The following is a 230,686-nucleotide window of genomic DNA, read 5'->3' as shown; positions in this document are numbered from 1 at the left end:
GTGGCGCTGGACTTGCGCGGCCACGGCCAGAGCATGCAGGAGGGGCCGTTCGATGTGGCGACCCTGGCAGCCGATGTGGTGAACTGGCTCGATGCACAGCCAGAACCCGCCTGGGTGGTGGGATTGTCGCTGGGGGCCATGGTAGCGCTGGAGCTGGCGCTGCAACTGCCCCACAAGGTGCAGGGGCTGGTGCTGGTCAACGGTTTTAGCGAGTTTCTGCTGGAGAGCCCCAAAGAGCAGGAGCGTTACGCCCAGCGCCTCAAGTGGCTGCGCTGGTTCGGTATGCGCCCCCTCGCCTGGTGGCTGGGACGCGAGCTCTTCCCGGGCCCGGATCTGGTACAGGTGCGCCACACCTTCCGGCTGCGTTTCGTGCGCAATAAAAAGAAAACCTACAAGGCGCTGCTGGAGGCGTTACCCGGCTGGTCGGTACGCGCCCGGCTCGGCGCCATCTGGCAGCCGGTGGCCATCATCTCCACCAGTCACGACTACCTGCCGCTGGCCAAACGGGTAGAGCAGTTTGCCGCCTTGCCCAACGCCACCATCCACACCCCCAACGGCCACCACGCCTGGCCTGCGGAAGACCCCTCGGGCTTTAATCACCTGTTGCAACGGATCCTCACGACCCATTGAGGAAGGGGTTGTTAGGTGCAGGTACCAAAAAGCCGAACCACAGGGTTCGGCTTTTTTGATCCCGTTTGCTTTATGGATGGGAGCAGACCGGGCAGTCGGGGCGCTTGGGCAGCTTCATCTCGCGGAAGGTGCTGCTCAGGCCGTCGATCATCAGCAGGCGGCCGCTGTAGCTTTTGCCCATGCCTGCCAAGAGCTTGATAGCTTCCAGCGCTTGCAGGCTACCCACCAATCCCACCACGGGGGCGAGCACACCTGCCTCGACGCAGGTGAGGGCCTGCTCGCCAAACAGGGCGCTGAGGCAGGCGTAGCAGGGCTCATCTTCCTGCCAGGTGAAGCTGCACAGCTGTCCCTCCAGCCGGATGGCGGCGCCGCTGACCAGCGGCACCCTGTGCTGGCGTGCCTTTTGATTCAGCAGGTTGCGAATGGCCAGATTGTCGGTGCAATCCAAGACCAGCTGATGCCGTGGCAGCAGGGTATCGAGCAGCGCTTCATCGGCCACGGCAGCGTGGGTCTCCACCTTGAGCCAGGGATTGAGCGCGCGCAGCGACTGGGCGGCAGAGTCTACTTTGTAGTGACCGATGCGCTCATCGTTGTGCAGCACCTGACGCTGCAGGTTGGAGAGCTCCACCTTGTCGAAATCGACCAGGGTGAGCTGGCCAACTCCGGCCACCGCCAGATACTGGCTGGCGGCGCAACCAAGGCCACCGGCGCCGATCACCAGCACACGGGCCTGCTTGAGCGCCTCCTGTCCCTCGAAGTCGAAGGATTTGAGGATGATCTGGCGGTTGTAGCGCAGCAGTTCGGCGTCGCTCAGGATCTCGCTCACAGCAGCAATCCCCCGAATGGCTCCACGGTCACCGTCTCGCCCGCGGCGACGCGGCCCCGCTCCCGTTCAAGAACGATGTAGCAGTTGGCTCGTGACAGGGAGCTGAACACGGCGGAGTCCTGCGAGCCGGCGCTGCGCACCTCGAGGCCGTTTGGTCCCTGACTCATGATGCCGCGCTGGAAGTCGAGTCGGCCGGGGCTCTTTTTGAGTGGCTCGGCCGCAATGGCTTGCAGCTGGAGTGGCCGCTCGAAGTGCTGGCCCGCCAGCTTGGCCAGCGCCGGTTGCACCAGCTGATCGAAGGTGACCATGGCGGAGACAGGGTTGCCCGGCAGGCCGAAGAACCAGGCGTGGGGCAGACGGCCGAAGGCAAACGGCTTGCCCGGCTTGATTGCGAGCTTCCAGAAGCCAATCTCGCCGAGCTCGTCCAGCAGCTGTTTGGTGAAGTCCGCTTCCCCTACCGAAACGCCGCCGGTGGTGATCAGCACATCGGCCTCTTCATCTGCACGGATAAAGGCGGCGCGCAGCTGGGCGGGATCGTCCGGGATGATGCCAAGGTCGAGGCAGTCGCAGCCCAGCCGCGCCAGCATGGCCCGCACGCCGTAGCGGTTGGAGTCATAGATATTGCCGTGGGCAAGCGGGGTGCCGACCGGTTTGAGCTCGTCACCGGTACTGAAAATAGCCACTTTCAGCGGGCGGCGCACTGCGACGGTTGCCACGCCAAGGGAGGCCAGCAGTGGCATCTCTCTTGGGGTGAGGCGAGTGCCGGCAGGCAGCACACAGGCGCCCTTGCCGATATCGCTGCCGGTGCAGCGGATATTCTGGCCCGGTTCGGGCTGTGCCAGAAAAGTGATCCGATCGCCGTCGGCCTGCGTTTCTTCCTGCATCACCACCGCATCTGTGCCTGGGGGGACCGGAGCACCGGTCATGATCCGCACGCAGTGGCCAGCGGGCCATTCTCCCTGATAGGGCTGACCGGCAAAGGCCTTGCCCGCCATGATGAGCTGGGTGCCACTGGCGAGATCTGCAAGGCGTACGGCATAACCGTCCATGGCAGAGTTGTCGAAGGGGGGCACGGCGAGGGGGGAGGCGATATCACAGGCCAGTACCCGGCCAAGGGCATCTGGCAGGGGCAACTGCTCGCTGTCGCAGCAGCAGGCAAGTTGTTCCAGCATCCCTTGCAGGGCATCGCTTAAGGGGAGTAGTCCGCTGGTATCAAATCCCATCGTCATGACCTCTTTCTATGATTGAAGGCGGGATTATCACAAAATTCCCCGGGGATGGGCAGGTTATCTCGAGGGAATCTCGGGGTAATCGGCGCAAAAACGGGGGTAGATGGCCATAAAGTATGAGGTGACGCACAAGTTGACTTGAATCTTGGCGGCAATGGCCGTTTACTATGCCGCCATAACAGATGGCCGTCACATCCCGTGTGGCTACCATTACAGCGATATCGTCGGCCTTGTGCGCCGCCATTACATAATGGGTTGCTCCTTGAGCTGCCCTCACAGTCCCTGAGCGTGGGAGAAAAGACAATGACAACCTTAAGTCCGGAAGCCTTGCTGGTCAGGGCTGCCCTCGAAGCCCAGGGACTGGAAACCCCCCTGGTTGCCAACGAGCTGAACAGTCAGCAGAAGCGGGAGAAGATCGAAGGCCATATGCGCTCCATCATGGAGACACTGGGGCTGGATTTGGCCGATGACAGTCTGGCCGAGACACCGCACCGCATCGCCAAGATGTACGTCAACGAGATCTTCTCCGGCCTCGATTATTCCACCTTCCCCAAGGTGACGGTGATCGAGAACAAGATGCAGGTGGACGAGATGATCATGGTGCGGGACATCAGCCTCACCAGCACCTGCGAACACCACTTCGTCACCATCGACGGGATGGCACATGTGGCCTATATCCCTCGCGGCAAGGTGATTGGCCTGTCGAAAATCAACCGCATCGTGCAGTTCTTCGCCCGTCGTCCCCAGGTGCAGGAGCGGCTGACCCAGCAGATCCTGCTGGCGCTGCAGACCCTGCTCGGTACCAAGGACGTGGCTATCAGCATCAAGGCGACCCACTACTGCGTCAAGGCGCGGGGGGTGATGGACTCCACCTCCTACACCACCACCACCTCCCTCGGCGGTGTCTTCAAGACCCAGCCCGATACCCGGGCCGAATTTCTCGGTGGCCTGCGCGGATAAGATGGCGGTTGTTTTGTAACCGCCATGCTGAATAAACGAGACGCCAGCTGCCATTGCTGGCGTTTTTCATTGGTTCAGGATGAGAGTGGCGGTCTGCCACTGCTTGGCCCGCGTGGCTTGCCCTATGCAAACGTTATGCATTTTTTCGATTTATTCATCTGAGCGATATATTTAATCGAACACGAAAAAAACCTCGCTTTCACCTTACAAAAAGTAACCGGACAGACTCTTTCCGAACCGCCACGATCCGGTTACTCTAGCGCCCCCTCACGGCTCTCGCTGCCGCTCATGGAATTCAGAGATATTCATCAAGGTTGGATGGTGCGCCACTGAACAAGTGGCCAGATAGTTCATGCCAGGAGGGCGTGAACCGGACGAGTGCTACGAATTTAACGACCACCAGAATATCCCATGAATACCAGTACCATGACCATAGGTAAAAAACTCACCGCCGGCTTTGCCGTGCTCGGTTTGATGGTCGCCTTTATCGGCGGTTTTGCCCTTGTCCAGTTTGGCAACATGAATGATGTTGCCATCCGGTTTACCGACAGCATCTTGCCAGCGGTCAATCGCACCAGCGCGATCGGGGATTCTCTCGGTGAGTTGCGTCGTTATGAGCTGGGTTATTTCGTGGTGGCCGCCGAGCCGCTGAAAAGGGCTGAATATCGGAATATTGCCAGTCAACAGCTTAACTCGATCGCGCAGCAGCTGATTGCCCATGACAAGACGATCTGGCCTGAGGATGTGGCGGAGCGCCGTACCTTCGATACGGTGAAATCTGACTGGGATCGTTACGTCGCCCTGCACCAGCGAGTCACACAGCTGCAAGACAGCGATCAGCTTGCCGAAGCCCAACGCATCTTCCTTGAGGAGGGGGTTCCCCTTTACACCGCGCTGAGCAAGTCAGTGGCCTCCCTGATCCAGATTAACCATGGTTATGCGTCTGAATCCCGCAGTGACATTGTCGACTCTTATCAATCCGCCAATCTGAGTGTCACAATCGCGCTGGTGATCGGTCTGATACTGGTGGTGGTGCTCTCCGTGGTACTGACCCGCCAGATCCGCGATCCGCTGATCATGCTGGCCCGTCAGGCCCAGCGTATTGCCAATGGCGATCTGGGGCAGGGCGAACTGCAGCAGTGGATCCGTGACAGCCGCTTCAACCGCGATGAACTGGGTCAGCTGGGTTCCGCCATCAACCGGATGCAGGGCTCCCTCTCCGATCTGGTGAGCGAGATCGCCGGCTCCGTGAGCCAACTCAGCAGTGCGGTGGAGGAGGTGAGCGCCATCTCCAGCCAGTCCGCCAGCGGCATGGCCATCCAGCAGAACGAAGTCTCCCAGGTGGCGACCGCCATGAACGAGATGCAGTCCACCGTCAATGAAGTGGCCCGCAACACCACGGATGCCATGAGCGCCGCCAAGGATGCCTCCCGCACCTCTGCTGCCGGCAGCGAAGTGGTACGCAGCTCCATCGCCAGCATCGAAGAGGTGTCGGTCAAGATTGAGCAGGCTGGCACAGTAGTGCAGCAGCTGGAGGCCGACAGCGCCAACATCAGCGTGGTGCTGGATGTGATCCGCGATATCGCCGGTCAGACCAACCTGCTGGCCCTTAACGCAGCCATCGAAGCGGCCCGTGCCGGTGAGCAGGGCCGTGGTTTTGCGGTCGTTGCGGATGAAGTGCGTTCATTGGCCCAGCGTACCCAGGACTCCACCGCCGAGATCAGCAAGATGATCGAGCTGTTGCAGAGCCGCGCCGCCGAGGCGGGCAACGCCATGCAGCTGAGTCGTCACCAGATGCAGGAGAGTGTCGGTCTGGCACGGGATGCCGGTACCAGTATCGAGACCATCAATGGTGCCGTGGTGCGCATCACCGACATGAACACTCTGATCGCCACCGCTACCGAAGAGCAGAATGCGGTGACCGAAGAGCTCAACCGCAGCATCGTCAACATTCACAATGCCGCTGACGAGAATGCCCAGGGCGCTCATCAGATCGCCCAGGCTTGCGTCGAGCTGAGCAAGCTGGCCAACACCCTGCACCATATGACCCAGCGCTTCACCCTCTAAGGGTTGATGCATGGATAACAGAAGGCCCCGCAATTGGCGGGGCCTTGTTGTTTCTAGCGTTGTGGAAGGGCTCAGCTCAGGCCGACTATCTCGCCGTTCTCATCGATATCGATATGGCGATAGGCAGGCAGACTGCCCAGCCCCGGCATGGTCATGATGGGGCCCGCCAGCGCATAGACGAACCCGGCACCGGCGCAGAGCTTCACCTCGTCGATGGGCACCTCGAAATCGGTCGGCACCCCTTTGAGGGCTGGGTCGTGGCTGATGGAGAGCGGCGTCTTGGCCACGCAGATGGGCAAGTGATCCCACCCTTCGGCGGAGAGCTGGGCCAGCTGCTGGCGGGCTTTGTCGGAGAGCTGCACTCCGCGGCCGCCGTAGCCGCACTCCACCAGGGTCGCCAGTTTGGCGTCGAGGCTCGCCTCGTCGGGGTAGAGCAGTTTCACCTTACCTGGTTGCTCGCAGGCGGTGACCACGGCGCGGGCCAGCTCGCTGGCGCCGGCACCACCCTGGGTGAAGGCGTTGGAGATGGCCGCGCCACAGGCACCGGCTTGCTGCGCTTCATGGGCCAGCAGCGCCAGTTCGGCCTCGCTGTCGGTGGGGAAGCGGTTGATGGCGACCACCACCGGCCCCCCGTAGCGCCGGGCGTTCCGGATATGCCAGGCGAGGTTGGCGCAGCCCTGCTTGAGGGTTGGCAGATCTTCCCCTTGCAGGCTGGCTGGCAGCGGCTGGCCCGGGCGGATATCGAGCAGGCCGCTGTTGGCCTTGAGGCCGCGCACCGTGGCCACCAGCACCACGCAGGCGGGGGTAATACCTGATTGGCGGCTCTTGATGTTGAAGAACTTCTCCAGCCCCATGTCGGAGCCAAAACCTGCCTCGGTCACCACATAGTCGGTCAGGCCAAGGGCGATACGATCGGCGATCACCGAGGAGTTGCCGTGGGCGATGTTGGCAAAGGGGCCGGCGTGCACCAGCACCGGCGTCTGCTCGGTGGTCTGCATCAGGGTCGGTTGCAGCGCATCTTTGAGCAGCACCGTCATGGCGCCCGCTACTTCCAGCTGTTCGGCAGTGATGGGCTTGCCGTGAATATCGCGGGCCAGCTGGATGCGGCCGATGCGCTGGCGCAGGTCTTTCAGATCGCTCGCCAGCGCCAGAATGGCCATCAGCTCGGAGGCGGCGGTGATTACGAAGCGATCGCTGCGCTCCACACCATCGGCAGCGCCCCCCTGTCCAATCGTGAGGTGGCGCAGTGCGCGGTCATTCATGTCGAGGGTGCGTGGCCAGAGGATGTTGTCAGCATCGATATCGAGCCGCGGGAGGCCGGTTTTGGCGGTGAACTCGGCACCCAGTTTCTGTTCGTGGAACAGGCGGGCATCGAGGGCTGCTGCCGCCAGATTGTGGGCCGCCGTCAGGGCGTGAAAATCGCCGGTGAGGTGGAGGTTCATCTCCTCCATCGGCACCACCTGGGCGTGGCCGCCACCGGCAGCGCCCCCCTTGACCCCGAATACCGGCCCGAGGCTCGGCTGGCGGATAGTGGCGATGCTGGGCTGGCCGATATGGTTGAGCCCCATGGAGAGGCCAAGGGTAGTCACCGTTTTCCCTTCACCGAGCGGGGTCGGGGTGATGGCGCTCACTAGTACCAGCTTGCCGCTCTGCTTGGGCTGAGACTTGAGCAGGTCGAGGCTGAGCTTGCCTTTGTAGTGGCCATGAGGGCTGAGCAGGTGCTGGGGGATGGCGAGGCGTTCGGCCAGCGCGTGGATTGAGAGACGGGGGGACTGGCGGGAGATCTCGATATCGCTTAGCATCAGCACCTCGTTGGCATATCGGGGTAAAATATGCGGCGCAGTCTAGTGGAATATAACGGGTAATCCAATGAAGAAAACGATTTTATTTGGTGATGGTGAGGTTCGTCAGAATCCTGTTCTGCTGGATCTCAACGCACTCTATCATCCCCCCAAGCAGCCGATGACGGCGCTGGGGATTGTCAGCGCGCTGGTGCCGTTGTTCGGTTTCGGCTGGCAGGCGATGACCCAGGACCCCGAAACCCAGCTGCGCCACGAGATCCGCAAACGGGTCAACAAGCACAAGACAGACGAGGCAAACCTCATTTTGATCCTGCAGCTGGCCACCATGTTTGACTGCCCCGAGATTGAAGTGGCGCTCCCCTATGCTCTCAGTGAGCAGCAGTTGTCGGTGATCCGCACCCGACTGCCACGCTGGCAGTTGAGTCTCGAGCAGGAGCGTCTGCTAGCCAAGCTCACTCCTGTTGCCGCATCCACCGCCGCACCTGGCCAGCGCTAGGTTTCAAGCCGGACCAGCAGGCCGTACCCTCTGCTCTGGCAATCAGGTCGGCGCATCCCACTGCTGCGGGGCGAGATAGCGCTCCTGCACGAACTCGATAAAGCAGCGCACCTTGGCCGAGACGAAGCGGCGGTGCGGATAGACCGCATAAAGTCCCACCTCTCCCTTGTCCCACTCCGGCAGCAGGCTGACCAGCTGCCCTGACCGTAGCGCCTCCCCCACGATAAAGGTGGGCTGCAATATGATGCCCTGATCATCACAAGCGGCGCGGGTCAGCGCCACCCCGTTGTTGGCCCGCAGTGGCCCCTGTGGCCGGATGCTCTGCTGCTCGCTTCCCCGTTTGAAGTGCCACTCCGGCTGGGTCAGGGTGTAGATCAGACAGTCGTGCTGCTTGAGATCCTCGGGCTTTTCCGGTCTGCCCTTGCGCGCCAGATAGGCGGGGCTGGCGCAAAGCTCGACCCGAATGGTGGCAAGCTGGCGTGCCACCAGCGAGGAGTCGCTGAGGTGGCCGATCCGCAGCGCCAGATCGAACCCCTCTTCCACCAGCGCTACCCGCCGGTCGCTGTACTCGATATCGAGTTTGAGATCGGGAAAGCGCTGGCGAAACAGCGGCAGGGCGGGGGAGAGGTGCAGATAGCCAAAATCCATCGGCACCGAGAGCTTGAGGGTGCCGTTCGGCTGCTGGTTGTGGTGGGTCAGCTGGCTGTGGGTCTCTTCCAGCTCCGCCAGCAGGGCGAGGGAGCGCTGGTAGTAGAACTGGCCCGCTTCGGTGGGATTGACCTGACGGGTGGTGCGCGACAGCAGCCGGGTGGCGAGGGACTCCTCCAGCTGCTGCATTAGCTTGGAGGCCATGGCGACCGAGATGCCGAGCTGGTTGGCAGCCCTGGTAAAGCTCTGGCACTCCACCACCTTGATAAAGGTACGCATGGCGGCGATCTGGTCCATTTTCCATCCTCAGTAAATAATGAATTTAATAAATCACTGATTATTCATCTTCAGAACGAGGTTAGCATTTTAACCACTGATGTGAACCCCAAGATGAAGGAACGAACGGATGAAAATGACCAAGGCTCTGCTGGCCTCCTGCCTGTTTATGGCTACCCCTCTGATGGCGGCGGATTACGATGTGGATGCGGCGCACACCACGGTGCAGTTCAAGGTGGGTCACCTGGGCTTCTCCGAGCTGGTGGGTCGCTTCAACACCTTCAGCGGCACCTTCAGCATGGATGACGCCAACCCGGCGGCCGCCAAGGCGAGCTTTGAAGTGGATGCCGCCAGCGTCGACTCCAATCACGAGGCCCGCGACAAGCACCTGCGCAGTCCGGACTTCCTCGACGTGAAGCAGTATCCCAAGATGACCTTCGTCAGCTCCGCTTACGAGGGCACCAAGGATAAAGGCGTGCTGAAAGGGACCCTGACTCTGCACGGCGTCTCCAAGGAAGTGGCCTTCGATCTGGTCAAGATCGGTGAGGGCAAGGATCCCTGGGGCGGCTACCGCAGCGGCTTCAACGCCTCCACCACCATCAAGCGCAGTGACTTTGGCGTGAGCTACATGCTGCCCGGCATTCCGGACGAGATGAACATCAACCTGTTTGTCGAAGGCGTGCGCAAGTAATGGGCGCGGAACTTCTGCTGCAAACCCTGGCGGCTCCTCTGGGAGCCGCTTTGCTATCGTGGCGCTGGCCGCGACTGGGTTATCTGTGGGGCGCGCTGGCGCTCTGGCTGGTGGGCTCATTGCTCGGCGGTCTCTATGGTATTCCGGCCAAGGCGTGGCAGTGGCTGCCGCTGACCCTGCTGGTGCCCGCCATTGCGGCTCAGGTGAACGATCTGCGCGGTTCACTGCTGCTCTTTGCGGTGTTCAGTGCGCTGGTGTGGTGGCAGGGATTGGCCTCGGTACTGGCGAGCGAACCCGGGAGCTGGCTGGCGCTACTGCCCGCCATCCTCTGGTTTGGCTGGAGCACCTTGCGCTGTGACAGCCGCGAAGGGCTCGGGTTTGCCCTCGGTTTTATCTGGTTGGCACTGGTGATCGGCATCGATGGCAGTCTGCTGATTGCCCAGCTGGCCGGTGCGCTGGCCGCTTTCGCCGGTTTTCGCGCCCTGCTTGCCACCTTTGTTGACATCAAGGTAGCACCCGCCGGTCTGGCGCTGGCCCTCGCCTTCGTCCAGATGCTGGCCTGGCAATATGTGGAGGTGCCGCTGGTGGTGTTGCTGCCGGTCTGGTTGCTGCCGCTGCTGGAGTGGGCGTTACGTGACAAACCCTGGCCAGTGCGTTGGAGTGGGCTGATCCTGCTCGCTGCCGCGGGAACCGGGCTCAGCCTATGGTGGGTCTGGCCTGCTGCTTCTTTGTACTGATACTTGTGTGGAAAATGGTCAAATGGCGCCATTTTTGCATACCTGCTCATACTCTTGGCAGATAATGATTGAGCCCCCTATGTGTTTCAGATAAAAAGGATTTTCATTTTATTTGGACACACACAGAACCCGGCCGCGCCGGGTTCTGTTTGCCTGCTTTGCGGCACATAAGGAGGCCACAGTTGCGCAGTCAAGGATCTGAGCATCTGTTTTTTCGCCATTTCACCGGACAGGGACGTATCGACGGTCTCTGCATTCTGCTGGTCACTCACCTGCTTCCCGATCGCCCCCGTTTTATCGATTCCCTCGGTCAGATTGGGCGGATTGGCGCGATTTTACCCAAACCGAAATCGGTACACGGACCTACCTTCGAGTGGGTATCCCGGCACTATCCGGTACTGCCCCTTAACAGGCACTGGACCAATGATCCCGACAGCATCATCCAGCAGATTGCGCCGCTGGTGGCCCCCCACGAGCGGTTGCTGATCCTCGATATTGGCGGTTACTTTGCCAAAACCCAGGTGATCTTGAGTGAATACTTCGGGCCCCGTTTCCTCGGGGTGGTGGAGATGACCGAGAACGGCCACCAGCGCTATGAGCAGGAGGTGCTGGCGACCCCGGTGGTGTCGGTGGCACGCAGTCCCCTCAAGCAGGCCGAGGATATCCAGATTGGTCTGAGCGTGGTCTACTCCGCGGAGTCGCTGGCTCGTAACCTCAACCGTACTTTCAACGTCTGCGAAGCCGTGCTGTTTGGCTATGGCAAGGTGGGGCGCAGCATCGCCCGCGACCTGCGCTGTCGCAACCTCCATCTCGGGCTGGTGGAGACCGATGTGCTGCGACAGGTCGAAGCGCTCTCTCACGGTTTTCGCTTGATCACCAAGGCCGAGGCGTTGAGCCGCGCCGAGCTGGTGATCTGCTCTACCGGCAACGGCTCGCTGGATTTGGCGGATCTGCAGGCGCTGCGCCCCGGCACCATGGTCGCCTCGGTCACCTCGGCCGATGACGAGTTTGCCTTCTCGCTGGCCCAGTTGCCGTGGCCGAGCGAAGAGGTGTGCCCCCATGTGCTGGCCCTCAACCGGCCGGATGGTACCCAGATCTACCTGCTCAACCGGGGTGAGGCGGTCAACTTCGTCCATGGCGCCGTGATTGGCGAATATGTCTATCTGGTGCTGGCGGAGATCATGGAAGGGATCCGGATGCTGGCGGCAGGCCCTCTTGCTCCCGGCCTGTTCGAGCTGCCAGAATCGGCGATGCGTACCATTGCCCGCCATTGGCTGGCCGATTTTCATGGGGTTGATCAGCGCTGATTTGACCGAACCGGGATTGGCCATTGGGTGGCGGTACGCCACTTCCCGCCATTGGCCGCTTTTTTTATGGAGTCACTCATGACCGAGTCTGAAACCCTGATCAGCAAACCCCGCATCGAAATCCGCTACTGCACCCTCTGTCGCTGGATGCTGCGCGCCGCCTGGCTGGCGCAGGAGCTGCTTTCCACCTTTGACAGCGATCTGGGGGAGGTGGCGCTGGTGCCGGCCAGCAAGGGGGAGTTCCGCATTCTGGTGAACGGGGTGCAGGTGTGGGATCGGGTGGTCGATGACGGCTTCCCCGAGGCCAAGGAGATCAAGCAGCGGGTGCGCGATGTTATCGCCCCTGAGCGGGATCTCGGCCACTCGGATCGCAAGGCGGCCGAGTAACGCCAGATGGGCCGAGCGCCTCGAAAAGGTGCTGAGCATGAGAGCGAAAGGAGAGGGAGGCGATGGCCTCTCTTTCCTTTTTTGCCTTTGGCTGTTTGCCTGGCGCCTGTAGGGCTATGAGCGCGGCTCGGCCAGATGACTGCCGATATAGCGGGCCCGCTTGTGGGGCTTGATGCGGCTCACATCGACCCACACCAGCCCGTCGATGCAGTGGTTGAAGTCGGGGTCGATACCAAAGTCCATAAATTGCACCCCGCCCGGCTCGCACAGCTCGGAGTACTGCTTGTAGAGGGTGGGGATGGCGCAGCCCAGATTGTCGAGACGGGCCTTGAGTGCTTTGAGATCGGCGCCGTAATCCACCCCTTCGAACAGAGGCTGCGTCTCGGGGTAGGGACGGCGGGAGGGGGCCAGCGCCAGCTCGGGGGCAAAGTGCTGGCGGTAGAAGCTCACCAGCAGATCCTTGGCCGCCGGCGGCAGGCTGCCGGAGAGCGACACCGGGCCAAACAGGTAGCGGTAGCGGGGATAGCGGGCCAGATAGGCACCGATGCCGAACCAGAGATAATCGAGCCCCCGCTTGCCCCAGTAGGCGGGCTGGATAAAGCTGCGGCCAAGCTCGATGGCCTGCTCCAGCCGGGGCAGCAACTTATCCTCAAAGCCGAACAGGGTGTGGCTGTAGAGGCCATCCTTCCCCTTGCTGGCCAGCAGCTCCGCCACCGGGGCAAAGCGGTAGGCGCCGATAATGTCGAGTCGGGCCGGATCCCAGAGGATCAGGTGGTGATAGTCGTTGTCAAAGCCATCGAGATCCCGCCGCTTGCCGGAGCCTTCCCCCACAGCGCGAAAGGCGATCTCCCGCAGTCGCCCCAGCTCGCGCAGGATCACCGAGTGGCTCAGTTCGTGGCGGCGGTAGAGGTAGATCCCCTGACCATCCGGGGTGGTGCCGAGCTGTTCGCAGCTTTCGATGGCCTGTTTGAGCTGGCGGCGATCCTCCGGCAGGGCGATGGGGGCCTCGGTCTGCAGCCGTCCCGCCTTGCCACGGCCAATCCGGTAGAGGTGGTTGCGCACCAGCCGCGCCGCCGTCTTGGCGGGCAGCTCCTGAAAACTGCCGAGCGGAATGCGCGCCCCTATGGTCACCGGCAGGGTCTGCCCCTGCTGGCGAAACAGCTGGCGTACCAGCAACAGGGCGGAGGCGGGCTTGTTGAGCCAGGAGGCGAGATAGAACCAGAGGCTGTTGCGCCCCCCCAGATGAATGGGTACCAGCGGGGTGCGGGTGCGCTGGGCCAGTTTGATAAAGCCTGCCTGCCAGGGGCCGTCTTTTACCCCCTTGAGGCCAAGCCGCGAGACTTCGCCTGCGGGGAAGATCACCAGCGCACCTTCATGGGCGAGGTGCTCGTTCATGGCGAGGATGGCCTGTCGATCGGTCTTGCCCTCCATATTGTCCACCGGCAATAGCAGAGGGCGCAGCGGCGCGAGTTGTGCCAGCAGCTGGTTGGCGACGATCTTCACATCGGGTCGGATGCGACCGAGCAGTTGCAGCAGCGCCAGTCCATCCAGCGAGCCGATGGGGTGGTTGGCGACAAGAATGACCCGGCCGCTGGCGGGAATATGCTCCAGCTGCGCCTCGCTGACCCGATAGTCGAAATCGAGCTGGGTCAGCGCCTGCTCGACAAAGTCGAGGCCGCGCAGGTGCGGATAGCGGGTGGCAAAGTCGGCAAAGGCCTGCTCGTTGAGCAGCCAGCCCAGCAGCCGCTTTAACAGCGGGGTGAGCAGGGGGTAGCCAAGCAGGCGGGGGAAGAGCTGGGTCAGCAGGGTATCGATAGTGAACATCTGGGGGGCTCCGACGATCCGTTGCTCCCAGCATGATGTGACACTGTTCCCGCGACATGTCAGCGGGATGACAGTTTGATGGCAGCGGCAGCCAGTTGCTCCTGAGAGACTCTCCCCGGTTTCCCTTTCCTGATGGGTGATGGCCAGATAGCAAGGGGGGAGCCGGTTAACCGGCTCCCCCCTTGATGGTCGTGGTAATGACAGCTACCGCTTAACCGCGCCAGGCTGCAGTGAGGCGCACCAGCTCCACCAGGGTGGCGACCGATTTCTCCATGGATTGCAGCGGGATGAACTCGTGCTTGCCGTGGAAGTTGTGGCCACCGGTGAAGAGGTTGGGGCAGGGCAGGCCCATAAAGGAGAGGCGGGCACCATCGGTACCGCCGCGAATGGGCTTGATCTTCGGCACCACGTCGGCGGCCTCCATGGCGGCCTTGGCCAGCTCGACGATATGCATGTGCGGCTCAATCTGGCTGCGCATGTTGCGATAGCTGTCGGTCAAGGTCAGCTCGATGCGGGCTTTGGGATATTCGGCCTGCAGGGCGGCCACCCGGCTCTGCATCTCGGCCTTGCGCGCGGCGAAATGTTCGTCGTCGAAGTCACGGATGATGTAGTGCAGGGTGCTCTCTTCCACGGTACCGCTCATCTGGGCCAGATGGAAGAAGCCCTCATACCCGTCGGTGCACTCCGGGGTCTGCTCGGCAGGCATGGCTGCGTGGAAGCGGGCGGCCAGGGTCTGGCTATTGATCATGTTTCCCTTTGCGGTGCCGGGGTGGACGTTGTTGCCGATAAAACGCACCGTGGCGCTGGCAGCGTTGAAGTTTTCATACTCCAGCTCGCCCAGTTCGCCGCCATCCACGGTATAGGCCCACTTGGCCGGGAATCTCTCCAGCGGGAACAGGTTGGCGCCGCGGCCGATCTCCTCATCCGGAGTAAAGCCGACCCAGATATCGCCACGTGGGATCTCGGGGTGGGCCTGCAGGTGGTCGATGGCGGTAAGGATTTCGGCAATGCCTGCCTTGTCGTCGGCGCCCAGCAGGGTGGTGCCGTCGGTGGTGATGAGATCCTGACCCAGATAGTTTTTCAGGAAGCGGTAGTCACGGATGGCGAGCACCTCGTCACCCTTGCCAAGGCAGATGTCGCCGCCCTGATAGTTTTCGATGATTTGCGGTACTACGTGCTCCGCCTCGTAGTCGGCGGTGTCCATGTGGGCAATCAGGCCGATGGCGGGTGCGTCCGGCTGGTTGCCCGGCAGGCAGCCGGTGAGGTAGCCGTGCTCATCCAGGGTGACCTGGCTCAGCCCCAGCGCCTTCATCTCTTCTTGCAGGGCACGGGCAAAGATCAGCTGGCCTTCGTTGCTGGGGCAGGCTGGATTGGTCTCATCGGAGCGGGTATGAAAAGTTACGTAACGCAGAAAACGCTCAAGCAGGGTATCCATTAGTCAGCCTCTAACCGATTGTGAGCGGTCATTGTGGCCAATCCGTGCGGGGCACTCATTGCGTCAGCGCAGGTTTTTCCCATTTTTTGACGCAAGGGAAGAGCGGCGAATGTGCGGCGCGCGGGGCAACGTCCGGGAGGGAGATCGCATAAATGTGGCATTTATTGCGATATTTAGGCGCTGGCGGTGGCGGCCAAATTCCCCTCTGCGACCGCACAGCAAGGCGTCAGCCCAATCATGGCGTTTTCACACACTTTTCAAGGGGAAACCGGGCTGTCGCATAACCTGCGCCATCCCAGAGCCCGCCTGCCCGCCAGCAAGATTTGATCGACTTATTAAAAGGGGATTTTGAACACTATTTTTTATTGTCACTGCCCGCGGTAAGTGTGTACACTCCGCGCCGATCCAAGGGCAACCCTGAAGCAGGCAGAGCCGCCAGAAACCCGACCGATCATACGCCTATAGGGCGAGGCACGCAGAAACGACAGACACTGCTGGGGAATGGTTTCTTTAATACCGGTTAGGCTCCGGTATCAGGGAGAACAACAGACTCTCATCCTTCATTTGACCGAGTGGGCCACCGGCTCATCATCTTCCCTTGTCATGGGCGGTCACTGACGATGAGGTGGGCTGTGGTTGTTGTCGTCTATCAACACGCATGCGTGCTGGCGCCTTCGCTTCTCTTCCTTGGAACCCTCTCCTTCTGTCGGGATCGCTGCCGAATGATGAACTGACGGCGTGGCTGATGTCGTCTGTCATCAAAGTACCGCGGCGCCACGGCATAGTGGCACCGCATACCGTTGAGCTTGATGTAAAGCCACCAGCCCCACATCAAGACTCGTTACTTCCCCAAGATCCACCAGGCAGCCTCTGGCTTGCCGCGATGTGCAAAGCGCTGGTTTGGGTGGCTGCGTCTCGTGATGGCAGCGCTCGCCGTACTCTGCACTAGATGGTCTGGATGTGATTGAGGGTAACGAAGGCGACTTTGGGTCGCTCATTTGCGAGGCATAGCCCATGACTAACTGGTCCAGCAAGGACTCCTTGAAGGTCTACAACGTTCCCTACTGGGGTGCGGGTTTTTTCAATATCAATGACGCCGGTCATGTGACCGTCGCCCCCGACAAATCACGCCCTGACGCGCATATTGTGCTCTCTGACGCCATCGAACAGTTGCGTCAGTCCGGGCTGACCACCCCCGTGTTGCTGCGCTTCCCCGACATCCTCAAGAGTCGGGTCGATGCGCTGTTCAACGCCTTTGGTCAGGCCATCGAGAAGTCAGGCTATGAAGGGGACTACCTCTGCGTTTACCCGATCAAGGTAAACCAGCAGCGTCGTGTCATCGAGACCATCAGCCAGTCCTACAGCGACAAGCCCCGGCTTGGCCTGGAAGCTGGTTCCAAACCGGAACTGCTGGCCGTGCTGTCCCATCACCATGAGCAAGGCTCGGTGATCGTCTGCAACGGTTACAAAGACCGCGAATATATCCGCCACGCCCTCCTGGGCAACCTGATGGGCCACAAGGTCTACATCGTGGTGGAGAAGCCCTCCGAACTGGAAATGGTGCTGGACGAGTCAGCTCGTCTCAACATCAAGCCCAACATCGGGGTGCGTGCCAAGCTCGCTTCCACCGGCTCCGGCATGTGGGAATCGAGCGGTGGCTCCATGTCCAAATTTGGTCTTTCCGCCTCCCAGATCCTGGCGCTGATCGAACGTCTGCGCGGGCTGGGCAAGCTGGATTGCCTGCAACTGCTGCACTTCCATCTGGGCTCCCAGATCGCTAATATCCGCGACATTCAGGGCGGCATACGCGAGTGCGGCCGTTTCTACGCTGAACTGCGTCGCCTCGGTGCCAACATCGAAGTTGTGGACGTCGGTGGCGGCCTGGGGGTGGACTACGAGGGAACCCGTTCCCAGAGCCACTGCTCCGCCAACTACAGCCTCTCCGAGTACGCCAACAACGTGGTATGGGGCATCGGCGATGTCTGCCGCGAGTTCGATCTGCCGCACCCGACCATCATCAGCGAGTCTGGCCGTGCCCTGACCGCCCACCACGCCGTGCTGGTCACCAATATCATTGGTGCCGAAGGGGTGGAGATGAACGACATCAGCGCGCCGGACGAAGATGCACCGACCATTCTGCAGAACATGTGGAAAGGCTGGCTGGATCTGCGCAGCGAAGATCCCTCCCTGCTGGAGATCTTCCATGACTCGGTGGCAGATTTGGGTGACGTGAATACCCAGTACACCATGGGCCTCTTGAACCTTGAACAGCGTGCCTGGGCCGAGATGCTGCACCAGAACACCTGTCTGGCACTCAAAGAGATGCTCAACCCGGTCAACCGCAACCACCGTGCGCTGGCTGACGAGCTGAGTGAAAAGCTGGCGGACAAGTGCTTTGCCAACTTCTCACTGTTCCAGTCCCTGCCGGATGCCTGGGGTATCGGTCAGGTATTCCCGGTGATGCCGCTGGCCGGTCTCGATCGTCCGCTTAGCCGTCGCGGTATCCTGATGGATATCACCTGTGACTCCGACGGTCAGGTCGAGCACTATGTCGACGGTTTGGGGGTCGAGAGCACCCTGCCAATGCCGGTCTACGGCGAGAACGAAGAGTGCCACGTTGGCTTCTTCCTGGTCGGTGCCTATCAGGAGATCCTGGGCGACCTGCACAACCTGTTTGGTGACACCCACTGCGCGGAAGTGTGGCTGGACGAAGAGGGCAAGATGGACATTCGCAACGTGGTGCGTGGCGACACCGTCGACCAGCTGCTGCGTTACGTCAACATCGACCCGTCCGTGATCCGCGAGAACTACCAGCGGATCGCCGCTCACCCGGCGCTGGACGATGCCACTCGCAAAGCCCTGCTCGACGAGCTGGAGCTGGGCTTGCAAGGCTACGCCTATCTGGAAGACGAATAAGCCTTCTGTTTGCCCCTCGCTTTTGAGGGAAAATGAAAAACGGCGCCTGCGGGCGCCGTTTTTGTTACCGGGGGCCATCCGGCGATTTGACGGGGCACTCGGCCCGTCTTCATTCGGATAACCGATGGTGGCTCGGGGCATCCGCAGGCCACAGATCTGGCAGATATCAGTCCCTTTCAGCTGCTTCCCTTGATCTGCATCAAGCTTGAACCTCGGTGGTTATTTTACGGTCAGGAGTGATGTTGATGGGATGTAACAAAAGGATGTGCATATGGAACTGAAAAGGGACCCGAGATGCTATACCGATGTCTGTATCGACGGTAAGTGGTATCACTACGACCACTGCAGCACCAACGTCTACATGCTGATGGGGGGCGCTGCGCCGAGCCTTCAGCTGGCCTATGAGCCGAGCAGCGAAGAGGAGCTGATCGAGATGCTCCAGCAGCTGGGGCGCTTCTGACTTACCGAATTGATGTCTTGCCATATGGCCATCGGGCGCGTTGTCACGATGGCCACCACTCTTTACCGCTGCACCTAATCTCGGCGGGTTTTATTGCCCAATAACCCCTTGCCAATCTCCAGCATGGCGACGGCCGCGGCGTAGCTGCTATCGGACTTGCCTATCTCATCCGCCACATAGAGAAAATTGGATTGGTACTTCTCGACGGCCTCTCGCGGGCTGGTTGCGTCAATAAAGTCCTCCTCCACCTCGAATCCTTGGGTCAGCAGTGCCGCCTTTTCACTCAGAAAAGTCGGAGATGCCATGTCGATAAAGGTGTATTGCTGCCGATTGGACGCCGGAATGGTAAAAAACTGGTATCTGGCCATGGGTAAATCCTCGCTTGAAGCGGGTGATAAATGACGTGACGCTGGTTTTAATCTGTGGCTCGCAGGCGGCTTGCTTGCCTCGACGTCGCAGACCGTGCGTGTCGGGAATGCCGCATTTTGTTTTCGTTCGAGACTACTTTGTTGGCGTTTGCCCGGCAAGTGGGCCGCAGAGATTTTCTGGATGATCCGAGCAACCGAGATGTTGTGGGCAGGGGCGAGACCGGGATAATGCCGGGCTCACGTTGAGCCCGGCTTGTCAGCGCTCTGTTACAGCACGAAGCTCTGTACCATGGCGCGCAGCTGTTCGGTGAGCTGGTGGATCTGGCGGGCGGCATCGCGGGCGGCGTTGGCCACTTGCAACGCCTCGTCGCTGCCATCGGAGATGCGCACCACGTTGCGTTCGATCTCGTTGACCACGGCGCCCTGCTGCTCGATGGCGCTGGCGATGATGGCGTTGGTATCGACCATCCGATCCACCTTCTCGGTGATGGCGCCAAAAGCCTGTTTTGCCTCCTGCGCCAGCCCGACCCCCTCCTGCGCTTCATGGCTGACCGCCGACATGGCGGTGACCGAGGCGCGGGCACCGGATTGCAGCTGTTCAATCATCTGCTGGATCTCGACGGTGGCCCCCTGGGTGCGGTTGGCAAGAGACCGCACCTCGTCGGCCACCACCGCAAAGCCGCGACCCTGCTCACCGGCCCGGGCCGCTTCGATGGCAGCGTTGAGAGCCAGCAGGTTGGTCTGTTCGGCGATGCCGCGGATCACGCTGATGACGCCGCCAATCTGACTGCACTGCTGCTCCAGCTGGCCTATGGTGTCGGCGGTACGCAGCACCTCGCGGTTGATATGGTCGATTGCCTTGATGGTTCGTTCCACCACATCCTCGCCCTGACCGACTACATTCTGCGCCTCCTGGGTCATGCGGGCGGCTTGCAGGGCGTTGCCCGCCATGTCTTGTGAGGTGGCGGCCAGCTCCTTGATGGCGGTAGCGACCTGATGGGTCTCCCCTTGCTGATCGGCAATGACCTCCTGCGAGCGGCAGGTGCGCGCTTCGATCTCGGTAGCGCTCTCCACCACGGTGACGCCATTTTCCCGCACTCGCAGCATCAGGGTGCGCAGGGTCTCCAGGGTCACGTTGTAATCCCGGCTGATGGCGGCCAGCTCGTCCTGACCAACGATCTCGATATGCTGGCTGAGATCCTGGGCGTTGACCCGGGCGGCAATATCACGCACCCGCCCCACGGTTTCGCGCAGGGAGAGATAGGCACCGATCATCAGGTAGAGGTAGAGCAGCAAGCTGGCGGTCAGCGGCGCTGTGACCCACCAGAAGTGGCGTTGGTTGGCGGTCAGCCGCTGATGCAGGTCGGCCTCCAGCCGCTGGCGTACCTGGCCTGCCAGTGCGGTGATGGCCTCGTCCATCTTATCCCCCAGTGCTTGCACCTCCTTGGTGGAGAGCTGCACCAGCTGATCCTTCATCATCTTGTTTTCAATGGTCTCGACCCCCTGACGCACCAGCTGTATCAGAGCATCGGTCTGCTGACCCAGCTCGGCGCGGTAGGCCGGTTCAATCTGGTAGAGCAGGGTCAGATCGGCCTCCAGCTCCTGCAGAGTGGCGTTGATCAGGTCGAGACGAAAACGCAGGCCGCTGTAGCCCTCGGCCTGAAACAGGCCGAAATCGGCGATGGTGGCGGCGCGATCCCGCACCTGAGCCAGCAGGTCGCGCAGCTGCGGCAACCGCTCGCTGGCGAGGATCACCATGTAGTAGGTACCGAGCGCCGGATCCTGGATCAGGCTGCTACTGGCGGTAATGTGCTTGTAGAGGTGGCGCACCTCGGTCAGCAGCTTGTCGTGGCGCAGGTTGCTCTGCTCCACTTCCAGCTTGCCCGCTTCACTCTGCAGGGCGGCCCAGCCCTGCTGGATCACCTCAAAGGAGGGGTTGTTCTGGCGGGTGTCGGCAAAGGCTTGCAGGCTCTGATCGACGGCTTGTGCGGCTGCCTTGACCTGATCATCACCGACCGGATCCACCTCATGGGCGTGACGGGTTACCAGATTGCGATGGGTGAGCAGGGCCTGCTCGATAGAGGGCACGGGGGCGAGATTGACCACTCCCGCCAGCTCGCGGTTGGCCTGGACGTTGTCATCCTGCAGCCGCCCCAGCAGATTGGTCATGCTGTAGGCCAGTGGCAGCAGCATCAGACAGGACCAGAGCAGGAATTTGTATTTGAAGGAGAGCTGATTGCCCAGCCGGATGGCGGGGTTGAAAATCCATTTCATGTTAAGCCTCGATACCTGAGTGCGGGCGTGAGTCGTGTTGCCTGAATAGTACTCCGAGCGGCCTCCCTTGGGTGATGGCCGGTTGCAAGTTGTGATCCCCTTGGCTTTTTACTTCCGGGCGGGGGCGCCGTCAGCCGAGCCAATAGAAAACGGGCCACCCGAAGGTGACCCGCGGTCGATAAGGGGAAACCGATCAGTTGAACGCCAGGAAGGGCGAGACACAGAGCAGCAGGCCGGTGACGATGATGATGTAGAGGGAGGTGCCCTTGTACTTGTGCAGCGCCGGTACCTGATAGACCAGATAAGCCGGGATGAGGCAACCCACCATGCCGAAGATGGGGCTGCAGATAGAGGTGAAGCTCAGTACCGGTGCGTTGAGCACGATGGCACCCCAGGAGAGCATGACGGTAAACACCATGATCCCTTTGCCTACCAATCCTTTGTTGATGCGGTTTTCCGGCAGCACCCGGCGCAGCAGGTTCATCGCCAGCCCCTGACAGGCTTCACGGAAACCGAGGTAAACGCCGAAGTAGGCGGTCATTACCGCGAAGATGTTGAGGGTGAGGCTCAGGAGCTTGAGGGTCTGGCCGGGCATCCCCTGGGCTACCATGGCCAGCGCGGAGATGTTCTCTTCGGAGGCTTTGACCGCCTGATCGTGGCCCATGGCCAGGGTGAAGGAGACCGCGTAGAAGAACACCACCACGAACAGGATGCCGAAGGCGATATTCATGGCGCGCATCGCCTTGAAGCGGGCCACTTCCAGCGACTTTTCCCGCGAGCGGTAGGAGATCACCATGGGGCTCAGGCTCTGGATAAAGAGGATAGAGGTGAGGGTAAAGGGCAGCATGATGATGGCATCCTTCATCCAGTCACCGGCGGCGGGCATGGCGGTGATGTTGGCCGCATCCCACTTGTCCACCATCATCAGGCCCAACACCGCAACAACGCTGATCTTGGTCAGCACCATAAAGGTGGAGATCTTGAACAGCAGGTTTTCGCCGCGCGAGGCCAGTGCCACCAAGCCACAGATCAGCACCAGACCGTAGAGGGGATTTTCCGAGAGCAGGCCGTCGGTGACGCCGAAGCTCTGCAGGAAGGAGGCGCTGTCATTGGTGATGGCGGTGGAGTAGACGAAGACCCAGATCACCAGCATCACGAAGTAGAGGGCGCCGAGCAGTACACCCCAGTTCTTGCCGAGGTAGCCGGTGATGACGCTGGGGTAATCCTTGCACTCCGGCGAGGTGGCCAGGGTGTTGATAAAGAGGCGTTGGAACATGTACATGGCGGGGTAGCCGATCACGGCCGAGAGCAGAAAGACCCACAAACCCATCAGACCCACCTGTACCGGCAGGAAGACGATCCCCGCGCCGATGGCCATGCCGATGCTCATGATGATCCAGCCCCAGTCGGTGCTGTCGAAGCGAACCGCTTCTTTCCATTCCAGCGTGCCCATCACGGGGCTGGCGAGTGTAGTGCTATGCGCGTCCATTAAAACCTTCTTTTTTGTAGGGATGTGGGAAAGCGGCGCAAATATAGTTGAATGAAACTGTCATAAACAATGCCCATAAGAGTACTTTTGTTCAAATCAGGATGGTGATCACGGTTTATATTGAGGCCGAAAGGTGCCTTTAAACGCCATTTTTGTATCTTTTTGTTGAATGGATAAAATAAAAAGCAAATAATGTTGAACGGAATGAGATTCATGATTGCAAAAAAAATTGCACAAACAGGAGTGGCTATATGAAACGCATCATCACAGCAGCAGCGGCACCTGACGCTATCGGTCCCTACAGCCACGGCACTGCCTATGGCGACCTTATCTTTACCTCCGGTCAGTTGCCGGTCTGCAAGCAGCAGGGTGGTGTGGTGGAAGGGGGGATTGCCGCCCAGACCCGCCAGTCACTGGAAAACCTGAAATCCGTGCTGGAAGCCGCTGGCGGCTCGCTGGATACCGTGCTCAAAACCACCTGCTACCTCGCCGAGATCAGCGATTTTGCCGCGTTCAACGAGGTCTATAAAGCCTATTTCCAGAAAGATTGTCCGGCGCGCAGCTGCTTCGCAGTGAAGGATCTGCCGATGGGCGTCAAGGTTGAAGTGGAAGCGATCGCCCATATCGCTCGTTAATGCTGATAAAAAGGTTCAAGTGATGAAACAAGCGTGGCAGCAGTATCTGCAGATTATTCAACAGGTTGTCAAACCAGCGCTGGGTTGTACCGAGCCAATTGCCGCTGCCTATGCCGCGGCTGTCGCCGCCCGGCAACTGGGCTGTGAGCCCGGTCGCCTCGAGGTCGCGGTGTCGGACAATCTCTATAAAAACTCGATGGGTGTCTATGTGCCGGGGACCGGCAAGATCGGTCTGGCCATTGCGGCCGCGGCCGGTGCTATCGGCGGCAACACCGATGCCGGGCTGGAGGTGCTGGCCGCGATCCAGCCAGAACAGGTGGATCGTGCCCAGCTGCTGATCGATGCCGGCAAGGTGCAGGTGAGCCGCACCGCCGCCCCCGAGTTTATCTTCTGCCGCGTGACCGTTTATGGCACTGATGACAAGGGTGAAGAACACAGCGCCGAAGTGACCCTGTGCGGCGGTCATACCCGCATCGTCGAGCAGCGCCGCGATGGCGAGGTGACCTTCACCGCTGATCAGAGCCAGGGCGGTGCCACCGGTTCCATCTGCGATGGGGTAGATATCAGCATCGCCGCCATCTACGAGTTCGCCACCCAGGTGGAGTTCGAGCAGATCAGGTTCATCCTCAAAGCCTCGGAGCTCAACGGCAAGCTCTCCGCCGAGGGGATGAACAACCCCTATGGCCTGGAGATTGGCCGCACCATGCAGCAGAACATCAATGCCGGTCTTATCGGCGAGGATGTGATGAACCGCATCGTGATGATGACGGCGGCAGCCTCCGATGCCCGCATGGGGGGGGCGACCCTGCCAGCCATGAGCAACTTCGGCAGCGGCAACCAGGGTATTGCCGCCACCATTCCGGTGATGGTGATTGCCGAGCGCTTTGCGGCCAGCGAAGAGCAGCTGGCTCGCGCCCTCATCATGAGCCATCTGGGCGCCATCTATATCAAGTCCCACTATCCGCCGCTGTCGGCCTTCTGTGGCAATACCGTGACCAGCGCGGCCGCCTCCATGGCCATGGTTTATTTGGCGGGCGGCAGCTTCGAGCAATCCTGCTTCGCCATCCAGAACGTGCTGAGCGACAGTGCCGGTATGGTATGTGACGGGGCGAAAGCCTCCTGCGCCATGAAGGTGAGTACCTCCTCCGGTGCGGCGGTGCGCGGCTTCCTGATGGCCCTCAACAGCCACTCGGTGTCGGGGCAGGGGATTGTCGCCGGTGACGTGGATCAGACCATCCGCAACGTCGGCCAGATGGTGAAGGAGGGCATGTCTGCCACAGACAGCACCATTATTGATATCATGTCCGCCTGATGTCCCTGTTGGTTGCTGCCCGGCGTCCATTGTCCGGCAGCAACCCTTGCAAGAAGGTCCCATTGTGAAGCTGCAAGAGTTGAGTCCGAGCGATTTTGAGATCCTCAAGTCGATGGAGAACATTGTGGATGGCATCGCCGCCATGTATGGCCAGCACACCGAAGTGCTGCTCCACAGTCTGGATGCGCGCAATCCCTCGATCGTCAAGATTGCCAACGGCCATATCACCGGCCGCAGTGTCGGCGCCCCCATCACCAACCTGGCGATGATGAAGCTCAAGAGCGGGCAGGATATCTCCAGCCCCTACATGACCAAGTGTGCCACCGGCAAGACCCTGCGCTCCATCACGACCGTGATCCGCAACGGGGAGCACAGGGCCATCGGGTTGCTCTGCATTAACAGCGACATGGATGCTCCGCTGCAATCCGTGCTACGGACCATGATGCCGGAGTGCATGCATCCCCACGAGAGCCATGCCACCCCGGAGGTGTTCGCCCGCAACATCGACGAAGCGCTCAACAGCACCATAGATACTGTCAGTGCCGAGGTGCGCGGCAACGAGGTGGTTCCCCCATCCCAGAAGACCCGGGTCATCGTCAACCAGCTGCACGACATGGGGATCTTCGAGTTAAAAGACAGTGCCCAGATTGCGGCGCGCCAGCTCGGGATCTCGGTCCACTCCATCTACCGCTATCTGCGGGAGATCAAGAAGGGCTGAGCCGATACACTCTGGCCAAATTGGCAGCAAACGGGTCAGCCTTGACCCGTTTTTTACGCCCGCTTTAGCCTCTCTGTTTGGGCCATCCTTCGGGCTCATCTGCTATCATCTTCCCCCTTTATTTTTCTATCTATCTGAACGTGCTGGAGAAATCATGTCTCGACTCATCTATCTGCTGCGCCATGGCCAGACCCGCTTCAATGCCGAGCAGCGTCTGCAGGGGTGTTGCAACTCCGATCTGACCGACAAGGGTGAGGCGCAAGCCATCGCCATGGGGCGGCGCCTTGCCGCCGAACTGGCGGATCCCGCCCGCTGGACCGTCTATGCTAGCCCGCTCGGTCGCGCCCGTCAGACTGCACTGCTGGTGTGCGAGCAGTTGGGGCTGGCGGCGGATCGCATCGTCTGGGACGATCGCTTGATGGAGCTGGGGATGGGGGAGTGGGAGAGCTGCCAGATCCCGGCGCTGCGTCTTGCCCACCCCGAGCTCGATACCGGCAAGGGGGACTGGTATCTGCAGGCACCGGGGGCCGAGAGCTTCGAGAGCATTCAGCGCCGGGCACACCAGTGGTTGCAGGATCCCGCCATCGCCGAGCGGGCCATCGTTATCTCCCACGGTCTGCTCGGTGCCATGCTGCGCGGCGTCTATGCCGATCTCGGCTATGAGGCGACCTGGTCACAGGAGTTGCCGCAAGATGCCTTCTATAAGCTGCAGGATGGCCACATCACCCGCATTGCCTGCTAGTTGCCGTGAGGTGGCACCATGGCATGGACCATGATGGCCACCTTCGGATGCCCATTTTTGCCGCAGTTCAACACATCAGAGCACCTTATCGCGGCAAGATGAGGTATCTTATGCCCCGATTTCATCCATTAAACGGATCCGAGACCCCATATGATCATCAAACCCAAGGTTCGCGGCTTTATCTGCACCACTACTCATCCGGTCGGTTGTGAAGCCAATGTTCGTCGCCAGATTGCTTATACCAAGGCCAAGGGCACCATCGAGAATGGTCCCAAGAAGGTGCTGGTGATCGGCGCTTCCACCGGTTATGGCTTGGCCTCCCGGATTGCGGCTGCCTTCGGTAGCGGCGCCGCCACCCTCGGCGTCTTCTTTGAAAAAGCGGGCACCGAGTCCAAGACCGGTACCGCTGGCTGGTACAACTCTGCCGCCTTCGACAAGGCAGCCAAAGAGGCGGGCCTCTACGCCAAGAGCGTCAACGGCGATGCCTTCTCCAACGAGTGCCGCGCCAAGGTGATTGAGCTTATCAAGCAGGATCTGGGTCAAATCGATCTGGTTGTCTACTCCCTGGCCTCTCCGGTGCGCAAGATGCCGGAAACCGGCGAAGTGGTGCGCTCTGCCCTCAAACCGATCGGCGAGGTCTACACCACCACCGCCATTGATACCAACAAGGATCAGATCATCACCGCTACCGTCGAGCCGGCGAACGAGGAAGAGATCCAGAACACCATCACAGTGATGGGCGGTCAGGATTGGGAGCTGTGGATGGCTGCCCTGCGTGATGCCGGCGTGCTGGCTGACGGCGCCAAGTCCGTGGCTTACTCCTACATCGGTACCGATCTGACCTGGCCAATCTACTGGCATGGCACTCTGGGTCGCGCCAAGGAAGATCTGGACCGCGCCGCTGCAGCCATCCGTGGCGATCTGGCTGCCAAGGGCGGCACCGCTCACGTGGCTGTGCTGAAATCCGTGGTGACCCAGGCCTCTTCCGCCATTCCGGTGATGCCGCTCTATATCTCCATGGCTTTCAAGATCATGAAGGAGAAGGGCATTCACGAGGGCTGCATGGAGCAGGTGGATCGCATGATGCGCACCCGTCTCTACGCGTCCGACATGGCGCTGGACGAGCAGGCTCGCATCCGCATGGATGACTGGGAACTGCGCGAAGATGTGCAGCAGACCTGCCGCGACCTGTGGCCATCCATCACCAGCGAAAACCTCTCCGAATTGACCGATTACACCGGCTACAAGCAGGAGTTCCTGCGCCTGTTCGGTTTCGGTCTGGATGAGGTCGATTACGATGCGGATGTGAATCCGGATGTGAAATTCGACGTGGTCGAGCTCTGAGTCTGACTCAAGTGAAAACGGGGCCCCGCGGGGCCCTGTTTTTTTGGCAAACATTTCGCTGATTTGCGGAATTTTATTATCAGCGATCACCTTTTTCCCATATCAAACCCGCTAGTCTTGCGCTGATCGGATCACAAACGGCATTGCCGAGGTACGGAAGCTATGACCACTCCAAACGAGGCGCCCAAGAAGCGCCAACTCCCCACAGTTTATACCCTGCTTTTCATCATCATCGCGCTGATGGCCGCCCTTACCTGGGTGCTGCCAGCGGGCAAATATGACTATGTCACCGCCAAGACCCAGCAGCCGGTGGCTGCAGCGGCCGTGGCCGATTACAGCGGCGACGAGCGGCTGTTGCCTATACCCGGCAGCTACACCGAGTTACCCGCCCACCCGCAGGGGGTGTTCGAGGTGCTCAAGGCCCCCATTCAGGGCTTTCACAAGGCGGCCGACGTGGCGCTGTTCGTGCTCATCATCGGTGGTTTTCTCGCGGTGACCATGCAGAGCGGTGCGCTTGATGCCGGGGTGGGGGCCATTGTGCGTGGCTTTGCCGGGCGTGAGCGGCTGCTAATTCCCGTGTTGATCGCCTTGTTTGCCCTCGGCGGCTCCACCTTCGGCATGGCGGAGGAGACGGTAGCCTTCTGGGCGCTGATCGTGCCGGTGATGATGGCGGCGGGCTTCGATCGCATGGTGGCGGCGGGCATTATCCTGCTTGGCTCCGGGGTCGGGGTGCTCGCCTCCACCGTCAACCCGTTTGCCACCGGTATCGCCTCGGGCTTTGCCGGTATTCCCATCGGTGAGGGGATTGGCCTTAGGGTTGTGCAGTGGCTGCTGCTGGTGATCTTCGCCTCCTGGTTCGTGATGCGTTACGCCAAGCAGGTACAGCAGGACAAGTCCCGCTCCGTGCTGGCCGATATCGTCTATGACGACGAGTTCTCCCAGATGAAGAGCGGCAACCTCGCCTTCACCGGCAAGCAGAAACTCACCATGCTGGTCTTCTTCGGCACCTTCCTGCTGATGATCTATGCGGTGGTGCCCTGGTCGGATTTGGGGATCGACGTACTGCCCACCTTTGGCTGGTGGTTTGACGAGCTCTCCACCCTGTTCTTCAGTGCCTCCATCCTGATTGCGCTGATCAACCGGATGCCCGAGTCCAACTATGTGGCGACCTTCCTCAATGGCGCGCGGGATCTGATCGGGGTGGCACTGGTGGTGGCGGTGGCGCGCGGTATCTATGTGGTGATGGAGCAGGGCGTCATCATCGACACCATTTTGCACTGGGCCGAAGGGCTGGTGACCGGGCTCTCCTCATCGGTCTTCATCCTGATGGCCTATCTGGTGCACATCATCCTGAGCTTCTTTATCCCCTCCACCTCGGGGCTGGCGACCGTCTCCATGCCGCTGATGGGGCCGCTGGCGGACTTCTCCGGCATCTCCCGGGATCTGGTGATCACTGCCTATCAGTCCGCCTCCGGCTGGATCAACCTGTTTGCCCCCACCGCCGCTCATCTGGTGGCCGGTCTGGCGCTCGCCAAGATCCCCTACGATCGCTTCGTACGTTGGGTGCTGCCCTTTATCATCGGCGTAGCCCTCATCACCATGGCGGTGCTGGTAGCCGGTGCCCTGCTGCACGGCTGATGGCACGAATTAAACCACAGATAACAAAAAGGCTCCCGCGGGAGCCTTTTTCATGAGCCTTGCTTACTGCTTGTAGCCCTTGAGGAAGCGGGCGAGGCGGCCGATGGCATCCTCCAGCTCCTCTTCGCGGGGCAGGAACACCAGCCGGAAGTGATCCGGCGCCGGCCAGTTGAAGCCGGTGCCCTGTACCAGCAGCAGCTTTTCCTGTTGCAGCAGGTCGAACACCATCTTCTGATCGTCGCGTATGTCATACACCTTGGGATCAAGGCGCGGGAACATGTAGAGCGCCCCCTTGGGTTTGACGCAGGAGACCCCGGGGATCTCGTTCAAGAGCTCCCACGCCTTGTCCCGCTGCTTGCGCAGGCGGCCGCCCGGCAGGATCAGCTCGTTGATGCTCTGATAGCCGCCGAGTGCAGTCTGGATGGCGTGCTGCATCGGCACGTTGGCACACAGCCGCATGGAGGCCAGCATCTCCAGCCCTTCGATATAACCGCGGGCACGGCCCTTGGGACCGGTGATGACCATCCAGCCCTGACGGAAGCCGCAGGCACGGTAGGCCTTGGAGAGGCCGTTGAAGGTCACCACCATCACATCGTCGCACAGGGTGCAGACGCTGGTGTGGGAGATATCGTCGTAGAGGATCTTGTCGTAGATCTCGTCGGCGAAGATGATGAGGTTGTGCTGGCGGGCGATCTCGATCACCTCCAGCAGGAACTCGCTGCCGTAGACAGCACCGGTCGGGTTGTTGGGGTTGATCAGCACCAGGCCGCGGGTGCGCGGGGTGATGCGGGCGCGGATGTCGTCGAGGTCCGGATACCAGTCAGCCCCTTCGTCGCAGCGATAGTGCACCGCATGGCCACCGGAGAGAGTGACGGCAGCAGTCCAGAGCGGGTAGTCGGGGGAGGGCACCAGCATCTCGTCGCCGTTGTTGAGCAGCGCCTGCATCGCCATCACGATCAGCTCGCTGGCGCCGTTGCCGATATAGATGTCATCGATATCGACCTTGCGCATCCCTTTTTGCTGGTAGTACTGCATCACCGCCTTGCGGGCAGAGAAGAGCCCCTTGGAGTCGCAGTAGCCCTGGCTCAGCGGCATGTTGAGGATCACATCCTTGATGATCTCTTCCGGCGCATCAAAGCCGAACGGGGCCGGGTTACCGATGTTGAGCTTGAGAATGCGGTGGCCTTCGTCTTCGAGACGGCGAGCTTCTTTATGCACCGGGCCGCGGATGTCATAGCAGACATCGTCGAGCTTGTGCGACTTGTCGATTGTGAACATGGTGACAGTGATTCCTTCCCCACAGGGACGCGTTGGCGAAAAAGGCGGTTTTTAGTATCAAATATCTTTTCCCCTATTCTTCACAGAATTGAATGCTAGAACAATCTTCTTTTTAGTAGATATTCCTGATTTTTAGCCCCAAAACAGAGTTATTAAAAGGTTAAATTCAGCACGATCGTTTGTGCTTGGCAAGGTTCACCAGTGAAAGATGGGGGAGTGATTAACAAAGCTACTCTACTGTGTTGAAATCTTCACGCTCTCTGGCACGATTGGCTTGTGTAAAAAAGCCTCTTCATCGTCATTTCCGACGAGAAAAAGCTGATACAACTGGCACTGGCCAGCGCATATTTCCCCTTTCCCGTCCTGTTCTATCTGCAGAGGTATCCCATGCATGCACCCACACCCGGTCGCTATCGTCACTTCAAGGGGGGCTACTATCAGGTGCTGACCCTGGCCAGCCATACCGAGACAGGCGAGCAGCTGGTGATCTATCAGTCGGAACAGGATGGCGCCGTCTATGCCCGTCCAGTCGCCATGTTCATGGAGTGGATTGAGCATCAGGGTCAGGTGGTCAGCCGATTTTCGCCGATCAAGTGATCCGCTGGTGTGGCCCTGAATTGTTGATCAACAAATAGACAGAACAGGCCTTTGGAGTCATAAGTTGTCGCATGAGGCTCCTTGTTGGCAACAGCCTCTGTGTGGCTTGCTACTGATAAATATCTCTATTAATCAACCAATTGTGACTTGAGTCACGTTTTCTGGCGACTGGTAACCGGGTTCGCATCGGCTATTGCTGCTCCCATAATGCTGCGCGTGTTAACGCATGGCCCCTTTGCGGGCCTTTTTATCTCATCTTATCGGGAGACATACAGTGAAACCTGTTGCAGCAGAGTTTTTGGGAACCTTCTGGCTGGTATTGGGAGGTTGTGGCAGTGCCGTGCTGGCTGCAGCCTTCCCCCATGTGGGGATCGGCCTCTTGGGCGTATCGCTGGCATTCGGCCTGACCGTGCTGACCATGGCCTATGCCATCGGCCATATCTCCGGTTGCCATCTCAACCCGGCCGTCACCATCGGTCTGTGGGCTGGCGGTCGTTTTCCTGCTTCCGGCGTGCTCTCTTACATCGTGGCTCAGGTGCTGGGGGCAATTGCCGGTGCTGCTGTACTCTATGTGATTGCCAGTGGCCAGGCCGGTTTTGATCTCTCCGCCGGCTTTGCCTCCAACGGCTACGGTGAGCACTCTCCGGGCGGCTACAGCATGATGGCGGCACTGGTGTGCGAAGCTGTGATGACCGGCTTCTTCCTGTTCGTCATCATGGGCGCTACCGACAGCCGTGCGCCAGCTGTGCTTGCTCCGGTTGCCATCGGCCTGTGCCTGACCCTGATCCATCTGGTGAGCATTCCGGTGACCAATACCTCGGTCAACCCGGCCCGCAGTACCGGCGTTGCGCTGTTTGTCGGTGACTGGGCGGTCAGCCAGCTGTGGTTGTTCTGGGTTGCCCCGATTGTCGGTGCCATTCTGGGTGCGCTGGCTTATCGCCTGGTGGCGACGGAGCAGAAGTAATCATTTGCGAAACAAAGTGTGGTATCGACACGCCTGAGGGCGTGTTTTTTGTTTCTGGAGGAGTGAGATAAGAGAACTAACCAAGCCAAACGTCAGAGTCCCTTGGCCTGCAGCATCTCTTTGTAGCGCTGATGGAGCAACTGGACGCGCTCCACATAAGCGCGCGTTTCCGCATAGGGTGGGATGCCGCCATGTTTTTGTACGGCGCCCGCCCCGGCGTTGTAGGCCGCGGTCGCCAGCGCAATGTTGCCGTCATACTGCTTGAGCAGTCCCGCTAGGTATTTCACCCCGCCGAAAATATTCTGTTCCGCCAGCAGGGCATTGCCGACCCCCAGCTCCCGCGCCGTGGCAGGCATTAGCTGGGTCAGCCCCATCGCCCCCTTGCGGGAGACCGCCAGTGGATTGAAAGCCGATTCGGCGTGAATGAGCGCTCGGATCAGCGCAGGCTCAACCTGATAGGTCTTTGCTGCTGCCTTGATGGTGCTGGCATAGTCATAGAGAAACAGTCCTGTGGTCTGCCAGTTGACGCTGGATTTGGGGTCGCAGGCGAAGCAGTCGTTGAACAGCAGCAGTTCGTAATGGCCCTGTTCGGGCGCCATATCGGAGTAACGTACTACCCCGTTTTGCTGCACCGATTTATAGACCTGGATCTGCTTCTTGCCGCCAGCGGCGGTTGCCGCCGTTTGAGCGGTGTCGGGTTGTGGGGCGGGCGCAGCATGATTGACCGGGCGCAAGGGAGAGGGGGCTGCGGTCAGGAAGACCACCTCCGCGGGAGGGGGCGTCTGGCTCCATCCACTCAAGGGGATCAACACCATCTGGCCTGCCAGCATCCATGCTTTCAACCGTCACACTCCTTCCCTAGATCATCATGTTGAGTAAAGCACCATGGCGAGTGCAGAACAAGCGTACAAACAGGGAGTTGTGAAGTGGAGGGGGGATTTGACCGAGGGACGGGGGGATGCCGGAGTATGGCCAGGAGAGGCGCCAAAAGGTGGAATTTTCCGGTAGCTAATGGTCATAAGCGTCTTAGGGAAGTGCTCCAGCATGCTCGCTTTTTTGTTAATAAAAGGCATGCTATCTTGCTGGTGTAAGCTGGTCTGGCTAGTTAGTTTCAATCTATCTTATCTACTGATTATAAAGGAATTTTTTGTGTCAGGAATGCTGGCGATGGAACTCATCTTCGAGGAGTACTGTGACGCCGATCTCTCTCTCATCAAGGATTATTACGAGACGACTTTTTCCCACTATGTGCCGGATCTGGCAGAGCGGGTCTTTGTCGTACGTGATGCTCACTGGCTGGTGGGGGCGGTTCGGTTGCGGGACGAGGAGGAGTTTTATCATCTGTGCGGCTTTCGTCTGTTGCCTCACTACCAGTCGCTGGGATTGGGTTCACGGCTGTTGCAGCACGCCTGTCATGGTCTGGAGGACAAACCGGTAGTCTGTCAGGTACTGCCTTTCGAGAAACCCTTCTATCTCAAGGCCGGTTTTGCCGATATCTCCCTCAACCAATTGAGCGGTTCACTCTTCTCCCTTTATGAGCAACAGCAGCAGCAGGGTTATCAGGTGGAGCTGCTGGTACGGGATACCAGCCAGCCCCTCCTGAATTGAGCGGGCTAGCGGGGTCTGGTCAGCAGGTGGATTTTGCCCGGTGACAGCTCCAGCCCCAGCAGGTTTTCTTTCAGCCAGGCTTGTTGCGGATCCTTGTCATCCAGTCGGTAAACCGGTTTGCTCTCAAGACGCTTCTCCATGCTCTGCAGCAGCATACCGAGCATCATGCCGAACTTTCTCTCTGCCGCCTCCGGTTCCAGCTTGTACTCCACCAGTTTCATGTTGTCGAGAAACAGCGCGCTCTGGCTCTTGTCATAGCGGGGTCTTGCCTCATAGGTCATCTGCAGGCGGGCGTCATATTCGGTATTGTCGGGCAGGGCGATCTTGAGCTTGCCCTTGCCATAGACTCGGGCGGTGTCTGGCTGTTGACGGCCAATCTGGACATCGCTCTGCTCCAGCTTCACATGGGCCTTTATGATGCCGGGCAGCTCCAGCTGTTTGTCGACTTGCACCTGGGATTGCAGGTACTGATTGATCTGCTGCTCATTGATGTCATATGAGCCTTGACCTAGCATGGCCAGGCTGAGCAGCATGGATTGCAGAATCATGGGGGCAACCTGATAGAATGGATTTGCCTTACAGCATACCATTCCTGACTGGCAGGATCTGCCGACCACTGTTTGTTGATGAAAAGGAGTTACCGTTGCTAAACGGTCTGGAACATGATCTCCACCTGCTGTTCTCCCGCTTTCTGGGCTGGCTGCTACTGCTTTTTCATACCGTTATCGTCGCGGGTGTGTCGTTTCGGGTAGTGATGAAACGCCGCCCCATCGGGGTGTCGCTGGCCTGGCTGGCGCTGATCTACGCCATTCCGTTTGCCGGCGTCGGCTTTTACTTGCTGTTTGGTGAAATCAAGTTGGGGCGCCGCCGCGCCGAGCGGGCACAGGCCATGTATCGCCCTTATGCCATCTGGATTCGTCAGTTGGCCCGCCTTTTCCCACAGCATTGCTGCGAGGTGGGGGAAAAGGCCCAACCATTGCACGATCTGATCCAGGGGCGGTTGGCCATGCCCATGCTCTCCGGTAACCGGATGACTCTGCTCAGCCAACCCGACCAGATCCTGCATGAGATTGCTCAGGATATTCGCCGCTCGACGTTATCATGCTATCTGGAGTTCTATATCTGGCACCCCGGCGGTGATGCCGACGAGGTGTGTGAAGCACTGATGGAAGTCGCGCTGCGCGGCGTGGATTGTCGTTTGTTGCTCGATTCGGTGGGCAGCAAGCACTTCTTCCGCTCCGGGTGGCCGAAAAAGCTGCGCAAGGCGGGGGTCAAGCTGGTGGAGGTGCTGCCGGTCGGCGCCTGGCGCATTCCGTTCCAACGGCAGGATTTGCGAATGCACCGCAAGTTGGTGGTGATCGATGACAGGGTGGGTTACACCGGCTCCATGAACATGGTGGATCCCCGTTTCTTCAAGCAGGATGCAGGGGTCGGCCAGTGGGTCGACATCATGATCCGGGTGCAGGGGCCCATGGTGCCGCTGATGTGGTCGATCTTTGTCTGGGACTGGGAGATGGAGACCGGCGAGCGGCTGCTCGACAGTCTGCAGCATGAGCCGGAGGCCTGGCCCCAGACTAACTACCGCGCCCAGCTGATCCCGTCCGGCCCCTTCGTCGGCGGTGACTGCATCCAGCAGAGCCTGCTGCTGGCCATCTATCAGGCGCGCAGCCATCTGGTGCTGACGACCCCTTACTTTGTGCCCGACGATCCGCTGGCGGCCGCACTGAGTTCGGCGGCGGCGCGCGGGGTGCAGGTGCAGCTGGTGTTGCCGGCACGCAATGACTCCATCATGGCCAATTACGCCTGCAACGCCTTTATGGAGGAGTTGCTGGCGGCCGGGGTGGAGATCTACCGCTACGATGCCGGTCTGCTCCATACCAAGAGCGTGCTGGTGGATGATGACTTCGCTCTGGTGGGGACGGTCAATCTGGATCGGCGCAGCCTCTGGCTCAACTTCGAGGTGACCCTGCTGGTGGACAACCCCTCGTTCGTGGCCCAGATGACCCGGCTGGTACAGGGCTATATGGCGGAAGCCACCCCGATGACCCTGGCCCAATGGCAGGCCCGCCCCTGGTACAAGAAGGCGATGGAGAACATCTTCTATCTCTTCAGCCCCTTGCTGTGATGTTGTGGCGAGCCGCAAGAAAGTGGACTCTCCATCTGATTGGACTTGCCTAGCCCCGAGTCCGCCCCGTAGAGTGCAGTGACAACTCCCTGGAGACACATGGATATATGAAAAAGATAGTGGCCCTCGCCGTGGGTGCGGCACTGGTAGGTGGTGGTCTGGCTGCATGCTGGTACACGGGCAACAGCTTCGACAACATCATGGCGGAGCAGATCGCCAAGGTAGAGCAAGAGACCGGTATCGACATGCAGTGGCAGCCGGGTAGCAGCAACCTCTTCACCCGTGACGGGGTCCTGAAGGTCGTGGTGACGCCGGAGGAGCTGGCTGCCATCGACAGCGAGCTGGAGGGCAGTCAGCCCATCGAGTTGCAACTGGTGGTCAAGAGCCAGATCCTGCCGCTCTATATCAAGAGCCACTTCCTGCTCGATACCCATAATGGCACGCTAGCGCCGGTTTTCACCGCACTGGGCATGGAGCAGTGGGAACTCGGTCTGGAGTCGGTCACCAGTCTCTGGACCCAGGGTAACAGCAGCCGTTTCTGGGCCAATGAATTCAAGATCAAACAGGGGCTGGACGAGTTCAGCTTCCTGCCCCTGAGCGGCGAGTTCCACGGCAATCTGGAGGGGAATGGTCACCTCACCATGACCTGGCAGGGGATGACGGTCCATGAAGAGCAGAGCAAGATGGACTTGGTGCTGGCCGATCTGAAAGGGAGTGCCGACATTGCCGAGATCAGCGGTGTGCTCCTCTCGCCCCAGAGCGAGATGACCCTCTCGGCCCTCACGGTACAACTGCCTGACAGCGTCAAGGTCGCCCTGCAGGGGATGACTACCGAGACTCAGCTGACTGGTGATGATGCCCAGACCCTCTCCAGCAGCTATCAGATGAAAATTGCCAAGCTGGATCTGGAGAACGAGACCGACACCCTGGCGGTGACCGACAGCAAGTTGGCGCTCAATCTCAACGGTCTGGATCTGGAAGGGTATCAAGGGCTGCAGGCCGCCGGTGGCAAGGGGGTTGAAGATGCAGCCATCCAGCAGGCGCTGGACAAGATGCTCAAACGTGGCGCGACCCTTGAACTGGCCGGTCTCAGCGCCAAGCTCAACGGTGAGGCGGTGACCATGAAGGGAGACGTGAAGCTGGCCTCCACCTCGCTGGAGCAGCTGTTCAACAGCGATGCGGGAATGCAGGCCCTCTCCGGCGTGCTGCATGCCAGCCTCAGCGACAAGCTGGGCAAGGCGGTGCCGCAACTGGCCCCCATGCTCGATCAGCTGACCCTGATGGGTTATCTGAAGGCCGACAAGCAAGCGCTGACCTCCGAGCTGAAGCTGGAGAAGGGCGCGGTGACGGTAAACGGTCTGCCGCTCTGACACTCGGCGCAGAAACAACAACGGCTCCCGCGGGAGCCGTTGTTGTTTTTGGCGTTTGCATACGGGCCGTGTGGGCGAATTACTTGAAGACCACCGTCTTGTTGCCGTAGACGAACACCCGCTCGTTCAGTACCAGCTCCAGCGCGCGGCTCAGCACCGATTTCTCCACATCCCGACCCGCCTTGGCCATGTCGTCCGCACTGAAGGCATGACCGACGTGGATCACGTCCTGTTCGACGATGGGGCCTTCATCCAGATCGTCGGTCACGAAGTGGGCGGTGGCTCCGATCAGCTTGACGCCGCGATCAAACGCCTGCCGGTAGGGGCGGGCACCGATGAAGGCGGGCAGGAAGGAGTGGTGGATGTTGAGGATCTTGCGCGGATAGGCCTCGACGAAGCTCGGGGTCAGCACCCGCATGTACTTGGCCAGGATCACATAGTCAGGCTCATAGCTGTCGATAATGGCGCGCACCTGCTCTTCATGTTCGGTCCGGCTCAGATCCTCGTGACTGACGGTGTGGAATGGGATATCGAACTTGCCGGTGAGCTCGGCCAGGGTATCGTAGTTGCCGATCACCGCAACGATATCCATATCCAGCGCGCCTGCGTAGTTCTTCATCAGAATATCGCCGAGGCAGTGGGTCTCCTTGGTAACCAGGATGACGATGCGCTTCTTGCCCGCCTTGACCAGACGGCGTTGGGCACCGGTGGGCAGGGCATCATCGAGGTCGGCCAGCAGGGTCTCGTCGTTGAAGCGTCCCTCCAGCTCGGTACGCATAAAGAAGCGGCCATTCTCGTGATCCACAAACTCATCGTTCTTGATGATGTTTAGCTGGTGCTTGTAGCAGATGTTGGTGATCTTGGCGATGAGCCCTTTGGCATCCGGGCAATCCGTGAGCAGTATTTTCTTTTCCATCTCTGTCATTTTCCGTTTGTGGTGTTGGCGCTGCTGTCTGCGCCGGCAGCGTTGTTCAGGCTCTCTTTTCGGGCCCTGTTTTTTGGTTTCGGGAACTATGCCATAAACCGATCCGAGCCATAAAGAAATTCGCCAGTCATGGCCTCTCGCACTGGCGAGCGGGCCGCAGAGCGGGATCCCGGGCGCAATGTTGAAATGCTTTTCAGCCTGCGGGAGATTTTGGCTGGTATCTGCAACCGTTTTTCTTTAGGCTGTCTGCGCTTATTCTCAGGGCGGGGTGCAATTCCCCACCGGCGGTATCCCGATTGACTCGGGGAGCCCGCGAGCGCCCGACTTGGCTGATTGCCGGGTCGGGGTCAGCAGATCCGGTGAGATGCCGGAGCCGACGGTCATAGTCCGGATGAAAGAGGATAAGACAGACCTTGCCGTGTTGGCCCTTGTGGGCTGGCCGCTGCATGCCCGTCTCTGTCTGCCTTTCCATGCCCTGATTCTGGTCCTTGTCTTGTTTAGGAGTTTTACCATGAATCAGTCTCTACTCAGTGAATTCGGTGATCCCGTTGCCCGTGTCGAAGCGGCCCTGTCTGCCTTGCGTGCCGGAGGCGGCGTGCTGGTGGCCGACGATGAAGATCGGGAGAACGAGGGCGACCTCATTTTCGCCGCCCAATCCATGACCAATGAACAGATGGCGCTGATGGTCCGCGAGTGCTCCGGCATCGTCTGCCTCTGCCTGCCCGACGAGCGGGTTCGCCAGCTCGAACTGCCGATGATGGTGGAGGCCAACTCCAGCCACTACCAGACCGCCTTTACCGTGACCATCGAAGCGGCGCAGGGGGTCACGACCGGTGTCTCGGCTGCTGATCGCATCACCACCATCCGTGCAGCCATCGCAGACGGCGCCAAACCGGGCGATCTGCACCGCCCGGGTCATGTTTTCCCGCTGCGGGCGCGAACCGGTGGGGTGCTTACCCGTCGTGGTCATACCGAAGCGACGGTCGATCTGATGCAGCTGGCTGGCCTCAAACCGTTTGGTGTGTTGTGTGAATTGACCAAAGAAGATGGCTCGATGGCGCGTCTGCCAGACCTTGTTGCGTTCGGTCGCAAGCACCAGATGCCGGTGCTGACCATCGAGGATCTGGTGCAATATCGTCAATTGTTGTCAGAACGTACAGCCTGAGCCTCATACGAAATTGTAATAAGGCAAAAATTTGGTTAACCTTTGTCCGAGCCCCCACCACACGGCACTCATTTTTTAGACGAATCTGGACAAAAACTGTTCATTCAAAAAAAAATGAGGGTTTTAATGCATTTATCTGTGGTGGGGACTATGCAAAGTAGGATTTTTTTGTGCCATAATCACGCCGCTTGCTAAACGTCTGGCGAGTTCAAGGGAGCTTTAAAAATGAAAAAATTGTTGTTGGTAGGTGTTGTTGGTCTGTCCGCTCTGCTGGGCGGTTGTGCAAACACCAGCGAACTGGAAACTTCCGTTCAGAATCTGTCTAACAAAGTTGACCAACTGGCTCAAGATGTTAGCGCAGTTCGTGCTGATCAGTCCAAAATCGCTGCTGATGTTGCCGAAGCCAAGCAAGAAGCTATGCGTGCTAACCAGCGCATCGACAACATGGCTACTTCCTACAAGAAGTAATCCATGCGAAAAAAATGGCGCAGTTTTGCGCCATTTTTTTTTGCCTGAAATTCACAGTATCTCCACTATTCCCACAGCACCTTATTCCCACAGTACCTTCTTCGTACTTGACCCATGAGGTCATGCCGGTCTCCCGGCACTCCCCCATCATTACCAGCCAGTTCGATTCCGATCAGTAGAGCAGACTATAGAGTTTGCGACGGTAGCTCTGCGCCTGTGGTGTGTTACCCATAGTGGCGAGAATATCGAGATAGGTCTTTCTGGCTTCGCCGAATGCCAAGTCCCGTTTGAGGATCGCCAGCAGCAGTTCCAATGCCTCTTCCTGACGGCCGGCCTGGTTGTATTGCACAGCAAGTTCTTGTGCCAGACCAAAATCATCAGGCTGTTCTGCATGACGGGCTTCCAGCGCGCGCAGTTCCGGGCTGTCTGCCGCTTGCAGGGCCAGCGCCAGTCGTGAGCTCAGGGTATGGAAGTGACTTTCCTGTGCCACCATCGGGATGGTGCCGAGGCGCTCCTGCGCTTCATCCAGCAGGTTGAGGTCGAGCGCGGCCTGAATGAGCCACAGGCTGATGTCGTGACGTTCAGGGGCCAGCTGGTGTGCCTTGGTCAGATGGGCATAGGCGATGCTGGGCTGCTCGTCAGCCAGTGCCTGTTGCCCCTTGGCCAGCAACTCTTCCTCTTCTTTGGGGGTGAAGGCGGCGAAATACTGGCGCAGGGTGGCTTCATCCTGCGGCCCTTCGATGATCCCCTGTTCGTCAGGGCGACCCTGATGGAACAGCACCAATGCGGGTAGGGCGCGCAGGCCGAGCTGGCTGGCGAGCGGTTGCAACTGGGGATCGTTCATATCCACCTTGGTCAGGGTGACCTGCTCATTAGCGGGCCCAACCAGTGATTCGATCAGCGGTGTCATCCCCTGACACTCCGGCATCTGCGGAGCATGGAAATAGATTACGACCGGCTTCTTCATGGAGGCATCGATCAGTTCAGCGTGAAAATTCTGGGGAGTAATGTCGACGATCATGAGTTGGACTCTTCAGAAAGGGTGTTGAGTAACATGGGGTTGAGTGACTGGTAATTCAAGCGCTCATCAAGCCGGTAAAAGGTCACGGGGGTTGCCGCCGCCGCGAGACTGAGCCAGCCGCTGGCAAAGGGCCAATCCTGTACCTGATAAGGGGTGTCATCCAACCGGTTGTCGAGTCGCCACTCTTCATCCGGGAGAAACCGCACCTTCTCCAGCCCCGCCGCTATGCCGCCACCGTGGGCTTTCAGTACCGCCTCCTTGCGTGACCAGAGCCGGTAGAAGGCACTCTCCTGCTCTGGAGCAGGCAGCGCGCAGAGCCACTCATATTCACTCTGTGCATAAAACCGGCGGGCCAGGGGGAGGGGGTGATGCCGCCGTTTGCCCAGTTCGATATCCACCCCAAGCTGCCCCTGCGGGCAGAGCGCCAACACCAGCCAGCTGCCACTGTGGCTCAGATTGAACTGCCAAGCATCATCATGCAGTTGGGGCTTGCCGTGGGGGCCGTTGCAAAATTGCAGGCTGGCGGCAGGGCGTTGCAGCCTCTCGGACAACAGCTGGCGCAGCAGGGCGCGGCTCACCAGATATTCCTGACGCCGTTCAGGATGGGTCATGGTTTGCCAGATATGCAGCTCATCGGTTGACAACCATTCAGGCAATTGAGCAAGCAGTGCCTGGCATACCCTGGCCGGTTTTAACAAAAAAAGATCGGTTTCGATCATGATTTTTCACTTTAAAGAGGTGCTGAAGCAGGGATAAAAGCCAGTTATCTATGAGGCCAAAGGTCCTTTTTGCGATTGTATATTGTTTGGGCATGATCACATTAATTATGAAAAATCGTGCATTTCCTTGCAAAAATGTGAGCTTGATAGGGATTTTCACTTGCCTCGATAGAATTCTTGGATATAGTCGGGTGCTGTTGCCTTATAAATTGCCCTTTGGGGCCGTATTTTAACAAGATTTACTATTTTGCGGGGATAAAGGATTGCGCTACCTGATGCTACTGCTGGTCGCGCTCGGAATGGCGGGTTGTGCTTCGGCACCCCAACCCGAGGTCGCGAGCAAGATCGAAGTTTCCATGATGGAACCCGTTATTGAACCGGAAGCTTCGCAGACACCCGATGTGAATGAAATCCTGACAGTATACAAAGAGTGGCGCGGTACCCCTTACCGCTACGGTGGTACAACCGAACGTGGTATCGATTGTTCCGCCTTCGCCCGTGAAGTGTTTCGCAATGCGGTCGGTATTGAACTTCCCCGCGATACCCGCTCTCAAGTTCACGAAGGGACGCGCGTTTCCAAGCAGGATCTGGTCGAAGGTGATCTGGTCTTCTTCAAAATCAATCGTCGTCTCAACCACGTTGGTATCTATGTCGGGAATGGCGAATTCATTCACGCCTCGACTCGAGCCGGTGTGACCCGCTCCAAGCTGGACAGCCAATACTGGCGCAGCAAGTTCTGGCAAGCTCGCCGGATCGATATCTGAGTCAGGCTGGACAAACGGCTCGCAGTACGGACTGTTTTTCCAACCTCACTTGAACCGGGCTCGATAGCCCGGTTTTTTATTGCCCTCGTTTAGACTTTCCCGAGTCAAATCACTATAGTGTGGGCCCGTTTTCTTCGGCAGGCTCAGCATGAAACCCCGCATCCCATCAGCTGGTGGCCCCAAGTCGGGCGACCGTAAATCCGGACTTCACTCCCGTAATCGCCATGAGGCGGGTTACGACTTTGAGGCGCTCTGCCTGCGAACTCCCGAGTTGGCCGTCCACGTATTTATCAATGACTACGGTACCCGCACCATCGATTTTGCCAATCCCGATGCAGTGAAGTCCCTCAATCGCGCCCTGCTGGCCCATCACTACGGGATTGCCCACTGGGACTTGCCTACCGGTTACCTCTGCCCGCCTATCCCGGGACGGGTGGACTACCTGCACTGGGCGGCCGATCTGTTGGCCGAGAGCGCAGGCCAGCTCCCTACCGGCAAGGGGGTGAGAGTGCTGGATATCGGGGTGGGGGCAAACTGCATCTATCCGCTGCTAGGCTGCCGCGAATATGGCTGGCGTTTTGTCGGATCGGATATCGATCCGGTCTCGGTCAAGGCGGCCACCCTGCTGGCCAAGAGCAACGGGCTCGGCAATCAGATTGAGTGTCGCCTGCAGGGAAACCCCAACCATGTGTTTCGCGGCATCATAGGGCCAAAGGAGCGCTTTGCCCTGACGCTGTGCAATCCGCCGTTCCATGCGTCGCTGGAAGAGGCGAGCAAGGGGACGGAGCGCAAGCTGCGCAATCTGGGCAAGGAGGTGACAGGCGCTCCTGTGCTTAATTTTGGCGGCCAGAAGGCCGAGCTCTGGTGCGAAGGGGGCGAGGCGGCGTTTCTGGCCAACATGATTGCCCAGAGCAAGGAGTTTGCCACTCAGTGCCTCTGGTTCAGCTCGCTGGTGTCGAAAAAAGAGAACCTGCCGGGGGCGAAAAAGGCGTTGAGCCGGGTGGGGGCGCGTCAGGTACGGGTGATCGACATGGCGCAGGGCAACAAGGTGAGCCGGATCCTCGCCTGGTCCTTTCTGGATGAAGAGGGATTGCGTCGCGGCTGGTCGAGCGCGCGCTGAGTCCCCACCACAAGGCCCGATGAGGGCCTTTTTTCATGATGAGCCCCGCGAATTTCCCCTGCTGGCGGCATCTTTGGCAATCGATTTCCTCATTGGCAGATCGTGCTGGTTTACATGGTGTAAGTAGTTACTTCCGCCTTGGTACAGGTGTACGCCGAGATTTTTTTGCACTTACAGCTGAAACTTTAATAAAATAGGACTGGTTAGACCTCTTTACAGGCAATGAATCACATAGGGATCGAAACATGAAAGTTGTCGATTTTCTGAAGCGCAAGCGCGAAATTTTGGCGCAGCACCCCTTTGAGCTCAAGGATTGGCTCTCACCGGCGATCCGCGACTACTGGCGTGAGTTTCAGCAAAAGGCACATCTTCACCCTTTGCTGGGTCGTGTACTGGACTTGCAAACCGAGACCCAGAGCGAGCAGCAACAGGATGCAGCAACCGTGGCACGGGTGGCCAACGGTCAGCCTGCCGTGGCTCAGGAACCCGCTGTGGAGCTGGGAGCCGAGGCTGCCGAGCTCTATGCCGCCCTGCAGGCTCGCATTGGTGAAGAGACCCATGTGGGCGAGTGGCTGCACGTCAGCCAGCAGATGATCGATCAGTTTGCTGCCGTGACCGGGGATCATCAGTGGATCCACACCGATCCGGAGCGCGCGGCCGCCGAGTCGCCTTTCAAGACCACCATCGCCCACGGCTTCCTGACCCTGGCGCTGCTGCCGCAGTTGACCGGCTCGGTCGATGAGGCCACCCCCGAGTTCCCGACCGCCCGCATGGTGGTGAACTTCGGGCTGGATCAGGTACGTTTCCCGTACCCCATCAAGGTGGACAGCAACATCCGCGCCCGCACCAAGCTGGCCCGGGTCACCCCCATCAAGGGTGGGCTGGAGCTGCTCAAAGAGATCAAGGTGGAGATCGAAGGGATCCGTCGCCCGGGTTGCGTCATCGAGTCGGTGACCCGCATCTACTTCTGAGCCCCTCATCGGTATGAATGGTGAAACGGGCCCGCTGTCGTGTGCAACGAACAGCGGGCCCGTTTTTTTGCCTGTTTGTTGCAAGGTCTGAGGCGTCAGCCATCGCGCGCCGACCCCAGCTTGATATGACTCACAAAACGGTGCGCCGTGCAGTTAGCCAGCTCTCATTTTGGCGAGTTGGCCGCGTGAGGCGATAGCATGTTATGCCACTATTGGCTTCTTACTCCCGATCCTGGAGACAATAGTGCCCATCAATAACAAGATTATTCTGCCACTGCTGCTGAGCCTCGCCATCCTGCTGATCCCGACCCACTGGATCCCGCTGGAGGGGATCACTGTCATCGAGCAGCGGGTCGTGGCTATTTTCGTGCTGGCCGCCCTCTGCTGGATCCTGGAGCCCATCCCTATCTTCGCCACCTCGGTGCTGATCATCGTGCTGGAGCTGCTGTTGCTCTCCGACAAGGGGCTCTGGTTCATGACTGCCGACAAGGCCGAACCGGGGTTTGGTGAGCTGCTCAAGTCCACCGAGGTGATGGCGACCTTTGCCTCGCCGGTCATCATGCTGTTTCTCGGCGGTTTTTTCCTCGCCATTGCGGCGACCAAATACCATCTGGACGTCAATCTGGCGCGGGTGTTGCTGCGCCCGTTTGGTCAGGATCCCCGGATCGTCATGCTGGGGCTGATGTTGATCACCGCCACCTTCTCCATGTTTATGAGCAATACCGCCACCACCGCCATGATGCTGGCCATCCTTACCCCTGTGCTGGCGGCATTTCCCGACAAGGACCCGGCCAAAGTCGGCTTTGTGCTGGCCATTCCGCTGGCGGCCAACCTCGGCGGGATCGGCACTCCCATCGGTACTCCGCCCAACGCAGTGGCCCTCAAATACCTGACCGGCGAGCATGCCATCTCGTTCGGTCAGTGGATGGGATTTGCGGTGCCCTTTGTGGTGTTGCTGTTGCTGCTTGGCTGGTTCCTGCTGGGGCGCTTCTTCCCGAGTTCCCTCAAGCGGATGGATCTCAAGATTGAGGGGCGCTTTATGCAGACCCCCCGCGCCTGGGTGGTCTACCTCACCTTTATCACCACCATAGTACTCTGGCTGCTGGGGGATCTGCACGGCATGAGCTCCTACGTGGTCGCCATGATCCCGGTGGCAGTGTTCCTGACCACCGGCATCATCACCAAGGACGATCTGCACAAGATCTCCCTCGATGTGCTCTGGCTGGTCTCGGGTGGTATCGCGCTGGGGCTGGCGCTGGAGGACTCCGGGTTGGCCGAGCGGCTCATCACCCACATTCCGTTCCACGAATACTCCACGCTGGCGGTGCTGATTGGTGCCTGTCTGCTGGCAGTGGTGATGGCCAACTTCATGTCCAACACCGCAACCGCCAATCTGTTGCTGCCACTGGTGGCGGCACTGGCGGTCAGCATGCCGGAGCTGGCCGAGTGGGGCGGCAGCCACACCTTGATCCTGGCGGTCACCATTTCGGTTTCGCTCGGGATGTCGCTGCCCATCAGTACCCCGCCCAATGCGCTGGCCCACGCCACCGGTCTGGTGGAGAGTCACCAGATGGTGCGCATCGGCGTCATCATGGGGTTGGTCGGCACCCTGCTGGCGATGGTATGGATCTACCAGATTGCCGCCTGGGGGCTGATCTAGCGAGCCTGTCTGCCTAAAGCAAAGAGGAGCCGAATTGGCTCCTCTTTGCGTGTTGGGGATCCGGGGCTAGAAACTGACGCCAAGGCTGAGCAGGTGTCTTAATTCGCTCTCGCGGGGTTCCGGGCTGCCTGTGTCGACAAGGATGTCAGCATCTTCCCAATTCAGCTCACTCGACCAGGAGAGGCGCAGATGGTCATTGAAGTAGTAGCGCAACCCTATGCTGCCTTTCAGGTCCTGATTACGGGTGACATAGGGGGAGGGTTGTGCCAGATATTTCAGATAGCGCCCCTGGCTGAACAGTTCCATTTTCTCCTGCCAGAGGGAGAAAGGTTGGCGATAATCCCAGTTCAGGCCAGCGAAGGGGTAGTCTATGACCCGTTCACCCAGAAAAACGCCGGTGATCTTGCTATCTTCACGGAAGTAGAGCCGACTTAGCCCCCCTTGGGCCATCAGCTCCAGTCGGCGGCGCTTGTCGTTCCAAAAGCGATAGCCAGGCCCCGAGCCATAGTCCATGTAGAGATAGCGATCTTTATCCAGCATGTCATATTCGGCATCGAGTGAGGTACGCAAGAACCACTGCTGGTTGAAGAAGTAGTCCAGCGTAGGGTTGAGCTGATAATCATGGCTGTCGGTGACGTTGTCAGCGGTCTCATAGGTGTATTCACCGGAGAAGCTGTAACGCCAGTCCAGATTGGCCAGCTCGCTTTTCCACTTGAGGTTGACGTTGTTGGTCTGCTTGTCATTCTGTTTGAGTTTGACATTGAGATCGCCGCTGCCGGTCCAGAGCCAGGCGTTGCGTTCATCCTGGTCATCCTCGAACAGCTTGAGCCCACCCTTTGCCGTCGCCTTGGGTTTGTCCTCTTTATCGATACGCCAGCGTTTGATGGCCTCTCGCTGGACGGTGACTGCGCCGCTGTAGGGAAGGGCGATGCGCACCGACTGTTCGGTCACCTCCTCGATGTTGCCGGTCAGACGATCGCCATTGTTCATCCAGAGAATGTCCTTGGCCCACAAGGAGTGACAGACCAACAGGAGCAGGAGGGGCAGGAATTTCATGAGGTAAGGTGACTCCGGTGCGACTCGGGCGCTGGTGACTTAACCACTGACAAGTTGGCTGCTGATGGGGCGGGGCAGGCCATTTTTGCTCTCCAGCGCCGCCGTCACCTCATCCTGCATCACGTCAGGTGCACTGATAAAGCTCTCTATGGCCGGAGATAGCACCAGCGGGGCGCCATTTTCAAGCTCCTCTTCGGTGCGGGAGAGCGGGGAGTGCACCTCCAGCCAGCGCCTACCATCCGGTTCGATGGCGACCTTGACCGGTTGATTGATGACCCGCACCGGCGTGCCGATCGGCACAATCTTGAACAGGGCCTCAATATCGTCAGGTCGCAGCCGGATGCAGCCTGCACTTACCCGCAGGCCAACGCCAAAATCCTTGTTGGTGCCGTGGATCAGGTAGTCGCGCTTGCCATAGCCAAGGCGCATGGCGAACTTGCCGAGGGGATTCTCCGGGCCGGGGGGCACCACGGCGGGCAGGGTGATCCCTTTTTGCTCCAGCCAGGATTTGCGCACCATGGGGCCGGGAACCCAGGTCGGGTTGGGATTCTTCTCGATGACGGTGGTGGTCATCTCGGGTGTTTCGCGGCCGATATCGCCAATCCCGATGGGCAGCACGATGACCTCGTTCTTCCCTTTGGGGAAGTAGTAGAGGCGCAGTTCGGGCAGATTGATGACGATCCCCTCGCGAGGCACATCAGGCAGCAGCATCTGGGTGGGCAGCGTCAAGCGGGTGCCCGGCTTGGGTAAATAGGGGTCTACACCCGGATTTGCTTCAAGCAGCGCCAAAAATCCAATTTGTGTATTTTTGCCAACCAGCTCCAGATGTTCATTCTGCTGGATGATGTAATCCTCCAGCTCACCGATTAGGCGACTCCCGGCAGGTGGCAGCGGGTAGCGTTTGGCCTCTGCCGGCGTGGCGCAGAGCAGGATCGCTGCCAGCAGCAGGGAAAGGGCGGGCGTTATGGAGAGGGGCATGAGTTTCGGCAATCGCATAAGGAGATCCATCAGTTCAATCGGGGCGGAACATCATCAACACAGCCGCCAGGATGGCGCGATTGTTCCTCAATCAGCCCATGATTACCAGCTTGCCGCGCACCCGCAATGATTTGGGGATACATAGGAAACCAGCCAAAATCGGCATCACCCATAAATTTGAGTGCCAAGCAGGAAAAAGAGGCGCCTCATGGCAATGGGGGAATATCACGACGTGGATAATGGCCGGGTGTGCGAGCGGGTGGATACAGAGCCATACAAGAGTGGCCTCGCAACGCAGGCCGTGCGTGAAGCATTGTGAGCCTGCTCTCAGATAGCTGATTCAGCCATTTGATATATAAGAAATTTTTGTTGCATCCTCGGCCCAGCTTGGGTAAAACTCTCTCCCAACGGAGAGATGCCGGAGTGGCCGAACGGGATTGACTCGAAATCAATTGTGGCAGCAATGCCACCCAGGGTTCGAATCCCTGTCTCTCCGCCACATACCAAGCCCAAGCAATTAGATTGCTTGGGCTTTTTCGTTTCGTGTGATGCCTGATATGCCATCTGATGTTGGCTGGCTTGAAGCGTCCCCTCTATCGACCACCTGTTAGTCGACTCGAGCCCATATCGAGATGTCTTATCGTCGTGCAATAGGGGCCCCCTTTTACTTGCCCGATCGCCTATCGGTTGCAAGGTTGGCCCCAACGGCTTGCTCGCCAGTCATGATGGCGACACAATGGAGTCCCTTTGGTTGGCCGCTCGCAGCTGGGGCTCGTGGCCGAATGGCCAGCGATAGTATGAGCGCGCCCGAGTGTTATGGGCCGGTGACAACGGGAAACATGGCGAGAACAGGAGCAAAAGAGGATGAGGGAAGGGCTTGAATGGTGCTGGCTCAATGAACCGGCCGAATGGCACAAAACAAGCGACGGCTTGCTGGTGGTAACGGACAAACAGACCGATTTTTGGCGCAGCACCTGGTATGGTTTCGAGCGCCACAGTGGGCATCTCTATGGCTGTGAGGTCGAGGGTGAATTTACCTTTCAGGTCTGTGTCGAAGGGGAGTTCACCACCCTCTACGATCAGGCAGGGCTGATGTTGCTGCAAGACGAGGCGCACTGGCTCAAAGCGGGGATAGAGTACAACGATGCCCAGCCGATGATCGGCAGCGTGCTCACCAATCTGCGATCTGACTGGGCCACCGGTATTTTCAGCGGCAATCCGCGCCGTTTCTGGCTGCGCCTGACCCGGCTGGCCGATTGTCTGCGTCTGCAATACTCCACCGATGGCGAGGTGTGGCCACTGCTGCGGCTCGCTCCGTTCCCGCCAGGCGAGCGCTGCTTTATCGGAGTGATGTGCTGCACCCCCGAGCGGCAGGGGTTGGCGGTGCGTTTTTCGGATTTGCGCCTCACGCCGCCCCTTGGCAAGGCACTGCATGATTTGAGCTAGCCAGCCCATGGCTGGCATTGCGTGTCAACCGGCAGAGTGAACAATGCCGTCGGCCTGTAGCGTCATTCGCAGGGTCTATCGAGCGGGAGGGGCGTTGCCCTCCCGCTTTTTTACACCGGTAGGTCGGGAATGGCGGGTGGCTGTGATGGGCAAGCCTTGGCAAGCAACGTCGAAAAGCATGCGGTATGCGATGTAGCAGACAACAAGTTACCGGAACTGGGATCTCGATCGGGACAACAGGACTTTTGTCCTGCAAGGGGAGGTGGGGTGGCGGCTAGGATGGCCACATCAAAACAATAAAACGAGTCAAACTGGAGCACAACAATAATGACCGCTCATATCAATGCCAACCCGGGCGATTTCGCCGAGACCGTCATCATGCCGGGGGACCCGCTGCGGGCCCGCTATATCGCCGAGACTTTTCTGACCGATGCGCGCGAGGTGACCAATGTGCGCAATATGCTGGGCTACACCGGCTATTACAACGGCCAGCGCATCTCGGTGATGGGCCACGGTATGGGGATCCCCTCCATGGTGCTCTACGCCCACGAGCTGGTGAACGACTTCGGGGTCAAGCGGATCATCCGCATCGGCAGCCTGGGGGCGACCCAGCGCCACGTGCAGATGCGTGACGTCATTCTGGCGCAGGCGGCGGGCACCGACTCCCCGACTAATGCCAAGCGCAGCGCCGGTTACCAGATGGCCACCTCGGCCGACTTCGCCCTGCTGCACAAGGCGTTTACCAAGGCGCAGGAGAAGGCGATTCCGGTCAAGGTGGGCAATATCTTCACCGGCGACCTCTATTACGATCCGGACGAAAACCTCATTCCGGCGCTGGAGAAGTTTGGAGTGCTTGGTATCGACATGGAGGTGGCCGGTCTCTACGGGCTGGCCCATCAGCAGGGGATAGAGGCGCTCGCCATCCTGACTGTCTCCGACCACTGCCTGACCGGTGAAGAGACCACTGCCGAAGAGCGGCAACTCTCCTTCAACCAGATGATCGAGCTGGCGCTGCACACCGCGCTGTAAGCGCCGCAGTCCGCCCACCCCTGCACGCACCCTGACCCCAAGAGAGATCCAATATGAACAATAAGCTCTCCCTCACAGCCATCAGCTTCTTGGCCAACTTTGTGATGGCCGGTTTTGCGACCCAGTTCGGCATGCTGATCGACCCCATCGCCGCCAAGTTCGGCGCCGACGTCAATCATGTGGCCTCCATCTTCTCCCTGCTCAACGGCGGGGCGCTGGCGGGCACCATTGCCGCCTTCTTCCTTATCGAGAAGGTGGGGCTCAAGCGGATGACCCTGCTCTGCTACGGCCTGATCGCGCTGGCGGCGGCTTCGCTCCATCTGACCGGCTCGCTCTATGTGGTGATGGCTGCCATGACGGTGATCGGCCTGTGTGGCGGGGTGGGACTCTGCATTGCAGGGACCCTGGTGGTGAGCGTCTGGCAGGCGCGGATGCAGAGCACCATGCTGGTGGTGCAGGATGCCACCTTCAACGTGGCCGGGGTGGTCTTCCCGCTTATCACCACCTACACCCTGACTCACGCCATGGCGTGGAGCTGGAGCTATCTGGCGGTGGGCGTGGTGGCGCTGGCGACCATGCTGGTGGCGGTGCTGACCAACTTCCGCAGCTGCGAGGCGGGTGGCGAAAGCGCAGGCAACGAGCACTCGGAGTGGAACCTCGGCATCATCAGCGGCGGGTTGGGGCTCTTTCTCGGCATGCTGGCGCTCTACACCTTCCTCACCTGGGCGCCCATGTTCGTGAAGAATAAGTTCGGCATCCCCTTCGAGGAGGCGGGCAATATCATCACCCAATACTGGACGGCTGCCCTGCTCGGCGCACTGGTCTCCACCGCCATCGTGACCCGCATTGCGATCCGAACCTTCCTGCTGGTGATCATCACCCTGGCGATGGGGATGACGGCGCTCATCGTCACCACCGATAACCTGAGCCAGTTGCCATACCTCACCTATGGTTACGGCTTTGTCTGCGCGGCGCTCTACAACGCCTTTATCGCCTACGGGGTGTCGTTTGTGCGCCAGGCGTCGAGCAAGAACGTCTCCTACATCCTCATCAGCGGCAGCGCGGGGGCCATGTTCAGCCCGGCCATCAGCGCCATGTTCGAGCAGGTGATCGGCTTGCAGGCGGTGATGTACGCCATCCCGCTTATCTACGCCGTGATCCTCGCCATGCTGGTAGCCTCGCTGCGCATGGCCCGGCCTCAGCCCTGTCTCGCCTGAGCGGGGGAGTAAACAGCAAGAGGGGCGGTATAAACCGCCCCTCTTTTTTGTTGCTGTTCCGCTTGTTGCTGCTCAGTCGGCAACTGAGGCCTGCGACTTATGGCTGCTCCAGAAAGGCCTTGAGCCCCGCCAGATCGCGGATCTGCAATCCCTCTTCGCCGCGCTCCACCAGTCCCTTCTCCATCAGCTCTTTCACCGCCCGCCGGTAGACCCGGTCGGTCGTGCCGAAGCGTTCCGCCTCCTGATACCCCTTGCGAAAGCCGCTCACCGGGTTGTGGTGGCAGTGGCTGTGATAGAGGTCGAGGGCGATGTTGTAGCTGATGGGGTAGAGCATGCGGCAGGTGAAAATATCCACCGTGTCCTGATAGTCGATGGCAATGGCGGTGGCAAAGAAGAGCGCCACCTTGGGGTGGGCGACCAGCGCCTGCTCCAGCTGCTCGCCGTCAATGCGGGCCACTTCCAGCGGCTCCTCGGCGATGATGTCGAGCTGGCAGCGGTAGCCGGTGAAGAACTCCATCTCGCCAAACAGCTGGTTGTCGCACTCCAGGGTGCCGAGCTGAAAGCGGCGGCCATTCATGGCGGTGTGGCCCATGGCGATGCGGCCGCCCGGTACCAGCACCAGATCCCGCAATAGCTCCCCCTGACGCATCAGGGGCTCCCCCTCGGGGATCAGATGCTGCTCCGTGATGCAGGATTGCACTACCTGCACGATAAGATCATGACTGGCCTGCCAGTGGGGCTGAAAGCGTCCCTTGAGAAGGGGTTTGAGTTGCATGGGATTTCGAGTCGTCGCCAAACAGAAACGACTATTACACACCCTTGCATACGGATATGCCAGTTTTGTACCGCAAAGTGGGGCTTACTGGTGTAGAAGTGCAATCTGGAAGCATAAAAAAGCGCCCGAAGGCGCTTTTTCATTGAGCGGTGGTCAGCAAGGGTTAGCTAATCAGGCTGGCCCACAGGTCATATTCGTCGGATTCGTCGATCCGCACCTTGACCATGTCGCCCGGCTTGAGGCCGGTTTCGCCGTTGAGGTAGACCAGACCGTCGATCTCCGGCGCATCGGCGAAGGAGCGGCCAGTGGCACCCTCTTCGTCCACTTCGTCGATGATAACGGTCATCTCCTGGCCCACTTTGCGGGCCAGCTTGCGGATGGAGACCTGCTGTTGCAGCTCCATAAAGCGCTGGAAGCGCTCTTCCTGAATCTCTTCCGGCACCGGGTCCGGCAGCTCGTTGGCCAGCGCCCCTTCGACCGGGCTGTATTTGAAGCAGCCGACCCGATCCAGCTCCGCCTTGTCGATAAAGTCCAGCAGCATCTGGAAATCTTCCTCGGTCTCGCCCGGGAAGCCAACGATAAAGGTGGAGCGCAGGGTGATCTGCGGGCTGATTTCGCGCCACTTCTGGATCCGCTCCAGAGTGCGCTCGACAGTACCCGGGCGTTTCATCAGTTTCAGGATGCGCGGGCTGGCGTGCTGCAACGGAATATCGAGGTAGGGCAGTACCTTGCCATCGCGCATCAGCGGGATGACGTCATCCACGTGTGGGTAGGGGTAGACGTAGTGCAGACGTACCCAGATATCGAGCTTGGCCAACTCTTCGCACAGGGCGACCATGCTGGTCTTGACCGGCATACCGTCGTAGAAACCGGTGCGGTGTTTCACATCGACGCCGTAGGCGGAGGTGTCCTGGGAGATCACCAGCAGCTCCTTCACGCCCGCCTCTTTCAGGCGCTTGGCTTCTGCCAGCACGTCGCCGATGGGGCGGCTCACCAGATCCCCGCGCATGGAGGGGATGATGCAGAAGGTGCAGCGGTGGTTGCACCCCTCGGAAATCTTCAGATAGGCGTAGTGGCGCGGGGTCAGCTTGACGCCGTGGGCCGGTACCAGACTGGTGAAGGGGTTGTGCTGCGGCTTCTCCACATATTTGTGGACGTGACCCAGCACCTCTTCATAGGCGTGGGGGCCGGTGATCTCGAGCACCTTGGGGTGGATCTCGCGGATCTGGTTCTCTTTGGCGCCAAGGCAGCCGGTGACGATCACCTTGCCGTTCTCGGCCAGCGCTTCGCCGATCGCTTCCAGCGACTCTTGCACCGCGCTGTCGATAAAGCCGCAGGTGTTGACGACGACCAGCTCGGCATCGTCATAGCTGGGCACCACATCGTACCCTTCGGTACGCAGCTGGGTCAGGATGCGTTCTGAATCGACCAGGTTTTTGGGGCAACCCAAGGAGACGAATCCTACTTTGGGGGCCTGTTTTGTGTTGGACATCGCTCAATCACTCTTAGGTGGCTCTTCTTTAAGGGCGCGGATTTTACCGGAATGGTTAACCAAAAACTATACAGCCAGCATGGCAGAACCTAACAATATCTCCGAGTGGGCAGGATTGGGCCGTGCGAATAGCGGCTGATGGTGGAGCCCTGACTGGCGCGCAGTCCCTGCTGCACAGGTTTGTGGCTGGCAATATGCATTGTTGACTTATTAGTCAATTTCGCGGTCTGTGGCTGGGAACCCTGTCACGGGTGCCCCTATACTCCCATCATGGTGATCCGGTGGAGAAGGCAATGGAAAGTTCATTTGGCGAAAGAATGCAGAATCTGCACGCTACGCTACGCGAGCGTTTTGACAAGCTGAGTCGGGTGGCCATTGCGATTTACGATCCCCATACCGATCAGCTCAAGACCTTCGCCCACAGCACCGAGGGGCCCTCGCCGCTGGTGCAGTATGAGGTGAAGCTGAGCGATGTTCCCTCCTTGCGCTATCTGGCGGAGCACAAGCACCCCCGGGTGCTTGGCAATCTCGATGCCCTGCGTGGTTCCGCGTCGGAACACAGCCGCAAGCTGCTGGAGGCGGGCTATGCCTCCAGCTATACCGAGCCGCTGTTGTTCAACAGCAAGCTGTTTGGTTTTCTGTTTTGCGATGCCATGGAGCCGGGCTATTTCGATGAGTCGATCCAAAGCGAGCTGTCGGCCTATGCCCAGATGTTGTCCGCCATCATTGCGGTGGAGTTCTTCTCTATTCAGACCCTCGGCGGCGCGCTGACCACGGCACGTGAGTTCAGTCGCTATCGGGATGAGGAGACCGCCAACCATCTGCATCGGATGTCGGCCTACTCCCGACTGATCGCCAAGACGCTGGCCCCGACTTGCGGGCTGAGCGACGAGGAGGTGGAGTTTGTCTACCTCTTCTCCGAGCTGCACGACATCGGCAAGATCGCGGTGCCGGATGCCATTTTACTCAAGCCGGGCAAGCTGACCCCGGAAGAGTTCGAGATCATGAAGGTTCACACCAGCAAGGGGCGAGAGATGATCAGCCTGATGATCAATGAGTTTGGCCTCGATGGCATTCACCACACCGATATGCTGACCAACATCATCGCAGGCCATCATGAGCGTTTTGATGGCACCGGTTATCCGCTGGGCCTGGCGGGGGAGGCGATCCCGCTGGCGGCGCGTATCGTGACGGTGGCTGATGTTTTTGATGCCCTGACCAGCGAGCGCCCCTACAAGCAGGCCTGGCCGTTCGAGACGGCGTTTGCCTATCTGGAGGAGCATGCCGGCAGCCAGTTTGATCCCGCCTGTGTCGCTGCGGCCCTGCACAACAAGGCCGAGTTTTATGCCATCTATCAGCAGTATCAGGATCCCGCCAGTTCATCCGGTGTGGCGGCCAGTGGCGCAGAGCCGGGTTGAGCGTGTGTGATGAGCTTAAGGGGCAATACGGCGGATCAAGCATGACGAGGAATAAATAGAGAGGGTGCACCAGCAGGTGCCCCCTCTCTTTTATGCGCCTTTCTATTCCATGCGCACTTATTTTGTCGACCTTGTAACTGCGGCTATGGCGTTTGCGATCAGGTTACTTTTTGGGCGTCGGCTCGCTGATCTGGTAGAGGTGATCCGCGCAGGCGCTGGAGCAGCCACAGGGGCGCACCTCTTTATCTTCCCGCTTCTGGGCAAGCTGGTATTGGCGCCACCAGATGATGGTGCCCATGGCCAGGATCAGTACGAACGAGGCGAGCAGGCTCAACAACCAGATGGACATGATCTCTTCTCCCTGATGGTGATGACATGCACGGCGATGGCATCAGTGATGATGGCAGCAACCGCCCTGCTGGTTGGCGCCTTCACTGCCGTGGCAACAAGTATGGCCTTGTCGTGAGCTCTCTGCCTGATTGCCACTACTGGCGCAACAGTGATCGGAGCCACTGTTGCAACCACCGTGACAATGGGGGTGGCCTGCGCCGACGGGCTGGATGGCATGGATAGTCGCCTTGCTCTGATGACGACGAGACGGACGGCCCTGACTTGCCTCGGTAAGAGGTTGCAAATTGGTGGGGGCTAGCAGCGCGGGCAGCGGCAGGCGGGCAGAGCGACACTGCAGCACCCGGATATTGACCGCCAGCAGGCGCCCCAGCATTCGCTCGCCGATATTGCGCACCACCACCTGACCCACTTGATGATGGGCGAGGGCGTCGAGAAGCGCTTGCTTGCCGTGGCAGCCTTCGGCTGCGGCCGGATTGGGCAGGGTGGCGATAACGTTCCCTTCGGGGTTAAGAATTTGCAGCTGCTCGGCACGGGTAAAGTGGCCAGCCAGCAGCCCCTGACTCAGCATCAGGGCGCTGTTGCTGGGGTTGGCGGTCATGGTTGTGACAGCATTCATGTCGGCTCTTCTCCACTGGTTTGGTGGTCGGGCTCGGCGGGTTGCATCATCAATGCCTTGCCCAGACTCAGACACTCCACCACCTTGTAGCGCCCTTTTTTCAGGATATTGGCCAGGGTCTGGCGGGAAACCCCCATCACCAGGGCGGCCTCCTGCTGCTGCATTCCTTGAAGGTCGACGAGGCGCAGTGCCTCGAACTCGTCAGGGGCCAGCGTGACCTGTTCCAGCTGATGCATGGGGCGGCCATTGGGTTTGAAGCAGCTGTTGGCGGGGCGGCCACAGATCTGGCGCGCAATCTTGGGTCTTGGCATGGTGGCTCCTAATTGGCATAAGCCATTTATACGCTCATATGTGGCATATGCCAATAATTTTGTCGGGTGTAGAGAGCTGAGCCAGTGCTGTTTACGGCAGAGAGGGGTAAAGAGGGGGAGGGGGAATACGTACAAAAGCAGTGAAGGTGGCAGAAACGACGCAGGCCCGAACATGGTTCGGGCCTGCGGTTTTTGCAGAGGATGGTCGGGCTATCCCGGCGAGCTTACGCCTGTTCGGCCTCGGCCACTGGAGCTGCGCTCTCGCTACCGTTGGCGAAGCGATCCGCCCAGAGGGCGATCACGCCGTCACCAGTGACGTTGCAGGCGGTGCCGAAGCTGTCTTGCGCCAGATAGAGGGCGATCATCAGGGCGATGGAGGCTTCACCAAACCCCAGCATGGAGGTGAGCAGGCCCAGCGCCGACATCACGCCACCACCCGGCGCGCCCGGTGCGGCGATCATGATCACCCCCAGCATCATGATGAAGGGGAGCATGGTCTCGATGCCCGGAATGGCCAGATGCTCGGAGAGGAACATCACCGCGGTGGCACAGGTGACCAGGGTAATGGTGGAGCCACAGAGGTGAATGGTGGCGCACAGGGGTACGGTAAAGTTGGCGATACTGTCGCTCACCCCGTTGTTCTTGCTCGATTGCAGGGCGACCGGAATGGTGGCGGCGCTCGACATGGTCCCCAGCGCGGTGAAGTAGGCGGGCAGCATGTTCTTGATGAGCTGGGCCGGTGAGCGGCCAAGGGCCAGACCGGTGCCGACGAACAGCACGGAGAGCCAGATCCAGTGCATCAGGATCGCCATCACCAGCACCACGCCGAAAGTTTTCAGGGTGGCGAATACTGTGCCTTCTACCGTCATCTCGACAAAGACGCCGGCGATGTAGAACGGCAGCAGCGGAATGATCACCTTGGCCAGCAGGCGGTCGATGATGTCACGACCCTGATCGGCGACCCGGCGCAGATCGGTGGCCTGGGTGGTGCTGATGCCGATGCCGAACACGAAGGCGGCGGCCAGTGCCGACATCACGCCAAACAGCGGCGGGATCTCCAGATTGACATAGGAGGCGAGCTTGATGGCCGTGGCCGTGGTGGGCTCGGCGGCGGTGGTGAACTGCGGGATCAGGTGGCTAGCCACGGTAAAGGCGAACAGCCCCGCCAGAATGGTGGAGCAGTAGGAGAGGGCCACGGTTTTGCCCAGCAGCTTGCCGGAGTTTTTCGGCAGGCTGGCGATGCCGCTCATGATAAAGAACAGAATGATGAGCGGAATGGTGAAGGTGATCAGCTGACCTATCACTGTCTTGGCCGTAAACAGCACGCGCGCCACCCACTCAGGGGCGTAGAGACCGAGCAAGAGACCGGCAAGGATGCCAGCAATGAGTTTCAGGACAAGTTTCATAAGGAAATCCGGAGTTGGTTGTATTGTCTGTTTTGTTATTAAATTTTGATATTAATCACACTTTTTAACACGTAAGCCGTGTTATGTCTGCCTTTTCTGCGTTAATGCCGAGTTAAATATTGACGAAAGCCAAGATCGCCGACTAGCTGTCGGCTTGGCGTTGAACGGGGAAAGTCGTGATGAATTAGCCCGTTAGGTGGCCTGATGATCGCCACGCAGCAACATGACGTACTGATTGACGTTTTGACTTGAGGAATCTGACGTACTGGCTGATACGGCTTTCATCGGCGCCAGTTGCAGCGCTATCCCGGATGTGGTGACCAGTTGCTGTAGCTGAGCGTGACTTATCTTGCCGCTTGGCTGCAGGGGGAAGCAGAGCGGAGCGCCCGCTTTGAGCAGGGTCGCCAGCTGTTGCAACAGGTGGACAAGGGTGGCCGCGTCGCTATCAAGCGGGCGGCTTAGCCAGATGCCATCGTAAGGGAGCACCGAGTGCATCTTCGCCAGTGGGCAGACCCGCACTGCTTGTCCGGATTGCTGTGAGGCGACTTTGGCGTCGACCAGAACCGCTTCACAGGCGGTGACCACATACCCTTCTGCACGCAGCCAGCACAGCTCCTCCCCCGTACCGCATTGACCATTGAGCAGGTGAGCGCCGGGTTTAAGGCGCGCCACAAAGGCCGCCCGAGCGTGGGCGTGCTGGTCGTTCAAGGGCCGGGAAGCGGGGATGGCGTCAGAGTGTGGCACAGGGGTTACCTCAAGCAGGGGGCGCACAGGGTAACAAATCGGGGCCTGACTGCCAAAGCGCGCGGTCAGGCCCCGATTTGGATGGGTGAGAGTTGCCGGAGCCGGTTAGCGGCCGCAGGCAGGCCCGTGGGGCTGGGCCAGCATGGTGAACATGCTCTCTATCATAAAGGCGGATTCGCCCTGCAGGTCGATCCGCCCCGGAAAGTGGAGCCAGTTGATGATGTAGCCATCCAGAGTGCAGTGGAGCAGGGTGGCGGCGCGCTGCAGGTTGAGGTTGGCGGGCAGTTGCCCCCGCCGTACCGCGTTGGCCAGGGTGGTCTCCAGGTCCCGAAAGAAGTTGGCGGACTGGCTGCGGATATGCTCGCGCAGTGAGATGGCTTCCCCCTCCAGCGATTCGAGATTGAACAGGATGGTGAACATCTGCCGCTGGGCCGGATTGTGAATGAAGCTGTGGAGCACCCCTTCGAAGAAGAGGCGCAGTTGCCCCAGCGGGTCCGGCTCATCTGGATTGAGGCAGGCATCGAGCTGGTGGGCGAGGGGGCTGCAGAGTTCCTGCCAGAGCGAAATGAAGAGTTCATCCTTGTTCTTGAAGTGCCAATAGATGGCCCCGCGGGTCAGGTCTGCCGCCCTGGCGATGTCGGTCAGGCTGGTCTTGGCCAGGCCCTGAGAGCAGAACAGATCCAGCGCCGTGCTCATGATGTGGCAGCGGGTTTGCTGCGCCTCTTCTTTGGTTCGTCTGGCCATCGAAATTTGTGCCTCATGCAAGCAAAAAGTCACTTACATACATTTATGAATGTATGTATATTGCCTCATCTTTCGACTATTTACCAACAGGGCCCATGTGGCCCTGATTGTTCATTGACTGGCAAAGGCTCAGGTGTTTCATGCATAAACATATTCTTGCTCGTTCAGTTGGTCTTGCCTTGCTGGCTACAGGCTTGCTGGCAGGTTGTGGTGACAAGGGGGGGGCACCCCAGGGACAGGGTGGCATGCCGCCCGCGGCGGTCAACGTGGTGACCCTGCAGAGCGGTCCGCTGATGTTGACCACCGAGTTGACCGGCCGCAGCGCCCCGTTGCGGGTGGCCGAAGTGCGTCCGCAGGTGAGCGGCATCATCCTCAAGCGCCTCTTTACCGAGGGGAGCGATGTGAAGGCGGGCGATCTGCTTTATCAGATCGATCCAGCTGTTTATCAGGCGGCAGTCGCTAGCGCCAAAGCCAATCTGGCCAAGGCCGAGGCCAACGAGCAGAGTGCCCGCCTCAAGGCGCAGCGCTATCAGGAGTTGCTCAAGGTCAAATCCATCAGCCGTCAGGACTATGACGACGCCGACGCCAGCTGGAAGCAGGCCAAGGCCGAGATCATGGCGAGCAAGGCTGCCCTGCGCACTGCCGAGATCAATCTCGGTTACACCCGCATCACAGCCCCCATCAGCGGTCGTATCGGTAAATCCGCGGTGACCGAGGGGGCGCTGGTGACTGCCCAGCAGGCTGATAGCTTGACTGCCATTCAGCAGCTTGATCCCATGTATGTGGATGTGCGTCAGTCCACTGCCGATCTGCTGCGCCTCAAGCGACTGGTCGCCGAGGGCAAGCTGACCCAGGACGAGCAGAAGGGGGCCAAGGTGACCTTCCAGCTGGAAGATGGCTCCACTTATGGCGAAGAGGGCTCGTTGCAGTTCTCCGATGTGACCGTGGATGAGACCTCCGGCATGGTGACCCTACGGGTGATTGTGCCCAACCCTCACCAGCTGCTGCTGCCCGGCATGTTTATGCGCGCCACCCTGCAAGAGGGTGAGCGGGCGCAAGGGCTGCTGGTGCCGCAAACTGCCGTGACTCGCACCCCCAACGGCGGAGCCACCGTGATGGTGGTAACCGCTGATAACAAGGTGGAGCTGCGCAACGTGCAGCTGAGCCGTGTCGTTGGCAGCAACTGGGTGGTGGAGTCAGGGCTCACCTCCGGCGAGCGGGTGATCGTGGCTGGCCTGCAGAAAGTACGACCGGGCGCCGTGGTCAATCCCGCCGAGCAAGGTGCTGATGCACCGTCTGCTCAAGCCGCGTCCAACACCCCGGCCAACAAGTAGGATGGAGTAGTCGCTTCATGGCTCGATTTTTTATAGACAGACCCATTTTTGCCTGGGTGATCGCGCTGGTGATCATGCTGGCGGGCAGCCTGGCCATCATCAAATTGCCGGTCGCCCAGTATCCGAGCATTGCGCCGCCCGCTGTCGGTATTTCCGCCAGCTATCCGGGCGCATCCGCCAAAACGGTGGAAGACTCGGTGACCCAGATCATCGAACAGAACATGACCGGGCTGGATCACCTGCTCTACATGTCCTCCCAGTCTGACTCCGCGGGGCGGGTGTCGGTGACCCTCACCTTCCAGCCGGGGACCGATCCCGATATCGCCCAGGTACAGGTGCAGAACAAGCTGCAGCAAGCGATGTCGCTGCTGCCGCAAGAGGTTCAGCAGCAGGGGATCCGGGTACAGAAGACCTCCAGCAGCTTCCTGATGGTCGCTGCCTTCATCTCCAGCGATGGCTCGATGAACAACGACGATCTGGCGGATTATGTGGTCTCCAATATCAAGGAGCCCCTGAGTCGTCTGGACGGGGTAGGGGATATCACCTTGTTCGGCAGCCAGTACTCCATGCGGGTGTGGCTCGATCCCAACAAGCTCAATCGGGTGCAAATGACTCCTGGTGATGTGCAGGCAGCCATCAAGGCGCAGAACGCTCAGGTAGCGTTCGGCAAGCTGGGTGGTACTCCGTCGGTGGAAGATCAGCAGTTCACTGCGACTATCATGGGGCAGACTCGTCTCTCTACCGTGGAGCAGTTCAACGACATCCTGCTGCGGGTGAATCAGGATGGCTCCAAGGTACGGCTGAAAGATGTGGCCCGGGTCGAGCTGGCGGGCGAAAGCTATGACGCCGATGCGCTCTACAACGGCCAGTCTACCGCCGCGGTCGCCATCAAGCTGGCGACCGGTGCCAACGCGCTGGATACCGCCGAGAAGGTGCGTGCCAAGCTCAATGAGCTGTCGGATTACTTCCCGGCCAACATGGAGATCGTCTACCCCTACGACACCACGCCGTTTGTGAAGATCTCCATCGAGGAGGTGGTGCAGACCCTGATCGAGGCGATCTTCCTGGTGTTCTGCGTCATGTATCTGTTCCTGCAGAACTTCCGCGCCACCCTGATCCCGACCATTGCGGTGCCTGTGGTGCTGCTCGGTACCTTCGGGGTGATGGCGGCGTTCGGCTTCTCCATCAATACCCTCACCATGTTCGGTATGGTGCTGGCCATCGGCCTGCTGGTGGATGACGCCATCGTGGTGGTGGAGAACGTGGAGCGGCTGATGAGCGAGGAGGATCTCTCCCCGCTGGAAGCGACCCGCAAGTCGATGACCCAGATCACCGGCGCGCTGGTGGGGATCGCGCTGGTGCTCTCCGCCGTGTTCGTGCCGATGGCCTTCTTCGGCGGCTCGACCGGCGCCATCTATCGCCAGTTCTCGCTGACTATCGTCTCGGCCATGGTGCTGTCGGTGCTGGTGGCGTTGATCCTGACACCGGCGCTCTGTGCCACCCTGCTCAAGCCGATGAAACATGGCGAGTTTGGGGCCAAGCGCGGCTTCTTTGGCTGGTTCAACCGCGCCTTTGATGCGGGTACCAATCGCTATCAGAGCGGCGTGCGCAAGGTGATCAAGCAGGGCGTGCGCTACAGCCTGATCTACGGTGCCATGCTGGCGGTACTGGCAGTGCTCTTTATGCGGATGCCCACCTCCTTCCTGCCGGAAGAGGATCAGGGGGTCATCATGTCCATGGTGCAACTGCCGGTGGGGGCGACCAAGCAGCGCACCGAGGTGGTGCTGGCGGATATGCGCGACTACTTCCTGAAAAACGAGAAGGATAACGTTGACTCCGTACTGACCGTATCCGGTTTCAGCTTCGCCGGTAGTGGCCAGAACGCGGGGATGGCCTTTATCAAGCTCAAGGACTGGAGCGAGCGCAAGAGCCCGGATCGCAGCGCCAATGCCATCATCGGCCGTGCCATGGGTTACCTGTTCAGCATCAAGGAGGCGCAAGTGTTCGCCTTTAACCTGCCTCCGATCCCAGAGCTGGGGACGGCGACCGGTTTTGACTTCTTCCTGCAGGATCGCGGCGGTATCGGCCACGAGAAGCTGATGGCTGCGCGCAACCAGCTGCTCGGCATGGCGGCGCAGGATCCCACCCTGGTGCGGGTACGCCCGAACGGGATGGAAGATACGCCGCAACTCGATATCAAGATCGACTACGAGAAGGCGCTGGCGCAGGGGCTATCCATCGCGGATATCAACAACACCCTGGCCACTGCCTGGGGTTCTTCCTACGTCAATGACTTCGTCGATCGTGGCCGGATCAAGAAGGTCTATATGCAGGCGGATGCCCCCTTCCGGATGAACCCGGAAGATCTGAAACTCTGGTATGTGCGCAACAGTGCCGGTCAGATGGTGCCCTTCTCCGCCTTTGCCAGCACCGAGTGGAGCTTCGGCTCGCCGCGTCTGGAGCGTTACAACGGCGTGCCGGCGATGGAGATCGTCGGTGAGGCGGCGCCCGGCAAGAGTACCGGTGATGCGATGGCTGCGATTGAGCAGATGGTGAAACAGCTGCCGGAAGGGGTGGGTATCGAGTGGACCGGGCTCTCCTTCCAGGAGCGTCAGGCCGGTTCACAGGCACCCGCGCTCTACGCCATCTCCTTGCTGGTGGTGTTCCTCTGTCTGGCGGCCCTCTACGAGAGCTGGAGCATTCCGTTCTCGGTGATGCTGGTAGTACCGCTCGGGGTTCTGGGGGCCATTGTGGCTGCCACCCTGCGCGGGTTGGAGAACGACGTCTACTTCCAGGTCGGCCTGCTGACCACCATAGGCTTGTCGGCCAAGAACGCGATCTTGATCGTGGAATTTGCCAAAGAGCTCTATGACAAGGGGATGGGCTTGGGTGAGGCCGTGGTGGAGGCGGCGCGTCTGCGTCTGCGGCCGATCCTGATGACCTCGCTCGCCTTTATCCTCGGGGTGCTGCCGCTGGTGATAAGCTCCGGCGCCGGTGCCAGCAGCCGTAACGCCATCGGTACCGGCGTGATGGGGGGGATGATCAGCGCCACCGTGCTGGCCATCTTCTTCGTACCGCTCTTCTTTGTGCTGGTGATGCGTTACTTCACCAGCCACCAGAGCAAAGAGGCGCGCATGGCTGCAGCAGTTGAGTCAAAAGGTGACTGAGCAAAGTGACCCCTGAAGTTCTGGGTGGCAGATCACAATAAGACAAATACATCAGGTATGACTGAGTAATAAATAGAGCGACTTCGAAAGTCGCTCTATTTTTTTTCCGTAAAAACGGTAACTTAAGCGTAATTATTAAGTTACTACTGCTTCTTTTTGAGAAATTATGTCGCCGTGAGGTAGTTTTCTATCGACACCTTTTCAGAGGTGAGGGGCAAGTCAGTTTCTGCTGTGCAGCTCGGCTGGAAACAAGATAGAATCTGCGTCTTATAGGGTTGGATAGGTAGTGTCCGCTCTTTCTTGGTCTTGGGCCATAAAGCTGTGCTACACACCATCAAGACAGCAAAATGCTGGAGGACATGATGACCAACAGCAAACACAATCAGGTCAAAAGCAGCATGTTGGGAGCTGTAACCCAGGGGCGGTAGCCTTGAGATTATTCAGTAATTTGCCTGAATAATGTTCAGTCATTGTTTTGCTGCTGTTTGAGCTGGTTAAATTGCAGTCTATTGGGTGTTTCAATAACGCATCAGTGGATAGCCAGCCTCTCTCTGATGTCATATCAACGCCTCGCAAGAGATACATATTTATGAAAATCCTCGTGACCGGTGGTGCTGGCTTTATCGGCTCTGCCGTGGTGCGCCATATCATCCGTGATACCCAAGATTCTGTTATCAATCTCGATAAACTCACCTATGCCGGCAATCTGGAATCCCTGGCCGATGTATCGTCAAGCGAGCGTTATGCGTTTGAGCTGGTGGATATCTGCAATCGTGCCGAACTGGATCGGGTGTTTGCCCTGCACCAGCCGGATGTCGTGATGCATCTGGCCGCCGAGAGCCATGTTGACCGCTCCATCACAGGACCGGCTGACTTTATCGAGACCAATATCGTCGGTACCTATATGTTGCTGGAAGCGGCTCGCGCTTACTGGAACGGTCTGGAGGAGGTACGCAAGGCGGCCTTCCGCTTCCACCATATCTCCACCGACGAGGTATATGGTGATCTGCCTCATCCGGATGAAGTAGCCGTCGGTGAACCATTGCCGCTCTTTACCGAGACCACCCCCTACGCCCCCAGCAGCCCCTATTCTGCCTCCAAGGCTTCCAGCGACCATCTGGTGCGCGCCTGGCGCCGCACCTACGGTCTGCCGACCATCGTCACCAACTGCTCCAACAACTACGGCCCTTATCACTTCCCCGAGAAGCTGATCCCGCTGGTCATTCTTAACGCGCTGGATGGCAAGCCGTTACCTGTCTATGGTAAGGGCGACCAGATCCGTGACTGGCTCTATGTAGAAGATCATGCGCGCGCGCTCTACAAGGTGGCGACCACAGGCGTGGTCGGTGAGACCTACAACATCGGCGGTCATAACGAGAAGCAGAATCTGGAAGTGGTGCACTCCATCTGCGATCTGCTGGACGAGATGGTGCCGAAGGTGGGCTCTTATCGTGAGCAAATCACCTATGTGGCGGATCGCCCTGGCCACGATCGCCGCTATGCCATCGATGCGACCAAGATGAGTGCCGAGCTGGATTGGCAACCGCAAGAGACCTTTGAATCCGGTATTCGCAAAACCGTGCAGTGGTATTTGGATAACCAGCAGTGGGTCAACAACGTCAAGAGCGGTGCCTACCAATCCTGGATTGAGCAACACTATTCCGCGATTGAACAGAAAGATGGGGAGCGTGCCTGATGCATATTCTGCTGTTTGGCAAAAACGGCCAGGTCGGCTGGGAGCTGCAACGGGCACTGGCGCCGCTGGGGCGCATCACTGCCGTTGATTTTGACTCCACTGACTATTGCGGCGATTTCAGCAACCCGGCAGGGGTGGCCGAAACGGTACGTCTGGTCAAGCCGGACGTGATTGTCAACGCAGCGGCTCATACCGCAGTGGACAAAGCAGAGAACGAACGTGAGTTTGCCGAACTGCTCAACGCCACCAGTGTGGCGGCGATTGCCAAAGAAGCGGAAGCCTTGGGGGCCTGGCTGGTGCATTACTCCACCGACTATGTGTTCGATGGCAGCGGTGAGCGCCCCTGGGTGGAAACTGATGCAACCGCCCCGCTCAACGTCTATGGCGAAACCAAGCTGGCGGGTGAGCAAGGGGCCGCGCTTTGTTCCCGTCACCTGATCTTCCGCACCAGCTGGGTTTACGCCGCCCGCGGCGCCAACTTTGCCAAGACCATGCTGCGCTTTGGCAAAGAGCGTAGCGAGATGTCAGTGATCAATGACCAGTTCGGCGCTCCGACCGGCGCCGAGTTGCTGGCCGATTGCACCGCCCATGCTCTCCGCGTGGCGCAGCGCAAACCCGAGGTCGCCGGGCTGTACCATCTGATTGCCTCCGGTACCACCACCTGGTTTGACTACGCCCAGCTGGTGTTTGCCAAAGCCAGAGAGGCTGGCGTTGCACTGGCGGTGACACAACTCAATGCGGTGCCGACCAGCGCCTTCCCTACCCCGGCCAAACGCCCCCATAACTCCCGCCTTGATACCGGCAAATTCCAGCGCACCTTCGATCTGGTGCTGCCGGAGTGGACCGTCGGTGTGGAGCGGATGTTAACCGAGATCCTCGGCAAGTAAATCACTGGCCAGGGATGTAGTGACTGCCTCCCTGGCTGGCAGGGATAAAACAGAAAGGTGTGGCCGCAAGCCACCCTTTTCTTTTGCAATTTAAAAATAAGAAACAAGCATCATGACCAAACGTAAAGGCATTATTCTGGCCGGTGGCTCAGGCACCCGTCTCTATCCGGTGACCATGGCTGTGAGCAAGCAGCTGCTGCCCATCTATGACAAGCCGATGATCTACTATCCGCTCAGCACCCTGATGCTGGCGGGTATTCGCGATATTCTGATCATCAGCACGCCGCAAGATACCCCCCGTTTTGAGCAATTGCTGGGTGATGGCAGCCAATGGGGCCTGAATTTGCAATACAAGGTACAACCAAGCCCGGACGGGTTGGCACAAGCCTTTATTCTGGGTGAAGAGTTTATCGGGTCAGACCCCTGTGCGCTGGTGCTGGGCGACAACATCTTCTACGGCCATGACCTGCAGAAACAGTTGGCGGCGGCAGCGGCCAAAGAGAGTGGCGCTACCGTCTTTGCCTACCACGTGCATGACCCCGAGCGTTATGGGGTGGTTGAATTTGATAAAGAGGGCACCGCGATCTCTCTGGAAGAGAAGCCACTGGAGCCCAAGAGCAACTATGCGGTGACCGGCCTCTATTTCTACGACAACAGCGTGGTGGAGATCGCCAAGAGCCTGAAGCCGTCGGCCCGTGGTGAGCTGGAAATTACCGATGTGAACCGTATCTACCTGGAGCAAGGTAATCTGTCGGTGGCGATGATGGGCCGTGGTTATGCCTGGCTTGATACCGGTACTCATGAAAGCCTGATAGAAGCGAGCAACTTTATTCAGACCATCGAGACCCGTCAGGGGTTGAAAGTGGCTTGCCCGGAAGAGATTGCCTATCGCCAGAAGTTTATTAATGCTGAACAGGTTCGTGAGCTTGCCGCGCCGTTGGCAAAAAATGCCTATGGCCAATATTTGTTAAGAATGGTTGCCAAAGCCTGATTTGATATAGGGGGAGGGAATATGCTCCCCCATAAAGATTGAATTTAATGTGGATAGACAGATGAATGTAATCAAGACAGCAATTCCTGACGTACTTATTTTTGAGCCAAAAGTCTTTGGTGATGAACGAGGTTTTTTCTTTGAGAGTTTCAACCACAAGTCGTTTGAAGAGGCCGTAGGATATCCGGTTACTTTTGTGCAGGATAATCACTCCAAATCGTCGAAAGGGGTATTGCGTGGCTTGCACTATCAATTGCCCCCGTATGCCCAGGGGAAGCTGGTGCGTTGTGTAGTGGGTGAAGTATTTGATGTGGCGGTGGATATCCGCAGAAGCTCACCGACCTTCGGGCAATGGGTAGGAGTTCATCTGTCAGGTGAAAACAAGCGACAGTTGTGGATCCCGGAAGGGTTTGCCCATGGATTCCTGACGTTAAGCGAGACAGCAGAGTTTTTGTATAAAACAACAGCCTATTATTCTCCTCAAAATGATAGAGGGATTATATGGAATGATGTTGACATTAACATATCGTGGCCATGTCTTGATGCATATATCATGTCAGACAAAGATAAGGTGCATCCGAATTTTGGATGTACAGAATATTTTCAATGAAGACGATAGAATTATTTCTATACATTAACAGTGCATGTGGTAAATGAAAATGTTTTGTTCTAAACAAATAGGATCTTTTTCACTAGTTAGCAATCTATGGAAAAATAGGCAGCTAATTATTCAAATGACGTTGCGTGATGTTATTGGTAGATATCAGGGTTCTTTTTTGGGGCTATTATGGTCCTTTTTAAATCCAGTTTTGATGTTGTGTGTATATACGTTCTTTTTTAGTGTTGTATTTAAAGCTAGATGGTTAGGAGGAAGCGGTTCTAAAGCTGAGTTTGCGCTAATACTATTTTCCGGTTTGATGATTTTCAATTTCTTTGCTGAATGTTTAAATCGTGCACCATCTTTGATGCAATCTAACGTAAACTTTATAAAGAAAATAATTTTTCCATTAGAGATACTACCTGTTGTAACTATGCTAAGTGCATTATTCCATTTGTTAGTTAGCCTCTGCGTCTGGATTTGTTTCTATATAGTAATATTTGGTATTCCTCATATTGAGATACTACTTTTCCCTATTGTTATACTACCATTGCTATTTATCATTCTTGGTATAACTTGGATGCTTTCATCGTTAGGGGTATACTTACGAGATGTATCCCAAGTTGTCGGTACGGTCGTATCTATATTGATGTTTCTATCGCCAATCTTCTATCCTATAGAAAGTCTACCCGAATTATTTCAAGGGATAGTAAGGCTGAGTCCAGTGACACTTGCAGTTGAACAAGCTAGAAGTGCTATGTATTGGGGGAATGGTATAGACTGGGTTTTGTGGGGCTATTATATGATGATATCTGTATGTGTTTCTTGGTTAGGTTATGTATGGTTCCAAAAGACAAGAAAAGGATTCGCAGATGTCATCTAATAATGAAATATCCATAAAAGTAGAAAAGCTTAGTAAACGTTATGAAATATATTCATCTCCAAGAGATCGCTTAAAGCAATTTATAATCCCTCCAATGCAAGGTTTACTTGGGTTTGAGCGTAGACAGTATTTTAAGGAACATTGGGCTCTTCGGGATATTTCTTTTGAAGTAAAGAAAGGGGAGGCATTCGGTATTGTAGGGAGAAATGGTTGTGGAAAAAGCACGCTGCTTCAACTGATAACTGGAACACTAAATCCCACCGAGGGTTCGGTGTACACTAAGGGGCGTGTAGCTGCACTCCTCGAGTTGGGATCAGGATTTAACCCAGAATTTACTGGGCGAGATAATGTTTATCTTAATGGTATGCTACTCGGTATGAGTCGAGATGAAATAGATGCTCGTTTTGATAGAATTGCGGCATTTGCTGATATTGGTGAATATTTAGAAAGGCCAGTCAAAACATATTCCAGTGGTATGTTAGTGCGTTTGGCATTTGCTGTTCAGGTACAAATTGATCCTGATATATTGATTATTGATGAAGCATTGGCTGTCGGTGATGCATTATTTCAGAAGCGTTGTTTTCAGCGCATTGAGAAACTTTTATCAGATGGGGTCACTTTATTATTTGTATCCCATGATCAAGAGTCTGTTAGAACGTTAACTCAACGTAGTCTTCTCTTAAAAAAAGGCAGAGAGGTATTATGTGATACTTCTTCAAAAGTAATATTAGCTTACCGTAAGCTTCTTCATGAAGAGGAGTCTTCTTATTTTTCAAATCTAATTCCAAAGCCAAACCAAACAGTTAAGACTAACGCAGAAGTAAAAAATAAAGAATCTTCAGGCCCTAGCAATTCTTTTAAAAAAAATGACGAGCCTTTAATATCCAGTGTCAATAAGGAAGTTGTTATTTCCCAATCTAGCCGAGCTGATAGCTTATCCTTCGGTGAAGGTGAAATGGAGATTATTAGTGTTGCAACATTCAATGAAAAAGATGAACCTTGTGCCGTTTTTTACCCCGGAGATAAAATTAAAATATGTGTAAAAAGTCGCTCAAATATTGAAATAAATCATATTAACGTTGCTGTGAGAATTAGAAGTAGAGAGGGAATAAAAATATATTCTTGGGGAACCCTTAACCAAGATATACAAATTATTTCTGGGGCGAAAGAGGGGCCTTTATTTTGGGATAAAATAATAAAAACAAATGAGGAGTTTTCTGTTTGGTTTGAATTTCATTGCGTATTAGGAACTAACTTATATGAGATCCAGGCTTGTTTATCCTACGAGGATAAACCTGACTATAGTGCGCAGCGAGTTTTGCATTGGAAAGATGAAGCGGCATTCTTCCAGACATTGATTAGACAAGATGAGTATTTCTTTGGTGGTATGACCGATCTTCAGATGGCAGCAAATTGGGAGAATTGTAAATGAAAGACTCAGTGAATGTAGATTATCACAGTATGTATGACTCATATTGGTGCCATGAAGATCGTGAGAATGAGCGGAGTAGTAATCTAGTCGATATCTCAGAGCTGATTGCTAGTTCTTGTGGTTTTGGAAAAGTACTCGATGTTGGAAGTGGGGAGGGGTATCTTGTCTGTGAGCTTCTCAAAAGAGGAATTGATGCGTATGGGTTTGATGTTTCAGATATAGTCATTGAACGAGCTAATACGAGATGGCCTGAGCGCTTTTATCAAGGGTCAATTTTATCAATGCCATTTTCAGATGATAGTTTTGACTATATTGTTTCTACCGATTGCATGGAACATCTTGCTAAAGATGATGTACCAAAGGCTCTTCAGGAGCTATATCGTGTGTCATCTAGATATGTCTTTCTTCAGATAGCAACCACCGAAGATCGCGATGGGCATTGGCATTTAACTGTCGAAAATCGTACTTGGTGGGAGAGCTGCTGCTTTGAAAATGGTTTCCGAAAGCATCCTCTATATTATCATGTAAACAATTATGAATCGTTAAATAACGATGGTTGGCAGATATTTATACTATTAGAAAAGGTTAACAAAAATGCTTTGGATAAATATGATCTGAAAGTCCTTCCTGAAGAACGCCTACTTCATACAGATATGTTGCGCGAAACAGGTCGGCGTAGTGATGCTCATTGTATCAGATACCACAAGGCGGCTGAACTTATTCGCCCAGAAGACACTGTTCTTGACGTAGCATGTGGATTAGGTTATGGGAGTCACATTTTATATCAAAATTCAAGAGCCAAAAAAGTTGTCGGGGTCGATCTCAGTGATTTTGGTATTTCGTATGCTCGTGCTCACTATGGAATGACTGGAGAGGTTGAATTCTATGTTGGCGATGCACAGAGACTGGATGAAATACCAGACAATAGTATCGATTTCATTACTGCCTTCGAAACAATAGAACATGTTCCGGAACCGGAGTTGTATTTAAATGCGTTAAAACGAGTTCTTAAACCTTCTGGTAGAATAATGCTCTGCGCCCCAAACAATTGGGCCGATGAGACAGGAAAAGATCCAAATCCTCATCATTTACATGTTTATACATGGCCGAGATTGGTTGGAGAGTGTAGCAAGTACTTCATGTTGGAAAAGGGATACACACAAGTAGCTGGTGGAGCTATGAAATGTCACCATTCCCCCAGAAAATGGACTGAGATTGACCCTAACAAGGAATTAGATAGTGAAGCCGAATGGATTTTACTGCTTGTTATGAAGAATCCAGCCGAGGGTATTAATGTTCCATATTATGAGACTTGCTGGAAAATTCCTGAAAGTGATGAATTTAATGTGTCTGCATTTTCAAGAGATTATAATAATCCATGGCTTGTGAAGGGCATGATTGCAATTGGAATGAGAAATACCTCATACAAATGTTTATCTTCAATGCAGCAAAATGTGCTCAATCATTTCTCAATGTCTTCGGTGGACTATGGCGCTGCTTTATGCGGATATATATATAATGTAATGTCTTATGATTGTATCTCTGAACAGGATTATAATGATCTTGTATCTAAAGTAATTGATTATAAGAGAATAGATGAGCCCTCGCCTCACCAACAACGTTGGATCGTATCTCTACTTTATGCTGGCGGTGAGTTAGCAAGAAAAAGGGGGGATATTTCAAAAGCCAAGCAACTTTATACTTCTTGCTCTGAATATGACGTGTTGAAATATAGTCCATTACTTGGCGCCAAGATCATCGATTCACTATATTGGTTGGCAATTATATATTTAAATGAAAAATCACCTAATAAAGCCAAGTCATACCTTTTAAAATCCATTCAAGAGGTGCGTCGTATTTCTACAGCATCTTGGTTGAATGTTATTGGTGATATTGATTCGCCTTTACCATTTGGTTTTCCTGAAATGGCTCAGTTGTTTGACAAGGCGAGTCGATGTGTATATCTACTGACTGCAATTAATAATGCTAGTACAACAAAACAGGGGTTAATCTATCAAGAAAGTAAAGGTTTCTTTGAGCGGCAACTATACGACCTGAAACGTCATATCGAGAACAAAGATATTGAAAATGCACAGCTGAAAGAAACTAATAATAACTTAGATAAAAACATTGAATTGCTAAAGATTTCTATTTTTTCTCAAAACTCTCGGGTTGAAGAACTTGGTATGGAAATAAAAAGACTAAATGAGCGGTCTCAGTCTTTAGCAAAAGAAATTATTGATATGGATGCACATGCTCAAGCGCTTGCACGTGAGGTAGCAGAGAAGGATGCACATGCTCAAGCGCTTGCACGTGAGGTAGCAGAGAAGGACGCGCATGCACAAGCGCTTGCACGTGAGGTAGCAGAGAAGGATGCTCAAGCACAGTCCTTGGCACATAGACTTGTGGAAAAAGAGCATGATATATAAGTTATTATGAATATTCTGGCATCTCAAAAATAAGTACCGTTGTAAACAGCAACTAAGTTAAAACTTTAAATCTTAACGTATATATATTTAGAAAGTATATTACTAACCAGATATTGGCGAAATTATTTATGGCAAATTATAAAGTTGGTGTTGTTATTGTATCATATAACGCGTCAAATGCTGTTCAAGTTACACTGGAAAGCCTCCGCCTTGCTAAAAACAAAACAAAATATGAAGTCATATTAATTGATAATGCATCAGAAGAAATTGAAAGAGATAAAATAAAAAATATGATGAATTATTATTCATCTGTAACGGGTGGCGAATGGAAACATATACAGCAAGAAAAAAACCTTGGTTTTTCGGGTGGTAATAACATTGGTATAGATTTATTTATTGATAACGATGAGATTTCTCATGTCTGTCTTCTTAATAGTGATGTCATTGTTTCTGACTATTGGTTAGACAGATTAATAGAAAAAAATGTCGATATTATTAGCAGTGTCACAAATAAAGCTGATGGTGAGCAATGTATTCCAGTTGATTATAAGGTTGAGCTAAATTCATGTCTGAATTTTAGAGGTGAATTGAATTCATCCTTATTTAATAAAATAAATTCATTCTCAGAAAAAAGATACAAAACATGGAAGGGTCATGTAGTTGACTCTGATATAACCTTTTTTTGTGTTCTTCTGACAAGGAAAGCTATTCTTGAGATCGGTCGTCTAGATGAGAAGTTTTTTCCTGGCGGCTTTGAAGATGATGACTACTTGATTCGAGCTAGAAACTTAGGTTACTCAGTGTATCTTGCTCGTGATGTTTTTATTCATCATTGGGGATCTGCATCATTTGGGCAGTTGCAATATGAATATTTCAGTGGGCGTGCTGCTATAAATAAGGAATATCTAGAACAAAAACATTCTATTACATGGAAGCGAAGACCAGAGAAACCATTTGTATCTTTCAAAATGGATATCTTGTATGCACTAAATAACGTTAAGTCACCTGAAGAATTTAAGTATTTTATACTAGAGTATATTGATGAACTAACCACGACATTAAATTATTTTGATGAAGAGTTTAATAATATTCTTGGTGCGCTACGTGCTGCAAACATAGTTTCTGATAATGAACTTCAGTTTAAAATAACTTTAGCTGAGGAATTTGGCGATATAAAAGAGATTTGGAATGAAATAACTCTTCTCATTACAAAATTCCTACACGATAAGACCCTTACCCAGAAGGATAAAGAGTTACTTCTATCAAAGTTAGATCTTATCATAGATGCGGTATATCATCGTGTAGATTGTAATTTTGCTATGCATCGTGTCATAACTGCTCATCAAAAAAATATAGAGAAAGATGAGCCATCTTTAGTTGAGAGCAACATATCAAAATCACCAGTCCCACAATTTAAACAAACAAAAATTGAAAAGGTTAAGTGGTTTATAAAACATGCAATATCATTCATTATTCGCTTTGACGGGATTGTTTTCTTTGGGGGGTATCCCTATCCGGAAAGGCAAAGTGATGGATATTTTCAGCGTATTCAAATTATTGATAGATTATTTACTGATCGCTGGCGTGTATATGTTGAAAGTGATGAGCTTAAAGGTCGTGATAAATGGTTTGATAGACCAGAGAGCAAAGTGCTGGTGTTGAGAATTACTGGTGGCAAGAAAAGAAAATTAATGGTCAGAATGTTAGCTTTAATCTCTGTCCTACGCTGTAGAAAAATCTATTTCCATAGTGTATTGAGAATGAGAGATAATTTATTTGGACGATTAATGTATGTTCCATTTATCAAAAAGGCATTAGATGTTCATGGTGTGGTCCCCGAAGAGTTTCGTATGCATAGTGATTTTTATAGTGCCGTGCTATATGAGAAAGAAGAGCAATTAGCTGTAAATAAGGCAGGGCTAGTTATTGTTGTCACTGATGCAATGAAGAGTTATCTCACACAAAAGTTTAGAGATAGTCTTAAAGCGGATATTGTTTCATTTCCTATGTTTCCAACTATGCCACCGACGTTAAATGAGCGTCCTTATATAGATGGAAAACCAGTAGTAGTATATGCAGGTGGGTTGCATAAGTGGCAACAAGTATCAAAGATGATCGATGCGATGTCTAAAACCATAAATATTTGTCATCATAGGTTCTACTGTCCTCAACCAGATATATTTATGTCCATGTTGCCACATGAGTTGAAAGACAAAATTGATATTCAATCAAAATCTCATGATGAATTGACATCTTTATATGCCGAGTGCCATTATGGCTTTATCTTGAGAGAAAATATTATTGTTAATAATGTTGCATGTCCTACTAAGTTGGTTGAGTATCTTGCGATGGGTATTTTACCTATAGTGGATTGTGAAGATATAGGTGATTTTAAATCTTTAGGAATGAAATATATTCGTCTTTCAGATTTTTTGTTAGGGAATCTGCCTGACCCGCAGCTGCGAATGTCCATGGTAGCAGAAAACTTTTCTGTTTATGAAAAATTAAAGTGCGTTCGTAAAGTAGGCTCCCATCAGATATACGACTTTTTTACAAATAAGTCATCGTCATCTGTACATAAATTAAGAAATGAGATTACCCCTATAATATATAAGTTATTACCAGTTGATACTTTTCGAGGGGAATTTGCTCGCTTGTGCTATAGAACCCTAAAGGGGAAAAAAAAAATAGCTAGTTCTATAGATGTCAGTAAGTCATCATGCTCCTCAGTCAATATAAATCATGAATATGATCTTATTGTTCAGGTTGATAATTTTGAGGCTGGGGGGCTTGAGAATGTAGTGTTGGAGCTTAATGAGTTCCTAATGGAAAATGGCTATCGAGTATTATTGCTGGTTCTGGGGACACAAGGTGTGTCGGTGCAAAGAGCCCGAGATATAGGCATGAGTGTCCATTGTATGGCTTATAGTGATGAGGCTTATATCGATTTACTTCAAGTAGTAAAACCTAAAATTGTCATGACACATTATTCCATTAATGGTGTAGGTATTTGCCATGAAAATAACATTCCATTTATTCAAGTCATACATAATTTGTATATGTGGTTTAATCCGCTTCAGAAGGCTGAATTTAAGCGTGCAGCTGAATTGACAAAAGTGTTTGTTGCTGTGTCTAGTGCGGTTAAAAACTATAGTGTTTCTAAATTAGCTGTACCTGAGGAAAAGTGCATTGTAATATCAAATGGAATTAATTTCGAACCATTTGACAAAATTGACAGAAATATCTCTAGGCTTAAATTAAGAACTGAATTTAGTATAGCTGAAGATGCCTTTGTATACATCGATGTCGGGGCTATAAATCATCAAAAAAATCATATTGCTGTATTACGTGCATTTAAGTCTATAGCGACAAAGTGCCCAGATTCGGTACTTGTTATTATCGGCCCTGCGTATGAACCTGATCTTTTACGGGAAATAGAAGAGTTTATCCTTGTTAATGACCTTGTGGATAGGGCGTACTACTGTGGTCAAGTAAAAAATGTTGATGAGTTTCTTGCTATGAGTGATGCTTTTGTAAGCGGAACAATATTTGAGGGGGGACCATTGACTCTACTTGAAGCTGTAAAAAGCGACTTGCCTGTTATTATGCCAAATGTTGGTCTTGCGAGTGATTTTTATGGAAAAAATGGGTTTGAAATAATTGACAGGGCTGTTGATATAGAAAATTATGATGGTCCTATATGGAGCATTCCAACGAGGCATGACTATGAGTCTGATCTAGCTGATGCCATGGTAAGGGTGTATTGCAACCCAGTTACGCCTCAATTATCTGCCGATGAATTCTGTAATATGAACAAAGATATTACGTATTCTAAATATAGGGATTTAGTTGATACAATAATATCAATTTCGAAACGGGCGAGTTAATCAGTGTATTTACTTAATAGCATATGAAAGATTATTTAATTCGGTTTTTATATAAGGTGGCTAAAAATATATACTGGAAGTTGCCTTCTCCATTACGTAATAAACTGGTTGGTGAAGCGCACTCAGTAGTGCGGCAGTTGAGATCTCTCGGTGGAGGTAATTACAAAAAAGTAAGTTGTGTGGACATTAGCTGGCATTTATTTAATGAGACGGTATTGTCTAAAAAGGATGATACTAAAAAAATTATTGTTTTTGAAAGAAATATTGATTGGGATATACCATTATTTCAGCGTCCACAGCATTTATCCGTTGCATTGGGTAATCTTGGCCATATAGTTATCTATATGACCACAGGCGATGGAGTAAAAGGGTTTCGAAATGTGGCTACTAATGTATGGTTATCAAATGATGAATCTGTTGCATTGATTCCTCATGCATACCACATTTTCCTAAGTACATCCTTAATGGCATCATCAAGAACGATAGAAAAGGTAAAAAAAAGTGGTTATGTTATATATGATTATGTTGATCACATAGATCCATTGATTTCTGGTAGTCAGCGTGAAATTTTACGTTTGCTCGATATGAAAAAGAAAGCTTTTTCTGGTTGTGCAGACTATATTATCACTACTGCTAAGCAACTATACATGGAAGCAATCACACATGTGGATAGCTCTATATGTTCATATATACCAAATGGCGTTGACGTTGAGCATTACAGAAAAGCTATAAATACTGACTGTGTTTTGCCTGACAATTTGGTGGCATTTCGGAGTAAATATAGGATAACTGTTGGTTATTTCGGCGCGATGGCACCTTGGTTATGGTATGAGTTAATAGACTTGATTTCTTCCAAAATGCCAGACTTTGGGTTTATTTTTATCGGGCCGGATTATCAAGGTGGACTGGAGAAACTTCCTTTAAAAGATAATATTATATATTGTGGTGCAGTCGAGTATAATAACTTACCATCATATGCTAAGTTATTTGATATTTCTTTTATTCCATTCGAGCCTAGTGAAATTGCTAGTTCAACGTCCCCTCTGAAGTTGTTCGAATATTTTGCCTTGGGGAAACCAGTAGTTGTTACAGAATGTATGAATGAGTGCACAGTTTATGAAGAAGTCTTTTCTGGTGCAGATGCTTTAAGTTTTATTAAAGCTATCAAATTGGCATCGCAATCTATTGGTGATGCTGAATATATAAGTAAATTGAGAGAGTTGGCTGAGAAAAATAGTTGGAGTGTTCGCGCAGAGCAGTTTGATAGAGATATTCTGAGTTAATACATTGGGAATCAATATGAAAAAAATAATGTGTGTTGTTGGCACTCGGCCAGAGGCCATTAAGATGGCTCCAGTGGTTAAAGCGTTACAGAATGCTGATGACTTTGATGTTATTGTTCTGGCAACGGCTCAGCATCGCGATTTGTTAGATCAAGCGTTTGCCCTATTCAATATTCAAGCGGACTATGATCTTAATGTGATGACTCCGGGACAAACGCTACCAGAGCTGACATCACGTCTAATGTTGAGCATAGATAAAACGCTGGATGAGGCGAAGCCCGACATGGTTATCGCTCAGGGTGATACAACAACAGTGTTTGTTACCGCTCTTGCATGCTTTTACAAAAAGATACCGTTTGCGCATCTGGAGGCAGGGCTAAGAACTCATGATCTATATTCTCCTTTCCCTGAAGAGGCAAATCGAGTACTAGCTGGCCACTTGGCATGCTTGCATTTTGCACCAACTTCCGTTTCCAGAGAAAATCTGCTTCGTGAGGGAATTTCACAAGAGCAGATTACTGTAACTGGAAATACAGTTATTGATGCACTCCTGGAAACAGCCAAGACTGACTTTAATCTTGGTATCGAGATCCCTAAAGATAAGCGAATTGTATTAGTAACATCTCATCGAAGAGAGAACTTTGGTCAACCAATAGTAAATATTTGTAAGGCGATTTTGGAGTTAATAGAAAAGCACGAAGATATTTATGTGCTTTTCCCTGTGCATCCCAACCCGAATGTCCGTGAGGTTACTGATCGTTATCTGCGTGGCCATGAGCGTATACAGCTAGTTTCACCATTTGACTATGGTCCATTTGTGACGGCGATGAAGTCCGCATATCTTATTCTTACGGATTCAGGTGGTGTTCAAGAGGAAGCTCCGGCGCTTGGTAAGCCTGTACTGGTTTTGCGTCGTGACACAGAGCGTCCTGAAGCCGTAACAGAGGGGGTTGTCAGATTAATAGGTACAGAGACAATAGATATTGTTCGTGAAGCATCTCAGTTACTATCCGATAGAGTTGCATACGCTAAGATGGCAATTGGTGCATCGCCTTATGGCGATGGTAATGCTAGCAAGCGTATTGTAGAAATAGTAAGAAATTACTTTAATAGCAAGCCAATATGAGACTAGTATATATATCACCTGTACCTTGGCGTAGTATAAATCAACGTCCCCACTTTTTTGCGAAAATGGCAGTTAAGTATGGAGTTGATGAGTTACTATGGGTTGAGCCATATCCAAGCCGATTTCCTAATTTTGGAGATCTTCTGCCGGGGCGTCATGCCCCGGAACCATCAGGTCTTGCAAATATAGAACATGTGGAGATTGTTTCGGCAGGTTCTTTAATTCCATTAGAACCTATTGAAATATTATTTGATTTCTTCAATGGTAGTCGTATTAATAAGTTAATTAACTCAATTCTTGATTTTGTCGGAACGGAAGAGGCTGGTATTGTTATAGGTAAGCCATGTCGCCTTTCTCTTGCTTTACTCAAGGCAAGAGACTGGGACTTCTCCTGTTATGATGCTATGGATGACTTTCCATCTTTTTATCATGGCCTATCTAGAACACACATGACTCTAATGGAGGCTAATCTCATCAAAGAGGTTGATATTATAATGTGTTCTAGTCATGAATTATATGACAAGTTTATTCATGATAAAAAGTTGCTAGTTTTAAATGCATGTGCTGATGGGTTAACTAAAGAGCAAGATGTTGACAAAGGTCAGGGGCATGTTTTTGGTTACATTGGAACGATTGCTAGTTGGTTTGATTGGAAATGGTTAATAGAGCTAGCCAATTTAAATCCAACATCATCTGTTCATCTATTTGGCCCTGTAAAGAGCAGACTCCCGACATGTTTGCCAAAAAATGTTATTTTGAAAGGTGCCATACCTCATAGTCAAGTCATGTCAGAAATCTCGAAATTTGATGTGGCAATCATCCCTTTTGTTATCAACGAGATTACCCGGTTTGTTGATCCAGTAAAATACTACGAATATGCGCTTGCCGAAATACCTATTCTCTCGACTAACTTTGGTGAAATGGTTTGGCATCATAGAGAGATTATAAATAAAAGCAATTGTCATTATTCTATACCTAGCGGGACATTATTTTTCGAGCATGACCATATGAAAGCAGGAGTACCCAGATGGAGTGAGCGTTTTGCCGTTTTATTTGATGAGGTTTTTCAAAGTTGCTCTTAATATCAATGGTGTTGTTTAACCCTGATAAGATATTGTTAGGTACAGTTTTTGATAAGATTTTTGATGCATTGAACTCATTCAATCGTCATGATTTATTTACTAACCTAGTTGTTATTGATAATAGTAGTCAACCATCAAAAGAAATCAAAGAATATATAGAATCCATCCAATGCTTTAACTCAATAAAATATATTGGCCGTGATGATAACCCTGGCTTTGGGTGCGCACACAACCAATCCATGCGATATGATAGCAGTTTAAAATACCACCTCATCCTCAATCCCGACTTGGAAGTTGCCCCAGATGCACTGAAAAATGCACTCGAGTTTATGGAGCAACATCCGGATTGTGGATTATTGACGCCTTTCGCTACATGGGAAGATGGTGAGGTACAACGGCTTTGTAAACGCTATCCAACCGTATTTGATTTACTGTTGCGTGGTTTTGCGCCCGCGTTTGTGAAGAGGTTTTTCCAGACGCGCTTGGCGAAGTATGAGATGGCAGATCAGCTCAACAATCGTGACGTGCTGTGGGACCCACCCATTGTCAGTGGTTGTTTTATGCTGTTTCGCACAAATGTTCTGCAGCAGCTCGGAGGGTTTGACCCTCGCTTCTTCCTCTATTTTGAAGATTTTGACATTAGTTTGCGGGCAGGAAAGATCAGCCGGATTGCTTATGTCCCTCAGGTGAAGGTTGTTCATCACGGTGGGCATGCATCCCGCAAAGGCTGGCGCCATATATGGATGTTTGGGCGTTCCATGGTGACTTTCTTCAATATTCACGGTTGGCGTTGGTGGTAATGGCAGATATCAAAAGTACAGTCTTGGTGACTGGTGCCAACGGATTTGTAGGCAAGGCGGTCTGTGAACACTTGCTGGCTCTGGGGGCGAATGTTAAAGGAGCGGTGCGAAGTCTCCCGCTGGCTTCTTACCATCTTCATGCTCCCTCTCTGACTGCTGATGCCAGCTGGACAGCCCAATTGCAACAGGTGGATGTGGTTGTTCACTGTGCTGCCAGGGTGCATGTGATGTCGGATACCGCGACAGATCCCCTGGCAGCATTTCGAGCGGTGAATACAGAGGGCACCCTCGCTCTTGCCCGGCAGGCTGCTGAGGCAGGAGTTAAGCGCTTCATCTTTATCAGTTCGATCAAAGTGAATGGCGAGCAGACCGAGCCTGGCAAGCCATTTGATGAGAATGTGCAAAGTCCGCCAGAAGATCCCTATGGACGCTCGAAGTATGAGGCGGAACAGGGGCTGATGGCACTCGCAAAAGAGTGTGGTATGGCTGTAACCATCATCCGTCCTCCTCTTATTTACGGGGAAGGGGTGAAGGCTAACTTTGCCAGCATGATGACCTGGGTGCGCAATGGGATCCCGCTCCCTTTTGCCCGTTTGACCAATGCGCGCAGCCTGTTGGCGTTACCTAATCTGTGTGACTTTATTGCCCATGCGATGGCGCACCCTGCCGCAGTGAACCAGGTCTTTTTAATCGCAGATCCTGTCGCAGTGTCGACGTCTCAGTTGTTGGCGGCGATTGCAGAAGCAGAAGGCGTTAGCTGTCGGCTCTTTTATCTCCCACCAGGAGTAATAAGAGGGCTTGGACGCTGTTTGGGGATTGATTCCAAGCTACAACGGATTTATGGCTCTCTGGAAATGGATACCCGCAAGGCTCAGAGCCGATTACAATGGTCGGCACCCTATTCGCTTTCTCAGACCCTATCTCTGATGGCGTCAATCCATAGTGAGTCGTCTTGATGCTGGCATTTGTTTTGTTGTCGATATTTTGTCTTTTTCTTTCAATCACCATGACCGGCCTGCTCAGGCGCTACGCCCAGACCCGTTTACTTGACCAACCCAATCATCGCAGTTCACATCAGGCGCCCACCCCGAGAGGTGGTGGCATGGCTATCGTGGCGACCTTTCTGCTGGCAGCCCCGTTGTTTGTAACCCTGATCCCACTGCCCTCCGGCTTATCCCAGAGCAGCTTTGCATTGATATGGGCTGCGGCGCTGGGCATTGCATTGGTTGGTTTTATCGATGACCACATCTCTCTCAAGCCTCGAACCCGCCTGATTGTGCAGAGCATGGCGGCCGCTTTGGTGGTATCTGCGGTTAATGGTTTGCCAGCGCTGACCTTCTTTGGTTGGCAGCTGGATCTTGCTTGGTTTGGTTACCTGCTGGCCTGGCTGGGGGTGATCTGGTTTATCAATCTCTACAACTTTATGGATGGCATCGATGGCTTGGCGGCAGGTGAAGCCGTTGTCGTCTGTCTGTTCATGGCGTTATTTCACTATCTGGTTGGGGGAGAGTGGTCGTCTGCCAGTTTGATCCTGCTACTGGGGATTTCGGCTGCGGGCTTCTTGTGCTGGAATTTTCCACCCGCCAGGATCTTTATGGGGGATGGTGGCAGCGGATTTCTTGGCTTGATGCTGGCTTCCCTGATGCTGCTGGATGCTGCTTCTTCACCTCAATTCCTGTGGGCATGGCTCGTCATGCTCGGAGTCTTTGTGGTTGATGCGACCTGGACGTTGCTGAATCGCTATCGTCTGAAATGTCGTCTGAGCGAGGCTCATCGTACTCATGGCTATCAATATCTGGCGAGACGTTGGCAAAGTCATCGAAACGTGACCTTGGCTGTGCTTCTTATAAATAGCCTCTGGCTTGCGCCGATCGCTGTCATGATTGTATTGGTCCAGCTCGATGGTGTGATCGGTCTGGTCATTGCCTACTTGCCGTTAGCCTTTCTTGCGTATCACCTGAATGCAGGAGTACCAGAATGAGAAATGAGCTTTTACCCGGAGGGGGCTGGCTACTGACTTGCCTGGGCTCCCTATCACGAGCCAGTAAGCGTGTCATCTCTGTCGCCGTTGATATGCTCTTGATCACCATGACCTATTGGGGAGCGTACTGGATCCGGCTTGAACATAACTGGCCCATCGATAGCCCGCATCACTGGGCACTGCTTGGCGCAATTATCATTGTCAGCATCAGTTTGTTTGTACGGCTGGGGCTGTATCGCGCAGTGCTCCGATATGTCAGCTTTCGGGTCTTATGGACAATCTCGCTAGGGGCATTTCTTTCAACCTGTTTCTTTGTTCTCTCTGCGTTTTACTTTGATATCTTTCTGCCCAGAACGGTATCTGTTATCTATCTCTCCTTTTTGGTGCTGCTGGTTGGTGGTGTGCGGCTGTTTTTCCGGGCGCTGCTCAATAGCACCCGTCTGGCTCGTACCCAGGTGTTGATCTATGGCGCGGGTTCTTCGGGTCGACAACTGCAAATGGCCTTGTTGCAAGGTAATGAGTTTTATCCCGTCGCCTTTATTGATGACGATCCCGCCAAACAGGGATGCGTGATCCAGGGCTGTACCGTTTATCACAGTGCTCAGTTGCCAGCCCTGATTGACCACCATGGGGTACAGAAGATCTTGCTGGCTATGCCGAGCAGCACCAGAGCGCGTCGTCAGGAGGTGATCAATGCACTTGAGCCCCTCTCTTGCGAAGTGCTCTCTATCCCGGGAATGGCCGATCTGGTCAATGGCTCGGCTCGCATAGATCAGCTCAATGAGGTTTCCATCGACGATCTGTTGGGCAGAGATCCGGTAGAGCCGGTGACAAAATTAATGGAAGCCAATATCACAGGCAAAGCGGTCATGGTAACCGGTGCCGGTGGCTCTATTGGTTCTGAGCTCTGTCGCCAAATCTTGCGGTGCCGTCCATCCACTCTGGTACTGTTCGAACTATCCGAATACGCCCTCTATGTCCTGCACAAGAACCTGCGGGAGCAGTGTCAGCGTGAAGAAATCGAAACGGATCTGGTGCCGTTACTGGGGTCAGTGCAGCGCCAGCATCGTCTCAAGACGGTGATGCAGAGCTTCAGGATCCAGACCGTCTACCATACAGCTGCTTACAAACATGTCCCGCTGGTTGAGTTCAACATCATTGAAGGGGTACGTAACAATGTATTCGGCACTCTTTATGCGGCACAGGCGGCCATTGAGGCTGGGGTGGAAACATTCGTGCTGATCTCTACCGATAAAGCCGTGCGGCCAACCAACACCATGGGGGCCAGCAAGCGTCTGGCCGAGTTGATCTTGCAAGCCTTGACCCGCGAGAAGCACAGCACCCGTTTTTGTATGGTGCGTTTTGGCAATGTTCTTGGATCTTCCGGCTCAGTGGTGCCGTTATTCAGACAGCAGATAGATAAGGGGGGGCCCATCACTCTGACTCACCCCGATATTATCCGTTACTTCATGACCATACCTGAGGCTGCCCAGCTGGTGATCCAGGCTGGCGCCATGGGGGAGGGGGGCGACGTCTTTGTGCTCGATATGGGGCAACCGGTACGGATCATGGAGCTGGCCAAGCGCATGATACGCCTCAGCGGCCTGACACTGCGTGATGAGCAGCGTCCCGATGGTGATATCGCCATAGAGGTGACGGGGTTGCGGCCGGGCGAAAAGCTCTACGAAGAGTTACTGATTGGTGATGATGCCAGAGGAACCGAACACCCCAGGATCATGGTGGCACAAGAGAGCTGGCTGCCCTGGTCCCGACTGCGCCCCTTGCTGGCCTCGCTGGATGATGCTTGTCACCGTTTTGATCAACAGCAAGTGCGCGAGATCCTGATGCATGCTCCTGCTGCATTCGAACCGACGGATGGTATCTGTGATCTGGTGTGGCTAGCGAAGCAGCATACAATAACGGAGAACATCGTGAAGCTACCAGTACACAATGTTAATTTTTTGCTGGCTAGAAATTGAGTTACCTGTTTCTATAATGAGGCAACTTGGATGCGATTAGGCCTGGTTGTGGCATTTTATCGAGAATATGCCGCAATTATTACTAATGTTAGTATTCTATTATTTGAAAAAATGGTGACCATTGGGTTGGTTTTTTTTTGCGAGGGGGTAATTAGTCATCTACTCGGTGTGTCATTATATGGGAAATGGCTATATTCGCTCAATGCCGTCATTTTATTGTCATCAGTTACATTGATTGCCGGCTCGGAAGTTGTTGTTCCGGCATTAGTTCGGCATCCTCATTTGCGTTGGAAGATACTATCTTCAGTATTTGTTTTTCGTCTACTTTTCGCTTTGGTTGCTTTGCTTGTCACATTAGTCTACGCAAATTTTATTGTCGCAGATCAAGATGTAAGATTAATGCTGATGCTATTGGCACTGGCGCTCATTTTTAATGAACCATTTTCAGTAATAGCCAACTACTATCAAGCTACCACAAATATAGGTATTGTTGTAGCGATTCGTCTTGCAATTTTATTATTAAGGGTGCTTTTGGTAAGCCTCGCTCTTTTACTTTCATCTTATTTCATCATCTATTCAAGCAGGGCAATAGAAGCAATGTTTTTAGCTATGTCACTGTGTTGTGTTATTTATTTTAGAGGTGGCATCTGGGACTGGCATAAAAAAGTGGCAGTGGTAATGTTAAGTCGAGGTGGGGCGCTCTGGGTCCCATTAATGCTTATGCTGATTTATATGAGAATTGATCGCTTTTTCATCGAGCATTACTTAGGGTATGAACAACTAGCCATGTATGGTGTAGCTAGTCAAATGCTAGAGCAGGGCGTACTTGTACTTGGTATAGTTGTGCAGTCTATAGCCCCAATGATGTTATATGGGCGCAGAGTAAAAAAAATACATACGGTCTGTTTAGGGCTGTTATTAGTTGCATGTATCTTGCAATTAATGGGTTGGTTATGGCTACATGAAATTGTCTATTTTATCTTTGGAAAAGATTATGAGTTAGCAGCAGAATTAGCCATTATGATGTTGCCTGCGCTTTCTTTTTTCGCTGTGGATAGCGTTTTAATGCAACGGTTATACCGTGACAAAAAATATTTTTTGATAATGTGCAAGTGGTTCTTTCTCTTAATTATAAGCATGTTCAACTATTGGTTGTTGCTAAAAGTATTTCGTTCCGGTGACATTTACATCGTTTACATAACTAATGCTTTTTTGATGATGGCTGCGACGATGTCGATATACTTCATTCATCAATATAAAGGTTGCGTGTGTAAGGTCGTGCAATGATAACAATAATGACGCCAACTTATAACAGAGCATATGTTTTACCAAGGTTGTATGACAGTTTGTGTCAGCAGACAAGGCGGGACTTTGAATGGCTTGTAATCGATGACGGTAGCACTGATGGTACCGCCGAGCTTATTTTTGATTATAGAGTTAAATCTGACTTTCCAATCAATTATTTTTATAAAGAAAATGGAGGGAAGCATCGCGCTATAAATGAAGGTGTGGTTCATGCGACCGGTGATTGGATTATCATTGTGGATAGTGATGACTTATTAACTGGTGATGCTGTTGCCAAGCTATATGATGTTATGAATCATATTGGCTCGGAATTTGTTGGGATGTGTTTTAGAAAAGCAACATTATCTGGTCATATGATTGGTATCTCCGACACCGCATGGAGCAAGTCAATGGTAATGCAGCCCATCATGGCAGGGCATATATTACAAGGTGACCTGGCTTATGTTTTTCGCACTAATGTTATGCGTGAGTTTCCTTTTCCTCAGTTCCCGGGCGAAAAGTTTGTACCAGAGTTATATATATGGAATAAAATTGCCGATATAGGTAAGATAGTTTTTTATGTAGACCAAGTAATATACTTGTGTGAATATCTTCCTGATGGCTACACCTCAAATTTTAAAAAAAATCTAAGAAGTAATCCATGTGGTTTTGGTTTGTTTTATAGAGACCAGGTGATCCGAGATACTCGATTGTTCGGCAAGGTCAAAGCATGTGTCAGAAGTCTCCAGTGCATTCTTTACTGTTGGTTGAAGAAATAGCATGAAAATTGCGATGGTAATCACAGGCCTTGGTATGGGGGGCGCTGAACGACAAGTGTGCGATTTGGCAGATCAATTTATTAGGTTGGGCCACCATATATTAATTATCTCGATGACCGGTGAAATTAGCAATCGCCCACATTCGACTGCAGCAAACATCGTTTCACTGCAGATGAGGAAAACTCCATTTAGTGTTTTCAAAGCATACTGGCAGGCGATCAGGTTACTTAATCAATATAAACCGGATGTGGTGCATAGCCATATGGTGCATGCAAATATTTTTGCTCGGTTATTACGATTGTTTGTATCATTTCCGAAGCTTATCTGCTCTGCACATAGTGTTAATGAGGGAAGAGGGTGGCGGATATTGGCATACCGGCTTACCGAAAGGTTATGTGATCTTAACACAAACGTAAGCCAAGAAGCAGTTGAGGCTTTTATTAAACAAGGTGCGGTATCTGCCGGGCGAATGAAAGTCATGTATAATGGTATTGATACGGAGCGTTTTTATTTTAACGCCACAGTCAGAAATAAATTACGCTCTCAGCTTGGGATTGATGACAATAACATATTGTTAATTTCAGTAGGCAGACTGACCGCTGCCAAGGACTATACAAATTTGCTTGTTGCATTTGCGATGTTATCTTCGAGATCCAATAATGTTAAGTTGGTCATCATAGGTGAGGGTGAGGAAAAAGAATACTTAACCACAATCGCTAGCGCACAAGGGATTAGCGAGCGAGTTCATTTCTTGGGGCTGCGCTATGATGTTGAAGATTGGATGAGTGCAGCAGATATATTTGTGTTGTCATCAGCTTGGGAGGGGTTTGGTTTAGTTGTGGCTGAGGCTATGGCTACTGAGCGGGTAGTGGTTGCCACCGATTGTGGTGGAGTGAGGGAAGTGGTTGGCTCTGCTGGATTGCTTGTCCCCTCTAAAAATAGTCAGCAGCTATTTACCGCGATTGAGCAGGCTATGATGCTTTCGCCGCTTGAGAGAGAGGTGATGACTAGGGAGGCTCGGATTCGGGTTATTAGCCATTATTCAATAGAGACTATCTGTCTGCGTTGGTTAAATTTGTACCAGGACTACACATGAGCAAACATCTTTGTATGGTGAGCAATACAGCGTGGTCAATGTGGAATTTTCGCCGCGGATTATTATCTGCACTTATACAACATGGATATCGCATAACCATTGTTGCTCCACCTGATAATACAGTTTTTTCGCTCTGTGATTTGGGGTGTTCATTTATACCGTTGGCACTATCCCCTAAAGGAGTCAACCCAATTGTTGAACTAAAATTAATATTTGATTTCGTAAGAATATATAGAAAAATTAATGCGGATTTAATTATCCATTATACGGTAAAACCAAATATATATGGTTCTTTTGCTGCACATCTTTGTCGCACACCTGCCTTGGCTATAACCACTGGGTTAGGATATGCCTTTATGAATGATGGTTGGGTGCCCAAAGTAGTAAGGTTGCTTTATAAATTCGCTTTTAAATATCCTAAGCTAGTCATTTTCTTAAATGAAGATGATCGCCTTGAATTTGTATCAAGACAGTTGGTAGATGAAAGAAAGACTCTGTTACTGCCTGGCGAGGGCGTTGATTTGAGTTTTTTTTATCCTTCAGAAAAATTTGCTGAAGATGACTCGGTTAGTTTTTTGCTCATTGCTCGGTTGTTATGGGATAAGGGGATTGGAGAATATGCAGCAGCCGCAAAGCAGATTCATATTCGTCATCCAAACATAAAGTTTAAATTGCTAGGCGATGTTCAGGCTGATAACCCACGAGCGATCGGATATGCACAGTTGCATGAATGGATCAATGACGGTGTGCTGGAATATCTCGGTACTACACATGATGTTAGGCCTATCATAATGGAAAGTGATTGTATTGTGTTACCTTCTTATCGCGAAGGATTGCCAAGAACTATGATCGAAGCTGCTGCAATGGCAAAGCCAATTATTGTTACCGATGTTCCTGGATGTAGAGATGTACTGCTACATGAGAAAACCGGGTTACTCTGTCAAGCTAGAAATGTTTCATCATTGGCTGATGCGATGATGACATTCATACGAATGACTACAGCTCAAAGAACCTTGATGGGTAATGCTGGGAGGCAATTAGTTAGTGCCAGATTCGATGAGAAAAAAATCATTGGCATATATTTTGACATATTGGCTCAGCATATCGATGGCGCTCAGCCCTGTGGTTGATAACTAAATGAGTTTTTCATGATAAATAATAGCTATTATCCATATGGTGGTCGTTGGTATGACCTTGTACGGTTTAATTATACAATAATGTTCTTTTTTACATCCTTGGTGTCAACATTATTACCTGCATTTTTGTTTTGGGGCGAGGACTTTTGGAATTTCCTTGATGATGTAAAAATAAATTCACTTTTAGGAATCTTTATAACATGTATTACTGCTGGTTTTTTCCTGAGTCGAGTGCTTTGCTATCCTGGAGTTAATGCTTTATCTTATATGATTCCAACAGTAACCGCTGTGTATGGAATATTATTCGGTGTGTTGCTGCTGTTTCGTCTTGAGTATAGTAGGCCAGTAATTATAAGCTCGTATATATTGGTTTTAGTATCTTGCTGGCTTATTTATTACTTAGGGGCACGATCTGGCAAGGTTAAGTATTCTATCATCCCGGTTGGTAATTATCAGAAACTGTGTGCCTTGACTGCTGTTGAATGGAATATTCTTCACAAACCAGATTTTTCTCTGTTTTGTGGTAATGCCGTAGTTGCTGACCTTCACTCATCTGATTTGACGAGTGAATGGCAAAGGTTATTAACTGATTTCGTTTTGTTAGGGATACCAATCTATCACAGCAAAACTATATATGCATCATTAACAGGCCGAGTGAGCGTTGAGCAATTATATGAAAATGACTTGGGTTCCGCTATTCCCTCGTTGTTTTATTTCTTTTTAAAAAGACTAGCTGATCTTTTGGTTGTTATAATTGCACTCCCCTTTTTTATGCCGGTGTTACTTATAACAGCAATATTAATAAAGCTGGAAAGCCCTGGCCCTGTTTTCTTTAAGCAAAAGAGAGTTGGGTTGGGTAATAAAGATTTTGTAATATATAAATTTCGTAGTATGCATGACAGTTCATCATCAGACAATGCATATTTTGCTCAGCAGGTTGACAAACGGATTACTCGTGTTGGTAATTTTATTCGTAAATATAGAATTGATGAGCTCCCGCAATTCTTTAATGTTCTTAAAGGGGATATGAGCTTGATTGGTCCTCGGCCTGAACAGCGTTTTTTTGTGGAGAGGTTTGAGTCTGAATTACCATTCTATATGTATCGTCATATGGTTCGTCCTGGTATAAGTGGATGGGCTCAGGTGATGCATGGCTACTCAGCTGATACAGATAGTACTCGTATAAAATTAGAATATGATTTTTATTATATTAGAAACTTTTCGCTTTGGCTTGATCTATTAATAGTAATCAAAACTATTAAAACAATGCTGACAGGGTTTGGGGCTCGTTGAGTATACGGAAATAATATATGAGCAGCTTGTATTGGATTTTATCTTCATTATACTGGTTACTTGGAGTGCATTTTTTTATGCACAACCCGGGAGGAGCAGGGCTATATCTGCCCTTTAACGCATGGGGATGGGTGTTTGCCTCGCTGGCTATTGGATTAGGATTGTGGCAAGTGACGTTACGCCAGCGTCTGCTCTTTTCTCCATTACAAGCGGGCTTATGGATAGGGGCACTCTTGCTACTGCTGCCGATGTTCTATCCAGGTTTTGCACTCAGGGATTATGCCATTCCAAGATTATTGGGGCTTTTTGCTGGTCTGCTGTTTTTATTCGGGCTCTATCAATGGCGCTTCAATCGGTTGCAGCGTGATCGCTTGCTCTATATCGTCCTGATAGCGATCGCGATGGAGGCTTTGCTCGGTCTGATACAGTTCTATCTGTTGACACCCGGTAACTGGATTGGCTACGACACTAAAACCAATCGTCCTTACGGGATCTTTCAACAGCCAAACGTGATGGCAACCTTTATGGCAACTGGTCTTGCCCTTGCTATTTGGCTGGAATTACGCCGAGAGGGTGGTCGTTTTCTGATGGCTCTGCGCTATGGCGTCATTCTATCAGCAACACTGTTGCTGGTTGTTTTGCAATCCCGAGTGGGTCAACTTGGCGGTCTGCTAGCTCTGTTTTTATTGATACCGCAACTCCATCGCCATCGAGTGCTATGGCGTATGTTGGCGCTGGTTATTTTTGCGGTGGCCCTTGGCCTGCTATCACAGTACTGGATGGCAGGAGCAAAGCGCGGGTTGGAGATTTATCAATCTGGTGGTATGCGATCTATTTATTGGCCTTATGCAGCCAAGCTGATTGCCGAAGCACCATGGAGTGGTTGGGGATACGGCAGTTTTGAATCTGTTTTTCTCCATCACTACATGGCTGATAAGGCGCTGAATCCATCTATGGTGCAGATTGAGTACAATCTTGACCATCCCCACAACGAATTCCTTTATTGGGCTGTTGAGGGAGGGGTGGCTCCCATGGTTGGTATGGTGATTATGGGGGGCGCATTATTGTGGCGGCTGACGAAGGTGCGTTGGGTAAATGCCATGGCACTGCTTGCCCTGGTGACACCGATATTGCTCCATACTCAGACGGAATATCCCCTTTACCATGCAATCGTGTTGTGGTGGTTGTTGCTGACGCTGATCTATGTCGTTGACACCGAGATTGAAGAAACCCGTTTCGTGAGTTGCGGTAGCCCATCGTGGTTGGACATTGAGTATCGCCCCTGGTTGTTGCTCCGATTTATGGCAATAGCTATCCCTCTATTGATTGTCCCATTTATGCTGACAGCCCTTCATACTGCCTGGGTCGTCACCAAATACGAGCGGGGAGGTTATAAGGAGCCGACGCTCTTGCTGGAGATTATCAATCCTATGGCATGGCTGACACGAGTTGAATTTGATGTGAACTCGGTTCGTCTGATGGTCGGTTTGCAGACAAACAACAAGGATGAACTGGAAGCTTATCTGGAGTGGGGGCAGGACTTCGTACTTCATACACCACGAGCTAATATATACGCCAATATGGTGACAGCACTTAACGCTCTGGGTCGCAAAGAGGCAGCCGATGCGATGCGTCTGGAAGCGCTCAGGCTCTATCCTGCGGAACCTCTGCTGAGTGGCTCTGTAGCTATACCGGTGATCAGTGGTGTTGATCAATCGGCACAAAGTAATGCTCGCGCAAATTAGCGTAATTTAACAACCGGGTAAGATCGGTTATGTTAAAAAACAGATTGTTTATTTGTCTTTAGATATATGGGTTGATGTTGTAAGTTCATGATTTTTATGGATAAAATTATGGCCTTTTAAGTCGTCGTTGCTGAGGAATTGCTTTGTGGCTTTTTTATTTCACCTTGCTTGATGGGTAACTGGGCGGGGGGGAGGGCATATCGGGTGTCACTATAAAGAGAATCTTCTGACTGCATGTAGTGGGATATTAATGAGCCCTGTAATATCTGAGATCATCATCTGTCAGATTGTATAGCAATCACAACTGAGCATTGATTTGTTATCACGCTTCGCGTCAAGAGAGTATGGTGAGTGAAAAATAAAAAAAAGGAGTGTAAATACAGAAAACGGTATGTTGTTATCAATTGTCCATGCTATTCTTACACGGTAATCCCTGTGACCGACTTTTTGTGAGGAAATAATGAACGAGTTTCTGAAAGTTCTGCTGAACATTCGCAGTCTGCGTGCGGCTGTTCGTGAGCTGCCGTTTGAGCAACTGCTGGAAGCTAAAGAGAAGTTTGACCTGGTTTACCAAGAGCGCGCCGATTCTGTTGAACAGGAGCGTGCTGAACAGGAAGAGCGTCAGCGCAAGCTGAATGAATTCACCGAAATGCTGCAGCAGGCTGGTATTGATCCTCGTGAGCTACTGGCGACTGCCGCTGCTCCGGCTGCTGCAACTGGCGCTGCCAAGAGCAAGCGAGCTCCGCGTCCGGCTAAATACAAGTACGAAGAAGATGGCCAGGAAAAAACCTGGACCGGTCAAGGCCGTATGCCGAAAGCCATTGCTGCTCAAGTCGCATTGGGTAAAGACCTGAACGATTTCCTGATCTAATTCGTCAGGTTCAGAGATTGAATAATGCCGCCCTCGGGCGGCATTATTTTTGCCGTTTTACTCGTGGTTATCCAACCAGTATTTCCACCTCATTGTTATCTGCATTCCTCGTTTGTATCCTTTCTCTCTCGCCTTACCCGCAGTTCCTTTACTCAATATCATTCGTTGTTTACGATTAATTTTGTCCTGTGGCTCACCAACGCGATATCGCTATTTGTATGCGTTGTGCTGATACGAGCTTCGGATATGTTTCTCACGATTCACGATTCACGATTCACGATTCACGATTCACGGTGCGTCGTTCGGCAAGAGTAGAGCTCTCTGCTGATGGAATATCCGGTAATCGTTATCTCCGGTCAGGGGGCGTTAGGTATAGAGAGAGCCGCAAGGTATGGCCGGTATATTCAGGGTCGCCGATGCATGTAATTGGCTGCGCTGCCATGACTGCCCCTGATAATGGGCAATGAAGTTCGGCTGCAGTGTGGGAGAGGAAATTCTGTATGGTCTATGGCGATGATATTCCCCACTCTGTAGGCAGAGTGGGGGATAGCCAGGTGAAGCGCTATCGGGGCGTCACGCTATCGCTGCCACCCAGGGCGCGATAGATTTTGGCTGTGGTGGTGAGCTGCTCTTTTTGCTGTGCCAGCAGGCTCTGCTGGGCATCCCACAGTCGGTTCTGCTCATCAAGCCAAGCTTGCACGCCGGTCGCACCCGCCTGGAAGCGAGCCTTGGCCAGTCGTTCGGCCTCCCGGGCATAACTCAGCTGCTCCTGCAGATAATCGAGCCGCTGCTGGCCATAGTGGCGGGCGGCCAGATTGTCTTCCACTTCCACCAGTGCAGTGTAGAGCTGCTTGCGAAACTCGGTTTCGGCGATCTGGTAATCCAGCTCCGAGCTTTCAATGGCGAGCTGGGTGCGGTTGTATTCAAGGAAGGGGAGGGCAAGGCTGGCTCCCAGCGTACCGACCGGATTTTGCAGCACTTGCGCCAATCTATCGGATGCGGTGCTGGCGCTGCCGGTCAGGGTCAGGCTGGGGTAGAAGCTAGTGCGGATCTCATCCCCTTTAGCCAGCGTCTTGCGCAGCCGCAATTCGGCCGCTTTGACATCGGGGCGGCGGGCCAGCACATCGGCCGGAATACCCACCGCAAGTTCAGGAATGGCCTGCTTTGCAAGGGAAGCGGGTGCATACTCCAGCGGCCCGCTGCTGCGGCCCAGCAACAGACGCAGGGCATTGCGAGCCTGTTCCTGCTGCGCCTTGAGGGAGGCCAGCTCAGCCTGCTTGCCTGCCAGTTGCTGGCGTGCCTGCGCCAGATCGAGTCGGGTGATGGCGCCTGCCTGGTATTTGGTTTGGGTCAGCTGCTCGGTTCGCGTCAGGTTGGCCAGCTGCTGTTCTCCGAGTGCGATGGCAGAGCCGAGATAGCCGAGTTGCCAATACTGCTCCAGAGTATTGCCAATCAGCAGGAGTCGGGTGCTGGCGAGATCCTGCTCGCTTGCCGCCGCCTCCCAGCTTGCCTGATCTCGCACCGAGGCAAGCTTGCCCCACAAATCCACTTCGTAACTGAGGCTCAGCGAGGGGCCCAGACTGTTGGTGCCTTTGCCGCTTTTCAGATCCTTGTTGCCACTGGCTGCGATAGTGCCATTGACCGAGGGGGTGAGGTTGGTATCGGCCTGCTCGGCGCCCAGTCTGGCGCTTTTGAGCTTGAGGGCCGCCACATGCATGTCCGGGTTGGCGGCTAGAACCGCCTCGACCAGTTTGTCGAGTTGGGGATCATGAAATTCCCGCCACCAGAGGCCAGCCTGCGCAGCCAGTTGGGCGCCCTCTGCCTGTTGCCATGTGGGGGCGATCGCCAGCTCGGGTCTTTGATAGGTGCTGTGCTGACTACAGCCGCTGAGGGCCATAGAGAGAGCCAGCCAGGAGAGTTTGTGCATTGTTATTCCCTCGCCAGTGCGACAACAGGGTCGAGCCGCGCCGCATTGCGTGCCGGCAGGTAACCAAACAGGATCCCGATGAGTGACGAGCAGCCAAAGGCCATCAGGATGGAGAAGAGCGAGAACTGCATCTTGATGGAGTCCACCAGCAGTGCAAAGAGCGCACCAATGCCTAGCGAGAGGCCGACGCCGAAGATACCCCCCAGCAGGCTCACCATCACGGCTTCAATCAGGAATTGCTGCAAAATATCCGACTGGCGGGCGCCCACGGCCATGCGAATGCCGATCTCGCGGGTGCGCTCGACCACTGACACCAGCATGATGTTCATCACGCCCACCCCGCCGACGATCAGCGAGATCACCGCGATGGCCGAGACCATCAGGGTCATGGTGGCGGTGGTTTTCTCCACCGATTTGATGATGCTGTCGCTACTGAAGGTGAAGAAATCCTTCACCCCGTGACGCTTGGTGATCAACTCGATCACCGCCTGCTCGGCCAGTGCCGGTTGTACCCCGTCTTTGACCCGGATGGTGATCTGGCTGAAGTGGTGCTGCGAGATGAGGCGACTCATCACCGCGCTGTAGGGCAGCCAGATATTGACTGACTGGCTGGTGGGGCCAAAGCCGGTCTCCTGCGAAACCACCCCGACAATCCGCACCGGCAAGGTGCCGACCAGTACTACCTTGCCTACAGGATCCTCCTTGCCAAGCAGGCTGGTAATACTCTTTTTGTCCACCACGGCGACGGCGGCACGCTGCTGGATATCTTGCCACTCCAGTAAGCGACCACTGACCAGCGTCATCCCTTTCACCTTGAAATAATCGTTACCGACCCCGGTCACGTTGCCGCTGTTGGTCTTGTTGCGGTAGCGCAACTGGCCGGAGCTGCCGATCTCGGGGCTGGCGCCCGCAAGATAGGGTTGCCCCAACAGGGCATCGAGATCCCCCTTGTTGAGGGTCTGGATGCTGGCCATCTTCTCATCGCCCCATCCTTTACCCGGGAAGATTTCGATGGTGTTGGTGCCCATCGCATTGATCTGGTCGATCACCTTGGCGCGCGCCCCCTGACCAAGAGCGACCACGCTCACCACGGCGGCGATACCGATGATGATGCCGAGCATGGTGAGGAAGGTGCGCATCCGGTGGGCGAGCATGGCATGGATCGCCATCCGTCCCGCTTCCCGATAACGATCCCAGTCGTGGCCCTTGGCGCCTGTAGTGGGCTCTATTTTTTGAGGGGCTACAGCGGTGGCTGGAGCCAACACGGCCGTTTGGCAGGGGCCGCTATCTTGTTCAATCCGACCATCCTTGAGAGTGATGATCCGGTCGGCATGGCTGGCCACGTTCATATCGTGGGTGACCAGAATGATGGTATGGCCCTGAGCGTGCAGCTCCTTGAGGATTGCCATCACCTCCTTGCCGCTCTGGCTATCCAGTGCGCCGGTCGGTTCATCGGCGAGGATCACTTCGCCGCCATTGGCCAGCGCCCGGGCGATACTGACCCGCTGCTGCTGACCGCCGGAGAGTTGGCCAGGGGTATGGTGGCTGCGATCGGCCAGACCCAGTCTGCCCAGCAGCTGACGCGCGCGCGCCTGGCGATCCGGGCGACTGGTGCCGGCATAGACGGCGGGGATCTCCACGTTGGCGGCGGCATCGAGATGAGGCAGCAGGTGGTAACGCTGAAAGATAAAGCCGAAGTGGTGGCAGCGCAGCCGGGCCAGCGCCAGCGCATCCATGGTCGCGGTGTCCTGACCGCGAAACAGATACTGGCCGCTGCTCGGGCTATCGAGACAACCCAGCAGGTTCATCAGGGTCGACTTGCCGGAGCCGGACGCGCCGACAATGGCGATCATCTCTCCTGCCGTGATGGTGAGATCAAGAGGGTGGAGCACGGTGACTTCGCTGTCGCCGCTCTGGTAGCGTCGCTCGACCCCTTTCAGCTGGATCAACGGCAGCTGGTTCAGGGGCTCACTCATAGCATCACCGCCATCTCATCATTGTCGGCGGGGGCTCCGTGATTGAGCTGCACCTCCTCCTTCTCGCTCAGCCCGCTGATCACCTCAATGCGGATCTCATCCTTCATACCGGTCTTGATATGACGGGTTTCGGTCGTCTCATCTTCCTTGATCACGGTGACTTCATACTCGTTGTCACCCAACGACTTGCCGAGGGCGGTTTGCGGCACAGTGAGCACCTGCTTGCGCTCGCCGAGCACTATGGTCACCTGGGTGGTCATTGCGACCCGCAGGGTATGGTCGGGATTGGGCACATCGAACAGGGCGTAGTAGTAAACGGCCGCATTGCTGGTGGTGGTGCCGGTGGTAGCCTGATCGTTGATGTTGGTGGGCGCTAACTCCACGGCGCGAAGCGTACCCTGATAGCGGGTATCCGGATCGCCGATCAGGGTGAAGTAGACCGGCATGCCGGCTTTGACCTTGGTGACATCAGCTTCGGAGATCTGCGCCTTGACCGTCATGGTCTCGAGGTTGGCCAGCTTGAGCACGGTCGGCACCGTCTGGCTGGCAGCCAGGGTCTGGCCCTGACGGGTCACAATGCTGATGACGGTGCCATCCATCGGTGCCAGGATCTTGGTGTAGCCCAGTTCGGTCTTGGCCCGATCAACCTTGATCAGGGCGTTGTCGATATTGGCTTGGCTGTTTTGCAGTTCGGCGCGGGTGACCGCCAGCAGGGCCTCGGCACTCTCCAGATCGGCCCGTGAGCTCGCCTCCTGCTTGAACATCTGCTGCTGGCGCCGCCAGGCGAGCTCGTTCTGTTTGAGTTGTGCCTGCTTGATCTTGAGCTGGGCGCGGTTGCTGGCAAGCTCCGCCTCGGCCGTCTTGAGGTTGTTCTGGGCAATCAGGGGATCGATCTCGGCCAGCAGGTCTCCCTGCTTGACCTGATCACCTGCCTCGACGGCCAGCTTGGTGACTTGACCGGAGACCTGGGCCCCCACATCCACCTGCTCCACGGCCTGCAGCACACCACTGGCCAGTACAGTTTGGGCAATATCCTCGCGGGTCACCTGAGCGGTCAGCATCGCCTTGGGTGGTTGACTGGGCCAGAGCAGCCAGCCGAGGAGCACCACGGCGATCAGCATGGTGATGGCCAGGGTTCTCTGCTTGGGGGTCATGTTCATCGATCACCTGAATGGAAACGGAAAAGGTTGTGCGCGGCGATTATCCTGCAGCAAAGCCCTGATAAATAACAGCCGCAAATATGTAAGCAAAGTTATGGCGTTAACTGTCAATAAGCCGTGAAAGGAGTAAGCGAGAGACCGCAGTGGTGAGCAAGATGGTCAGCAAGAGGATGGGGAGTGCCGCTGGCGGTGGCGATGAAAAAGCCCTGCGCAGAGGCAGGGCTTTGGAATAGGTGATGGCGAGGGAAGATCAGGCCTTGGCCAGCAGATCCATCACCCAGGGCAGACCCTGCTTCTTGCGGCTGACAAAGCCCGGGTGGTAGCTGGACTCTGCCGGTACTTTGGCGTGCTCGGTAAAGTAGATACGGCTGGCAGCCGCAGTCAGGTCAGTCACCATCAACACGAAGAAGTCGAGCCCTTCGCTCGCCACGCGCTGGGCCATCTCCTGCTGCAGGGCTGGCAGGTGCTCGGCCAGTTGCTGTTCGCTGCCCACTTCGATCTGGCTCATGATGAAGTTCAACCCTTCGGCTTGGAATGCCTTCTCATCCTGCTGCAGCAGTTGAGCTGGAGTCAGGCCGCTCAGGTCGGTTTTCGCCATCAGCAGCTGTTGGCCGAATTCGGCCAGCGATACTTCGGCCAGCGGTGCCAGACGCTCACAAGCGATCTTGTCCTGCTCGGTGGTGGTCGGCGAGGTGAGACAGAGGGTGTCGCTCATGATGGCGCCCAGCATCAGGCGAGCCTGGCTGCGGGTCACAGTGCCTTGCTGGCTCAGCAGATCGAAGGCGATGGTGCAGGTGCAGCCGACGGCACGGATCCAGGCATCCAGCGGAGACTGGGTGACCAGGGTACCGAGACGGTGGTGATCCACCAGACCCAGTACATTGGCTTGTGCCAGTGTGGCAGGACCCTGTTCCAGATCACTGAAATCCACCAGCCAGACATCTTCACCGGTCAGATCTTTGGTCAGCAACTCGGGTTCGCTGACGCCAGCCTGCTCCAGAATAAAACGGGTTTCGGTGCGCAGGTCACCCAGACGCCATGGGGTGGCCTGACGGCCCTGGCCATTGAGCCAGTCGGTGATAACCAGCGCACTGCAGATACTGTCGCTATCAGGATTCTTGTGACCAAAAACGTGGATCATAGACAAAGCCTCACAATTGGATACCCATAAAGGGGGGCAACACTATGCGAAATCCGCTACATGAAGGCAACCGGATCCACGTCCATGTTGCTGCCAGCTTCGCCTAACTCGCCATTTTATTGATCTGGGTCGGTAATCCTGACGCGAGTTCAGTTATCACAGTTGGCTATTGGCTATTGGCTATTGGCTATTGGCTATTGGCTATTGGCTATTGGCTATTGGCTATTGGCTATTGCTGACTGCGCAGGCTATGGCACTCGTTCTTGCCTGCGCAGTCAGCATGTTCTGTCAGCGTTATCAGTCGCCATCGCTGCAAGTGGGCTTTATTGCCTGATTCAGCGACGCAGCAGCTCGCGGGCATTGGCCAATGTGTTGTCGGTGATCTGGTCGCCACCGAGCAGGCGTGCCAGCTCGTTGAGACGGGCTGTCTCATCAAGGTTACTCATTTGGGTTTCGGTGGTTTTGCCATCGGTATGCTTGCTCACCACCATATGCTGGTGGCCGTTGCCAGCCACCTGAGGCAAGTGAGTGACCACCATCACCTGAGTGGACTCCCCGAGCTGGCGTAGCAGGCGACCTACCACAGCGGCAGTCGGGCCGCTGATCCCCACATCCACCTCATCGAAAATCAGGGTCGGAGTGGAGATCTTGCGGGCGCTGATCACCACGATGGCGAGGCTGATGCGCGACAGCTCACCGCCGGAGGCCACCTTGCCAAGCGGCTGGATCGGTTGGCCCGGGTTGGTGGTGACCATAAACTCCACCCGATCTATACCTAGCGGAGAGAGGCTGCTCTGGGCATCGGGGCGCACCTCGATGGCAAAGCGGCCATCGGGCATCGCCAGTTCGTGCATGCTGCAGGTTACCTTGGCGCCCAGCTCCTGGGCGTAACGCTGGCGACTCTGGCTCAGGGCTTCGGCGGCCTGCACAAAAGCTTGACGGGCATCGGCCAGCTCATCTTCCATCCCCTCTAACCGCTCCTCATCGGAGTTGAGGCGAGCGAGATCCGAGGCCAGCTCCTGATGGTACTGAGCCAGATCTGCCGGTTTGACATGGTGCTTGCGGGCCAGATTGATCGCCTTGGAGAGGCGGGCCTCCAGCTCGTTGAAACGTTCGGGATCCAGCTCCAGCCGATCGAGGTAGCTGCGCAGTTCGCTGTGACTCTCCTGCACCCCGATCAGCGCTTCGTTCAGCATCTCCAGTACCGGGGTGAGGCGGCTGTCCATGCTGACCAACCCCTCGGCCCGATCGACGGCCGATTGCAGCAGCCCTGCGATAGTGGTCTCTTCGTTGTCATAGAGCAGGTCGAGGCAAGCCCCGCACTCTTGCATCAGTTCTGTGCCGTTGGCGAGACGCTGGTGCTCTTCCTCGATCTCTTCGAACTCCCCCGGTTGCAGGGCAAATTCGTCCAGCTCCTGCACCTGGTACTCGATAAGCTGACGGCGCGCTTCCCGCTGCTGCTGCTCGGCCTTGAGCCGGTTCAGTTCGTTTTGCAGTTGGCGCCACTGCTGATAGTGCTGGCGCACCTCGTCGAGCAGCAGATGGTGACCGGCATAGCCATCGAGCAGAGCGAGCTGGTAGTCCGGTTTGAGCAGCATCTGGTGGGCATGCTGACCGTGTACGTTGACCAGCAGCTGGCCCAGATTCTTGAGCTGGGTGAGGGGGACGGGCACGCCGTTGATATAGCTGCGTGAGCGCCCCTCGGCTGAGATGACTCGCCTGACGATACACTCACCTTCGTTTTCCAGCTCGTTGGTAGCGAGCCAGGCGCGGGCGGCCGGGTTGTTGTCCAGCAGGAAGCGGGCGCTGACCTCGCTTTTGTCGCTATCGGGTCGCACCATGCCGGCTTCTGCCCGCTCTCCGAGGCAGAGACCAAGAGCGTCGATGGCGATGGATTTACCGGCACCGGTCTCACCTGTGATGCAGGTCATGCCCGGTTGCAGATCGAGTTCGAGAAACTTGACGATGGCGAAGTTGTTGACGGTCAGCTGGGTCAGCATGGTCTCATCCTGTATAGGTCAACATTACTGTGTATGCATCCAGTATATACTGGTCTTATATACAGTAAAGAGGGCGCCGCCATTTTTAACACAGGAAGGGGGAGCCTGTGTGGTATGGCTATGAGAATGCGGTACGGACCATTGACGCGCGGTACGGATATGAGAGTGCAGGGGACGTTGCCACGAAAGAAAAGAGAAGGACGCCAATTCAGGCGCCCTCTCTGGCAATGCCGTTGTCGGTCAGCGCCGATTAAAACAGCTTGCTGCCCCAGCCGAGCTTGTTGCGCAGCACGTGGAAGTAGCTGTAGTCGAGGGGATGCACCAGATGAAGCTGGTGGTGGCTCTTCTTGATCAGGATCTCGTCCCCCGGGTGGACCGCCAGCGTCACCTGGCCATCACAGCTCACCTGCATGGCATCGTCCTGATTATCCGGCGAGACCAGCAGCCGTACTTCGCTGTCGGCATCGAGCACTATGGGGCGACTGCTCAGGGTATGCGGGAACATGGGCACCAGCGTGATGGCGTTGAGCTTGGGAGTGAGGATGGCGCCACCTGCCGACAGGGAGTAGGCGGTCGAGCCGGTCGGGGTGGCCACTATGATGCCGTCCGAACGCTGGCTATACATAAAGCTGCCATCGATATAGACCTCGAACTCGATCATGTGGGCGATCTTGCCCGGGTGCAGCACTGCTTCATTCACCGCCAGATTGCTCGACTTGCGCTCGCCGTGGCGATAGACCGAAGCCTCCAGCAGGAAGCGGTGTTCGCTCTTGTAGTGACCGGAAAGCACCTGCTCCAGTGGCAGCAGGTAATCCTGCGGCGAGAGGTCGGTCAGAAAGCCGAGGTTGCCCCGGTTCACCCCGATCACCGCCACATCGAAGCGCGACAGCACTCGCGCCGCCCCCAGCATGTTGCCGTCACCGCCGACCACGATGGCGAGATCGGCCTGCTGGCCCAGTTGCACCAGATCCATCACGTTTTCATCGAGGATGCTCAGGGTCTGGGCGACCCGGCTCTCCACCAGTACCCGAAAGCCGCGGGCGGTCAGGTATTGATGCAGGCCGGTCAGCGTCTGGTTGGCCCCCTCATGGTGGGGTTTGCCAATCAGGGCGATGGTTTTGAACGGAGAATCCATAGTCAGTCAGATCTGGGATGGGTATTGCGGGCCAGTATACAGTGCTTTGCTCCGCTTGTGACGCTCTCCCGTGTGACGGGGCTGGCTATCCCCTTGAGGCTACTGGTTAAACGGTGAGCGGTAACCCGGATAAACCGACGGTTGCGGCTATTCAGCAACCCAGATTGCCCTTTACCCCTTGAAAGCCGGGGATGCATCCCCATAATAGCGCCAACATAGTCGGTCTGTTGTCGTCCGGTCGCTCAACCAGACGTCAGGGCCCTCATAAGTAACCCCGGAATTGGAGATGTCATGAACCACGAAGAGCAAAAGGTTGAAACGATGGAGCAAGTGGAAGCCCAGCCAGTCGAGCCGACCGATGTAGACAGTGAAGTGACAGCCGAGCAGGCCCGCATTGCCGAACTGGAAGCGCAGTTGGAAACCGCCATCCAAAAAGCGGCGGAAGAGCGTGAACGCGCCCTGCGTACCGCCGCCGAGATGGAGAACCTGCGTCGTCGTACCGAGCTGGATGTGGAGAAGGCGCACAAATTCGCGCTGGAGAAGTTCGCCAATGAACTGCTGCCGGTGCTGGACAACCTTGAGCGTGCCATCGAACTGGCCGACAAGGAGAACGAAGCCCTCAAGCCGATGATCGAAGGTGTCGAGCTGACCCTGAAATCCATGCAGAGCGGCGTGGCCAAGTTTGGTCTGGTGGCGCTCGACCCGATCAACCAGCCGTTTGACCCCAACGCCCATCAGGCGATGAGCATGGTGCCGAGTGCCGATGTGGCCCCGAACACCGTCATTGCCGTGATGCAGAAGGGCTATGACCTCAACGGTCGGGTGATCCGTCCGGCCATGGTGATGATCGCCAAAGCGGTCGACTGATTGGCTGTGGGTGCCCGAGCCCGCCCTGTGGCGGGCTTTTTGTTTCGCAGTGCAGCACCTGTTCATCTTGCCCGGTTTTACGGCTCAACGTGACCGCGCAACCATGACAAAGGGTGTGGTTTTTTAGGGTTAGGGCTTGAAGCTGCGTCCGGCGACCCCATATAGGTAGCAAGGCCGCGGCGGCACAAAAAATTTGATGCCGGGAGCTTGAAAGCCAGATTGGCAGCCCCCACCTAGCCGTTAACGCATTAAGGCGAGTTCCTCGCCAGTTTATTCAAAGTATTTGGAGATTCGTCAAATGGGTAAAATCATCGGTATTGACCTGGGTACTACCAACTCCTGCGTCGCTATTCTGGATGGCGACACTGCTCGCGTGATCGAGAACGCAGAAGGCGATCGTACTACTCCGTCCATCATTGCCTATGCCGATGATGGCGAGATCCTGGTTGGTCAGCCGGCCAAGCGTCAGGCCATCACCAACCCGAAAAACACCCTGTTCGCCATCAAGCGTCTGATCGGTCGTCGTTTTGAAGATGAAGAAGTGCAGCGTGACCTGAAAATCATGCCGTACGCCATCGCCAAAGCTGACAACGGCGACGCCTGGGTTGAAGTGAAGGGCAAGAAAATGGCACCGCCGCAGATCTCTGCCGAAGTGCTGAAAAAGATGAAGAAGACCGCCGAAGACTATCTGGGTGAGCCGGTAACCGAAGCCGTTATCACTGTTCCGGCCTACTTCAACGACGCCCAGCGTCAGGCTACCAAGGATGCCGGTCGCATCGCCGGTCTGGATGTAAAACGCATCATCAACGAACCGACAGCAGCTGCTTTCGCTTACGGCGTGAACAAGGTCAAGGGCGAGCGCAAGGTTGCCGTATATGACCTGGGTGGCGGTACTTTCGATATCTCCATCATCGAGATCGACGAAGTTGAAGGCGAAACCACCTTCGAAGTACTGGCGACCAACGGTAACACCCACCTGGGTGGTGAAGACTTTGACAACCGCGTCATCAACTATCTGGTAGACGAGTTCAAGCGTGAGCAGGGCATCGACCTGCGCAACGACCAGCTGGCTCTGCAGCGTCTGAAAGATGCCGCCGAGAAAGCCAAAATCGAGCTCTCTTCTGCCCAGCAGACCGACGTCAACCTGCCGTACATCACTGCAGATGCCACCGGTCCGAAGCACATGAACATCAAGGTGACCCGCGCCAAGCTGGAATCCCTGGTAGAAGACATGGTGAAAGACTCTCTGGAGCCGGTTCGTGTCGCCCTGAAAGACTCCGGTCTGGCAGTTGGCGAGATCGACGACGTGATTCTGGTCGGTGGTCAGACCCGTATGCCGCTGGTTCAGAAGACCGTTGCCGAGTTCTTTGGCAAAGAGCCGCGTAAAGACGTCAACCCGGACGAAGCCGTGGCCATGGGTGCTGCCATCCAGGGCGCCGTACTGTCCGGTGACAAGACCGACGTACTGCTGCTGGACGTTACCCCGCTCTCCCTGGGTATCGAAACCATGGGTAGCGTGATGACTGCGCTGATCGAGAAGAACACCACCATTCCGACCAAGAAGTCCCAGGTGTTCTCCACTGCCGAAGACAACCAGTCTGCCGTGACCATTCACGTGCTGCAGGGTGAGCGCAAGCGCGCCAGCGACAACAAGTCTCTGGGCCAGTTCAACCTGGAAGGCATCCGTCCGGCACCGCGTGGTCTGCCGCAGATCGAAGTGACCTTCGACATCGATGCCAACGGTATCCTGCACGTCTCTGCGAAAGACAAAGAGACCAACAAAGAGCAGAAGATCACCATCCAGGCCTCCTCTGGTCTGTCTGATGACGAGATCGAGCGCATGGTACGCGAAGCCGAAGCCAACGCGGCCGAGGACAAGAAGTTTGAAGAGCTGGTACAGGCTCGCAACCAGGCTGATGGTCTGGTCCACTCCGTACGCAAGCAGATCACCGAAGCCGGTGAGGCCCTGCCTGCCGACGACAAGACCAAGATCGAAGCCGCGCTGAGCGAGCTGGAAGTTGCCATCAAGGGTGACGACAAGGCTGCTATCGAAGCCAAACAGCAGGCTCTGCTGGAAGCGTCCCAGAAGCTGATGGAAATTGCCCAGCAGCAGGCTCAGGCCCAGGGTGCAGCCAGTGCTGATGCCGGTCAGTCCTCCTCTTCTGCCAAGGCTGACGACGACGTAGTCGACGCCGAGTTCGAAGAAGTGAAAGACGACAAGAAGTAAGCCCTACCCAGATGGGCGGAGTCCGCTTCGCCCATCGGCTTGGTCAATGAATTCACGGGCGTTGGGTAACCAACGCCCGTCTGCGTAACCACAGGATGAGTATGTCGAAGCGCGATTTCTACGAAGTACTGGGTGTGGCGAAAGATGCCGACGATCGCGAGATCAAGAAGGCGTACAAGCGCCTGGCCATGAAGTATCACCCGGATCGTAATCAGGGTGATGCCGCATCCGAAGAGAAGTTCAAAGAGGTCAAGGAAGCCTACGAGGTCCTGACCGATGCCAACCTGCGTGCCCGTTACGACCAGTACGGCCATGCCGGTGTCGACCCGAGCCAGGGTGGCGGTGGCCACGGTGGCTTTGGCGGCGGTGCCGACTTCGCCGACATGTTTGGTGACGTATTCGGTGACATCTTCGGCGGTGGCCGTGGTGGTGCTCGTCGTGGCCCGGCCCGAGGCTCCGACCTGCGTTACACCATGGAGCTGACGCTGGAAGAGGCGGTACGCGGGGTCTCCAAGGAGATCAAGGTGCCGACTCTGGTTCACTGCGAAGTCTGTAACGGCTCCGGTGCCCACACCGGCAGCAGTGCCCAGACCTGCCCGACCTGCCATGGCTCCGGCCAGGTGCAGATGCGTCAGGGCTTCTTCGCGGTGCAGCAGGCATGTCCGCACTGTCACGGCCGCGGCAAGATCATCAAGGATCCGTGCCGCAAGTGCCACGGTGAAGGTCGCTACCAGCGCACCAAGACCCTGTCGGTGAAAATTCCGGCGGGCGTCGATACCGGCGATCGCATCCGTCTCTCCGGCGAAGGGGAAGCGGGGGAAGCAGGAGCTCCGGCAGGGGATCTCTACGTACAGGTGCACGTCAAAGAGCACGAGATCTTCGTGCGTGACGGCAACAACCTCTACTGCGAAGTGCCCATCAGCTTCACCGCAGCTGCGCTGGGTGGCGAGATTGAAGTACCGACCCTGGATGGCCGCGTCAAGCTTAAGGTCACTCCGGAGACCCAGACCGGCAAGATGTTCCGCATGCGCGGCAAGGGCGTGAAGTCAGTACGCTCCGGCCAGGTAGGGGATCTGATGTGCAAGGTGGTGATCGAGACTCCGGTCAACCTCACCGAGCAGCAGAAAGAGCTGCTGCGCCAGCTGGACGAATCCTTCAGCGGCGCCGCTGCCAAGACCCACAAGCCGAAATCGGAAGGCTTCTTCGAAGGGGTGAAACGCTTCTTCGACGATCTGACCAAGTGATGGCATAGACCCGTGTCGATATAAAGAGAGAGGGAGGCGTGATGCCTCCCTCTCTTTTATCTTGAACTATCGGAGATGGCGGTGGTTTGGCTGCCCCCATCTGCTGTGCGCTGTCAGGCAGCAGCCAGTGACCCACCGAGGAAGGCATAGGCGAAACCAAAATAGATCAGCACGCCCAACAGATCCATGATCGAGGTGAGCATGGGGGAGCTGAGGGTTGCCGGATCAGTCCCCATCTTCCGTGCGGCAAACGGCAGGACCAGACCAAGCAGGCTGCCAACCACAGTCACCGTCATGGCAGAGAGGCTGACAATCATGACGATGTCCCAGCCGATGCTCTTGCTCCAGAATGCCATCACCCCTTCCAGCAGGGCGACACCCAGCCCCAGAGCCATTGCGACGGGCAGATCGCGCCGCAGCACGAAAAAGAAGTCACGCATGCTCAGCTTGATCTGACCCATGCCCATTGCCCGGATCACCAAGGTGGCCGACTGGCTGCCCGAGTTGCCCCCCATGTCGATAATAGGGGCAATAAAGGCTGCGAGGATCAGTACTTCGCTGATGAGTTCTTCCTGAGCGGCGACCAGATTGCTGGTCAGTATGCCGAATACGGTCAAGACCGCCAGCCAGAAGAATCGGGCGCTGAACATGTTAAAGGTGCTGGATGCGCGAAGATCAAGTTCGGGACCTCCCAGCGCAGCCGTACCACCGAAGCGGGCAATCCGGTTGGCATCTTCCTCTTCGGCAACATCCATTGCATCATCCACGGTCACCATGCCGAGCAACTGCTGATCCTGATTCAATACGGGGAGGGCCAGCAGGTTGTAACGGGCGATCATCTCCGCGGCTTCGCCTTTGGGGGCATCGGCCTGAATACTCACCAGCTCGCGCTGCATAATGGCCGAGATGGGGGTTTTGCTGTCGGCGAGAAACAGTTCGCGCAGGGAGACAACCCCGATGAGGCGGCGCATTTCATCCACGACATACAGGGTATAGATGCTCTCCCTGTCGGCAGCAGTGCTGCGCAGCCGTTGCAGCCCCTCTCCCACAGTGATGTCAGCCGTCAGGCTGGCACAATCCGAGCTCATGATGGAGCCGACGAGGTTTTCCGGGTAAGAGGCCAACCGTTGCGTATCCTCACGTTCTTCATCTGTCATCGCATCGAGCAGGGTCTGGCGCAAGGCTGCGGGCAGACGATTGTAGAGATCGGCTCTGTCATCGGGGGATAGGCGGGTACACAACTCCTCCAATTGGGGCTTGGCCATGGAACGTACCAGGCTGGCCTGAATATCGCTGGGCAGATGGCGGAAGATGCGTGCGGCACGCAATGCAGGAACCAGATTGAGAAAGGTATGAATATGTTTATCTGTCAGGCGGTTTATCGCTTGTGCCAGATCGACCTCATGAATATTCAGGCTGAGGCTCTGGATCCCCATACGATCCTTGTTTTGCAGCAGTACATACAGTTGTTGGTGAATATCTTGGTATTGCATTTATATATCCTTTAATACATCAGCCTGGAAAATAGAAAATAGAATTCCGACTGACATCACATCAGCAAAAATAGATAAGGAAATAACGCCCGAAAATTAATCCGGACTAGTCGCCGATACCGGCTCCAGGGTCAGGGTCCATGACACACCTCCTGATTGATGTAAAGAATCGTCATATGCTTACCCGTCAATAGCCACGCATGGGGAATGAACAGGTGTTGCACTCGGCACAAGTAAATGAAGGTGGAGCGGATCGCGGGACGGTCGTCGCCCGGCTAGCGGCTGTTGCCATCTCCCATGCCACCTTGTCAAAAGCCTTGTGGCTACTGACCTGCAGCGATAGAGGCTCGCCATCGTTGACGCACGCCAGAGGCGGAAAAACATGGCGTGATGAGGTAACAGTGGTAATGACATGGTGACCCTGATATCAGGAGGAGACCCATGCAGGCATTATTTACGCATCCAGTCTGTAGCATTGGATGGCGTCAGTAACAGACATCGAGTGAATACAGGGAAGGAATTGCACTCAGGTGCAAATAAACCGCTCTCCGCATAGTGCGAGATAGCGGCAGAACAATCTGCGGGGATCTCGCGACTCAGGTATTGGCTGACGAGCTCAACAACCTACTGTCATCTGATGAATTGCCCACTGATGGTCTCCGTTATTAATCAATGCTGCGATGCTACTGGAATGGTTCTTATTGGTAAATAATTAATCCACCGCCAGAAACATTTAGAAACATCTTTATTGATATTTTGGTAATTGAACGACAGGAATGTCGCGTATTCAGCCATATCGCATGCGTGATCGGTATTATTTACGCTGCTTTGTAGCCGAACCTGATGGTGTAATGCGTGTAACAATCTCCACCAACAGAATGACGCATAGGGTATGCCGATACCTGGCAGACCCATCGCCAGCACCCTGATCCGGTTGGTGGTGAGGTGCCCCCCTTCCTATTCACATTGTCAGGGTCGCTGCTCGCAGAATCGGGATCCGCCTTATTGAGTGGATCCTGATGAGGGATCCTCCTCACAACTCCCGCCAATTCCTGCTGTACAAATGTTATCCCGCTCACACTGCTGCTGAAACGGTTTAGTTGCTGTATTGAGTTGGCTAAATTGGTTTAGCTATGCTCTGGCTGTCGATAACAACAGCGCCCGTCCGGGCCACAGATGACAGGTGAGGAAGATGATGATGTTCAAGAGCAAGTTGGCGCTGGCGGTAGCGCTGGGATTGGGGATGAGCAGCCCGCTGTGGGCGGCGGATGGCGGTATCGAGGCCCGTCTGGCGGCGCTGGAGGCGCGGGTACAGGCGGCTGAAGCGAGAGCCGAGGCAGCAGAGAGCCGTGCCAGTCAGGCGGAAGTGAAGGCGAGCGCGGCCAGCGAGCAGGCGCAGGTGGCCAACAACCGCAGCCAGCAGGTGGATGAAAAGACCGCTGGTGCCCAGGGCTTCGAGTTTCACGGCTATGCCCGCTCGGGCCTGTTGGTAAACAGCAATGGCAACGGCGGGCGCGGCGGCCCCTACATCACGCCAGCCGGTTCGGTGGGCGGGGCCGTCGGTCGCCTTGGCAACGAAGATGACACCTACATGGAGGCCAACCTGCTGAAAACCCAGACCTTCGAGGATGGCAGCTGGGCTCGCTACAAGCTGATGCTGGCAGACGGGGTTGAGACCAGCAACGACTGGACCGCCAGCGATTCGAGCCTCAATACCCGTCAGGTGTTTGCCGAGATCGGCAATCTGGCGAGCTTCGACGGCCCCTTCAAGAATGCGGTGCTGTGGGCGGGCAAGCGCTTTGACCGCGACAACTTCGACATCCACTGGCTCGATTCCGACGTGGTGTTCCTGGCCGGTACCGGCGGCGGCGTTTACGACGTGCAGCTCGCCGACAGCTGGAAGGCCAACTTCTCCCTCTATGGCCGCGATTACGGCGACATCAGCGCCAGCGGTCTCTCCGATATCGAGAGCTACATCCTCACCATGAACAACCGCGTCGGTAACTGGCAGTGGATGGTGAACGGTCTCTCGGCCAAGGACAATGACGCCCGCATCAATGACAAGGGGGAGGGCAGCGAGGCGGCGGACAAGGGGGCACACACCCTGCTGGCCTACCACGGCGAGAGCTTCTTTGGCCTCAACCCCGGTTTTGCCAAGGCGGCTGTGCTGTACGGTCATGGGCTGGGGGCCGAGGTCAAGGGGCTGGGCTCTGACAGCGAGCTGTTGCCGGACGCCGATGCGGTGCGGGTCGCCGTGTTTGGCGCCACCGATCTCAACTCGCGCTGGCGTTTTGCCCCGGCCCTGCTGGCCGAGCAGAGTCAGGATCGCTACGTGAAAGGGGACGAGTATCGCTGGCTCACCGTCAATACCCGGGTGGCGCAGGTGCTGAGCCAGAACGTGGAGCTGGTCTACGAGGCGGCCTGGCAGTACATGGATCTCGATCCCAAGGGCTACAAGGGACGCCAGGCGGTGAACGGCAACTTCACCAAGCTCACCTTCGCCCCCACCTTCAAGGCGCAGACCGCCGGTTTCTTCGAGCGGCCTGAGCTTCGGGTGTTCGCCAGCTGGATGGACTGGTCCTCCGAGCTCGACAACTACGCCAGCGACGATGCCATGGGCCAGAGCAACTTCACCGCCGGTGGCGAGTGGAACTTTGGCGTACAGATGGAAACCTGGTTCTAGTTCGTTATCCCGATCACAAAAATGGCAACCGGTGCCGAGATCTATTGGTTGGCTAAAACGGTTTAGCCGATAATGCCAGCCAATAGAACAGAGTTCGGGTTGGACCGTGGATCCGATGCAGCAGTGGAGTAGCAAGGTGACGAATCGTGTGTGGGTAATGGGGGATGCGGTGGTGGACTTGATCCCGGAAGGGGCGTTGCACTACCTCAAGTGTCCGGGTGGCGCGCCCGCCAATGTGGCGGTTGGCGTGGCACGGCTGGGTGGCGATGCGGCCTTTATCGGCCGGGTCGGCGCCGATCCGTTCGGCCGCTTTATGGCCGATACCCTGAGCGGGGAGGGGGTGGATGTGGCCGCGCTGTGGCTCGATCCTGACCATCGCACCTCGACCGTGCTGGTAGAACTGGATGACGAGGGGGAGCGCAGCTTCACCTTTATGGTGCGCCCCAGTGCCGACCAGTTCCTCACCCCGGATGAGTTGCCCCGTTTCAAGGCCGGTCAGTGGTTGCTCACCTGCTCCATCGCGCTCGCCAACGAGCCGGTGCGCACCAGCTGCCTGCAGGCCATGGCAGCCATCAAGGCGGAAGGCGGGCGAGTCTGCTTCGACCCCAATCTGCGCCCCGAGGTGTGGGGCAACCCGGCCGAGATGCTGCCGCTGGTGCGTCAGGCCATCGCGCAGGCGGATGTGGTCAAGCTCTCCATTGAGGAGCTGCAACTGCTGAGTGGCGAGGATGATCTGGCTGCCGGGCTCGCCACTCTCTCTGGCCCGGCGCTGGTGCTGGTGACCAGAGGGGCGGCCGGTGTGGTGGCTCGCCTTGATGGCGAGTTGCTGGAGTGGGTGGGGCAGAAAGTGACGCCCATCGACACCACGGGGGCGGGGGATGCCTTCGTCGCCGGTCTGCTGGCGGCGCTGGCCGGGCGCTCGTCGCTGCCGACGCTGGCCGAGCTGCCCGCCATCCTGGCTCAGGCCCACGGCTGCGGGGCGCTCGCCACCACCGCCAAGGGGGCGATGACGGCGTTGCCGACCCGCACCGAACTGGATGCCTTTTTGCGATCAGGCGCAAGCGGCTGTTGATCTGCGGCTAGAAGCCCGGCTCGACAGCCCCTACTCTCATGTGACAAGGGCCCGCCAGCGTGGCGGGTCATAAGAGGAAGAATATGAATATCAGTGCGATAGCCAAGGATCTGGTGCCCCTGCTCGGGGGCAAGGAGAACATCGTCAGCGCTGCCCACTGCGCCACCCGGCTGCGGCTGGTGCTGGCCGATGACAGCAAGGTAAACAAGGCCGCCATCGACAAGCTGGAGGGGGTCAAGGGGTGCTTTAGCAACGCGGGCCAAATTCAGGTGATCTTCGGCACCGGTCTGGTCAACAAGGTCTATGCGGAGTTTGTGGCGCTGACCGGTACCGGCACCGCCAGCAAGGCGGAACTGACCGACATGGCGGCGGCCAAGCTCAACGTGGCCCAACGGTTGGCGCGAACCCTCTCCAACATCTTCGTGCCGATCATTCCGGCCATCGTCGCCTCGGGCCTGCTGATGGGGCTGCTCGGCATGGTGCGCACCTACGGCTGGGCCAATGCCGACAGCGCTCTGTTTGTGATGCTCGACATGTTCAGCTCGGCGGCCTTTATCATATTGCCGATCCTCATCGGCTTTACGGCAGCACGTGAGTTTGGCGGCAATCCGTACCTCGGGGCGACCCTCGGCGGTATTCTCACCCATCCTGCGCTGACCAACGCCTGGGGCGTGGCCGGTGGCTTCAAGACCATGGATTTCTTCGGTCTCGATGTCGCCATGATCGGCTATCAGGGTACCGTCTTCCCGGTGCTCTTGGCGGTCTGGTTTATGTCCCATCTGGAGAAACAGCTGCGCAAGCGCATTCCGGATGCGCTGGATCTGATCCTCACCCCGTTTTTGACCGTCATCATCACCGGCTTCGTGGCGCTACTCTTTATCGGCCCGGCGGGTCGGGTGCTGGGGGATGGCATCTCGTTTGGTCTGAGCGCCCTCTATGAGCAGGCAGGCTGGCTGGCGGGGCTGGTATTTGGCGGCACCTATTCGCTGATCGTCATCACCGGCATTCATCACAGCTTCCATGCCATCGAGGCGGGGCTGCTGGCCAATCCGCAAATTGGCGTCAACTTCCTGCTGCCCATCTGGGCTATGGCCAACGTGGCACAGGGCGGGGCTTGCCTCGCGGTCTACTTCAAGACTCGCGACGTGAAGATCAAGGCCATTACCGTGCCGGCTGCCATGTCCTGCCTGCTGGGTATCACGGAAGCGGCGATCTTCGGGGTGAACCTGCGTTACATCAAACCCTTCCTCGCCGGTCTGTTTGGCGGGGCCTGCGGCGGCGCCTACGTGGTGGCGGCCAAGGTGGGGATGACGGCGGTGGGGCTGACCGGTATTCCCGGTATGGCCATCGTCCAGCCCATGAGCCTTATTCACTACATCATCGGGCTGGTGATCGCCTTTGGCGCCGCTTTCGCCGCTTCCTACCTGCTCAAGTACAAGGTGGAGTGATGAAGGAAAGCGATCTTCTCAACCAGATTGTCCGGTCGTTGCTGGCCGGACAGCTCAAGGCGGCGGCCGATCCCCATCGGCCCCGCTGGCATCTGGCAGCCCCGGTGGGGCTGCTTAACGATCCCAACGGCTTTATCGAGCACAACGGGCGCTACCACCTCTTCTACCAGTGGAACCCGCTTGGCTGCGAGCACCGCAACAAGGGCTGGGGGCATGTCACCTCCACCGATCTGCTGCATTGGCAGCACGAGCCGGTGGCGCTGTTGCCCACCGAAGCCTATGAGAGCCACGGCTGCTATTCGGGCTCTGCGGTGAGCGACGAGCAGGGGCGTTTGACCCTCATCTACACCGGCAATGTCAAATACCCGGATGGCAGCCGCACCGCCTATCAGTGTCTGGCCCGCGCCGACGGTGAGGGCGGTTTTGCCAAGCTGGGGCCTGTGCTGGATCTGCCCGAAGGCTACAGCGGCCATGTGCGCGACCCCAAGGTGTGGCACGACGGCCAGCAGTGGCTGATGGTGCTGGGAGCCCGCACTCTGGATGACAAGGGTGAAGTGCTGCTCTATCGCGGCGACACCCTGCAGAGCTGGCAGCGGGTGGGTCCCATCGCCGGTAGCGGGCGAGGGGGGCTGGGTGAGTTTGGTTATATGTGGGAGTGCCCGGATCTCTTCCCGCTAGGGGATCGCCATGTGCTGATCAGCTGCCCGCAAGGGATTGCCCCGGCAGGCGAGGATTATCGCAACCTCTACCAGTGCGGCTGGTTGGCGGGCAACTTCGATGGCGAGCGCTTCGAGCACGGGGCTTTCCACGAGCTGGACCGGGGCTTCGAGTTCTATGCACCGCAAACTACCCGAGACAGTCAGGGGCGCCGCCTCCTGTTCGGTTGGCTGGGGCTGCCGGAGGAGAACGAGATGAGCCAACCTACGGTCGCTCACGGCTGGCTCCACCAGATGAGCTGCCCGCGGGAGCTGTTCTGGCAGGATGAGTGGCTCTGCCAGCGGCCGGTGGCGGAGCTTGCGGCGCTCAAGGGAGAACTGACCAGCTTCGAGGAGACGCTTGGCGAATTTCCGGGGCTGGCCATCGACTCGGCCTGGCTCGATCTGGACCTGCGTGGTGAGGGGAGCCTCTGGTTCGGTGCCGTGGCCGAGCTGGTGTGGCAGCCGGGGCGCCTCACCTTGCGGCGCCAGAACTGGCAGAGCGGAGCGTGGGAGACCCGCAGCAGCCCATGGGCTGGCAGGCGGATCACCGTCCTGTGCGATCGCTCCAGTCTGGAGTGTTTCATCGATGAGGGGCGTCACAGCCTGTCGGCGCGCTACTTCCCCGGGGAAAAGCCGCAACTTTCATCAGGTAACGGCGATGATGGCTGCAAAATTTGCCTCAATCACTGGCCGCTGTCGGCGTGCCTAGTACAATAGCCCGGTTCTAGTCAGCCGGGAGGCCAGGTGGAGAAGAAGAAACGGATCACGATTGCCCAGATCGCCGAACTGGCGGGGGTGTCCAAGGCGACCGCCAGTCTGGTGCTCAACGGGAAGAGTGCGGAGTACCGCATTGCCGACGATACCCGCAAGCGCATTCAGGCGGTGGCGGAGGAGTGTCACTACCTGCCGAGCTTTCACGCCCGCTCCCTGCGCGAGACCCGCAGTTACACCTGGGGGCTGGTGATCCCCGATCTCACCAACTTCGGTTTTGCCCGCATCGCCCGCGCCCTCGAGGCCCACTGCCGGGAGGCGGGCATCCAGCTGCTGATCGCCTGCTCCGAGGATGATCCCGCTCTCGAGCAGCGGGTGGTGGACAACCTCATCAGCCGTCAGGTGGATGGGCTGATTGTCGCCTCCAGCGGCCACAGCGATGACATCTATGCCCGCATTCACGACCGCCTGCCGGTGGTGCAGCTCGACCGCCATATTGGCGAGTCGCGCCTGCCCATGGTGATCTCCGATGCCTGCAAGGCCACCGCCGAGTTGGTGCGGGACATGACCAGCGAGTGCGGCGAGGAGATCTACTACTTCGGCGGTTTGCTGGATCTCTCCCCCAGCCGTCACCGGCTGGCGGGCTATGAGCTGGGGCTCCATCGCGCCGGTTTTGAAGCCGATGCCGCCCGGGTGCGCCATCGCGACTACCAGCCGAGCTCCGGTTATCAGCTGATGGCCGAGCTGGTGGCCGAGCTGGGAGCGCCTCCCAGGGGGCTCTTTACCGCCTCCTTTACCCTGCTGGAAGGGGTACTGCGCTACCTCAACGAGGCGGGGTTGATGGAGACAGGGATGCGCCTGTGCACCTTCGACGATCACGACCTGCTCGACTGCATCCCCATGCGCATCGACTCGGTGGCGCAGGACTGTCCGGCGCTGGCCCTCGCCGCTTTCGAGCTGATGCAGCAACTGATTGCGGGCAATCCCCCGGCGCAGACTGCCCAGGTGATCACCCCCAGGGTGCGCTGGCGCAGCCGCCGCTAGCCACTCTTCGCCCATCCCATATGAGAAAGCCCCGCCATTGCTGGCGGGGCTTTTTGCCGTTGGTGGATGGAGCCATGACTCTGATCGACAACTCAATCCGTGGTGCTGGCGCGCCAGAATATCTGCTTGATATGGGGATGAATGCCGAGTTTCACCATCAGGGCGTCGAGCTCGTCACCATCGATGGAGGTAGCCAGCAGCACCGCCGAGATCTCCAGATCCCTCTCGCCAAACGGCTCGATGTCGAGCTCGCTCATGGGATAGTTGGCCTGCTCCAGCATCTCCTCGAGCCAGTGCAGCACCTCCTTCTGATGCTCGCGCGGGGTCAGGGCTGTCACCTTGTAGGTGACTTCTGTGTCCAGATTGTCTACCGGGCGACGGTTGATCTGATTGACCAGCGGTCTCAGCAGGGTGTTGGCGGCCAGCACGAACAGGGCACCCAGAATTGCCTCCATGGCGAGCCCGGCGCCACAGGCGGCGCCGACCGCAGCTACACCCCACAGGGTGGCGGCGGTGTTGATGCCACGGATATTGCCCGACTCGCGCATGATGACGCCGGCGCCGAGAAAGCCGATGCCGGAGACAATATAGGCCACCACATGGACCACGTTGTAGTTGCCGCCGTGCAGGTCATAGATTCGCTGGGCCAGGCTGACGAACAGGGCGGCACCCACTGCGACCAGCACGTTGGTGCGCAGGCCCGCGGTACGTTGGCGGTACTGGCGCTCCAGCCCGACCAGACTGCCGAGCACAAAGGCGAGCAGCAGGCTGGCCAGAGTGTCGAGCAGTGAGAGCATGTCTAGTTGTTGCCACATCTTCATGGCGTACTCCTTCTTATGAAAGCTGGCTTGGCACAATCCATGATGAAACGCCGGGTGGCGGATGGATCAGAGGGGGATTGAGCGGATGGCCAGCAGAAAAACGCAGCGTCCCGGGTTTAGCTTCCGGGGCGCGAGCATCATCAGATGCCCTGACGCTCGGAGAGGACGCAACAAGTGGGGCCAGCGTGGCTGGCCCCTTGAACGGTCGTTAGTGCAGCAGGATGCGCGTCAGTTGAGTTCGGGAGTCGTGTCGATGCGCGGACGCAGCTCCCAGCGCACCGGATGCGCTACTCCGACCTGATGAACAAACTGCACCAGATAGCGGCGCTGGGGTGGAGTGCAGTGCACATTGAGCACCAGCTCTCGCCCGCCGCCGCGACCCGGTTTCATCGATTGCATCGGTTGCAGTCCGGCCGGTTGCAGGGTGTGGCTCACCATATCCAGCACTTGCTCCATATCGGCGCGATCCTCGCAGCGGATCTGCAGCCTATAGTGGTGCTGGCGCGGTTTGCCGCCCAGCCAGCGTGGCAACATGCCGCGCCCCAGCTTGCTCAGCAGGGGGTGAGCCCGGGGTGCAACAGAACCTGTTGCGACCGCGCGATCCGCAGCCGGTTTGATTGAGATAAAACGCATAGCAGCCTCCTTGTGGGAAGCAGAAACTATGCAGGCAAGGTGTCATGGCAAAGCCAGATCACCTGACGTCAAGTGTGAAAAAAGAGAAGAGGGGAGTGGATTTCCGCTTCTCGCAGGGTTGCGAGCATGCGGCAGAGAAAGACCTGCGGCTAGCTCGCGACCTTGGTACCGACGATGAGGGTCGGTCTACAACTGTCACTTGATGAGTTGCCCACTGATGGTCTCCGCTGTGTTAAGAACGGCAAAATGGTACTCATCCAGAGCGGTGAGGTAAAGCCTTATCGACCTTCCAGCAACATTTAGATACAAGTTTGTCAATAATGGGGCCGACTGGCTACCTCCATAAGCATCAGGGAGCGACGATAGCCATCGCCGCGCGATGACGCCCCGCTAGCAGGACCGCCCCTGTCTTGCGCGACCTGTTACTTCAGCCCCAGGCGCTTGAGGAGCATGGCGGCCGGGCAGAAACCGGTGAATGCGCTCTGGATCAGGTTGACCCCGACAAAGGCACTCAACCAGACAAAGCCCGGATGAACCCAGGTGGTAAGGATAAGCGAGAGCAGCAACATGCAACCCGCGACGACTCTGACTCCGTTATCTACTGTCATGGTCTTTCTCCTTATCTACTTTAGATATTGCTAATTTAGTGTTGTTTTATACAATAGAACAAATATCAGCAATTGCTAATTTACTCTTATGAGCCAATTCGACGAGATGAACAGACATGCGACAGCCGCCGCCTCCCTGCTCAAGGCGTTGGCTCATCCCGAACGCCTGATGGTGCTCTGCCAGCTGGTGGAGGGGGAGAAGGGGGTCGGGGAGCTGCTGGCCCATAGCCAACTCGGGCAGTCGGCCTTCTCCCAGCAACTTTCGGTATTGAAACGCCATGGCCTTATCCGTTCGCGCAAGGTCTCCCAGCAGATCTACTACTCGCTGGTGAGCGAGGCGGCTGCCGATGTGCTGGGGGCGCTGCAAACCCATTTTTGTCACTCAGAAAATAAGGAATCTTGATGATGGAAAGTCAATGGCTGCTCTCTTTGGGCGGCGGCATGCTGGCGGGGCTGTCGGCCCTGATCCTGATGTTGTTTAACGGCCGGGTTGCCGGGATCAGCGGCATTCTGGCCGGTGCGCTGCAACGCAAAGCGCCCTGGCGGGTGCTGTTTCTGCTGGGGCTCGGGACGGGCGCCTGGTTGGCGTTGACCCTGGGCTGGGCCACCATGCCCGCATTCACCACGCTGCCCGGCTGGCCTGTGGTGCTGCTGGCCGGTCTGCTGGTCGGCATCGGTACCCGTCTTGGCAATGGCTGCACCAGCGGCCACGGCATCTGTGGCATGGGGCGGCTCTCCCTACGCTCCATCATCGCCACCCTGACCTTTATGGCGGCAGGATTTATCACTGTCTTCGTTACTCATCATCTGTTGTAAGGGGTTGATCGCCATGAAATTGCTGACAAGTTTGTTTGCGGGTGTGTTGTTCGGGCTGGGGATGGCCATCTCCGGCATGATGGATCCCGCCCGGGTCACCGGTTTTCTCGATCTGGCCGGGGCCTGGGATCCCAGCCTTGCCTTCGTGATGGGGGGCGCCTTGCTGGTCTTTATGCCGGGTTATTTTCTGCTGGTGAAACCCCGTCGCCAGAGTGTGCTGGGTGAGCCCATCGCCGCCGTACCGGCCCCCAGGCTGGATCGCCGTCTGATCGGCGGGGCCGCGCTGTTTGGCATCGGCTGGGGATTGGTGGGCATCTGTCCTGGGCCTGCTCTGAGTCTCATTTCCAGCGGGCAGCCCATGATAATGTTGTTTATAGCGGCCATGGTGGCCGGGATCTTGCTGTTTGACAGAGGGCTGGCCAGGGTGCTGGCTCGGAACAAGGATAAGGGGGGCCAGTCCCATACCGCCTGATCCCGTGAAGTGACAGATTACGCCAGGGAAGGAGAGTAATGATGGAAAAGATCCGGTTGCTGGGGATCACCTTGTTGGTGATGACATCGCAGGCCATGATATCCCCCCGGGCCTTTGCCGCAGACGGGGAGCCAGAGCCCCTGTTGACAGTGACGCCACAGGCGGTGACCGACTGGCTGACGCTGGATGGCACCGTCAGTGCCATCAATCAGGGGACGGTGGCGGCCCAGACCAGCGGCCGGGTCTCCCGCATGCTGGTGGATGTGAACGATCAGGTGCAAGCGGGGCAACCGCTGCTGGAGATCAGCGGCAAGGAGCAGTTTGCCGCCGTCACGGGTGCCGAGGCGCGGCTGGCGCGGGCGCAGGCTCAGCGGGTGGAAGCCGAGCGCCAGCTCGCACGCTTTCAGGCGCTGATTGCCAAGGGGGTGATCACCCGCGCCCAGCTCGACAATGCCCAGGCGACTGATCGCGCCGCCCGCGCCGAGGTGAACGCTGCCGATGCGGCTCTCACTCAGGCCCGCGAGGCCTACGGTTATACCCGCATTCTGGCTCCCTATGCAGGGGTAGTGACCAAACGGCTGGTAGAGCTGGGGGAGACTGTCGCCCCCGGTACCCCGCTGCTCTCCGGCTTCTCCCTCGACACCTTGCGGGTGGAGGTGGAGTTGCCCCAATCCGCCCTGACGCTGGCTCGTGAGCCTGCGGATGTGCAGGTGCTGCTGCCGGATGGCAAGTCTGTTATCCCGGTCAAATTGACCCGCTTCAACTATGCCGACAGCCAGAGCCACGCCTTCAGGTTGCGCCTCGACTTGCCGCCGCAAACCGCCGGGGTATTGCCCGGCATGTGGCTCAAGGTGCAGCTCAAGCTGGGTGAGCGTCAGGTGCTGCAAGTACCGGATCGCGCTCTGCTGCGGCAAGGGGAGTTCAACGGCGTCTATCTGCAGCAGCCCGCTGGCTGGGCCCTCACGCCTGTGCGGGTAGGCCATTGCTTTGAAGGGCAGTGCGAGATCCTGGCCGGGCTGCAAGCCGGTGACAAGCTGGCCCCCGATGGCTGGGCGCAGCAGCAGGAGGTGGCCCATGAGTAGCGAGCTGAACGGCAACAAGGAGAGGATGGGGCCTGCCGGTCGGCTGGCTGCGCTGTTTCAGGGCTCGGCCATCACCCCGCTGCTGGCGCTGGTGGGGCTCTTGCTCGGCCTGTTTGCTGTGCTGGTGACCCCCAAGGAGGAGGAGCCGCAGATCGATGTCACCTTCGCCGATGTCTATATCCCTTTCCCGGGAGCCACTCCGGCAGAGGTGGCCTCTCTCGTCACTACCCCAGCCGAGCAGGTGGTCTCCCAGATAAAGGGCATTGATACCCTCTACTCTTTTTCCCAACCCGATGGCGCCCTGCTGGTGGTGGTGTTCAAGGTGGGAGTGAGCCGCGAGCAGGCCATCGTCGATCTCAACAACCAGCTCGACTCCAACCGCGACTGGTTGCCACAGGGGATCGGGGTCGGTCAGCCGCTGGTGAAACCCCGGGGGATCGATGATGTCCCTATCGTCAGTTTGACCTTATGGAGCAAAGATTGGAGCAAAGAAGGGAGCAAGCAGCTGGGTGCACCCGAGCTGACCCGGGTCGCCCATGAGCTGGAGACCGAACTCAAGCGCATTCCCGGTACCCGCGATATTTACACGCTGGGCAGCCAGAGCGCCGTGTTGCGGGTGATGCCGGATCCGGCGGCCCTCAGCGCCCATGGCATCAGCTGGGGTGAGCTGAGCCAGCGACTGGCGGCCGCCAATCAGGTGGGCCCGACACAGGCCATCGAGCAAGATAGCCGGGAGATCAAGGTGCAGGTCGGGCAGTTCCTGCAAAACGATCAGCAGGCCCGCGAGCTGGTAGTGGGGCTGCACGACGGCAAGCCGGTCTATCTGGGGGAGGTGGCCAAGGTCTCTCTGGGTCAGGAGACCCCGACCAAGCGCAGCTGGATGGGGCTGGGGCAGGCCAGTTATCCGGCGGTGACCCTGGCCATCGGCAAGCAGCCGGGCCAAAACGCGGTCGAGGTGGCCAAGAGGGTGGAAGAACGGGTCGAGAGCCTCAAGAATCGACTCATCCCGGCTGGCGTCGAGGTGACGGTGACCCGTGACTACGGCGTCACCGCTGAGACCAAATCCAACACCCTCATCGGCAAGCTGATTTTTGCCACCACGGCGGTGGTGCTGCTGGTACTGGTGAGCATGGGGTGGCGCGAGGCGCTGGTGGTGGGGGTTGCCATCGTCATCACCCTGGCACTGACCCTGTTTGCCAGCTGGGCCTGGGGCTTTACCCTCAACCGGGTGTCGCTGTTCGCGCTGATCTTCTCCATCGGCATCTTGGTGGATGACGCCATAGTCGTGGTGGAGAACATCCACCGCCATCGCGGTTTGGGCAAGGGGGCACTCAAGGATCTGATTCCGGGGGCGGTGGACGAGGTGGGCGGGCCGACCATACTGGCGACCCTGACCGTGATCGCGGCCCTGCTGCCGATGGCCTTTGTCAGCGGGCTGATGGGCCCTTACATGAGCCCCATCCCCATCAATGCCAGCATGGGGATGCTTATCTCCCTGCTGGTGGCCTTTATCTTCTCCCCCTGGCTGGCGAGCCATTTGCTCAAGGGGGAGGTGCACTGTGCCCACGGCGAGGCCAAAGCCGGTCTCTTCCAGCGGCTGATGACCCCCTTCCTGATCGGTGACAGTGCCAAGAAATCCAGACGCAAACTCTGGCTGGCCATTCTGCTGCTGGTGGCGGGAGCCGCCGCCATGCCCATGGTGCAGTGGGTAGTGCTCAAGATGCTCCCCTTCGACAACAAATCGGAATTTCAGCTTGTGCTCGATATGCCGGAGGGGGCGACTCTGGAGCAGACCGAGCGCACGTTGCTGGCGGTCGGGCGGGAGCTTGCCAAGGTGCCCGAGGTGAAGGATTACCAGATCTACGCCGGTACCGCGGCCCCCATCAACTTCAACGGGCTGGTGCGCCACTACTTTATCCGCAGCGGTGCCAACGTGGGGGATATTCAGGTCAATCTGGTGGACAAGCATGAGCGCCATCGCAGCAGTCACCAGATTGCCCAGTCGGTTCGAGCCCCGCTGCAGGCCATCGCCAGTAAGGCAGGGGGCAACCTGAAAGTCGTTGAGGTGCCGCCCGGCCCGCCGGTCTGGTCCCCCATCGTTGCCGAGATCTATGGCCCGACTCAGGCCGCCCGCGAAGCGGCCGCTCGCGCCGTACAGGCCCGTTTTGTGGCAACGGCGGATCTGGTGGACGTGGATATCTATCTGACCGACCCGCAGCCCAAGTGGCGGCTGGTGGTGGATCGCAGCAAGGCGGCCCTGCTCGGGGTCGATCTCGGGGATCTGGTGAACACCCTCAATGGCGGGGTGGGTTATCAGGATGCCAGCTGGCTGCAGGGGCAAGGCGCCAAGTATCCGGTGCCGATCCGCATCGAACTGGCACCCGGTGACAAACGGGATCTGGCGGGCGTACAGGCCCTCAAGGTGCGCAGCCAGAGCGGCCAGCTGGTGCGGGTCTCCGAGCTGGTGAGCCGCCGTGATGAGCTGGCCCCCAGCTATATCATGCACAAGAACATGCAGCCCATGGTGATGGTGGTGGCCGATATGGGTGGCCATACCGACAGCCCGCTCTACGGCATGTTTGCCGCCGGTGCCGATATCGACCTGCCCAAGTATTACGTGCAGCAGCCCGACAAGCTGGGGGAGGTGGCGCTGTTGTGGGACGGTGAGTGGAAGATCACCTACGAGACCTTCCGCGACATGGGGCTAGCCTACGCCGTGGGGATGATCCTCATCTATCTGCTGGTGGTGGCCCAGTTCCGCTCCTATCTGGTGCCACTCATCATCATGGCTCCCATTCCGCTCACCCTCATCGGGGTGATGCCGGGCCACGCCCTGCTGGGGGCCCAGTTTACCGCTACCTCGATGATCGGGATGATCGCCCTGGCCGGGATCATCGTACGCAACAGCATCCTGCTGGTGGACTTTATCGAGCAGCAGCGCAGCGCCGGGGTGGCGTTCGAGCAGGCGGTGATCGAAGCGGCGCAGGTGCGGGCCAAACCCATCATGCTGACGGCGCTGGCGGCGATGATCGGGGCTCTGTTTATCCTCGATGATCCCATCTTCAACGGACTGGCCATCAGCCTGATTTTCGGGATCCTGGTCTCCACTTTGCTCACCCTGGTGGTGATACCCTTGCTCTATTATGCCTTGCTCTCCCGACGCTCATGACGGGAGTCACTAGCGAAAGGATGCGCGATGAAGAGAGGTTGGTTGTGGTGGGGAAGTGGCGCTGTGGTAGCGGTGGCTGCTGTGGCATGGTGGTGGCGACCGCAGCCGACACCGATCAGGCTGGCTGAGGTCGGGCGGGGGGATGTGCTGGTCACCGTGGTCAACACTCGGGCTGGCACCATCAAGTCGTGTCAGCGGGCCGGACTAAGTCTGCCCGGTGGCGGCGTGGTGGAGCAGATCGCCGTCAAGGCTGGGGAGCGGGTGGCGCAGGGAGATCTGCTGCTGACCCTCTGGAGTGACGACATTCACGCCGATCTTGCCCGTGCCCGTGCCCAGCAGGCCCTTGGCAAGACCCAGCGCGAGGAGCGTTGCAGCGAGGCGGCCTACTACGAGCGGGAGGCTAACCGGCTGGCCACCTTGCTGGCCAAAAACCTCACCTCCCGCACCCTCGCCGAGCAGGCCCAGAATCTGGCCGATACCCGCCGCTATGTCTGTCAGGCATCCCGTCAGCAGGAGCGGGTCGACGAGGCGCAGGTCGCCCAGGTGGAGGCTCGCTTGAGCGAGCGCCGCCTGCAGGCGCCGTTTGCCGGTGTGGTGGCGGAGGTCAACAGCAAGCTGGGCGAATACATGACCCCCTCACCGCCCGGAGTGGCCATGCCTCCGGTTATCGATCTCATCGACGATCGCTGTCTCTATGTTTCAGCCCCCATCGATGAGGTGGATGCTGCCCGCCTCAAGGTGGGTCAGTCTGCCCGGGTACTGCTCGACGCCATGCCCGGGCGCGATTTTGCCGCCACCGTCACCCGCATCGCCCCCTATGTGAAGGAGCTGGAGAAGCAGGCCCGCACCGTCGAGGTGGAGGCGGCGCTCACTGCCCTGCCCACCGATGTGCCCCTGCTTATCGGCTACAGCGCCGATCTTGAGGTCGAGGTGACCCGCGCCACCGATGTGCTGCGGGTAGCGGCCAGCAGCCGGGCCGACGATGGCAGTGTGCTGCGGCTGGAAGGGGATAAGCTGGTGCGGGTGATGCCCCGCTGGGGCGTGGAGAACTGGAACTGGATTGAAGTGGCCGAGGGGCTCGCTACCGGTGATCGGCTGGCGGCCCAGCCCGGACAGATTGTCGGGGAGGGCCCTTTCAGCGCCGCCACGGAGCAGACGGATGAGTGATCTCATTCGCCTTGATGCCGTCAGCCGTCGCTTCACTCTGGGGGGGAGCGAAGTGGCCGCCCTCGATCGCGTTTCCCTGCGGGTTGCCGAGGGGGAGTATCTGGCGGTGATGGGCCCCTCGGGCTCCGGCAAATCGACCCTGCTCAATGTGCTGGGGCTGCTGGATCGGCCCGATGAGGGGCGTTACTGGCTGGGAGGGGAGGATACCGCCACCCTGTCAGAGCCGGCGCTGGCCCAGCTGCGCGGCCATCGCATCGGCTTCGTGTTCCAGTCGTTTCACCTTATCTCCCGCCTCACCGCCCGTGAAAACGTCGAGTTGCCGCTGATGTTGTGCGGGATCACCCCCGCCGAGCGCCATCGCCGAAGCCAGCAGTTGCTGGGGGAGCTGGGGCTGGAGAACCGGGCCGGACACCGCCCTGCCGAGCTCTCCGGCGGTCAGCGCCAGCGGGTAGCCATCGCCCGAGCCATGGCAATGGCGCCGCGGCTGATCCTGGCTGACGAGCCCACCGGCAATCTCGACTCCCGTTCCGGGGAGGAGGTGATTACCCTGCTGGAGGGGCTCAACCGGGAGCAGGGGATCACGCTGGTGGTGGTGACCCACGATCCGCGCCTCGGTGAGCGGGCGGGCAGGCGGATCCTGATGAACGATGGCCGCATCAACATTGATAGCGGCGGTGGCTGAATGCGGCGGCCCGATGTGATCCGCTTTGCCGCCGTGGCCCTGCTGCGCCAGAGCTCACGGGCGCTGGTCTTGATCCTGGCGGTGAGTTTGAGCGTCACCTCGGTGCTGCTGCTCACCGCGCTGGGGGAGGGGGCGAGGCGCTATGTGGCCGACCAGTTCAGCTCCCTTGGCAAGGATCTGCTGGTGATGTTCCCCGGCCGCAAGGAGACCACCGGCGGGCTGCCGCCGGTCACCGGCAACAGTCTGCGGCAGATCACACTCGATGATATGCACTACCTTGGCCAACACCAGCCAAACGTGCGGCTGGTGCCGCTGGTGATGGGCTTTGCCGAGGCCAAACAGGGGGCGCGGCTGCGCCAGACCATGCTGCTTGGCAGCAGCAACGGGCTGCGCGATACCCACGGGCTGGAGCTGCTCTCCGGCCGCTGGCTGCCGGGGGATGCCGCAGAGGATCGACCGGCCGTCCTGCTCGGGGCCAAGGTGGCCCGTGAGCTGTTCGGTCAGGCCGATCCGGTCGGCCAGTGGCTGCGTTTTGACAATCGCCGCTTTCGGGTGGTGGGGGTCTTCACCAGCCAGAGCAGCAATCTGGGGATGGACATGGCGGAAGCCGCGCTGATCCCGGTGGGGAGCGCCATGCGGCTGTTTAACACCGAGGGGCTGTTTCGGCTGCTGATCCAGCCGCTGGCGGGGCAAGCGGTGCCGCCGCTGGTCAAGCGACTGGAGCAGCTGATGCAGGGGCGCCACGGGGTACTCGATGTGACCGTGGTGCGCCGTGACGCCATGCTGGCCACCTTCTCCACCATTCTCTCTACCCTCACCCTGGCAGTTGCCGGTATCGGCGCCATCAGCCTGCTGGTCTCCGGCATCATGATGATGAATCTGGCGCTGATCAGCACCCGCCAGCGCACCGGCGAGATCGGCCTGCTCAAGGCGCTGGGGGCCGACAGTCGCCAGATCCGCCAGCTGTTTTTGTGGGAGGCGCTGCTGTTGAGCGGCAGTGGCGCGCTGTTTGGCACAGTGTTGGGCTATGCCCTGGTTGGCCTCGCCGGAGTGATTTGGCCCGGATTTCCGGCGGCAGTCCCTCTGCTCGCTACTTTCTGCACCATACCGGCGGCCCTGCTGACCGGGCTGTTTTTTAGCTGGCTGCCCGCCTCCCGGGCGGCACGGCAAGATCCGGTCAGCAGCCTGCGCAGCGGGCAATGGAGTGGTGGCTGATGCGCGCCGCTGATCTGCTTTTCTGGCTCTGGCGCGCCTTGCTGGCGGGGCGCAGTCGCAGCCTGCTGTCGGCGCTGGGTATCGCCATCGGGATCGCCTCGGTGACCCTGCTCACCGGCATCGGCGAGGGGCTCAGGCTCTATCTGCTCGACAGCTTCTCCCAATTCGGCACCCGGCTGATCGCCGTGACCCCGGGCAAGACCGAAACCGCCGGCGGCCCGCCCGGTATCCTCTCCAGCAGCCGTCCCCTGCTGCTGGAGGATGCCGATGCCCTCGCCAGATTGGCAGGGGTAGAGGCGGCGCTCCCTGTGGTGCAGGGGCAGGGGGAGGTGCGCAGCCGCGGGCTCACCCGCAGCACCGCTATTCTGGGCACAGGCTCGGCGGCGCTCTCCGGCTGGCGACTCACCCTGGTGCAGGGGCGTTTTCTGCCCGCGGATGACAGTGCCATGCCCCGCGCCTATGCGGTGCTGGGGGCCAAGGTGGCGGCGGAGCTGTTTCCCGGCGGCGATGGGCCGGGCAGTCTGCTACGCGCTGGTGATCGCCGTTTTCGGGTGGCCGGGGTGCTGGCGCCCAAGGGGCAATTTCTCGGCTTTGATCTGGACGACGTGATCTATCTGCCCGCCGCTCACGCCCAGGCGCTGTTCAACAAGGAGGGGCTGCAGGAGATCGACGTCATCTATCGCGCCGGGCAGGCGGAGGCCGAGATCACCGCCCAGATCAGGCGGGTGCTGATCGCCCGCCACAGCGCCGAGGATTTTACCCTCGCCTCCCAGCAGGACATGCTGACCAGCCTCGACAAGATACTCTCCATCCTCAAGCTGGCGGTTGGCGGGCTCGGCATTATCTCGCTGCTGATCGGGGCGGTCGGTATCTTCAGCATCATGAGCATCGCCCAGCAGGAGCGGATCCCCGAGGTGGGTCTGCTGATGGCGCTGGGTTGCCCACGGCGGCGCATTCTATTGCTGTTCCTGCTCGAAGCCGTGGTGCTGGCGCTGCTGGGCGGGGCCATGGGGCTGGCCCTGCTCGGCGGGCTCAAACTGTTGCTCACTCTGCTGGCGGCCGGCTTGCCGCTCACCCTCCATCCTCTCTATCTGCTGCTGGCGCTCGGTTGCTGCGCACTGGTCGGCCTGCTGGCCGGGGTCGCTCCTGCGCTGCGGGCGGTGCGTCTCGACCCCGTGGTTGCCCTGCGCGGTGACTAGGTCGCCCCTTTCGCAAGAGGCGCGTTACGCTCGGGTCTGAACAGAGGGGGGACTAGGCGACCACCTCCGCAACTGGCACACTGCGCTCAGATCTGAACAGGGGGAAGTAGCGGCGATCAGCCTGACTCATGTGGCCGACCACCAGCTCCTGAATGATGAAGTTGAGCAGCTCGTCGTTGCCCAATGTCCCCGCTTTGGCGGCGTGCAGCAGTTGGCTTGCTTTGTTGAGCAGGCGCTGGTGATCCTGACGGTGGCTGATGAGTTCCCGATAGTCGATCTCCGCCAGCATCTGCTCTTCAAAGGCGAAGTGGTGACGAGCCATATCGAACAGGCTCTCCAGACTCTCCAGAAACGGGGCAGGAGCCTCGTGCTGATCTTTCATCCGCTCCAGCAGCCGGTTGGTCAATACGAAGAGCTGGCGATGCTCGGCATCGATGCGCGGGTGACCGCACTCGTGGCCGGGTTGCCACAGCAGGGCGCCCTGCTCGGGATCAAGGCCTTCGGTATAGAGGCAGACCCGGCCGCGGCCGCGATTCTTTGCCTGATACATAGCCTGATCGGCGTGGTGCATCAGCGTCTTGGCATCCTCCCCGTGCTCGGGATAGAGCGCCAGCCCGATACTGCTGGAGATGAGCAGTTCCTGCCCCTCCAGCTGGAACGGATGGCGCAGCTGCTGGTGAAGCTTGTCGGCCACCGCCAGCACTTCGTCGCCACTCTCCGGCAGCAAGATAACGAACTCGTCGCCCCCCAGCCGCGCCACCAGATCCTGTTTGCGCACGCAGTGGCTCATCCGCTCGGCCACCATATTGAGCAGAATATCCCCGGTCTCATGGCCGAAGGTGTCGTTGATCGGCTTGAAGTGATCGAGATCGATAAACATCAGCGCCAGCGGACGTGGCGTCTCCTGCTCCATCAGCTCCTTGAGCCGTTGCTGCAGCAAGCGGCGATTGGGCAGCCCGGTGAGGGGGTCGTAGAAGGCGAGGCGGCGCATCATCTCCTCTCGCGCTGCCCGCTCGGTGATATCCCGGGTGACCCCGAGGATCGCCTCCGGCTGGGCATTGTGGTTGCCATGGAGGGTGGTGATGGTTTCGGTCGCCACCAGATGGCCATCCTTGTGGCGCAGCTGGGTGCGAATGACCCGGCGGGTCTGGTCATGTTCCCCCCGCTGCCAGGCCTCCAGGGTGGCGGAGATCTCCTCGCGCAGCAGTTGCCTTGAGGCATCCGGCAGCAGCTGTTTGAGGGGCAGGGCAAACAGCTCGGGGGCCTCGTAGCCGCTCAGAGGCGTGATGGCCGGGCTGACATAGCGAAAGCGCAAGCTGGCGGCATCCATGGTCCAGATCACATCGGCGCTGTTCTCCGCCACGAAGCGATAGTGCTGCTCGCTCTGGGCCAGTTCACGGGTCAGCCGCTGGCGATCCCGCGCCTCCTGGCGCAGGCGCAGATAGAGGTGCAAGAAGATGCCGAGCAGGGTCATCAGGGTAAAGGTGATGAGCATGGCCACCGCCACGCTCTTGTCGAATAGTTGCCGTTGCTGGCGCAGCCGCTCCTGCGCCGGGTCGTAGATAAAGCGGTCGAGGTTGGGCAATACCGTGAGCATGCCCGCCTCCAGATAGGTTTTGGCGATCTGCAGCCAGCGCTCCTGCTGCATGTAGCCAGGTTCGACCAGATCCGGCTGCATCAGCTCTCTGGTTTCGCGAGCCTCGAACTCCAGCTGTTCACGGCCAGCCCCGGTCGGGTACTGCTCCATGATGAGGTTGATCATCTCTTCGGGGTGGTCCATCGCATAGCGCCACCCCTTGAGGCTGGCCTGCTGGAAGGCGTAGACCCGATCCTGTCGGGTGATCAGCTCCCGCTCGGAGGTAAACAGGTTGTCGCCGTAGAAGTCGAAGTCGATGGTGCGCGGACTGAAGACCCGATAGGGGATCCCTTTTTGTTGCAGATAGAAGGGCTCGGTAGTGCTGTAGGCGCTGATGGCATCCACCTTGCCCGCCAGCAGTGCCTCTATCCCCTGTTTGTAGGGAAGGGTGACCCAGTCGCGGCTGCGGGTCTGGTGAGAAAGGTAGGTCAGCAGCTCGTTGGAGCCAGGCTCCAGCATCAGTCGCTTGTTGGCCAGATCGGCCGGGTTGCGAATATCTGGCCGATCCAGCGTGAGCAGAACCAGCGGCGAGTGCTGCAGCAGGGCGGCGAGCACCACCACCGGACGACCGGCAGCCCGATCCAGCAGCAGATCACTGCCGCTGATGCCAAACTGGGCCTTTCCCGAGATCACCTCGCTGACCACATCGGTGCGGGAGTCCGCTTCACGCAAGGTCACATGCAGACCGGCCTCCCGATAAAACCCTTTGGCGATGGCTGCGTAGTAACCGGCAAACTGGAACTGGTGCTGCCACGGCAACTGGACGATGACCTGCTCGCCGGCTCGCACGGGGGAAGAGGTCAGGGTCGTGATGACCATACCGACCAGCATTGGCAGAAACCAGCTCAGGGGCTGGCGGGGGGCTGCGTTCTCCGTCATACAACGTTTCTCTCGGGAGCGGTGTCTAGGCTAGATTCAAGCAATTTTGTGTCACCTGCAAGGGGAGAAAAGGCGTTTGCAATGGGGTATAGGGGGGTTGGAAAGTCATTTTTGTGTCGTTCATCACACGGGATGGATACATGCCGTTTTTTTGCAAGTTATGTGACCAATAAGAGAGTCATATGGCCTATCGAAGTGGTCGCATTCTAGCCACTTTTTCCCGTTTTTATCGTTGGCATTGTGGCTTGACTGCATTTTTTCCGTGGTTGCACGTCAAGCTGTGTCGTTATATCAATAGATACTTTTATGGGGCAGTCAGGTGTGACGCAAATGTATCGCGGCTGCTGCGCACCGGTTAATGTGCGATGGCTCAGTGATGGTACCCCGTCAGTGTTATCATGCTGCCCCCAGTTCCGGATAAGGTCTTTTTATGTCCCGCTTGCGTCTGCTTGTCTCCGACTCTCACGATCCCCTGTTCAATCTGGCCGTTGAGGAGTGCATCTTCCGCCAGATGGACCCCGGCCAGCGGGTGCTGTTCCTCTGGCGCAACGCCAATACCGTGGTGATTGGTCGTGCCCAGAACCCGTGGAAGGAGTGCAATACCCGCCGCATGCAAGAGGATGGGGTGACCCTGGCGCGCCGCAGCAGTGGCGGTGGCGCCGTGTTCCACGACCTTGGCAACAGCTGCTTCACCTTCATGGCGGGCAAGCCGGAGTATGACAAGAGTGTCTCCACCGCCATAGTGCTGGACGGGCTCAAACGATTGGGGATCGAGGCCTTTGCCTCCGGTCGCAACGATCTGCTGGTGGCCACCCTGGATGGGGAGCGCAAAGTGTCCGGGTCGGCCTATCGGGAGACCCTGGATCGGGGTTTTCACCACGGCACCCTGCTGCTGGACGCCGCTCTCGGCCGCCTTGCCAACTACCTCAACCCCGACCCCAAGAAGCTGGCGGCCAAGGGGATCACCTCGGTGCGCAGCCGGGTGGCCAATCTGTGCGAACTGCAGCCGGGGATCGACCATCAACAGGTGAGCGAGGCGCTGCAGGAGGCCTTTTTCCATCATTACGGCGCGCGAGTTGAGCCCGAGCATATCTCCCCCGAGCAGATGCCGGATCTGCCGGGCTTTGCCGAGACCTTCGCCCGTCAGCGCAGTTGGGAGTGGAACTATGGTCATGCCCCGGCGTTCAGCCATCTGCTGGAGGAGCGGTTCAGCTGGGGCGGGGTGGAGCTGCACTTTGATGTGGAGAAGGGGGTCATCACCCGGGCACAGCTCTTTAGCGATACTCTGGAGCCGGCCCCGTTTGATCTGCTGGCGGCCGAACTGGCGGGTTGCGGCTATCGACCGGAGGCGGTTTCCGCGCGCCTGCAGCCCTGGCTGGCGGCCTTCCCGCAGCAGCAGAGCGAGCTGGCGGAGTTTGCCGAGTGGCTGTTGGCCTCCCTGCGTTGAGGGGGACGCTGCGCTGATGGTGGTCTGGTAGTAAGGACTCTGTCAGCCTGGATGGGAGCAAGATCACGAAATATAAAGAGGCGCCTCAAAGGCGCCTTTTTGCCAGCCCTTGTGATGACTGATACATGACAAAAAGTAGGGTAGACCATTAGATATTGTCACTGTCGGCCCCGCTGCCTCAGGGGTATAACGGCCGCACATTTGCTGTACTAATGGTATAAAAATGAGTGACTTAGTTTATCTGCAAGACGAAAGCGTCAATGCCGTCCACCCCGATTTTTCCGCCCGTTTCGCCACCGTCAAAGCCAACTTTTTCTCGCGCAATCCCGATCTCTGGCCCGTTTTTCGCGAACCCGGATTTGCCACCCTCAATGAATTTCGGGCCCGTGGCCTGGCCCCCGATGCCCGTTTGAATGCCTGGCCTGATGGCCGTGCCCGCCTGGCCGATCTCTGCGAGACCATGCCGGTGCCCGCCACCATGCGCACCCCGGGCGAGCCCATGGTCGAGCTGTTGTTTGCCGCCGCGTTGTCGAAGGATTGGGAGAACCCCTCCAGCGTCGAGAACGTCATCACCATGTCGGCAGATCCCGCCATCTACGGCGCCCAGCTGGGCATTCTGGCCAACCCCAATCTGGTCTACTCCGAATACGCCGGGGTGGCCGAGGAGCTGGAGAAGAAGGTGGTGCGCCAGATTGCGCTGCTGGCAGGTTACGACCCGGCTCGTGCCACCGGCATCTTCACCCAGGGGGGGACCTTCTGTAACCTCTATGGCTACCTGCTCGGCATTCGCAAAAGCCTGCCCGAGGCCAAGCACAAGGGGCTCGGCCACTATCAGGATTACCGCATCATCAACTCCCAGGGCGGTCACTACTCCAACATCACCAACCTCTCCCTGCTCGGGGTCGACATCGAGAACAAGACCATCCGCATTCAGGTCGGCGAGAACAATGACATCGATCTCGACCACCTCGAGCGCACCCTGACCGCCTGTTTTGCACTGAAACACGTGGTGCCCACCATCATGCTCACCATGGGCACTACCGACACCTTCGGGGTGGATCAGGTGAAACCCGTTTTCGAGCTGCGCAATCGCCTCTGCGAGCAGTTCGAGGTGGCGGTCAAACCTCACATCCACGTCGATGCCGCCATCGGCTGGTCGATGATCTTCTTCCTGGGTTACGACTTTGCCGCCAACCCGCTCGCCATCAACAGCGCCACTCTGGCGGGGATCGAGCGCAACGTGGTGCGCTTTGCCGAGCTCAAATATGCCGACTCCTTCACCGTCGACTTCCAGAAGTGGGGCTATGTGCCCTACACCTCCAGTCTGGTGATGATCAAGGAGCAGGATGATCTCAAAGCGATGGAGAATGACCCGGAGAACTTCTCCTACTTCGAGCGGGATATTCAGGGCCAGACCCACCTGCAATCCACCATCGAGTGCTCCCGCGGCGCGAGTGGTCTGTTCGGTGCCTATGCGGCGCTCAACTATATGGGGGTGGAGGGGTATCGCACCGTGCTGGCCCACTGCCTGCAAAATGCCAACTACTTCCGCTTCCGGTTAAGCCAGCTGGGCAACGTCATGCTGGTGGCGCAGGAGAATCAGGGGCCGAGCGTCGGCTTCAAGATCTACAACCCCGAGTGGGTGAGCGATCCGGAAGCCGAATTTGCCTTCGAGCTGGCCCGCTCCAGCGACCCTGCCTATAAGGCGCGACTGCAGCGCAATACCGATTACCACCGCAGCCTGTTCAAGGGGCGCGGCAAGGTGGGGCTCTACACCAACTGGGTGGAGGCGGTGGCCCATTCCGACTATGACGCCCGTGGCAAGTACTCCTACATCGCTGGGGAAAAGGCAGTCTTTATGAACCCTGCCTGCACTCGCGAGCAGATCGACGCCTTTATCGACCATATTCGCGGTTGACGGATGTTGCCCTGACAGTCGAGCGCGGCCTGTGATGGCAAGAGGCGGTCAGGGGACCTCGCCAACAGATAAACAAAGGGCAAGCCAATTGGCTTGCTCTTTTGTTTTTGCAGCACTGTGCGTAAGTAGTGGGGAAGGCCTAGTTCAGAGGGCCAGCAGTTGCTCGTTCTCGACAATCTCGCTCCCGGCGGGTTGCCGGGAGAGGGTAATCATGGCGTGGGCCACCTGACTGGCCTCGATGGCGCGCCAGCGGGCGAGCTTGCCAACCAGCAGTGGCCGAAACAGCGGATAGATGGCCTGAAAGATCTGCTCCGAGCTGCGCGGCGGTTGTCTATCCCCCAGCAGCATGGCTGGTCGCACGATGGCAAGCCGCGGCCAGGATTGGGCCAGCAGGGCCTGCTCCATCTCCCCCTTGGTACGTGGATAGAGGGCCGGGGAAGATGCACTGGCCCCCATGCTTGAGACCACGATAAGGCGTTGACAGCCATGGCGGCGGGCCAGTTCGGCAAAGGCGACCACATAGTCGAGATCGACCCGGCGAAACGCCTCGGCAGAGCCCGCCTCCTTGCGGGTGGTACCGAGGGCACAGAAGGCGATATCGACCGGCCGGGAGAGGGTGACGCTGGCCAGATCATCAAAATTGACCGGCAGCCAGTGGTGTGCCTCCTTGCCAGGCTTGCGACAGAGCAGGGTCAGTTCATGTTCGGCAGGCAGTTGCTGCACCAGTTCGCGACCGATCAGGCCGCTGGCTCCGGCAATCAGGATCCGGCTCATGGGGATTCTCCCTGTGTCATTCGATGGTGTTGATGCCATGGTGGCTGCTCATCAGCATCAGGCAATTTGCGAGCAGCTGCAATGGGGGAGATGACACTGTATCCCCTGACAGGATCACGGGCAGGATGAATTACGCGGGGCTGGATAAAACAAAACCGGCGCTAGGCCGGTTTTGCGGGATATCAGAGCGGGGTATTGAAAGCTGCTGGCAGCGGGAAGTCACCCGTCACTGTGGTCAGCCTGTCATTGGCGAAGGTGACAGTGAGCTCTTTGCGCTCCTTGTCGCCGTGGCCCGGCTGGAATTCATAGAGGTAGTACCAGGTGTTGGGGTCAAAGCCGTCGCGCAGCATGGGGGTCCCCAGCACATAGCTGACCTGCTCGCGGGTCATCCCCTGGCGCAGTTTGTCGACCTGTTTTTGTTCCACATAGTTGCCCTGGGGAATATCGATACGATAGACCAGGCTGCAACCGGAGAGGGTGAGGGCGGTCAAAGCCGCGGCAATCAGGTGTTTCATCCGCATATCGAGTTCAGATCATCCATACAGTCTTTTTGGCTCGGCAAATCATACCGACTCCCTCCACGGAAGTAAAAAGCCATTGATCCATCAGCCAATAAAAAGGGCCGCAGTGCGACCCTTATCGGCAATCAGGCAACTATTACATCGCTGCGCGGAAGATGGTGACGATCTCTTCGTGGCTCGCCTGTTTCGGGTTGGTGAAGCCGCAGGCATCTTTCAGGGCGTTGCTGGCCAGGGTATCGAAGTCATCGGCTTTGACGCCGAGTTGCTCCAGACCGGCCGGGATCTTCACATCCAGCGCCAGCTGCTTGATGGCGGCAATGGCAGCGGCGGCGCCCTGCTCGTTGCTCATGGCACTCACGTCTACCCCCATGTAGCGGGCCACATCCTTCAGACGAGCCGCGCTCACCTGGGCGTTGAACGCCTGAACGTGGGGCAGCAGCACGGCGTTGCAGACACCGTGGGGCAGGTCATAGAAGCCGCCCAGCTGGTGGGCCATGGCGTGCACGTAGCCCAGGCTTGCGTTGTTGAAGGCCATGCCGGCCAGGAACTGGGCATAGGCCATCTGCTCGCGGGCATGCAGGTCATCGCCATGGTGAACTGCGGTGCGCAGGTGCTTGGCAATCAGCTCGATGGCCATCACGGCGCTGGCATCGGTCACCGGGGTGGCGATGGTGGAGACATAGGCCTCGATGGCGTGGGTCAGGGCATCCATACCGGTGGCGGCGGTGAGATCCGCTGGCTTGGCCAGCATCAGCTCGGGGTCGTTGACCGACATCAGCGGGGTAACGTGCTTGTCGATGATGGCCATTTTCACGTGGCGCGCTTCGTCGGTGATGATGCAGAAGCGGGTCATCTCGGAGGCGGTACCGGCGGTGGTGTTGATGGCGATAAGCGGCAGTTGCGGTTTGGCGGAGCGATCCACCCCTTCGTAATCCTTGATGCTGCCACCGTTGGCGGCGACCAGCGCGATGCCCTTGGCACAGTCGTGGGGCGAGCCGCCACCCAGCGAGACGACGCAGTCGCAGCCGTTGGCCTTGATCATCGCCAGACCTGCTTCGACGTTGCTGGTGGTGGGGTTGGGTTTGGTCTCATCGAAAACTGCGCTTTCAATGCCATGTTCAGCCAACAGGGTGGTGAGCTTGGCGACCACGCCGATCTGGTTGAGAATTTTGTCGGTGACGATCAACGCCTTGCGATAGCCGTAACCCTTGATATCGGCGGCAGCCTCTTGCAGACAGCCGGCACCCATCAGGTTGATAGCGGGAATATAGAACTTGAATGTAGCCATGATGGACTTCCTATAGTTAGCCATTAAGTGGTAGTTGAGAGCTAGGCTACCATCTAGAAAGGGATACAAAAGCATCTTGTTTACAACTTTACGGGGTCGATCACGAGTCGTTAATTAAGCGCTGAACCAGGCTTGACTTTCCCGCATCTGACTCGATTTGCGGAAAAACGTTTGTCAATTATTTCATTGAGTTAGCAAACGTTTTGCGCAATGTTTGTCACTGTCAATGCGTGGAAGTGTGAGGCGCTTCAAGGAATTGGAAAGCGCTTTCGACCATAGTTGGCGCCTCCCCGAAGAGGGGGGTAAAGGCTTGAAAGTATCATAAAGAATCATCTTAACTTGTGCCCTGACCATGCTGGCAGGGGGCAACCAGGAGTCCAATATGTCTGATGTATTTCACTTGGGTTTGAAGAAAGCGGATCTGCAAGGCGCCACCCTGGCGATCGTCCCCGGTGACCCCGAGCGCGTGAAGCGTATCGCAGAGCTGTTGGATAACCCGGTGCACTTGGCCAGCCATCGTGAATTCACTACCTGGCGCGGCGAGATGGACGGCAAGGCCGTGATCATCTGCTCTACCGGTATCGGTGGCCCGTCCACCTCCATCGCGGTAGAAGAGCTGGCCCAGCTGGGCATCCGCACCTTCCTGCGTATCGGCACCACTGGCGCCATCCAGCCGCACCTGAACGTGGGTGACGTGATCGTGACCACCGGCTCCGTGCGCCTCGACGGTGCCAGCCTGCACTTCGCACCTATGGAGTTCCCGGCTGTTGCCGACTTCGACTGCACCACCGCGCTGGTGAACACCGCCAAAGAGATGGGCTCCAAGCTGCACATCGGTGTGACTGCCTCTTCCGACACCTTCTACCCGGGTCAGGAACGTTACGACACTGTATCCGGCCGCGTAGTGAGCCGTTTCCAGGGTTCCATGAAAGAGTGGCAAGCCATGGGCGTGCTGAACTATGAGATGGAGTCCGCAACCCTGCTTACCATGTGCTCCAGCCAGGGCCTGCGTGCCGGTATGGTGGCTGGCGTTATCGTCAACCGTACCCAGCAAGAGATCCCGAACGCCGAGACCATGGCGAAGACCGAATCTGATGCCATCAAGATCGTACTGGGCGCTGCCCGCAAGCTGATCTGATAGCACCACAAAGAGTGGGGGGTGGGGGCCGTTGCGAAAGCGCGGCCCCTATCTTTATCCGCCGTTTACCGCCTTTCCTCTCTCGTCACCCCTTTCACTGATCTCGTCGCACTCGCGCTGGCTGCCTCTACCTATTGCCCCTAAAAAGGCGCTACACAGCGGATCTGCATCGGCTCCCCACTCACCGGATGAGCAAAATCCAGCTCGCTGGCATGCAGCATCAGCCGCGGCGCCTGTTTGCAGCCGGGGGGAAGCAGGCCACCATAGAGATCGCAGCCGAGGATGGGGTGGCCCAGCAGCTGACTGTGGATCCGTAGCTGATGGGTGCGACCGGTCTCCGGCACCAGCCTTACCCGGGTCAGTGGCACGGTTTGTCCCTGCATCTGCTGCGCCAGCCGCTCAACCACCTGATAGCGGGAGCGGGCGGGTTTGCCGCTGGCGGCGCAGATCTTCATCAGCGGAAAGAGGGCGGGATCCTTGGCGATGGGGGCATCGATAAGCCCTTCGTCGTCAATCAGATGGCCACAGAGCAGGGCGCTGTAGGCTTTGCTCACCGCCCGCTGGCTGAACTGCTGGCAGAGCAGGGCATTGATGGCCTTGTTTCTGGCCACCACCATGATGCCTGAGGTGCCAAAATCTAGGCGATGCACCAGGGTGCAGCCGGGGTAATCCTGCACCAGTCGATAGTGAACCGAGTCGAGGTTCTGCGGGTTCTTGCCTGACAGACTCAGCAGGCCGCTTGGCTTGTTGATGAGCAGCAGGTGTTCATCCTCGAACAGGATCTCGATAGTGGCCTTGCAGGGCGGGGCGATAAAGGTGTCGACGATAACGGACATAGGGCACACGGGCAGAAAACGGGGGGCCATCATACCCAAGTGGCGGGTAAGGCGCGAATCGGCGTAGCGGATATGCTCGCCACACCATCCCCTCATTGCGCCCTGCTGCTGGCCAGCTGTGTCAGAGTGAAGATAACTGATTGAAAAAAATCAGGAACCGTTTTGTGACCCCCTCCCGAGTTCAGCCGCTGCGAGCTTGCTAAGGTAGGGCTCCCTTTGATGTTGTAAGGAGTCTCTCCATGGCACTGCCCGTTATTCTTGATTGTGATCCCGGCCACGACGACGCCATCGCCCTTATTCTGGCGCTGGCCAGCCCTGAACTGAAGGTGCTGGCGGTCACCACCAGCGCGGGCAACCAGACGCCGGACAAGACCCTCAACAATGCCCTGCGCATCCTCACCCTGCTGGGGCGCGACGATATTCCGGTGGCGGCCGGGGCGCCGAAACCGCTGGCCCGCGAGCTGATCATCGCCGACAACGTTCACGGCGAATCGGGTCTCGATGGCCCCAAACTGCCGGATCCCGCCTTTGCACCGCAGGGGGTGACGGGGATCGAGCTGATGGCCAAATGTCTGCGCGAGAGCCCGGAGCCTGTGACTCTGGTGCCGACCGGCCCGCTCACCAATATCGCCCTGCTGTTGGCTGCCCACCCCGAGCTCAAACCCAGGATTGCCCGCATCGTATTGATGGGGGGCGCCGCAGGGGCCGGCAACTGGACCCCGGCGGCGGAATTCAATATTTATGTGGACCCGGAAGCGGCCGATATGGTGTTCAAGTCGGGCATCCCCATCACCATGTGCGGCCTCGATGTGACCCATGAGGCACAGGTGATGGACGAGGATATCGAGCGGGTACGCGCCATCACCAATCCGGTGGCCCAGTGCGTGGCCGGGCTGCTCGACTTTTTCATGATCTACCATCGGGATCCCAAGTGGGGATTTGCTGGTGCACCGCTCCACGACCCCTGTACCATTGCCTGGTTGCTGGCTCCCGAGCTGTTCCACGGGGTCGAGTGCCGAGTCGATATCGAGACCAGCGGGGAGCATACCGTGGGGATGACGGTGGTGGACCGCTACGGTCTGACCGGTAAACCAGCCAATGCGCTGGTGTTGCTGGGGCTGGATCGGGCAGGCTTTATTGATCTGCTGGTCGAGCGGCTGCGGGCCTTTGGCTGAGCGCCGGTTCATTTTGCAAGAAGGGGCGGGGAATGTGGAAGAGAGGCTTGGTGCTGCTGGCCGGGTTGCAACTGACAGGCTGTGCGACGCCATTCGAGCGGATGTGGCAGGGGCTGGCGACCTGTGAATTTACCGATCTCTATGTGGATGAGACGGGCAGGGCCGCCAACCTACAACTGGCCAACTACACCCCCTACAAGGTGAGCGACGGCTTTGCCTGGTACAAGGTGCACGAGGAGCTGCACGGCTTGCCGGTGGTCGGCTTTATCGTGCCCGCTTCCAGCTTCGAAGTGCATGCTCTCTTTGTCGATACTCCCATCGCCAATGCCCGCCGCTTGACCCACAACGCCTACGGCAGCGAGTTTGGTGACGAGCAGAAGCATGACGAGGGGTTGGCGCCTCTGCTGCTGCGCGATCCCAACAACCCCAAGCGCTCCATCATCGACTGCACCCGCGGCGAGTCTGACGGGGAGCTTGAGGATTCGGCCATGCCCGAGTAGAGCCACCTGTCACGCCATCGGCCTGAAAAAAGAGGGGCCAGCCTTGTCGGCTGGCCCCTCTTTTTTATTGTTGCTTAGCGCCCTGATCAGGGATAGCTCAGCGTCTCCTTGATAAGCGGCAGTTGAGCCTTGATCCATGCCGGATTGCAATAGGTTCCCCAGTCGCAGGCCTGACTCGACATCATTTCAGGGATAGCTCAACGTCTCTTTGATAAGCGGCAGTTGAGCCTTGATCCACGCCGGATTGATGGGACCCCAGTCGCTGATACGGTAGTGCCCCTGCAGGTGGCGAGCCCCTTCGGTCTGCTCGAAGGCGCAGCTGATATCGAGTTCGGCCAGCGCGCTCAGGGTATCTTGCGCGGTGCGGCGCGGCATGCCGGTTGCCTCCATAATGGCAGGCACCGTATCCGTGCCCTGGCTGATCAGCCAGGCCACGTAGAGCCGCCGGTAGAAGCTGGTGCGGGTCTTGCTCGGCTCACTCATAGCTCGTCCTCAAGACGATCAAAGTAGCGCCAGGTCGCAATGGCGGCTTTGCCCATCACCAGCGCCCAGAGGCCGAACCAGAACCAGCGGAAGAAGCTCCAGGTGGAGGCGTCAGGTTCCGTGCTCTCAATCTTGGTGACGTTGGGGAACATGGAGAACATGTTCACGCGCCAGCCGTAGGAGGTAATGATAGCCAGGCGTTTCTCGAACTCCATCGACTTGGCCTTGGCCTGGACGTCGGCGGCGTTGAACTTGAAGTAGAAGGGCCAGCCCCACTCGGTATCTTCATTGCGAAACACCCGGATCTTCTCGCCGGGGCGCTCGGTGTAGATGTAATAGACGTCGGTGGTGGGGCCGTCAGCCGGGTTTTTCTGGCTGATGGGGCCATCCTTGTCGGTGCGCTTCACCTCGACCCCGGTGATGGTGGCGATGGTGTGCTCCGGCAGGTAGTAGTCGAGCCAGGCGGCGGAAATGAGGGCGATGAGCCCCAAGGCGATAAAAGCGGGTTTCTTGAATCTCAGGCTCATGGTGTGCTCACGTGAGGGGGAGTAACGTGCCTCTACCATACCGATATTTGACAGGGCAGCCCAGCCCCTTATGGCGCCACAAGCCAAAAAATGGCGTTTAAAACAGAGACAAAGCCATTGCTCCATCAACAAGAAAGGCCCTTGCGGGCCTTTTTGTCTGGTTCACTTTGTGCGCTTACAGCTGGAATTGAGCCAGCTGTTTGCGTTGCTGCTCGGCGAGCTGGGAGAGCTCGTTGCTGGCACTGGCGCTCTGGCTGATGCCGGCGGAGCTCTGGCTCACGATCTCGTGAATATTGGTGATGTTGCGGTTGATGTCGGCAGTGACGCAGGACTGCTCCTCGGCGGCAGTGGCGACCTGGGCGTTGGCGTCGTTGATCTGGCGCACGGCACCGGTAATGCCGCTTAGCAGATCCTGCACCTGAGCGGACAAACGCTGGTTATGGCTGAGGATCTCCAGGGTCTCCTGCACGCCGTTGTTGGCGGATTGGGACTGGCTCTGCAGCCGCTCGATGATGGCCTGGATCTCCTTGGTGGAGTCTTGGGTGCGGGCAGCCAGCATTCTCACCTCGTCGGCCACCACCGCAAAACCACGGCCCGTTTCACCGGCGCGAGCTGCTTCGATGGCGGCATTGAGCGCCAGCAGGTTGGTCTGCTCGGAGATCCCCTGGATCACTTCAATTACCTTGCCGATCTGCTCGGACTGGGATTTGAGCTGGGCCACGATGGCTGCGGCATCTTCCAGACTGCCCGCCATCCGGCTGTTGGCGGCGATGCTTTCGGTAAAGAGGGCGAGCCCCTGTTCGACCCGGCCATTGGCATCCCGCGCCAGCTCGTCGGCGACGGCGGCGTTGTGGTTGACGTTGTCAGCGGTGCTGGAGAGTTCGGTCACGGCGGAGGCGACCTGTTCGATCTCGCTGTGCTGCTGCTTTGCATTGGCCTCGGACTGGGTCATCACGGCGGCCAGCTCGGTGGCGGCGGAGGCGACGCTGTTGCTGATCCCGGTCAGGTTCTCGATGGTGTTGCCGAGCTGGGTCAGGGTGAGGTTGATATCTTTGGCCAGACGGGTCAGCTCGTTGTTGCCATCCGCTTTGGCGCGCACGTTGAAGCGCCCTTGCGCCACGGCGTGCATCACCTCTTGCAACTGACCTATGGGGCTGACGATGCGACCGGAGAGGACCCAGCCACAGATCAGCGCCGCCAGCAGAGTACCGGCGGTGAGCAGCAGGGTACGCAGCAGGGTGGCGTCGTAGTGAGCCTGCTCGTCGGCCAGCTCTTGCTGGATCAGCTGGTTGATGTGGGCCGACATGCTGTCGATCTGTTTGATCAGCTGTTCACCCAGCTCGCGGAAATGGAGGCGGGCCGCCTCGTAGGCGACCGGATCGCCGCCACCCTGATGTTTTTGCGCCAGCAGCGGCAGCATGTTGCTGCGGGTATGGCTGAGGTAGGCCTGCAGGGCGGCAGCGACCTGCCGGTTATCCTGCTCGGCACCGGGGAGCACCAGACGGCCGAGGATTGCGTTGATCTCCTGCTCGGCGCTGTTGAGGTTTGCGGGCAGTGCGGCAAACAGCTTGGCATCGTAGAGGCCATAGATGGCGCTGGTGCGCAGCCGGTAGGTGGCGTGGATCAGTTTGGCAATATCGTCCTTGTTTTGGACCACGCTCTGGGTCGTCTCATCTATGTCATTGATGGCTTCATCCAGCCCCTGTTTACTGATGGCAATCATCACCATCATCAGCAGGCTGGCCAGCAGCAGCGGTATCAGGACCTGGACACGTATTGATAGATTATTCAATGACATAAATGGCTCTAATCCGAAATGGGAGGAGCCGACATATTACACACCTACGTCAGGAGCTGTCACAGGCTTTTATTGCTGAAATTTGCTGAAGAAAAGGTTTTTCCTTGTGAAAAAGGCGCCATATATGCATGATTGAACGCTTGATCCCCTGAATATGTGGTACAACTGGCCGGATTGAGTCAATCCTGTCCCGTTTTCGTGATTCCCCGCTCTTGGCGTATGGAGGTGTGTAGTGTCCAGCTGGATCGATCCGGCCATTCTGGCTCTGTTTATCCCGACCTTTTTCTTTGTCTCGGTGACCCCCGGCATGTGCATGACCCTGTCGATGACGTTGGGGATGAGCCTGGGGGTGCGCCGTACCCTGCACATGATGTGGGGGGAGCTGGTCGGAGTCGGGTTGGTCTCGGTGCTGTCGGTGATCGGGGTGGCTGCCATCATGCTCAACTATCCGGGGATCTTTGCCGCCTTCAAATATGTGGGGGGCGCCTATCTGGTTTGGCTCGGTATCCAGATGTGGCAGGCCAAGGGGAAGATGGCCATTCCGGCGGATCTTTCGTCCGGTCAGCAGACCAGCGCCATGGGACTGGCGGTGCAGGGTTTCGTCACCGCCATTGCCAACCCCAAGGGGTGGGCCTTCATGATCTCCCTGCTGCCACCGTTTATTTCGGCCAGCAAGCCGATGGTGCCGCAGATCACTGCGCTGGTGGCGCTTATTCTGGTCATCGAATTCTCCTGCCTGCTGCTCTACGCCAGTGGTGGCCGAACTCTGCGCCACTTCCTCGCCAAGAGCGGCAACGTCACCCTGATGAACCGCATCGCCGGTACTCTGATGCTGGGGGTGGGAGTCTGGCTGGCGCTTGGTTAAGCGCTGTCAGTGACCCGCACCAGACAAGAAAAATGCCACCGGTCGGTGGCATTTTTTATGAGTGCCAAGTGGTTCAGCGGGGTTTGAAACGTGCGACCCAGGGGTTGGCGGTGATGCCATGCAGCAGCACGCTCAATATGATGGTGCAGAGCACAGTGGCGATGATGGGGCGCTGGCCAATCAGGGCAGGCTGGTTTTGCAGCACCATCACTGCAAAGACGATGCTGGCAAGGCCCCGCGGGCCGAACCAGCCGATAAAGAGCTTGAGCTCTGGCTTGAGACCGGTGCCGAGCAGGCTCAGCCAGACCGGCACCACCCGCAGCAGGGTGAGGCTGGCAATGGCATAGAGCCAGTATTGCCAGTGCATCAGCTCCGACAACATGGGGAGCAGAGTTGCGCCAAACACCATCCAGATCACCACGGAGAGCAGGTCGCCGTAGCCTTCGCAACTGTCCATATAGGCGTGCTTGTGTTCACCGAGTCTGCGCCCGATAAAGAGACCGCCGACAAAGGCGGCGATAAAGCCGCTCCCCCCCAGACTCTGGGCCAGCGCAAAGCAGAGCAGGGCCAGTCCCGGCATGGTGAGCTGGCGCCAGAGCGGCAGTTGCCAGCCGTTGAGATAAGAGATTTTCAGCAGCCGTATGGTTAGGCTGGTCAGCACGAAGGCGACCAGCAGGCCAATGCCGATCTCCTCCAGCATCAGGGTGATGGCCAGCGTGGCTGTGCCTGCGTGCTGCTCTGTGGGGGCGATAAGGGCCAGCAGCAGAAGCAGCACAGGCACACAGATGCCGTCGTTGAGGCCGCTCTCCTGATTGAGCCCTTCGCGCAGTGGCGCCGGTACGGCCGGGTTGCTCACCACCGCCTTGCCGAGCGCCGCATCCGTGGGGGCAAGAATGGTGGAGAGGATGGCCATCTCCAGCAGTGGCAGGTCGGGGAAGATCCAGTGACCAAACAGGGCTCCGGCGATGAGCGTCAGTGGCAGGCCGATCATTAGCAGCCGGATGGGCAGCTGGCGGTTGGCCAGCAATACTTGCCAGTTGGTGTTGGCGGCATCGTTGAACAGCACGATAACCAGAGTCAGCTCGGCCAGCAGCTTGATGCCGGCGCTGTCGATAGAGAGGGAGAGCAGCTCCAGCCCGCCAGGCCCCAGCAACCAGCCGGTCAGTAGAAAGAGCAGGGGGCCGTTGACCAGCTTTGATTCGAAGCGCCCCGCGATCAGGCTGTAGATCAGCAAGAAGGCAGCGATCACCGCCAGATTCTGGTAAAGCAGATGTGTATCCATACAAGCTCCCTTGAAACCATCTTGTCAGGGCTGTTTAACTGCCATCCTGGCCCCGGGTTATGCCCGATATTCTCAGTGATTAACTCTTTGTTGCCGTAACTGTGCGCACACCTTGTCCAGAGTGGCTGTGCCCATCACGCCTGCCGAGGCAGATCAATCGGTCAGGCAGTCGGGGTCGAACACATACTCCCCATCCAGCCAGCGCACGATTTCGTCGACGCAGGCTTGATCCCGAAACGGCAGGTAGCGCGCCTTGAGGGCTGCAATCTGCTCTGGGGTGAGCTGGGCCAGCCCCAGATCCTGAAACAGCGGCAGGTCGGCCTCGATCATCGCGGAGATCTGCGGGCCGCAGGTGGCGTTGAGGGCGGCATGCAGCGCCTTGTCGGGGTCGTACTGCTTGCCGAGGCGGTAGCTCATCGGCAGGGTGGCGAGGGGCAGGGCGGAGAGTGCCGCCTGCTTCATCGGGTTGACCGCGTGGCCGGAGAGCAGATCTGCCAGCTCGGCAGGGCGATTCTCGAAGGCGCGCAGGTGCAGGTAGCTGCTCGCCTTGCTGCCATCGTTGACCGGGTAGTTGTCCCACAGGAAGGGCTTGCGGCCGAGCAGCTCGGTCACCTGCTTGAGGTGTACCGCCGGATATTCGCTGGAGCAGACCTTGGTGCCGGTCCAGAAGATCTCGAAACGGCGGTCGAGCTGTTCGCCAAGCTCTTCCAGATAGCGGGGGGGCATGGCGCCGAACACCTTCTCCAGCACCGGATCGGTCGAGTAGTAGCTGGGGCAGAAGATGAGCCGTTTGGCCTTGCTGTGAGCCGCGATATCGTGGGCAATGGTGAGCTGGTGACGGGCCAAGTCCGGGGTATCCCCCTTCATATCGTCAAACAGCACCGCCAGAATGTCGGGCTGCAGAACTTCATCGATGAGGCGCACTTTCTCAAGCAGCGCCGGGCGCTGCCGCTCGTAGTCGTGATGCGCCCCCATGGGGCTCAAGCCCACCCCGAAGGCGAGACCGTTGGCGCGACACTGGCGCGCCAGCTCGGCGAGTTCGGCCAGCTGCTGCTCGGGCCAGGGGAGGGCCCAGTGCTTGCGCAGATAGCCATCCTCTTTCGGGGCGTAGATATAGAAACCGTAACCGTGGCGTGGCAGCCACTGGGCGTAGCGGGTGCGAGCCTGCAAGCTCCATCCCTTGCCAAAAAAGCCTTCAATGACCCCCAGATTGGCTGCGGGGGGCAGGGGGCCGGACAGCAAACTTTGATATGGCATAACACTCTCCCTTCTTGCTGGGGACTTGATACGAGACGGTCGGTCAGACCGGGTCCTCTTCCTGAAAGCGCACCCCGACCTTGCTCGGCACGCTCTCGTCCATTTCGGCCACGGTCCAGATCAGGCCCTGCCATTCGATGTTGTCACCGACAACCAGATTATCGCCCAACTGGCTGGCAATAAAATCGCCCAGTGTCTGATCCGCCACCTCGCTCACATCCAGCCCGTAAAGAGGGGCGAGATCCACCAGCCGTGCCGCCGCTTCCAGCAGGAAGTCACCGAAGAAGCGGGGGCCGAGATCCTGCTCCGGAGCCTGACTGAACAGCTGGCCGAGGGCAGGGAGGTCACGTTCGTGACCGATCACGCAGAGGATGTCATCGGCCTGCAGACAGGTACTACCCGAGGGGTGGAGCAGCTCGCGGCCTCGAAACAGGGCGCAGATCCGGGTGCCGGTGGGCATCTGCAGATCCCGCAGTGGCGAGCCGATGCACCACTTCTCCTCCCCCAGCTGGTAGACGAAGGTCTCCCACTGGCTGTCGAGATCGATTTCGAGCCCCGAGCGGTTGATGGGCGACGGCGGTGCCGGCACCTCCACTCGCGCCAGCCTTGATGCCAGCGGTAGCGAGCTGCCCTGCAAAATCAGCGAGACCAGCACCACGAAGAAGGCGACGTTGAAGTAGAGCTGGGCGTTGGGCAGCCCCGCCATCATGGGGAACACTGCCAGAATGATGGGCACGGCGCCGCGCAAGCCGACCCAGGAGATAAACCAGCGCTCGCGGGGAGCAAAGTTCTTGAATGGCAGCAGCCCAATCCAGACCGACACCGGGCGGGCAAACAGGATCATCCACATTGCCAGCGCCAGCGCGGGCAGGGCGATGGGCAGCAGGTTGCTGGGGGTCGCCAGCAGGCCCAGCACCAGAAACATGCCGATCTGGCTGAGCCAGGTCAGTCCATCCAGTACCGACAATGTGGTGCTGCGACTGCGCAGGGCGAGGTTGCCGAGCAAGAGACCAGTGAGGTAGATGGCGAGGATGCCGCTGCCACCGACCGCCGTGGTGAGGGCGAAGATCAGCAGACCGCCGCTGACGGTGAGCAGCGGATAGAGCCCCGGCGCCAGGCGGGCGGTGTTGATAAGGCGCCACAGCAGCCAGCCACCGCCAAGGCCAATCCCGGCACCAAGGCCAAACTGCTTGACCAGTTGCAGCAGCAGAAAGCCCCCATCCAGCCCTTGCTGGGCGGTGGCGAGCACCTCGATCAGGGTGACGGTGAGAAACACCGCCATGGGGTCGTTGCTGCCTGACTCTATCTCAAGGGTGGCGCTCACCCGCTCGTTGAGACTGCGCCCGCCGAGCAGGGAGAAGACCGCCGCCGCATCGGTAGAGCCGACGATGGCACCGATCAGCATCCCCTGCATCAGGTTGAGGTCAAACAGCCAGGCGGCGGCGAGACCCGTCAGGCCAGTGGTGATGGCCACCCCGACCGTCGCCAGCGACAGGGCAGGCCAGAGCGCCACCCGGAACGAGGAGACCCGGGTGCGCATGCCGCCGTCGAGCAGGATGATGGCGAGCGCCAGGTTGCCCACCAGATAGGCGATGGAGTAGTCAGCGAAGTGGATGCCACCGGGGCCATCTTCCCCCGCCAGCATGCCGACGGCGAGGAAGATGACCAGAATGGGAATGCCGAGGCGGGAAGAGAGGGCGCTCAACAGTACGCTGGCTCCCACCAACAGGGCAGCGACAAAAAAGAAACTGTTGATGGTAGCGGCATCCAAGGGCGAACTCCTTCCTGGTAATGTGCAAAGTAGGCACATTATATGCAGTTAGGCCCCCCTTGTGTGGCTTATTTGTGCATCAATTTGCACTTTCTTACATTTTTCATCCCTTTTTTCAGCATGGCCGCGCCATATTCTGACAGTGACGGGGTTATCGAAAGCGGAGTCAAAGGAGCGTCGATTTCAGGATGCGCAGGGAGGAAAGGGCGGGGAAAAGCGAAACGGCACAGCAGAGGGAGAGGGGAGCACAAGGGCGCTCCCCACGGGATGGGGCGGGATTCAGTCGTCCTCGTCATCCTTCACTTCGCGGATCTTGTCCTTGTAGTTGGGCAACTGTTTTTCCAGCCGTTTCATGTCTTTGATGGCATTGAGAAACAGCCCGAGCAGGAACAGCAGCGGCAACCCTATCCACAGCCAGAGATTCATGGGATTTTCCTTTCGTCAGGACAGGTGGTGACATAACGGGCCAAAATTTCATCAAGGTTGGCCAATATGGTCGACTTGCCTTCAATATCCGCCTGTTGCAGACAAAGCTCCAGTGCCGCGGGATCGAGCCGCTGCTCATCGGACTCCAGCGAGAAGCTGATATGCCAGGGCTCGTAGGCGACCCCGCTCTCTGCCCCGACCGGCTTGGCATAAGGGAGGAAGAAGCCGAAGTCGTTCATATGGTCGCTGAGCCACTCGCTGAGATCCGCAAACCAGCCCCCGGCTTCATACTCCCACGGCTCCAGTGCCAGTTTGGTATCGGCAGGCAAACAGTCCTGGTCGTAGATATCGAGATCGGTCCCCCAGTGGTGACGGCTGGTGCCGGGCAGGGCGCTCCAGCGCAAAATGGCGTGCAGCCGCTCTGTCTCGCCCAGTTGCAGGGCATCGATGGGCTGGCTGTTGGCATCGAGCAGTGGCCGTTCGCCGCGCCACTTGCCATTCCAGATGGCGAGCTGGCGATCAAAGCCCCGCCAGCTGGAGGCCGCCTGCAGGTTGAACCCCTCATAGGCGGCAGCCACCTGCATGTCGTTGAAGGCCGCGGCGGTGGCGGCAGTCAGCCGATGGGGGCCGCGCCCCACCAGAATAAGGTGGCTCTCGTCGAGCCCAAGCAGTTGTTCCTGCGTCATGCCAGCAATCTCTCGAGCACCCCTTGATACATGTCCGCCAGCAGATCCAGATCGTCCGCCTTCACGCACTCGTTCACCTTGTGAATGGTGGCGTTGACCGGCCCGAGCTCGATCACCTCGGCGCCGGTGGGGGCGATAAAGCGCCCGTCGGAGGTGCCGCCGGTGGTGAGCAGGGCCGGTCGCTGACCGTTCACCGCCTCGATAGCCGCCACAGCCGCATCGAGCAGCGCGCCGGTGTCGGTGAGGAACGGCTGGCCGGAGAGGGTCCAGCTCAGCTGATAATCGAGGCCATGTTTATCCAGCAGCGCTTCGACCCGCTCACGGATATCCATGTCGGTCAGTTCGGTGCTGAAGCGGAAGTTGAACTGGACCTGCAGCTCGCCCGGAATGACGTTGGAGGCGCCGGTGCCGGCCGAGATGTTGGCGATCTGGAAGCTGGTGGGGGGGAAGTAGGCGTTGCCCTCATCCCACACGGTGGCGGCGAGTTCCGCCAGCGCTGGCGCGGCTTTGTGAATGGGGTTGTCCGCCAGATGGGGATAGGCGACATGGCCCTGCACCCCGCGCACCAGCAGATCGCCGGTGATGGAGCCGCGGCGGCCGTTCTTCACCACATCTCCGACCACGGCAGTGGAGGAGGGCTCGCCGACGATGCACCAGCGGATCTTCTCGTTGCGGGCCTCCAGGGTGTCGATCACCCGGGTGGTGCCATTGATAAAGGGCCCCTCCTCATCGGAGGTGATGAGAAAGGCGATGGACCCCGTGTGATCCGGATGCTCGGCCACGAAGCGCTCGACCGCCACCACCATGGAAGCCAGCGAGCCCTTCATGTCGGCGGCGCCGCGCCCGTAGAGCACGCCATCCTTGATGGTCGGCTCGAATGGCGGGGTGTGCCATTTGTCCAGCGGCCCGGCGGGCACCACGTCGGTGTGGCCGGCGAAGCAGAACAGCGGCCCCTCGCTGCCGCGGCGGGCCCAGAGGTTGGTGGTGTCCTCAAACACCATGGGCTCGATAACGAACCCGATCCTGGCGAGGCGCTCCGCCATCAGGGTTTGACACCCTTCATCGAGGGGGGTAACGGAGGGGCGACGGATCAGATCCTTGGCCAGTGCGATGACATCCGACATCAGTTGTCCTTAGTTGTCCTTAACGGGAAAAGAGGGATTGGTAGTGATCAGCCTTGAAACCCAGAGTCAGTTCGCCGTCACGATCCAGCAGCGGGCGCTTGATCATGGCCGGATGTTCCAGCAGCAGGGCGCGTGCCTTGGCGGTATCGAGCCCCTGTTTGGCCTCATCCGGCAGGGCGCGGAAGGTGGTGCCGCGGCTGTTGAGCAGGGCTTCCCAGCCGAGTTTTGCCAGCCAGCTGTCCAGATCGTCCGGGTTCAGGCCGTCGGCGCGGTGGTCGTGAAAGCGGTAGTCGATACCGGCCTCATCCAGCCACTTGCGGGCTTTCTTGATGGTGTCGCAGTTTTTAGGGGAAATGCCGTAGAGCACAACTTTGCATTCGGTCTTGTTTTCCATGGGGTTCACCGTGGTTCCGTTCGATGGGCAGTAGCATACAGGCGATCACCATACAGGGAAACGCAAGCGACTTGGACTGAAATGCTGCTGGTAGCTGGTTTTATGGAACTTGCCACTTTCGGCAAAAATAACCTTTGATCAGTATTGTGTAAAGAGCCGCATTGCTGATAGTCTCACCTCATCTTAGTTACCCATCCCGCTCATCCGTCTTCGGCTTGAGCCAATTGCCAAGGAGTCGTTATGAGTCGTCCACCGAAGGCTTACTCTTACATTCGTTTCAGCACCACCAAGCAGGCCCAAGGGGATAGCTACCGTCGCCAGATCCAGCAGGCCATCGATTATTGTACCGAGCACAACCTTCAACTCGATGAGAAGGCGATTGAAGATTTCGGTGTGAGTGCATTCCGTGGCAGCAACAGGATCGATGGGGCGTTAGGGCGTTTCATTGAGGCGGTGAAGGGAGGGGCAATTGAGAAAGGTTCTTACTTGCTAGTGGAGTCTATGGATCGCTTGAGCCGACAGACGATTCTGAAAGCATTGTCCCAGTTCATTGAAATCCTCAATGCGGGGATCGTGATCGTCACACTCTCCGATGGTGAGATTTTTCGCGTGACCGATGATGGTAAAAACTTTGATTTCGCAAAACTGATTATCTCGATCGTATACATGGCCCGAGCAAATGATGAGTCTGAGATGAAGAGCCTTCGGAGTCGTGCAGCATGGTCAAATGGGCGTAAGGCTGCGAGAGAGAGTAAGAAGGTGATGAAGAACGCCCGCTTGCCTTCATGGTTAACGAGGGAAGGGGAAAGAATAGTTCCGATTCCTGAGCGAACCGCTATTGTGAGCGAGATGTTTGAGATGGCGCAATCAGGCTGCGGTTACGAGCAGATAGCTAAGGTTTTTTTGGAGAAGGGCTACAAGACGTTTGGCAAAGAGGCTGATTGGCGTCCGGCAGGGATTCAGGCCGTCATTAAGAGTCGAGCTGTGATCGGCGAATTTCAGCCGCATGTCATCGAAAATGGTGAGCGGGTGCCTGATGGTGAGCCAATTTTGGGGTATTACCCAACGATTGTATCCCCTGCCGTGTTTGAAGAAGTGCAGCACCTAATCGGCAAGCGAAGCAAACATAGTGGTTCCTATCGCAAAGGCACCTATAGCAACCTTTTTAGCGGGGTGCTTCGCTGTCAGTGCGGTGAATCCCTACGTTATGGCAACAAGGGCCGAGCGGGAAGCCCACGATATTATCTTATGTGCCCCAAGCACAATACACATGGCTGCTCAATGCCGCATCTGCTCTATAGCAAGGTTGAACCACAGCTATTACAGGCTGTCAGCCTGCTAACTGTGGTTATGGAGCAACGAAAGACTACGACTGAGAAGATGATGGCTCTCAAGGATGAGCTGGCGACACTGCGAAGAGAGCTCGAATTGGAAGTCAAGAGGAGAAAAAAAGCAGCTCAATCCATGCTGGATAACGACAATGATGCAGATTTCCGAGAATTATTCATACAGTGCAAAGCCAACTGCCAAGCCTTGGAAGAGCAAATCAGCCAGCTGGAAAATGAGTTGATGAGCCGTGAGTTGTCCGAGAAAACACTCTCCCAGAACCTTAGTTCGGAGGACTTGGACAGCACCGATCAACGCCAGAGATTTAACGGCCAGTTAAAAGCTGTACTGAGAGAGATCCAATTCAGCTATGACGGCTATGACCTTGCCGCAGTTTTCAAAGACATTGATGGTGAGTTCATGCTTGAGCAGGCGTTTGAACCCAAGCTCGTTGGCAGTACCGTTCGTGACCGAGATGGCATGACTCTGATAAAGACAATCGCCGAAGCTCCCTACATTGACGCCAACTGGGTGAAGGACGAGATCGATGAGTACGAGTCTTTCCAGAAGGAGTCTGACTCAGAATTTGACGATGATTTCGAGGACTTGAGCTCAGAAGAGTCGAAGTAAAGGTGCCGCAGGGAGTTACGTTGGACGTGACAGGTATTTTTATCGGACACCCTTCACAGGGAACCATCGACCCAAGAGTATTGCTATCGCAGATTCCTGGATTCAGTCAGCGAAGCTCTCGACGATTCAGTCAGTACGTCAGGCGGGCTATCAACAACATCCGGCAGGTGCAGGGGCTCGACCTGCCGGAGGTTCCCGAACCGGATAATGGATTGGGGACGTGGACTCCCTTGCAAGCCTTGGCTGTGTTGACCTATGGCCCCAGCTCTCACCTGAACGCAGCGTTGATAGCGGAGATCGAGCGGTTGACCGGACAATCATTACCACGAGAGGAAGGTCAGAGCCGCTATGAGGCAGCATTTTACACAGAGTACCTAGTTTCGCTGCTTGCTTATTTTGAAGAACAGCAGCCGGGTTTGCGAATTGAGGTGATCCCGCAGTTCTCTTGCGGCCCTTACCGAATAGATTTCCGAGTCGATTTGCAGTGGTTCGACCCAGACGGAAAGTATTTTGACAAACCGATCCGGCAGGAGGCGTACTTGCTGGAGTTTGACGAAGCCTATCATCTGGAGCCAGCGAACAGCCAAGCAGACCAGCAGCGTGATGCCTACATCGAGCAGCAGACGGGCATCAGACCGCTCAGGATTCGCCATGAGGAGCAAGAGCTGTGGGCTACCATTTGCCGGACTCAGGGACGCATCCTAAGCGTGGAGGAGTACCTGCAAGGGCTGCTGGAAGTGATGAAATGGCGACAGGAGGAGGGGCATATCTATATCACGTTGAAGTCTGCACAGAGTGCTTATACCTGCGATCCTACCGGATATCTGCGTTACGCCTCTCAGCCCAAACGCGATTTGAAGAAGATTGCTGCTCGGCTCGATTGGCGATTGATAGATGGGCATAGCGACAAGTTGTCGTATTACCGTCTGACCCCGCCGCGAGTGACTGCCAATCGACACATTTCGGGGTGATGTGTCTGGTCGATTTGAGTCTTATCGACACATCCAGCAGCGTGTTCATGGGCTTTTCGGCGGCATGTGTCTGGTGTTCCAGCTGTTCCAGCCCGATATATATACCCGTTTAGTTACTCAGACTCTTATCTATTTATTGCACCGAGGGGGGAGCTTACCAGCCACCCGAGGGAGACAAATCAAGAAGATAGCAACGATCCCGCTCCGTTGGCGGCCCTGAAAAAACAATCCCGAACCCCACCAGCACAAGGAAAACGAGCAGGCAACATTCAGACCAAACGCCGGTATAAGCCAGATAGAGATCAGCACCATAGGAGAACCCCATGGAATACATCACATCTGGCCCCTTGTCGGGAGCCATCCAGCAAGGAGCAGGCGTATGAATGAGCAGCAAGGAAACCCGTTACTGAAAGCGTTGGAGGCGGCACTGCTGGCAGCCTTGGGCGTCCTCATTAAGGAAGCCGTCAACTCGATGCAGACACCGCCGCCTCCGCCGAAGGAGCCGGACGCTCAATAGACCATGCCCATGTGACAGACCGGAAGCCCCTTGGCAACCCCTGTCGCACGGGTTGGTTTTCGAGTTTTGACACGTTTTTCTTGCAGGGTCTTGAGCCTATTGGGAGGCCATCATGGCAATCATCGGGTATGCCCGTGTCTCGACCACGGGGCAATCGCTGGAGCAGCAACTGACAGCTCTGGCGGAGTGTGAAAAAGTTTTTCAGGAGAAGGTCAGCGGTAGCAAGACGGATAGGCCGCAACTACAGGCAATGCTCGAATTCGCCCGCTCTGGAGACGTGCTAAAAGTGACTAAATTGGATCGACTTGCTCGAAACACCCGTCACTTGCTGGAGATCACAGACCAGCTACACGCCAAAGGGGTAACATTGCAGATCCAGAATTTGGGCATCGACACGGCCACTCCGACAGGTAAGCTAATGCTGACCATGATCGGGGCCATCGCCACGTTCGAGCGGGAAATCATGCTAGAGCGTCAGGCGGAAGGGATCGCCTTGGCAAAGGCCAAAGGGGTCTACAAAGGCCGCAAGCCGACAGCGATGGAGAAGCGGAATGAGGTGCTACATCTTCTATCGCAGGGCATCGCTAAGGCATCGATTGCTAAGCGTCTGGGGATTAGTGTGTCAAGTGTTCACCGGATACTGCATACATAACCATACTGCTATTATTTGGTGAGGGAAACCTCACTTTTAGCTAATTAAAACAATAGTTTAGGGATGAAGATGAAAGCTGTTTTTGGGGCTGCCATGCTGGCCGTTGGATTGATAAGTGGGTGTGCGTCACTGAGTGAGCAACCATCCGGAGATGTGGTTGTTAAAAAAGACTCTTTCGAGGCGGAAAAGACAATAGTATCCGTAGATAGCATTCTGGGAATGGGTGAACAGTACAATTTATTTATCAATCTGGAGTGGCATTCGGGTAGTAAGGATGTGTATCTGGACGCGATTTACCCTCAGATAGAGAATGTGGTAGCACTGAAAATCAATGCTGATGGTCAGATGATTGATGGGCGGGTTTGTAGTGCACATACAGACTTCGGAGCAACCGTCTACTCTGGTTTGATGTATGTATCTGTCCCTAGCTTTTCACTCCGTCGGTTCTGTATTTCTACGAAGGAATACGAAAAGATCGCTCAGTCTAAGCTTGTGAAGATGAAAGTCTCAACCTACACGAAGTACATGGTAGCTAGCTTCTCACCTGTAGGTAGCAAAGATGTATCCAACTCATCTACACATGCAAAAGCGTTTAGCGGCTTCACAACTGCGTTACGTCAGAATGGCGCTTTCTAGTTGATTTTCCGAGCTTTAAGTAAATCAGTAAGCCTGTGGTTACCTCAGGCTTTTTTGTGGCTCTTTCATAATTAACCTCTCGCAGTTCTTGATGCCATAGAGGGTGATGGCCATGGGGAGTCCTTCTCTTGTGGGCGCTGGCCGTGGCTGCGCCCGAAAATCCGAATCAACACAGTGCAAGGGCCCGATTCTGGCATTGTGGCAATCCCATGGCAACGCCGATGGTCTGGCTCGCGGGTTTTACCGGAACTGGTCACACCTGAACGGCGATTTTGAGCTCAAGATCATAAGCGGTGCAGCGGGTATGCCCAATGGGCCCGTTATTGCGGGAGAAAAGCCGCTATTGCAGGAGAAAAAGAGAAAGGGCAAACGCCAGATAGCCAAAACGCGCCAGCGGGCGCGTTTTGGTCGGCATTATCAAGCACCTCAATCAGTGCAGGGTGGTCCACTCATGGTCAAAGACCCGGGCCCGTTCCCAGGGTGCATCAGGCAGGCTGGAAGAGAGGCCAGTGTATTTGCCCACGTCGTCCACCACGATGGCGGAGAGGATCGGCAGGTTATTTTCGGTGCAGTACATGCGGATGCGTTGCAGCAGGGTGCGCAGTTCATCCTGGCACTGCTCCAGCCCGGCCTGCTTGGCCAGTTTGGAGTAACGAATGGTAGTGCGTTCCTTTGCAGACTCGACGAGGATGTCCCACAGCTTGTAGTCGCAGGTCGAAGCACCTGCGGTGGCTTGGCTTGTCATAACTCTCTCCGGCGCGAAATGGTCGCTATATGTCGAAGCGCATCTTCGCCAGTTCGGCGCCGTCATATGTTGATCCAACGCAAAAAAGAGGGGAGTCGCGTCACACAATTCCCGGATATGGGGTGATAAAGGTTTTCCGGCAGTTGAAATAACGAAAAATTGTTATATGGCCGACATATTATGCTAATGAATCACGGTGACGGCACCTTTATTGATAGGGATCAAAGGCAAACAGTGGTCAGATCACTAGATTTCGCTCTTCGATAAATTTATCAGGAGTGAATATTGGAACTTTTATTCGTCTTGCTCGTTCTGGTCGCCGTGGTCTACGGCATCATCAAGGATTACAACCCGCAGGCAGTGCTGGCGCTGGCGGGCATGGCCATTTTTGCAGTGGCCTACTGGTTGGGGCTGCACCCCATTCTCCCCGCTGACAAGAGCACCGGTTTCGCCCTGTTCGACCTGTTCGAAGTGTTCAAGGGGATCTTCTCCTACCGCGCGGCGGGCCTCGGCCTCACCATCATGGCGGTGGCGGGTTTTGCCACCTACATGTCCCATATCGGGGCCTCCCAGGCGCTGGTGCGGGTGGCGGTCAAACCGGTGGCGGGCATCCAGTCCAGCTACCTGATGCTCTCCATCTGCTATCTGGTGGCGGTATTCGTCTCCCTGTTCGTCACCTCCGCTACCGGCCTTGGCCTGCTGTTGATGGTCACCATGTATCCGGTGATGCGCAACCTCGGCATCAGCCCGGCCTCCGCCTGTGGTGTCATCGCCACCTCACAGGCGTTTGAAATTGGCCCGACCCAGACCAACGCCATCTTCTCCGCCGGCCAATCCGGCATGGATCCGACCAGCTATTTCGTTGACTACCAGATCTGGCTGGTGGCCCCCATGCTGCTGGTGACCATGGTGCTGCACTTCTTCTGGCAGCGTCACTGCGATCGCAAGGATGGCTGGGATCCTGCGCTGCATCGCGGCGATCACGCCGAGCTGGACGAACAGGGCACCGAGAGCGTGCAGGCGCCTACTTGGTATGCCCTGCTGCCGATCATCCCCTTCGTGTTGATGATGACCTTCTCCAAGCTTCTGGTGAGCGACATCAAGATGAGCGTGGAGGTGGCCATGCTGCTGTCGGTCTTTATCGGCATGCTGTGCGAGCTGCTGCGTAGCCGCTCGGTGCGTACCGCTTTTGCCGGGCTGTCGAGCTTCCTCGATGGCATGGGCAAGGTGTTTGGCCCCGTGGTGGCGCTCATCGTCTGTGCCGAGCTGTTTGCCGAATCCCTCAAGGCCATCGGCGCCATTGATACCCTGCTGCACTCTGCCAGCAATGCCGGTATCGGCAGCGGTCTGATGACCCTGGTGATGGTGGCGCTGATCATGGTAGCGGCGGTCATCATGGGCTCCGGCAACGCGGCGTTCCTCAGCTTCTCGACCCTGGCACCGGCGGTGGCAGCCAAGTTTGGCGTACCGGCGGTGACCATGCTGCTGCCGATGCAGCTCGCTTCCAGTATCGGCCGAACCGTCTCCCCCATCGCTGCGGTACTGATCGCCTGTGCGGGGATTGCCAAGGTATCGCCCTTTACCGTGGTCAAGCGCACCAGCGTGCCGATGGCGGGGGCGCTGGTGACGGCGTTGACCCTCAACTATCTGCTGTTCATGTAGTGATGTGGGTTATGTAGTGGTGTTTGGAATTTACCGGTCGGGCGGGTGGCATGGCTGCCCGCCTTTTTCTCACTGTGTCGCATTGTTGCAATAGACGATCGGCCATCAACGCTGATTGTTGCATGGAGAAGATAATGACAGTTGTAAAGAGCCCGTTTTCCCTCGATAGCTATCTGGCCGATCTGGCCCCGCTCATCAACCTCGATTGCGGTACTCGCACCCCGGCCGGGGTAGCGAAAGTGGCCGACATCATGACCGAGAAATATGAGGCCATCGGCTGGCAGGTGACCCGCCACCAGTTCGCTGCCGAGTGCGGCCCCTGCCTCGAGATCACCAATGAGCCGGGTGCCGATCACTACGATGTGATGCTGTGCGGCCACATGGATACCGTATTCCCCGAGGGGACGGCGGCCAAACGCCCGCTGAACATCGAAGGCAATCAAGCCTTTGGCCCCGGCGTCTCGGATATGAAGAGCGGCCTGCTCTCTATCTGGTATGCCCTCAAAGAGATGGACCCGGCATTGCTTGCCAAGCTCAAGGTGCTGGTCTGCTACAACTGCGACGAAGAGATTGGCTCCCCCTGGTCCAAGGATTGGCTGGTGGAGAAGGCCAAACAGAGTGGCTGCGTGCTGGTGGCTGAAGCTGCTCGCCCGAGCGGAGATCTCATCAGCGCCCGCAAGGGCAATGCCAAGTACCGCATCACCTTCCACGGCAAGGCGTCCCACGCCGGTTCGGCCCTGACCGAAGGGATCTCCGCCATCACCGAGCTGGCGCACTGGGTACTGGCCATCAACGAGCAGGTCAACATGACCACGGGCACCACCATGAACGTCGGCGTGGTACAGGGCGGCACCGGTGTCAACGTGGTACCGGACTTTGCCGAGGCGATCGTGGATTTGCGCTTCTGGAGCAACGAAGAGGCCGCTGCGGTGCACGACCGGCTCACCTTTATGGCCAACAACCCCTTCCTCGCGGGTTGTCGGGTCGAGGTGGATCGCCAGACCTTCAAGCCGGCGATGCGACCGAGCGGTGACACCGAGGTGCTGATGGCGCTGGTGGAGGCGGCAGCCAAGGAGGAGGGGATCCCCTTCAACTGGCTGGAAGCCGGTGGCGGCTCGGATGCCAACTTCACCGCCGCCGCAGGTGTGCCGTCTCTCGATGGCTTCGGCCCCATGGGCGGCGGTTTCCACTCGGAGGCGGAGTTCCTGCTGCTGGAGAGCATCGAGCCGCGTATCCGTCTGCTGCAGCGGGTGCTGGGCAAGCTGGCGAAATAAGCCGGTTTATCCCTTGTTCGGGTCGTCATGGCCCGCTCAAAACTGGTCCGCTCAAATCCAAACGGGAGGCTGTTGCCTCCCGTTTTTTTATCTCGATTTTTCGCGCGCTGAGTGAGCGGGCCAGATGGCCTGAGGCCGTTACCCTTGTGGCTCGGCCAGATAGGCCAGGTGATCCTGCCGCGCCACCTGCCAGCCATCGAGGCGCAGCGGGGCGGCAAAGCCCGGGCCGTCGGTCACCATGGTGTGGTACTCCCCCTGCTCGCCGCAGGCATCAAAGTCCTCGCGCTCGGCCAGTTGTTGTAGCTCGCAGAGGGTGGCGGCATCGAGGGTGCGTCCAGTCCACTCGGGAGCCAGCACCCGGGTATCGACGCAGGAGAGGTGGGCGACGATGCCGCGGGCCAGCAGATCCGCCAGCAAGGCTTGACGAGATTGCTGCCAGAGCGGGGTGTGGACGGTGAGACCCAGCGGCTGGCAGCGTTCGCGGATCCAGTTTGGTGCGCCGCCCACGCTGTCGATATCGCCGGTCACCACCCCGTCGAGGTTCCACTCCTGCTGCAAGCGGCTCAGCTCTGTCTCATAGCTCTGCTCGAACGGCGCTTCTATGGTGACCAGCAGATGGGGCAGCCCGAGGGCTTCCGCCTGACGGCGCACCAGCGGCAAAGGATGAGCGAGAAATCGGGGCTCTGGCGGGGCAAAGGTGGCCAGTGCCACCACCTGATGGCCCGCTTGGCGGGCATGACAGAGGGCCAGCATGGCATCTTTGCCACCGCTCCAGAGCAGGATGACGCGAGACATGGATGAGATTCCAATGGTGAACGAGGGGGCATGCTACCCAGCGGCGGGGGCAGAGGTAAAGGCATAGTGTCCGGAAATGGCGGCGGGGAAATGGTTGGGGTCACAGAGCGGGAAAAAAGCAGGCCCCCGAAGCGGGGGCCTGTATTGCAATAGCGTGGTAAACGCCGCTGCGATCAGAGCAGGATGCTGGTGAGGATAAAGCCCAGCGAGCAGGAGGTCACCACCCCGATCAGCCCCGGAATGATGAAGCTGTGGTTGATGATGAACTTGCCGATGCGGGTGGTGCCTGAGCGGTCGAAACCGATACAGGCCAGATCGCTCGGGTAGGTCGGCAGCACGAAGTAGCCGTAGCTCGCCGGCAGGAAGGCGATCAGCAGCTTCGGCTCCACACCCAGTGCCAGACCCATGGGAGCGATGGCGGTGAGGGCGGCGGCCTGGCTGTTTACCAGCTTGGAGATGAGGAACAGCACCAGGGCGTAGGTCCAGGGCTGGGCTTGTACCACATGGGCCAGGGTCTCTTTGAGCAGGGGCATGTGGGCCTGGAAGAAGGTCTCACTCATCCATGCCACCCCGAATACGGAGAAGATGGCGACCATGCCTGCCTTGAAGACGGCACCGTTGGCGATCTCGCCCGGCTTGACCTTGCAGCGCATCAGGATGATGGCACCGGCGATCAGCATCATCATCTGGATCACCAGGTTCATGGAGAGCGGGCCGGTTTTGTCCTTGATGGTGAATACCGGGCGCAGACCTTCGTTGGCGCCGAGCAATACCACGGCAGCGATGGCGGCGAAGAAGATCCAGGTAGACCAGTAGGCCTCTTTCGGGAACTTGGTGTTAAGCAGGGTCTCGCCACCACCGTAGATGAAGGCACGCTGCTCCGGGTCTTTGATCTTGGCCTGGAACTCTTCATCCTTGTCCAGATCCTTGCCGCGACGCAGGCTCCACAGGGCCGCCACGATGACACCGGTCAGGGAGGAGGGGATGGCGATCATCAGGATGTCGAGCAGGCCATAAGCCTGACCGATACCATGACCGGCCGCCAGAATGGAGACCATGGAGACCACGGCAACGGAGACCGGGGAGGCACAGATGGCCATCTGGGAGGCAACGGAGGCCACGGCCATCGGACGCTCGGGACGGATGTTCTTCTGCAGCGCGATGTCAGCGATGATGGGGAACATGGTGTAGACCACGTGGCCGGTACCGCACAGGAAGGTGAGGGTCCAGGTGGTGAGCGGCGCCAGGATAGTGATGTATTGCGGGTGACGGCGCAGCAGGCGCTCGGCCACTTGCATCATCAGGTTGAGGCCACCGGCAGTCTGCAGGGTGGCGGCACAGCCGATCACCGCCAGAATGGTCAGCATTACCTGAACAGGCGGTTCGCCCGGCACCAGGCCGAAGACGAAGGTCAGCAGGAAGAGACCGATACCACTGATGAGACCGAGTCCCATGCCACCAAAGCGGGTACCCAGCAGCAAGCAGCCGAGTACCACCAAAAATTCCATCAAGATCATTCCGTTACCTCGTGTGATTCAACCCATATTGCCGCGGGTAGCCTGAACCATGAATTGTCATTGTCTGTTTTATTTAGCCCAAAAGGGTTAGTTGCTATTCTGCTCCCCTGAAAAAGTGAAAAAATTGAGTTACTTCAATAACTCGATGAATTTTTGATTAAACCACTTAAAAACCACGTACTAACAAAAACATCATTTTTGTCACCAAGTGGTATCACTCGGGGCCAGCCCATCAGAGTGCAACCAGAGGCGTTGTGATGGGGAATGCGTTGGTAAGGAAGGTGTGGAAAAAGGCCCGGGTCAGGGGAGAAGAGGCTGTAAAAACACGGGTTAAAGATATCTTTTTTGACAAATGGGGTGTTCTGCGACTCTGCTCATCGGGGGGCGGGTGCTGATAGCAGATAGCGACGCTGATACTGTTCGCTCAGCTGCTTGATATCGAGTCTGGCTAGCGCATTGTTCACTCGCTGTTGCAGTTGCTGTTGATCGGGACGGAACATGATGTGCAGGCTCTTGTACCCGAGGATCTTCTGGTTGAACTGCAGCTGTTCGGGGTGGAGTTTGTCATCGTGATAGGTGAGCCAGTAGAAAACATCCCGGTCGATCACGGCCAGATCGAGCCGGTCGCGCTGCAATTTTCGCAGGTTGAGGTGATCGTCGTCCACGGCAAAGGTGTTGAGGCGCTTGCTGGCCATCAGGGCATCAAATTCACGGGTATTGATATAACCTGCGACGACCCCAATCCGGTAGGAAGCGAGATCTTCGAGTCGCTGCCAGTGGATAGGGGGGCCGGCTTGCTGCGCCATGCCCAGCACACTACTGCCCACGCTGGTGGAGATATGCCACCGTTTATCCAGATCATCGGCGAAGTATTTGGGGAAGTAGCCGCTGTAGTGCTGGGCGGGATCGGATGCCAGCAACATGGCTCGATGCCAGGGGTAGAAGTCAAACTGAACCTCCAGCCCCGCTTCGGCAAATGCACGCTTGACGATATGGCCGGTAAGGCCACCATCAGGGAGATGCTGGCTGGTATAGGGGGGCCACTCCAGGGTGGTCAGGTGCACGGGTTCTGCCCGCAATTGCAGGGGGAGCCAGAGCAGCAAGAGTGTCAGAAGCTGACGATATCCCATGAACGACCCATTCCTTGTGTCGATTGGTTCTGAGTATTACCCATAACGGGGGTAATAAAAAAGCCGACCCTGAGGACGGCTTTTGCAATGTAGTGGCAATATGCCGCTGATCAGAACTCGGCGGTACGCGGAGTACGCGGGAACGGGATCACGTCGCGGACGTTGCCCATACCGGTCACGTAAACCACCAGACGCTCGAAGCCCAGACCGAAGCCGGAGTGCGGGACTGTGCCGTAGCGGCGCAGATCGCGATACCACCAGTAGTCTTCCTGCTTCAGCCCCATCTCGGCCAGGCGGGCATCCAGCACCTCCAAACGCTCTTCACGTTGGGAGCCACCGATGATCTCGCCGATCCCCGGAGCCAGTACGTCCATCGCGGCAACGGTCTTGCCGTCGTCGTTGAGGCGCATGTAGAAGGCCTTGATATCTTTCGGGTAGTTCTTCACTACCACCGGAGACTTGAAGTGCTCCTCGGCCAGATAGCGTTCGTGTTCGGAGGAGAGGTCGATGCCCCAGGAGACCGGGAACTCGAACTTCTTGCCGCAGTTTTTCAGCACTTCGATGGCATCAGTGTAATCAATCTGGGCGAAGTCGGAGGCGACGAAACGCTCCAGACGGCCGATAGCATCCTTGTCCACGTGCTGGGCAAAGAACTCCAGATCGTCGCGACGCTCGGTCAGGACGGCGTTGAAGACGTACTTCAGCATGGCTTCAGCCAGCGCGGCGTTATCTTCCAGATTGTTGAAGGCCACTTCCGGCTCCACCATCCAGAACTCTGCCAGGTGACGACTGGTGTTGGAGTTTTCGGCGCGGAAGGTCGGACCGAAGGTGTAGACCTTAGAGAGGGCGCAGGCATAGGTTTCGGCGTTCAGCTGGCCGGATACGGTCAGGAAGGCCTCTTTGCCGAAGAAATCTTCGTTGTAGTCCACCTTGCCAGCGTCGGTGCGCGGCAGGTTTTCCATATCCAGGGTAGAGACGCGGAACATCTCGCCGGCACCTTCGGTGTCAGAGGCGGTGATGAGCGGGGTCGCTACCCAGACAAAACCCTCTTCGTGGAAGAAGCGGTGGATGGCCTGAGCCAGGCAGTGACGAACCCGGGTCACGGCGCCAACGATGTTGGTGCGCGGGCGCAGGTGAGCCTGTTCACGCAGGTACTCGATGCTGTGGCGCTTGGCTGCCATCGGGTAGGTGTCCGGATCTTCGACCCAGCCGACAACCTTCACATCGGTCGCTTGCAGTTCGAAAGCCTGGCCGCTGCCCTGGGATTCGGCGATGATGCCAGTCACTTCCACGGAGCAGGCGGTGGTCAGACGCAGCACTTCATTCTCGTAATTGGCCAGGGTATTGGGGACGACGGCCTGTACCGGATGGAAACAGGAGCCATCGGAAATGGCCAAAAATGAGATCCCCGCCTTGGAATCACGGCGAGTCCGGATCCACCCTCGTACAGTCAGGGTGGTGCCAACCGCATATTTACCGGTCAGCACATCAACTACGGATGCGTGCGTCATCGAAATATTGTCTCCAGCTTGTTCTTGCAGCGCTATTTGCAACACTAGGGAGTCTGGCCCGGGCACAGATGGCCCACCATGGCAGACTAAGCCGTCAATCTTACCCGCGCGGGTTTGATAAACAAGCAAAAATGTCGGACTCTGGTGGGGTTTTCAGCATGGTTCACCCAAGCAGGGTTCCCTCGGGACAGGAGATGCGAGTGAAAGAGCGGCGACAAGGGCCGGATTGGCTGACACGACTGTTGCGAGCAATGGTGCTGATCTGCTGGTGCGGTTTTATCGTGCTGCTTGCGCTCTATCACTATGCCAGGCCGGAGATTGCATATGGTTTTCTGGTTTACGGCGGCATCAAGGTACGCGATTACTGGGATCCCGCACTCACTCCCTGGTTGGTGCATGGCCTGTGGGGTTGCAGCTTGCTGACCCTGGCTGTACTGCTGCTGGAGCGGCGGCGCAGTCGGCGCAGGGATGATGCCTATCACGTCAATCTGGCGATCCTGCTGCTGATCCTTATTGCTTGTCTGCTGTTCTATTACACCGGTTAGCCGATGCCGGGCGGTGTGGTCCGCTATTCGCCAGGGCGAGCTCCCGGCTTGCCGCCGAGCGGTCGCTTGCCGAGCTGGCGCTCCACACTGTCGAGCATCTGGTTGTAGGCCACCGCCACCCGGCCAATCTCGTCGCCGTCATCCCCCTCCAGCCGGTGGCCGAAGTCGTGCAGGTCGGTGGCCTCTTCCATGGAGCGGGTGAGCTGGTTGAGGGGGCGTACGATCCAGGTGCGGATGACCCAGAGGGTCAGCAGCAGTCCCATCCCGAAGATGCCGGTGAGGATCAGCGCCGAGGTGAGAATGTTCTGCTCGACCCGGGTAAACAGCGAATCGAGGGAGTAGTCAAAGCGCACCGCACCAAGCACAGTGTTCTCCGGCACCAGATGACAGCTGGTGCAGTCGGTGCCGCGAAAATCCTTCTTGGCCAGCAGCGGTCGGGTGACCACCAGACGGCTGTGCATGCCGTTGTGCACCACCTCCAGGCTCCCTTTGCCCGCCAGTGCCAGCTCATCAAACTCATCTTTTACCTGTTCTGTCTCCCGTCCCGGCCCGAACTGTTTGCTCACCGCGTCGCCACGAACGATGCGTGCATCCTCCACATGGGCGTGGTCGAGAAACTTGCCGCGCAGAGTATCGCGGGCATCCATCTTGCCGGTCAGCATCAGCATGTTGAGGCCGTCGAAATAGGCTTCGGTCTGCTCGCGGCTCTGCTCCTTGATGAGCGTCAGGATGAGATCGCGCTCGCGCACCGCCTGATAGGCGGCGGAGAAGACCAGTACCATGGAGAAGATGAAGAGCAGGAAAAAGTTGATTTTGGCAGCAATGGAGAGGCGCATGAGCAGTCTTTCTTGATGGTAAAACCGCAGCAGTTTACCCCTCTTGGGGCCTCAGGTCTGGTGTTTTGCTCACATTACGGCAAGTGAAAGTGCCCATAAGTGGATAAAGTTGCCCTCTTTATATATCAAATGCCGATAGTCAAACGGGCGGCTGCGATGGCCGCCCGCTGTATGCATTAAAACTCGCCCTCGGTGATGGCCTGACGGATGGCACCGGTCAATACCCTCAACTCTTCTGGGGTGATAACGAAGGGGGGCATCAGGTAGACCAGCTTGCCAAAGGGGCGGATCCAGGCGCCCAGTTCGACAAACTTGCGCTGGATGCGCGCTACATCCACCCGCTCTTTCATCTCCACCACCCCGATGGCGCCGAGCACCCGCACATCCGCGACCGCCGGGTGCAGGGTCAGCTCTACCAGTTCTGTTCGCAGCTGATGCTCGATGGCGCGCACCCGCTCTTGCCACGGTGAGGCCAGCAGCAGATCGATGGAGGCGTTGGCCACCGCGCAGGCGAGCGGGTTGCCCATAAAGGTGGGGCCGTGCATAAAGACCCCCGCCTTGCCGTCACAGATGGTGCGTGCGACATGCTCGGTGGTGAGGGTCGCCGAGAGGGTGAGGTAGCCGCCGGTGAGCGCCTTGCCCAGACACATGATATCGGGGCTAATCCCCGCCCAGTCGCAAGCAAACAGCTGGCCAGTGCGGCCAAAGCCGGTGGCAATCTCGTCGGCAATCAGCAGCACGCCGAATTCGTCGCACAGGGCGCGCACCCACTGCAGGTAGCGGGGGTGATAGAAGCGCATGCCGCCAGCGCCCTGCACTATGGGCTCAAGCACGATGGCGGCGATCTCCTCGTGATGATCGGCCATGAGTGTCGCCAGCTCCACCACGCACTGCTCGTCCCACTCGGCGTGGAAGCGGCAGCTGGGCGCGTCGACAAAATGGTGCTCCGGCAGGAATCCCTTGTAGAGCTCATGCATGCCGCCATCGGGATCGCAGACGCTCATGGCGCCAAAGGTGTCGCCGTGATAGCCGCTGCGCAGGGCGACAAATTTGGCTCTGGGCGTCCCCTTGGCATGCCAGTACTGCTGCGCCATCTTGAGCGCCACTTCCACTGCCACCGAGCCGGAATCGGCCAGAAATACCCGATCAAGCCCCTTCGGAGTGATCTCCACCAGCTTGCGGCAGAGCTCGACCGCCGGGGCGTGGGTGAGGCCGCCAAACATCACGTGGGACATCTTGCCGAGCTGGGCGGTGGCGGCGGCGTCCAGTACCGGCACCTGATAGCCGTGCACGCAAGCCCACCAGGAGCTCATGCCATCCACCAGTTCACGGCCATCGCTGAGGGTGATGGTCACCCCTTTGGCGCTGGCCACTTCATAGCAGGGCAGAGGGTGAGTGAGGGAGGTATAGGGGTGCCAGATGTGGTGCAGGTCGAATTCTTGATTGGTCATTTGTTGTTCTGTTGTCAATTGGTTTGATCTGGTCGGTGTTGACAGTCTACGCATGCTCTCTACACTAGCCAACAATTTCAGCCACTTGGCACTGCGCATCACCTTGAGCGCGCGGGCCCGGCGGCGGGTTTTGTAGCCGTCCATCCTAAGATGGCGGGCGCAGGATCCCACTAATAACAACCGGAAGCCATGTATGAATGCTCTCACCGCGGGCGGTCACGCCCTTCGTCACGACTGGACCCTGTCCGAGGTTCAGGCCCTGTTTGCCCTGCCATTCAACGATCTGCTGTTTCAGGCCCAGACCGTCCACCGTGCCCATTTCGACCCGAACGAAGTGCAGGTGAGCACCCTGCTCTCCATCAAGACCGGCGCCTGCCCGGAAGATTGCAAATACTGCCCCCAGAGCGCCCGTTACCACACCGGTCTTGAGGCCGAGCGGCTGATGGAGGTGGAAAAGGTGCTGGAGCGGGCCCGTGAAGCGAAGGCCAACGGCTCGTCACGCTTTTGCATGGGGGCCGCCTGGCGCAACCCCAAAGAGAAGGACATGCCCTACATCATCCGGATGATCGAGGAGGTGCGCGGGCTGGGGATGGAGACCTGCATGACCCTGGGGATGCTCACCGCCGATCAGGCGGCGCGTCTGGGGGCCGCGGGGCTTGATTACTACAACCACAACCTCGACACCTCGCCGGAGTTTTACGGCGAGATCATCTCCACCCGCACCTATCAGGATCGGCTCGATACCCTGGAGCATGTGCGCGGTGCCGGCATGAAGGTCTGCTCCGGCGGCATCGTCGGTATGGGCGAGCAGGCGAAAGATCGGGCGGGCCTCTTGATGGCGCTCGCCAACCTGCCGCGCCACCCCGAAAGCGTGCCGATTAACATGTTGGTCAAGGTGAAGGGAACGCCGCTGGAGGATCAGGAGAACCTCGATCCGTTCGAATTTATCCGCACCATCGCGGTGGCACGGATCATGATGCCCGCCTCCCATGTGCGTCTCTCCGCTGGGCGGGAGAAGATGAACGAGCAGATGCAGGCCATGTGCTTTATGGCGGGAGCCAACTCCATTTTCTATGGCTGCAAGTTGCTGACCACCCCCAACCCGGACGAGAACAGCGACATGCAGCTGTTCAAGCGGCTCGGTATTCGCCCCGCCCAGCGGGCTCAGAAACCGGATCAGGTTCAAGAAGAGGAGCTGCTGGCCGAGGTGAGCCGCCAGAGCGAACCTGCCGAGATGTTTTATGACGCCACCCGCCCCCGAGCAGAGACTGCGCGGTCATGACTGGTCCTGCTGTAACGGGCCCCTTTGGGTTGGGCGCAGCGCTGGCCGAGCGCGATCAGGCGAGCCTGCTGCGCAACCGCATCGCGACCGACGGGGCGAGTGGCGGGCGACTCAGGGTTGCGGGGCGCGACTACCTCAACTTTTCCGCTAACGACTATCTGGGGCTGGCTGATCATCCCGCCATCAAGGCCGCCTTCAAAGCGGGGATTGAGCGCTATGGCACGGGCTCCGGCGCCTCGCCGCTGGTGACCGGTTACAGTCATGCCCACCAACAGCTTGAGGAGACCCTGGCCGAGTGGCTCGGGGTGGAGGCGGTGCTGCTGTTCAACTGCGGTTTTTCGGCCAATCAGGCGGTGCTCAAAGCGCTGCTCGGCAAGGAGCATCTGCTGTGGCAGGACAAACTCAACCACGCCTCTTTGCAGGAGATGGGCAGTCAGCTCCCCTGTAAGATGAAGCGCTTTGCCCACAACGATATGGCTGCCCTTGAACGGCAGCTTGAGCCAAATCGCGGATTGATTGTCTCGGAAGGGGTGTTCAGCATGGACGGGGATCAGGCCCCCTGGGGTGAGCTCGCAACCCTCGCCGCCCGGAGCGGCAACTGGCTGATGATCGACGATGCCCATGGTCTCGGCGTGATGGGGCCCGAGGGGAGCGGCACTCTGGCGGCGCAGGAGGTAGATCCGGCCAGCGTACACATCCAGATGGGCACTTTTGGCAAGGCGCTTGGTGTGGCTGGCGCTTTTGTCGGCGGCAGCCGCGAGCTGGTGGAGTATCTGGTCAACTTCGCCCGCCACTATGTCTACAGCACCCATATGCCGGCGGCGCAGGCTTGCGCAGTCAGCAAGAGCATCGAGCTGGTGCGTGCCGCCGATGAGGCCCGCTCCCATCTTGGTAAGCTCATCGCCCGCTTCCGGCAAGGGGCACAGGCGTTGGGTTGGCAACTCGGTGCGAGCGATACCCCCATCCAGCCGCTGCTGGTGGGGGAGAGCAGTGTTGCCCTGCAACTGGCAGAACGGCTGCGGGAGCGCGGCGTCTGGGTGAGCGCCATCCGCCCGCCCACGGTGCCAGTTGGTACGGCGCGGCTGCGCATTACCCTGAGCGCGGCTCATCGCGAGCAGGATGTGGATCGCCTGCTCGATGCCTTGGGGGTCAGCCCTGCAGTTACAACGCTTGGGGAGGCTCACTATGGCTGAGCGTTTTCAAACGGTCGACAAGGCGCAGCTTGCTCGCCGTTTCGGCGCCGCCGCTCGTCATTACGATGCCCATGCCCGCTTTCAGCAGGAGGTGGGTCAGGCGCTGCTGGAATGGATGCCAGACAGGCTGGTTGGCACTGATCTGACGGTGAGCGGGCTGGATCTGGGCTGCGGCACCGGCTTTTTCTTGCCCCAACTGGCGAACCGTTGTCACCAGCTGGTGGGGCTTGATCTCGCCCCCGGCATGCTGGCGCAGGCCGCCTTGCGTGGCAGCGGTGCTCGCCTGCTCTGCGGCGATGCGGAGCAGCTTCCTTTCGCCGATAACTCGTTCGACTGGGTTTTCTCCAGTCTGGCGTTGCAGTGGTGCGAGCGTCCGGCCCAGGCTTTTGGCGAGTTGCTTCGGGTGGTCAAACCGGGCGGCCAGATCTTTTTCTCGACCCTGCTCGATGAGTCGCTCTGGCAGTTGCGAGCCGCCTGGCAGCAGCTTGATGGTCGCGCCCATGTCAATCGCTTCCTCAGCCTGCCACAATTGGAGCAGGCGCTGGCTAGCGCCGGGGTATCTGCTCCCGAGCTGCGTTGTATCACCTGGGATCTCGCCTATCTTGAATTGCCGCAGTTGTTGCGCGATCTCAAGGGGATTGGGGCCAATCAGATCAACGACAATCAAGGGGGCGCCGCCCCGGCCGGTCTGAGCGGTCGCGCCAGATTGCAGCAGCTGGCTCAGGCATATGAAGCATTTCGCCAGCCCGATGGCAGGTTGGTCGCCAGTTATCGGGTGTGTCTCGGTCGCCTCAGCAAGCCTCGCTGAGCGCCGGGAATTGCAGTGTGTGCAGGGCAGTGAGCCACTCCCTGCCAAGGAGAGAACCATATGAAATCATTCTTTATCACCGGCACAGATACCGATGCGGGCAAGACGCTGGTGGCACGCACTCTGCTGCGCGAATTCAGCGCACAGGGGATCCGCTGTGCCGGCTACAAGCCTATCTCGGCAGGGTGTGCCCGAACACCCGATGGATTGCGCAACCTCGACGCTGTTCTGTTGCAGGAGGCGGCGAGTGTTCAGCTGCCTTATGAGGTGGTCAATCCCTTTGCCTATGAGCCGCCGATTGCGCCCCATATCGCTGCCAGCGAGGCGCGCCAGCCCATTACCATGCAGGGGCTGAGCGAGGGGCTGCGCAAGATTGAACAGGCAGGGGCCGAGCTTGCAGTAGTGGAAGGGGCGGGGGGCTGGTATCTGCCGCTGGATCGCAAGCATCTGCTGTCGGATTGGGTGAAGCAGGAGAACATGCCGGTGATTTTGGTGGTGGGGGCCAAGCTGGGCTGTCTCAACCATGCACTGCTCACCTTTGCTGCCATTCGCAACGATCGGTTGCCAGTGGCGGGATGGGTTATTAATCGCCTTCACAGTGCCATGAGCCACTATCAGGAAAATCTGGACACCCTGAGGGGGATGTTACCGGCCCCGTTTCTGGGGGAAATTCCCTTTATAAACAATCCATTTGAGGCTGATTTGCAGGGGCGGCTTGATATCTCTCCGCTCTTGTGACGTCACATTCAGCGAACATTCATCGAGTCTCCCTAAAATTCATCCATAACATGGAGATAGGGAGGTCGAGTGATCTCTCTCCGTGTCTTTAATTCTCACAAGGAGTCTATATGAAGCGAATTATGCTATTCCTGGTGACCAACCTGGCCGTCATGCTGGTGCTGGGGGTGGTACTCAATATCCTGTTCTCGGTTCTGGGGATCAACAAGTCCAGCATTTCCGGGCTGTTGATGTTCTGTGCCGTGTTCGGTTTTGGGGGTTCCTTTATCTCCTTGCTGATGTCCAAGTGGATGGCCAAGCGCAGCTATGGCGTCCAGGTCATCGAGCAACCTCGTAACGAGACCGAGCACTGGCTGGTGAGCACTGTTGCCCGTCAGGCCCGCGAAGCGGGTATCAAGATGCCGGAAGTGGGGATCTACGACTCTCCCGAGATGAACGCCTTTGCGACCGGCGCCCGCCGAGATGATTCGCTGGTGGCGGTCTCCTCCGGCCTGCTCTACAGCATGAGCCGTGACGAGGCGGAAGCGGTACTGGCCCACGAGGTGAGCCACGTTGCCAACGGCGACATGGTGACCCTGACCCTGATCCAGGGGGTGGTGAACACCTTCGTGATGTTCTTCGCCCGCATCGTGGCTGGCGTCATCAGCAACTTCTTCAGTTCCAACAACGAGGAAGAGAGCAGCAGCACCGGTGGTTTTGCCTACATGATCACCGTGTTTGTGCTGGAGATGTTGTTCGGCATTCTGGCCTCCATCATCGTCATGTGGTTCAGCCGTCAGCGCGAGTTCCGTGCCGATGCCGGTGCCGCCAAGCTGGCCGGTCGCGACAAGATGATTGCCGCCCTTGAGCGCCTCTCCCGCGGTGCCGAGCCGCAGCTGGAAGGCTCAATGATGGCCTTTGGCATCAACGGCAAGCGCTCCATGAGCGAACTGTTCATGAGCCACCCGCCCATCGAGCAGCGTATCGCCGCCCTGCGTGGTTGATAGATACTGAATGACAGGGGATAACGCCGAATAAAAAACGGCTGCCTTGGGGCAGCCGTTTTGTTTTGCAGCCTTCTTTAAAGCTTGAAGTGCCCCATCTCCTGGCGCAGCACCCGTGACAGCTGCTTGAGCTTGGCTGCCTCTTGGGACACGTGGCGGGCGGCATCCCCCGATTGTTCCGAGAGGGAGGTGATGTTGCCGACGGTAGAGACCACCTCGTTGGCGGCGGTGGACTGCTCGCGCAGGGTGTGGCTGATCTCTCCCATCAGACCGGTGAGATTGGAGGCGTGGCTCTGGATGCTGGCGATTGCCTGCCCGGTCTGGTTGGCCAGTGTGACCCCGCGGGAGACGTTGTTGACCGTGTTCTCCATGCTGCGGATAGAGGCATCCGCCCCGCTCTGGATCTTGCTGATCATCCCGGTGATCTGCTGGGTCGAGGCCGCCGAGCGGCTGGCCAGATTGCGTACTTCGTCGGCAACCACCGCAAAGCCACGTCCCTGCTCACCGGCCCGCGCCGCCTCGATAGCCGCGTTGAGGGCCAGCAGGTTGGTCTGATCGGCGATGCCGCGGATCACGCCGATGATCTCCGAGATCTGCTGGGTATGGCTGTTGAGTTCTGCGATGGTGCTGGCTGCTTCACCGACCGTGGTGGAGATATTCTCGATGCTGCCAAGCGTCTCCTTGATGACCCCGGAGCCCTCCTCCAGCGTGTCGGCTGAGACCTTGCTGAGCTCGTCTGCATGGCTGGCATTGTCGGAGAGGTGGCTGATGCTCACCACCAGCTCTTCGATGGCGGCGGCCATGGTCTGGGTACTGGTTTGCTGATCGGTGGCGAACTGGGCGGTCTGCTCCGCTATCTGGGCGATGCTGTCGGCCGAATTGGACAACTCCTCGGTGGAGTGGGATACCTTGCCGATGATCCCCTTGAGGGTGCTCTGTGTGGTGCCAAGCAGGCCGATAAGACTCTCTTTCGAGCCTTGGGGCACCTTGATGGGGCGGGAGAAATCCCCTTCCGCCAGCAGATGGAGATCGGTCTTGAGCTGTTCGACCGAGGTGCCCACCAGATCGAGCAGGGAGCGATAGGTGCGCCAGAGGAAGAACATCAATACCAGGCCCAGAGCGATAAAAAGGTAGCGCAGCATGTCGGTATTGGCGGTGGCACTCTCGACCGCCTCCTGGTTGCGCCCCTCCATCATCACGTAGAAATCGTCGATGGGTGACATGATGCGACCCTTGTTCTGGTGATAGGCCTTGTCATGCATCATGGCGATGGCCTTCTGCTGGTTGGCGGCCAGATCACCGTCCGTCTGCTGCACCAGTTTGAAGGCAGCCACCTCGGTGTTGACCAGTGCATCCGAGTTGTTCTTGGCCTCGTTGAGCTTGGCGAGTTCAGCATCGGTGAAACCGGCATCCTTCATCAGATCGATCAGGCCGCGGCGAACATTGCTGTCGGGGCGAGGATTCTGGCCGTTGGCCGCGACAAAATCCCAATAGATACGGTTGTAGCCATCCGGTCTCGGCTGTTCGCCGTTGCGAATGGCCAGTATCCGCATGTACTGCTGCTCGTAGGCTGGATCCTTGGTGATGACGTAGGTGCGACCGAGTCGGGTCAGGTCATCGGAGGATTGGCGCAGCTCGTCGGCCAGCAGGTAGGAGAGATATTGTTGTCGATAACTCTCTTCCAGTTGTTTACCCGCCCAGCTGTAGGCGAAAAACACCAGTGACAGCAGGATCAGGGTGATCACGGAGAGCAAGAGGTTGAGTTGAAAGGCGGGTTTGTTCTGTTCCATGGTTTGAGCGTCCTTATTCTCACCGGGTAACCCCCTTGGTCAGACGGCAAAGGCCGCTACGTCGGAGGGGTTTTGTTGTTATTGCTGTGAGTATAGAAGTCATCGTCGGCATGGTTGCGCAGGCGGGGCGAGAAAGAGACGAGAATGGAGGAACCGCGGGTCGACAGGGGGGAAAAGGTCGGCCAGGATCGGGGCCCAGCCAGCCTTTTCGTGGCTCGATCACCTTATTTGATGACGATGTCTGTGAGCGGTACGGCGCAGCAGGTGAGGATTTTGCCCTCTGCCCGCTCGGCGGCACTGATGGCGGGGGCGTCGGGGTGATCCACCTCGCCCGAGATCAGCGTCTGTTTGCAACTGCCGCAGATCCCGGCGCGGCAGCTCCAGGGCAGCTCTACGCCTTGCTTGTTGGCCTGATCCAGCACAGTGCCCTGATTGTTGCCGGTAAAGGCTTGGGCGCCGATACGCAGTTGTACCGCCTGATGGGGGCGGGCCACCGAGAGAATGGCGCCGCCAAAACTCTCCTGTTTGATCCGTGCGGCCGGAACGCCGAGGGCCGCTACTTTCGACGCCGCGTCGGCCATAAAACCGTGGGGGCCGCAGATAAAGACCTCTTTTTCGGCCAACCCTTTGACCAGTCGCAGATGCTCATCATTGAGTCGCCCTTGCAGCCCCTGCCAGTGATTGCCCGGCTGGCTCAGGATAATGGTGAGGGTCATGCCCTGCTGCGCCATGGCATGCAGTTCGCTGGCGGCGGGAATGTCCGCTTCGCTGCGGCACAGGTGCATAAAGTGAACCTCTTCCAGCTCCCCGCGAAGGGCCAGGGTGCGGGCTATCGCCAGCATGGGGGTGACGCCGGAGCCTGCGGAGAGCAACAGGAGGTTGCGCTCGCGGCCCAGGTGAAACTCGCCAGCGGGGTTGGCGGCCAGCAGCCGATCACCCACCTGCAACTGCTGGTGCAGCCAGTGGGAGATGCGACCCCCCTCCACCTTTTTGACGCTGATGCTGTAACGCTCCGGGTGATCCGGCGTAGAGCTCAGGGTATAGCGGCGCTGGATCCGTTCATTTTTGATATCGAGGCTGATGGGCAGATGCTGGCCCGGCAGGTAGTCGGGCAGAGGCTCGCCATCGGCGGCTTCGAACCAGAAGGTCTCCAGATCCCGCGCCAGCGGTTCGCGGGCCACGCAGACCAGCTCCCGCTTCTTCGGAGCGGCGGCGGGATAGACCACCGGACGGGTGCGCTCCAGCACTTCTATCTCGCTGCCTGCCTCAATCCATCCCTCGTTCAGGGCGATCAGGTTCTGGCCGAAGTAGACCTCGCCATCCTCGCCACGGCGGTAGCGGGTAAGGGTGGCCAGCGGCTCTTTCAGGGCGTTGAAACGATCGGTGCCCGCTTCCACCGTGGTCATGATGCAGCGGCTGCAGGGCTTGACCACCTTGAATTCCACCTCGCCGATGCGGATACGCACCCAGCTGTCCTCCTCGAAGGGCTGGGTATTGCTTGCCACCAGATTGGTGCGGAACTGGCTCATCTGGTGCAGCGCATCGGAGCGCAGATTGAGATCCTCAAGGGAGGCCTGGCTTATCAGCAGCAGAGGATAACCGTCGGCAAAGCTGACCCGGGTGCCGGTCTTCTCGCGAAAGCGATCAGAGGTTTCACCCAGCCAGAGCAGCTGCACTGGTTCCCCTGCCACCCGGCTCAGCCACCCATCGGCTTTGGTGTCGGTGTGCAGGGCGGTAAAGCGGTCGCTCCAGACTCCGGTAGCTTGCGGGGTGCGGCTGAAGTCGACCTCTTGCAGGGTGAGGGGTTCAAAGCCCGGATAGCGCAGTTGCAAGCCTCCTTCGATGGGGGTGGCCACGACCTGTTGCAGCTGGGGATGGGTACGGGCGGTGATAAAGGTGCCGTCCGGTTTGACCACCATGTAGCGGCGATCCCCTGCCAGTCCCTCTTCGGTCACCCGGGCGCGAGCCAGCGGCATACCTGCAGTCGATTTGATGGGGTAGAGGTGAATGCTGTCTAGCCTGGGCATCTTCATATCCTTGTGACGCGGCGCGATCGCCTGGAAAAAGGGGAACATAACGGTTCCCCGGCGATCCGGCAATCCTTTCAAGGGGGCGGTCTATAGTTGGGAAAAGAGAACAAGAGGGCATCGGGATGAAAATAAGCTGGTTGCTGGCGGGGAGCCTTTTTTGCCACGGGCTCTGGGCGCAGGAGCTGACCCTGACCACGGGAGAGTATCCCCCTTACTGCTCCGAGACGCTGAAATATCAGGGGCTTATCCCCCATGTGGTGAGTGAGGCATTCAAGAGTGAAGGGGTGAGCGTCAAGTTTCAGTTTCTGCCCTGGAAGCGGGCCTTTCGCTTGTCGGAGGAGGGAGTGGTGGATGGCACAGTCCACTGGTATGAGTCGAGCGAGCGGCGCAAAACCCATCTCTACAGCGATCCCATCCTGAGCGAAACCTACGTCTGGTTCTATCTCAAGTCCGATCCGCTGGAATGGCGCAGCTATCAGGATCTGGCGGATCGCAAGCTGGCTGCGGTCAGTGGCTATACCTACAATGCAGATTTTTTTGCAGCCATCGCACAGGTTCCGCTGCAGGTGCAGTTCGTCACCCGGCTGCGCCAGAGCTTTGATCTGCTGCTCTCCGGCCGCGCCGACCTGACGCTGGAGAACATAGATGTCGGCTACTACTCCCTGCGTCAGTTCTACCCGGCCAGCACGGTCGATCTCTTTGCAACCCATTCAAAACCCGTGATGAAAGTTGAAGGTCACCTGTTGATCAGCCGCAAGCGTGCCAACGCTGACGAGCTGGTCAAAACCTTCAATCGGGGGCTCGCCAAACTGAAAGCCAGCGGTCAGCTGGAGAAGATGTTACTTGAGTCACGTTCTGGTCTCTATGAACCATAAAGTGCAACATTTTTTGATCCTGATTCGCTAATCAGTACAAAAAAGCGGCCATTATCGACTCAGTTCCCAGTTTCTAACGCTTTCGCTTCTTCCCCATCCGGCCACCGTCCGCTTCGGCTACACGGTATCAAGCGCCATCGGGTGGGGCCTGTCACACAAAAAGAAGAAAGCAATGTATGAGCAAACAACTGGACATGACCCCATTGCCGGATCTCTCCCTGAAAACGGGAACAGGCCCGGTGCGTACCCGGCTACCCGTCTGGCGGCCGGCCTTGCCACCCTGCAATCACGCCTGCCCGGCCGGAGAAAATATCCAGGCCTGGCTCTCTTTGGCGCAGGCCGGTCGTTTTGAGGCGGCCTGGCAGACCCTGATCGAAGAGAACCCCTTGCCCGCCATTCATGGCCGGGTCTGCTATCACCCCTGCGAGAGCGCCTGCAACCGCGGTCAGGTGGATGAATCTGTCTCTATCCACGCCATCGAGCGTTTTCTCGGCGACGAGGCGCTGGCCCGTGGTTGGCAGCCTGCGCCACCTGCCCCTGCCAGCGGCAAGAGGGTGCTGGTGATCGGCGCCGGCCCCTCCGGTCTCTCCTGTGCCTGGCACCTCAACCGGCTTGGCCATCAGGTGGAGATCCGCGAAGCGGGGCCACTGGCGGGCGGCATGCTGCGCTTTGGTATTCCCGCTTACCGTCTGCCTCGCGACGTGCTGGATCGGGAGGTTGCCCGCATCGTGGCGGCCGGGGTGACCCTGACCCTCAACCACAAGGTGGAGGATGTGCTGCGCGAGCGCGATGAGGGGGGCTTTGATGCCGTCTTTATGGCCATCGGCGCCCATTTGGCCAAGCGGGTCGATATTCCGGCCCGGGAAGCGGGCAAGATCCTCGATGCGGTGAGCTTCCTCGAACAGGCCAGTCTGGCCGAAGAGCAGGGCTTGCCGCCGCCCAAACTGGGACGACGGGTGGCCATCTACGGCGGCGGCAATACCGCCATGGATGCGGCCCGTACCGCCCGCCGTTTGGGCGTTGAAGAGGCAATGATCATCTATCGCCGCGACCGGGACCATATGCCGGCCCACGCCTTTGAAGCCGATGAGGCCGAGGAGGAGGGGATCAAGATCAACTGGCTGCGCAGCATCCGCCAGCTCGACAACACCAACATCGAGGTGGAGGTGATGGCGCTGGATGCCGAAGGCAAGCCGGTGCCCACCGGCAAGTTTGAAACCCTCGAAGCGGACTCCCTTATTCTGGCGCTCGGTCAGGAGGTCGACCTCTCGGTGCTGGAGAGCATTCCCGGTGTGCGGGTCAACAAGGAGGGGGTTGTACAGGTGGCGGGCAACCTGATGACGGATGTGCCGGGTCTGTTTGCTGGCGGCGACATGGTGCCCTCCGAGCGCACCGTCACCATCGCCACTGGCCATGGCAAGAAGGCGGCGCGCCATATGGATGCCTGGCTGCGCGGTCGCCACTATCAGAAGATGGTCTCTTACCCGCAGGTGGGGCCGGAGCAGTTGCAACTCTGGTTCCAGACCCACGCGCCCGCCAGCAGTCAGCCGGTCAAACCGGCGTGGGCGCGGGATGACTTTGGCGAGATCATAGGCGGGCTGGATGAGGTGGCCGCCCGCTACGAGGCGGCGCGCTGCTACTCCTGCGGCAACTGCTTCGAGTGCGACGGCTGCTACGGCAGTTGCCCCGAGCAGGCCATCGCCAAGCTGGGGCCGGGCAAGGGCTATCAGGTGGATGCCGAGCGCTGCACCGGCTGCGGTGCCTGTCACGACCAGTGCCCCTGTCACGCCATCGAGCTGCGCCAACCGGAGGAGTCCCAATGAAACATGAACTGATCATGGTCGACGGCAACGAAGCCGCGGCCCGGGTGGCGTACCAGCTGAGCGAAGTGTGTGCCATCTACCCCATTACCCCGAGCTCGACCATGGCCGAACTGGCCGATGCCTGGGCGGCGGAGGGGCAGACCAACCTGTGGGGCAACATCCCCACCGTAGTGGAGATGCAGAGCGAAGGGGGGGCGGCCGGCACGGTACACGGCGCCCTGCAGGCGGGGGCGCTCGCCACCACCTTCACCGCCAGTCAGGGGCTGATGCTGATGCTGCCCAACATGTACAAGATTGCCGGTGAGCTGACCTCGGCGGTGTTCCATGTGGCGGCCAGATCGCTCGCGGCGCAGGGGCTGTCGATTTTTGGCGACCATCAGGATGTGATGGCGGCGCGCAGTACCGGCTTTGCCATGCTCGCCTCCGGCTCGGTGCAGGAGGCGCAGGACTTGGCCTTGGTCGCTCACAGCGTCACCCTGCAGTGCCGGGTGCCCTTTATCCACTTCTTCGACGGCTTTCGTACCTCCCACGAGGTGAACAAGATCACCGCACTGCATCGGGATGAAATTCGCGCCCTTATCGACAACGACTGGGTGCGGGCTCACCGTGCGCGGGCGCTCAACCCGGATCATCCGGTGATGCGTGGCACCGCCCAGAACCCGGATACCTACTTCCAGTCCCGCGAGAGCGTCAACCCCTTCTACGAAGCGGTACCGGCGCGGGTGCAGCAGTGCATGGACAACCTCGGCGAGCTGACCGGCCGCCACTACCGGCTGGTGGAGTATCACGGCGCGCCCGATGCCACCGACGTCATCGTGCTGATGGGCTCGGGGGCGGCTACCGCCCGCACTACCGTGGATTGGCTCAACCAACAGGATCGCAAGACCGGGGTACTGGTCATTCGCCTCTATCGCCCCTTCCCGGTACAGGCGCTGCTCGATGCGTTGCCCGAGAGCGTGCGGCGCATGGCGGTGCTGGATCGCACCAAGGAGCCGGGGGCGGGCGGCGAGCCGCTGCTGCTGGATGTGCAGAGCGCGCTGATCGACGGCTTGCAGCGCGGCCTTATCAAGCGGCTGCCGTGGCTCAGTGGCGGTCGCTATGGCCTCTCTTCCAAAGAGTTCACCCCCGCCATGTGCGCGGCGGTATTCGAGGAGCTGGCATCCGATGCGCCGCGCCCGCGCTTTACCGTGGGGATTGTCGATGATGTGTCGGGCCTCAGTCTGGCATGGCACCCCATAGGCGATTTGGAGCCCGCCAGCCGGGTGCGGGCGCTCTTCTTCGGCCTTGGTGCCGACGGCACGGTGGGCGCCAACAAGAACAGCATCAAGATCATCGGCGAGCTGGAGGGCTTCCACGCCCAGGGCTACTTCGTCTACGACTCCAAGAAGTCGGGCTCGCGCACCGTCTCCCACCTGCGCTTTGGCCCCGAGCCCATCGATGCCCCCTGGCTTATCGAGCAGGCGAGCTTTATCGGCTGCCACCAGTGGGGCTTTGTCGAGTCGGTAGACCTGCTGGAGCATGCTGCCGAAGGGGCGACCCTGCTGCTCAATGCTCCCTATGAGCCTGACCGGGTCTGGGCCGAGCTGCCCGAGCGGCTGCGTGCCCGCATCCGCGCCCTCGATATCCGCCTCTACTGCATCGATGGGGATCGGGTGGCCGAGCGCAACGGCATGGGCAATCGCATCAACACCATCATGCAGACCTGCTTCTTCGCGCTGGCTGGTATCTTGCCGCGGGATGAGGCGATTGCGCTGATCAAGGAGAGCATCGAGAAGAGCTATGCCCGCAAGGGGCCCGAAGTGGTCGAGCGCAACTTCGCGGCGGTGGACGACACCCTGGCCCATCTCCATCAGGTGGCCATCCCGGCCGGTGAGGAGCAGATCAGCGACTATCCGCTGCCACTGGCACCGGGTGGCAGCGAGTTTGTCCAGCGGGTCACCGGCGAGATGCTGGCGGGGCGTGGCGATCTTATTCCGGTCTCCATGTTGCCAGTGGATGGCACTTACCCCACCGCCACCAGCCGCTTCGAGAAGCGGGATATCGCCCGCGAGATCCCGATCTGGCACTCCGATATCTGTATCCAGTGCGGCAACTGCGTCTTTGTCTGCCCCCACGCGGCGCTGCGGGCCAAGTTCTACCATCAGGACTGGCTGGCGACCGCCCCCGAGGCGGCGCAGTCGGTGCCCGTCACCGCCAAGGGTTTCCCCGACAGCCGCTACACCCTGCAGCTCTACCCGGAAGATTGCACCGGCTGCGGCCAGTGCGTGCAGGCCTGTCCGGTGCGGGCCGGGGCTGATGAGGAACACGAGGGCGAACGTGCCATCACCATGATGGACAAGGCCCCCCATCTGGCTGGTCAGAAACAGGCGCTGCGCTGGTTCGAGAGCCTGCCCTGGCCTGCCCGCGAGCGGGTGGATTTCTCCACGGTGCGCGGCACCCAGTTCCTCGAACCCCTGTTCGAGTTCTCTGGCGCCTGCGCCGGTTGTGGCGAGACCCCGTACCTCAAGCTGCTGACCCAGCTGTTTGGCGACCGCATGCTGGTGGCCAACGCCACCGGTTGCTCCTCCATCTACGGCGGCAACCTGCCGACCACGCCGTGGGCCAAGAACGGCGAAGGGAAGGGGCCGGCCTGGTCCAACTCCCTGTTTGAGGACAACGCCGAGTTTGGCTTTGGTTTTCGTCTCACCGCCGATCAGCATCACGGTCAGGCGGTGGCGGCCCTCGAAGCGATGAAGGGGGAGTTGGGTGAGGCATTGGTCGAGTCGCTTATCAACGCCCCGCAACGGCTGGAGTCGGAGATCCGCGCCCAGCGTACCCGGGTCGCGCAAGTGCGCGAGCGGCTGGAAGAGGTGAAATCCGGCAAGGCCCGCGAGCTGCTGTCGCTTATCGATCAGCTGGTGCGCCGTTCGGTCTGGATCATCGGCGGCGATGGCTGGGCCTATGACATCGGCTCATCGGGGCTCGACCATGTGCTCGCCTCCGGCCGCGACGTGAACGTGCTGGTGATGGATACTGAGGTCTACTCCAACACCGGCGGTCAGATGTCGAAATCGACCCCGCTCGGTGCCGTCGCCAAGTTTGCGGCGGGGGGCAAGACGCTGGCCAAGAAGGATGTAGCCTTGCAGGCCATCTCCTACGGCAATGTCTATGTTGCCCGTATCGCCTTTGGTGCCAACCCGCAGCAGGCGCTGCAGGCCTTGCGTGAGGCGGAGGCCTATCCGGGCCCGTCGCTTATCATCGCTTACAGCCACTGTATCGCCCACGGCATCGATATGGAGTTTGGCCTGACCCAGCAAAAACGGGCCGTGGCCTCCGGTCACTGGCCGTTGATGCGCTACAACCCGGTATTGCGCAGTGCGGGGCAGAACCCCTTCAGCCTCGACAGCCTGCGCCCCTCCATTCCCCTCGCTGAATATCGGCAGGAGGAGACCCGTTATCGGGTGCTGGCCCAGAGCCATCCACAGGAGGCCGAGCGGCTGATGCAGGTGGCGCAACAAGTGGCGTGGCAGAAGTGGGCCACTTACGAGGAGATGGCCACCCGCGAAGCCAGCCATTTCCATCCGCCGGTGTGAGGATGGAGTGAGTGAAATATAACCAAGCGGGCCATTGGCCCGCTTTTTTAGATTAAATAGAAAACAGGAAACCTATATATCCCAGAGTAGGGCTGGCAATTATGACTGTTAATAATTGAAAGCAAACAAAATTTGAATTAATGTACTGGTATGATTGATAAGGCTGCAAATAACATAATTTTTTATCTATTTAGGTCATAGGGGAGAGTATGGATTGGTTTGAAGAATATAAGAAGTTGGTGTTTTCCAATACAACATCTGTAGAGCAAATTAAAAAAGCTATTTCTCTTAAGTATGAACACATACCTAAGATTCTTTATAAATATCGCTCGGTAAATGATAACTCTATAAAAAATTTATTGGATGACACAATATGGTTATCAGACCCGAAAAATTTTAATGACCCTTATGATTGCTCATTTCATTATGATATAGAGCTGGATCCTGATAATAGGGAGTCAGTTTTATCAATGGCTCAAGAGAATGGATTAATAGAGCAGTTAACTGAAGAACAAGTTCAGTCAATTGCAGAAAGTCCTCATCCAATGGTAAAGCTACTTGAGCTTAGTTATCCAGAAAGACCTGATTATGGTCGTACTTGTGGAGAAGCTATACGTACTGTAATGAAAGATAGAGCAAAAAACCTTGTGAGAGAAACATCTGAAGGTTTTAAGCAAATGTTCAAGATTTGTTGTTTTTCTGAAAATCCAAAATCAATATTAATGTGGTCGCATTATGCCAGTTATCATACTGGTTTTTGTATAGGTTATGATTTTTACGAATTAGGAAATGAAGATCTAAGAGCAAGGTCAATCTACCCTGTTATTTATTCAGATGAAATGTTTGATGCCAGTAACGTTTTTGGTAAAAATAAAACCACTAATAATATTCTTTATCTTAATCAAGTTGCCCTGATGAAAAGTACAGAGTGGGCTTATGAAAAAGAATGGAGGCTTGTGTTTGGGAATATGATTTTCCCAAAAGAAATGCCTTATAGTATGCCAAAGCCAAAACATGTTATTTTAGGTGCGAGAATTTCCTCTGCTCATGAAGATGAAATTAGGAAGGTATGTGAGGCTAAGAATATAGATGTTTTGAAAATGACAATGTCACACAACCGGTTTTCTTTAAAGATTAACAAATGATCGTATAGGTCAGATATAGTATTTTAATTACTGATATTGTTAGCGAATGGGAAGCATGTACCACCACATTGTCGGCATTTATATATCTGCAAGCCAAGGCTTCCTTTTCCTACCAAGGCAGGTAAGCTGCGGGGCAAATAGCGTCAAGCAGGAGAGGACGATGACAGAACAAGATATCGCCGGGACGATCGGCATTCTGGGTGCGGGGTGGCTGGGGCTACCGCTGGCGCGGGCCCTGCTGGCGGCAGGCAAGCAGGTAGCGGTGACGGTCAGCAGTGCCGAGAAGGCGGCCCGTCTGCAGGGGGAGGGGATCAACGCCCATCCGCTGACCATCTCTGCCAACATGGGCTCTGCCGAGATGCCCATCGCTGATCAACAAGCGCTGTGGCCCATCCCCTGCGAATCGCTGGTTATCTGCGTACCGCCCAGCAAGACCGATGACTATCCGCAGGCGGTGGCAAAGGCCTGCGCGTTGGCCAAAGCGCACGGCACCCGGCGGGTACTGTTTGTCAGCGCCACCTCGGTATGGGGGGCGGGTCAAGAAGAGGGTGAGCAGCCCAAACCGCGCCATGCCCGTGGCGAGCGGATGCTGGCGGCGGAGCAGGCGGTGCTGGCGGCCGGTTTCGAGACGGTGATGATAGTGCGCCCCTCCGGCCTTTATGGCCCGGATCGCCATCCCGGTCGCTTCCTCGCGGGCAAGACCCTGGATGGTGGCGCCCAGTCGGTCAATCTGGTCCATCTGGACGATGTGGTGGCGGCTTGCATGCTGCTGCTGGAGCGGGGCAAGGACGGGGATGTTTTCAACCTGAGCGCGCCTGTGCATCCGCGCCGCGAGCAGTTTTACCCCTTTGCGGCGCGCCAGCAGGGGTTGCCTGTGCCGGTCTTTATCGAGCCTGCCGGTGAATTTCAGCCCATCGACGGCCAGCTGATTTGCCAGCAGATGGGATTCAACTATCGCTGGCCCGATCCGGCCCACTGGTTTGCCGAGCTCGCCGCCTCGGGCAATTGAGGTTTGCCAAGGGGGTGATCGCCCCCTATCATGCCGCCATCCATGAGAGAGAGGCGGTAATGATGGTAGATACAAAACGTCACCCCGATGGGGAGTTGTTGCTGAGAACCCTGGCAATGCCAGCCGATACCAACCCCAATGGCGACATCTTTGGTGGCTGGATCATGTCCCAGATGGATATAGGTGGGGGCATTATGGCCAAGGAGCTGGCAAAAGGACGTATTTGTACCGTATCCGTCGAAGGCATGACCTTTCACAGTCCGGTCAAGGTGGGCGATGTGGTCTGCTGCTACGGCCGCTGCATGAAGATCGGCCGCAGCTCCATGAAGCTCAAGCTGGAGGTGTGGGTCAAGCCGGTACTGCGGGAAAACGATGCCCAGCGTTACTGTGTGACCGAGGGGATCTTCACCTATGTCGCCATCGACGAACAGGGCAAATCCCGCCCGGTTCCGGTGAGTGCCTGATTAAATCAGCCGGGCATTGATGATGGATATTTCCTGCTCAAGCCCGGTTTTTTGCCGTATCATGCGTTCCAGCATCTCTTCCGAGCCCACATATTGCAGGGTGTCGAACAGGCAGAGATCGCATTGAGGGTCCCGTCTTATCTGATAGGCGGTGGACAGCTCCACTTGATGACAATTTCCTTGTTGATCATAAAACGTCACGTTGTACCGAAGTTCTTTCGCCATGAGACAAGGTCCTTCTGGTTGGGTGGAACAGGGACTATCAGCTTAGTCGGCGTGAATGACGTTTGTGATGGTCGCAACAAAAAGCAAAGGCGGGCGGTTGTTAGCCAATGAAAAATAGTTATCGCATTCTTGGCACCTCCCTGCTGACCCTGGGGTTGGTAGGCTGTTTTGAGGTGCCGGATCAGAACCATCTGGTCACAGCTCAAGGGATTGTGCCGGGACTCGACTGCCAGCGTCCGCCGCTGGTAGCGTTGGCGACCACGGCGCTGCCCCGTGAATTCGGGGTGACGGTGTGGAATCTCTACAAGGGCCAGCGCAAAAACTGGCGTGAAGGGATGGACAGTTATGCCAAGGGGCAGGATCTGGTGCTGCTGCAAGAGTCGGCCACCCGTCCCGATATGCTCGACTGGCTGCGCGCTGGTGATTTCCAGTGGCAACAGCTGCAAGCCTTCACCCAGGGCGGCGTGTCGTTCGGGGTGATGACGGTGGCCAAGACCCCGCAGGCGTTCGTCTGTGGCGTGCGCTCTCCCGAGCCCTTGCTGCGCATCCCCAAATCCGGGCTGGTGAGCCTCTATCCGCTGCAGGGCGATCCTGATGGCGTGATGGTCATCAATATCCATGCGGTCAACTTCGAACTGGGGATGGCCACCTTCCGCGAGCAGCTCAACGATCTGACTGCCTTGGTGCGCCGCCATCAGGGGCCGGTGATCCTGGCCGGTGATTTCAATACCTGGAGCGACAAGCGCCAGTTCTGGCTGAACAAACTGGTGGACGAGCTGGGTCTGCAAGAGGCCGTGCCGGTGCCTGACCTGCGCCGCACCGCCTTCGGTCGCCCGCTGGATCACCTCTACTACCGCAATCTGGATTTGGTTGAGGTGAGTTCACCGGCGACCGACAGTTCGGATCACAACCCCATCATTGCGCGCTTTGCCGCCCAGTCTGTGACTCCCTGATCGGGGATGATGTGTGCGTGTTGCCCATAAAAAAATCCGGCGCCTGATGGCGCCGGATTTTTTTATACGCTCTGGCGGTCAACCCGCTCGGGATGACCCGCAGGCATTACTGGTAGAGACCCAGATTCGCTTTGGCGTAGGCTTCGAAATCGGTGCAGCCACCGATGTGCTGCTCGTCCAGGAAGATCTGCGGCACGGTATTGACCGGCTTGCCGGCGCTCTTGGCCAGATCTTCTTTGGTGATGCCTTCGGCATGGATATCCACGTAGCGGAATTTGAAGTCATCGCGCTGTTCGGTCAGCTGCTCGGCGATCTGTACGGCACGGACACAGTAGGGGCAACCCGGGCGACCAAAAATCACTGCAAACATCTTTTCTCTCCGTTTTTTAAGCCGTTTATGTATGGCCGTTGATATGAGGCAGGCAACAGCATAGCCCTGCCTCGTGGCGACTTGAAGCCGAAATTATCGATACCCTGATTCGAGTGGGCCTATTGGCTCAGCTCTCATCGGCGATCTGGATCGGCTGCTGCTGATAGATGCTCTCCAGCACCCCCTTCTCGAATACGGTCCAGGGCCACGGCGCCTTGCTGGCACGATAGCGCTCATGGGTGGCCGGATCTTGCGACAGGCCGCGCTGGAACATCACGAACGCCTTGCGCTGGCCGCCTGCCGTGTCGATGAAGCCCACCAGATTGGAGGTGCCGGTGATGGTCCCTGTCTTGGCATGGACCTTGTTCTTCATCATGGGGGCGGTGACGCTGCGGCGCCACGCCAGGGTGCCATCCACCTGCGAGCTTGGTAGCAGCTTGATCAGGCCAAGTTCGGCATCATTTTTCTGGATGAAGTTCAGCACCGACATCATCTGACGGGCGCTGATGAGATTGTGAGCGGAGAGACCGGAGCCGTCAGCCAGAGTGGCATTGCCCAGATCGATCCCGTTCTTGGTCAGGATGGCGCGTACCGCCATGGTGCCGCTGCGATAGCTGCCCGGCTTGTTGTAGTAGTGACGGCCCACGGTTTTGAGGAAGGTATCGGCATAGAGGTTGTCCGATTTCTTCAGCATCTTGGCGAGCATCACCGGCAGGGAGACCGAGTAGTGGGTGCCCAGCGTCTCTGCCCCTTCAGGGGCCTTGTGGGTGACCCGCAGCAGGCCATCATGCTTGATACCGGCACGGTTCATCGCCCAGCGGATGTTGTCCCAACCCCAGGCTTCCACATCGTGAATGGCGAAACGCAGACCCTGCGGCTCCTTGTTCGGGGTGATGCAGCCCTTGAGCTCGTAGAAGTTGCCCTTGGCCATGTCCACTTCCAGTGCGCAGAACTGGCGCGCCATGTCGCCATAGCTCATCACCTCCACGTTGTCGGCACCGATGCCGATGGGCACGCCGGTAGCCACATTGCCCACCGCCGGTTTGCCAATCTGGGTGGCAGTGATGGTGCCGTAGGCGCAGTTCTTGTCGATGATGACCGAGGAGACAGGAGCGGCGAAGCAGAGGGTCTGATCCCCCCACGACCAGCCGTTGCCGCGCTCGTAGCCGTTGTAGGCGCCGGTGTTGACGTAGACGTTGCCCTTGATCTGGTTGACGCCAAGCTGCTTGAACAGGGCCAGCAGATCCATGCGGGAGAGGGTGGGGTCGCCGACGAAGTTGATCCAGATATCGCCGTTGATGGTGTCACCCTGTTTGGCACCGGGCTGGGCCTGAATGTCGGTGGCGAAGCGGAAATCGGCACCCAGCTCGAGGCGGGCCGCCAGCGCGGTGAGCACCTTCATGGTGGAGGCGGGGGCGATCATCTGATCGGCGTGGCGGGCAAACTCGACGCCGTTATTACCCTGCACCATGATGGCGTACTGGCCACCCTGAGGGGGCGTCAGCGGGGCGGCATGAGCCGCCAGAGAAGAAAAGAGAGCACAAAAACCAATCAACAGCCGCTGCATAACATCCTCTAACGTGACGAAGGGCCCGGCAGTGGTGCCGACCCTGATAATTCAACCCGCCGATGCGGGATCGACGGGGGTAATGCAATTCATGCCATGTATGCCGGTCGCCACTGGCCATCACGCCAGCGAGTTGGCGGTACGATAGCGACCCTCATAATCAAAAATTTTCTCTTTTATCTGCCAGAAGCGACCCGATTTGCGGGCGATGACAAAATCGGGATGGCGAAACTGGCTTTCTGCCGCCAGCACGCTCGCCAGGGTGGCAAATTCGGGCTCCAGCCCCGGGGCGGGCCAATGATGACGCACAAAGTGCTGTTGAAACAAGCGCCGTGCGCCCGGGGAGTGAAATCCGAAGTATTCACTGAGGGTCAATCCATCCTCATCGTGGTAGGTCACCTCCAGCCGCTCCCCCTGTTTGCCGCGCCCTGCGGTGAGGGTTAGCCCCGCACAGCGGATCACCATGCAATCCTTGAGATTGAGCGCCTCTTTGAGCTTGTCGTCAGGGTCCACCAGCAGCTGATCGCAGCTCTGGCAGCGGCGGGTGGCGATGTCGTTCTCCGCACCGCAGCCGGGGCAGATCTTGGCGCGAAAGCGGTAGTCACACTCTTCGCGGTTGCCCTCTTCATCTTCAAACAGCCCCTGACAGCGGCGGCCGTAGTGCTCGATCACCTTGCCATCCTCGTCGGTCTTGCCCCAGAAGGTGTTGGCAAAACCGCAGGCGGGGCAGGGCACCTGTACCGGCTCGGTACCGGCGTGGGGGCGGGGCTCCCCCACCTCGGGGGCGAACAGGTTGAAATTGTTGCCCGCATAGTCGAGCACCAGACAATCGGTCTTGCCCGGCGAGAGGCGCAGGCCCCGCCCGACGATCTGCTGATAGAGGGAGACCGACTCGGTAGGTCTGAGCATCACGATAAGATCGACATGGGGGGCGTCGAAGCCGGTGGTGAGCACCGCCACGTTGACCAGAAACTTGAGCTCGCGCGCCTTGAAGGCGTTGATAAGGGCATCGCGCTCCGGCCCCGGCGTTTCGCCGGTGATAAGGGCTGCCTGCTGGCCTCGGGCGCCAAGCAGGCCGTGAATTTCACGGGCGTGTTCGACGGTGGCGGCGAAGATCATCACCCCCTGCCGGTCGGCGGCATACTCCAGCACCTGGCTCAGGATATGGGGGGTAACCCGCTGCTGGCGCTTGAGCTCGCCGTTGAGATCCGCCTCGCTAAAGAGGCCGTTCTCCCTCGCCACCAGCTTGCTGAAGTCGTAGTGGACGATGGGGGCATCCACCATGCGCGGCGGCGTCAGGTAGCCGTTTTTGACCATAAAACGCAAGGGCAGCTCGAACACGCAGTCGCCAAACAGCCGTTCGCCGTGGCTCTTGACCATGCCGTGATAGTGGCGCCGGTAGATCCAGCCCAGCCCGAGCCGATAGGGAGTGGCGGTGAGACCGAGGATCTTGAGGGCCGGATTGGCGGCCTTGAGGTGGTCGATCACCTGATGGTACTGGCTGTCATCATCGAGCGAGACCCGATGGCACTCGTCGATGATGAGCAGCGAGAAGGCGCTGTCGAAGGCATCCAGATTGCGGGCGACCGACTGCACCGAGCCGAACACCACCTGGGCGCTCGCCTCCTTGCGATCCAGGCCGGCTGCGAAGATATCGGCCTTGAGCCCCCACGCCTCGTACTTGGCATGGTTCTGCTCCACCAGCTCCTTGACGTGGGCCAGCACCAGCACCCGGCCGCGCGCTTTGCGGGCCAGCTCGGCGATCACCAGACTCTTGCCGGCACCGGTGGGCAGCACTACCACGGCGGGATCCGGGTGTTTGCGAAAGTGGCTGATCACGGCGTTGACGGCGTCGGTCTGATAGGGTCTGAGAACGAACATGCAGGCTTGGGTGTGTCGATGTGGGGTGGTGCAGGATGGCGCCATTATAGGGTGCTTGCCGTCACAAAAACAGCGGGCCGGCATGATGCCGGCCCGCAGGGTGCTTGGGTGCTGATCAATGGAACGGGAAGATGTAGTTCATCCAGCTTGCCATGCGCAGCAGTACTTTGCGCATCACAGATACATGGTGGAAGTAGTGGGTATAGATGGCAGCCTGCCCGCTGGAGCCTGCAATTACCTGATACTTGGCCCACTCGGGGTCGGTGATGGAGATAACCACCGGCAGACGACCCGGGCGCACCGCAGTGGTTTGATCCAGCAGACCGGCGTTGGCCTGCACGTTACCGGCGGCAATGGCCGGAACCACGGCGGTTACCTTGCCTTTGAAGATCTTGCCGGGTACGCCATCGATCACCACTTCGGCCTCATCGCCCACCGCCAGTCGCTGCATGCTGTTCTGCCAGAACCAGCCGACGTAGGCGGTGTCATCCTTGTGGATGAAGGTCATCACCGGACGATACATGAAGGGGGTGGCGATCATGCCGGGGCGCAGGGCCAGCTGTACCACATGACCATCGCTCGGGGCATAGACAACGGTTTGGGACTGCTGGTACTTGGCTTCCATCAGCTGGGCTTGCAGATCGTTCAGGGTGGCTTTCTGCTGGTCAATCTGGGCCACGATGTCATCCACGTTGGCCTGGGTGACGTCGAGGTCGCGCTGTTTGCCTACGCCACGACGCATCAGGTCGCTGGCGCGATCCCGATCCAGCCTGGCGGAGCGCAGTCTTGCCTCAATGGACTTGAGGTGCTCGCGGTTGGATTCGACCCGTGCGGTGAGGCTCTCCACTTTCAGGCGGAACGGCTCGTCATCGAGGCGAAACAGCACGTCACCTTTTTTCACCGGCTGATTGGCTTGCACCGGCACCTCGACTACCCGGCCCTTGACCAGCGGCACTATGGGGGTAGAGACGTAGTAGTTGCGCGCCATCTCGGAGTAGGGGTGGTTGTAGTTCATCAGCATGATGAGGGTGCCGATGAGCAGCACGCCGCCCAGTGCTGCGGTGGGGACGGTCCACTTGTTGAGCGGGATGCGGAAGATTTTGAATATGGCGACACACAGCGCCGTGTAGGTCAGGATCAGTAGCAGGTCCATGGTTTATCCCTGTTGCTCGCTCTGTTCGATAGTGTTGATACGGCTCTTCAGGTCCGCCAACTCCTGCTTGAGGGCCGCCAGCTCCTCTTCATCTTTTTGCAGCCGCTGGCTAAAGCCCCAGCCGCGATCGGGGCGATAGATGGTTGCCCAGATCCAGAGGAAGGGCCACAGCACATGCAGGGTAAACAGGCTGACCCAACCTGCCACGTGAATGGCATCCTGATGAGGGTGATTCCGATGTTTGGCAATCTCGTAAGGAATATCGTGGATAACGATGACTCCATAAAAAATGACCAGCCCGACAAAGACGAGCAGACCAAGTGCAAAATAATCAAGGGCCATTTATAACCTCCACTGGCATGACGCACAGTTTAATCATGGGTTCCAACAAGCACTAAAGCAATTAAGAATCACACATTTATCGTCAGTTCGCCCGGAATCTTAAAGCTATTCGCTGTATTGAAGCTGAAGCCGTTCAACAGTTACTTTATTAGTCTTTTTGTCATTAAAAAAGGCGCCATCAGGCGCCTTTTTGTGCTGCTTTCGCTGCATTTTTTGCTGTTTTTACCCTTCGCTGGTACTGCTGACCAGCGGCTGGCGGAACTTCATCAGGAAGGCCACGGTAATGGCCGCCGTTGCCGTCAGGCCGATGATGGTGGAGGTCCCCATCTCCAGCCCGAATCCGATGGGGGCGTTGGCCAGATAGGTGATCACCACAGCAGTCATGAACATGGCGGGAATGGTGCAGATCCAGTGCAGCTTGCCCTCTTTGATGAGGTAGGCAGCCGCAGCCCACAGCATGATGACGGCAGTGGTCTGGTTGGCCCAGCCGAAGTAGCGCCAGATCACCCCGAATTCAGCCTTGGAGATGATGAAGCCAAGGATAAACATGGGGATGGCGATCAGCAGACGCTTGGCCAGCGGTTTCTGGGTCATCTTCAGGAAGTCCGCCACGATCAGGCGAGCACTGCGAAACGCTGTGTCACCGGAGGTGATGGGCAGGATCACCACGCCGAGGATGGCCAGAATACCGCCGACTGTGCCGAGCAGGCTGGTGGATACTTCGTGTACCACGGCCGCCGGGCCGCCGTTGGCCATAGTAGCGTTGAGCGCTTCGGTGCTGTCGTAGAAGGAGAGACCCAGGGTGCACCAGATAAGGGCGATGATCCCTTCACCGATCATTGCGCCGTAGAAGATGAAGCGGCCGGATTTTTCGTTCTGCATGCAGCGCGCCATCAGCGGTGACTGGGTGGCGTGGAAGCCTGATACCGCGCCACAGGCGATGGTGATGAAGAGCAGCGGCCAGAGCGGCAGTTCGGTCGGGTGCAGGTTGGAGAAGTCCATCCCGGTGTTGTAGAAGCCTTTGCCGGAGGCGATCAGGCCAACGATGAGGCCGACCGACATGAAGACCAGCAGGGCGCCGAAGATGGGGTAGAAGCGGCCGATGATCTTGTCGATGGGGACTATGGTCGCGAGGATGTAGTAGGCAAAGATTGCCACAATCCAGTAGACCAGATCGGTGGAGGTGAGGTTGGCGAGCAGCCCTGCCGGGCTCAGCACGAATACCACGCCCACCAGCATCAGCAGCACCACGGCAAACAGGTTCATGAAGTGCTTGGCGGCGGTGCCCAGATGCTCACCGACCACGGTTGGCACCGAGGCCCCCTTGGCGCGCACCGACAGCATGCCGGAGAAGTAGTCATGTACCGCACCGGCGAAGATGCAGCCAAAGACGATCCACAGCATGGCGACCGGGCCGTAGAGGGCACCCAGGATGGGGCCGAAGATGGGGCCGACACCTGCGATGTTGAGCAGTTGAACCAGATAGACTTTCTTGTCCGACATGGGGACATAGTCCACCCCGTCAGCCATGGTGATGGCGGGGGTTTTCAGCTCGGGTTTCGGGCTGAATATCCGTTCGATGAATTTGCCGTATATGAAGTAGCCGGCCACAAGTAAGCCGACACAGAGGAAGAACCAGATCATTGCTACGCTCCTGCATTGTTATTTTTTAGTGTGCAGAGCGAGTCTAAAACGGTTGCGCCTGTCTGGCAGGTGAAACTCCCCGAGCGGCGCTTTGGCGCGCCGAGCGGTCGGCGGCTGTGATCAGGCGCACACTCCGCGGTTCAGTCCAGCCCCAGCTGATCTTTGAGCTCCTTGAGATAGCGACGACTGACCGGCACCCGGGCGCCGCTCGGAGTGACAATCTCTGCCAGCTGGTTATCCAGCAGCCGGATCTCGAAGATGGCGTAGGGAGAGACCAGATATTGGCGGTGGCAGCGCAGCAGCGGGCTCTTCTCCTCAAGTGATTTGAGGGTGAGCTGGGTGTGGAACAGCTCGCCCTGACAGGCCACATGGACCCCGCCCAGATCGGAGAAGGCATACTCCACCTGCTCGACGGGCAGCAGCCTGACCCGGTTGTGCAGATAGCCCGGAATATGTGCGATGGTGGGGGCCAGCCGCTCGATGGGCTGCGGGGAGATATCCTGCTTGAGGCGAGTCAGCGTCTTGGCGAGCCGGGCGGGCTCCACCGGCTTTAGCAGGTAGTCGAAGGCGTTCTCTTCAAAGGCCTGAATGGCATATTCGTCAAAGGCGGTGACAAAGACGATGCGGGGCAGGGGGTCGAGCATGGCGACCAGCTCCATGCCGCTCAGCTTGGGCATCTGGATATCGAGGAACACCACATCAGGCTTGAGGTGCTGAATAAGCGGCAGCGCCTCGATGGCGTTGGCCGCTTCCCCCACGATCTCGATGGCAGGATCGCAGGCCAGCTGCTGCCTCAGCTCTTCGCGGGCGTAGTGTTCGTCATCGACTATCAGAGTGCGGATCATGGTTGCTCCTTGGGGATGGTGAACGACACCCGGGTCCACTGTTCCGGCTCGCACGCAATAGTCACGCCATAGCGCTCGCCAAAGGCGCTTTTCAGTCGCCGGTCTACGATGGTCATGCCCAGACCGTCGCCAGCGGGATGTGCTTGCCAGGTGCCTGCATTATCTTCCACATGGATGGTGACGCTGGTGGGATGCTCATCGGTCCAGAGGCGAATGCGCCCCTGCTCCAGCAGAGTCGAGATGCCGTGCTTGATGGCATTCTCGATCAACGGTTGCAGGGTGAAGCTGGGCAGTCGCAGTGTGGCCAGATGGGGCGGGATCTCGTTTATCACCGTCAGCCGATCGCCAAAACGGGCCAGCTCGATCTCCAGATAGGATTGGCAGTGCTCCTGCTCCTCCTGCAGAGTCGCAAGGCCGCTTTGGCGTTTGAGGTTCTTGCGAAAGAACAGCGACAGATGCAGCAGCAGATCCCGCGCCTTGTCCGGATCGCGCCGGGTGATGGCACTGATGGTGTTGAGGGTGTTGAACAGAAAGTGGGGGTTGATCTGGGCTTGGATCAGCTTGAGTTCGGACTGCACCAGCAGCCGCTGATGCTGCTCCAGCCGACCGGCCAGCAACTGCTGTGACAGCAGGTTGGCAATCCCTTCCCCCAGGGTGTGGTTGATCTTGAGAAACAGCCGCTTCTTCGGCTCGTAGAGCTTGATGGTGCCGATCACCCCCTTGTCCCCCTGCAGCGGGATCACCAGCACCGAGCCCAGCTGGCAGGCGGAGGAGAGGCTGCAGCGATAGGGCTGGCTGTTGCCATCGGCAAACAGCACCTTGTTCTGGGCGATGGCCTGCATGGTGATGGCTGACGCGATGGGGGTGCCCGGCAGATGGTGATCTTCGCCGGTGCCGATAAAGGCGAGGATCTGCTCGGTGTCCGTGATGGCGACCGCCCCAACGCCGGTCTCCTCCTGAATGATGCGGGCAATCTTGTTGCTTGCCTGTGGGGTAAAGCCCTGACTCATGATCCCCACTGTACGGTTGGCGATATTGAGCGCCTTGGCGGAGAAGACCCGGGAGAACTTCTCATACATCCGCTGCTGGTCGCGGATCATGCTGATAAAGAGCGCCGCGCCACAGGAGTTGGCCAGAATCATCGGGGTGGCGATGGTGCGTACCAACAGCAGGGATTTGTCGAACGGGGTCGCCACCAGCAGGATGATGACCATCTGCATGATCTCGGCATAGAGAGTGGTAAAGAAGGCGATGCGTGGTTCAAACAGGGCATCCGTTCGCCCCGAGCGCATCAGTCGCCAGTGCACTATGCCCCCGAGCAACCCCTCGCAGGTGGTGGAGATGGCGCAGGCGAGATCGGTAAATCCCCCCAGCGTATAGCGGTGCAGACCGCCGGTCAGCCCCACCAGAAAGCCCACCAGCGGTCCCCCCAATAATCCCCCCAAGACGGCGCCGACAGCCCGGGTGTTGGCGATGGCATCGTCGATATCTAGGCCCACATAGGTTCCGAGGATGCAAAAACATGAAAATATTATGTATATCAGTACCTTGTGAGGAATCCTCACTGAATAGTTGGCAAGCGGGCGAAGCAGCGGGCTTTTCGAGAAGAGATAGGCGATCACCAGGCTGACGCTCATCTGCTGTAACAAAGAGAGAACCAACTGCATAAAAAACGCGCCTCATCAGCCAGCCTAAAAAACAACCAGCCCGTGAATAAGTGTGATCAAGATCTTGTTCGGTTGGCCCTGCGGGTCGCAACGGACCGCCAGTTTGCCAGAACAAATGGATAAAACTACATTAAATCAGCATGTTAAATTGATATTTGTGTAAGAGGCGACAGATTGCTATTGATGGATAGAGCATGAATGTATCCGTCGGATACGCCACATGGAAGTGGCATGCTCCGCCCGGCCCCCTGGCTGGGCGTTTTTTATACATGATCAGATGGCAACCTGTTGGTGGGGATTCGTGCAATTATTCCGGTTTGTCCAATGAGTTATCCCCAGCTTCTGGGGATAACTCAGAATGCAAAGTAGTAACAGAAGCGGCGGGTCAGATTGAAGAACTGCCGCTGTCCCTCATCCAGCTCCTCCTGTTTGATAAAGGCACTGATGGTGCGTTCATCTTCCCGCAGATCGATCATGGCGACCGCTTCCGGCCGCTGGGCCTTGATATAGGGCAGGATCTTCGGCTTGAGGGGCATGGTGGGTTCGGTAGAGAGTACCAGCGCAATGCTCTCGTCGGAGAGTTTCACCAGGGATCCCGGCGGGTAGACCCCCAGCACCTTGACCAGCAACTTGACCAGATTCTGGTCGAACTTCTTCTGGGATAACTTGTAGAGCTGGCTGATGGCCTGACTCGGTGCCGCCGGCGTGCCGCTGTTGCGGGGATGAAGCAGCTCGTCGTAGAAGTCGACCAGTCCGATCAGCCGCGCCAGCGGCGGGATCTCCCCCCCCTTGATCCCCAGCGGATAACCGCTACCGTCGAGCCGTTCGTGGTGCAGATGGGCTACCTGACGAATTTTGGGCTCAAAGGCATTGAGTTGGTTCAGCATGTCAAATCCGTACTGGGGATGCATCTTGAGGAAGTTCTGCTCAGCCTTGTTTAGCTCACCACGCTTTTGGGTGATCTGGCTGGGAATTTTCAGTTCACCTATATCGTGGATAAGTCCCGCAAGCCCGGTCTCTTCCAGCTCGATGGGATTCATCCCCAGTTCGCGCGCCATCAACATGGCAATGAAAGCCACGTTGAGACTGTGCTGCAGCAGGACATCGGTGTGGGGACTGCGGATCAGGTGGAGCCCGAGGGGGCCCTCGTGCTGACTGAGGGTGAAGGCGGCATTGCGGACGATCTGGGCGGTGTTGGCCAGCCCTTCATCCGGTTTGAGGTTGAGTGCCCCGAGCGCATCGCGCAGCTCGCTCATGGACTGGCCAAAGGCCTTGTCGGCGGCGCGCATGGAGCGGCGAAAGGCTTTTTCGTCAAAAGGGGGCGGGCCGGCATCAATCAGGGACTCCAGCTCTTCGAGATCGGGCCCGGCATCGGGGATATCGCCACGCAACAGTGGCTCGATAGGCAGATCGCTCTTGTCCGGATCCACCATCATCAGGCTCAGATCAAGGTGGCGGATGATATCCAGCTGCTGCTGATCTTTGATTTTGAAGGCATTGAACATAAACGGGTGGTTGGTCCATCCGGTGGGGAGATGGATATAGTGGCCTACCCGCAACTGTTCTATGGAGGCTTGGATCAGTGCCATCGGTTAACCTGCATTTCTGGAATGCCTACTCAACAAGCTAGCAAAATCCGATGGATAGACAACTAAAAATCCATTTCGGGGCTACGGAGCACCCCGTGCTGTGATGGGGCGCACGAGCGCCGTGCTTCTCCTCTTAATTCGCGCTTAAGTTTTACTTCCTACGCTGGCCCCGTCGTTTTTGTTGGCTTGGCCGGCCCGCTGCGCTGCAGGCCGGTATGTAGGAGTTGTTTATGCGTGTAACTCTCGGTGTACTGCAGACCAATCTGTTGCTGGTGCTCTTTTTCGCCCTGGTACTGAACTGGCCAATCTTTTTGCATTTCTATACGGTGCTCAGCGCCCTGACCCATGTCAAAGCCGGATTTGCCATCTCGATCCCGCTGGTGCTGATCGCGGCGCTCAATGCCGTGTTTATTCCCTTCACGTTCCGGTTTGTGCTCAAGCCCTTTTTTACCGTGCTCATTCTGACTGGCTCTATCGTCAGCTACGCCATGCTCAAATACGGCGTCATCTTTGATGTAGGCATGATCCAGAACATAGTGGAGACCAACAGTGGTGAGGCGGGGGCCTATTTGAATGGCTCGGTTGCGCTCTGGTTTCTGCTGACCGGGCTGCTGCCTGTTCTGGTGCTCTGGTCACTGCGGATCCGCTATCCGGCTCGCTGGTATCAGGGGTTGGCGTGGCGGGCAGGTGTATTGGCTATATCTCTGCTGTTTATCGGGGGCGTCGCGGCACTTTACTATCAGGATTACGCCTCGGTCGGTCGCAACAACAAGTCGCTGGCCAAAGAGATTGTGCCTGCCAACTATGTGCACGGCCTCTACAAATATGGGCGGGATGTGCTGTTTGCCACGCCGATCCCCTACCAACACTTGGGGACCGATGCCAGGGTGGTGGCCCGGGGAAGCAAGCCGACTTTGATGTTCCTGGTGGTGGGGGAGACGGCGCGCAGCCAGAACTACTCCCTTAACGGGTATGGCAAGGCAACCAACAGCTTCACGGCCAAAGAGCAGGGGGTGGTGTCGTTCAGGAATGTGCGCTCCTGCGGTACGGCCACCGCCGTCTCGGTGCCCTGCATGTTCTCCAACCTCACGCGCCGTGGCTACGATGACCAGCTTGCCAGCTCCCGTGACGGCCTGCTCGATGTGCTGCAACATGCCGGGGTCTCGGTGTTGTGGAAAGAGAACGATGGCGGCTGCAAAGGGGTGTGCCGCAATGTGCCGACCATCGAGATCCTCCCCAAATCCTATCCTGCGCTCTGTCAGGGGGAGTCTTGCTATGACGAGGTGCTGCTGGAGGGGCTAGATCAACAGATTGCAGGCATGAAGGGCAACAAGCTGGTGGCCTTTCATCTGATGGGCAGCCATGGCCCGACCTATTTCCGTCGTTACCCTGCCAGCGAGCGCGCCTTTATGCCGGACTGCCCGCGTAGCGACATTGAAAACTGCAGCAACGAAGAGCTGGTCAACACCTATGACAACACCATCCGCTACACCGACAAGGTGGTGGGACTGCTGATAGACAAGCTCAAGTCGCTGGAGAGCCAGTACGATGTGGGACTGGTCTATCTCTCCGATCACGGCGAATCCCTCGGGGCCATGGGGCTCTATCTGCACGGCACGCCCTACAAATTTGCGCCGGATGATCAGACCCGGGTGCCGCTGCTGACCTGGTTCTCGCCCCAGTTACAGGCCGATCGCCAGCTTGATATGGGTTGCCTGGCGGCGGAGGCGAGCAGTCAGCGCTTCTCCCATGACAACCTCTTTCACTCCATGCTGGGGATCATGGATGTGCAGACCCGTGTTTACGACAACAAGCTGGATCTGTTCAAGCCATGTCGGGCGGGCTAAACCGCCAGCAAAGCACACAATAGAAAACGGCAGCCACTGGCTGCCGTTTTGTTATCTCGCAAGATCAGAGCCTTACTTCTGCTCCATGATGATCTGCAGCAGATCTCCCTCCAGCAGGGCGCGCTTGACCAGCGCAAAGCCGCCATAGGTCGGCTGGTTCTGGAAGCGGGCTTTCACGATGGGCAGGCCACGGTGGAAGCTCGGCAGGGATTGATGCTCGACACAGCGACGAATTGCCGGGAAGAGGATCTCTTCGGCGGCGGTGATTTCACCGGCGATCAGCACCTTCTGCGGGTTGAACAGGTTGACCGTAATAGCCACCGCTCGTCCCAGATGCTCACCCACGTTCTCGATCACGCTGCGGGCCAGCTCATCACCTGCCAGTGCCGCCTTGCACACCTCCTGAATGGTGATGTGTTTCTCTTGCAGTGCGCTCTGGTGACCGCGGCTGATGAGCTCCTTCACCTTGTCGATGATCGCTTCGTTGGAGGCGATGGTTTCGAGGCAGCCGAAGTTGCCACAGTGGCAGCGCTTGCCGAGCGGCTCGACCTGAATATGGCCGATCTCGCCGACGTTGCGGTTCTGACCGAGGAACACCTGACCCTTGGTGATGATCCCCGAGCCCGTCCCCTGATGGACGCTCACCAGAATGGAGTCCATGCAGTCGCGGGACTCGCCGAAGAAGTGTTCGGCCAGCGCCAGTGAGCGGGTGTCGTTGCCCACATAGCAGGGGAGGTTGAAGTGGTTCTCAAGCAGCTTCGCCAGTCCCAGATTGCGGATCTGGTACTTGGGGGTGTAGATGACCATACCGGATTCCGGGTTGACCAGACCCGGCATGGTCAGCGCGATGCTGATGAGGTTGCGACAACGTTCGCGGTTGGCATCGATAAAGGCGCCAATCTCTCGCAGCAGCATGTCGACTACGGGTTGCTGGTCGATCTCGGTCACCTGAATGACGTGCTGGTCGAGCTCCTTGCCATCGAGGTCATAGAGACTCAGTTGCAGGTAGCCGCGGCCCAGCTTGGCAGAGACAAACTGAAAGCGATGTTTGATGGTGGTCAGGGAGATGGCACGCCGCCCGCCGGTTGAGGCTTGCGGAGAGGTCTCCTTGATCAGGCCATGCTCGATCAGTTGCCGGGTTATTTTGGTCACGCTGGCCGGGGCCAGCTGACTCAACTCGGCAATCTTGACCCGGGAGATGGGGCCTTGCAGGTCGATGAGCCGATACACGGCTGCACTGTTGACCTGCTTGATAAGATCTACGTTTGCTATTTGTCCGCCAGTCATGATGTCACTGTTGTGTGTAGTGTCCGTTAACCACGGTCCCACGGACCGTGAAGTCCTGATCGAAGACAGTGAGGTTGGCTACTTTACCGACCTGGATACTACCGAGACGTGAGTCCCATCCAATGGCGCGAGCGGGGTAGAGGCTGGCCATTCTCAGTGCTTCATCGAGCGGTAATCCGACCTGCTTGACCAGATTTTCCACCCCCTCAATCATGGTGAGGGAGGAACCGCCGAGTGTACCATTCTCGTCGACACACTGACCATCGCGTAAAAAGACGGTGGTGCCACAAAAATCAAATTTCTCAAAGCCTTCCGGCGCTCCGGCTGCCGCGGTGGCATCGGTGACCAGCACCAGTCGCTCCCCCAGCGCCTTGTGAGCCAGACGCACGTTGGCCCAGTGCACATGGTGGCCATCGACGATGATGCCCGCATAGACATCCTTGCGATCGTAGATGGCACCCACGACGCCCGGCTCGCGACCGTTGAGGGTCGGCGTCATGGCGTTGTAGAGGTGGGTCGCAAAGCGAATACCGTTATCGAACCCGGCCATGGCCTGATCGTAACTGGCGGCAGTGTGACCGGCCGAGACCAGAATGCCCGCTTCCACCAGACGGCGGATATGGGCCGGCTCGTTGCGCTCCGGTGCCAGGGTGATCTTGGTGATGGCATCCGCGTTGGCGCAGAAGAAGTCGATCATCTCGTCCGCTGGCTGACGAATTTGCGCGGCAGGGTGGATCCCCTTGCGCTTGAGGTTGGTGTAAGGCCCTTCCAGATGGACGCCCAGCACCTCGTTGGGGTGTGCCGCCATGTAGTCACGGGTCACAGCAACGGCCTGCTTCATGTCCGCATCCGGACTGGTGATCAGGGTCGGCAGGAAGCTGGTGGTACCGGATTTGAGGTTGGCCGCCTGCATGGTTGCCAGGGTCTCGACCGTGATCTCGGTGTTGAACATCACCCCGCCACAGCCGTTGAGCTGCACATCGATAAAACCGGCGGTCAGGTTGGCGCCTCTGAGGTCAATCTGCTCGATGCCCGCAGGCAGTTCGGCCAGGTGAGAGATGGCGACAATCTTGTCGCCCTCGATAAGCACCCCGTAGCCGGTCAGCACGCAGCTGCCGGTGTAGAGGGTGCAGTTGGTCAATGCGTACATGACGACTCCTTACAGACGGCCGATGTTGGCGGCTTCCAGCTGCTGGAAGTAGCGAACGGTCTTGACCTTGAGCTCCATGGTGGAGGGCTCGTCGCACACCATCATTCCCTTCGGATGCAGCTGCAGGGTGGAGATGGTCCACATGTGGTTGACGCTGCCTTCCACGGCGGCCTGCAGGGCCAGTGCCTTGCCGTGACCGGTGACCAGGATCATGATCTCTTCCGCATCCATCAGGGTGCCTACACCCACGGTCAGGGCCAGCTTGGGCACCTGCTCCATGTCGCCACCGAAGAAGCGGGAGTTGGCGATGCGGGTGTCTTCGGTCAGGGTCTTGACCCGGGTGCGGGAGGAGAGGGAAGAGGCCGGCTCGTTGAATGCGATGTGGCCGTCGTTACCCACGCCACCCATGAACAGGTGGATCTTGCCGTAGGACTTGATCTTGTCTTCGTAGCGCTTGCACTCGGCCACCAGATCCTCGGCATTGCCGTTGAGGATGTTGATGTTTTCGGGACGAATGTCGATGTGGCTGAAGAAGTTGTTGTGCATGAAGCTGTGGTAGCTCTCCGGGTGATCTTCCGGCAGGCCGACGTACTCGTCCATGTTGAAGGTGACCACATTCTGGAAGCTCACTTCACCGGCTTTGTGCAACTCGATCAGGCGCTTGTAGGTGTTGAGCGGGGTGCCACCGGTGGGCAGGCCCAGTACGAAAGGGCGATCGCTGGTCGGCTTGAACGCGTTGATGCGGTCAACGATGTAACGAGCAGACCACAGGCCTACTTGGCTGGCAGATTTCAACGGGATCAGGCGCATATGGGATACCTCTGTGTCGGGTTGCGACCGGTTTGGCGGTGGCAATTGGCTAAGACGGATTTAAGTTGTTTTATAGCGTAAATAAAGATTGCGAACTAAGCCACATCTATCCACCACCTTTATCTTGTTTGGGTGATAACGATCACGATTATCGGTTTATTAATTTGCGCAGCGAAATAAAAGCCCTAGACTGCCAATCAAGCCTTGATGGCTTATGCGTCAAACGTGATAAGCACTTAATTTCTAGAAAAACATTAACTAAGGAGAGGAACCGTGAACATTCTCGGTTATTTGCAAAAGATCGGCCGTGCCCTGATGGTGCCGGTAGCGGTATTGCCTGCCGCAGCGATCCTGATGGGGGTTGGCTACTGGATTGACCCGAATGGTTGGGGTGGTGACAGCGCGCTGGCTGCCTTCCTGATTAAGGCGGGCGCAGCCATTATCGATAACATGTCCGTACTGTTCGCAGTCGGTGTCGCTTACGGTATGTCCAAGGATAAAGACGGTTCTGCTGCTCTGGCAGGTCTGGTCGGCTTCCTGGTCGTTACCACCCTGCTGAGCCCGGGCGCTGTGGCCCAGATCAAGAGCATCCCGGTGGAGCAGGTTCCTGCCGCGTTTGCCAAGATCAGCAACCAGTTCGTGGGTATCCTGTGTGGTGTTATCGCCGCTGAGCTGTACAACCGCTTCAGCAGCGTTGAGCTGCACAAGGCACTCTCCTTCTTCTCCGGTCGTCGTCTGGTACCGATCGTAACCTCCGTGGTGATGATCGTTGTATCCTTCATCCTGATGGCCGTATGGCCGGCAATCTACGGTGGTCTGGTCTCCTTCGGTGAGTCCATCGTGAGCTTGGGCTCTACCGGTGCCGGTATCTACGCCTTCTTCAACCGTCTGCTGATCCCGATCGGTCTGCACCACGCCCTGAACTCCGTGTTCTGGTTCAACGTTGCCGGTATCAACGACATCCCGAACTTCCTGGGTGGTCAGGCTACCATCGATGCCGCTCTGGCCGCTGGCAAGAGCCTGGATCAGGTGAAAGGCGTGGTCGGTATGTACCAGGCTGGCTTCTTCCCCATCATGATGTTCGGTCTGCCGGGTGCCGCTCTGGCCATCTACCACTCCGCCAAGAAAGAGAACAAAGAGAAAGTTGCTTCCATCATGATCGCAGCTGCCTTTGCCTCCTTCTTCACCGGTGTTACCGAGCCGCTCGAGTTCTCCTTCATGTTCGTGGCGCCGGTACTGTATGTCATCCACGCCGTACTGACCGGTATCTCCGTGTTCATCGCTGCCTCCATGCAGTGGATGGCCGGTTTCGGTTTCAGTGCCGGTCTGGTGGATATGGTGCTCTCCAGCCGTAACCCGCTGGCGACCAACTGGTACATGCTGATCCCTCAGGGTCTGGTCTTCTTCGGCCTCTACTACACCGTGTTCCGCGTAGTGATTGCCAAGCTGAACCTGAAAACCCCGGGTCGTGAAGATGACGAAGAGACTGCTCCGGCTGCCGCTCAATCTACCAACCGTACCGAGCTGGCCAAGCAATACCTGGAAGTGCTGGGTGGTCAAGAGAACCTGGTCTCCATCGATGCCTGCATCACCCGTCTGCGTCTGACTCTGAAAGACCGCAGCATCGTCGATGAGCGCAAGCTGAAAGCCCTGGGTGCGGCCGGTGTGGTCAAACTCGGTGAGCAGAACCTGCAGGTGATTCTGGGCCCATTGGCCGAAATCATCGCCGGTGAGATGAAAGCCCTGCGTTAATCGAGCGACTCGCTCACCTCAAGTCTAAGTCCATTGTTGACATAACTAAGGGCCCCGCTCAGGGGCCCTATATAAAAAAGCCAAGAAAATCCAACCTTTACTTCAAATGAGAGCAGCAGTTATGAACTTGAAACATTCTCTGTTAGCCATTGCCATGTCTACCGTTTTTGTCAGCCAGGTCCAGGCAGCCGATGCCGCCAAGCAGGCTGTGGTCGACTCCCTCGCCAACAACCTGGTGGTCAAGTATGAAGTGGTCACCAACGACGGTGCAGGTGCCGGCCTCGATTGCCAGGCGCTGGGTTCCGAGTGGGCGAGCTGTGGCGTTGCCAAGCTGCACCTGACCAATACCGGTGCGGACGTCACCTCCAAAGACTGGAGCATCTACGTCTCCTCCATCCGTCGTATCCAGCGTGTGGATAACGACCAGTTCACCATCACTCACCTGACCGGCGATCTCTATCGTTTGACGCCAACCGAGAAGTTCCAGGGCTTTGCCAAGGATGCCACGGTCGAAGTGCCGCTGGTGGTGGAATACTGGGTACTGTTCGAATCTGACATCATGCCGAACTGGTATGTCGCCAGCGAAGGTGCCGAGCCGAAAGTACTGGCCAGCATGAGCAACATCAATGATGCCAGCACCTACGAGAAGCCGATGCCGGCTGATGGCTGGAAGCGTACCAAGGATGACAAGAACATCCTGATGAACAGCGAGACCCGTTTCGCGGCCAACCAGACCAGCACCCTGCTGCCTGCTGGCAAGATTGACAACCAGATCCTGCCGACCCCGATGAAGCAGGTAGTCAAAGCTGGCCCGCAGGTTGACTTCTCCACCATCAAACTCAATGCCCTGGACTTGCCGAGCGATCGCGCCGAGGCTCTGAAGGCTCAACTGACCAAGCTGGGTGTTACCCTCTCCGACACCGGCTACCCGGTGACCATCAAGCTCGGCAGCAAGCTCAAGCAGGCTGAAGGCTATGACATGACCATCGGTCAGAAGGGCACAGTGATCCAGGGTCGCGACATCGATGGCGCCTTCTGGGGGGCACAATCCCTGATCTCCCTGCTGGGTGTTGATGACAAGCTGGTGAGCCCGATGACCGTCGAGGATGCGCCGCGCTTTGAATACCGTGGCATGCAGACCGACGTGGCCCGCCACTTCCGCAGTCTGGATACCATGAAGAAGCTGGTTGACCAGATGTCTGCCATGAAGCTCAACGTGCTGCACCTTGGCCTGACCAACGATGAAGGCTGGCGTCTGGAGATCCCGGGTCTGCCGGAGCTGACCCAGGTCGGTAGCCAGCGTTGCCACGACGAGTCCGAAACCAAGTGCCTGATGCCGCAACTGGGTTCCGGCCCGACCAGCGACAACCAGGGTTCCGGTTTCTACAGCAAGTCTGACTACGTGGATCTGGTGCGTTATGCCAAGGCCCGCGGTGTGACCGTGATCCCCGAGATCAACATGCCGGCCCACGCCCGTGCTGCCGTGGTCTCCATGGAAGCGCGCTACAAGCGTCTGATGGCGGAAGGCAAAGAAGCGGAAGCCAACCAGTTCCGTCTGACTGATCCGGCTGACACCTCCAACGTCACCTCCGTCCAGTTCTACGACAAGATGTCCTTCATCAACCCTTGCCAGCCGGGTGCTGCCACCTTCGTGGCCAAGGTAATGGATGAAGTTGCCCAGATGCACCAGGCCGCCGGTCAGCCGCTGACCGCATGGCACTACGGTGGTGATGAGGCGAAGAACATCATGCAGGGCGGTGGCTATCAGGATCCGGCCGTCACCAAGAAAGAAGAGCTGGTCGCCTGGAAAGGCAACGTCGACTCCAGCAAGCAGGACAAGCCGTTTGGCAAGTCCCCGATGTGCCAGAAGATGATCGACGAAGGCAAGATCAAGGAAGTTGGCGAGCTGCCGGTTTACTTTGCCAAGGAAGTGGGCCAGATGGTCAAAGACCGCGGCTTCTCTACCCTGCAGGCGTGGGAAGATGGTCTGAAGTACGCCAGCGGTGCCAAGGACTTCGCCACCGACAACACCCGTGTCAACTTCTGGGAAACCCTCTACTGGGGTGGCTTCAACGAAGCGATGAAGTGGGCGCACAAGGGTTACCAAGTGGTGCTGTCCAACCCGGATTACCTCTACTTCGACTTCCCGAACGAAGTACACCCGGCCGAGCGTGGCTACTACTGGGCAACCCGTTTCAACGACACGCGCAAGGTGTTTGCCTTCGCCCCGGAAAACCTGCCGCAGAACGCCGAGACCTCGGTTGACCGCGACGGCAACGCCTTCGTGGCCAAGGGTGACCAGGATCCGGTCAAGTTCAAGGGGATCTCCGGTCAGCAGTGGAGTGAAACCGTGCGTACCGATGCTCAGTACGAGTACATGGTCTACCCGCGTATCTTCTCCGTGGCCGAGCGTGCCTGGCACAAAGGTGGCTTCGAGCTGAACTATGTGAAGGGTCGCGAGTTCTCCGGCGAGACCAAGTTCGTCAACAAGGCCACCCTCAACAAAGAGTGGAACCAGTTTGCCAACGTACTGGGTCAGCGCGTGCTGCCGAAACTGGATCAGGCCGGTGTTGAATACCGCCTCTCCGTACCGGGCGCCAAGGTAGTGAACGGTGTGCTGGAAGCGAACGTGGACCTGCCGGGCCTGCCCATCCAGTACAGCCTGGACGGTACCAACTGGAGTGCCTATGACGCAGCGGCCAAGCCGAGCGTGAATGGCAAGGTCTACCTGCGTACCACCAGCTTCGATGGCAAGCGCACCAGCCGCGTCACCGAACTGAACTGATAGCAGTCAACCGTTAACATGAGGTGGGTCGCAAGACCCGCCTTTCCCAAGGGCGATGGCGTATCGGGTTTGGGAAAGGTTGACTGTGCGTGTGAGCCTTTGTTGTGTGTAATTGTCTGTTTTGTGTTTTTCATCACTTTCAGCCCCGCCTTGTGCGGGGCTTTTTTATGCATTTGGTGCGCAATGTGCCAAGCCAAGCCGTTTTTAGTGGCGCAATGGTCGGGAAATGGCCCGGAAGTGCCAAATTCAGGTTGAGACAGCGCCCGTAATAAGGGATCATACCCGGCTTGACGGCGGGGGGATGAGGGTGCCAGCCGGCACAACTTCCGCCAGTGACGCTTTTTTGAGGTGAGCCATGAGTCAGGCGAACAGCCCAACTAACTTTATTCGTCAGATCATTGATGAAGATCTGGCCAGCGGTAAGCACAGCAGCGTGCATACCCGTTTTCCGCCCGAGCCGAACGGTTATCTCCATATCGGCCACGCCAAATCCATCTGCCTGAACTTCGGCATCGCCCGCGACTATCAGGGCCAGTGCAACCTGCGTTTCGATGACACCAACCCGGTGAAGGAAGATATCGAGTACGTAGAGTCCATCAAGCAGGACGTACAGTGGCTCGGCTTCCAGTGGAACGGCGAGATCTGCTACTCCTCCGACTATTTCGACAAGCTGCACGGCTACGCCATCGAGCTGATTGAAAAGGGTCTGGCCTATGTGGACGAGCTGACGCCCGAGCAGATGCGCGAGTACCGTGGCACCCTGACTGAAGCTGGCAAGAACAGCCCGTTCCGCGATCGCAGTGTGGAAGAGAACCTGGCGCTGTTTGCCAAGATGAAGAACGGCGAGTTCGCCGAAGGCACCGCCTGCCTGCGCGCCAAGATCGACATGGCATCCCCCTTCATGGTGATGCGTGATCCGGTTATTTACCGTATCAAGTTTGCCCACCACCACCAGACCGGTGACAAGTGGTGCATCTACCCGATGTATGACTTCACCCACTGCATCTCGGACGCGCTGGAAGGGATCACCCACTCCATCTGCACCCTGGAGTTCCAGGACAACCGTCGTCTGTACGACTGGGTGCTGGACAACATCACCATCGACTGCCACCCCCGTCAGTACGAGTTCTCTCGTCTGAACCTCGAATACACCGTCATGTCCAAGCGCAAGCTGAACCTGCTGGTGACCGAGAAGCACGTCGATGGTTGGGACGACCCGCGCATGCTGACCGTCTCCGGTCTGCGTCGTCGTGGCTACACTCCGGCCTCCATCCGCGAGTTCTGCAAGCGCATCGGCGTCACCAAGCAGGACAACATCGTCGAGATGAGCATGCTGGAAGCCTGCATCCGCGAAGACCTCAACGAGCATGCACCGCGCGCCATGGCCGTGCTGCATCCGGTGAAAGTGGTCATCGAGAACCTGGCTGCCGACGAGGTGCTGACTGCCCCGGCCCACCCGAGCAATGCCGAGATGGGTACCCGCGAGCTGAACTTTACCCGCGAGATCTTCATCGACGAAGCGGACTTCAAAGAAGAGGCGAACAAGCAGTTCAAGCGTCTGGTGCTGGGCAAGGAAGTGCGTCTGCGCAATGCCTATGTGATCAAGGCCGAGCGCATCGAGAAAGATGCCGATGGCAAAGTCACCTGCATCTACTGCTCCTACGATCCCGAGACCCTGGGCAAGGATCCGGCCGATGGCCGCAAGGTGAAAGGGGTGATCCACTGGGTCAGCGCCACTTACTCCCTGCCAGCGGAAGTGCGTCTCTACGACCGTCTGTTCAAGGTACCTAACCCGGGCGCCGAGGATGACTTCGAAGCCGCGCTGAACCCGGAATCCCTGGTGATCATCGAGGGTGCCCGTGTCGAGGCGTCGCTCAAAAACGCCAAGCCGGAGCAGGCTTACCAGTTCGAGCGTGAAGGTTACTTCTGCGCCGACAACAAGCTCTCCAGCCCGGAGCATCTGGTGTTTAACCGCACCGTTGCCCTGCGCGACTCCTGGGGCAAGGTAGAAGGCTAAGCCGATGGGGCAGGGGAGACCCTGCCCTGTGTGCTGCCAGCGGCCTGCGCCGGACAATAAAAAAGCCAGCTGATGCTGGCTTTTTTATTGTCCGTTATCTGCAAGTCGCGGCCGACTTATTCGTCGTGCTTGCACTCACCAGTAGCACAGTGACCGTAGAGGTATAGGCTGTGGTTGGTGAGACGGATATTGAATTTCTTGGCGATCTCGCGCTGGCGCTGTTCGATCACTTCGTCGGAGAACTCGATCACCTTGCCACAGTCGAGGCAAACCAGATGGTCGTGGTGCTCCTGAGTGGCCAGCTCGAATACCGACTTGCCACCTTCGAAGTGGTGACGGGTAACGATACCGGCATCATCAAACTGGTTGAGAACGCGATAGACGGTAGCGAGACCAATCTCTTCACCCAGGTCGATCAGTCGTTTATAGAGATCTTCGGCGCTGGTGTGCTGGCAGTCCGGCTGTTGCAGGATTTCCAGGATTTTGACCCGGGGCAAGGTGATCTTGAGCCCGGCCTTTTTTAACGCTTGGTTGTTGTCTGCCATATTCTACTTATTCGCATTCTCGAAGGTGGGGTTATTCTGATGGACTGCCGCAGGAATGGCAACCTTGAACTCGCTTGGCCTGTCATTATAGGTCGTAGCCTCCCTAAAAATAAACCCAGCAATTCAAGGGGTTTAGCCATAAATGGCCGGTTGGATTGAAATAATCAATCGTGTCGTCCGACTTGCTGGCATGGCAGATGTTGATAAGATGTAACTTTCATATTCTGGTCGGATGAGACCCATGGATTGGCTTTTTGACAATGCGGCCTGGGTGCGCCGCGCACTCAACGCCTGGCCCCCTTTCTGGGGGGCCGGTATCAAGATAGAGACCCTGAGCGATGACTTTCGCTACTGCCGGGTGACCCTCAAATCCCGCTGGTGGAACAAGAACGCCAACCGCACCCAGTTTGGTGGCAGCATGTTTGCCATGACGGACCCCATCTATCCGCTGATGCTGATGGGCTACTTCAAGAATCGCTACTACGTCTGGGACAAGGCGGGCAGCATCAACTACATCAAGCCGGGCAAGGGCAAGCTGGTGGCCGAGTTCAACCTGACCGAGGGCAAGCTGGCCGAAATCGTGGCGGCGACTGAAGGTGGCAACAAGCACTTCCCCGAATTCGAGGTGACGGTACAGGACAAGAGCGGCGAGCTGGTGGCGCAGGTCAAGCGCACCCTCTATGTGCGAGCCAAACCGGAGCACAGAGGTGAATAACAGGGAAGAATAAAGGCAGGCATCGCAACAAGCAGATACAACAAGGGCCCCGTCGGGGCCCTTGTTGTCAGAGGTATGAGGGGAAGCGGATTACTCCAGCTCGCCCAGGCACATCTCTTCGTGCAGCTGCTTGCACCAGCCCTTGACGCGCTCGGCAGTCAGCTCCGGCTGGCGATCTTCATCGATACCCAGACCGACAAAGTGCTTGTCATCAACCAGTGCCTTGGAAGCTTCGAACTCGTAGCCGGCAGTCGGCCAGTGACCGATGATGATGGCGCCTTTTGCTTCGACGATGTCGCGCAGGGTGCCCATGGCGTCGAGGAAGTACTCGGAATAGTCTTCCTGATCACCGCAACCGAAGATGGCGACCAGCTTGTTGGTGAAGTCGATTTCGCCCAGATCGGGGAAGAAGTCGTCCCAGTCGGCCTGGGCTTCGCCGTAGTACCAAGTCGGGATGCCGAACATCAGCAGATCAAAGCTCTCGATGTCGGCCTTGCTGCTCTTGGCGATGTCACGGACTTCAATCAGGTTTTTGCCCAGCTCTTTCTGGATCATCTTGGCGACAGCTTCGGTGTTACCGGTATCGCTGCCAAAAAACAGACCTACACTTGCCATAGTGTTTAGTTACCCGTATTTGGTGTTAATGCTCAACGCTCAGACTGCAATGTCCACCGCAAAGGCGGACTCAATCTGTTGTTTCAGGATAGATTGGATCAGCTCGGCTCGGCTGATGTTCTGTTGTAACGCAAGTTGGTTCAGGCGCTCCAGCAACTCGGCCTCCACCTTTAACTCTACCCGCTTCAGCCCATTTTCCCGATCGCGCTTAAGCTGGTTACGCTTGTTGATCTTGAGCTGGGTCTCGCGGGGGAGTGGATTGGTCTTTGGCCTGCCGGGGCGCTTCTCATTTGCGAACAGATCCAGTGTTGTTCGATCAGTTTGCTGTTTGGCCATACATCACAGATGAAAATAAGTTAGCCGAGTCCTGAGCCTTCCCAGCCCAGTTCGATCAGCCCCTTGGCGACAAAACCCGCACAACCCAGAAACAGTACCAACCAGACGATAAAACGACCGAAACGGGGCACGTTGCCGCGCTTGAGCACGTCCTGAATGGCCAGGCCAATCAATATGAAAATGGCCACAAAGAATAACTTGAGGCCCAAACTTTCGATCAGGTCGATATGTTCACTTAGCATGGATTGCGCACACTCCTTATGACCGGCGCACTATATCACAAAGGATTTGAAACTGTTAACCGCCTGTCGACAGGAAATCCACAACCAATTTGTTGAACAGAGCCGGTTTTTCCGCATGCAGCCAGTGGCCGGTACCCGCGATGACACGCACCTTTGCCGCCGGGAATTGGGCCAGTGCCGTCTCGCTGTATTGGGGCTGCATATAGTCAGAATCCCCCCCCTTGATAAAGAGCACCGGCCCCTCGAAGCGGTGCTCATCCTCTGGCCAGCCCATGATGTTGGCGTAGTTTTGCTCAAGGGCGGGCACATTGAAGCGCCAACCCCAGCCATGCTCGCCTCTGGCGAAGGATTTGAGCAGGAACTGGCGTACCCCGGCGATCTCGATGTGCTGTGCCAGCATGGCTTCCGCTTCACTGCGGCTTTGCGGCGGCATGCGCAGTGTGGCGTTGAGTCCGGCGAACACATTCTGGTGGCGGGAGTGGGGATAGGCGACCGGCGCCATGTCGGCCACCACCAGCTTGGTCACCCGCTCTGGCGCCAGCTTGGCGACCTGCATCGCCACCTTGCCACCCATCGAGTGGCCAATCAGGGTCGCTTCGGCAATCTCCAGCCGATCCATCAGGGTGAGGATATCGGCCGCTTGCGCCGGATAGCTCATTTCGCTGCTATGAAAGGAGGCGCCGTGGTTGCGCAGATCGACGCTGATGACCCGATAGTGTTCGCCGAGGGCGCGGGCCAGCAGGCCGAGGTTGTCGAGGCTGCCAAACAGGCCGTGGATCAGAATGACCGCTGGGCCCTGACCCTGCTCCTTGAAGTTCAATATGCTGTTTTGTTGCAAAATGACACCTTGTTCGGTCATGAGTGCGTTGCCGATATGATTTAACGCACTGGAAAGAAAAGGATTTCGTCCAATGGATTGGGATTTTATGTGGTTTTTTTTCTAAAAAATCCCGTTCAGATCGGCTATCAGTGCGGCCGATCACACACTTGGGCCGCTATTATGCCGTATTCTCGATGAGATTCATGTACATCTGCCAGCCCCTTGCTTGGGCTGTCGGGTTTGCCTATGTATAATCGCCGCATCCGAATTTCGACGAGTCCAGCGCATCCCTATGAAAACCATCGAGCTTGATGACGATCTCTACTTCTATATCGCCAGCCAGACCCGGCACATCGGTGAGAGTGCCTCCGATATCCTGCGCCGTCTGTTGGAACAGCCTGCTCACCAAGGTGTGCCGGTTGCCGAGCCCGTTGCCGTCGGGCAGCCCAGTGCGGTAGCCACCCGGCAAGGGCTGCAAGCCCTGCTCGATTCCGGTGAGCTGCAAAAGGAAGAGAAGTCCATCAACCGCTTTATGCTGGTGCTGAGTACCCTCTACCGGGATAACCCGGAAGGCTTTACCCAGGCCACCGAAATCAAGGGGCGCAAGCGCGTCTATTTCTCGCAGGATCCCGAGGCTCTGCGTGCCAGCGGTAGCACCACCAAGCCCAAGCCGGTACCGGAGACCCCGTTCTGGGTGATCACCAACACCAACACCAGCCGCAAGCAGAATATGGTGGCCCAGCTGATGGCCAGCATGGGCTATGGCGAAGAGGTGATCGCGCAGGTGTGTGGCGCCATTTAACGATTCTTCAAGACTCAGGCCTTGCCCGCCAAGGCCGCCATTACGCAAGGAAAACGCCATGGCTCAGCATTCCCACGCCGGTCAGCCGGCCCGTTTAAGCGATCTGACCAACATCCCCCGTCTGGTCAGTGCCTACTACCTCAACAAGCCGGACATGAGCCGCCCCGAGCAGCGGGTTGCCTTCGGTACCTCCGGCCACCGTGGCAGCGCCCTGCACAACGCCTTTACCGAATCCCACATCCTGGCGGTGACCCAGGCGCTGGTGGAGTATCGCCAGCAGGCCGGCATCACTGGCCCGTTGTTTGTCGGTATGGATACCCACGCCCTGTCTGAATCCGCTTTTGCCAGCGCCGTCGAAGTGCTGGCGGCCAACGGCGTTGAAACTCGCATTCAAGCCGGTATGGGCTTTACCCCGACCCCGGTCATCTCCCACGCCATCCTGCGCTACAACTCTGGCAAAGAAGGGGCCAGCAAGCCTGCAGCGCGCGCCGACGGCGTGGTGATCACTCCGTCCCACAACCCGCCGGAAGATGGTGGCTTCAAGTACAACCCGCCTCACGGTGGCCCCGCCGAAGGGGAGATCACCAAGTGGGTCGAGGACCGTGCCAACGCCATTCTGGAAGCGGGTTTGGCTGGCGTGAAACGGATGCCGTTCGCCGAGGCGCTCAAGAGCCCGTTCGTGGTCGAGCACGACTATGTCACCCCCTATGTGGATGATCTGAAGAACGTGCTGGACATGGATGCCATCAAGAACGCGGGAATCAAGATCGGTGTCGATCCGCTGGGCGGCTCCGGCGTCGCCTACTGGGACGTCATCGCCAAGACCTATGGCCTGAACATCGAGGTGGTGAACTACAAGGTCGACCCGACTTTCTCCTTCATGACCCTGGATAAAGACGGCAAGATCCGGATGGACTGCTCCAGCCCGTTCGCCATGGCCAGCCTGATCGCGCTCAAGGACAAGTTCGACATCGCCCTTGGCAACGACCCTGACTACGACCGTCACGGCATCGTCACCAAGTCCGGCCTGATGAACCCGAACCACTATCTGGCGGTAGCGATCCAGTATCTGTTTACCCACCGCACCGGCTGGTCTGCGGATGCGGCCGTCGGCAAGACGCTGGTCTCTTCCTCCATGATCGACCGGGTGGCCGGCGAGATTGGCCGCACCCTGAAAGAGGTGCCGGTCGGCTTCAAGTGGTTCGTGGATGGCCTCTACAGCGGCGAGTTCGGCTTTGGTGGCGAGGAGAGCGCAGGCGCCTCCTTCCTGCGCAAAGATGGCACCGTCTGGACCACCGACAAGGATGGCTTCATTCTGGCGCTGCTGGCGGCAGAAATTCTGGCGGTCACCGGCAAGGATCCGCAGGCTCATTACGACGCACTGGAAGCCAAATTTGGCCGCTCCAGCTACCGCCGCATCGACGCCCCGGCCAACAGCGCCCAGAAAGCCGTGCTCTCCAAGCTGGATCCGGCACTGGTGGAAGCCTCCACTCTGGCGGGTGAGCCCATCATCGCCAAGCTGACCAAGGCGCCGGGCAACGATGCCGCCATCGGCGGCCTCAAGGTGGTGACCGAGAACGGCTGGTTCGCGGCGCGCCCCTCTGGCACTGAGTCCATCTACAAGATCTACATGGAGAGCTTCAAGGGCGACACGCACCTCGACCTCATCCAGCAAGAGGCCCAGCAGATCGTCTCCGCTGCGCTGGCCAAGGCAGGCGTCTAAATCAGGTAGTCATCCTTGAGCCCCTGATGGGGTTGAACGTTGGATATAAAAAAGGAGCCATGATGGCTCCTTTTTCATTGTCTGTTTTATGCCAGCGAGTTGTCAGCGCGCCGCCTTCACTGCCAGCCCCAACTGCCATACCGCCATGGCGTAGTGGGTGCTGTGGTTGTAGCGGGTGATGGTGTAGAAGTTGGGCAGGCCGTACCAGTATTGGTAGCCGGTGCCGACATCGAGACGCAGCAGGCTCGACTCGCTGTGGTTGCCGAGGGGGCTGGTGGGCGTCAGCCCTGCGCGGCGCAGGGTGGCGACCGGGTAGCGGGTCTGGAAGCCGTGCTCGTAGCCGGGCAGTTGGCCCTGACCGCGCACCGCCACCGGTTGGCCTTTCTCCCAGCCGTGGGCCTTGAAGTAGTTGGCGACGCTGCCGATGGCATCCACCGGATCCCACAGGTTGGTGTGGCCGTTGCCGTCAAAGTCCACCGCATAGCGCTGGAAGCTGGAGGGCATAAACTGGCCGTAGCCCATGGCGCCCGCATAGGAGCCCTTCGGTTCGGTGGGGTCCATCCCCTCATCGCGGGTCATCACCAGGAAGGCTTCCAGCTCGCTCGTGAAGAACTCGGCGCGACGCGGATAATCAAACGCCAGGGTGGCCAGCGCATCCAGAATGCGGGTCTTGCCCATCACCCGGCCCCAGCGGGTCTCGACCCCGATAATGCCGACGATGATCTCAGGCGGCACCCCGTAGATCTGCTCCGCCCGGTTCAGCTCGCTTGCGTATTCACGCCAGAAGTTGACGCCGTTCTGTACGTTGTCGGGGGTGATGAACTTGGCGCGATAACGGTTCCAGGCACCGGTCGGGCCAGTGGGCTTGGCGGTGGTCGGCGCCTGGGCATCCATCAGGCGGATGATCCAGTCGTAACGCTCTGCCTGTGCCAGCACCTGATGCAGCTGGGCGTTGTCAAAACCGTGCTTCTCGACCATCTTCTGGACGAACCTGTCCACGTTGGGGCGATTGGCGAAGTCCCCCTTGCTAACCCCTTGTGTATAAACGGGTTTGCTCGATGGCGCCTGATTGATAAAGGCGCTCTTGGGTTGGGGGACGACCACGGGCTTTGGCGCGGGGGCGCTGCTGCAGCCACCGAGCAGGGGGAATAATGACAGAGTGAGAAGAGAGGCAAGGCGACGCATAGGGTTCTCAAAGAGACTGATAAAGTGTCGCAATGGTAAAACATTGTCATCCCCGTGCAAGTGTTCCGTGCGCCTTGTTTGCCGCCAATTCATCGTGCGATGGATTAGCCCTCCGGTGAGGGCTGTGCTGTTTATGGCTGGGGGGGACGTAGAGTGTGGTAGCCGCTCCAGAGTCGGGTCAGGGTGGTGATGGCGCAGAGCAGGGCAAAGCCGTAGGCGAGCGGGGCGAAGGCGGCGGGCCACAGGCACATCAGCACGAACAGGGCGATGGTCTCGCTCCCCTCGGTGAGACCGCCCAGATAGTAGAGAGACTTGTGGTGGTAGACCGGATTGTCGATGCCCCGCTTGCCCGCCATGATGGCAAACGCCAGAAAGCTCGAGCCGGTGCCCATAAAGGCAAACAGCAGGGTGGCAGCGGGCAACGCATTGGCGGGGGCGGCGAGGGCAAAGCCCAGCACCACGGCGGCGTAGAAAATAAAGTCGAGGGTGATGTCGAGAAAGCCACCGCAATCGGTGATGCCGGTTTCCCGCGCCACGGCGCCATCGAGCCCGTCCAGCAGCCGGTTGAGCAGGATGGCCGCCAGTGCCCACTGATAGCAACCAAAGGACAGCAGCGGCAGCGCCAGCATGCCGATGGCAAAGCCGGTGAGGCTCACCTGATTGGCACTGACCCCGGCGCGGCAGAGCGGTTTGGCAAGCTGGGTGAGAGGGCTGCGGATCACGGGGATCAGGTGGCGGTCAAACAAGGTGAACTCCTCGGTTAAAAACAGGATTCGGTGAGATTGAGTATGGTGCCCGGCGCGTCTTCCGCATCGTGGGTCACCAGGATGGCGGGGATGGCCAGCGCCTTGATCTGCGCGAACACCAGTTCGCGAAAGGCCGCCCGCAGCGGCTTGTCGAGGCGGGAGAAGGGCTCGTCCAGCAGCAGGGCGTCGGGTTCCGCCAACAGTGCCCGCAGCAGACTGACCCGAGCCCGCTGCCCCCCTGACAGCAGCTGCGGCAGCTTGTCAGCCTGATCTGCCAGTGCGACCTGTGCCAATGCGGCCAACGCCTTTTCCCGCCGCGCACGTTTTCCCTTGATGGTCGCCGGCATGCCGAACATCAGGTTCTCCGCCACCGTCAGATGGTCGAACAGCAGGTCATCCTGAAACAGCATGCCGATGCGCCGCGCTTGCGCGGGCAAGGTGTTGAGTGGCCGCTCGCCGAGCCTTATCTCCCCCTCCAGCCGGATCGGACCATTTTCTGTCAGTGCGCCGGGCAGTACCCCGGCCAGCCCCGCCAGCAGGGAGCTTTTACCACAGCCGCTCGGCCCCATCAGGGTCAATACCTCGCCGGGGGCCACCTGCAGGGGGGGCAGCGAAAGCAGCAGATTTTCATCAAGATAAAGTCGAAGAGGCGTGGTGCTCAGCATATGGCTGTTTCCATCATCAGAGTTCATCGTGAGCCGCCCCCTTGAGCGCCGGATTGATCCGCGCCGGCAGCCAGAGCGCCAGCAGATAGATAACGAGCGGCAGCAGCAGTTGCAGCAGACCGTAGAGCCCCGCCAGTCGCCGGTTGAGGCCGCTGCCGATGGCCACCGCTTCCGTGGTGATGGTGACCACTCTGCCAGCACCAAACAGCAGGGTCGGCAGGTATTGGGCCAAACTCACCGCCGCCCCGACGCCGAAGGCAAACAGCAGCGGGCGCGCCAGCAGCGGCGCTTTGACCTGCCACCAAGCTCGCCATGGCGTAGCCCCCAGCAGCAGGGCGCTCTGGGTGATCCGCGGATCGAACTGGCGATAGGGGCCATGCAGACACAAATAGACATAGGGAAAGACAAACAGCAGCTGGCTCCAGAGCACCCAGCCCCAGCCAATGCCGCTGCTTATCGAGTCATGTGCAAGCCAGTCCAGCCCGAGCCGGATGCCAAACAGCAGGCTCGCCTGCGGCAGCAACAGCGGCAGGCAGATAAGCCAGAGCGGCCAGGGGCGGCGGCCGGCTTGTGCCTCCAGACTACACACCGTCATCACCAGTGCCAGCAAGCCGCTCGCCAGTGCCAGCAGTGTGCTGGTTGTCAGCAGTGGCAGCAGGGTTGGCAGCAGATCCAGCCAGTAGTGACTGCTCCACTGGCTGGGCCAGAGTGCGGGAAAGGGCCAGCGGCGCGCCAGTGACCAGAGCAGCAGCGCCGCCAGCACCGCCAGATTGAGGGTGATCAGGGTGAAGGCAAAGCCCGCTGCGAGCTGGTTGGCAAAGAAGTGGGGCGCCGCCCGCTTGCCATCGAGCCAGCAGCCTTTGCCCACCTCTTGATGAAGCCACTCCAGTAATCTGAGCATGGCGATCAGCAGCGCCGTGATAGCGAGCAGCAGCAGGGCGCCGCTGGCGGTGGCGCCGCGCCAGAGCAGATCCGGATCCTGATACCAGAGCCACAACCGCACCGCCAGCGGGGCGGGGACATCGGGCCCGAGCAACTGGGCGAGATCCACCACCGCCACTCCATAGGCTGCCACCGCATAGATGGGCAGGCGCAGGGCGGGCCAGAGCGCCGGCAGCAGCAGGCGCCACCAGACCTGGGGGGCGCTGAAACCGAGGCTCGCCCCCAGCCACTGCTGGCGTGCCAGCAGGATGGGTTGCTGCGCGGCCATCGCCATCAGCAGCAAAAAGGGGGTCTCCTTGAAAACGAGCAGTGCAATCAGCCCGAGCCCCCAAGGGTCACGAATGGTCTGCCAGTCGGGGGGGAGATCAAACCCCGTCAGAGCTGGCGAGACGAGCCGCAGCAGCCAGCCGGAGGGGGCGAGCAGAAAGGCAAAACCGATGGCAAAGGCGACGTGGGGCATGGCCAGCATGGGCGAGAGCAGGCGATGGAGCAGCCCGAAAGCCCGGCTGTTGCTGTGGGCCAGCAGCAGGGCGGTCAACAGCAGACTACCAAGGGTCGAGGCGGCGCCAATCCACAGGCTCAGTGCTGCTGAGTGCCAAAGAGCGGGTTGGGCGAGCAGCAAGGCGAGATGAGAGGCGGCCATCCCCTCCGCCAGCAGTTGCCACAGCCCCGCCAGCAATGGGATGACGAAGATCGCCAGATAAATGATCTCCATCCCTGTACTCATACTGGGGTGGCGTGTCAACTGGCGCCACGGTCGGGAGCGGGAAAGCGGGTGACCAGCGGCACTCATCAGTGACCGTAACGCTCGGCCCAGGCCGCTTCCAGCTTGAGCTGCCAGCTGGGGTGAGGCTCGGCCACTGCTTTGAAGCGCAGTGCCGGTTGCCCCTTGGCTGAATCAGGCAGCGCATCGGCCCGCAGCACGCTGGGATCACCCCAGAAGGCCGGATTGGCCTTGCGCGCCTGCGCCGCCGGGCTCAGCAGGAAGTTGGCCACCACCTTGGCACCCGCACGGGCACTGGCGTTGAAGGGGATGGCGAGAAAATGGCTGTTGGTGAGCGCCCCTTTCTCCATGGCGACTGCCTCCACGCTGGGGGGCAGGGCGCCAATCTGGGCGGCGCTTTGCGCCTCCTGCGGGTTGAAGCTGATGGCCATGGCTAGTTCGCCATCATCGAGCAGTTGGCGGGTCTCGGCGGCGCTGCTGGGGAACAGTTTTCCCTTGCGCCAGAGTGCCGGATGCAGCTCATCGAGCCAGGCCCAGAGCGGGGCGGTGAGTTGGGTAAACTCGCTCTCGGTCGCTTCCCGATAGAGGGGGGCCGGGTCTGGCGTCAATTCCAGCAGGATCTGCTTGAGAAAGCTGGAGCCATGGAACTGGGGCGGCTTGGGGTAGGTGAAGCGACCTGGATGGGCCTTGGCCCACGCCAGCAGTGCTGCAGCCGAGGTGGGCGGGCTGGTGACCTCTTCGGTGTCGACCATCAGATTGAGCTGGCCGATACCCCAGGGTGCTTCCAGCCCTTCCACCGGTAGGGTGAAGTCTTCACTCACCGGCAGGCTGCTGTCTACCAGCGCCATGTTGGGCAGCTCGGCGGTAAAGGGCGCGCCGAGCAGTCCCTGCTCCTTGAGCGCCTTGAAGTTCTCGCCGTTGACCCAGAGCAGATCGATGGGGCCGCCAGCTTGCTTGCCCGCCTGCTTGTTGGCCAGCAACTGGCTGACGCTCTGGGCAATGTCATCCACCTTCACCTGCACCAGTTTGACCTGATAGTCGCGCGCCAGCTCCTGCCCGGCCCACACCAGATAGGCGTTGATCTCCGGGCTGCCGCCCCAGGCGTTGAAGTAGACGGTCTGCCCCTTCGCCTCCTCAAGGGTCCGTTGCCAGTTATCGTCTGGGTTGGCCGCCAACAGCGGGCCGCTGGCCAGCAGGGGCAGGGCGCACAGCAGCGCATTTAGCCGCTGTTTGAGCCGAGATCTGCAGTGTGAGTTGAGGTGTGAGCAGAGCTGTGAGAATGGCTTGAGCATAAATGTTTCCCTGATTGTCAGGCGCCACGGCGCCAGCGGTGATAACGGGCCAGCAACGCCAGCACCCGGGTGGGCTGGTGGGCCCGTTTCCATTCACCTGCCACGTATTTGTTCCCCTCCATCAGGGTGGGATAGGCGTGAATGGTGCCGAGGATCTTGCCAAGGCCGAGGCGGTGATGCATGGCGAGCACGAACTCGGCGATCCGCTCACCGGCGTGAGTGCCCACTATGGTGGCGCCAAGGATAGTATCCTTGCCCGGCACGGTCAGCACCTCGACAAAACCGCGGCGCTCCCCATCGGCGATGGCGCGATCCAGCTCGGCCAGCTCGAAGCGGGTCGCCTCGAAGGGAATCCCCTGCGCTTCGGCTTCCTTGCGATTGAGGCCGACCCGGGCAATCTCCGGCGTGGTGTAGGTGGCCGCCGGAATAACCCGATAGTCGGCCCGAAAGCGCTTGAACTGGCCAAACAGGGCATTGACTGCCGCATACCAGGCCTGATGGGCGGCAAAGTGGGTGAACTGGTAAGGGCCCGCTACGTCTCCCACTGCCAGTATGCTGGGGAAGTTGGTGGCAAGAAAACCATCGACCGCAATGTTGCCACGGGGGGCAAGCTCGACTCCCAACTCTTCGAGCCCGAAGCCGCTCACATTGGCGACCCGACCCAGTGCCAGCAGCAGTTGATCCCCTTCCACCACCTGTATTTCTTCGCCCCGGCGCAGTTGCAGCCGGATGGGGAGATCCCCCTCGGCTGCGGGCAGATAGTCTGCTCGTTCGGCGCACCAGCCGGTGAGTAGCTGCACGCCATCGCGGCTCATCTGCCCGGCCAGCGCATCGGCGACCTCTCTCTCTTCGCGGGGCAGCAGTTGCTCCGAGAGTTCCACCAAGGTCACGGGAATGCCGAGCAGGGCGAAGCTCTGGGCCAGCTCGCAGCCGATGGGGCCACCGCCCAGCACCAGCAGGCGGAGCGGCGGGGTGCGCAGCTGCCAGAGGCTATCCGAGGTGAGGTAAGGCACCTGATCCAGCCCCGGCAGCTTGGGCACCAACGGTCGGGCGCCGGTGGCGATAACGATATGGCGGCTGGCGAGGCGCTGGCCGTTCACTTCTACCTCCCAGGGGGAGACCAGCCGCGCCTCTCCTTCGATGCACTCCACTCCAAGCCCCTGATAGCGTTCGATGGAGTCGTGGGGCTCGACCTCCTTGATAACTTCAGCCACCCGCTCCATCACGGCGGCAAAATCGGCGCGGGAGTGGCTTGGGCTAAAGCCCAGCTCGTCGGCTTTACGCTGCTCTGCGGCAAAGCGGGCGCTTCGGATCAATGCCTTGGAGGGGACGCAACCGCTGTTGAGGCAATCGCCCCCCATCTTGTGTTTCTCGATGAGCGCCACCTTGGCCTTCACCGCTGCCGCGATATAGCTGGTAACCAGCCCACCTGCACCGGCACCGATCACCAGCAGGTTGTAGTCGTAGCGAGCGGGCTTGCGGTAGGGGGAGAGCAAGCGGCGCAGCGCGAGCTTGGCGGTCAATTTCTTGACCAGCCAGGGCATCAGCCCCAGCAGGGTCAACGCGACCATCAGGCCGGGGGAGAGGATATTTCCGGTGCTGGTTAACTGGCCAAGCTCGCTGCCCGCCAGCACATAGACGAAGGTGCCAGGCAGCATGCCAAGCTGGCTGACCCAGTAGTAGGTGCTGACTCTGATGGGGGTGAGCCCCATCAGCAGATTGACCAAAAAGAAGGGGAAGATGGGGATGAGGCGCAGGCTGAGTAGATAGAAGGCCCCCTCCTTCGCCATGCCGGACTGAAAGGTGGCCAGCTTGTCGCCAAAGCGCCGCTCGACCCAGTCGCGCAGCAGAAAGCGGGCGCTGAGAAAAGCCAGGGTTGCGCCTAGGGTGCTGGCGAAAGAGACCAGCAGTAGCCCCCAGCCGACGCCGAACACAGCGCTGCCACCCAGGGTGAGCAAGCTGGCACCGGGTAGGGAGAGGGCGGTGCTCAGCACATAGATAAGCACGAACAGCAGGCTGGCCGAGACAAAGTGGCCGTCGACCCATTGCGCCACTGCCGCCTGCTGGGCCTGCAAGGCGTCCAGAGTGAGGTAACGGCCAAGATCGAGGGCAAAAAAGGTGCCGATAAGGCTCCCCATCACCAGTGCAAGCAGCAGGCGGGTCCGGTTCATCAGGCGTCCTTGCTGTCTGGCTGGGCAGGGCGTTCCGGTTGCACCGGCAGCTGGCAGAAGCCCTGCGGCGCGATATCGAGGGCGGCGTTGAACTTGGCCGACATGTTCTGAAAGGCGATAAGACCGGTCAGCTCCACCATGGCATCGTCGTCGAACCAGGGCTTGAGGCGGGCAGCCTGTTCATCGCTCACCCCATCGAGGCCAGTCATCGCTTCGGTATAGTCGAGCACCGCTTTTTCCCGCTCGTCAAACAAGGGGCTTTCGCGCCAGTTGGCCAGCGCCTCCACCTTCTCGCTGGAGCCGGCTCTCTTTACCAAGGTCATGGCGTTGATGTCGACGCAAAAACGGCACCAGTTGAGCTGGGAGACCCGCACAGTCACCAACGAGCGCAGCACGGGATCGATGGGGGAGCGCTTGCGGTTGATGACGCCATAGAGGGTGGCGACGGCGGCAAAGAGGCGCGGCGAGCGGCCCCAGCACTTGCCCGGAATAAGCACCTGACCATAGTTGCGCTTTTGCAGCCAGAAAAAGGGGCGGATAAACCAGGCATATTCCCGGTCGGGTTTGACCTCAACGCGCATCAGTTACCTTCTTGTTGTTTCACTCTTACGGTTTCAAATTGGGTTTGTAGGCCTGGCCGAGGCGCTCGTTCAGGCGGGTCAGGAAATCCTCGATCCGCGCCCGGTTGGTGCCCAGATCGCTTTGCCCCTGACGGGAGGCTGATCGCATATCGATGCGGGTCTCTTTGGGGCCGGCAAAGACCCGCAGCGCCACATCATCCTGAAAGCCGAACCAGCCGGTGGTAACCACTGCATCCAGACCGTCGGGGCTGGGTCGTACCTGCCAGCCCAGCTCCTGCATCAGCTCCTCAGCCTCAATAACCACCTCTTCGGGGGCAGTATGGGTAAAGAGAGGACCGGGATTTCTTTCAAATGCTTTCAGCGGGGCGTTATTAATTGGCAGCTCCTGCGCTGTTCTGAGCTCTGCCGCCCAGCGTAGCTGGGGGGGATTGTAGGGATCTGTGCTCACATCGTTGATCAGCGGCATGCGCAGCGCCTGTGCCACAAATGTCAGCGGCAGCAGCAGTGGCAAGACGCCAAGGCCGCTGGCGAAGCGGTTGCGGCTCCAGGGCAGGCGCACCAGCAAGATCAGGGAGACAAGGGCTCCGACGAGACAGATCGCAAAACCGATCCACCAGGGCCAGAGATGAAAGCGGCTGCCGAGGGCGCCAGCGAGCGGGAGTAACCAGGCCAGCAGGGGCCACAAGCAAGAGCGGGGCATAGCACGGGATCCATCGTCGAATGTGGACAATGCCGAGAAGGATAAACTTAATTACCTGATAACGTTAGTAAATTGATGAGAGTTTGGCGTGGTTTTGGTCAGTTTTGCGAGGGAGATGCAGAGGTCGGTGAAGCCCGCCTGAGGTGAGCTTCACCGAGAAGATGGTCAGTTGCGATGACTTAGTTGCGATAGAGCACTTTGATCAGATGAAAGCCGAACTTGGTGCGCACCGGCCCCAGCACCTTGAGCAGTTCACCCTTGAAGACGGCATCGTCAAATGCTTTCACCATATCTCCCTTGGAAAATTCTCCCAAATCGCCAAAACGCTTGCCTGAGGGACAGGTAGAGAAGCGCTTGGCCATCTGGCCGAAGTCGGCTCCCTTCTCGATCTTCTCCTTGATCTCCAGACACTGTTTTTCGGTCTTGACCAGAATGTGCTGGGCACAGGCTTTTTTCATCGGGGCGCTCCTGGGAGTGATGGCGAAGGTTGTTAACGCCAAGGGTGGTAGCAAATCGGGGCGCAAGAGTACCCCAATTTGCCACCGGCGTCAGCCATCACAGCCCGCCATTTACCGGCGCTCGTCAGCCCTGTTATTGGCGAGCGCGGGTGGCCAGCATGGCGCGGGGGTGCGCTTGCCAGATGATCTCCAGCCCGAGCAGGGCGTAGAGGCTCCAGATGGCCAGCGGATTGAGCCATTCACCCCCCAGTTGCAGGGTCATCAGGGCGCAACCTGCCAGCAGCAAGGTGATGCCCGGCAGCCGCAAGTGGACGGGCAGGGGGGCCAGCAGCGCCATCGCCAGCAAAATGCCGAGGCCAAACGGCAGGTTCAGGGCGGTAAAGGCCAGCGCCTGCTGGCCACTCATGCCGGTCAGCAGGGCCAGCAGGGCGCTGCAACAGGCGAGGAAGGTGATGAACTCGAGACGATCGGCAATATAGTCAGCCATCTGTTCGCTACGTGCATGCATGATGTGTCTCCTTCAGTTGATGGTTCAAGTGTGAGGGAGGGACGTTCGCAAAGGCAGCGGGATAATTCGATTGTGCTGAACGAGCAATTCTTAATCATCCGCTACGGCGGGCTTTGGCGTGTGCCGGGCCTGTTAAACGGTGAGGGTGGGGCTATGCCGACAAACTCTGTCGTGGTGGGTTTCTGGTTGCAAAGAGAGGAGGAGAGGTGACAAATGGTGCCTGATGGTGGGGTGAGCCTTGTTCAGGGCAGATCAATTCGCTTCCATCGGGAAAGCGGGCGGCGTCATTGCCAGCAAAATGTGTGATTTGTGGTCAACCTCTTAAAAGATATGGTGAATTTGCCAATGGCGCCGCGCTGTCGCTGGCCGATGCCTATGTTAGGATAAGGTTCGCCATTTTTCTGGCGCGCATTTTTGTGTCACGGCCATGCACGGCATGGCGTGCTGCGCCGCATTCGGGGTTGGCCCGAAAGGGCGCTGGTTTCCTTCACCACAGATTCAGGAATATTGACCTTTGACAGGATGCATTTCATCCCTGCTGGCAGGGCGTTCACTGTCCGGCCCTGCGTTTCGCCGCGGCCTGCGGGTACTGGGTGTGGGCCTGTTGCTGTCGCTGCTGGCTTCGCCCGCGTTTGCCGCCAAGCTCACCTATCAGGTCAAGGGGTTGAAAGGGGAGAACAAGGATAACGTTGAAGCCTACCTCAATGCCCTGCCGGTCTATCAGGAGCGGCAATACCGCCCGGCCCGTGCAAAAATTACCGAGAGCGTGCAAAAGGCGCTGCAGGTTTATGGCTACTACCAGCCGAAAATCACCCTGAGTCGCGACAAGAAAACCCCGTCCAAAGTGGTGATTGAGGTGGACAAGGGGGAGCCGGTCATCGTCTCCCGCCTCGATATTCTGCTGGAGGGGGATGCGGGCAGCGACGAGCTTTACAGCGCCCTGCTGGACAAGTTGCCCCTCAAAGAGGGGGAGCCCCTCAATCACGCCAAATATGAATCCATCAAGGCGGATCTGGGCAGCCTCGGGCTGGCCCGTGGTTACTTTGATGCCAAGCTGAGCAAGAGTCAGGTCAAGGTGTTCCCGGACAAGGGGACGGCGGAGATCTTTATTCTGTTCGAATCGGGCCATCGCTACCGTTTTGGCGAGATCCGCTACGATGCCACTCCCGAAGCGCTTCACCTTATTCGCCCGCTTATCAACATCAAGAGCGGCGATCCCTATCTCGCCATCCGTCTGGCCGAGATGTCGCAGGATGTCTCCTCCACCAAGCTGTTCCGTCAGGTCGATATCAAGCCGGTATTGAGCGAGGCGAGCAACTATCGGGTACCCATCGCGGTGACGCTGGATAACCGGGTCGATCACGAAATCGAGACAGGTATCGGTTACGCCACCGACGTAGGGCCGCGGATGAGTGCCACCTGGGAGAAGCCCTGGGTCAACCGCTATGGCCACCGTCTGTTTGCCACCGCCAAGGTGTCGGCGCCGGAGGCGGAGCTCAGCTTCGACTACCAGATCCCGGTGGGTAACCCGCTGCGGGACTACTACTCCATCCAGACCGGCTACCAGTACAAGGACAACAACGATACCCGCTCCGATCTCACTACCATCGGTGTGCACCGCTGGACGCGACGGCCGGAGAGCTGGGATCGGGACGTCTTTATCCGGCTGGAGAACGAGATCTATACCCAGGGCGCCGACGAGGGGAACAGCTTGCTGCTGATCCCCGGGGTCTCCTGGTCCCGACTGCGGGTGCGCGGCACTCTGGTGCCCGATTGGGGGGATCGCCAGCAGCTGACGCTGGAGTTCTCCGATCCCAGATGGGGCTCCGACATCAGCTTTATGCGGGTGTGGGGACGCAGCAAGTGGCTGCGAACTCTTGGCGATAACCACAGATTCCTGATGCGGGCCGAGCAGGGGGCCATTATAGGTGACAGCTTCTCGCTGGTGCCGCCGTCCTTGCGTTTCTTTACCGGTGGCGATCAGACGGTGCGCGGTTTTGGTTACGAGAGCATCTCCCCCACCGGGCCGGATGGCAAGCTGACCGGTGGCCGCTACACCAGCGTGGCCAGTCTGGAATACAACTACCGCTTCAGCGAGAAGTGGCTGGGGGCCATGTTTGTGGATGGCGGCACCTCCACCACCGATTATAGCGAGCCCTGGAAAATAGGTACCGGCGTCGGTGTGCGCTGGGTCACCCCCATCGGTCAGGTCAGGCTGGATCTGGCGGTCGGGGTATCAGAGGAGGACAAGCCCTTGCGGCTGCATTTCGCATTGGGGCCTGAATTATGATGTTGTCTAAACGCTTTTTTCTTTGGCCGCTGCGGCTGTATCTTGCGCGGGGGTCTGCATTGTGATCTGGCTAAAACGCATTTTTCTCTGGCTGATGGGGCTGGTGTTCCTGCTGCTCATCGGCGTCAGCCTGCTGGGCTTTACCCATCAGGGCAACAAGTGGTTGTGGCAACAGGCCAGGGCGGCGCTGCCCTCTCTCAAGGGGGAGCTGGTGGCCGGTCAGCTTGGCTATGGCTGGACCCTGGAAGGGGTGGGCTGGCAGGATGAGTTGGTGGATGTCACAGTGGATCGTGCCGTGCTCGACTGGGATCTCGGCAAGTTGCTGCAGGGCAAGCTCTGGATAAAATCCCTGGCGGTGACCCATCCGGTGGTCAAGGTAGCCGATTCCGAGCCTGCTCCGGAAGAGCCTTCCGAACCCTTTGTCTGGCGCCCGCTGCCACTCAAGATCCAGGTCGATAGCCTCAAGGTGGCCGATCTCGATCTGGCGGTGCCCGGCGTGGCCGTGACCCTGGGGTCCCTCGATATCGGCGCCACCCTCAATCGCAAGGGGCTGATTGTACGCGGCCCGGTGCTCGATAACTTGAAGGTGACGCTGGATGACGCGGCGCCCGCCAGCGTAGCCAAATCTGCCAAGCAGCCGGCCGCTAGCGAGAAGCAAGCCGGAGCTGCGGTGGCGCGCAACGACAAGGCCAGCGCCGAGACAGCCAAACAGGGCAAAGGGGCGCCAGTTGCAAAAACTGCAAAGGCTGCCCCCATTCTCCTGCCCGCCATTCATCTTCCTTTCCCCATCCAGCTGGAAGGGGTCAGCGCGACCCGGGTGCAATATAAGCAGGGCGAGCTGATTGAAGGGCTCGACAAGCTGTTGCTGTCGGCCACTGCTGCCGACGATCGCATCGAGGTGCGCGAGCTCTCGCTGCGCCACGCCATGGCTGACCTGGTGCTCAAGGGCCATATCCAGCTCAGTGACGACTACCCGCTGGCGGTGACCCTGGATGCCAAGGCCCGCAAGGGGCTGCTGGATGGCGAGCTGCAGGGTGAGCAGGCCACGTTGGCGCTGAGCGGCTCGGTCGGCAAGCTGGGGCTGGCGTTGTCGGCCAAGGGGCCGATCGCCGCCAATCTCAAGGGCTCTCTGGCCTCGCTCGACCCGGATCTCCCTTTTGATTTGGCCCTTGACTGGAAGAGCCTCAGCTGGCCGTTGCACAAGCCTGCCAAAGATGAGCCGAGCTATCGGCTGGACAAAGGGAGCCTGACTGCCAAGGGCAAGCTCTCCGGCTATCAGTTTGCCCTCAATACCTCCGGCAAGGGAACCGATGTCCCCCCCTTCAAGCTCGCGCTGGACGGTAAGGGGGATCTTGAGCGACTCAGCAAGATCGCCTTGCAGCTCAACGCCCTCAAGGGGGAGCTGAAGCTCGATGGCAAGCTCGCCTGGAACAAGGGGATCGAGTGGCAGGGGACCACACTGTTCAAGGGGATCAATCCGGCCGAGCTGCTGCCCGAGCTGAAAGGGACGCTGGCCGGTGAGCTGGAGAGCCGCTTCGTGATGAACGAGGCGGGCCACTGGGAGCTGAAACTGCCCAAGCTCAAGGTGGATGGCAAGCTCAACCAGTACCCGCTGGCCCTCAAGGGGGAGCTTAGCGGCAACGACAAGATGGAGTGGCTGATCCCGGCGCTCTCGCTGCAAAGTGGCCCCAACCAGTTGCAGGCCAAGGGCAGTATCAGCAGCGCCCAGTGGAAGCTCGATGCCAACCTGCAGGCTCCCCAGCTGGGGGGCATCTATCCCGGCCTGAAAGGGGATATCAAGGGGCAGGTGAAGGTCAGTGGCAATCAGCAGACGCCAAAAATCGATGCGGATCTGGCCTCCGACCGGCTCTACTATGCCGGCACCGACCTGAAGGGTATTAGCCTCAAGGGCAATGCGGTGATCGGCGCCAAACCGGCCGGTGAGCTCGCGTTGTTGGTGGCGCAGCTGAAACAGGGTGAGACCAAGCTCAGCCAGCTGGCCCTGAACCTCAGCGGCGATATCAGTCAGCATCTGTTGACCCTGACCATGAAGGGTGACCCTGTTGCGGCCAACCTCAAACTGGGTGGCGGCGTGCGCGGGGATCACTGGCGCGGGGCGCTCTCCGAGTTGCGGCTGAAAACTCCGCTGCGCCGTTGGGACTTGAGCTCCCCCTGGGCACTGGATCTCGATCTGCCGCGTCAGCGGCTGGCGATGGGGGATCTTTGCCTCGGCTCCCAGGGGGCCAGCCTCTGCGTCAAGGGGAGTCAGGTCTCCGCTGCACAGGGCACTCTGGAGTTTGCCCTGAGCGAGTTTGATCTCAAGCGGCTGCGCCCCTGGTTGCCGGACAACTTCCGCTGGCAGGCGATGCTCTCGGCCGATGGGCGTGCCAGCTGGCGTGGCAATCAGCCGACCCTGCATGCGGTGGTACGCACCACGCCGGGCACTTTTGTGGCAGATGGCCTCAAGACCGACTATCAGCAGCTGGCTCTGGCCCTGGATTTCGAGCGGCAGCAGGCGGCCATTCGCCTCGATTTTGCCTCCAAGCAGATCGGCAATATCGATACCGACCTGCTGATCAAGGAGCCCGCCGGTCGCGGTCTGCTCGGTGGTCAGCTCAAGTTTGACGATCTCAAGCTCAATACCTTTGCGCCGCTAATCCCTGAGGTGCGCTCCCTGCAAGGGATCATCTCCGCCGATGCCCGTTTCGACGGTACCCTGGCGGCACCCCTGCTGTTTGGCCAGCTCAACCTGCGTGACGGTGAAGTGCAGACCCACTCTGACATGGTGACCCTGACCAAGCTGGTGACCCGCCTCAAGATCGAGGGCAACCGCGCCGAGCTCGATGGCTCCATGCTGGTGGGCAAGGGACCGCTGGCGTTGGGCGGCTGGCTCAGCTGGGCCAAGATGCCGGTCAGCGGCAGCCTCACCATTCAGGGCAAGGATCTGGAGGCGCAATATCCGGGCATGGGCCGGGTCAGAGTCTCGCCCGATATCGCGGTGTCGCTGGGGGAGGAGACCCGCATTACCGGTCAGGTGGATATTCCCTGGGCACGTATTCTGGTCAAGAGCCTGCCGGATTCGGCAGTGGCGGTCTCTGATGATGTGACCGTGGTCTATGACGATCTGCCCCCGGCTCCCAAGCAGGCCAGCCTGCCGCTGGCGATGAAGGTGGCGATCCGCCTTGGCAACGATGTGAAGCTCGATGCCATGGGACTGAAGACCGATGTCTCCGGTGGCCTCAATATCCGTCAGGATCCCGAGAAACCGCTGGCTGGCAATGGCCAGCTGGTGCTGACCAACGGCCGCTTCAAGGCTTACGGTCAGAACCTCATCATCAAGGAGGGGCGTATCCTCTTCTCCGGTCCGCTGGATCGGCCGTTCCTCAACATCGAGGCCAACCGGGATCCCGATACCATCGAGGGTCAGGTGACGGTCGGGGTGCGGGTGACCGGCCCTGCCAGCAAGCCTGAAATCACTGTCTACTCCGAACCGCAGATGGCGCAGTCGGAACAGCTCTCCTATCTGCTGCGTGGCAAAGGGTTGCAGACCGGCGGTGAGGATGGCGGTTTCAACGGTCTGCTGGTGGCCGGTGCGGTGAGTCAGGCGAATGGCGTGGTGTCGAGTATCGGCGAGTCGCTGGGGATGAGCGATGTCTCTCTCGATACCGCGGGCAGTGGCGACAACACCCAGGTGACGCTGTCGGCCTATCTGCTGCCGGGTTTGCAGTTCCAGTACGGGGTCGGGGTTTTCAGCCCCATCGCCGAGTTCAAGCTGCGCTACGAGGTATTGCCAAGGCTCTATCTGCAAGCGATGAGCGGGGTGGCTCAGGCGGTCGATATCTTCTATCGCTTCACCCTGTAACGCTTCATCCCGTAACTGGGCTGATATGAACGTAAACGGGAGGCGCAGGCCTCCCGTTTTTTATTGCGCGATCGGCAGCAGGCAAACGGCGATAAGGCACTGGAGTGCAGAGAAATAACGGATTGGGCAGACCAGAAATGCGAAAACCCGGCACTAGGCCGGGTTTTCTAAATGATGGTGGAGGGAGAAGGATTCGAACCTTCGAAGGCAGAGCCGTCAGATTTACAGTCTGATCCCTTTGGCCGCT

General features: G+C 57.8%; 194 protein-coding genes, 1 tRNA gene and 1 riboswitch (1 of these 196 cut by a window edge). Of the genes, 108 read left to right on the top strand and 87 right to left on the bottom strand.

The window, feature by feature from the left end; genetic code table 11:
* A protein-coding gene (locus G5315_RS05360; protein ID WP_421332646.1) for an alpha/beta fold hydrolase crosses the window boundary here: on the top strand, positions 1 to 630 show its 3' portion. It extends 147 nt beyond the left edge of the window; 630 of the gene's 777 nt are visible here — the last part of the coding sequence; its start codon lies beyond the left edge, outside the window; its stop codon occupies positions 628 to 630.
* A gap of 70 nt (positions 631 to 700) precedes the next feature.
* Here G5315_RS05360 and moeB read toward each other — a convergent pair whose 3' ends face one another.
* Positions 701 to 1,456, bottom strand: coding sequence for a molybdopterin-synthase adenylyltransferase MoeB (gene moeB / locus G5315_RS05355; protein WP_421255010.1), 756 nt, complete (start codon positions 1,454 to 1,456; stop codon positions 701 to 703).
* Complete coding sequence (moeA, locus tag G5315_RS05350) at positions 1,453 to 2,679, bottom strand: molybdopterin molybdotransferase MoeA (RefSeq protein WP_421332645.1); 1,227 nt, start codon at positions 2,677 to 2,679, stop codon at positions 1,453 to 1,455. The genes moeB and moeA overlap by 4 nt, the downstream gene beginning before the upstream one ends.
* A gap of 309 nt (positions 2,680 to 2,988) precedes the next feature.
* Between moeA and folE the strand changes: the two genes are divergently transcribed.
* Together folE and G5315_RS05340 are read left to right on the top strand one after the other, a co-directional pair.
* Positions 2,989 to 3,645 (top strand): GTP cyclohydrolase I FolE, encoded by a 657-nt coding sequence (gene folE, locus G5315_RS05345; RefSeq protein WP_005344140.1) that lies wholly within the window; start codon positions 2,989 to 2,991, stop codon positions 3,643 to 3,645.
* A 411-nt stretch (positions 3,646 to 4,056) separates the two neighbouring features.
* Positions 4,057 to 5,712, top strand: a complete 1,656-nt coding sequence (locus G5315_RS05340; protein ID WP_421222119.1) for a methyl-accepting chemotaxis protein — start codon at positions 4,057 to 4,059, stop codon at positions 5,710 to 5,712.
* 71 nt (positions 5,713 to 5,783) lie between these two features.
* Here G5315_RS05340 and G5315_RS05335 read toward each other — a convergent pair whose 3' ends face one another.
* On the bottom strand, positions 5,784 to 7,514 hold the full coding sequence (locus G5315_RS05335; RefSeq protein WP_421332644.1) for a formate--tetrahydrofolate ligase: 1,731 nt from the start codon (positions 7,512 to 7,514) through the stop codon (positions 5,784 to 5,786).
* Positions 7,515 to 7,581: 67 nt separating this feature from the next.
* Between G5315_RS05335 and G5315_RS05330 the strand changes: the two genes are divergently transcribed.
* The gene (locus tag G5315_RS05330; RefSeq protein ID WP_421332643.1) at positions 7,582 to 8,010 is read left to right on the top strand and encodes a hypothetical protein; all 429 of its coding nucleotides are present in this window, start codon (positions 7,582 to 7,584) and stop codon (positions 8,008 to 8,010) included.
* A 42-nt stretch (positions 8,011 to 8,052) separates the two neighbouring features.
* Here G5315_RS05330 and G5315_RS05325 read toward each other — a convergent pair whose 3' ends face one another.
* Entirely contained in the window at positions 8,053 to 8,955 is a 903-nt protein-coding gene (locus G5315_RS05325; protein ID WP_058059914.1) for a LysR family transcriptional regulator, read from the bottom strand.
* A gap of 109 nt (positions 8,956 to 9,064) precedes the next feature.
* Here G5315_RS05325 and G5315_RS05320 point away from each other — a divergent pair, with 109 nt between their 5' ends.
* The 4 genes from G5315_RS05320 (at position 9,065) to G5315_RS05305 (ending at position 12,056) form a co-directional block, all read left to right on the top strand.
* The gene (locus tag G5315_RS05320; RefSeq protein ID WP_005334411.1) at positions 9,065 to 9,625 is read left to right on the top strand and encodes a YceI family protein; all 561 of its coding nucleotides are present in this window, start codon (positions 9,065 to 9,067) and stop codon (positions 9,623 to 9,625) included.
* A complete protein-coding gene (locus tag G5315_RS05315; RefSeq protein WP_421332642.1) occupies positions 9,625 to 10,362 on the top strand; it encodes a hypothetical protein in 738 nt (245 codons plus the stop codon). The genes G5315_RS05320 and G5315_RS05315 overlap by 1 nt, the downstream gene beginning before the upstream one ends.
* A 182-nt stretch (positions 10,363 to 10,544) precedes the next feature.
* The gene (locus G5315_RS05310; protein WP_421332640.1) at positions 10,545 to 11,669 is read left to right on the top strand and encodes an adenosylhomocysteinase; all 1,125 of its coding nucleotides are present in this window, start codon (positions 10,545 to 10,547) and stop codon (positions 11,667 to 11,669) included.
* Positions 11,670 to 11,747: 78 nt separating this feature from the next.
* Positions 11,748 to 12,056: a SelT/SelW/SelH family protein gene (locus G5315_RS05305; RefSeq protein ID WP_005344153.1), complete on the top strand. Its 309-nt coding sequence runs from the start codon at positions 11,748 to 11,750 to the stop codon at positions 12,054 to 12,056.
* Between the two features lie 114 nt (positions 12,057 to 12,170).
* On the opposite strand, the gene G5315_RS05300 is transcribed toward G5315_RS05305, so the two are convergent.
* Both G5315_RS05300 and pepT read right to left on the bottom strand, forming a co-directional pair.
* On the bottom strand, positions 12,171 to 13,880 hold the full coding sequence (locus tag G5315_RS05300; protein WP_421332639.1) for a lysophospholipid acyltransferase family protein: 1,710 nt from the start codon (positions 13,878 to 13,880) through the stop codon (positions 12,171 to 12,173).
* 211 nt (positions 13,881 to 14,091) lie between these two features.
* Positions 14,092 to 15,315 (bottom strand): peptidase T, encoded by a 1,224-nt coding sequence (gene pepT, locus G5315_RS05295; protein WP_376888284.1) that lies wholly within the window; start codon positions 15,313 to 15,315, stop codon positions 14,092 to 14,094.
* Between the two features lie 1,014 nt (positions 15,316 to 16,329).
* On the opposite strand from pepT, the gene speA reads away from it, so the two are divergent.
* Both speA and G5315_RS05285 read left to right on the top strand, forming a co-directional pair.
* Positions 16,330 to 18,231 (top strand): biosynthetic arginine decarboxylase, encoded by a 1,902-nt coding sequence (speA, locus tag G5315_RS05290; protein WP_005344160.1) that lies wholly within the window; start codon positions 16,330 to 16,332, stop codon positions 18,229 to 18,231.
* Between the two features lie 271 nt (positions 18,232 to 18,502).
* Positions 18,503 to 18,691 carry a hypothetical protein gene (locus tag G5315_RS05285; protein ID WP_005334402.1) on the top strand — a complete coding sequence of 63 codons (189 nt, stop codon included), beginning with the start codon at positions 18,503 to 18,505 and terminating at the stop codon, positions 18,689 to 18,691.
* Between the two features lie 74 nt (positions 18,692 to 18,765).
* Here the strand turns inward: G5315_RS05285 and G5315_RS05280 are convergent, their stop codons facing one another.
* From G5315_RS05280 to G5315_RS05270, 3 genes are all read right to left on the bottom strand, one after another.
* Complete coding sequence (locus tag G5315_RS05280; protein ID WP_042054618.1) at positions 18,766 to 19,059, bottom strand: hypothetical protein; 294 nt, start codon at positions 19,057 to 19,059, stop codon at positions 18,766 to 18,768.
* 267 nt (positions 19,060 to 19,326) lie between these two features.
* The gene (locus tag G5315_RS05275) at positions 19,327 to 21,333 is read right to left on the bottom strand and encodes a methyl-accepting chemotaxis protein (RefSeq protein ID WP_216950436.1); all 2,007 of its coding nucleotides are present in this window, start codon (positions 21,331 to 21,333) and stop codon (positions 19,327 to 19,329) included.
* Between the two features lie 193 nt (positions 21,334 to 21,526).
* Complete coding sequence (locus G5315_RS05270) at positions 21,527 to 22,822, bottom strand: amino acid permease (protein ID WP_021229327.1); 1,296 nt, start codon at positions 22,820 to 22,822, stop codon at positions 21,527 to 21,529.
* Positions 22,823 to 23,073: 251 nt separating this feature from the next.
* Between G5315_RS05270 and G5315_RS05265 the strand changes: the two genes are divergently transcribed.
* From G5315_RS05265 to G5315_RS05240, 6 genes are all read left to right on the top strand, one after another.
* Complete coding sequence (locus G5315_RS05265) at positions 23,074 to 23,457, top strand: Rid family detoxifying hydrolase (RefSeq protein WP_005344164.1); 384 nt, start codon at positions 23,074 to 23,076, stop codon at positions 23,455 to 23,457.
* Between the two features lie 22 nt (positions 23,458 to 23,479).
* On the top strand, positions 23,480 to 24,769 hold the full coding sequence (locus G5315_RS05260; protein WP_421332636.1) for a serine dehydratase subunit alpha family protein: 1,290 nt from the start codon (positions 23,480 to 23,482) through the stop codon (positions 24,767 to 24,769).
* Positions 24,770 to 24,833: 64 nt separating this feature from the next.
* A complete protein-coding gene (locus tag G5315_RS05255) occupies positions 24,834 to 25,487 on the top strand; it encodes a PAS domain-containing protein (RefSeq protein ID WP_257690427.1) in 654 nt (217 codons plus the stop codon).
* Between the two features lie 154 nt (positions 25,488 to 25,641).
* Positions 25,642 to 26,229 (top strand): histidine phosphatase family protein, encoded by a 588-nt coding sequence (locus G5315_RS05250; RefSeq protein WP_421332635.1) that lies wholly within the window; start codon positions 25,642 to 25,644, stop codon positions 26,227 to 26,229.
* A 150-nt stretch (positions 26,230 to 26,379) separates the two neighbouring features.
* Positions 26,380 to 27,573, top strand: coding sequence for an enoyl-ACP reductase FabV (fabV, locus tag G5315_RS05245; protein WP_005353312.1), 1,194 nt, complete (start codon positions 26,380 to 26,382; stop codon positions 27,571 to 27,573).
* A 162-nt stretch (positions 27,574 to 27,735) separates the two neighbouring features.
* Positions 27,736 to 29,211: a YfcC family protein gene (locus G5315_RS05240; protein ID WP_247823121.1), complete on the top strand. Its 1,476-nt coding sequence runs from the start codon at positions 27,736 to 27,738 to the stop codon at positions 29,209 to 29,211.
* A gap of 63 nt (positions 29,212 to 29,274) precedes the next feature.
* Here the strand turns inward: G5315_RS05240 and G5315_RS05235 are convergent, their stop codons facing one another.
* Entirely contained in the window at positions 29,275 to 30,489 is a 1,215-nt protein-coding gene (locus G5315_RS05235) for a pyridoxal phosphate-dependent aminotransferase (protein WP_005334367.1), read from the bottom strand.
* A gap of 387 nt (positions 30,490 to 30,876) precedes the next feature.
* Here G5315_RS05235 and G5315_RS05230 point away from each other — a divergent pair, with 387 nt between their 5' ends.
* Both G5315_RS05230 and aqpZ read left to right on the top strand, forming a co-directional pair.
* Positions 30,877 to 31,086 carry a DUF1653 domain-containing protein gene (locus tag G5315_RS05230; RefSeq protein WP_043851261.1) on the top strand — a complete coding sequence of 70 codons (210 nt, stop codon included), beginning with the start codon at positions 30,877 to 30,879 and terminating at the stop codon, positions 31,084 to 31,086.
* A 274-nt stretch (positions 31,087 to 31,360) separates the two neighbouring features.
* Positions 31,361 to 32,050, top strand: coding sequence for an aquaporin Z (aqpZ, locus tag G5315_RS05225; RefSeq protein ID WP_266134495.1), 690 nt, complete (start codon positions 31,361 to 31,363; stop codon positions 32,048 to 32,050).
* 92 nt (positions 32,051 to 32,142) lie between these two features.
* On the opposite strand, the gene G5315_RS05220 is transcribed toward aqpZ, so the two are convergent.
* A complete protein-coding gene (locus G5315_RS05220) occupies positions 32,143 to 32,892 on the bottom strand; it encodes a lytic transglycosylase domain-containing protein (protein WP_421172015.1) in 750 nt (249 codons plus the stop codon).
* 325 nt (positions 32,893 to 33,217) lie between these two features.
* Here G5315_RS05220 and G5315_RS05215 point away from each other — a divergent pair, with 325 nt between their 5' ends.
* Positions 33,218 to 33,658, top strand: coding sequence for a GNAT family N-acetyltransferase (locus tag G5315_RS05215; RefSeq protein WP_266134531.1), 441 nt, complete (start codon positions 33,218 to 33,220; stop codon positions 33,656 to 33,658).
* A gap of 5 nt (positions 33,659 to 33,663) precedes the next feature.
* On the opposite strand, the gene G5315_RS05210 is transcribed toward G5315_RS05215, so the two are convergent.
* Entirely contained in the window at positions 33,664 to 34,206 is a 543-nt protein-coding gene (locus G5315_RS05210; protein WP_005344183.1) for a DUF1439 domain-containing protein, read from the bottom strand.
* 95 nt (positions 34,207 to 34,301) lie between these two features.
* On the opposite strand from G5315_RS05210, the gene cls reads away from it, so the two are divergent.
* Positions 34,302 to 35,783: a cardiolipin synthase gene (cls, locus tag G5315_RS05205; protein WP_421332634.1), complete on the top strand. Its 1,482-nt coding sequence runs from the start codon at positions 34,302 to 34,304 to the stop codon at positions 35,781 to 35,783.
* Between the two features lie 107 nt (positions 35,784 to 35,890).
* Entirely contained in the window at positions 35,891 to 37,153 is a 1,263-nt protein-coding gene (locus tag G5315_RS05200; RefSeq protein ID WP_421332633.1) for a DUF945 family protein, read from the top strand.
* A 79-nt stretch (positions 37,154 to 37,232) separates the two neighbouring features.
* Here the strand turns inward: G5315_RS05200 and purU are convergent, their stop codons facing one another.
* Entirely contained in the window at positions 37,233 to 38,069 is an 837-nt protein-coding gene (gene purU / locus G5315_RS05195) for a formyltetrahydrofolate deformylase (protein WP_005361738.1), read from the bottom strand.
* Between the two features lie 259 nt (positions 38,070 to 38,328).
* Positions 38,329 to 38,485: riboswitch (FMN riboswitch) on the top strand.
* 104 nt (positions 38,486 to 38,589) lie between these two features.
* On the opposite strand from purU, the gene ribB reads away from it, so the two are divergent.
* Entirely contained in the window at positions 38,590 to 39,243 is a 654-nt protein-coding gene (gene ribB / locus G5315_RS05190) for a 3,4-dihydroxy-2-butanone-4-phosphate synthase (RefSeq protein WP_139460346.1), read from the top strand.
* A 225-nt stretch (positions 39,244 to 39,468) separates the two neighbouring features.
* The gene (locus tag G5315_RS05185; RefSeq protein ID WP_005334342.1) at positions 39,469 to 39,711 is read left to right on the top strand and encodes an Lpp/OprI family alanine-zipper lipoprotein; all 243 of its coding nucleotides are present in this window, start codon (positions 39,469 to 39,471) and stop codon (positions 39,709 to 39,711) included.
* A 172-nt stretch (positions 39,712 to 39,883) separates the two neighbouring features.
* Here the strand turns inward: G5315_RS05185 and G5315_RS05180 are convergent, their stop codons facing one another.
* A complete protein-coding gene (locus tag G5315_RS05180; protein WP_421172012.1) occupies positions 39,884 to 40,732 on the bottom strand; it encodes a tetratricopeptide repeat protein in 849 nt (282 codons plus the stop codon).
* Positions 40,729 to 41,451 carry a 4'-phosphopantetheinyl transferase family protein gene (locus tag G5315_RS05175; RefSeq protein WP_421172011.1) on the bottom strand — a complete coding sequence of 241 codons (723 nt, stop codon included), beginning with the start codon at positions 41,449 to 41,451 and terminating at the stop codon, positions 40,729 to 40,731. Before G5315_RS05175 ends, G5315_RS05180 begins: the two co-directional genes overlap by 4 nt.
* A gap of 275 nt (positions 41,452 to 41,726) precedes the next feature.
* On the opposite strand from G5315_RS05175, the gene G5315_RS05170 reads away from it, so the two are divergent.
* From G5315_RS05170 to G5315_RS05155, 4 genes are all read left to right on the top strand, one after another.
* On the top strand, positions 41,727 to 42,215 hold the full coding sequence (locus G5315_RS05170) for a C40 family peptidase (RefSeq protein ID WP_421172010.1): 489 nt from the start codon (positions 41,727 to 41,729) through the stop codon (positions 42,213 to 42,215).
* 148 nt (positions 42,216 to 42,363) lie between these two features.
* Positions 42,364 to 43,335, top strand: coding sequence for a 23S rRNA (adenine(1618)-N(6))-methyltransferase RlmF (rlmF, locus tag G5315_RS05165; protein WP_421295539.1), 972 nt, complete (start codon positions 42,364 to 42,366; stop codon positions 43,333 to 43,335).
* Positions 43,336 to 43,580: 245 nt separating this feature from the next.
* Positions 43,581 to 44,306, top strand: coding sequence for a MaoC family dehydratase (locus G5315_RS05160; RefSeq protein WP_204483864.1), 726 nt, complete (start codon positions 43,581 to 43,583; stop codon positions 44,304 to 44,306).
* Between the two features lie 244 nt (positions 44,307 to 44,550).
* Complete coding sequence (locus G5315_RS05155; RefSeq protein WP_421222144.1) at positions 44,551 to 45,966, top strand: SLC13 family permease; 1,416 nt, start codon at positions 44,551 to 44,553, stop codon at positions 45,964 to 45,966.
* A gap of 66 nt (positions 45,967 to 46,032) precedes the next feature.
* Here the strand turns inward: G5315_RS05155 and G5315_RS05150 are convergent, their stop codons facing one another.
* Both G5315_RS05150 and G5315_RS05145 read right to left on the bottom strand, forming a co-directional pair.
* Positions 46,033 to 47,022, bottom strand: coding sequence for a DUF481 domain-containing protein (locus G5315_RS05150; protein WP_323913161.1), 990 nt, complete (start codon positions 47,020 to 47,022; stop codon positions 46,033 to 46,035).
* A gap of 39 nt (positions 47,023 to 47,061) precedes the next feature.
* A complete protein-coding gene (locus G5315_RS05145; RefSeq protein WP_346213374.1) occupies positions 47,062 to 48,018 on the bottom strand; it encodes a L,D-transpeptidase family protein in 957 nt (318 codons plus the stop codon).
* A gap of 391 nt (positions 48,019 to 48,409) precedes the next feature.
* On the opposite strand from G5315_RS05145, the gene G5315_RS05140 reads away from it, so the two are divergent.
* The 4 genes from G5315_RS05140 (at position 48,410) to tsgA (ending at position 51,692) form a co-directional block, all read left to right on the top strand.
* Positions 48,410 to 48,499: transfer RNA gene (locus G5315_RS05140), tRNA-Ser, on the top strand.
* Between the two features lie 365 nt (positions 48,500 to 48,864).
* On the top strand, positions 48,865 to 49,446 hold the full coding sequence (locus G5315_RS05135) for a DUF1349 domain-containing protein (RefSeq protein WP_337072706.1): 582 nt from the start codon (positions 48,865 to 48,867) through the stop codon (positions 49,444 to 49,446).
* A 327-nt stretch (positions 49,447 to 49,773) separates the two neighbouring features.
* Positions 49,774 to 50,475, top strand: a complete 702-nt coding sequence (deoD, locus tag G5315_RS05130; RefSeq protein WP_005303072.1) for a purine-nucleoside phosphorylase — start codon at positions 49,774 to 49,776, stop codon at positions 50,473 to 50,475.
* A gap of 53 nt (positions 50,476 to 50,528) precedes the next feature.
* Positions 50,529 to 51,692, top strand: a complete 1,164-nt coding sequence (gene tsgA, locus G5315_RS05125) for an MFS transporter TsgA (protein ID WP_227340955.1) — start codon at positions 50,529 to 50,531, stop codon at positions 51,690 to 51,692.
* A 97-nt stretch (positions 51,693 to 51,789) separates the two neighbouring features.
* On the opposite strand, the gene G5315_RS05120 is transcribed toward tsgA, so the two are convergent.
* Positions 51,790 to 52,467, bottom strand: coding sequence for a Crp/Fnr family transcriptional regulator (locus G5315_RS05120; protein ID WP_216951704.1), 678 nt, complete (start codon positions 52,465 to 52,467; stop codon positions 51,790 to 51,792).
* 163 nt (positions 52,468 to 52,630) lie between these two features.
* Positions 52,631 to 53,959, bottom strand: coding sequence for a 30S ribosomal protein S12 methylthiotransferase RimO (gene rimO / locus G5315_RS05115; protein ID WP_421332631.1), 1,329 nt, complete (start codon positions 53,957 to 53,959; stop codon positions 52,631 to 52,633).
* Positions 53,960 to 54,252: 293 nt separating this feature from the next.
* Between rimO and G5315_RS05110 the strand changes: the two genes are divergently transcribed.
* The gene (locus G5315_RS05110) at positions 54,253 to 55,377 is read left to right on the top strand and encodes an HD domain-containing phosphohydrolase (RefSeq protein WP_227340941.1); all 1,125 of its coding nucleotides are present in this window, start codon (positions 54,253 to 54,255) and stop codon (positions 55,375 to 55,377) included.
* A gap of 163 nt (positions 55,378 to 55,540) precedes the next feature.
* Here G5315_RS05110 and G5315_RS05105 read toward each other — a convergent pair whose 3' ends face one another.
* The 6 genes from G5315_RS05105 to G5315_RS05080 form a co-directional block, all read right to left on the bottom strand.
* Positions 55,541 to 55,726, bottom strand: coding sequence for a hypothetical protein (locus G5315_RS05105; RefSeq protein ID WP_005338109.1), 186 nt, complete (start codon positions 55,724 to 55,726; stop codon positions 55,541 to 55,543).
* Between the two features lie 42 nt (positions 55,727 to 55,768).
* Entirely contained in the window at positions 55,769 to 56,344 is a 576-nt protein-coding gene (locus tag G5315_RS05100; protein ID WP_421263008.1) for a NifB/NifX family molybdenum-iron cluster-binding protein, read from the bottom strand.
* Entirely contained in the window at positions 56,341 to 56,655 is a 315-nt protein-coding gene (locus G5315_RS05095; protein ID WP_005344221.1) for a DUF134 domain-containing protein, read from the bottom strand. The genes G5315_RS05100 and G5315_RS05095 overlap by 4 nt, the downstream gene beginning before the upstream one ends.
* Positions 56,656 to 56,879: 224 nt before the next feature.
* Complete coding sequence (locus tag G5315_RS05090; protein WP_421332630.1) at positions 56,880 to 58,061, bottom strand: dicarboxylate/amino acid:cation symporter; 1,182 nt, start codon at positions 58,059 to 58,061, stop codon at positions 56,880 to 56,882.
* Between the two features lie 192 nt (positions 58,062 to 58,253).
* Complete coding sequence (locus G5315_RS05085; protein WP_421332628.1) at positions 58,254 to 58,805, bottom strand: hypothetical protein; 552 nt, start codon at positions 58,803 to 58,805, stop codon at positions 58,254 to 58,256.
* Between the two features lie 105 nt (positions 58,806 to 58,910).
* Positions 58,911 to 59,549: a TetR family transcriptional regulator gene (locus G5315_RS05080; RefSeq protein WP_005359187.1), complete on the bottom strand. Its 639-nt coding sequence runs from the start codon at positions 59,547 to 59,549 to the stop codon at positions 58,911 to 58,913.
* 140 nt (positions 59,550 to 59,689) lie between these two features.
* Between G5315_RS05080 and G5315_RS05075 the strand changes: the two genes are divergently transcribed.
* From G5315_RS05075 to G5315_RS04960, 24 genes are all read left to right on the top strand, one after another.
* On the top strand, positions 59,690 to 60,883 hold the full coding sequence (locus G5315_RS05075) for an efflux RND transporter periplasmic adaptor subunit (RefSeq protein ID WP_021231193.1): 1,194 nt from the start codon (positions 59,690 to 59,692) through the stop codon (positions 60,881 to 60,883).
* A 17-nt stretch (positions 60,884 to 60,900) separates the two neighbouring features.
* Positions 60,901 to 64,050, top strand: coding sequence for an efflux RND transporter permease subunit (locus G5315_RS05070; RefSeq protein ID WP_421332626.1), 3,150 nt, complete (start codon positions 60,901 to 60,903; stop codon positions 64,048 to 64,050).
* Positions 64,051 to 64,639: 589 nt separating this feature from the next.
* On the top strand, positions 64,640 to 65,746 hold the full coding sequence (rfbB, locus tag G5315_RS05065; protein ID WP_421332625.1) for a dTDP-glucose 4,6-dehydratase: 1,107 nt from the start codon (positions 64,640 to 64,642) through the stop codon (positions 65,744 to 65,746).
* The gene (gene rfbD / locus G5315_RS05060) at positions 65,746 to 66,633 is read left to right on the top strand and encodes a dTDP-4-dehydrorhamnose reductase (protein ID WP_421332624.1); all 888 of its coding nucleotides are present in this window, start codon (positions 65,746 to 65,748) and stop codon (positions 66,631 to 66,633) included. Before rfbB ends, rfbD begins: the two co-directional genes overlap by 1 nt.
* Before the next feature lie 112 nt (positions 66,634 to 66,745).
* On the top strand, positions 66,746 to 67,624 hold the full coding sequence (gene rfbA, locus G5315_RS05055; protein ID WP_421332623.1) for a glucose-1-phosphate thymidylyltransferase RfbA: 879 nt from the start codon (positions 66,746 to 66,748) through the stop codon (positions 67,622 to 67,624).
* Between the two features lie 61 nt (positions 67,625 to 67,685).
* The gene (rfbC, locus tag G5315_RS05050; protein ID WP_421263794.1) at positions 67,686 to 68,234 is read left to right on the top strand and encodes a dTDP-4-dehydrorhamnose 3,5-epimerase; all 549 of its coding nucleotides are present in this window, start codon (positions 67,686 to 67,688) and stop codon (positions 68,232 to 68,234) included.
* 43 nt (positions 68,235 to 68,277) lie between these two features.
* Positions 68,278 to 69,105: an ABC transporter permease gene (locus tag G5315_RS05045; protein ID WP_421263795.1), complete on the top strand. Its 828-nt coding sequence runs from the start codon at positions 68,278 to 68,280 to the stop codon at positions 69,103 to 69,105.
* Positions 69,095 to 70,537, top strand: a complete 1,443-nt coding sequence (locus tag G5315_RS05040; RefSeq protein ID WP_421263796.1) for an ABC transporter ATP-binding protein — start codon at positions 69,095 to 69,097, stop codon at positions 70,535 to 70,537. The genes G5315_RS05045 and G5315_RS05040 overlap by 11 nt, the downstream gene beginning before the upstream one ends.
* Positions 70,534 to 72,966 (top strand): methyltransferase domain-containing protein, encoded by a 2,433-nt coding sequence (locus tag G5315_RS05035; protein WP_421332622.1) that lies wholly within the window; start codon positions 70,534 to 70,536, stop codon positions 72,964 to 72,966. Before G5315_RS05040 ends, G5315_RS05035 begins: the two co-directional genes overlap by 4 nt.
* Positions 72,967 to 73,094: 128 nt before the next feature.
* Entirely contained in the window at positions 73,095 to 76,853 is a 3,759-nt protein-coding gene (locus G5315_RS05030) for a glycosyltransferase (RefSeq protein ID WP_421332621.1), read from the top strand.
* Between the two features lie 23 nt (positions 76,854 to 76,876).
* Positions 76,877 to 78,136, top strand: coding sequence for a glycosyltransferase (locus G5315_RS05025; protein WP_421263457.1), 1,260 nt, complete (start codon positions 76,877 to 76,879; stop codon positions 78,134 to 78,136).
* A 16-nt stretch (positions 78,137 to 78,152) separates the two neighbouring features.
* A complete protein-coding gene (gene wecB, locus G5315_RS05020; protein WP_421332619.1) occupies positions 78,153 to 79,262 on the top strand; it encodes a non-hydrolyzing UDP-N-acetylglucosamine 2-epimerase in 1,110 nt (369 codons plus the stop codon).
* Positions 79,259 to 80,344 carry a glycosyl transferase gene (locus G5315_RS05015; protein ID WP_421332618.1) on the top strand — a complete coding sequence of 362 codons (1,086 nt, stop codon included), beginning with the start codon at positions 79,259 to 79,261 and terminating at the stop codon, positions 80,342 to 80,344. The genes wecB and G5315_RS05015 overlap by 4 nt, the downstream gene beginning before the upstream one ends.
* A gap of 32 nt (positions 80,345 to 80,376) precedes the next feature.
* On the top strand, positions 80,377 to 81,144 hold the full coding sequence (locus G5315_RS05010) for a glycosyltransferase (RefSeq protein WP_421332617.1): 768 nt from the start codon (positions 80,377 to 80,379) through the stop codon (positions 81,142 to 81,144).
* Positions 81,144 to 82,100, top strand: coding sequence for a UDP-glucose 4-epimerase family protein (locus G5315_RS05005; RefSeq protein WP_421332660.1), 957 nt, complete (start codon positions 81,144 to 81,146; stop codon positions 82,098 to 82,100). Before G5315_RS05010 ends, G5315_RS05005 begins: the two co-directional genes overlap by 1 nt.
* The gene (locus G5315_RS05000; protein ID WP_421332616.1) at positions 82,100 to 83,125 is read left to right on the top strand and encodes an MraY family glycosyltransferase; all 1,026 of its coding nucleotides are present in this window, start codon (positions 82,100 to 82,102) and stop codon (positions 83,123 to 83,125) included. Before G5315_RS05005 ends, G5315_RS05000 begins: the two co-directional genes overlap by 1 nt.
* Positions 83,122 to 85,104, top strand: coding sequence for a polysaccharide biosynthesis protein (locus tag G5315_RS04995; protein WP_421332615.1), 1,983 nt, complete (start codon positions 83,122 to 83,124; stop codon positions 85,102 to 85,104). The genes G5315_RS05000 and G5315_RS04995 overlap by 4 nt, the downstream gene beginning before the upstream one ends.
* Positions 85,105 to 85,134: 30 nt before the next feature.
* Positions 85,135 to 86,391: a lipopolysaccharide biosynthesis protein gene (locus tag G5315_RS04990; protein WP_323912956.1), complete on the top strand. Its 1,257-nt coding sequence runs from the start codon at positions 85,135 to 85,137 to the stop codon at positions 86,389 to 86,391.
* A gap of 8 nt (positions 86,392 to 86,399) precedes the next feature.
* Positions 86,400 to 87,167 (top strand): glycosyltransferase family A protein, encoded by a 768-nt coding sequence (locus tag G5315_RS04985; RefSeq protein WP_421222175.1) that lies wholly within the window; start codon positions 86,400 to 86,402, stop codon positions 87,165 to 87,167.
* 1 nt (position 87,168) lies between these two features.
* Positions 87,169 to 88,263, top strand: a complete 1,095-nt coding sequence (locus G5315_RS04980) for a glycosyltransferase (protein ID WP_227340921.1) — start codon at positions 87,169 to 87,171, stop codon at positions 88,261 to 88,263.
* Positions 88,260 to 89,393, top strand: coding sequence for a glycosyltransferase family 4 protein (locus tag G5315_RS04975; protein WP_421222177.1), 1,134 nt, complete (start codon positions 88,260 to 88,262; stop codon positions 89,391 to 89,393). Before G5315_RS04980 ends, G5315_RS04975 begins: the two co-directional genes overlap by 4 nt.
* An 18-nt stretch (positions 89,394 to 89,411) precedes the next feature.
* Positions 89,412 to 90,692 carry a sugar transferase gene (locus G5315_RS04970; protein ID WP_421222178.1) on the top strand — a complete coding sequence of 427 codons (1,281 nt, stop codon included), beginning with the start codon at positions 89,412 to 89,414 and terminating at the stop codon, positions 90,690 to 90,692.
* A gap of 17 nt (positions 90,693 to 90,709) precedes the next feature.
* Complete coding sequence (locus G5315_RS04965) at positions 90,710 to 92,437, top strand: Wzy polymerase domain-containing protein (protein WP_421332613.1); 1,728 nt, start codon at positions 90,710 to 90,712, stop codon at positions 92,435 to 92,437.
* 460 nt (positions 92,438 to 92,897) lie between these two features.
* The gene (locus G5315_RS04960) at positions 92,898 to 93,308 is read left to right on the top strand and encodes an H-NS family nucleoid-associated regulatory protein (protein ID WP_216954269.1); all 411 of its coding nucleotides are present in this window, start codon (positions 92,898 to 92,900) and stop codon (positions 93,306 to 93,308) included.
* A gap of 562 nt (positions 93,309 to 93,870) precedes the next feature.
* On the opposite strand, the gene G5315_RS04955 is transcribed toward G5315_RS04960, so the two are convergent.
* From G5315_RS04955 to nadK, 6 genes are all read right to left on the bottom strand, one after another.
* On the bottom strand, positions 93,871 to 95,235 hold the full coding sequence (locus G5315_RS04955; RefSeq protein ID WP_323912944.1) for an efflux transporter outer membrane subunit: 1,365 nt from the start codon (positions 95,233 to 95,235) through the stop codon (positions 93,871 to 93,873).
* 2 nt (positions 95,236 to 95,237) lie between these two features.
* Positions 95,238 to 97,211: a MacB family efflux pump subunit gene (locus G5315_RS04950; RefSeq protein ID WP_421332612.1), complete on the bottom strand. Its 1,974-nt coding sequence runs from the start codon at positions 97,209 to 97,211 to the stop codon at positions 95,238 to 95,240.
* Entirely contained in the window at positions 97,208 to 98,371 is a 1,164-nt protein-coding gene (gene macA, locus G5315_RS04945) for a macrolide transporter subunit MacA (RefSeq protein WP_421332610.1), read from the bottom strand. The genes G5315_RS04950 and macA overlap by 4 nt, the downstream gene beginning before the upstream one ends.
* A 250-nt stretch (positions 98,372 to 98,621) precedes the next feature.
* Entirely contained in the window at positions 98,622 to 99,512 is an 891-nt protein-coding gene (locus G5315_RS04940; RefSeq protein ID WP_040065992.1) for a manganese-dependent inorganic pyrophosphatase, read from the bottom strand.
* Positions 99,513 to 99,847: 335 nt separating this feature from the next.
* A complete protein-coding gene (gene recN, locus G5315_RS04935; RefSeq protein ID WP_421332608.1) occupies positions 99,848 to 101,512 on the bottom strand; it encodes a DNA repair protein RecN in 1,665 nt (554 codons plus the stop codon).
* A gap of 250 nt (positions 101,513 to 101,762) precedes the next feature.
* Positions 101,763 to 102,647: an NAD(+) kinase gene (nadK, locus tag G5315_RS04930; protein WP_005338038.1), complete on the bottom strand. Its 885-nt coding sequence runs from the start codon at positions 102,645 to 102,647 to the stop codon at positions 101,763 to 101,765.
* A gap of 291 nt (positions 102,648 to 102,938) precedes the next feature.
* Here nadK and grpE point away from each other — a divergent pair, with 291 nt between their 5' ends.
* From grpE to dnaJ, 3 genes are all read left to right on the top strand, one after another.
* Positions 102,939 to 103,514 carry a nucleotide exchange factor GrpE gene (gene grpE, locus G5315_RS04925; protein WP_069527411.1) on the top strand — a complete coding sequence of 192 codons (576 nt, stop codon included), beginning with the start codon at positions 102,939 to 102,941 and terminating at the stop codon, positions 103,512 to 103,514.
* Positions 103,515 to 103,812: 298 nt separating this feature from the next.
* Entirely contained in the window at positions 103,813 to 105,741 is a 1,929-nt protein-coding gene (gene dnaK, locus G5315_RS04920) for a molecular chaperone DnaK (RefSeq protein WP_421332606.1), read from the top strand.
* Positions 105,742 to 105,842: 101 nt separating this feature from the next.
* A complete protein-coding gene (gene dnaJ / locus G5315_RS04915; protein ID WP_216954258.1) occupies positions 105,843 to 106,985 on the top strand; it encodes a molecular chaperone DnaJ in 1,143 nt (380 codons plus the stop codon).
* 113 nt (positions 106,986 to 107,098) lie between these two features.
* On the opposite strand, the gene mgtE is transcribed toward dnaJ, so the two are convergent.
* Entirely contained in the window at positions 107,099 to 108,478 is a 1,380-nt protein-coding gene (gene mgtE, locus G5315_RS04910; RefSeq protein WP_216954257.1) for a magnesium transporter, read from the bottom strand.
* Between the two features lie 1,192 nt (positions 108,479 to 109,670).
* Between mgtE and G5315_RS04905 the strand changes: the two genes are divergently transcribed.
* From G5315_RS04905 to G5315_RS04885, 5 genes are all read left to right on the top strand, one after another.
* Positions 109,671 to 111,161: a carbohydrate porin gene (locus tag G5315_RS04905; protein WP_371166465.1), complete on the top strand. Its 1,491-nt coding sequence runs from the start codon at positions 109,671 to 109,673 to the stop codon at positions 111,159 to 111,161.
* Positions 111,162 to 111,276: 115 nt separating this feature from the next.
* Entirely contained in the window at positions 111,277 to 112,233 is a 957-nt protein-coding gene (locus G5315_RS04900) for an aminoimidazole riboside kinase (protein WP_258721008.1), read from the top strand.
* A gap of 83 nt (positions 112,234 to 112,316) precedes the next feature.
* On the top strand, positions 112,317 to 113,681 hold the full coding sequence (locus G5315_RS04895) for a sucrose-specific PTS transporter subunit IIBC (protein WP_043818633.1): 1,365 nt from the start codon (positions 112,317 to 112,319) through the stop codon (positions 113,679 to 113,681).
* The gene (locus G5315_RS04890; protein WP_421332604.1) at positions 113,681 to 115,096 is read left to right on the top strand and encodes a glycoside hydrolase family 32 protein; all 1,416 of its coding nucleotides are present in this window, start codon (positions 113,681 to 113,683) and stop codon (positions 115,094 to 115,096) included. Before G5315_RS04895 ends, G5315_RS04890 begins: the two co-directional genes overlap by 1 nt.
* A gap of 27 nt (positions 115,097 to 115,123) precedes the next feature.
* Positions 115,124 to 116,134, top strand: coding sequence for a LacI family DNA-binding transcriptional regulator (locus G5315_RS04885; protein WP_058055966.1), 1,011 nt, complete (start codon positions 115,124 to 115,126; stop codon positions 116,132 to 116,134).
* 92 nt (positions 116,135 to 116,226) lie between these two features.
* Here G5315_RS04885 and G5315_RS04880 read toward each other — a convergent pair whose 3' ends face one another.
* The 3 genes from G5315_RS04880 to G5315_RS04870 all read right to left on the bottom strand — a co-directional run bounded on the left by G5315_RS04880 (position 116,227) and on the right by G5315_RS04870 (position 118,196).
* A complete protein-coding gene (locus G5315_RS04880; protein ID WP_201990472.1) occupies positions 116,227 to 116,955 on the bottom strand; it encodes an MgtC/SapB family protein in 729 nt (242 codons plus the stop codon).
* A gap of 228 nt (positions 116,956 to 117,183) precedes the next feature.
* On the bottom strand, positions 117,184 to 117,588 hold the full coding sequence (locus G5315_RS04875) for a hypothetical protein (RefSeq protein ID WP_421251130.1): 405 nt from the start codon (positions 117,586 to 117,588) through the stop codon (positions 117,184 to 117,186).
* 422 nt (positions 117,589 to 118,010) lie between these two features.
* On the bottom strand, positions 118,011 to 118,196 hold the full coding sequence (locus G5315_RS04870; RefSeq protein ID WP_421258163.1) for a YgaP family membrane protein: 186 nt from the start codon (positions 118,194 to 118,196) through the stop codon (positions 118,011 to 118,013).
* 88 nt (positions 118,197 to 118,284) lie between these two features.
* Here G5315_RS04870 and G5315_RS04865 point away from each other — a divergent pair, with 88 nt between their 5' ends.
* From G5315_RS04865 to G5315_RS04825, 9 genes are read left to right on the top strand one after another with little or no spacing between them, the layout of a single operon-like run.
* The gene (locus G5315_RS04865; protein WP_058058004.1) at positions 118,285 to 118,599 is read left to right on the top strand and encodes an ArsR/SmtB family transcription factor; all 315 of its coding nucleotides are present in this window, start codon (positions 118,285 to 118,287) and stop codon (positions 118,597 to 118,599) included.
* Positions 118,599 to 119,012: a YeeE/YedE family protein gene (locus G5315_RS04860; RefSeq protein ID WP_421332601.1), complete on the top strand. Its 414-nt coding sequence runs from the start codon at positions 118,599 to 118,601 to the stop codon at positions 119,010 to 119,012. The genes G5315_RS04865 and G5315_RS04860 overlap by 1 nt, the downstream gene beginning before the upstream one ends.
* 13 nt (positions 119,013 to 119,025) lie before the next feature.
* Positions 119,026 to 119,484, top strand: coding sequence for a DUF6691 family protein (locus tag G5315_RS04855; RefSeq protein ID WP_407959274.1), 459 nt, complete (start codon positions 119,026 to 119,028; stop codon positions 119,482 to 119,484).
* Positions 119,485 to 119,525: 41 nt separating this feature from the next.
* Complete coding sequence (locus tag G5315_RS04850; RefSeq protein WP_421332659.1) at positions 119,526 to 120,566, top strand: efflux RND transporter periplasmic adaptor subunit; 1,041 nt, start codon at positions 119,526 to 119,528, stop codon at positions 120,564 to 120,566.
* A complete protein-coding gene (locus G5315_RS04845) occupies positions 120,559 to 123,735 on the top strand; it encodes an efflux RND transporter permease subunit (protein ID WP_421332599.1) in 3,177 nt (1,058 codons plus the stop codon). Before G5315_RS04850 ends, G5315_RS04845 begins: the two co-directional genes overlap by 8 nt.
* A gap of 27 nt (positions 123,736 to 123,762) precedes the next feature.
* Positions 123,763 to 124,902: an efflux RND transporter periplasmic adaptor subunit gene (locus tag G5315_RS04840; protein WP_421332597.1), complete on the top strand. Its 1,140-nt coding sequence runs from the start codon at positions 123,763 to 123,765 to the stop codon at positions 124,900 to 124,902.
* Positions 124,895 to 125,584: an ABC transporter ATP-binding protein gene (locus G5315_RS04835; RefSeq protein ID WP_005344325.1), complete on the top strand. Its 690-nt coding sequence runs from the start codon at positions 124,895 to 124,897 to the stop codon at positions 125,582 to 125,584. The genes G5315_RS04840 and G5315_RS04835 overlap by 8 nt, the downstream gene beginning before the upstream one ends.
* A complete protein-coding gene (locus G5315_RS04830) occupies positions 125,585 to 126,799 on the top strand; it encodes an ABC transporter permease (RefSeq protein WP_421332595.1) in 1,215 nt (404 codons plus the stop codon).
* Positions 126,799 to 127,998 (top strand): ABC transporter permease, encoded by a 1,200-nt coding sequence (locus G5315_RS04825; protein ID WP_421332593.1) that lies wholly within the window; start codon positions 126,799 to 126,801, stop codon positions 127,996 to 127,998. The genes G5315_RS04830 and G5315_RS04825 overlap by 1 nt, the downstream gene beginning before the upstream one ends.
* A gap of 52 nt (positions 127,999 to 128,050) precedes the next feature.
* On the opposite strand, the gene G5315_RS04820 is transcribed toward G5315_RS04825, so the two are convergent.
* Complete coding sequence (locus G5315_RS04820; RefSeq protein ID WP_421332592.1) at positions 128,051 to 130,513, bottom strand: diguanylate cyclase domain-containing protein; 2,463 nt, start codon at positions 130,511 to 130,513, stop codon at positions 128,051 to 128,053.
* 430 nt (positions 130,514 to 130,943) lie between these two features.
* On the opposite strand from G5315_RS04820, the gene G5315_RS04815 reads away from it, so the two are divergent.
* Positions 130,944 to 131,960 (top strand): lipoate--protein ligase A, encoded by a 1,017-nt coding sequence (locus G5315_RS04815; protein ID WP_421235735.1) that lies wholly within the window; start codon positions 130,944 to 130,946, stop codon positions 131,958 to 131,960.
* Between the two features lie 223 nt (positions 131,961 to 132,183).
* On the top strand, positions 132,184 to 133,878 hold the full coding sequence (locus G5315_RS04810; protein ID WP_421332591.1) for a pyridoxal phosphate-dependent decarboxylase family protein: 1,695 nt from the start codon (positions 132,184 to 132,186) through the stop codon (positions 133,876 to 133,878).
* Between the two features lie 144 nt (positions 133,879 to 134,022).
* Here the strand turns inward: G5315_RS04810 and G5315_RS04805 are convergent, their stop codons facing one another.
* The 3 genes from G5315_RS04805 to yiaY all read right to left on the bottom strand — a co-directional run bounded on the left by G5315_RS04805 (position 134,023) and on the right by yiaY (position 136,461).
* Positions 134,023 to 134,652 carry an NAD(P)H-binding protein gene (locus tag G5315_RS04805; RefSeq protein ID WP_421332590.1) on the bottom strand — a complete coding sequence of 210 codons (630 nt, stop codon included), beginning with the start codon at positions 134,650 to 134,652 and terminating at the stop codon, positions 134,023 to 134,025.
* A 182-nt stretch (positions 134,653 to 134,834) separates the two neighbouring features.
* A complete protein-coding gene (gene bamE / locus G5315_RS04800; RefSeq protein ID WP_005337980.1) occupies positions 134,835 to 135,173 on the bottom strand; it encodes an outer membrane protein assembly factor BamE in 339 nt (112 codons plus the stop codon).
* A gap of 136 nt (positions 135,174 to 135,309) precedes the next feature.
* The gene (gene yiaY / locus G5315_RS04795) at positions 135,310 to 136,461 is read right to left on the bottom strand and encodes an L-threonine dehydrogenase (RefSeq protein WP_421332589.1); all 1,152 of its coding nucleotides are present in this window, start codon (positions 136,459 to 136,461) and stop codon (positions 135,310 to 135,312) included.
* 382 nt (positions 136,462 to 136,843) lie between these two features.
* Here yiaY and udp point away from each other — a divergent pair, with 382 nt between their 5' ends.
* The gene (gene udp / locus G5315_RS04790) at positions 136,844 to 137,599 is read left to right on the top strand and encodes a uridine phosphorylase (RefSeq protein ID WP_005337975.1); all 756 of its coding nucleotides are present in this window, start codon (positions 136,844 to 136,846) and stop codon (positions 137,597 to 137,599) included.
* 140 nt (positions 137,600 to 137,739) lie between these two features.
* Here udp and G5315_RS04785 read toward each other — a convergent pair whose 3' ends face one another.
* Positions 137,740 to 138,435 (bottom strand): RluA family pseudouridine synthase, encoded by a 696-nt coding sequence (locus G5315_RS04785; protein ID WP_421332658.1) that lies wholly within the window; start codon positions 138,433 to 138,435, stop codon positions 137,740 to 137,742.
* A gap of 239 nt (positions 138,436 to 138,674) precedes the next feature.
* On the opposite strand from G5315_RS04785, the gene rihA reads away from it, so the two are divergent.
* Together rihA and G5315_RS04775 are read left to right on the top strand one after the other, a co-directional pair.
* Positions 138,675 to 139,610 (top strand): pyrimidine-specific ribonucleoside hydrolase RihA, encoded by a 936-nt coding sequence (rihA, locus tag G5315_RS04780; RefSeq protein WP_421332587.1) that lies wholly within the window; start codon positions 138,675 to 138,677, stop codon positions 139,608 to 139,610.
* 32 nt (positions 139,611 to 139,642) lie between these two features.
* Positions 139,643 to 140,110: a hypothetical protein gene (locus G5315_RS04775; protein ID WP_043818580.1), complete on the top strand. Its 468-nt coding sequence runs from the start codon at positions 139,643 to 139,645 to the stop codon at positions 140,108 to 140,110.
* A 186-nt stretch (positions 140,111 to 140,296) separates the two neighbouring features.
* On the opposite strand, the gene G5315_RS04770 is transcribed toward G5315_RS04775, so the two are convergent.
* From G5315_RS04770 to G5315_RS04760, 3 genes are all read right to left on the bottom strand, one after another.
* On the bottom strand, positions 140,297 to 140,593 hold the full coding sequence (locus G5315_RS04770; protein ID WP_005344341.1) for a winged helix-turn-helix domain-containing protein: 297 nt from the start codon (positions 140,591 to 140,593) through the stop codon (positions 140,297 to 140,299).
* Entirely contained in the window at positions 140,590 to 141,120 is a 531-nt protein-coding gene (locus tag G5315_RS04765) for a DUF1523 family protein (RefSeq protein WP_005350438.1), read from the bottom strand. Before G5315_RS04765 ends, G5315_RS04770 begins: the two co-directional genes overlap by 4 nt.
* 175 nt (positions 141,121 to 141,295) lie before the next feature.
* Positions 141,296 to 142,918, bottom strand: coding sequence for a methyl-accepting chemotaxis protein (locus tag G5315_RS04760; protein ID WP_421332585.1), 1,623 nt, complete (start codon positions 142,916 to 142,918; stop codon positions 141,296 to 141,298).
* A gap of 232 nt (positions 142,919 to 143,150) precedes the next feature.
* Here G5315_RS04760 and G5315_RS04755 point away from each other — a divergent pair, with 232 nt between their 5' ends.
* Positions 143,151 to 143,783, top strand: coding sequence for a LysE family translocator (locus tag G5315_RS04755; RefSeq protein ID WP_421332583.1), 633 nt, complete (start codon positions 143,151 to 143,153; stop codon positions 143,781 to 143,783).
* Positions 143,784 to 143,856: 73 nt separating this feature from the next.
* Here the strand turns inward: G5315_RS04755 and G5315_RS04750 are convergent, their stop codons facing one another.
* The 7 genes from G5315_RS04750 to G5315_RS04720 all read right to left on the bottom strand — a co-directional run bounded on the left by G5315_RS04750 (position 143,857) and on the right by G5315_RS04720 (position 150,723).
* Complete coding sequence (locus G5315_RS04750; protein WP_421332582.1) at positions 143,857 to 145,065, bottom strand: cation:proton antiporter; 1,209 nt, start codon at positions 145,063 to 145,065, stop codon at positions 143,857 to 143,859.
* Positions 145,066 to 145,218: 153 nt separating this feature from the next.
* Positions 145,219 to 146,322 (bottom strand): beta-N-acetylglucosaminidase domain-containing protein, encoded by a 1,104-nt coding sequence (locus G5315_RS04745; RefSeq protein WP_421332581.1) that lies wholly within the window; start codon positions 146,320 to 146,322, stop codon positions 145,219 to 145,221.
* Between the two features lie 43 nt (positions 146,323 to 146,365).
* Positions 146,366 to 148,093, bottom strand: a complete 1,728-nt coding sequence (locus G5315_RS04740; protein ID WP_421332580.1) for a potassium/proton antiporter — start codon at positions 148,091 to 148,093, stop codon at positions 146,366 to 146,368.
* Between the two features lie 279 nt (positions 148,094 to 148,372).
* Complete coding sequence (locus G5315_RS04735; RefSeq protein ID WP_005337933.1) at positions 148,373 to 148,519, bottom strand: hypothetical protein; 147 nt, start codon at positions 148,517 to 148,519, stop codon at positions 148,373 to 148,375.
* Positions 148,516 to 149,205 carry a M15 family metallopeptidase gene (locus G5315_RS04730; RefSeq protein WP_421332578.1) on the bottom strand — a complete coding sequence of 230 codons (690 nt, stop codon included), beginning with the start codon at positions 149,203 to 149,205 and terminating at the stop codon, positions 148,516 to 148,518. The genes G5315_RS04735 and G5315_RS04730 overlap by 4 nt, the downstream gene beginning before the upstream one ends.
* Positions 149,202 to 150,329, bottom strand: coding sequence for a succinyl-diaminopimelate desuccinylase (gene dapE / locus G5315_RS04725; RefSeq protein WP_069527893.1), 1,128 nt, complete (start codon positions 150,327 to 150,329; stop codon positions 149,202 to 149,204). The genes G5315_RS04730 and dapE overlap by 4 nt, the downstream gene beginning before the upstream one ends.
* Positions 150,330 to 150,348: 19 nt before the next feature.
* Positions 150,349 to 150,723, bottom strand: coding sequence for an ArsC family reductase (locus G5315_RS04720; RefSeq protein WP_111901255.1), 375 nt, complete (start codon positions 150,721 to 150,723; stop codon positions 150,349 to 150,351).
* Between the two features lie 240 nt (positions 150,724 to 150,963).
* Between G5315_RS04720 and G5315_RS04715 the strand changes: the two genes are divergently transcribed.
* The 5 genes from G5315_RS04715 (at position 150,964) to G5315_RS04695 (ending at position 155,455) form a co-directional block, all read left to right on the top strand.
* Positions 150,964 to 152,679 (top strand): recombinase family protein, encoded by a 1,716-nt coding sequence (locus G5315_RS04715; protein ID WP_103243461.1) that lies wholly within the window; start codon positions 150,964 to 150,966, stop codon positions 152,677 to 152,679.
* 20 nt (positions 152,680 to 152,699) lie between these two features.
* Positions 152,700 to 153,650, top strand: coding sequence for a hypothetical protein (locus G5315_RS04710; RefSeq protein ID WP_421332576.1), 951 nt, complete (start codon positions 152,700 to 152,702; stop codon positions 153,648 to 153,650).
* A gap of 379 nt (positions 153,651 to 154,029) precedes the next feature.
* The gene (locus G5315_RS04705) at positions 154,030 to 154,167 is read left to right on the top strand and encodes a hypothetical protein (RefSeq protein WP_010674054.1); all 138 of its coding nucleotides are present in this window, start codon (positions 154,030 to 154,032) and stop codon (positions 154,165 to 154,167) included.
* A 112-nt stretch (positions 154,168 to 154,279) separates the two neighbouring features.
* Positions 154,280 to 154,819 (top strand): recombinase family protein, encoded by a 540-nt coding sequence (locus G5315_RS04700; protein WP_421332575.1) that lies wholly within the window; start codon positions 154,280 to 154,282, stop codon positions 154,817 to 154,819.
* 69 nt (positions 154,820 to 154,888) lie between these two features.
* On the top strand, positions 154,889 to 155,455 hold the full coding sequence (locus G5315_RS04695) for a hypothetical protein (protein WP_043851305.1): 567 nt from the start codon (positions 154,889 to 154,891) through the stop codon (positions 155,453 to 155,455).
* A gap of 430 nt (positions 155,456 to 155,885) precedes the next feature.
* On the opposite strand, the gene G5315_RS04690 is transcribed toward G5315_RS04695, so the two are convergent.
* A complete protein-coding gene (locus tag G5315_RS04690; protein ID WP_005337929.1) occupies positions 155,886 to 156,200 on the bottom strand; it encodes a hypothetical protein in 315 nt (104 codons plus the stop codon).
* Positions 156,201 to 156,485: 285 nt separating this feature from the next.
* On the opposite strand from G5315_RS04690, the gene dcuC reads away from it, so the two are divergent.
* Entirely contained in the window at positions 156,486 to 157,862 is a 1,377-nt protein-coding gene (gene dcuC / locus G5315_RS04685; RefSeq protein WP_005350454.1) for a C4-dicarboxylate transporter DcuC, read from the top strand.
* A 134-nt stretch (positions 157,863 to 157,996) separates the two neighbouring features.
* Complete coding sequence (locus G5315_RS04680; RefSeq protein WP_421332574.1) at positions 157,997 to 159,136, top strand: M20 family metallopeptidase; 1,140 nt, start codon at positions 157,997 to 157,999, stop codon at positions 159,134 to 159,136.
* A 138-nt stretch (positions 159,137 to 159,274) separates the two neighbouring features.
* On the opposite strand, the gene G5315_RS04675 is transcribed toward G5315_RS04680, so the two are convergent.
* The 4 genes from G5315_RS04675 to asnS form a co-directional block, all read right to left on the bottom strand.
* A complete protein-coding gene (locus G5315_RS04675; protein ID WP_128815296.1) occupies positions 159,275 to 159,931 on the bottom strand; it encodes an adenine nucleotide alpha hydrolase in 657 nt (218 codons plus the stop codon).
* A gap of 173 nt (positions 159,932 to 160,104) precedes the next feature.
* A complete protein-coding gene (locus G5315_RS04670) occupies positions 160,105 to 161,448 on the bottom strand; it encodes an anaerobic C4-dicarboxylate transporter (protein ID WP_005337916.1) in 1,344 nt (447 codons plus the stop codon).
* A 374-nt stretch (positions 161,449 to 161,822) separates the two neighbouring features.
* Positions 161,823 to 162,578 (bottom strand): substrate-binding periplasmic protein, encoded by a 756-nt coding sequence (locus G5315_RS04665; protein ID WP_421171977.1) that lies wholly within the window; start codon positions 162,576 to 162,578, stop codon positions 161,823 to 161,825.
* Between the two features lie 110 nt (positions 162,579 to 162,688).
* Positions 162,689 to 164,089: an asparagine--tRNA ligase gene (asnS, locus tag G5315_RS04660; RefSeq protein WP_005344365.1), complete on the bottom strand. Its 1,401-nt coding sequence runs from the start codon at positions 164,087 to 164,089 to the stop codon at positions 162,689 to 162,691.
* Positions 164,090 to 164,283: 194 nt separating this feature from the next.
* Between asnS and G5315_RS04655 the strand changes: the two genes are divergently transcribed.
* A complete protein-coding gene (locus G5315_RS04655; protein WP_216979128.1) occupies positions 164,284 to 164,634 on the top strand; it encodes a hypothetical protein in 351 nt (116 codons plus the stop codon).
* Between the two features lie 23 nt (positions 164,635 to 164,657).
* Here the strand turns inward: G5315_RS04655 and G5315_RS04650 are convergent, their stop codons facing one another.
* Positions 164,658 to 165,470: a HAMP domain-containing protein gene (locus G5315_RS04650; protein WP_216979127.1), complete on the bottom strand. Its 813-nt coding sequence runs from the start codon at positions 165,468 to 165,470 to the stop codon at positions 164,658 to 164,660.
* A gap of 176 nt (positions 165,471 to 165,646) precedes the next feature.
* Entirely contained in the window at positions 165,647 to 166,921 is a 1,275-nt protein-coding gene (gene bioA, locus G5315_RS04645; protein ID WP_421332573.1) for an adenosylmethionine--8-amino-7-oxononanoate transaminase, read from the bottom strand.
* Between the two features lie 193 nt (positions 166,922 to 167,114).
* Here bioA and bioB point away from each other — a divergent pair, with 193 nt between their 5' ends.
* The 5 genes from bioB to htpX all read left to right on the top strand — a co-directional run bounded on the left by bioB (position 167,115) and on the right by htpX (position 171,925).
* Positions 167,115 to 168,203: a biotin synthase BioB gene (gene bioB / locus G5315_RS04640; RefSeq protein WP_421332572.1), complete on the top strand. Its 1,089-nt coding sequence runs from the start codon at positions 167,115 to 167,117 to the stop codon at positions 168,201 to 168,203.
* Positions 168,200 to 169,396: an 8-amino-7-oxononanoate synthase gene (gene bioF / locus G5315_RS04635; protein ID WP_421332571.1), complete on the top strand. Its 1,197-nt coding sequence runs from the start codon at positions 168,200 to 168,202 to the stop codon at positions 169,394 to 169,396. Before bioB ends, bioF begins: the two co-directional genes overlap by 4 nt.
* Positions 169,389 to 170,204 (top strand): malonyl-ACP O-methyltransferase BioC, encoded by an 816-nt coding sequence (bioC, locus tag G5315_RS04630; RefSeq protein WP_421311129.1) that lies wholly within the window; start codon positions 169,389 to 169,391, stop codon positions 170,202 to 170,204. Before bioF ends, bioC begins: the two co-directional genes overlap by 8 nt.
* A 60-nt stretch (positions 170,205 to 170,264) precedes the next feature.
* A complete protein-coding gene (gene bioD / locus G5315_RS04625; protein WP_227340888.1) occupies positions 170,265 to 170,942 on the top strand; it encodes a dethiobiotin synthase in 678 nt (225 codons plus the stop codon).
* Positions 170,943 to 171,052: 110 nt separating this feature from the next.
* Positions 171,053 to 171,925 (top strand): protease HtpX, encoded by an 873-nt coding sequence (gene htpX, locus G5315_RS04620; protein ID WP_069527876.1) that lies wholly within the window; start codon positions 171,053 to 171,055, stop codon positions 171,923 to 171,925.
* Between the two features lie 77 nt (positions 171,926 to 172,002).
* Here htpX and G5315_RS04615 read toward each other — a convergent pair whose 3' ends face one another.
* Together G5315_RS04615 and G5315_RS04610 are read right to left on the bottom strand one after the other, a co-directional pair.
* Complete coding sequence (locus tag G5315_RS04615; RefSeq protein WP_266134426.1) at positions 172,003 to 173,715, bottom strand: methyl-accepting chemotaxis protein; 1,713 nt, start codon at positions 173,713 to 173,715, stop codon at positions 172,003 to 172,005.
* A 224-nt stretch (positions 173,716 to 173,939) separates the two neighbouring features.
* Complete coding sequence (locus G5315_RS04610) at positions 173,940 to 175,790, bottom strand: MOSC N-terminal beta barrel domain-containing protein (protein WP_421332570.1); 1,851 nt, start codon at positions 175,788 to 175,790, stop codon at positions 173,940 to 173,942.
* 77 nt (positions 175,791 to 175,867) lie between these two features.
* Here G5315_RS04610 and G5315_RS04605 point away from each other — a divergent pair, with 77 nt between their 5' ends.
* From G5315_RS04605 to yciA, 6 genes are all read left to right on the top strand, one after another.
* Entirely contained in the window at positions 175,868 to 176,620 is a 753-nt protein-coding gene (locus G5315_RS04605) for a substrate-binding periplasmic protein (RefSeq protein ID WP_279460761.1), read from the top strand.
* 176 nt (positions 176,621 to 176,796) lie between these two features.
* On the top strand, positions 176,797 to 178,443 hold the full coding sequence (locus G5315_RS04600; protein ID WP_279460759.1) for an NAD(P)-binding protein: 1,647 nt from the start codon (positions 176,797 to 176,799) through the stop codon (positions 178,441 to 178,443).
* The gene (gene nifJ, locus G5315_RS04595) at positions 178,440 to 182,015 is read left to right on the top strand and encodes a pyruvate:ferredoxin (flavodoxin) oxidoreductase (RefSeq protein ID WP_279460757.1); all 3,576 of its coding nucleotides are present in this window, start codon (positions 178,440 to 178,442) and stop codon (positions 182,013 to 182,015) included. Before G5315_RS04600 ends, nifJ begins: the two co-directional genes overlap by 4 nt.
* A 209-nt stretch (positions 182,016 to 182,224) precedes the next feature.
* Positions 182,225 to 183,160, top strand: a complete 936-nt coding sequence (locus tag G5315_RS04590; protein WP_279460755.1) for a DUF2971 domain-containing protein — start codon at positions 182,225 to 182,227, stop codon at positions 183,158 to 183,160.
* Between the two features lie 160 nt (positions 183,161 to 183,320).
* A complete protein-coding gene (locus G5315_RS04585; RefSeq protein ID WP_279460753.1) occupies positions 183,321 to 184,169 on the top strand; it encodes an NAD-dependent epimerase/dehydratase family protein in 849 nt (282 codons plus the stop codon).
* A 59-nt stretch (positions 184,170 to 184,228) separates the two neighbouring features.
* Positions 184,229 to 184,633, top strand: a complete 405-nt coding sequence (yciA, locus tag G5315_RS04580) for an acyl-CoA thioester hydrolase YciA (protein ID WP_005337875.1) — start codon at positions 184,229 to 184,231, stop codon at positions 184,631 to 184,633.
* Here the strand turns inward: yciA and G5315_RS04575 are convergent, their stop codons facing one another.
* Positions 184,634 to 184,858 carry a hypothetical protein gene (locus G5315_RS04575; RefSeq protein ID WP_279460751.1) on the bottom strand — a complete coding sequence of 75 codons (225 nt, stop codon included), beginning with the start codon at positions 184,856 to 184,858 and terminating at the stop codon, positions 184,634 to 184,636.
* Between the two features lie 107 nt (positions 184,859 to 184,965).
* Between G5315_RS04575 and G5315_RS04570 the strand changes: the two genes are divergently transcribed.
* The gene (locus tag G5315_RS04570) at positions 184,966 to 185,811 is read left to right on the top strand and encodes an endonuclease/exonuclease/phosphatase family protein (RefSeq protein WP_005337873.1); all 846 of its coding nucleotides are present in this window, start codon (positions 184,966 to 184,968) and stop codon (positions 185,809 to 185,811) included.
* A 106-nt stretch (positions 185,812 to 185,917) separates the two neighbouring features.
* Here the strand turns inward: G5315_RS04570 and G5315_RS04565 are convergent, their stop codons facing one another.
* The 9 genes from G5315_RS04565 to G5315_RS04525 form a co-directional block, all read right to left on the bottom strand.
* The gene (locus G5315_RS04565) at positions 185,918 to 186,214 is read right to left on the bottom strand and encodes a GrxA family glutaredoxin (protein ID WP_279462281.1); all 297 of its coding nucleotides are present in this window, start codon (positions 186,212 to 186,214) and stop codon (positions 185,918 to 185,920) included.
* Positions 186,215 to 186,308: 94 nt separating this feature from the next.
* Positions 186,309 to 187,748, bottom strand: coding sequence for a D-alanyl-D-alanine carboxypeptidase/D-alanyl-D-alanine endopeptidase (gene dacB / locus G5315_RS04560; protein ID WP_139435857.1), 1,440 nt, complete (start codon positions 187,746 to 187,748; stop codon positions 186,309 to 186,311).
* A gap of 120 nt (positions 187,749 to 187,868) precedes the next feature.
* Complete coding sequence (locus tag G5315_RS04555; protein WP_421332569.1) at positions 187,869 to 189,629, bottom strand: DEAD/DEAH box helicase; 1,761 nt, start codon at positions 189,627 to 189,629, stop codon at positions 187,869 to 187,871.
* A gap of 115 nt (positions 189,630 to 189,744) precedes the next feature.
* Positions 189,745 to 190,782, bottom strand: coding sequence for an HlyD family secretion protein (locus G5315_RS04550; RefSeq protein ID WP_042055557.1), 1,038 nt, complete (start codon positions 190,780 to 190,782; stop codon positions 189,745 to 189,747).
* A 3-nt stretch (positions 190,783 to 190,785) separates the two neighbouring features.
* Positions 190,786 to 191,124, bottom strand: a complete 339-nt coding sequence (locus G5315_RS04545; RefSeq protein ID WP_005337862.1) for a DUF3302 domain-containing protein — start codon at positions 191,122 to 191,124, stop codon at positions 190,786 to 190,788.
* A gap of 222 nt (positions 191,125 to 191,346) precedes the next feature.
* A complete protein-coding gene (locus G5315_RS04540) occupies positions 191,347 to 192,768 on the bottom strand; it encodes a carbon starvation protein A (protein ID WP_005350521.1) in 1,422 nt (473 codons plus the stop codon).
* Between the two features lie 140 nt (positions 192,769 to 192,908).
* On the bottom strand, positions 192,909 to 193,613 hold the full coding sequence (gene btsR, locus G5315_RS04535; RefSeq protein WP_421332568.1) for a two-component system response regulator BtsR: 705 nt from the start codon (positions 193,611 to 193,613) through the stop codon (positions 192,909 to 192,911).
* Positions 193,610 to 195,280 carry a sensor histidine kinase gene (locus G5315_RS04530; protein WP_216954170.1) on the bottom strand — a complete coding sequence of 557 codons (1,671 nt, stop codon included), beginning with the start codon at positions 195,278 to 195,280 and terminating at the stop codon, positions 193,610 to 193,612. The genes btsR and G5315_RS04530 overlap by 4 nt, the downstream gene beginning before the upstream one ends.
* Before the next feature lie 353 nt (positions 195,281 to 195,633).
* Positions 195,634 to 196,869 (bottom strand): HD-GYP domain-containing protein, encoded by a 1,236-nt coding sequence (locus G5315_RS04525; protein WP_216954168.1) that lies wholly within the window; start codon positions 196,867 to 196,869, stop codon positions 195,634 to 195,636.
* A gap of 230 nt (positions 196,870 to 197,099) precedes the next feature.
* Between G5315_RS04525 and G5315_RS04520 the strand changes: the two genes are divergently transcribed.
* Positions 197,100 to 198,716: a phosphoethanolamine transferase gene (locus tag G5315_RS04520; protein WP_421332567.1), complete on the top strand. Its 1,617-nt coding sequence runs from the start codon at positions 197,100 to 197,102 to the stop codon at positions 198,714 to 198,716.
* A 72-nt stretch (positions 198,717 to 198,788) separates the two neighbouring features.
* Here G5315_RS04520 and nagC read toward each other — a convergent pair whose 3' ends face one another.
* The 3 genes from nagC to nagB are packed head-to-tail and all read right to left on the bottom strand — an operon-like array spanning position 198,789 to position 201,963.
* Entirely contained in the window at positions 198,789 to 200,003 is a 1,215-nt protein-coding gene (nagC, locus tag G5315_RS04515) for a DNA-binding transcriptional regulator NagC (protein WP_005334312.1), read from the bottom strand.
* Between the two features lie 4 nt (positions 200,004 to 200,007).
* Positions 200,008 to 201,153 (bottom strand): N-acetylglucosamine-6-phosphate deacetylase, encoded by a 1,146-nt coding sequence (gene nagA / locus G5315_RS04510; protein WP_111899656.1) that lies wholly within the window; start codon positions 201,151 to 201,153, stop codon positions 200,008 to 200,010.
* Between the two features lie 9 nt (positions 201,154 to 201,162).
* Complete coding sequence (gene nagB / locus G5315_RS04505) at positions 201,163 to 201,963, bottom strand: glucosamine-6-phosphate deaminase (protein ID WP_005334308.1); 801 nt, start codon at positions 201,961 to 201,963, stop codon at positions 201,163 to 201,165.
* 273 nt (positions 201,964 to 202,236) lie between these two features.
* Here nagB and nagE point away from each other — a divergent pair, with 273 nt between their 5' ends.
* The 3 genes from nagE (at position 202,237) to glnS (ending at position 208,517) form a co-directional block, all read left to right on the top strand.
* The gene (nagE, locus tag G5315_RS04500) at positions 202,237 to 203,715 is read left to right on the top strand and encodes an N-acetylglucosamine-specific PTS transporter subunit IIBC (RefSeq protein WP_076492426.1); all 1,479 of its coding nucleotides are present in this window, start codon (positions 202,237 to 202,239) and stop codon (positions 203,713 to 203,715) included.
* A 121-nt stretch (positions 203,716 to 203,836) separates the two neighbouring features.
* On the top strand, positions 203,837 to 206,500 hold the full coding sequence (locus G5315_RS04495) for a beta-N-acetylhexosaminidase (protein ID WP_005334304.1): 2,664 nt from the start codon (positions 203,837 to 203,839) through the stop codon (positions 206,498 to 206,500).
* 355 nt (positions 206,501 to 206,855) lie between these two features.
* Positions 206,856 to 208,517, top strand: coding sequence for a glutamine--tRNA ligase (glnS, locus tag G5315_RS04490; protein ID WP_216977397.1), 1,662 nt, complete (start codon positions 206,856 to 206,858; stop codon positions 208,515 to 208,517).
* Positions 208,518 to 208,633: 116 nt separating this feature from the next.
* Here glnS and fur read toward each other — a convergent pair whose 3' ends face one another.
* Positions 208,634 to 209,062 carry a ferric iron uptake transcriptional regulator gene (gene fur, locus G5315_RS04485; protein WP_005334301.1) on the bottom strand — a complete coding sequence of 143 codons (429 nt, stop codon included), beginning with the start codon at positions 209,060 to 209,062 and terminating at the stop codon, positions 208,634 to 208,636.
* A gap of 241 nt (positions 209,063 to 209,303) precedes the next feature.
* On the opposite strand from fur, the gene G5315_RS04480 reads away from it, so the two are divergent.
* Entirely contained in the window at positions 209,304 to 209,777 is a 474-nt protein-coding gene (locus G5315_RS04480; protein WP_005334300.1) for a DUF4442 domain-containing protein, read from the top strand.
* 90 nt (positions 209,778 to 209,867) lie between these two features.
* On the opposite strand, the gene fldA is transcribed toward G5315_RS04480, so the two are convergent.
* From fldA to G5315_RS04460, 4 genes are read right to left on the bottom strand one after another with little or no spacing between them, the layout of a single operon-like run.
* A complete protein-coding gene (gene fldA / locus G5315_RS04475) occupies positions 209,868 to 210,392 on the bottom strand; it encodes a flavodoxin FldA (protein ID WP_005334298.1) in 525 nt (174 codons plus the stop codon).
* 39 nt (positions 210,393 to 210,431) lie between these two features.
* On the bottom strand, positions 210,432 to 210,728 hold the full coding sequence (gene ybfE / locus G5315_RS04470; protein ID WP_005334297.1) for a LexA regulated protein: 297 nt from the start codon (positions 210,726 to 210,728) through the stop codon (positions 210,432 to 210,434).
* A 20-nt stretch (positions 210,729 to 210,748) separates the two neighbouring features.
* Positions 210,749 to 210,970 (bottom strand): DUF2788 domain-containing protein, encoded by a 222-nt coding sequence (locus G5315_RS04465; protein WP_005334296.1) that lies wholly within the window; start codon positions 210,968 to 210,970, stop codon positions 210,749 to 210,751.
* Between the two features lie 55 nt (positions 210,971 to 211,025).
* The gene (locus G5315_RS04460; protein ID WP_421332657.1) at positions 211,026 to 211,790 is read right to left on the bottom strand and encodes an alpha/beta fold hydrolase; all 765 of its coding nucleotides are present in this window, start codon (positions 211,788 to 211,790) and stop codon (positions 211,026 to 211,028) included.
* Between the two features lie 292 nt (positions 211,791 to 212,082).
* Here G5315_RS04460 and seqA point away from each other — a divergent pair, with 292 nt between their 5' ends.
* Together seqA and pgm are read left to right on the top strand one after the other, a co-directional pair.
* A complete protein-coding gene (gene seqA, locus G5315_RS04455) occupies positions 212,083 to 212,592 on the top strand; it encodes a replication initiation negative regulator SeqA (RefSeq protein WP_201973109.1) in 510 nt (169 codons plus the stop codon).
* A 58-nt stretch (positions 212,593 to 212,650) separates the two neighbouring features.
* Entirely contained in the window at positions 212,651 to 214,315 is a 1,665-nt protein-coding gene (gene pgm, locus G5315_RS04450; protein ID WP_259586515.1) for a phosphoglucomutase (alpha-D-glucose-1,6-bisphosphate-dependent), read from the top strand.
* A 102-nt stretch (positions 214,316 to 214,417) separates the two neighbouring features.
* Here the strand turns inward: pgm and mltB are convergent, their stop codons facing one another.
* The 10 genes from mltB to G5315_RS04400 all read right to left on the bottom strand — a co-directional run bounded on the left by mltB (position 214,418) and on the right by G5315_RS04400 (position 224,287).
* Positions 214,418 to 215,500 (bottom strand): lytic murein transglycosylase B, encoded by a 1,083-nt coding sequence (gene mltB / locus G5315_RS04445; protein WP_227273366.1) that lies wholly within the window; start codon positions 215,498 to 215,500, stop codon positions 214,418 to 214,420.
* Between the two features lie 131 nt (positions 215,501 to 215,631).
* Positions 215,632 to 216,246: a CDP-alcohol phosphatidyltransferase family protein gene (locus G5315_RS04440; protein ID WP_368192136.1), complete on the bottom strand. Its 615-nt coding sequence runs from the start codon at positions 216,244 to 216,246 to the stop codon at positions 215,632 to 215,634.
* 14 nt (positions 216,247 to 216,260) lie between these two features.
* Positions 216,261 to 216,911: an ATP-binding cassette domain-containing protein gene (locus tag G5315_RS04435; protein ID WP_421332565.1), complete on the bottom strand. Its 651-nt coding sequence runs from the start codon at positions 216,909 to 216,911 to the stop codon at positions 216,261 to 216,263.
* Positions 216,912 to 216,927: 16 nt separating this feature from the next.
* Positions 216,928 to 218,568 (bottom strand): ABC transporter permease, encoded by a 1,641-nt coding sequence (locus tag G5315_RS04430; RefSeq protein ID WP_421332564.1) that lies wholly within the window; start codon positions 218,566 to 218,568, stop codon positions 216,928 to 216,930.
* Positions 218,569 to 218,645: 77 nt separating this feature from the next.
* A complete protein-coding gene (locus G5315_RS04425) occupies positions 218,646 to 219,869 on the bottom strand; it encodes an ABC transporter substrate-binding protein (protein WP_421332562.1) in 1,224 nt (407 codons plus the stop codon).
* A gap of 17 nt (positions 219,870 to 219,886) precedes the next feature.
* Positions 219,887 to 222,040, bottom strand: coding sequence for an FAD-dependent oxidoreductase (locus tag G5315_RS04420; RefSeq protein WP_421332561.1), 2,154 nt, complete (start codon positions 222,038 to 222,040; stop codon positions 219,887 to 219,889).
* Positions 222,040 to 222,621 carry a carboxymuconolactone decarboxylase family protein gene (locus G5315_RS04415; protein WP_021231092.1) on the bottom strand — a complete coding sequence of 194 codons (582 nt, stop codon included), beginning with the start codon at positions 222,619 to 222,621 and terminating at the stop codon, positions 222,040 to 222,042. Before G5315_RS04415 ends, G5315_RS04420 begins: the two co-directional genes overlap by 1 nt.
* A gap of 25 nt (positions 222,622 to 222,646) precedes the next feature.
* On the bottom strand, positions 222,647 to 223,321 hold the full coding sequence (locus G5315_RS04410) for a DUF1499 domain-containing protein (RefSeq protein WP_201945503.1): 675 nt from the start codon (positions 223,319 to 223,321) through the stop codon (positions 222,647 to 222,649).
* Between the two features lie 179 nt (positions 223,322 to 223,500).
* Positions 223,501 to 223,779 (bottom strand): peptidylprolyl isomerase, encoded by a 279-nt coding sequence (locus G5315_RS04405; protein ID WP_040066119.1) that lies wholly within the window; start codon positions 223,777 to 223,779, stop codon positions 223,501 to 223,503.
* Positions 223,780 to 223,912: 133 nt separating this feature from the next.
* Positions 223,913 to 224,287 carry a hypothetical protein gene (locus tag G5315_RS04400; protein ID WP_421332559.1) on the bottom strand — a complete coding sequence of 125 codons (375 nt, stop codon included), beginning with the start codon at positions 224,285 to 224,287 and terminating at the stop codon, positions 223,913 to 223,915.
* A 514-nt stretch (positions 224,288 to 224,801) separates the two neighbouring features.
* On the opposite strand from G5315_RS04400, the gene G5315_RS04395 reads away from it, so the two are divergent.
* Entirely contained in the window at positions 224,802 to 226,577 is a 1,776-nt protein-coding gene (locus tag G5315_RS04395) for an autotransporter assembly complex protein TamA (RefSeq protein ID WP_005334265.1), read from the top strand.
* Between the two features lie 61 nt (positions 226,578 to 226,638).
* On the top strand, positions 226,639 to 230,439 hold the full coding sequence (locus G5315_RS04390; RefSeq protein ID WP_421332558.1) for a translocation/assembly module TamB domain-containing protein: 3,801 nt from the start codon (positions 226,639 to 226,641) through the stop codon (positions 230,437 to 230,439).
* Positions 230,440 to 230,686 lie beyond the last annotated feature (247 nt).

Source organism: Aeromonas sp. 603607 (assembly GCF_049171595.1).
Lineage (GTDB): Bacteria > Pseudomonadota > Gammaproteobacteria > Enterobacterales > Aeromonadaceae > Aeromonas > Aeromonas veronii.
This window is presented reverse-complemented; position numbering and strand designations above follow the sequence as displayed.

Excerpts from the sequence above, each read along its gene's own strand:
- G5315_RS05025 (WP_421263457.1), top strand. The coding sequence starts at position 76,877 with ATGAAAGATTATTTAATTCGGTTTTTATATAAGGTGGCTAAAAATATA.
- nifJ (WP_279460757.1), top strand. The coding sequence starts at position 178,440 with ATGAAACATGAACTGATCATGGTCGACGGCAACGAAGCCGCGGCCCGG.
- G5315_RS04605 (WP_279460761.1), top strand. The coding sequence starts at position 175,868 with ATGAAAATAAGCTGGTTGCTGGCGGGGAGCCTTTTTTGCCACGGGCTC.
- G5315_RS05030 (WP_421332621.1), top strand. The coding sequence starts at position 73,095 with ATGGCAAATTATAAAGTTGGTGTTGTTATTGTATCATATAACGCGTCA.
- bioD (WP_227340888.1), top strand. The coding sequence starts at position 170,265 with ATGAAATCATTCTTTATCACCGGCACAGATACCGATGCGGGCAAGACG.
- G5315_RS04705 (WP_010674054.1), top strand. The coding sequence starts at position 154,030 with ATGAATGAGCAGCAAGGAAACCCGTTACTGAAAGCGTTGGAGGCGGCA.
- G5315_RS04970 (WP_421222178.1), top strand. The coding sequence starts at position 89,412 with ATGATAAATAATAGCTATTATCCATATGGTGGTCGTTGGTATGACCTT.
- yiaY (WP_421332589.1), bottom strand. The coding sequence starts at position 136,461 with ATGGCTACATTCAAGTTCTATATTCCCGCTATCAACCTGATGGGTGCC.
- wecB (WP_421332619.1), top strand. The coding sequence starts at position 78,153 with ATGAAAAAAATAATGTGTGTTGTTGGCACTCGGCCAGAGGCCATTAAG.
- moeA (WP_421332645.1), bottom strand. The coding sequence starts at position 2,679 with ATGGGATTTGATACCAGCGGACTACTCCCCTTAAGCGATGCCCTGCAA.
- G5315_RS04765 (WP_005350438.1), bottom strand. The coding sequence starts at position 141,120 with ATGAGCCTGAGATTCAAGAAACCCGCTTTTATCGCCTTGGGGCTCATC.
- G5315_RS05275 (WP_216950436.1), bottom strand. The coding sequence starts at position 21,333 with ATGAAATGGATTTTCAACCCCGCCATCCGGCTGGGCAATCAGCTCTCC.
- G5315_RS05075 (WP_021231193.1), top strand. The coding sequence starts at position 59,690 with ATGCATAAACATATTCTTGCTCGTTCAGTTGGTCTTGCCTTGCTGGCT.
- G5315_RS05035 (WP_421332622.1), top strand. The coding sequence starts at position 70,534 with ATGAAAGACTCAGTGAATGTAGATTATCACAGTATGTATGACTCATAT.
- G5315_RS04770 (WP_005344341.1), bottom strand. The coding sequence starts at position 140,593 with ATGAGTGAGCCGAGCAAGACCCGCACCAGCTTCTACCGGCGGCTCTAC.
- bamE (WP_005337980.1), bottom strand. The coding sequence starts at position 135,173 with ATGCGGATGAAACACCTGATTGCCGCGGCTTTGACCGCCCTCACCCTC.
- seqA (WP_201973109.1), top strand. The coding sequence starts at position 212,083 with ATGAAAACCATCGAGCTTGATGACGATCTCTACTTCTATATCGCCAGC.
- folE (WP_005344140.1), top strand. The coding sequence starts at position 2,989 with ATGACAACCTTAAGTCCGGAAGCCTTGCTGGTCAGGGCTGCCCTCGAA.
- G5315_RS04810 (WP_421332591.1), top strand. The coding sequence starts at position 132,184 with ATGAGTGACTTAGTTTATCTGCAAGACGAAAGCGTCAATGCCGTCCAC.
- G5315_RS04615 (WP_266134426.1), bottom strand. The coding sequence starts at position 173,715 with ATGGAACAGAACAAACCCGCCTTTCAACTCAACCTCTTGCTCTCCGTG.
- G5315_RS04600 (WP_279460759.1), top strand. The coding sequence starts at position 176,797 with ATGAGCAAACAACTGGACATGACCCCATTGCCGGATCTCTCCCTGAAA.
- bioC (WP_421311129.1), top strand. The coding sequence starts at position 169,389 with ATGGCTGAGCGTTTTCAAACGGTCGACAAGGCGCAGCTTGCTCGCCGT.
- G5315_RS05160 (WP_204483864.1), top strand. The coding sequence starts at position 43,581 with ATGAAAGTTGTCGATTTTCTGAAGCGCAAGCGCGAAATTTTGGCGCAG.
- G5315_RS04435 (WP_421332565.1), bottom strand. The coding sequence starts at position 216,911 with ATGCTGAGCACCACGCCTCTTCGACTTTATCTTGATGAAAATCTGCTG.
- btsR (WP_421332568.1), bottom strand. The coding sequence starts at position 193,613 with ATGATCCGCACTCTGATAGTCGATGACGAACACTACGCCCGCGAAGAG.
- rfbD (WP_421332624.1), top strand. The coding sequence starts at position 65,746 with ATGCATATTCTGCTGTTTGGCAAAAACGGCCAGGTCGGCTGGGAGCTG.
- fur (WP_005334301.1), bottom strand. The coding sequence starts at position 209,062 with ATGGCAGACAACAACCAAGCGTTAAAAAAGGCCGGGCTCAAGATCACC.
- G5315_RS05070 (WP_421332626.1), top strand. The coding sequence starts at position 60,901 with ATGGCTCGATTTTTTATAGACAGACCCATTTTTGCCTGGGTGATCGCG.
- G5315_RS04820 (WP_421332592.1), bottom strand. The coding sequence starts at position 130,513 with ATGACGGAGAACGCAGCCCCCCGCCAGCCCCTGAGCTGGTTTCTGCCA.
- G5315_RS04540 (WP_005350521.1), bottom strand. The coding sequence starts at position 192,768 with ATGATCTGGTTCTTCCTCTGTGTCGGCTTACTTGTGGCCGGCTACTTC.
- G5315_RS04905 (WP_371166465.1), top strand. The coding sequence starts at position 109,671 with ATGATGATGTTCAAGAGCAAGTTGGCGCTGGCGGTAGCGCTGGGATTG.
- G5315_RS04675 (WP_128815296.1), bottom strand. The coding sequence starts at position 159,931 with ATGTCTCGCGTCATCCTGCTCTGGAGCGGTGGCAAAGATGCCATGCTG.
- pepT (WP_376888284.1), bottom strand. The coding sequence starts at position 15,315 with ATGGATACCCTGCTTGAGCGTTTTCTGCGTTACGTAACTTTTCATACC.
- G5315_RS04775 (WP_043818580.1), top strand. The coding sequence starts at position 139,643 with ATGTGGAAGAGAGGCTTGGTGCTGCTGGCCGGGTTGCAACTGACAGGC.
- mgtE (WP_216954257.1), bottom strand. The coding sequence starts at position 108,478 with ATGCAATACCAAGATATTCACCAACAACTGTATGTACTGCTGCAAAAC.
- mltB (WP_227273366.1), bottom strand. The coding sequence starts at position 215,500 with ATGCGTCGCCTTGCCTCTCTTCTCACTCTGTCATTATTCCCCCTGCTC.
- G5315_RS04680 (WP_421332574.1), top strand. The coding sequence starts at position 157,997 with ATGACAGTTGTAAAGAGCCCGTTTTCCCTCGATAGCTATCTGGCCGAT.
- G5315_RS05315 (WP_421332642.1), top strand. The coding sequence starts at position 9,625 with ATGGGCGCGGAACTTCTGCTGCAAACCCTGGCGGCTCCTCTGGGAGCC.
- G5315_RS05280 (WP_042054618.1), bottom strand. The coding sequence starts at position 19,059 with ATGGCCAGATACCAGTTTTTTACCATTCCGGCGTCCAATCGGCAGCAA.
- G5315_RS04735 (WP_005337933.1), bottom strand. The coding sequence starts at position 148,519 with ATGAATCTCTGGCTGTGGATAGGGTTGCCGCTGCTGTTCCTGCTCGGG.
- G5315_RS05325 (WP_058059914.1), bottom strand. The coding sequence starts at position 8,955 with ATGGACCAGATCGCCGCCATGCGTACCTTTATCAAGGTGGTGGAGTGC.
- bioA (WP_421332573.1), bottom strand. The coding sequence starts at position 166,921 with ATGACCAATCAAGAATTCGACCTGCACCACATCTGGCACCCCTATACC.
- G5315_RS04880 (WP_201990472.1), bottom strand. The coding sequence starts at position 116,955 with ATGAAGATGTGGCAACAACTAGACATGCTCTCACTGCTCGACACTCTG.
- G5315_RS04890 (WP_421332604.1), top strand. The coding sequence starts at position 113,681 with ATGAAGGAAAGCGATCTTCTCAACCAGATTGTCCGGTCGTTGCTGGCC.
- G5315_RS04525 (WP_216954168.1), bottom strand. The coding sequence starts at position 196,869 with ATGGCACTGATCCAAGCCTCCATAGAACAGTTGCGGGTAGGCCACTAT.
- G5315_RS04825 (WP_421332593.1), top strand. The coding sequence starts at position 126,799 with ATGCGCGCCGCTGATCTGCTTTTCTGGCTCTGGCGCGCCTTGCTGGCG.
- G5315_RS04590 (WP_279460755.1), top strand. The coding sequence starts at position 182,225 with ATGGATTGGTTTGAAGAATATAAGAAGTTGGTGTTTTCCAATACAACA.
- G5315_RS04480 (WP_005334300.1), top strand. The coding sequence starts at position 209,304 with ATGGATTGGCTTTTTGACAATGCGGCCTGGGTGCGCCGCGCACTCAAC.
- G5315_RS05320 (WP_005334411.1), top strand. The coding sequence starts at position 9,065 with ATGAAAATGACCAAGGCTCTGCTGGCCTCCTGCCTGTTTATGGCTACC.
- G5315_RS05000 (WP_421332616.1), top strand. The coding sequence starts at position 82,100 with ATGCTGGCATTTGTTTTGTTGTCGATATTTTGTCTTTTTCTTTCAATC.
- ribB (WP_139460346.1), top strand. The coding sequence starts at position 38,590 with ATGAATCAGTCTCTACTCAGTGAATTCGGTGATCCCGTTGCCCGTGTC.
- G5315_RS04670 (WP_005337916.1), bottom strand. The coding sequence starts at position 161,448 with ATGATCTTGATGGAATTTTTGGTGGTACTCGGCTGCTTGCTGCTGGGT.
- G5315_RS04760 (WP_421332585.1), bottom strand. The coding sequence starts at position 142,918 with ATGTCATTGAATAATCTATCAATACGTGTCCAGGTCCTGATACCGCTG.
- G5315_RS04520 (WP_421332567.1), top strand. The coding sequence starts at position 197,100 with ATGCGTGTAACTCTCGGTGTACTGCAGACCAATCTGTTGCTGGTGCTC.
- G5315_RS05080 (WP_005359187.1), bottom strand. The coding sequence starts at position 59,549 with ATGGCCAGACGAACCAAAGAAGAGGCGCAGCAAACCCGCTGCCACATC.
- G5315_RS04985 (WP_421222175.1), top strand. The coding sequence starts at position 86,400 with ATGACGCCAACTTATAACAGAGCATATGTTTTACCAAGGTTGTATGAC.
- nagB (WP_005334308.1), bottom strand. The coding sequence starts at position 201,963 with ATGCGCCTGATCCCGTTGAAATCTGCCAGCCAAGTAGGCCTGTGGTCT.
- G5315_RS05340 (WP_421222119.1), top strand. The coding sequence starts at position 4,057 with ATGAATACCAGTACCATGACCATAGGTAAAAAACTCACCGCCGGCTTT.
- G5315_RS04700 (WP_421332575.1), top strand. The coding sequence starts at position 154,280 with ATGGCAATCATCGGGTATGCCCGTGTCTCGACCACGGGGCAATCGCTG.
- G5315_RS04720 (WP_111901255.1), bottom strand. The coding sequence starts at position 150,723 with ATGGAAAACAAGACCGAATGCAAAGTTGTGCTCTACGGCATTTCCCCT.
- G5315_RS04420 (WP_421332561.1), bottom strand. The coding sequence starts at position 222,040 with ATGAACCGGACCCGCCTGCTGCTTGCACTGGTGATGGGGAGCCTTATC.
- G5315_RS04785 (WP_421332658.1), bottom strand. The coding sequence starts at position 138,435 with ATGTCCGTTATCGTCGACACCTTTATCGCCCCGCCCTGCAAGGCCACT.
- rlmF (WP_421295539.1), top strand. The coding sequence starts at position 42,364 with ATGAAACCCCGCATCCCATCAGCTGGTGGCCCCAAGTCGGGCGACCGT.
- yciA (WP_005337875.1), top strand. The coding sequence starts at position 184,229 with ATGATGGTAGATACAAAACGTCACCCCGATGGGGAGTTGTTGCTGAGA.
- G5315_RS05095 (WP_005344221.1), bottom strand. The coding sequence starts at position 56,655 with ATGCCAAGACCCAAGATTGCGCGCCAGATCTGTGGCCGCCCCGCCAAC.
- G5315_RS05090 (WP_421332630.1), bottom strand. The coding sequence starts at position 58,061 with ATGAAACTTGTCCTGAAACTCATTGCTGGCATCCTTGCCGGTCTCTTG.
- bioB (WP_421332572.1), top strand. The coding sequence starts at position 167,115 with ATGAATGCTCTCACCGCGGGCGGTCACGCCCTTCGTCACGACTGGACC.
- G5315_RS04960 (WP_216954269.1), top strand. The coding sequence starts at position 92,898 with ATGAACGAGTTTCTGAAAGTTCTGCTGAACATTCGCAGTCTGCGTGCG.
- G5315_RS04530 (WP_216954170.1), bottom strand. The coding sequence starts at position 195,280 with ATGCAGTTGGTTCTCTCTTTGTTACAGCAGATGAGCGTCAGCCTGGTG.
- G5315_RS05150 (WP_323913161.1), bottom strand. The coding sequence starts at position 47,022 with ATGAAATTCCTGCCCCTCCTGCTCCTGTTGGTCTGTCACTCCTTGTGG.
- purU (WP_005361738.1), bottom strand. The coding sequence starts at position 38,069 with ATGGAAAAGAAAATACTGCTCACGGATTGCCCGGATGCCAAAGGGCTC.
- G5315_RS04965 (WP_421332613.1), top strand. The coding sequence starts at position 90,710 with ATGAGCAGCTTGTATTGGATTTTATCTTCATTATACTGGTTACTTGGA.
- G5315_RS04805 (WP_421332590.1), bottom strand. The coding sequence starts at position 134,652 with ATGAGCCGGATCCTGATTGCCGGAGCCAGCGGCCTGATCGGTCGCGAA.
- rfbB (WP_421332625.1), top strand. The coding sequence starts at position 64,640 with ATGAAAATCCTCGTGACCGGTGGTGCTGGCTTTATCGGCTCTGCCGTG.
- dapE (WP_069527893.1), bottom strand. The coding sequence starts at position 150,329 with ATGTCGGATGTCATCGCACTGGCCAAGGATCTGATCCGTCGCCCCTCC.
- G5315_RS05260 (WP_421332636.1), top strand. The coding sequence starts at position 23,480 with ATGAAACAAGCGTGGCAGCAGTATCTGCAGATTATTCAACAGGTTGTC.
- G5315_RS05040 (WP_421263796.1), top strand. The coding sequence starts at position 69,095 with ATGTCATCTAATAATGAAATATCCATAAAAGTAGAAAAGCTTAGTAAA.
- tsgA (WP_227340955.1), top strand. The coding sequence starts at position 50,529 with ATGAACAATAAGCTCTCCCTCACAGCCATCAGCTTCTTGGCCAACTTT.
- G5315_RS04405 (WP_040066119.1), bottom strand. The coding sequence starts at position 223,779 with ATGAAAAAAGCCTGTGCCCAGCACATTCTGGTCAAGACCGAAAAACAG.
- G5315_RS04990 (WP_323912956.1), top strand. The coding sequence starts at position 85,135 with ATGCGATTAGGCCTGGTTGTGGCATTTTATCGAGAATATGCCGCAATT.
- G5315_RS04860 (WP_421332601.1), top strand. The coding sequence starts at position 118,599 with ATGATGGAAAGTCAATGGCTGCTCTCTTTGGGCGGCGGCATGCTGGCG.
- G5315_RS04840 (WP_421332597.1), top strand. The coding sequence starts at position 123,763 with ATGAAGAGAGGTTGGTTGTGGTGGGGAAGTGGCGCTGTGGTAGCGGTG.
- G5315_RS05105 (WP_005338109.1), bottom strand. The coding sequence starts at position 55,726 with ATGTCCATCTGGTTGTTGAGCCTGCTCGCCTCGTTCGTACTGATCCTG.
- G5315_RS04895 (WP_043818633.1), top strand. The coding sequence starts at position 112,317 with ATGAATATCAGTGCGATAGCCAAGGATCTGGTGCCCCTGCTCGGGGGC.
- G5315_RS04940 (WP_040065992.1), bottom strand. The coding sequence starts at position 99,512 with ATGATCCACGTTTTTGGTCACAAGAATCCTGATAGCGACAGTATCTGC.
- G5315_RS05100 (WP_421263008.1), bottom strand. The coding sequence starts at position 56,344 with ATGAATGCTGTCACAACCATGACCGCCAACCCCAGCAACAGCGCCCTG.
- bioF (WP_421332571.1), top strand. The coding sequence starts at position 168,200 with ATGACTGGTCCTGCTGTAACGGGCCCCTTTGGGTTGGGCGCAGCGCTG.
- G5315_RS04845 (WP_421332599.1), top strand. The coding sequence starts at position 120,559 with ATGAGTAGCGAGCTGAACGGCAACAAGGAGAGGATGGGGCCTGCCGGT.
- htpX (WP_069527876.1), top strand. The coding sequence starts at position 171,053 with ATGAAGCGAATTATGCTATTCCTGGTGACCAACCTGGCCGTCATGCTG.
- G5315_RS04585 (WP_279460753.1), top strand. The coding sequence starts at position 183,321 with ATGACAGAACAAGATATCGCCGGGACGATCGGCATTCTGGGTGCGGGG.
- fabV (WP_005353312.1), top strand. The coding sequence starts at position 26,380 with ATGATCATCAAACCCAAGGTTCGCGGCTTTATCTGCACCACTACTCAT.
- G5315_RS04575 (WP_279460751.1), bottom strand. The coding sequence starts at position 184,858 with ATGGCGAAAGAACTTCGGTACAACGTGACGTTTTATGATCAACAAGGA.
- G5315_RS04550 (WP_042055557.1), bottom strand. The coding sequence starts at position 190,782 with ATGGACCTGCTACTGATCCTGACCTACACGGCGCTGTGTGTCGCCATA.
- G5315_RS04650 (WP_216979127.1), bottom strand. The coding sequence starts at position 165,470 with ATGCGCCTCTCCATTGCTGCCAAAATCAACTTTTTCCTGCTCTTCATC.
- G5315_RS04855 (WP_407959274.1), top strand. The coding sequence starts at position 119,026 with ATGAAATTGCTGACAAGTTTGTTTGCGGGTGTGTTGTTCGGGCTGGGG.
- G5315_RS05110 (WP_227340941.1), top strand. The coding sequence starts at position 54,253 with ATGGAAAGTTCATTTGGCGAAAGAATGCAGAATCTGCACGCTACGCTA.
- deoD (WP_005303072.1), top strand. The coding sequence starts at position 49,774 with ATGACCGCTCATATCAATGCCAACCCGGGCGATTTCGCCGAGACCGTC.
- fldA (WP_005334298.1), bottom strand. The coding sequence starts at position 210,392 with ATGGCAAGTGTAGGTCTGTTTTTTGGCAGCGATACCGGTAACACCGAA.
- G5315_RS05265 (WP_005344164.1), top strand. The coding sequence starts at position 23,074 with ATGAAACGCATCATCACAGCAGCAGCGGCACCTGACGCTATCGGTCCC.
- macA (WP_421332610.1), bottom strand. The coding sequence starts at position 98,371 with ATGAACATGACCCCCAAGCAGAGAACCCTGGCCATCACCATGCTGATC.
- pgm (WP_259586515.1), top strand. The coding sequence starts at position 212,651 with ATGGCTCAGCATTCCCACGCCGGTCAGCCGGCCCGTTTAAGCGATCTG.
- G5315_RS04950 (WP_421332612.1), bottom strand. The coding sequence starts at position 97,211 with ATGAGTGAGCCCCTGAACCAGCTGCCGTTGATCCAGCTGAAAGGGGTC.
- G5315_RS04975 (WP_421222177.1), top strand. The coding sequence starts at position 88,260 with ATGAGCAAACATCTTTGTATGGTGAGCAATACAGCGTGGTCAATGTGG.
- G5315_RS04745 (WP_421332581.1), bottom strand. The coding sequence starts at position 146,322 with ATGCCATATCAAAGTTTGCTGTCCGGCCCCCTGCCCCCCGCAGCCAAT.
- dnaK (WP_421332606.1), top strand. The coding sequence starts at position 103,813 with ATGGGTAAAATCATCGGTATTGACCTGGGTACTACCAACTCCTGCGTC.
- G5315_RS05230 (WP_043851261.1), top strand. The coding sequence starts at position 30,877 with ATGCATGCACCCACACCCGGTCGCTATCGTCACTTCAAGGGGGGCTAC.
- G5315_RS05170 (WP_421172010.1), top strand. The coding sequence starts at position 41,727 with ATGCTACTGCTGGTCGCGCTCGGAATGGCGGGTTGTGCTTCGGCACCC.
- grpE (WP_069527411.1), top strand. The coding sequence starts at position 102,939 with ATGAACCACGAAGAGCAAAAGGTTGAAACGATGGAGCAAGTGGAAGCC.
- G5315_RS04555 (WP_421332569.1), bottom strand. The coding sequence starts at position 189,629 with ATGTTCGTTCTCAGACCCTATCAGACCGACGCCGTCAACGCCGTGATC.
- G5315_RS04495 (WP_005334304.1), top strand. The coding sequence starts at position 203,837 with ATGAACTTGAAACATTCTCTGTTAGCCATTGCCATGTCTACCGTTTTT.
- G5315_RS05015 (WP_421332618.1), top strand. The coding sequence starts at position 79,259 with ATGAGACTAGTATATATATCACCTGTACCTTGGCGTAGTATAAATCAA.
- G5315_RS05335 (WP_421332644.1), bottom strand. The coding sequence starts at position 7,514 with ATGCTAAGCGATATCGAGATCTCCCGCCAGTCCCCCCGTCTCTCAATC.
- G5315_RS04875 (WP_421251130.1), bottom strand. The coding sequence starts at position 117,588 with ATGCGTTTTATCTCAATCAAACCGGCTGCGGATCGCGCGGTCGCAACA.
- G5315_RS05005 (WP_421332660.1), top strand. The coding sequence starts at position 81,144 with ATGGCAGATATCAAAAGTACAGTCTTGGTGACTGGTGCCAACGGATTT.
- G5315_RS05180 (WP_421172012.1), bottom strand. The coding sequence starts at position 40,732 with ATGATCGTCGACATTACTCCCCAGAATTTTCACGCTGAACTGATCGAT.
- G5315_RS05300 (WP_421332639.1), bottom strand. The coding sequence starts at position 13,880 with ATGTTCACTATCGATACCCTGCTGACCCAGCTCTTCCCCCGCCTGCTT.
- G5315_RS05045 (WP_421263795.1), top strand. The coding sequence starts at position 68,278 with ATGAAAATGTTTTGTTCTAAACAAATAGGATCTTTTTCACTAGTTAGC.
- dacB (WP_139435857.1), bottom strand. The coding sequence starts at position 187,748 with ATGCAGCGGCTGTTGATTGGTTTTTGTGCTCTCTTTTCTTCTCTGGCG.
- G5315_RS04980 (WP_227340921.1), top strand. The coding sequence starts at position 87,169 with ATGAAAATTGCGATGGTAATCACAGGCCTTGGTATGGGGGGCGCTGAA.
- G5315_RS05135 (WP_337072706.1), top strand. The coding sequence starts at position 48,865 with ATGAGGGAAGGGCTTGAATGGTGCTGGCTCAATGAACCGGCCGAATGG.
- G5315_RS04995 (WP_421332615.1), top strand. The coding sequence starts at position 83,122 with ATGAGAAATGAGCTTTTACCCGGAGGGGGCTGGCTACTGACTTGCCTG.
- ybfE (WP_005334297.1), bottom strand. The coding sequence starts at position 210,728 with ATGGCCAAACAGCAAACTGATCGAACAACACTGGATCTGTTCGCAAAT.
- G5315_RS04415 (WP_021231092.1), bottom strand. The coding sequence starts at position 222,621 with ATGCGCGTTGAGGTCAAACCCGACCGGGAATATGCCTGGTTTATCCGC.
- G5315_RS04430 (WP_421332564.1), bottom strand. The coding sequence starts at position 218,568 with ATGGAGATCATTTATCTGGCGATCTTCGTCATCCCATTGCTGGCGGGG.
- G5315_RS05285 (WP_005334402.1), top strand. The coding sequence starts at position 18,503 with ATGGAACTGAAAAGGGACCCGAGATGCTATACCGATGTCTGTATCGAC.
- G5315_RS04410 (WP_201945503.1), bottom strand. The coding sequence starts at position 223,321 with ATGCCCCGCTCTTGCTTGTGGCCCCTGCTGGCCTGGTTACTCCCGCTC.
- rfbA (WP_421332623.1), top strand. The coding sequence starts at position 66,746 with ATGACCAAACGTAAAGGCATTATTCTGGCCGGTGGCTCAGGCACCCGT.
- G5315_RS05120 (WP_216951704.1), bottom strand. The coding sequence starts at position 52,467 with ATGCAACTCAAACCCCTTCTCAAGGGACGCTTTCAGCCCCACTGGCAG.
- nagC (WP_005334312.1), bottom strand. The coding sequence starts at position 200,003 with ATGACTGGCGGACAAATAGCAAACGTAGATCTTATCAAGCAGGTCAAC.
- rimO (WP_421332631.1), bottom strand. The coding sequence starts at position 53,959 with ATGTCCAACACAAAACAGGCCCCCAAAGTAGGATTCGTCTCCTTGGGT.
- G5315_RS04655 (WP_216979128.1), top strand. The coding sequence starts at position 164,284 with ATGCGAGTGAAAGAGCGGCGACAAGGGCCGGATTGGCTGACACGACTG.
- G5315_RS04665 (WP_421171977.1), bottom strand. The coding sequence starts at position 162,578 with ATGGGATATCGTCAGCTTCTGACACTCTTGCTGCTCTGGCTCCCCCTG.
- G5315_RS05235 (WP_005334367.1), bottom strand. The coding sequence starts at position 30,489 with ATGTTCACAATCGACAAGTCGCACAAGCTCGACGATGTCTGCTATGAC.
- G5315_RS05305 (WP_005344153.1), top strand. The coding sequence starts at position 11,748 with ATGACCGAGTCTGAAACCCTGATCAGCAAACCCCGCATCGAAATCCGC.
- G5315_RS05145 (WP_346213374.1), bottom strand. The coding sequence starts at position 48,018 with ATGCGATTGCCGAAACTCATGCCCCTCTCCATAACGCCCGCCCTTTCC.
- G5315_RS04730 (WP_421332578.1), bottom strand. The coding sequence starts at position 149,205 with ATGACGCAGGAACAACTGCTTGGGCTCGACGAGAGCCACCTTATTCTG.
- G5315_RS04750 (WP_421332582.1), bottom strand. The coding sequence starts at position 145,065 with ATGGATACACATCTGCTTTACCAGAATCTGGCGGTGATCGCTGCCTTC.
- G5315_RS04400 (WP_421332559.1), bottom strand. The coding sequence starts at position 224,287 with ATGCATGCACGTAGCGAACAGATGGCTGACTATATTGCCGATCGTCTC.
- rfbC (WP_421263794.1), top strand. The coding sequence starts at position 67,686 with ATGAATGTAATCAAGACAGCAATTCCTGACGTACTTATTTTTGAGCCA.
- speA (WP_005344160.1), top strand. The coding sequence starts at position 16,330 with ATGACTAACTGGTCCAGCAAGGACTCCTTGAAGGTCTACAACGTTCCC.
- G5315_RS05210 (WP_005344183.1), bottom strand. The coding sequence starts at position 34,206 with ATGATTCTGCAATCCATGCTGCTCAGCCTGGCCATGCTAGGTCAAGGC.
- asnS (WP_005344365.1), bottom strand. The coding sequence starts at position 164,089 with ATGACGCACGCATCCGTAGTTGATGTGCTGACCGGTAAATATGCGGTT.
- G5315_RS04715 (WP_103243461.1), top strand. The coding sequence starts at position 150,964 with ATGAGTCGTCCACCGAAGGCTTACTCTTACATTCGTTTCAGCACCACC.
- dnaJ (WP_216954258.1), top strand. The coding sequence starts at position 105,843 with ATGTCGAAGCGCGATTTCTACGAAGTACTGGGTGTGGCGAAAGATGCC.
- glnS (WP_216977397.1), top strand. The coding sequence starts at position 206,856 with ATGAGTCAGGCGAACAGCCCAACTAACTTTATTCGTCAGATCATTGAT.
- G5315_RS04610 (WP_421332570.1), bottom strand. The coding sequence starts at position 175,790 with ATGTTCCCCTTTTTCCAGGCGATCGCGCCGCGTCACAAGGATATGAAG.
- recN (WP_421332608.1), bottom strand. The coding sequence starts at position 101,512 with ATGCTGACCCAGCTGACCGTCAACAACTTCGCCATCGTCAAGTTTCTC.
- rihA (WP_421332587.1), top strand. The coding sequence starts at position 138,675 with ATGGCACTGCCCGTTATTCTTGATTGTGATCCCGGCCACGACGACGCC.
- G5315_RS04815 (WP_421235735.1), top strand. The coding sequence starts at position 130,944 with ATGTCCCGCTTGCGTCTGCTTGTCTCCGACTCTCACGATCCCCTGTTC.
- G5315_RS04835 (WP_005344325.1), top strand. The coding sequence starts at position 124,895 with ATGAGTGATCTCATTCGCCTTGATGCCGTCAGCCGTCGCTTCACTCTG.
- G5315_RS05175 (WP_421172011.1), bottom strand. The coding sequence starts at position 41,451 with ATGATCGAAACCGATCTTTTTTTGTTAAAACCGGCCAGGGTATGCCAG.
- udp (WP_005337975.1), top strand. The coding sequence starts at position 136,844 with ATGTCTGATGTATTTCACTTGGGTTTGAAGAAAGCGGATCTGCAAGGC.
- G5315_RS04465 (WP_005334296.1), bottom strand. The coding sequence starts at position 210,970 with ATGCTAAGTGAACATATCGACCTGATCGAAAGTTTGGGCCTCAAGTTA.
- G5315_RS04545 (WP_005337862.1), bottom strand. The coding sequence starts at position 191,124 with ATGGCCCTTGATTATTTTGCACTTGGTCTGCTCGTCTTTGTCGGGCTG.
- G5315_RS05240 (WP_247823121.1), top strand. The coding sequence starts at position 27,736 with ATGACCACTCCAAACGAGGCGCCCAAGAAGCGCCAACTCCCCACAGTT.
- nagA (WP_111899656.1), bottom strand. The coding sequence starts at position 201,153 with ATGTACGCATTGACCAACTGCACCCTCTACACCGGCAGCTGCGTGCTG.
- G5315_RS05270 (WP_021229327.1), bottom strand. The coding sequence starts at position 22,822 with ATGGACGCGCATAGCACTACACTCGCCAGCCCCGTGATGGGCACGCTG.
- G5315_RS04695 (WP_043851305.1), top strand. The coding sequence starts at position 154,889 with ATGAAAGCTGTTTTTGGGGCTGCCATGCTGGCCGTTGGATTGATAAGT.
- G5315_RS04900 (WP_258721008.1), top strand. The coding sequence starts at position 111,277 with ATGCAGCAGTGGAGTAGCAAGGTGACGAATCGTGTGTGGGTAATGGGG.
- G5315_RS04850 (WP_421332659.1), top strand. The coding sequence starts at position 119,526 with ATGGAAAAGATCCGGTTGCTGGGGATCACCTTGTTGGTGATGACATCG.
- G5315_RS04955 (WP_323912944.1), bottom strand. The coding sequence starts at position 95,235 with ATGCACAAACTCTCCTGGCTGGCTCTCTCTATGGCCCTCAGCGGCTGT.
- G5315_RS04425 (WP_421332562.1), bottom strand. The coding sequence starts at position 219,869 with ATGCTCAAGCCATTCTCACAGCTCTGCTCACACCTCAACTCACACTGC.
- G5315_RS05200 (WP_421332633.1), top strand. The coding sequence starts at position 35,891 with ATGAAAAAGATAGTGGCCCTCGCCGTGGGTGCGGCACTGGTAGGTGGT.
- G5315_RS04865 (WP_058058004.1), top strand. The coding sequence starts at position 118,285 with ATGAGCCAATTCGACGAGATGAACAGACATGCGACAGCCGCCGCCTCC.
- G5315_RS05330 (WP_421332643.1), top strand. The coding sequence starts at position 7,582 with ATGAAGAAAACGATTTTATTTGGTGATGGTGAGGTTCGTCAGAATCCT.
- G5315_RS04690 (WP_005337929.1), bottom strand. The coding sequence starts at position 156,200 with ATGACAAGCCAAGCCACCGCAGGTGCTTCGACCTGCGACTACAAGCTG.
- G5315_RS05185 (WP_005334342.1), top strand. The coding sequence starts at position 39,469 with ATGAAAAAATTGTTGTTGGTAGGTGTTGTTGGTCTGTCCGCTCTGCTG.
- G5315_RS04830 (WP_421332595.1), top strand. The coding sequence starts at position 125,585 with ATGCGGCGGCCCGATGTGATCCGCTTTGCCGCCGTGGCCCTGCTGCGC.
- G5315_RS05215 (WP_266134531.1), top strand. The coding sequence starts at position 33,218 with ATGGAACTCATCTTCGAGGAGTACTGTGACGCCGATCTCTCTCTCATC.
- G5315_RS05250 (WP_421332635.1), top strand. The coding sequence starts at position 25,642 with ATGTCTCGACTCATCTATCTGCTGCGCCATGGCCAGACCCGCTTCAAT.
- nadK (WP_005338038.1), bottom strand. The coding sequence starts at position 102,647 with ATGGATTCTCCGTTCAAAACCATCGCCCTGATTGGCAAACCCCACCAT.
- G5315_RS04570 (WP_005337873.1), top strand. The coding sequence starts at position 184,966 with ATGAAAAATAGTTATCGCATTCTTGGCACCTCCCTGCTGACCCTGGGG.
- G5315_RS04870 (WP_421258163.1), bottom strand. The coding sequence starts at position 118,196 with ATGACAGTAGATAACGGAGTCAGAGTCGTCGCGGGTTGCATGTTGCTG.